Below are 162,177 nucleotides of genomic sequence, written 5' to 3'. Positions count from 1 at the left end.
ATTATAAACAGGAGCAGATAAAAAAATAGCTATTGGAGGAATTTATTATGTCATTGATCAATAAACAAGTTGAAGATTTTAAAGTACAAGCTTACCATGCAGGAGAATTCAAAGAAGTTACCCTTGAAGATGTTAAAGGAAAATGGGCAGTATTCTTTTTCTACCCAGCTGACTTCTCTTTCGTATGTCCAACTGAATTAGCTGATCTTCAAGATAACTATGAAACATTCAAGGAAATTGGTTGTGAAGTTTACTCAGTTTCAACAGATACTCATTTCAGCCACAAAGGATGGGCAGATGCTACTGATACAATCGGTAAAATCCAATATCCAATGTTAGCTGACCCAGCAAACGTTTTATCCCGTCAATTCGGTGTATTGATTGAAGAAGATGGATTGGCTCTACGTGGAACTTTCATCGTGAATCCAGAAGGACAAATTAAAGCATACGAAATTAATGACCTAGGAATTGGCCGTAATGCTGAAGAACTTGTAAGAAAAGTTCAAGCTGCGCAATTCGTAGCGGAACATGGAGATAAAGTTTGCCCTGCAAAATGGACTCCAGGTGAAGCCACTCTTGAACCAAGCCTAGACCTTGTAGGTAAACTTTAATTTATAACGGCTCGTCCATTTCTACAGATAATGGACATACCCAGCATTGATGTACGATTACAGGGACAACTCGTCCAGCAAGATCTTATGACAAAAGGCACTTACCTAAAATAAGTGCCTTTTGTTTTTCAAAATAATCAGTTTAGCACGTATTATCACTCAGCAAGGAGCACAAAAGATGAAAAAAATCTATGATTTATTAATTATTGGCGGCGGACCTGCAGGCCTCTCAGCCGGCGTCTATGCAGGAAGAGCTAAGTTAAAAACAATAATTCTTGAAAAAGGAACTGGCGGCGGACAAGCTGCAACTACATCGGAAATAGCCAATTATCCTGGTATCCGTCATATATCGGGCCCTAGGTTAGTTGAAGAAATGAAGCTTCAAAACGAGGATTTTGGCGTTGAATTCGCTAAAGCTGATGTAACGGGCGTGGATTTCTCCGGTGAGGTGAAAGTCGTTAAAACGCTTGGCGGGGACTACCATGCCCGCGCCGTCATCATTGCAACGGGTGCTTCTCCAAGAACACTAGGATTTCCAGGTGAAGAGGAATTTACTGGCCGCGGTGTAGCATATTGTTCAACATGTGATGGTGAATTCTTTGAAGGGTTGGAAGTCTTCGTTATCGGGGCAGGATATGCAGCCGCCGAAGAAGCTATATTCCTGACCCGCTTTGCTACAAAAGTTACAATCATCGCCCGGGAATCAAGCTTCTCGTGTGCCCCGTCCATTGTGGATAAAGTAATGGCAAATGATAAGATTGAAGTGAAATTCAATACGGAGATTCTTGGGGTATATGGAGACGGGATGATTCAAAGTGCCCGTTTCATCAATAATGAGACTAAAGAAGAATTTGAATATAAGGCGAAGGAAGAAGACAGCACGTTTGGAGTTTTCGTTTTCATAGGGTATGAGCCGAAAACAGAGATATTCAAGGGCCACATCGAAATGGATCATGCCGGTTACATTTTAACCGATGATGATATGAAGACTAATGTGAAAGGTGTCTATGCAGCGGGCGACCTAAGGCCAAAATCCTTGCGCCAGATTATTACAGCTGTATCTGATGGAGCGATTGCAGCAACGGATGCCGGTAAATATATTGAAGAAGAAAAAGATCGCCTAGGAATCAAAGATGAACCTGAAGTTGAAAAACCGGCGAAAAAAGAACAGGCTGCTGTCCCGGCAGGTAAGAGCGCTTTATTAAGTGATGCGTTACGGGGCCAATTAAAGGGAATCTTCGGCAAAATGGAGAGCGAAGTAACATTGGTGTCCATCGTCGATGAAAGCTTGCCAAAATCGGTCGAATTGCGAGACTTCTTGTTGGATGTTGCGGAATTGGGAGACAAGCTGCATCTTGAGTTATACAACAAGGGGGAAAGTCCGGAAATTGAAGGAAAAATCAATGCAGATAAGTTCCCTGTCGTTTCCCTCTTAAATTCGAATGGTGAATACAGTGGCGTCAAATACCACGGTGTACCAGGCGGCCATGAGTTGAATTCCTTCATTTTGGCTATCTATAACTTGGCCGGTCCTGGTCAAGCATTGGATTCGGTCGTATTGAATTCAATTAAGGGAATCAGTAAAAAAGCGAACATTAAGGTTATGGTTTCATTGGCATGTCACTACTGTCCAGACGTTGTAGTGGGTGCACAGCGCATTGCGATTGAAAACCCTAACGTTGAAGCTGAAATGGTCGATATAAGCAATTTCCAGGATATCAAGAAGAAATATAAAGTCATGAGCGTGCCGGCCATGATCATCAATGATGAAGAAGTGGTATTCGGAGCTAAGAAAATTGATGAAATCGCTGCATTATTAGTATGATAGAACACTAAATCGATAGGGGCCCCTATCGATTTTTTTTATGTTAAAAATCAATAGATATCATGAAGGTTTACATTCTTTTATTCATAACCCTTGTCCATTTGCATAAACTTGTACAAAAACAAGTAAAGAGACGAGGGGGCACTCATGCGTTTTCCATATAAAGGGTTATCAAGTTTGTGTATCGTCATTCTCCTGTTGTCTTTTATGGCACCCGTACAAAACGCCAATGCAAATGTATCTGTAAGTGCCCATAGTGCGATTTTAATGGATGAGGATAGCGGAAGGGTCATATATGAAGTGAATGCTCATGAAAAGAACCGCATAGCAAGCATTACGAAAATAATGACGGCTATCTTGGCTATTGAATCGGGACTAATGGATGAAACAGTGAAGGTTAGCAGCAATGCCTTCGGGACGGAGGGCTCATCACTTTATTTAAAAGAAGGAGAAAAAATTAAGCTCGAAGATTTGGTTTACGGCTTGATGCTTCGTTCAGGTAATGATGCAGCAGTCGCAATCAGCGAAAAGGTTGGGGGAAGCCTGGATGGATTCGTGTGGATGATGAATCAAAAGGCGGAAGAAATCGGGATGAAAAATACCCATTTTTCAAATCCACATGGTTTGGACAATACGAAAAACCATTATTCAACCGCATATGATATGGCGATACTCACTCGTTATGCCATGCAAAATGAAACGTATGCAAAGATTGCCGGCACAAAGGAACACAGGGCACCTAATTCCACAGAACAATGGGATTATGTATGGAAGAACAAAAACCGCCTACTTACACAATTGTATGAGTATTGCACAGGGGGGAAAACAGGGTATACCAAACTAGCAAAACGTACCTTGGTCACAACCGCAACAAAAGACGGGCATGACCTGATTGCTGTGACATTGAATGGTCCGGATGATTGGAATGATCATATTCAAATGTACGAATCCGCATTTAAGGATTATAAGCCAACAGAAATTTTACCTGAAGGCATGGTAAAGAATATGGAAAATAAAATATATAAAGGGCATGTCTACATTAAAAAAGATTTTTCGTACCCACTGACAAAAGAAGAGAGAAAGTTGGTCAATGTGAAAATGAAATTGTTGAAGCCACAGAGGGCTTGGAAGGATAAAAGGAAAATCCCTGCAGTGGTCGGCAGAGCATCCATCTATCTTGATGGAAAGAAAATAGGTAGTCGTTCGATTTTTTATGGGGAATCAAAAGAAAGCTTCAAGCAACAATCATTCCAATCTTCATGGGCTGAGGTATTTGAAGCAGTATTGGGAATCGGACGCAATGGTTAATTACATTTGGTTCGGGATGTTTGTGATCGGTATTGTCTTTGGCATGATCAATGGGACGATGGATCAGGTGAATGAAGCTCTATTTGTCAGCGCAAAGGAAGCGGTCACCCTTTGCCTGGGACTGATGAGCATACTTGTCTTTTGGCTGGGTTTGATGAAAATAGCGGAGGAATCGGGGCTGTTAGATAAACTATCCAATTTGTTCAAGCCGTTCATGAGATGGCTATTCCCTGAAGTGCCTCCCAATCATCCCGCTATGGGGTATATACTTTCCAATATGATGGCAAACACATTTGGATTGGGGAATGCAGCTACGCCTCTTGGTATAAAAGCCATGGAACAGCTAAAGAAACTAAATGGGGGAAAAACAACGGTCAGCCGCTCGATGGTCACTTTTTTAGCCATCAATACTTCAAGCGTAACGTTGATTCCGACTACAGTCATTGCTATCCGCATGAATTACGATGCCCACTCCCCGACGGACATCGTTTTTCCGACCATAATAGCAACGGCCATTTCTGCAGTTGGAGGAATTGCGATAGATCGATATTTTTATTACAAGAGAAAGAGGAGCGGGAGGGAATAGGATGTTGCACTGGATGACCACCATTTCAATTTGGATGATACCGATTTTGATCCTCTGTATATTACTGTACGGTACATTGAAAAGAGTCCCCACCTATGAGACCTTCGTTGAGGGGGGGAAAGAAGGAATCAGCATGTCTTTTTCCCTCATCCCTTTTCTGGTAGGGATGCTAGTGGCGATTTCAGTATTTAGGGCATCGGGGGCATTGGACTTCATTGTACAATCACTGCACCCCTTGCTTTCCCTTCTTCATTTTCCGTCTGAGGTTTTACCCCTTGCGATCATTAGACCAATATCCGGAACAGCCGCTTTAGGAATGACCAGCGACCTGATATCTGTTTATGGACCGGATTCCTTTATTGGGCGCTTGGCTGCCACGATTCAGGGAAGTACAGATACCACCTTCTATGTATTGACCGTTTATTTTGGAGCTGTCGGGATCAAAAAAATGGGTGATGCCCTAAAGGTCGGTCTTTTGGCAGACTTGATCGGTATCATAGCTGCCGTTATCGTCGTTACATTGGTTTTCGGTATGAATTAAAGGCTAGGGAAATGGGCGATTCCATTTCTTTTTTTTTGTCTTTTTTCTTAAACAATCGGCTATGTCAAGCTCTCCATTCTTAAACGGAAACGAACTTTCATCCAAAAGAAACATTTTTTTGTATGGAAAAATAAGCTATGTTACACTCATTATGGAAACCAACCCATTTAACCGTCCCATTATTGGTGTAATAATAAAAGAAAAGCTCTTATTCGCGAAAAACCTTTTGTTTTTGCCTCTCAATATGTAATAATTGTATGATTGTGTATGTATAGACAATAACAAACGAATGATTATACTATGGGGTGAAGATAGATGGAACGATTACAAAAGGTGATAGCACATGCTGGACTGGCTTCCCGCCGTAAAGCAGAAGAGTTGATTTTAGAAGGTAAGGTAAAGGTGAACGGCAAAGTAGTGAAGGAATTAGGTGTGAAAGTTGGACCTAATGATAAAGTTGAGGTTAATGAGGTCCCGCTAGAAAAAGAAGCACCGGTTTATTTCCTATTCTATAAACCGCGCGGCGTCATTTCGGCAGTTTCTGATGATAAGAATAGAAAAGTCGTAACTGACTTTTTCCCTTACATCAATGAACGGATTTATCCAGTTGGCCGCTTGGATTACGATACTTCGGGCTTATTGATTTTAACCAATGACGGGGAATTTGCAAACACGTTAATGCATCCTAAGCATGAAGTGGATAAAGTGTATGTGGCAAAAGTGAAAGGGATGCCTTTGCGTGAAAGCTTGAAAAAGTTGGATAAAGGTATCAAGTTGGAGGATGGCAAGACTGCACCAGCCAAGACAAGGGTATTGTCTACCGACAAGAAAAAGGAAACGGCGATAGTTGAAATCACAATACATGAAGGCAGGAACAGGCAAGTCCGCCGGATGTTCGAAGCAATTGGCCATCCCGTCATTAAATTGAAGAGGGAACAATATGGTTTCTTGACCTTGGACGGTTTAACAGCAGGAGATTCCCGGGAGCTGACTCCGCATGAAGTTAAATTAATGCGGACTTTAGCAACGACCGAACCTAAACAGCGGAGAATGTAAGAAAGGTTTTTCCCCTGTATTAATAGGTTGACCACTACCCCATTCTTCACCTGGAAGAATGGGTGGTGGAAAACAACCTGTAAATACCTTTTCCTTCATGAATCAGGAAAGAATGTCACAAAACCTTCAGAAATGTAAATAAAAAGGACATGGCGTTAAATGGTATAATGGTATGGTTAAATTTAGTGTGGCCTTAGGAGGATCTCTATGGATAAAAAGAAGCGACGCCTGATTAGCAGAACCATCATTCTCCTGCTTTTAGGTGCAGCTTTAGTGTTTGCCCTTTATACGAACTTCACTAAAGATAAGAATGAAAGTCTGAGAAAAGGATCCGATGCACCGAATTTCGTCTTGACTGATATGGAAGGCAAAGAGCATAAACTTTCCGATTACAAGGGAAAAGGCGTCTTCCTGAACTTTTGGGGTACATATTGCAAGCCGTGTGAATACGAAATGCCTTATATGGACAATCAATACAAAAACTTTAAAGAACAGGGCGTTGAAATATTGGCGGTAAATGTCGGGGAATCTGACTATGCTGTCAATAATTTCATTACAAAGCATGATCTGACCTTTCCTGTCATGATCGATAAAGGTAGGGAAGTGGAAAATGCTTATCGCGTGGATGTATTGCCTGTCACCTTTTTGGTCGATAAAGAGGGGAAAGTGATAGATATCATCACCGGAGCTTTGACAGAAGAGAGCATCCAAAAACATATGGAGAGAATTAAACCATAATATTGGGGAGTTTTTGACATGAAAGAAGTAAAATGCGATTGTGGTCATATAAATCCGTTTGGCACAAAGATTTGTGGGAAATGCGGAATGGTGCTTGGTAACGAAAGAGACAACAAGCTTATTGATATGAGATATGAAGGAAGTGCCAGGCGTTCACAAACATATAAAAAAACGATCATCGATAAAATATGGAACTTCTTTTCTTCCGTTAAGGTAGGGGTGACGCTTATTGTCATTGCCTTGATCGCTTCAGCCATCGGGACGATTTTACCTCAGGAAATGTACATCCCTTCAACAGCTACGCCTGCAGAGCATTATGAACTGGAATACGGCTGGTTCGGAAGAGTGTATTATGAACTCGGGTTTCATAACTTGTATAGTTCATGGTGGTATCTGATTATCATAGGCATGCTGGGCATATCACTATTGATTGCCAGTATCGATCGGTTCTTTCCATTATATCGATCGTTAAAAAAACAAGGGGTTACACGTCATGACGGTTTCATGAAACGTCAGCGGATTTATGGGGTGACAAAGCTTGAAGACCAAGATATAAACCTTGAAGAAGTAAAGGATAGACTAAAAAGGCAGCGTTATCATATACGTGAGGAGAACGGTCATATACTTGCCGAAAAGGGTCGTTTTTCACGTTGGGGACCATATGTTAATCATATTGGACTTATCATTTTCTTAATTGGAGCATTATTGCGTTCTGTCCCTGGGATGTATATCGACAAAGTACTTTGGCTGCGTGAAGGCGAAAGAAAAGAAATCCCGGGTACAAATGGTGAGTATTACCTCCAGAATAATGAATTTACCTTAGAGGTATATGACAAAGAGAATGATGAAGATGAGCAGTACAGTGCTGCAATTGATAAAACCGGTACGATCGCAAAAACCTATCAATCCGATGTTACGTTGTATGAGCGCAACGGAGAGACCTTACCAGGGGAAAAAGTGGACCTTGTTAAACTTAAAGATTATAAAATCAAAGTCAATGAACCTCTGAAACATGATCATTATGCCCTCTACCAAGTAGACTATAAACTGGATGAGCTCAGTACGATGTCTTTTAATTTGATAAATAAAAAAACCGAAGAGAAATATGGAAGCTTAAAGGTTGATTTGAACAATCCACAAAAGAAATACGAGTTGAAAGAAGGATATTCCGTTGACTTGATCAGTTACTTCCCCGATTTCGAGTTCGATGAAAAAGGTGAGCCAAGAACGATATCGAAGATTCCGAATAATCCAGCATTTATCTTTAAAATGCATACCCCGGATAAGCCAGAGGGTGAGGTCAGTTTCGTGGCGATTAAGGAGACTGTGGAGCCTTTAGGGGAAAACACTTATAAAATGGCTTTTAATGGTGTGGAAACCCAAGATGTCACGGCTTTGACTGTCAGGAAGGATTTAACGCTTTGGATATTATTCACGGGTGGAATCATTTTCATGATCGGAGTTGTCCAAGGGTCTTATTGGAATCACCGGCGTATATGGATTAAGAGGAAAGATGATGAGATATTAATGGCCGGCCATACAAACAAAAACTGGCACGGTATTAAAAGAGATATAAAACAAGCGATAGAATCGACATCACTTTCCGAACCAATGGATCAACTTGAAGATGAGAAATCTTCTAGTAAGGGGGAAGTTTTAAATGGCTGAATTGAGCAGTAACTTTTTATATGCAGCTTTCTTATTATATCTTGTCGCTACCTTTTTCTTTGGCGGATCAATCAAGGATAAACGCGGAGCGGAGGAAAAGAAACAAAACAAATGGGCTAAACTGGGCATTTTCATCACCATTTTCGGTTTCGCGGCTCAAATTGGGTATTTCATCACTAGATGGATTGCTGCCGGCCATGCCCCGGTAAGTAACCTGTTTGAATTTACAACCTTTTTCGGAATGATGCTGGTCGGTGCTTTCATATTAATTTATTTTCTTTATAAAACACCTGCCCTTGGGCTATTCGCTTTACCGATTGCGTTATTGATAATCGCATATGCAAGTATGTTCCCTACAGAGATTTCGCCACTCATTCCTGCATTGCAGAGCGATTGGCTTCATATTCATGTAACGACTGCAGCGGCAGGACAGTCGATCCTTGCCATTAGTTTCGTTACTGCCATCATTTATTTAATCAAATTCGTCGATCAGACACAATCAAGCAAAAGAACGTTCTGGCTTGAAGGTATCATGTTCACATTAGTCTGCACCATCGGATTCGTCATCATCACTTCTTCTTTTGCTGCGATGGATTATAAGGCTAATTTTGATTGGGTCGATAAACACGGAGCCGAGGTCAAACAGGAATTCAACCTACCGGCATTGGTTGGTCCCAATGAAGGGAAACTTATCGAGACTGATCGATTTGAACCACTGGTGGACATGCCTGCACTGATCAATGCCAAGAAGCTGAACACTGTACTTTGGTCATTCGGTATTGGGCTCATCTTGTATGGTTTAATAAGGTTGATTGCTCGCAAAAGAGTGGCAGCATTGATTAAACCGATCGTTAAAAATGTGAATTTGAATTTATTGGACGAGATTAGCTATCGTTCGGTCCTTATCGGTTTTCCGATTTTCACTCTCGGGGCCCTCATTTTTGCAATGATCTGGGCTCAAGTGGCCTGGACACGATTCTGGGGCTGGGATCCGAAAGAGGTCTGGGCACTGGTTACGTGGTTGTTTTATGCAGCTTTCTTGCATCTGCGCATGTCAAAGGGATGGCAAGGGGAAAAATCAGCTTGGCTTGCCGTCATCGGTTTTGCCATCATTATGTTTAACTTGATATTCGTCAATCTTGTTATTGCTGGTTTGCATTCATATGCTTGATTCTGTATTGTAATATTTAAATGAAGGGGGTCTTTTGATAGAAACGTCGAGGAGTTGGCTTATCGATTTTTCTAGAGAATGATCCCTTTTTCAGTCAATGCCATTAATAAGGATATTTCGGTGAAATGGCATTTATGAACTTTTAGTGAGCGCTCGAAGCCTTTTTTTGTGACAAAATGGTGAAAGGTTCATGGAAGCCATGCAAAAAATGGCTCTTTATCGTACTTTATAAGGAAAAAGTATTAGTCATGGAAGTTTTCATTTTGTAGAATATAGGATAGGAGGCTGATTACATAATGTATAATGCTATAAAAATTCTCGTGGTGGATGATGAGGAAAGAATCCGCCGGCTGCTAAAGATGTATTTGGAAAGAGAAGAATACATAATCGATGAAGCTGAAAATGGAGATATGGCTTTAACAAAAGCCCTTGAAAATGAGTATGATTTAATTTTATTGGATATTATGATGCCTGGTAAAGATGGAATCGAAGTTTGCCGTGAATTAAGGGAAAAGAAAACGACACCGATTATCATGCTGACTGCTAAAGGGGAAGAAGTGAACCGCGTTCAAGGATTCGAAGTGGGGACCGATGATTATATCGTAAAGCCGTTCAGTCCCCGTGAAGTCGTATTAAGGGTTAAAGCTTTATTACGTCGCTCTTCAAGCACTAGTTACATGCAGACGGAAACGACGGCAAAAGATGTGATCGTCTTCTCGCATCTAACCATTGATAATGATGCTCACCGTGTTCTTGCCGATAACAAAGAGGTCTCATTAACACCCAAAGAATATGAATTATTATATTTCTTGGCGAAATCTCCAGATAAGGTTTTCGACCGGGAGCAATTGTTAAAAGAAGTTTGGCACTATGAATTCTTTGGGGATCTTCGAACTGTTGACACGCATGTTAAACGCTTACGTGAAAAATTAAACCGCATATCCGAAAACGCAGCCAAGATGATTGTCACTGTTTGGGGTGTAGGTTACAAGTTCGAAGTCATTAATGACTGATGCTATGGGGCAGTGTTGTAGGGAAGCTATGGGCAACGATCCTATTGCTCGTGTCATTTGTACTAATTGTTTTAACCGTTCTGCTGGTCGAATTCTTTGAGAATTTCCAGATTGAAAATATTGAAAATGATTTAACCAAAACCGCTGAACAAATCATTAAGGTAACGAATGAACATCAGGGGTCCAGCAATGAGGTTTTACAAATAGCTTCGGAATTAATAGGCAATGAAACGAAAATGATCATTCTTAATGATGACAAAATGGTATTCTCATCAATTGGAGGAGATAATGAGTTCGAAATCACGCCGGAACTCATTAAAAATGATTCCGAATTGATCAAGGTTTTTACGGAAAGAAAGACTGTAAAAAAGGAAATGGCGCTATCCGATGATGCAGACGATAAGGAATTGTCCGCAATCGTAGTAGGCATTCCACTTGAATTGAATGGGGAACAGGATGAAGTTTTCCTATTTCAATCGTTGGAGTCCATGGAAGAAACCACAAAATCGACTACACAGTTCATATTATTGGCAGCAGGCATCGCCATTATTTTGACAACGATTTTTGCTTTCTTTTTATCTACAAGAATCAATGCACCATTGGTGAAGATGAGGGAAGCCGCGCTAGCGATTGCCCGGGGGAAATTTGATACAAAGGTTCCCATCTTGACTCAAGATGAAATCGGTGAACTTGCCATAGCGTTTAACCAGATGAGAAAACAGCTGAAATTCAATATGAATGCACTTAGTCAGGAAAAGGAACATCTCTCCAGCATTCTTAGCAGTATGGCAGATGGGGTCATTACCTTCAATAAAGATGGCACAATTCTTGAAACGAATCCGCCAGCAGAAAGGTTTCTGCAATCCTGGTACTTTGAAAAGGGCTATAACCGGGAAGATAATGTCAATGTCCCATTGGTTTTGATGAATCTTTTTGATGAATCAGAGTCCTTCGATAAGGAGCAAGTCGGTGAAATTACTTTGCAGGGCCGCGATTGGGGATTCATTGTCAGTCCTCTATATACAAATGCCGACAATATTAGGGGAGCGGTGGCCATCATACGGGATATGAGCGATGAAAGACGTATGGACAAACTTAGGACTGATTTCATAGCGAATGTCTCACATGAGTTAAGAACGCCGATTTCAATGTTGCAAGGATATAGTGAAGCGATCGTAGATGACATTGCGAGCAGTGAAGAGGAAAAGGTGGAAATGGCCCGCATCATCTATGATGAGTCTTTGAGAATGGGCCGTTTAGTCAACGACCTCCTCGATCTAGCTAAATTGGAATCGGGTAAAATGAACCTTAGCTATGAATGCGTACCTATTTCTCCTTATTTAAAGAGGATCACAAGTAAGTTTTCCGGGCTGGCTAAAGAAAAGGGGATCACCATATCAGCCAGCATGCAAGACGATCAAATTCAATGGCACTTCGATCCGGACCGCATTGAACAGGTTTTGACCAATTTAATTGATAATGCGATTCGTCATACTCCTCCGGGCGGTAACATTGATGTCATTCAGAGGACAAGTGATCGAAGGGGACTGATCATTGATGTCAGGGACTCTGGATCTGGGATTCCCGAAGAAGATTTGCCTTTTGTATTCGAGAGGTTTTATAAAGCGGATAAAGCAAGGACCCGCGGCCGTTCGGGCACCGGGTTGGGTTTGGCAATCGTAAAAAATATAATCAATGCCCATGATGGCTTCATTTCGGTAAACAGTTTACCTAATAAAGGGACGACGTTCAGTTTTATCCTGCCTCGAATTATGGAAAATGCTGAATGACGGGTGGCTTGCCAAAAAATCTTGTTTCATAAGGAATTGAGAAAAACAAAGGCAATTGGATTTCTTTCCAACTTGTCTTTGTTTTTTTTAGGAAACAAAATAAGAAGTCCCTGATATGTGGAAATTAACGGAACTTTATAATAAGATTAAAGCCGAAGTATGTAACTTTTGTTTTGGATTGACGACTATATTTATGAACGGATGTGGGGAAATGATGGATTCCGTTTTCCACGATCTTTATGAAAAATATCATCAGGAAATATATCAATTCATTTTTTATATGACTAAAAATCGAGAAACATCGGAGGACCTTGTTCAGGAAGTATATATACGGGTGATGAAGGCTTATGAACGCTTCGAAGGAAAAAGCAGTGAAAAAACGTGGATGTACTCGATTGCAAGAAATGTGACGATTGATTACTTTCGGAAACAAAAAGGGTGGAAAGATAAAATCTTTCCTAACTTTGATTGGGATAGGCAATTGATAAAAGATAAAGAGCCCATTCCGGAAGAAGTGGCTATCATGAACGGTGAAATCCAAGATATTTATCATTGCTTAAACCGGTGTACCACGAATCAAAGATCCGTCATCATATTACGATATATTCAGGGACTGTCCATTACGGAAACTGCTGAAGTATTGAATTGGAGTGAAAGTAAGGTAAAAACGACCCAGCACCGTGCTTTGAAGGCTATTAAAAAGTTGATGGAAGATTTATCTGGAAAGGAGGGCCACCGCATTGAGAAGATCCCGTTGGAAAGAAAGCGAAATTGAAGACATGCTGCGCGAGCTTCCGAAATTAAAAGATGACCGAACCAAGGCAGAGGTGTTTGCGAGAATATATGATAAGAAGAAAAAGAAACACTGGATACCTCTATTTGCGGGTGTTGCCTCCTTATTCTTAATGGTTGTTTTGGCATCATCTTTAATTATTGAAAAAAAAGGAACGACAAGTCAAGAGGACAGCGGCAGTAGTGGGAAATTATCTCTATCTGAAAATAAGGGAATGGCAGATCTTGAACGCCAGGATGCGAGTAACAAAGAAAATCATTCAGCGGATAGGCAGGATAATCAAAAGTTTTCGAGTAAGCAAGCGGAAATAGAATCTAAAGAAAAGGTTTCAGAAATGGAACCCCGACAATGGAAAAAGGAAAAAACAATTGCACAAGCGATCTATCAAGATGACCTTAAAAATGCATCAATCATTACGATGGGTGTCCCAGATGATCAAATGAATTTCATTGTTCCCATTTCGATTAAACTCAAACATTATGACGAAAGTGATAAACTGAATCAGTTAGTTAATCAAATGTCCGATGTGGATGAAGAGCAATATGGGCTATCTGACTATTTTCCACTTGATATAAAGATCAGCCAAGGAAACGATATGACCACTGCTCATATTGATTTTCAAGAAAAAAGCCGACTATTGGATGAAGATACACTTTTTCTCCATTCGATGGAGGAAACGCTTTCCTATAACAAAATAGAGAAAATGACATTTTCTACAGATGGTAAGCAAGGTGCCATGTTTGCGCACGCAGGTTATTTAAAAGAAATGGATATACCTCATCAAAAAAATCGCACATACTTTCTTTACCAAAAGGATGAGTCCTCCCCGAGGTTCCTTGTTCCAAGCAATATGGGTTATCAGGACTTTGAGGAGGCGCTGCAAGCTGGAAAAGGGGAGGCGGACATCGAAGGAATTTCACCTGCAATCCCGCATGACCTGAAATGGGAAAGGATAAGCTCTAATGGAAATCTTGTGATCATTCAATTATCAGATCAAGTTGCCATTGAAAATAGTAAGGAATCCCTTCAAGCTTTAGAAGCCATACTCTTCATTGCCAAGGATTTTGGTTTTGAAAAAGTGAAGTTTGAAAATGCTCCCATTGAAGAGGTAGGCCAGCTGAATTTAACTGAAGACATATTGGTGCCCAAAGCACCGAACCAAGTGAATTGAGGTGTGATAAAACACCCGGTCTATGGTTGGCAAAAGCCCCTTGCATTCACAGAAAAAGTGCCCGTGCTGGACGGGCACTTTTTTCTACTTATAATGAAATACGGGCCATGAATGTAATTTCTTCTGTTTCCATTAAAAATTGTTTCATGTTGTCTTCTAATGGTAAATCAAAGCTCAAAACCATGATGGCTTCCCCGCCAGCTTCTTTTCGGCCAACCTGCATGGTTGCGATATTCACATCGTGATCACCTAGGACCTTACCTACGTTACCGATTACACCAGGTTTATCGGTATGCTGGATATAAAGTAAATTCGATTCTGGTTGAAAGTCGATTTTGAAACCATTCAAACTTACAATTCGAGAACCGTAATTTTCGATATAGGTTCCACTGATTGTTAATTCACGGTTGTCACCTTTTACTTTAAGGCTGATCAAATTCGAGTAACCTAAAGAGTCCGTAGAGATTTTTTCACCAACGGTTATGCCACGCTCTTTTGCGATCAACAAGGCATTCACTTCATTGACTGATGCATCGACTCTTGATCTGAAAAAGCCAGAGATTAGACTTTTTGTAAGAATCGCTGTATCGAAATCCAATGATTCTCCTGCATACGTAACGGAGATTTCCTGAATTCCTTCATTCATGCACTGAGAAGCAATGGATCCCATTTGCTGAACAAGTTGATAGAATGGCTGTACCTTTTCAAACACTTCTTTAGATATGGCTGGAAGGTTGATTGAACTTGAGACTGGGTTTCCTTCAAAATAGGTCAATACTTCCTGGGCAACTTGTACCGCAACATTTAATTGGGCTTCTTTCGTGGAAGCACCAAGATGCGGTGTAGCAATGACGCTATCCAGTTCAAGCAGTTTATGGCCAAGTGGAGGTTCTTCGACGAAAACGTCCAGTGCCGCCCCTGCAACACGTCCTTCGATTAACATTTCATATAAATCATCTTCGTCCAGAATTCCACCACGGGCGCAGTTTAGTACATAAACCCCCTTTTTACAGGTAAGCAGTTTTTCTTTATTGATTAATCCTCTAGTATCATTCGTTAATGGTGTATGAACTGTAATGATGTCTGCTTTAGGAAGCAATTCATCTAACGGCAGGGCCGTTACGGACATTTTCTTTGCACGATCGACAGTCAGGTACGGATCATAGACAATGACATCCATGCCAAACACTTTAGCACGTTTTGCAATTTCCCCTCCGATACGTCCAAAGCCAACTATACCTAATGTTTTACCTCGAAGTTCAGTTCCTGTATAAGAAGAACGTTTCCACTCCCCATTCTTCAGTGAAGCATAAGCTTGCGGAATGTGGCGCATTAATGAAGCCATCATCGCAAATGTATGTTCAGCTGTTGAAATGGTATTGCCGTCAGGTGCATTAACCACGACAATCCCGCGTTTTGTTGCTGCCGGGATGTCTATGTTATCAACACCGACACCAGCGCGTGCTATAATCTTTAATTGCGGCATACGGTTCATTAACTCTTCCGAAACCTTCGTTGCACTTCTCACAAGAATTGCATCGATCCGATCAAGTTCGTTTGCAGCTTCCTCTACGGTTTTCTGAATGAGATGAATATTGGATGCCTCTGATAGCGGTTCGAGTCCTTCTGGTTTAATGGCGTCTGCTACTAAAATCCGATACACGTCTAAACACCTTCCTAGGGAAAAGAATTATCTTAAATTTCAGTTAATTTTACAATTGAAATGCTTATTATGTCAATTTGGCTTATTTAGATGTAAGCGCTTAATAACAGTATTTTTTATCTGATCTTTTGATTAATATCGTGATATAAATGGCTTCGTCTTCGTTTGCATAATATAAAAAAATTTTCGCTATTTGTTTTAAACCATTCACTGCGACGATCGATATTCATCCTAAATGCATTAATCGAGAGAAAATGCTATCAAAAAAAAGGAATTTCAGATATAATGGGAAGTATAAAAATTTTATAGGTCTATCTTCGGGGCGGGGCGCAATTCCCCACCGGCGGTGATGAAGGAATTTCTTCTTCTAAGCCCGCGAGCCTTACAAGGCAGGATTTGGTGTGATTCCAAAGCCGACAGTATAGTCTGGATGGGAGAAGATGGAGGTTCCTGAGTGCGTTTCAACAGTTATTTGCTGAACGTTTGTTTGATGTAGCCTTTAATTTATCCCTTTAATTCTATTGGAATTAAAGGTTTTTTATTGAGCATCAGCATATTTTGGAACCCCAACCTCTTTTTCAGGTAGATCGGAAAAGAAGGAGAGAGAACTATGAATAAGAACAAAGTGAAAAAAACGGTCACACTTGCGATGATGGGAAGCATTTCTTATTTATTGATGCTTTTAAATTTCCCGTTTCCAGGATTCCCGCCTTTTCTCAATGTCGATTTTAGCGACATACCAGCACTGATGGCGGCATTGATTTTCGGTCCGATGGCTGGAATTCTAGTCGAGTTCATTAAAAACCTTTTGGATTTAGTCATGACTGGGACCATGACTGCTGTACCTGTGGGGCATATCGCTAACTTCATAGCCGGAATACTGTTTGTCTTGCCAACTTATTATGTATTTAAGAAAATCAATTCAAAAAAAGGGATGACGTTCGCTTTACTTGCGGGGACAGTTTCCATGGCGGTATTCATGAGTGTTTTAAACTATTTTGTCTTTTTACCGGCATATACCTTCTTTATGGGATGGGATGCAATGTCGGCGCCAGAGTCAAGAAAGTTCGTTACGACGGCAATCTTGCCTTTCAACGTGATTAAAGGCGTGCTCATCACATCTGTATTCATGTTGCTGTTCATTAAATTACAGACATGGATCAATAAACAAACATTATATAAAAATGCTTAACGGCATTGACGATAGAAATGAAAAAACAACCGGATATCCATATTCGGTTGTTTTTTTATGTTTGTTTTTTTGGTATGAGACAAAAGAAAAAGCCATTCTCGATCGAAAATGGCTTGTATCGTTATTCGAATTTTAGTGCGTCTCCGTCAAATGCTTCGTCAGCAACTTTAATGGAATCCGTTGGGCATCCTTCAAATGCATCCATCATGTCGTCTATAAGTACATCTGGAATTTCAACGATTCCCTCGTTATCGTCAAGGGTAACAAATGCAATCCCTTCGTCATCATAATCATATATATCTGGTGCGGCTGCTCCGCAAGCTCCACAAGCTATGCATGTTTCTTTATCCACAATAGTAAATTTAGCCATGAATATAACCCCTCCTAAGTTGTTTAACAACTGATAATCTTTTTATTTCAGATTATTATCTCTTTCTTATTGTAAGACCGAATGCCAAACTTTTCAATAGAAATTGTATTGATAATAACTATCATATAGCTGAATGTCAACGAAAAACATCGAAATAATTAATTTGGTTCTTTCCGTGGTTCGTCATTTAGTCACATATTTTTCCTTGTATTCATCATTAATAACGGCGATTTTTGCAGTTTTTTGTTACAATGGGGTTATTGGTTAAATGAAACAAGGATGTGAGTCCCATGAATAATTATCTACAGGCCATCATTCTATATGCGATAAAAAAATTTCAAGGCGAACGTTCCATTTATGCTATATACCATATGCTGCAGGGTAAGAAATCGTCACAAACAATCCAGGATGCCCATTTATTCGGCTTAACGGATATTTTTGGGACAATACCTCGATTTACCCGTCAGCAATTAAATCAAAACATTGATCATTTACTTAAGCATGAGATGATTAATTTAACGGATAGATTAGATGCGTATGAAATTAGTATGCAAGGTGAGGGAATGTTAGGCGATTACTTTAAAAAATATCCTTTTCCGGCGTATATAAATGGTTGGAAGTATAACAATATAACCCCGGTTTTCTGGGGAAGGTTAAACTTACTCATTCAAACCATATCCCATATTGTCCACAATGAAAGACGTTTTTATCCGATTCAACGAAATCCCAAAATCCAATTCTTCGTAAAGGAATTTTTACATGTCAATCGTCAGGATCGAACGGTGATTGCCCAACATCTATATGATGAACTGGTATTCCTTTTAGAAAGTCAAAGTGATGTGAAACGAGACATTTTCATATTGAGGTTAACCGGAATAAACAGGATTGGACTTACGTTTGAACAGATTGCAAAAAGGAAAGAGGTAGAAGAAGAGTATGTTCGCTTTACATTTCTTGACACATTGCATCAAATGCTTGCGGAAATGGAATCGGGAAAGGATTACCCACTCTTGTCATCATTAACCAATGATTGGAAAAGCAGTGGGAATCCTCAATTGACACAATCTACCAATACAACTTTACGATACATCCAGGAAGGGAAAAATCTGGATGAAATAGCGGGAATCCGCAGATTGAAGGTCAACACCATCGAAGATCACCTCGTAGAAATTGTCTTATCGGAAAAGGATTTTCCGATTTCCGATTATGTATCTATCGAGGATGAGAGGGACATTGCTGAAGCTATTAAGGAACTTGGTACGAAAAAGCTTAAAGCAATCAAGCAGATGGTCGATAATAAACAAATAAGCTTTTTCCAAATAAGACTTGTACTTGCGAAAATAGGTGAGTGATGATGAACATAGAACGGGTCCTCAAAGAAAAATTCGGATTTAATGAATTCCGTCCTGGACAAAAGGAAGTGGTTGAATCATTGATGTCCGGTCGTCATACCTTAGCGATGCTCCCAACCGGATCAGGTAAATCATTATGTTACCAGCTGCCTGCTTATCTCTTAAATAAGACTGTCCTAATTGTCTCCCCGTTATTATCTTTAATGCAGGATCAAGCAGATCAGTTGAAGATGAGGGGCGAAAAAAGTGTATTGACCCTCAACTCTTTTTTGACGCTAAATCAAAAAAGGAAAGCTTTTGACCGGTTACATAGTTATCGTTTTATCTTTTTATCCCCTGAAATGCTAAGCCTGGACGGTGTGATAAAATCCTTGAAGTCCATAGACATAGGTTTATTCGTCATAGATGAAGCACATTGCATCTCACAATGGGGGTATGATTTCCGTCCGGATTATTTGAATTTAGGAGAAGTGAGGCGTGAATTGAACAATCCGTTGACTCTTGCCCTGACGGCAACTGCAACCGATGAGGTCCGGCGGGACATCGTTGGTAAACTCAACATTGGGCAGGTTAAGGAAATGGTCTCATCTGTTGATCGGGAAAATATTGCAATTATTGTCGAGCGGATGTTCAGCTACGATGAGAAGCTAGCCCGTGTGCTGGAACTTGTCAGGAAATTTACCGGAAGCGGAATTATTTATTTTTCCTCTAAAAAAGTGGCGGAATCAGTCACTGGGTTTTTACAGGATAACGGGATCGATAGTGTCAATTATTATCACGGTGGAATGGAACAGGAGCAAAGGATGCTCATTCAGCAGCAATTCATTTCCGGCCAGTTGAAAATTATATGTGCAACAAGTGCTTTTGGAATGGGTGTGAATAAATCGGATGTCAGATATGTTGTCCATTTTCATATCCCGTCCACGATGGAAGCGTATCTTCAGGAGATAGGCAGGGCGGGACGAGATCGGAAACAAAGTGTGGCTGTCTTATTATATAGCGAAGGGGATGAAGGGCTTCCCCTGCATTTGATGGAGCAACAGTTGCCTACGGATTCGCAAATCGATGGTGTATGTTCTTTCCTTAATGCATCACACAAAAATATGGCAAATTTGACCGTCGCTGAAAAAGATCAGCTGTCCCAATCCTTTTCGTTGAACGAAATCCAGCTCCGGTTTTTTACGCAGCTTATCATGGGCAATAACCTAAATCAAATGGAAGAGATGAAAGAGTATTGTCAAAAGAGAAAATCAAGGAATCAGGAAAAGCTGCATAAATTCCTTCACTGGATACGTGCCCAGGAATGTCGCCGTTTAGGGATACTGGACTACTTTGGAGAAATGCAACGGGAAGTGAATCCCATCTGCTGTGATATTTGTGGGTTGGATGTCGAAAAAATGGCTGATGTATGGCCGGAAGTGAAGATGGATCCGGTGAATTCCTTTTCCACTTGGAAAAAGGAATTGGCTTATATCTTATTAAAGAAGGAAAATGGCAATGAAAAATAAGCAAGCTGAAATAATTAAACAACTTACAGATAAACAGTTGCTATATAATTTGTTTCTTACGCAAATTATTCTCTTAACGTTAGCCATCTTTTTAGGTATTATTTTATTTAAAGACCGTTCAGCTTTTTTCGACATATTTATCTTTGATGACCTGAACATTTTGCTAATTGGAATTCCCGCTGGAGTCATTGTCGTGTTATTGGACATATTGTTTATGAAAGTGACACCATCTTCCTATCAGGATGATGGAGGTATTAACGAACGCATTTTCAGTAATTTGTCATACCCGATGATTTTTGCCGTAACTTTAGTGGTTGCGATAAGTGAAGAAGTATTATTCCGCGGAGTGCTGCAAACACATTTTGGTTTGCTTCTTACGAGCCTAATTTTTGCAGCCGTTCATTATCGTTACCTATTTAATTGGTTTTTATTTTTAAATGTTTTGGTTTTGAGCTTCTTTATCGGTTTTCTATTTGAAATGACCAATAATCTCATCGTGACGATAACCGCTCACTTTTTAATTGACTTTATCCTTGGTATTTTAATCAGGAACAAAAAGCGAAGAGGGTTTAGCAAGAAAGGGGGTGACTTGAATGAGCCGAGTGCAAAAGAATGAAAATGAAAACGATCAGGCTGGTGAACTCCGTTCGCGAATTGAACGTCAGAAGGCCAAGTCCTCATTGCCCAAGCGGAGCAAAGTCCACCAGAATAAAAAGAAAAAAAGTAAAGTGAAGAAGTTCCCAATGATACAATTATTAGCATTATTTTTTATTTTACTTCCAATTGGATTTTACACCCTTTATACATATATGCAGGGTAGGCCTGTACCTGATGTGAAAAGTGACCAAGTCGTCTTTAGTGAGGAATCGATTCCAACTACAGCTACTGCAGATGATTTAAAGGAAAAAGAATCGGCAAAGGCTAAAGCGGAGAAAGAAAAAGAAGAAGCTGAGGAAAAAGCCAAAGCACAGCAAATAGCTGAAGAAAAGGCCAAAGCGAAGAAAGAAGCTGAGGAAAAAGCCAAAGCACAGCAAATAGCTGAAGAAAAGGCCAAAGCACAGCGAGAAGCTGAAGAAAAGGCCAAAGCACAGCGAGAAGCTGAAGAAAAGGCCAAAGCACAGCGAGAAGCTGAAGAAAAGGCCAAAGCACAGCGAGAAGCTGAGGAAAAAGCCAAAGCACAGCAAATAGCTGACGAAAAAGCAAAGAAGGCAGAAACAGAAAAGCAAAAGGCTTCCGAAAATGTTCAAGCTGCGAATCCGGATAAAGAGGGATACAAAGTTATCTTACATACTGTTCAAGGTGAAGAAACATTATTTCGTATTTCCATGAATTATTACAAATCACAGGAAGGGATTGCTCTGATCAGGGAGTGGAATGGGCTGAATGGCAATGAAATTTCCAAAGGTCAGGTATTGAAAATTCCTATCAAGAAATAACGATGGCACTCTGTCTTTATAGGCAGGGTGTTTTTAAGATTGTATGACTTAGTTCAGTTTAAAGGTAAACGTGGCAGGTACTTTATCATTTTTTCCTCTGCTTTTTCATATCATGATTTGAAAGAGTAGAGGAGGAAATGCGATGGAATCGACAATCATTTTATTGGATGAGAAAACGGATCAAGCAACAAAGCAAATGCTGCAGAATGTCGTGGATCGAAAGAAAAAATTCGAGGCACTTAAAAAGAAGCACCTTCAAAGCTTATGGGCAACTATGATCGTTGCTGCCCTTTTTATGATTTATCTATATTTTTATATCGTTGTACCCTATTCCTATTCCTTTTTCAGTATGTTTAGTGTTTTCGTCGACCATTTTAGCCATTTTCTCTTTTTGGCGGCAGCAATTGGTTTATATGGATATATGGTATTAATTAAAAAAAAGCTGGACAAAGCTGAAAAGGAGTTTCAACTGCTGCGCTGTGAAATCATTAATAAAAGTAAGCAATTGTGGGAAAAAGAGGAAGAATGGAAAAGTCGCCATAAGGTTTTTGAAATGATGAAGAAGAATTATGATATTAACTTATATCATGAAAATAAATGATGATCGCGTTAAGTCATATTTAATTGCGGGTAATATGGTTTTATGGTTATATGAAAGTACGTTTAGGAAAAGGATGGAAAGAAGGTTTAACTTAGATGTTATGGTTATCTGGATTATTTTTAGTCATCATTATGCTGTCATTTGCCACGATCATTTACATGTGGCGTACGGCTATGCAAGATAGGGTGATTTATCAAGACTTATATTTTAAAGACTTTCCTGAAGGCTTTGGAGATGTCCGGATCTTTTTTATATCCGATCTTCATCGGAGGATCGTTGCGGATAAATTAATTGAGGCATCTCGTGACAAGGCAGATTTGGTGATAATCGGCGGTGACATTAGGGAAAGCGGGGTTCCCTTAGAACGTGTAGAAAAAAATATATTGAAATTAAAAGAACTTGGTCCCCTTTATTTTGTTTGGGGTAATAATGATTATGAGGGAGACTTCCATGAACTGGATGCGACTCTTTTGAAACATGGTGTGAAAATTCTTGATAATACAGCTGTTTCTTTTGAATCTCAAAATGGCAGCAAAATCGCTCTTCTGGGCATTGATGATATATCGGAAGAACGTGATAGGCTTGACCTTGCCCTGTCGGATTGCGAGAGTGAAGACTTCCGTATTTTGGTGAGCCATAATCCATTGGTCAAGAAACAGTTGACCCCGGAACACCATATTAGTCTTGTTCTGTCAGGTCACACCCATGGCGGACAGATTCGTATATTCGGATTCGGGCCCTATCAGATCGGCAGCATTGAAAAAGAGGGGGACTGTTTATATATGACGAGTAATGGTTATGGGACAAGCGAAGTGCCATTAAGGCTCGAGGCAAAGCCAGAAACGCACCTCTTCACCCTGAAAAGGGGGACAGACACTAAAATAGGCGAAGCTGAGGAAAAGATCTATTAGGCTCATATTAATCGAGCATATCGGAATTTTACAGACCATGAAAAATCCACTATAATTTCAACAAATGATCGTACAGTTATTGGAGGCCTTGTAAAACCATGCAAGAAGGTAAATATAATATAAAGGCAGTTTCAAAACTGCTGGACATTCAGTCGGGAACCCTTAGGGCTTGGGAAAGGCGCTATAAATTTATCGAGCCTGTCAGGAATGAATCGGGGCACCGGCTGTATACTGAAAAACATCTGCAAATCCTTAAGTGGCTCATCAATAAAACAAAGCAAGGTTTTACAATAAGCCAAGCCGTTTCACTTCTCGAAAGTACTGGCACTCTAGCTCCTGGAGTTCCTGAAACGAACCGTAAGAATGAACAAGCGATTAAGTTATCGGAAGAATTAATCGAAGCTCTATTGAATTTCAATGAAAATAAAGCTCATATGCTGATAAGTCAAGCATTCAGTATGTATACCATCGAACAAACCATAGTTGATGTACTTGGTTCCATAATGGTTCAGATTGGGGATAAGTGGGAAAGGGGAGAAATTACTTCCGCTCATGAACACTTTGCTTCGAACATCCTGAAATCCAGGATCAGTTCAGTTATGCATACCATTCCGACTAATGGTTTTCTGCCGAAAGCCCTTACTGTTTGTGCTCCCGGTGAAAAACATGAATTTGGACTGTTGGTCTTTACCGTTTTTTTGAAGAGGAAAGGGTATGAAACCATTTATTTAGGTGAATCCATTGCTGATAATGACCTTCTCACCGTTTTAAACATCATAAAACCTACTTACCTATTCATGTCATGTTCACTGAAAGAGAATCTTGATGGAACATTTAGGCTGGTTGAAACATTAATAAAGGATTTCCCGGATTTGAAGGTGGGTCTTGGCGGTGCGGCGCTAAGCTTCATTTCCGAGGAAAACCGTACGGCCTTCAGCGGAGTTTTAATGGGGGACACGCAGTCGAAATGGGAGGAATGGCTGAAAGGTTAGCGACGGCCTGCTTAAGAGAAATAATGGATATGCACCCTGCGACCAAGGCTTCATATGATGTATGAAGATGGTAACCAGGGGGCATTTTTTTATGAAGCTGGAGCGATTAACTAATAATAAAATCAAGATTTTTTTGACCCTTGATGATTTAATTGATAGAGGCATAACAAAAGAAGATATTTTAGGGAATTCCTTAAAGGTCCACAAGCTATTTCAGGATATGGTCGAGGAAGCGTGCGAAGAACTCAGCTTTAAAATGAGTGGTTCCATTGCAATTGAAATTTTCTCTTTGCCTGCACAAGGGTTGATAATCATTGTGACAAAGGATGAAGAGGAATTATTGACCGACGAAGAGGAATTCTTGGATTTACAAGTGAAAATAGATGACTTCCCCCATATCCTGTATGTTTTCAATGACTTTGAAGATATCGTCCAATTATGTCGTAGATTATCTTTTCAAGGATTGCTTAATAGTACTCTTTATCATTTTGAGGGAAGATATTATTTGCTTATCGAAAATGTTAAAGACACGACCTATGACACAGTCATATCTTTAGCGGCTGAGTATGGCCATGCATCTACATTGACACTAAGCCGCATCAATGAATATGGAACATGTATAATCGAAAGTGAAGCGATACATGTTTTGCTCACACATTTTAGCTGATGACAAGGCAGCCACATTATGGTAAAAACAATGTGGTTTGCCTTTTATGTCTCAACTTTCCGCCGAAGAATATATACGCTAAAAGAGTAAGAAAACAGTTGATATGATAACGTTTTCATTTTTAGAATATTTCCAACTTTTAAATTCCCATTTTTACTCTTGCATTAATGTAACGAAGGTGTATACTAGCACATGAAGAGGACTATTTGAACATTATAATTTTATATATGGAGATTTTCTAGGAGGTACTTTCAATGGAATCGGCAAAAGGCAATAGCCATGTAAATGAAGAAGAAAAACACGACGTATTGAGGTCTACCCAAACTGTAATACATAAAGCTTTGGATAAGCTGGGTTACCCGGAAGAAGTTTTTGAGCTGTTGAAGGAACCATTGCGTTTATTAACGGTGAAGATACCGGTCCGCATGGATGATGGCTCGGTTAAAATTTTCACGGGTTACCGTGCACAGCATAACGATGCTGTTGGGCCTACAAAAGGTGGTATCCGTTTTCACCCGAATGTAACGGAACGTGAAGTGAAGGCATTATCCATTTGGATGAGCTTGAAATGCGGTATCGTTGATTTGCCATACGGCGGCGGTAAAGGCGGTATCGTTTGTGATCCTCGTAATATGTCATTCCGTGAACTTGAAAGGCTGAGCCGGGGCTATGTTCGCGCAATTAGCCAAATCGTGGGGCCGACTAAAGATATCCCGGCACCTGATGTATTTACGAATTCCCAAATCATGGCTTGGATGATGGATGAATACAGCCGTATGGATGAATTCAACTCGCCAGGATTCATTACGGGTAAACCGCTAGTGCTTGGTGGTTCTCATGGCCGTGAATCAGCCACTGCCAAGGGTGTGACAATTTGTATCAATGAAGCTGCCAAGAAACGCGGCATCGATATTAAAGGTGCACGGGTAGTCATTCAAGGTTTTGGTAACGCAGGTAGTTTCTTAGCTAAATTCATGCATGATGCAGGTGCTAAAGTTATTGGGATTTCTGATGCATATGGTGCTCTTCATGATCCTGAAGGATTGGATATCGATTATCTTCTCGATCGGAGAGATAGTTTCGGAACTGTAACGAAATTGTTTAAAACCACAATTTCAAATAAAGAACTGCTTGAATTGGAATGTGATATTTTAGTTCCAGCTGCAATTGAAAACCAAATCACTGAAGAAAATGCTGCTGATATCAAAGCATCGATCGTTGTCGAGGCAGCTAACGGACCTACAACGATTGAAGCGACACAAATCCTGACGGATCGCGGAATCCTACTTGTTCCTGATGTCCTTGCTTCTGCTGGCGGTGTAACGGTTTCTTACTTCGAATGGGTACAAAATAATCAAGGGTATTACTGGTCTGAAGAGGAAGTTGACGAAAAGCTGGAAAAAATCCTTGTAAAATCTTTTAATAACATTTATGAACTTGCACAATCAAGACGTGTTGATATGCGTCTAGCAGCTTATATGATTGGCGTAAGAAAAATGGCTGAAGCTTCTCGCTTCCGTGGTTGGATCTAAAAGATTCAAATCAAGTATTTATTTATAGTTAAATCATGTTCATTGCATTATCATTGAAATGATTTGTAAAAACTCCTATCATGTATTGATAGGAGTTTTTATTTTTTAGACGAACGAATTACATAGTGCATGGAAAGGCAGTGGAATAAAGATGAATGTTGAAGAAGTCATTATCATAGGTGGGGGCCCTTGCGGATTGGCTGCTGCGATCGCTCTTAAAGAAGTGGGAATACAGTCCTTGGTCATTGAAAAAGGCAATGTGGTTGATTCCATTTACCGTTATCCGACACATCAAACATTTTTCAGCTCGAGTGAAAAACTTGAGATTGGTGATATTGCTTTTATAATCGAAAACCGTAAGCCGGTCCGCAATCAGGCGCTAGCCTATTATAGGGAGGTAGTCAGAAGGAAGGAATTGCGGGTCAATAAATTCGAAAAAGTGGAAAAGGTGGAGAAACGTGAAGATGGGAAGTTTTTAGTCAAAACATCCAAAGGGGAGTATACAGCTTTGCATGTGATCATATCGACCGGTTACTATGATCATCCTAATTATATGTGCATACCGGGTGAACAGCTCCCTAAAGTGTTTCATTACTTCAAGGAGGGCCATCCCTACTTCAATTGTGATGTTGCAGTCATCGGGGGCAAAAACTCAAGTGTGGATGCAGCTCTGGAATTGGTCAAATCAGGTGCAAGGGTTTCAGTCCTTTATAGAGGATCGGAGTACTCTCCAAGTATCAAACCTTGGATTCTTCCTGAATTTGAATCATTAGTCCGCAATGGAACCATCAAGATGGAATTTAATGCAAATGTTGACAGGATAACGGAAGACAGCGTCATCTATCATGTGGGGGATGAGGAAAAAGTCATTAAAAATGATTTTGTATTTGCAATGACTGGTTACCATCCTGACCATTCCTTTTTAGCTTCAATGGGCATTACTATTGATAAGGAGACTGGAAGGCCCGCATATAACGAGGAAACGATGGAGACGAACGTTAAAGGTCTTTATATTGCAGGGGTTCTGGCAGCCGGAAATAATGCGAACGAAATCTTCATCGAGAACGGCAGGTTTCATGGTGGATTGATTGCCTATCATTTGGCTGTTAAAGAAAAGTGAATTATTTAAATGAGGAGCAGTGACCGTATGGAAAAAATATCATTAATAACCACTGGTGGGACTATTGCCAGTAAAGAAACTGTGAATGGTATGTTGGCCTCTGGTGCATTGACTGGCCATGAGTTGGCAGCACTTTGCGAATTGCCCAAAGATATCGAGGTTAAAGTGGTTGATCTTTTCCAGATTTCAAGCATGTCCATGTCCTTTGAAAAAATGCTACAGCTTAAATCAGCCATTCAAAAGGAATTGGACGATCCAGATGTTACGGGAATCGTCGTGACCCACGGTACGGATACACTTGAGGAGACGGCTTATTTCCTTGATGTCACGAGTAAGGATCAACGACCTATCGTATTAACCGGCTCCCAGCGTTCTCCTCATGAGGTGGGCACCGATGTATATTCCAATCTAAGGAATTCGATTTTATGCGCTGCGAGTGATCTTATTAGGGATGTTGGTGTAGTGGTTGTTTTTAATGAGCGGATCTATTCTGCAAAGTACGTCAAAAAAGTTCATGCTTCCAATTTGCAGGGGTTCGAATCTTTTGGTTATGGATATTTGGGGATAATTGACAATGATGTCGTTAGCATCTATCAAAAACCTTTACATAGGGAGTGTTATGAAATTCAGAATCTTATCCCAAGGGTGGATATCATCAAGTGCCATACAGGCTCTGATGGCCTCTTTATTGATGCTGCGGTTGCAAACGGTGCGAAAGGCATTGTGCTCGAAGGTGTAGGAAGGGGACAAGTTACCCCTGTAATGGTAACTTCCATACAAGCTGCAATCGATGAAGGAATTACGATCATCATGACCACAAGTGCAGAAGAAGGAAAAGTTTACCCCGCATATGATTATGAAGGCAGCGCATTTGATTTAAAACAACGCGGTGTGATATTAGGTGCTGATTATGACAGCAAGAAGGCTCGAATCAAGTTAGCTGTCATGCTGGCAAGCGAAAACCTTATAGATGAGACCTTCTTTAAGAACTGAAGGATAAAATAAAATTTGGAAGACTTGATTCTTGGATTCAGTTTTTCTTCATTCCATGGTACGATTAAGGAAATGAAGATGAAAAGAGGGTCAGCTAATGCTGGTCATGTTGTCAGCGGCTATTGCGCCAGGATTGGCGCTACTGAGCTATTTCTATTTGAAAGATCAATATGAAACCGAACCGATATCGGTTGTGGTCAAAACTTTTTTATTCGGTGTATTTCTTGTATTGCCGATTATGTTCATACAGTATGTGCTCGAAACCGAACATATCCTGGATACTGATTTAGCAAATGCTTTTTTATGGGCTGCACTGCTTGAGGAATTCTTCAAGTGGTTCATACTCATTTATGTTATTTATCAGCATGTGGCATTCGATGAGCCATATGATGGGATTGTTTACGGAGCCGCAGTTTCCCTTGGTTTCGCCACAATGGAGAATATTTTGTACCTGTTGGCCAACGGGGTGGAACACGCTTTTCTTAGGGCGGTACTACCTGTATCCAGTCATGCTTTGTTCGGTGTGATCATGGGATATTATTTGGGCAAGGCGAAATTTTCGGCTTCGAATAATAGAGTCTATTTATTATTGGCATTGATCATACCGATTTCGTTACATGGGGTTTACGATTATATTTTAGTTTCCCAAAAATTTTGGGTGTACTTTATTATGCCATTCATGATTTATCTATGGTGGTTAGGCATGAAAAAAGTAAAGAAAGCACGTTTGTTGTCTGACTTTCACGCAAAAAAACTTTCACAAAATCATTACCTTAGCAAATGACGAATACTATCAAAACGGAGTGCTGGCATATTTTGCCCGCTCCGTTTTTTTTATGTTGGGAATAAAAAAACCCGTAAAGAAGAAAATAGAATTACATTAATTCAAGAAAAAGAGGAGTGTTTTTGATGAAAGGAATTTCGTCAAAATGGAAATGGCTTTTGCTGTTTTCGTGTATAACTATTTGTTTCGTAATTTACCCGGAAACAAGATCAAATGCCTTTTCGGGCCAAGTCATTCAAAAAGGTGCGGTTGGAGATGATGTAATTGAACTGCAGGCACGCCTGCAAAACATCGGTTACTATAATGGAAAGATTGATGGAGCCTATGGATGGGGCACTTATTGGGCACTTCGAAACTTTCAACAAGATTTCGGGCTTCCAATCGATGGTTTGGCGGGTACAACAACAAAACAGAAGTTGACGAATGCGTCTAATTTCAATAAACAATTTGTTCACGAACAGATCAATAAAGGGAACGAGTTCACCTATTATGGGGGAGTCCCCATTGAAAAACAGGTAAAAGCGAAAGGAAATAAATCTACTTCCGGAGGGGCCGCTACCGGTAAGGCCCCTTCCAAAACTACGACATCAGCCAATCTTCCAGGAGGGTATTCTCAAAACGATATTCAGCTGATGGCCAATGCCGTTTATGGAGAGGCGCGAGGGGAGCCATATACTGGTCAGGTTGCTGTTGCAGCAGTAATTCTGAATAGAGTGGAAAGTGCTGCCTTTCCTAATACCATTTCGGGAGTGATTTTTGAACCTGGGGCCTTTACGGCTGTTGCGGATGGGCAGATTTGGCTGACACCGAACGAAAGGGCGAAAGAAGCCGTGGTGGACGCCATCAACGGGTGGGATCCAAGCGGTAATGCAGAATATTACTTTAATCCCGATACAGCAACAAGCAAATGGATCTGGTCAAGGGAACAAATTAAAAGAATCGGAAAACATATTTTTTGTAAGTAAAGAGGTGAAGGGAAATGATCAGGAATATAGTGATTGCCCTGCTGGTTGTAGTTGTTGCGGGAACTGCATTCTGGGGCTATCAAGAACATAAGGAAAAAAATGCAGTATTAATCAACGCGGAAAATACGTATCAGCGAGCCTTTCATGATTTAAGCTATCAAGTGGATATATTGCATGATAAGGTAGGCAGTACTTTGGCTATGAATTCACGTTATTCATTAAGTCCGGCTTTAACAGATGTTTGGCGTATCACTTCCGAAGCCCAAAGTGATGTCGGGCAGTTGCCACTGACCTTGCTTCCTTTTAATAAGACGGAGGAATTTTTATCCAAAATTGCGGACTTCAGTTATAAAACAGCGGTACGTGACCTTGAAAAAGAACCATTGAATGATAAGGAATATGCGACTCTCCAATCCTTATACACACAGGCCGGGGACATCCAGGACGAGTTAAGAAAAGTGCAGTATCTAGTCCTTAAAAACAATTTAAGATGGATGGATGTCGAAATGGCTCTTGCATCAGGGAAAGAAAATTCTGATAACACGATCATCGACGGATTAAAGACTGTGGAGAAAAAAGTATCTGGGTACGGGGAAACGAATGAGATGAATCCGACCTTTACTTCTGCACAACAGAGGGATGAAAATTTCAAAAATTTGCAAGGTAAAATCATTACAAAAGAAGAAGCAATTGCCACGGCAAAAAACTATGCACACTCAAAAAGCAAGAATTTGAAGGTGAATGTGGAAGAGAACGGAAAAGGTTCCGATTTTGGATTTTATAGTGTGAGCATCCTCGATAAAGATTCCGATACCGAATTGAATATGGATTTGACAAAAAAAGGCGGCTATCCCATTTGGTATATCAATAATAGGGACGTGAACAAAACAAATATTGATTTGAATCAAGCCTATACAAAAGCCGAAGAATTTTTAAAGGAACATGATTTCAGTTCACTTGATTTATTTGAAAGTGCTCAATACGATAATATCGCATTATTGAATTTTGTAACATCAGAAAATGGCGTCAAGATTTATCCAGATTCAGTAAAGGTCAAAATTGCATTGGATGATGGATCCGTTATAGGGTTTTCAGCCGACGAGTATTTAAAATCACATAAAACCAGGGAAATAGGGAATCCGAATATATCCGAGAAAGAAGCTAAAGACAAAATCAACAATAATGTTAAAATAATGGAAGAAGGAAAGGCGTTAATCATCAATGATATCGGTGAAGAAGTTCTTTGTTATGAATTTCTCGGTACGATTAAAGATGATACCTACCGTATTTTCATTAATGCAGATACCGGTCAAGAAGAAAAGGTGGAAAAATTAAAGAATTCCGAACCGGTATACGAGAATATAATTTAATTTAAACTATGATCGTGAATCATTAGTTGTAGGGGAATGTGCTTAGTCACTTTCCCTTTTTCTTATTTCATGACATAATAAATTAAATGATTATTGGATTATTTGGGAAAATCATAGGTAATATTATGCAGTTCCCTTCCGGTCAAAAAGGACGTGGACGATGATGGTCAAAATTGGGGATATATTAATGCTTGAACCGAAATACTCACAACAGAAAGAAAAGTTCAATTGTATGGTTGTCGAAATGGGACCAGGTTATGTCTATACCGACTTTCCCATTAATGTAGGGACTGGAAAGATTGCATTTCTCATGGATGGGACACAGTTCAACGTCACATTTTCCAATGAAGAGCAGGCAGTTTATGTATTCGATTCAGAATTGCTTGGAAAAGTGAAAGGTAGAATACCCATGATGCAGTTATTGCTGCCCGAAGCAGAAACGTTTGTGAAAATCCAACGGAGGCAATACGTGCGCCTGGATGTAACCTTGGATACAGCCATTCATCCAGAACATTCCGAGTTTACCCCTTTTCGCGCATTAACGGAGGATATCAGTGCAGGCGGAGCTTCGATAAGACTTTTAAAAGGCACTGATATTCAATCGGTTTCGCAATTATACCTATGGGTGGCGCTTACGTTAAAATCAGGTGGGATTCATTATTTAAGGCTGAAAAGCAAAGTCATTCGCGTAACGGAGAAAAAGCATGGAAATATGCTGCTGCACGTCCAATTTCTTGAACCTGCAAAAAATGATGTACAGACATTAATGAGATTTATATTTGAAAAGCAGGTGGATTTAAAGAAAAAAGGCTTGTATGTTTAACATGATTGAATGAAAAACAGCGATTCCATCCATACTGCTAATATAAACGGATGGAGGGTGCGGCTTATGAAAACATTTGAAAGACTATTAATTAAAGTGATCATCATCCAATTGGCCTGCTTATTTGTTTTCCAGTTCCTTTTGAGCAGGGAGGATCAAATCTTTGATTTGACCAAGCTCTCAAGGTATGAAGGTGTCACCAGCAATAATTATACGAAAATCATTGAAACATTCAATGGGACCCAAAAGTAAAAGCGGTGATCCGCTTTTTTTGTATGAAGATTTACAGGTAAAGGATAACGTTGATGGCTGTAGCGATCAAAAAAAGAACAAAGTTTATTTTGAAAGTGCACATCCCTTTTATTAATGATTTTCCCGTTAGTTGTGATAAAATGAAAGGGTACTAAATAATCAGCATGATTGTAGGATTCTTGGGAGGATTTATGGAAAAAAAATTATCAGTCGCAATCGATGGACCAGCTGCTGCTGGAAAAAGCACGGTTGCTAAAATTGTCGCAGAAAAGTTCAATTACATATATGTGGATACAGGAGCAATGTACAGGGCCCTTACCTATAAGGCCCTTAATCAAAAGATTCTTCTTGATGATGAACAAGCATTATCAAAAGTTCTCATCAATACTGAAATCGAATTAAGACCTAGTGAAAACGGACAGTTGGTGTTCTTGGATAATGAGGACGTGACAGCCCAAATCAGGAACAATGAAGTGACCGGTTCCGTTTCGGAAGTGGCAAAGCACCGGAGCATCCGGGAAGAATTGGTTCGCAGGCAGCAAACCTTTGGTGAAAATGGCGGTGTCGTCATGGATGGCAGGGACATCGGTACGCATGTTTTGCCGAACGCCGAAGTAAAGGTATTTCTAATCGCTTCTGTGGATGAAAGGGCACAGCGGAGGCATCAGGAAAATATATCGAAAGGTTTTCCATCAGATATCGAAAAATTAAGGGAAGAAATCGCAACAAGGGACAAACTGGACTCCGAACGCGAGGTATCGCCACTGAAAAAGGCGGCGGATGCTATCGAAATCGATACGACTTCATTATCGATTCAGGAAGTTGCAGAAAGAATCATGTCTTTAATAGAAGAGAGGAAAAGATGACATTGGATTTTTACACATTTGCCAAGAACGTAGTAAAAGGCATTTTAATGCCTTCGTTTAGGGTTAAAGCGCTCGGAAAGGAACATTTCCCTAAAGAGGGCGGAGTATTGATCTGTGCCAATCACATTGATAATCTGGATCCGCCCATAGTTGGTATGACATCTCCAAGGGATATCCATTTCATGGCGAAAGAAGAGTTGTTTCAAGCACCTATTTTAAAGGGTATATTACCAAGAGTGAATGCATTTCCCGTGAAGCGGGGCAATAGCGATCGGGAATCCCTTAGAAAAGGTTTGAAGCTTTTGAAGGAAGGCAAGGCGATTGGCCTGTTTCCAGAGGGAACCAGAAGCAAAACTGGTGAATTGGGAGAAGGCTTGGCGGGGGCTGGATTTTTCGCGTTGCGTTCTGATGCCGTTATCATACCGTGTGCAATCATCGGCCCGTATAAATTTTTGCGTCCGTTGAAAGTCGTTTACGGTCCTCCAATAAATTTTACCGAATATCGCGAACAGAAAATATCAGCCGATGATGCTACAAAAATCATCATGGACCATATTCGGAAATTGATTTCCGAGCATAAATAGTCCTTCATACTTGACAATTTTCTGATTTTGTTAGAATTTATAAAATAAGGGTATTGTTCCTTATTGCAGATGAAAAGGAATATAACTTTATTACTCTAAAAAAACTGTTTTTATCTTTATTAGGAAAGTGTTTTTATTGAACCACTTTAAATAAAATATGTGGCCGATGAAGAGGAAATTTGCTGATCAGTCATGGGTTAAGGAGGAGTTAGTAATGACAGAAGATATGAACCAGGTAGAAGTGAACGATTACAAAGTTGGGGATCAAGTTAGGGCAACCGTTTCAAAGGTAGAAGAAAAACAGGTCATGGTCGATGTGGAAAACAGCAAGACGGATGGAATCATACCCATCAGTGAGCTTTCAAGCCTGCATGTCGAAAAGGCGTCAGATGCCGTTTCGGAAGGTGATGCATTGGAGTTGGAAGTCATTAAAGTCGAAGAAGAAGCTCTCATTCTATCAAAACGTAAAATTGATGCTCTTAAAGCATGGGATGACCTGGAATTGAAATTTGAAAATGGAGACGTATTTGAGGCAGAAGTTAAAGATGTCGTCAAAGGCGGGCTTGTTGTAGATCTAGGCGTACGTGGTTTTGTTCCAGCTTCTCTAGTAGAAGACTATTTCGTTGAAGACTTTTCTGATTACAAAAACAAAACTTTAACATTCAAGATCGTTGAGCTTGAGAAAGACAAGAATCGCTTAATCCTCTCACATCGGGCAGTGGTCCAAGACCAAAAGGAAAAGCAAAAAGCAAACGTTTTGGATAAGATTGAAAGCGGGCAAGTGCTTGAAGGCTTGGTCCAAAGGATTACCGATTTTGGTGCATTCGTGGATATTGGGGGCGTAGACGGCCTTGTCCACATTTCCCAGCTTTCCCATCAGCATGTCGACAAGGCATCCGATGTCGTTTCAGAAGGGGATAAGGTACAGGTGAAAGTGCTATCCATCGATCGTGATAATGAAAGGATTTCACTTTCCATTAAGGATACCCTTCCGGGACCTTGGGCAGGAATTGCAGAAAAAGCGGCCAAAGGCTCTACACTGGAAGGTACCGTGAAACGCCTTGTTTCTTTCGGTGCATTCGTGGAGATTTTTCCAGGGGTAGAAGGACTTGTCCATATTTCACAGATTTCGCACAAGCATATTGCCACCCCTCAAGAAGTACTTAAAGAAGGCCAGTCTGTCAAAGTGAAAGTGCTGGAAGTCAATGAAACGGATCAACGTCTATCATTGAGCATTAAGGAACTTGAAGAACCTCAGTCCAATTACAACACATCAGATTATGAGCTCCCAGAGGAATCGAAGGGCTTTCAGCTAGGTGAAATGATCGGCGATCAATTGAAAAAACTCAAATAAAATAATAATGGTGATGGCCTTGGAGAGAAAACAACGAAAATTAGATCATATAGAATTTGCGCTAAAGACAGGACAGCAAAATAAAACCGGGCTAGAAGATATTTCGTTTATTCACCAAAGCTTACCAGGTATTTCCTTGAATAATGTGAACCTCACAGCAGAAGTTGGCGAACTTGAATTAAGTTCGCCAATTTTTATAAATGCCATGACCGGAGGCGGAGGCCCTGAAACCGAAAAATTGAATGGTGACCTAGCCATTGCAGCACGGGAAACAGGAATCGCCATGGCGGTAGGATCGCAAATGGCAGCCATCAAGGATTCTGGCCAGCAAGCTTCTTTTAAAGTTGTAAGGAAGGAAAATCCTGATGGCGTGTTGATTGGTAATCTCGGTGGAGAAGCAACAGTCGAACAGGCTAAGCGAGCAAGCGAAATGATCGGGGCCAATGCCCTTCAGATTCATATTAACGTCATCCAGGAATTGACGATGCCTGAAGGGGATAGGGATTTTGCGGGTACCCTTTCGAGAATAGAAAAAATCAACAGTACGATCGGAATTCCTGTCATCGTAAAAGAGGTTGGATTTGGGATGAGTATGGAAACGGTGCGGCAATTACATTCCGTGGGTGTTTCGATCATTGATGTAGGCGGGTTTGGCGGAACGAATTTTGCTAAAATCGAGAATGAAAGACGTGCAAAAATACTCGGATATTTTAATGAATGGGGCATACCGACAGCTGCTTCGATTGTCGAAGCTGTTAAGGTTTCACCACAGCTTTCAGTCATTGGGTCTGGTGGCATTCAAAGCCCTTTGGAAATTACAAAAAGCCTGGCATTAGGAGCCAAAGGAGTCGGGTTGGCCGGACATTTCCTCAAGATTTATAAAGAGTTGGGCTTGGAACAATTGATTAAAGAAATACATTACATACATGAAGATTTGAAGGTCATCATGACTGCACTCGGGTGCGGTAATATCCCAGAACTAAGGAAATCAAAATTAGTCATCAAAGGAAATACCTATCATTGGTTATCTCAAAGAGGCATTGATTGTTCGGCGTATGCTAAATGAATGACCACAAAAGGAAGCATCTCAATTGAAACAAATTGAGATGCTTCTTTTTGTTCAAGGAAGACTTAACTATTCCTTTTTCGTGCCTCTTCAGGGCCTTCCATACTTGTTGCCCCTTTATGACCAAGTGATTGGTCCCTGTCAGACTCCACGCGTTTACTTTCTTTTAATTTCTTCTCTTGCCGATCTTTTCCCATGTTCACACCTCCTTTTAATTGATAGGGGGAAGGTTTTCCTCATTAAATGCCGTGCTTTATGTTTATACTTTGAATAAACAAGCCATAATGTTCCTAAAAGGGGGACGCTGCATGGATGGAATTATATTTTATTGGATTTCATGGATAGTTTGGGTCATTGTCATGTTTTTTATTCCGAAAACGGTTCCCTTTCGTTTTGATTTTCTTTTTCATCTATTAGCCATTATGGTATTAGCGGGCTACAAACTGGAGGCTCCATTAATTTCCGTTCATTTGAGCGGTCCGTACCTTTTCTTTATAATGTGTGTATATATTAGGAAGAAATCAATCATCAAGATGATGGAACTGATCAGCGGAAGTCTTATTATCACTCTTGCTTATGCCAGCTTTCAACTTTTTTCTTTGCTTGATCCGATATGGCTCATCATGAAGCCCTCTTATCTTTTGTGTATTTTCCTGAATTATCTTATCCTATTACTTTTTAAAAATTGGAAACACCGATTGTTCGTCCTATTAATTGGGATGATCATGGGAGATATCATATATTCTGGATTACTTGCTTACCACTCTTTACCTTATGTGGGCCTTGCTTATGCATGGCATGATAATGCAGTTCTGGTTCTGGGCGCAAACATACTGTGGAGAATGTTGGAAATGGTTGGCCAATACATTTATTTAATATCCCAATCGAGATTTTTATCGAAACAAGGAAAAGAGAATTTTAATCAATGAAGGGTATAGGGAAAAATGGTAGGAAGTATTAGCCGCTTTATCAAAAGGCAGATGTATAGATGGAATCAAATGGAATTGGAAGGCTTTTATTCATACAATCATTGTTGATTGGCGAGAAATTTGTTACTATAGGATAGTTAGAGGTCTGTAGATAAATCGTAAAATGCTCTAAACAATTAAAAAGGAAGCCGTATGTCGAAGCTTTCTTCATTTTTTTGGGCTGTTTATAATCAAGTTTGAGCATGCAGGAGGGTTGGCTTCGCGTCACTTTTGGAACCGGGGCGTCAAGTGGACAAACTGCCCGTGAATACTTGATGAGTTTAACTGAACATCAGTTAGGATTTTCTTACTGATGAAAGATTCCTTTAAATGATGATAGATACAGCCTTTTCCTTTAAAAGGAAATGATGAAAATCAATAATGCAAAGCAACCGTAATATATGCATTCATGAATTTCGTGACTTTGACAGAGATATAGTAGCAGAAAGGGTGAATAGCAATGCCAAAACCGGTAATTGCGATAGTCGGTCGTCCGAACGTGGGAAAATCGACAATCTTTAATAGAATAGTTGGAGAACGGGTTTCGATTGTCGAAGACGTTCCTGGAGTAACCCGGGACAGGATTTATAGTTCTGGTGAATGGTTGACACATGATTTTAACATTATTGATACAGGTGGGATTGATATTGGTGACGAGCCGTTCCTGGAACAAATCCGCCAGCAGGCTGAAATTGCCATCGACGAAGCTGATGTGATAATTTTTATGACGAATGGTCGTGAAGGTGTAACGGCTGCAGATGAAGAAGTAGCTAAGATACTCTATAAATCAAGAAAGCCAGTTGTCCTTGCAGTAAATAAAGTCGATAACCCAGAAATGAAAGATCAAATTTATGATTTCTATGCATTAGGTTTTGGGGATCCATTCCCGATCTCCGGGTCTCATGGACTTGGTCTTGGTGACCTTCTGGATGAAGCGGCCAAACATTTCCCTAATTTCAGCGGCCAGGATTATGCTGATGATGTCATTAAATTCAGTTTGATTGGAAGACCGAACGTAGGAAAATCATCTTTGGTCAATGCATTGTTAGGTGAAGAACGTGTCATTGTAAGTGATATAGAAGGTACGACACGCGACGCGATTGACTCTCCTTATAAATATAATGGCAAAGAATATGTCATTATTGATACAGCAGGGATGCGGAAAAAAGGTAAAGTGTATGAAAGTACGGAAAAATATAGCGTACTTCGTGCATTAAGGGCAATTGAGCGTTCAGACGTTGTTCTTGTGGTCCTGAACGCAGAAGAAGGTATTCGTGAGCAGGATAAAAAAATTGCCGGATATGCCCATGAAGCGGGTAGGGCTGTCATCATCGTTGTCAATAAGTGGGATGCCATCGAGAAAGATGAAAAAACGATGAAGGATTTTGAAGAAAAGATCCGTGCCCATTTCCTATTCTTGGATTATGCGCCAATCATTTATCTTTCTGCCTTAACGAAAAAACGGACACATACCTTAATACCGGTCATTGATCAGGCTAGTGAGAATCATGCTATCCGGGTTCAGACAAATGTCTTGAATGAAGTGGTCATGGATGCGGTAGCGATGAATCCGACACCGACTCATAATGGCAACCGTTTGAAAATTTATTATACGACTCAGGTAGCGATCAAGCCGCCAACTTTCGTTGTATTCGTTAACGATCCTGAGTTATTGCATTTCTCATATGAGAGATTTTTAGAAAATCGAATTAGGGATGCCTTTGGTTTTGAAGGAACACCAATACGAATTTTTGGACGCCAGAGAAAATAGTAAAGGTGGTTATATCATGGTGAAAGATAAAGAAAGTATCGCAGTGATTGGAGCTGGGAGCTGGGGAACTGCTTTAGCGCTCGTAATCGCCGATAACCAGCATGAAGTGAGATTGTGGGGACATAATCAGAAACAAATCAATGAAATAAATCAAAATCATACGAATGAAAAATATTTGCCTGGGATTGAATTGCCTATGGGGATTAAAGGTTATTCTTCCCTTAAGGAAGCGCTGGCCGGGATTGAAATAATTATTTTGGCAGTTCCTACCAAAGCCTACAGGGAAGTGCTTGGTCAGATTGAAGAGGTTCATGATAAACCATTGACAATCGTTCATGTGAGTAAGGGAATTGAACCTGATTCATTGCTTCGTATATCGGAAATGATTGAAGAAGTCTCTTCGTCTGAATGGCTTAAGGATATAGTGGTTCTTTCAGGACCGAGCCATGCTGAAGAAGTAAGTCTCCGTCACCCGACAACAGTTGCCGTTTCTTCAAAGAATATGAAGGCTGCCGAAAGGGTTCAGGACATCTTTATCAATAATAATTTCCGTGTATATACAAATCCGGACATGGTTGGTGTTGAAATCGGAGGGGCATTGAAGAACATCATTGCTTTGGCTGCCGGCATTACGGATGGTTTAGGCTATGGGGATAATGCCAAGGCGGCATTAATGACACGGGGATTGGCTGAAATATCCCGTTTAGGGGTGGCCATGGGGGCTAACCCACTAACGTTTTCAGGTTTAGCTGGGATTGGCGACTTGATCGTCACTTGTACAAGCGTTCATTCCCGTAATTGGAGAGCTGGGAATATGCTTGGTAAAGGGCAAAAGCTTGAAGAAGTTTTGGAAAACATGGGTATGGTCGTTGAAGGTGTCAGAACCACTAAAGCTGCCTATCAACTAGCCCAGAAGTACGAAGTGAACATGCCGATCACAGAAGCCTTGTACGATGTTTTATTCAATGGGGAAAAAGTGAAAAAGGCTGTTGACCTTTTGATGAATCGTTCAAAAACGAATGAGATGGAAGAACTTTATAACATATTGGATAGCAGGCAGCAGGATTAACCTCCAATTTGTTGATTTTCATAAAAGAATTTCATTAAATTAGGCATTTGATGATGCGCCTTGCCGTGTATCAGCATACAATGCAACGAAAGTAAACTAGTAATTTGACCTCGGCACGGGGGATTTAGTCAAATGAGCAGAAGATATCCAGATATCTTCTGCTTTTTTTTATGCAAAAAATCATCGGATTTCATTTAATTTATGAGTATTTGAATAGATTATTCATTATTGCATAAATCATTCTACATATTTCCTTGTTTTTGGTTAAAAATCGACTATTTTTTTTGGTATGAAAATTGCGAAGTGTAATATGACCAAAAATTATTAGGGAGGGGAGGAAAGTTGGTTTACTTTTCTCGCTAAAAAAGGAAGGGGAATGATACATGCAAACAGGTAAACTGAAAAGGTCTTTAAATTTATGGCATATCGTATTGCTTGGTGTTGGATATATGACGCCGATGGTTGTTTTTGATACATTCGGCATAGTTTCCGAAAAAACGGGGGGGCATGTGCCAACCGCATATGTCATTGCTCTTTCAGCGATGTTGTTTACTGCAGCAAGTTATGGAAAAATGGTGAAAATCTATCCACAGGCAGGTTCATCCTATACTTACACACAAAAAACGATTAATCCACATTTAGGCTTCCTTGTCGGGTGGTCTTCTTTACTAGATTATTTATTTTTACCGATGGTGAACGGCATTTTAACAAAAATATACTTAACTGCTCTATTTCCGGAAGTATATCCATGGATATGGGTGGTGGCATTTGTCCTTTTAATGACATTCATTAACTTATTCAATGTTAATCTTGCAGCCAACTTTAATAGCTTCCTTGTTTTTTTTCAAATGTTGGTCATCGTTATTTTTGTGGCACTTGTGGTTAAAGGGGTCATGGGTGGAGAAGGCACTGGAGAGGTCTTGTCGATTCAGCCATTCATCGGGCCACATTTGGAAATGTCGACGCTCATATCTGGTGCTACAATCCTTTGTTTTTCATTCTTGGGGTTTGACGCAGTCACTACTTTATCGGAAGAAACATCGAATCCATCCAAAACGGTACCACGGGCCATCTTTTTGACTGCCCTTATCGGAGGGGGATTATTTGTGACGGCATCATTCTTTACACAGTTATTTTTCCCGGATATTTCCCGTTTTAGCGATCCTGAAGCAGCTTCTCCGGAAATTGCCCTTTTCGTTGGCGGGAAGTTATTTCAGGCTTTCTTTCTAGCAGGAACCTTATGCGGTACCCTTGCCTCCGGTCTTGCATCTCATGCTAGTGTTTCTAGGTTGCTATATGTCATGGGGCGTGACCAAATGATCCCGAAAAAACTATTTGGGTTTATCCACCCCAAATATAACACGCCATTTTTTAATGTCATATTTGTCGGGTCCATATCATTGGTTGCCTTATTCCTTGATTTGGTTACGGCCACTTCCCTCATAAACTTTGGGGCTTTAATCGCTTTTACCTTCGTGAATATTTGCGTAATCGTCCACGCAATAAGAAACAAAAGCTTCAGAACGATTAAAGGATTTCTTTCAACTATTCTTTCCCCGGTTTTAGGCGCGGCTTCGGTCTTCATCCTTTGGCTTAATCTCGAGATGAGTTCCTTGATTTTAGGGATTGTCTGGGCGGTAATTGGGATTGGCTATCTTCTGTATCGGACAAAATGGTTTACGGAATCCCCTCCGCTATTCCGTTTTGAAAAAGCACAGTGAATCTATTGTATTCATGAAACAAGGGTGGTTGTTATATGGCTGATGGGAAAATGAAGAGAGCGTTGCCTGTTGTTCTATTTTCGTTCATGGCGTCAGCGACTTGTGTTAGTGCTTATGAGCAAGAATATGTCACTTGGTAGGGTTCCGGGAGCCTGCTGGCTTGCTTTTATGGTGATGTTTTTCACAGCGTGCAGTTATGGAAAGATCCTTCCTTCGGCAGGTTTGGTATATGGGTATACGAAAAAAGTCTATTAATCCATATTCCGGTTATTTACTTGCAGGTAAGTCGATACAGATGAATTTAATCATTCGTTTGAATGGGTCGATTAATTGTTGTTCCGTATTTTCTTTACAGCATTACTTCTGTACCCGATTATGCACCGGCGCTGAGTTTACTGATTATTTCGACGTCTTGTCATGGACATATTCATCGTTTCACCCATCTGTGATATTTCATACGGGGCAAGGAGAAGTGACGGTATGGTGGAAGCCTCCCTATCTTTATAAAAAGCGCCCAGGGCGAGGACGGCCATCCTCTAATCATAACCAGCAGGGGTATGCTAAAGGCTAAGAAAAAGTGAGTGGTCCTTTATAAAATAAATGGTGCATTCCATATTTTTAGGTCAAAAGGGTCCGTTAAAGGACCCTTTTGTTGTGGAACGAATAAAAGTAAATGATCGAAATTGGGTATGGTGCATGTTATTTTTTATCTTGCAATTCAGAATTGTGATAAAATATAGGTTAGGTTACAAAAGGAGAGTGAAAATGTGTTATCTATTCCGGATGATAAAATAAGACCATTCATAACTATAACAATTGATCAGCCTACATTTTCAGACCAAAAAATTCATGAGATACAGGAACCTTTCTTCTTTCTTATGAAAGAGAATCAAGTGTTTGCGTATATCCGAATGGATGACCTCCCGTTAAATGAAAAAATAACGACAGTCGATCAGCTTTTACAGTATGCTTTTTCGATTGATAATGTCTGTAAATTGCACCCTAACATTTCCTTGCCGCATCTGTTTCAAATTATCGGTGAACCTATCGTACTGATAAAAACGGATGATGGCCTGCTAACCGGTTATGTAAAAAGGGAAGATGTATTAGCTGAATTATTCAAGCAGGACAGCAAACAAAATTTAGACCTGCTAAATGTGATTTTAACCTCCATTCCTATGGGGATTTTTGTGGCTGATAAAGAAAAAAATATCGTGAACTTTAATGAATCAGGCTTGAAGATGATAAAAAAGCCTTCTGATCAAGTCATTAATGAACCTGCTGCGAACATCTTCAATAAGCAGCATATACATAGCGTGTTTACCAGCAGGAGCAGTATTCTGAATCAGTTGGAGATTACTGATGTCATGAGTGTGCTTGTCGACTATAGCCCGATTCTGAACCATGAAAAAGAAGTCGAAGGCCTGATCATCATCGTTCAGGACTTACCGATGGTTGAAGAAATGGCCATGGAAATAGAATTGATAAAAAGCTCGAATAAAGACTTGAATGCCATTTTGGCGAATATCTATGATGAAATACTTGTAGTGAATCAAAAAGGAGAGCTGCTGCGCTATAGTAACAGCATCATCTCAGGATTCTGGGGGAAGGACTTAAAAGATTATATAGGGAAGAATCTCTTGCAATTAGAAGATGAAGGGATTTTTAATCCTTCGGTCACCCGGTTAGTCCTTGACCAAAAAAAGAAAGTATCGGTTGTCCAGGATACGAAAATGAATAAGAAAGTCCTATCCGTGGGCACCCCTGTGTTTAATGAAAAAGGCGATATAGATCGAATAGTCATTGCATCAAGGGATATAACGGAAACGACTCAATTGAAATCGGAATTAAATGAAATGAGGAAAGAACTGGACTCTTTCAAAAAACAAGATCAATTTTATAAAGAGTTGGTTTTTGCAAGTCCTAAAATGGAGCAGATAATCAGCCAAGTCAAGAAAATCGCTCATTTTTCATCTACTGTATTAATCAACGGGGAGTCGGGAGTAGGTAAAGAAGTGATAGCCGAGGCCATTCATAAAATGGGCAGGCGATCTAAACGGCCTTTCCTGAAGATAAATTGCGGGGCGATTCCGGAAAACCTCCTCGAAAGTGAATTGTTTGGCTATACGAAGGGTTCCTTTACAGGAGCAGATAAAAATGGGAAGGTAGGATACTTTCAACAGGCCGATAAAGGTGTTTTATTCCTTGATGAAGTGGGTGACATGCCCATACATCTGCAAGTCAAGCTGCTGCGGGTCCTCCAGGAACAGGAAGTGATTCCGATTGGCAGCACCACGCCCATTTCCATTGATGTTCAAATTGTTGCAGCCACGAATAAGAGTCTGGAAAAAATGGTCGAGATGGGCACGTTCAGAGAAGATTTATTCTATCGATTGAACGTCATCCCCATACATGTGCCCCCTTTAAGGGAGAGGCCGGAGGATATACCGCCGCTAGCCTTTCATTTCCTGCAAAAACTGAATGAAAGGTATCAGCGGAATTACCACTTTTCCCCCGATGCATTAAATATACTGGAAGTCTATACCTGGCCGGGGAACATTCGTGAGTTGCAGAACATGATTGAAAGATTGGTTGTTTCTGCAGATGAAGAGACGATCGATGCTGACTTCATTCAAAGGTTCATACCTGTGGGCAGTGACTTTAAACAATCGAAACCCATCATTACGAGAATTCTTCCACTGCAGGAAGCACAGGATCATGTCGAAGAACAATTGATCATGCTTGCCATGAAACAGTATAAAACCACGACCAAAGCGGCTAAAGCGCTCGGGATAAGTCAATCGTCAGTGAGCAGGAAGTATCAAAAAGTGTTAGCTGAACAGAATAAGAAAATCGAAAACAATGCATTTTGAATAAAGGCCGTTGCAAGTGATGCAAATCACTTGTCAACGGCTTTTATTTTTATTGACGGCATTAGGGGAGCTATTGATGACTTTCAAGATGATTATGCAAAGTGAAATAACGCTATGCACATTTGCATAGAATCGGAGTGATTTATCAAAAAGAAATGCGAATTTATTGGTTAATTAACTTGGCATGGTTCTTGCTTGATTAATAAGTATAAGAAAAAAGGGAGGTAAGCATCAAAGTTTCATAAAGAAGCAATCTTAATTAACCATCCACTAAAGTTATAAAAAAAAAGGAGATTAAAAAATGTCAATTAACGTAGAAAGTAAAAACACTCAAACTAACCAATCAGCAACCCAAGATTATATTAAAAAAGTGCTTCAATTAATCGAACAAAAAGAAATTTCAAAAGAAGATGCACAGTGGGTAACAAAAGAAACGGTCGAGAATTTCCGTGACCATGTAAACCCAGGGTTTTTGGAATACCGCAAGACGGTCACTAAAGACACACAATTCGCTTCGGTTGAGTGGTCTGATCAAGATTCCTGTTTTACGGATGTAAATGGAAAAAAATATATTGATTGTTTAGGTGGATTTGGTATTTATAATGTAGGCCACCGTAACCCTAAAGTTGTAAAGGCTGTAACCGATCAATTACAAAGACAAGCCCTTCATAGCCAGGACTTACTTGATCCATTACGTGCAATGCTCGCCAAGATCCTTGCCGAAATCACGCCGGGAGATCTAAAATACTCGTTCTTTACGAATAGCGGTACCGAGAGCGTGGAGGCTGCACTTAAGCTGGCCAAAATGTACAGTGACCGACACACGATCATTTCCACGACAAAATCATTTCATGGAAAAAGCCTTGGTTCACTATCGGCAACGGCAAAAGGCATGTTCAGAAAACCGTTCATTCCATTGATCCCAGGTGTGCGTCATGTACCTTTTGGTGATGTGGATATGATGAGAAAAACGTTTGAAAGTTGTGCGTTGGTCGGTGAAGATGTTGCTGCTGTACTATTGGAGCCAATCCAAGGTGAAGGTGGGGTAATCCTTCCTCCGCAAGGTTATTTAAAGCAAGTTCGGGCATTATGTGACGAATATGATGCGTTATTAATATTGGATGAAGTGCAAACTGGAATGGGCCGTACTGGTAAAATGTTCGCTTCCGAGCTATATGATGTTGTTCCGGACATTATTTGTTTAGCAAAAGCATTTGGCGGCGGGGTAATGCCTGCAGGGGCTGTTGTAGCTAATGAGAAAGTGTTTAAAAGCTGGTTCGACAATCCATTCATGCACACTACGACATTTGGCGGAAATCCACTAGCTTGTGCTGCGGCCATTGCGACGATCGACGTACTTTTGGAAGAAAACTTACCGCAGCGTGCTGCAGAAGTTGGTGAATACTTCTTAAATGGGTTAAGGGAAGTGGCTGATGAGCACAAAGATAAGGTTTTGGAGATCCGCGGCCAAGGTTTGATGATCGGTATTGAGTTCCATAAAGATGAAGTGGGCTATGAATTCTCAAAAGCCCTCTTTGATAAAGGCATCTTGGTAGCAGGTACGCTCATAAATTCCAAAACAATAAGGATTGAGCCGTCATTGACTATTAAGTTGGATGAAGTCGATACAGTCATTAAAGCGTTTAAAGAAGTCTTGCCGACGCTGCAATCTTAATTTATGTAAGCAGAAAAACAGCCTTAGGGCTGTTTTTTTTGAATTGGAGGGAGAGGGTATGGGGATTACTTACATATTTTTGTTTTATAACTGCTCCTCAGAAATTTTTTTCAAGAAAAATGAGTCATGAAAACGGGAATTACACAGATTAGACAAGGATTTAATTCCTTTAACGTAATTTGGTATGTTATAATAATTTCTGGAAAAAGGAGTGATGAAGATATGACACCTGCTCTGCAAAAAATGTGGATATCCTTTATAGCTATGGGCTTTATGGTTATCTCTATATTTCTAATCTACTTAAGCCGCTATAAATTAAAAGGTTTTTGGAGAGTCTTGACAGCAATTATCGCATACATACTTATGATTCTGGCCGGCTTGATCATCCTTATCGTTGTTCTTAGCGGGCCAACCACTTGATAGGTGAGGAGAAATGATGAGAAATTTTTTCAAAATATTATGTTTATTATGCATCTCTGTATCATTATCTGGCTGCTTATATCCGGAAAAGCAAAAAATGCAAAACCAACTGCCTTATAAAGAGCAAATACAATCAGTCCAAAGTGCAGTGGACCAATTTCAGAAAGATGAAGGCGGCATACTGCCCATCGTTACAAAAGATGCTGAAACACCGATTTATCAAAAATATGTCATAAAATTTTCTAAGATTTCACCGAGGTATATGGCTGAACCGCCAGACAATGCCTTTGAATCGGGAGGCGTCTTTCAATACATCCTCGTAAATGTTGAAAAGGATCCGACTGTAAAGCTGTTGGATGTCAGGATGGCGCAGAAGATTCAGGATGTTTCCTTGAGATTGACTGCTTATCAGCAAAGCAACGGATATCCGCCATTTAAGGAAAGGTTATCCGATAATGTCTTCACTCTTGATTATGAGAAAATGGGCCTGAAGGAAGCTCCGACGGTCACGAGCCCATTTTCACAAAAAGACTTATATCTTGTAGTCGATGGTCAAGGCAGTATTTTTGTTGATTATACCCCGGATTTACTTGAGGCATTGAAGAAGCATGAGGGGGAAATTAAGCCAGGTGAAGATATCCGAAAACTGCTGGTTCAGAGTTCGGAGTTCGTACCTGCCTATTCATTGCCATATACAATTGATGGAAAAACAAATAATCCAATATTTCTTACAAAATAGGCATAACCCTTCTTCTGCAAAATATATTGTAGGGGAAGGGTTATTTCATTTATCTTTATTTCATCTTACTTTTAAAATAACAACCCTTATATAAAATTTCTGGTGGAGGAAGGGATTGAACCAGGGAAATAATTGGAATAAATTTTTAGGACAACATCATAGATATATAATGTCCTAAATAAATGCAAATGGATAAACGAAATCCCAAAACTCTAATTCGGGAGGGGATACCTTGGAAAAGGTAGATATTTTTAAAGATATAGCTGAACGGACCGGTGGCGATATATACTTGGGGGTGGTCGGTGCCGTCAGGACTGGGAAATCCACATTTATTAAAAAATTCATGGAGCTAGTCGTCATTCCGAATATACCGTCAGAAGCGGACCGTGCCAGGGCACAGGATGAATTGCCTCAAAGTGCTGCCGGAAAGACGATCATGACGACGGAACCAAAATTCGTACCGAATCAGGCAGCATCGATTCAAGTAGCTGAAGGCCTCGACGTGAACATCCGTTTAGTCGATTGTGTCGGTTATACAATACCAGGGGCTAAAGGGTATGAAGATGAAAATGGTCCCCGCATGATTCACACACCTTGGTATGAAGAACCGATTCCGTTCAATGAAGCGGCTGAGATCGGTACTCGTAAAGTAATTCAGGATCATTCCACATTAGGTGTAGTCGTTACGACGGATGGATCGATAGGAGAAATTCCGCGAAGTGATTATTTAGAGGCCGAGGAAAGGGTTGTCGAAGAATTGAAGGAGGTTGGCAAACCATTTATCATGATTGTCAATTCCGTTCAGCCCCACCACCCGAATACGGTAGCACTGAAGGAATCCCTGCAGGAAAAGTATGATATCCCTGTATTGGCCATGAGTGTCGAAGGAATGCGGGAATCGGATGTTTATAGCGTACTGCGCGAGGCCCTGTACGAGTTTCCTGTCCTTGAGGTCAATGTTAATCTCCCGAGCTGGGTAATGGTTCTGCGCGAGGATCATTGGTTGAGGGAAAGTTACCAGGTCGCGGTTAAAGAGACCGTCAAGGACATTAAACGCCTGAGAGATGTGGATCGTGTAGTCGGTCATTTCAATGAATTCGAGTTCATTGACCGTGCCGCGCTTGCAGGCATTGAGATGGGTCAGGGTGTTGCAGAAATAGACCTATACGCCCCAGATGAACTCTATGATGAAATCTTGAAGGAAATTGTCGGTGTAGAGATCCGGGGCAAGGATCATCTGTTATCATTGATGCAGGACTTTGCATATGCTAAAGCAGAATATGATCAGGTGGCTGATGCATTAAGAATGGTCAAACAAACTGGATATGGTGTTGCAGCCCCATCCCTTAACGATATGAGTCTTGATGAACCGGAAATCATCCGTCAGGGAGCCCGGTTCGGTGTCAGGCTAAAAGCCGTAGCTCCTTCCATCCATATGATCAAGGTCGATGTCGAATCCGAGTTCTCGCCAATCATCGGTACGGAAAAGCAAAGTGAGGAATTAGTCCGGTATCTGATGCAGGATTTCGAAGACAATCCACTTTCCATTTGGAACTCCGATATTTTTGGCAGAAGCCTAAGTTCTTATGTAAGGGAAGGCATACAAGTGAAATTAGCGATGATGCCAGACAATGCGCGCTATAAATTGAAAGAAACACTGGAGAGGATCATTAATGAGGGCAGTGGGGGATTGATAGCCATCATCTTATAGAAAACGTTTAAAAGCTGGACCAACTCCATTTATGGATTGGTCTTTTTGCATGGGATGAACGGCAGGATCGCAGAAAAAATACCATTTATGAATGCTAATATTTGAAATGATCTGCGGTTATTTAGTATAATCTTAAAAAAACCCTGTGGTTAAGCGATTTTCAGCAATATAATAAGTTTAATTTCTATAAAAAAGGGAAATGATGAATAGCGAAAGACAAAATTTATAATATATACAATTATTAATGAAAAGATTCCCATTATTTTTTGAATTCCCTTGCTAAGCGAATAGGATTTGTGATAATCTACATACAGAAAACGCGTTATAACAGCGATTTCAACCTATTTATAGGTTTCCGGATGAATTATTTGGAAATTATTCGGGCTTGGTAATCCATGATTGCCAGGGAATGAAAATTTTTTGACCGAAACTAATATCAAATCACTATTATAGTGTTGTAATAATGATTTTTTATAAAGATCCCTTTTGGGAGGAGGTGAATGGCATGAACAAAACAGAATTAATTAATGAAGTTGTTACAGCAACTGAAATTTCTAAGAAAGACGCTACAAAAGCTGTTGATGCTGTTTTTGATACAATCTTAGAAGCTCTAAAAAACGGTGATAAAGTCCAATTGATTGGTTTTGGTAACTTTGAAGTTCGTGAACGTGCGGCTCGTAAAGGCCGTAACCCACAAACTGGTGACGAAATCGAAATTGCAGCTAGCAAAGTGCCAGCTTTCAAACCCGGTAAAGCGCTGAAAGATGCAGTGAAGTAATTCTACCATTACATACGGGTGCTTAACCGAAAAGGGCCGCGTGAAAACGCGGTCCTTTTTTTGCTTCTTAATTTCCATCTGTGATAATATAAAAGACAGTGAATATTTTTGAAACGCTAACAGATGGTAAATCCGCCACAAGGAAATGACCATCCGAATACCGCTTCCGACGAAACTGCCTTAAAGGCCGTCAATGTATGGGGGAATGGGTCGCTTTAATAATCTTAATTATGGATATCCGGGTGCAACGCCTTGGATTTTTTATCTGAATACATAATATTATTGATTTTTTAGGAGGTACAAAAAATGGCTAATGTTGATCATGCCAAATTAGAAGAAGCGGTTAAAATGCTTCTTGAGGCTGTAGGGGAAGACCCAACGAGGGAAGGACTGCTGGATACTCCTAGCCGTGTTGCCAGAATGTATGAAGAAATTTTTTCTGGACTTAATCAGGATCCAAAGGAATATTTCGATACTGTTTTTGGGGAGGACCATGAAGAACTCGTACTTGTAAAAGATATTCCGTTTTACTCAGTATGTGAACATCATTTAGTCCCTTTTTACGGGAAAGCCCATGTAGCATATATTCCGAAAAACGGAAAAGTGACTGGCCTAAGTAAATTGGCACGGGCGGTTGAGGCTGTATCGAAGCGTCCGCAACTTCAAGAGCGCATCACTTCTACAGTTGCTGACTCGATAATGGAAAAGCTCGAGCCACATGGTGTAATGGTTGTAGTAGAGGCTGAACATATGTGCATGACCATGCGCGGTGTAAAAAAACCCGGATCTAAAACAGTGACTTCAGCTGTAAGGGGAACGTTTGCGAAGGATCACCGTACTAGAGCTGAAGTGCTGGCATTCATTAAAGACTAAGGACATGGGGGCAGGAAAAAATGAATGAAAAAAAGATTCTGAATGATTTTGTCGTAATCAAAGCCATTGAGGATAGCGTGAATGTCATCGGGTTGACAAGGGGAACGGACACCAAGTTTCATCACTCCGAAAAGCTTGACTCAGGAGAGGTGATGATCGCCCAATTCACCGAGCATACCTCGGCAATTAAAATCAGGGGCCATGCAAAGGTCTATACTCCATTCGGAGAGATAGAAAGTGATTCCAAAAAGAATTCTCCTGACAAATGATAGCGTCTCAATGCCTGGTTAATTAGTAAATCAATCATCTGATATGGGTTTAACAAGCTGTAAATTTCCCGCATCCATTTTTTTGAAGAGCAAAAGACAATGGTTTCCTTATTTTTGGAAGTTTCATTTTATAAACGTTGACCATTTCATCTGATTGTTTTTATGGTATAATAATGTGTATTTGACACAGACAGAAACCAATATGTATGAAAAAAATTATCTTTCGGGGATGCAAGGGTGATCTCAATTGTTAAACATAACGGACGACATAAAGCAATTAAAACGATTAATAGAAACGAAAGCTCAACATCCATATTTATTGAAGTATATACAAAAGCCAAGCTTGGACGAAGATAAACTGATATTGCTTTGGGGATTGTTTAACGATTTGGACGTTACAAGCGAAAAACGGAATCAATATATCATTTCAACCATGTTAGTGCAAATAGCTCTGGATACCCATGAGATCGTCTCGAATTCGGGTGAAGGAATCGAGTCGCCAGAAGTATTGAAAAATCGTCAATTGCAAGTGCTTGCCGGAGATTACTATAGCGGCTTATATTATCAAGGGCTTGCCAGTGTAGGTAATGTTGACATGATCCGTATACTTTCAAGCGCGATAAAAAAAATAAATGATAATAAAATCATCCTTTACCAACAAGGTTCCATTAATGATGTACCAACGCTTTTAATGACGATAAAAGCGATCGAGGCTTCGCTGATTCATAAGCTGGGGGAGTACTATAGTGAGCCTGCCTGGATGGAACTATCGGAAGATCTGTTGCTTTTAAAACGGTTGCATGTTGAGAAGAGCAGTTATATGAAGTCGGGTCAATCGATAGTTTTTGATGTCCTAAGGGAAATGCCTTTTGATGACTCGATTGGTGGGGAAGTACCCATTTCGGAAAAAGAAGAACAGGTACGCAGCCAATTCGACAAGTGCCTGTGGGATGCCAGGCAATCCGTAGAGCGCTCGATGCGGAAACTTGCAAAGTTGGATGATGAGCTACTGGAAAGAGTGAAGGCCATCTTGGAACAAACAGAGAGTATAGCAAATTCATATGTGAAAGAAGGGTGAAACATGGAGCAGTCTAAAGAGCAAAAAGTTCATCATGTCTTTGAAAAGATCTACGGAAATTATGACAAGATGAATTCCCTCATCAGCTTTAAACAGCATCTTAAATGGCGTAAGGCTACAATGGCCATCATGAATGTCCCAAAAGGCGCCCATGCACTGGATGTATGCTGTGGAACAGCGGACTGGACCATTGCCCTTGCTAATGAAGTAGGACCAGAAGGAAAGGTTGTTGGTCTGGATTTTAGTAAGAACATGCTGAAAATCGGCGAACAAAAGGTGAATGAACTCAATCTAGATCAAGTCTCCCTAATGCATGGGAATGCAATGGAGCTTCCTTTTGAGGATAATAGCTTTGACTATGTCACGATCGGTTTCGGGCTGCGGAATGTCCCTGATTACATGAAAGTGCTTAAAGAGTTAAACCGTGTAGCCAAGCCGGGTGGAATGGTCGTTTGCCTGGATACATCACAGCCAACGATGCTAGGCTTTAAACAGGGCTATTATTTTTATTTCCGTTTCATTATGCCCATGTTCGGCAAATTATTCGCAAAAAGCTATAGTGAATACTCATGGCTGCAGGAATCAGCCCGGGATTTCCCAGGCATGAAAAAGCTTGAAAACATGTTTAAGCAGGCAGGAATGGAAAATGTCAGTTATAAGGCCCATTTCGGTGGGGTAGCAGCAACACATTTCGGGTACAAGCCTTCAAAATAAACAGAATAGCAATGGACAAAGCTGGGTGGAATGTATGAAATTTAAAATGATGTATTCATTTTTGAATGCAGATTTGCAATTAATAGAAAAAGAGCTGGAAGCCGCAATTGAAGCGGATTCCACGGTTTTAAGGGAAGCTTCCCTGCATTTACTGCAATCCGGTGGAAAACGGATCCGTCCGGTATTCGTCCTATTGGGTGCGAAGTTTGGCAACTATGATATTCATGTCGTAAAACATGTCGCAGCGACTTTGGAACTCATCCATACGGCCTCCCTTGTACATGACGATGTTGTGGATGATGCGGATTTACGCAGGGGATCGGCTACCATTAAGTCAAAGTGGGATAATCGTGTCGCCATGTACACAGGCGACTTCATTTTTGCTCGTGCACTGGAAATGATGGCGGTTATCGATTCTCCGCTTGCGCATCAAATTCTCGCTGATACTATGGTTGAACTATGTCTAGGGGAAATTGAACAAATAAAAGATAAGTACAATTTCGAACAGAATTGGCGGATATACTTTAGAAGGATCAAACGGAAAACGGCATTGCTCATAGCATCCAGCTGCCAGTTGGGAGCCATTTCAGCAGGTGTTGAAGAAAGGGTTCATCAAAAGTTATTTAAATTCGGATATTATGTCGGTATGTCCTATCAAATCACCGATGATATATTGGATTTTACGGCTTCGGAAGAAGAGCTTGGGAAACCAGCCGGCAGTGATTTGATTCAAGGTAATATCACTTTGCCCGTTTTGATTGCTATGGAAGATCCAAAGTTAAAAAAGCTTATCGAAACAGTTCGGGAAGATACGTCAAAAGACGAAATGTCCCATATTATCAATGCGATAAAAACTTCCGGTGCCATTGAACAGGCTGCGAGGATCAGTGATATGTATTTAGAAAAGGCTTTTACTGAATTGAAAGGCCTTCCTGCCATTAAAGCTAGAAAAACGTTATCGGACATCGCGAAAAATATCGGAAAAAGAAAGTTTTGATAATGGGAGTTGCGAAACTCATCAAACAATGGTAATATTCTAAAAGTATTGCCTTATATAGGCAAATAACAATGATACATATTAGGAGTGACATTCATGGAAAGAACATTTTTAATGGTTAAGCCTGACGGCGTTCAACGCAATCTAATCGGTGAAATCGTTTCCCGTTTTGAAAAGAAAGGCTTCCTTCTTGCAGGAGCGAAATTAATGGTGATTTCTCAAGAATTGGCCGAGCAACATTATGGCGAGCACAAAGAGCGTCCTTTCTTTGGCGAATTAGTGGACTTCATTACTTCAGGTCCTGTCTTCGCAATGGTTTGGGAAGGTGAAAACGTAATCGCTACTGCACGTCAAATGATGGGTGCGACTAATCCTAAAGATGCAGCAGCAGCAACGATTCGTGGCGACTTTGCCGTAACTGTCGGCAAAAACATCATTCACGGATCTGATTCAGCTGAAAGCGCTGTACGTGAAATCGGTTTATTCTTCAAAGAAGAAGAAATTGTTGAGTATTCTAAACTTGTAAGCGAGTGGGTTTATTAATTAATACGATCACTCTATAAAAAGCGGGTTCCATCGTCATTATGCGATGGAACCCGCTTTTTTTGTATGGCTTTTTTAGTTTCCCGGCAAGGTGAGGAATTATTTTAGTTTAAAGAAAATATGGCACTCTCCGATATATAAAGGGAAGGACCACTTAAAATAATTATGTGCAGGGGAGTCGTAGGAATGCCTCAAGAATATGAAGAGTTTATTCGTAATATCAAAATGTTGACAGGCATTGATTTGGCATTATATAAGGAAGGGCAAATGAAAAGGCGGCTAACAACTCTATATGAAAAAAGAGGATATCATTCATTTCGTGAATACTATAAAGACATTCAAACCAATTCCGGAGTTTTAAATGAGTTTTTGGATAGAATGACAATCAATGTTTCCGAATTTTATAGAAATGCGAAAAGATGGGAAGTGTTGGAGCGTAAAATCCTTCCTGGATTATTAGCAAGCAAAAAAAAGTTGAAAATTTGGAGTGCAGCCTGTTCAACTGGCGAGGAACCATATACGATTGCAATGATATTATCCAATCTGGTTCCGCTTAGCCAAATAGAGATATTGGCGACGGATCTGGATGAAAATGTATTGGCGCGAGCGAAATTGGGGTTGTATCCTGAACGTTCCTTAAATGAAGTACCTGAAGAAATCAAAAGGAAATACTTTGAGAAAAGGGATGAGTTTTATCGTGTCGATGATGAAATCAAGAGAAGGGTGACATTTAAAAAGCAAAACCTTCTCGCTGATCGGTTCGAACAGGAGTTCGATTTAATCGTTTGCCGCAATGTTTTAATTTATTTCACTGAAGAAGCCAAAAATTTATTATATGAAAAATTCAGTGCATCACTAAAAAGTGGCGGGGTCTTTTTTGTAGGAAGTACAGAGCAAATATTCACCCCAGGAAAGTATCAATTTGAAACGGTCGACACATTTTTTTATAAGAAAAAGTAAATACTTTGGATAAAAAGGGACTGATTCTGTACATAAACATTCAGTCCCTTTTCGTTTGTCGTGAAAAGGCAAATCCAGTAGAACTCAAATTTGAAAGATTAAACTATATCGAAAATGTTTAAGTACTTGTAAAATAGAGAGAAAAGTGATTAAATTCAAACAATATGGTTTTTACGTTTTACATATACCCATATTTCATAAAATTGTGGTATATTGATACATATACACTTTAAAGTGCTAAAAGGGGGCTGGAAGATGAGATATTTAACAGCGGGAGAATCACATGGTCCGCAACTGACTACTATCATTGAAGGGTTACCGGCAGGAATGCCGATATCGAATGAGGATATTAATCAAGAGTTAGGGCGCCGGCAAAAAGGGCATGGACGTGGAAGAAGGATGCAGATCGAGAAAGATCAGGCATTCATTTCTTCGGGAATCAGACATGGCTACACACTCGGTTCACCGGTTGCTTTAGTGGTTGAGAACGATGACTGGAAGCATTGGACAAAGATTATGGGAAGTGAAGGGCTTTCAGAAGAGGAAGCTGAAGAAATTAAACGTAAAATCACCCGGCCTCGTCCTGGTCATGCCGACTTGAACGGCGGGATTAAATATGGGCACCGCGATTTGAGAAATGTTCTGGAACGCTCTTCAGCCCGTGAAACGACAGTAAGGGTGGCTGCAGGTGCTGTCGCTAAAAAGCTATTGTCTTTATTGGAGATAGAAGTGGCATCGCATGTTTTGGAAATTGGCGGAGTGAAGGCAGAACCGCCAAAATACGAAACGATTCAGCAATTGCAACAAGTAACGGAAGAATCTTCTGTTAGATGTTTTGACAAAAACGTAGAGCAACAGATGAAGGATGCAATTGATGAAGCGAAACAAAAAGGAGATTCCATCGGCGGAATCGTTGAAGTCATTGTAGAAGGAATGCCTGTAGGTGTGGGAAGTTATGTGCATTATGACCGTAAGCTTGATGCAAAACTAGCCGCAGCGATAATGAGCATCAATGCTTTTAAAGGTGTGGAAATAGGTCTTGGATTTGAAGCGGCCCATCTATTCGGCAGTGAGGTCCATGATGAAATCGCATGGGACGAAGATCAGGGTTATTACCGGAAAACCAATCGCCTTGGCGGTTTTGAAGGCGGTATGACAACTGGAATGCCGATAGTTGTACGCGGTGTGATGAAGCCGATCCCGACTTTATATAAACCTTTGAAAAGTGTTGATATCGATACGAAGGAAGTGTTTGAAGCAAGTGTCGAACGTTCCGATAGTTGTGCGGTTCCTGCTGCAGCGGTAGTTGCTGAAGCGGTAGTTGCATGGGAGCTGGCGGCTGCCATCATTGATCAATTCCCTTCAGATCGGTATGAGCAATTAGCGGAATACATGAAATCATATCGGGAAGAAGTAAAGGGGTTTTAAATCATGGAATCCATCCAAATAAAAACGGCTTCCAAGCAATATCCGGTTTTAATTGGCAAGAGGGCAATAAATGAATTGCCAGAATTAATAACACACGAATTAAATCATCTAAACAAGATTCTGATCATAACTGATGAGAAAGTGGCGGCACTTCATTTGGAAACTGTGAAAAACGCTCTGATCAAGACAGGAAAACCGGTCCTTCATCATGTAGTGCCAGAAGGGGAGCATGCTAAAACTTTCGATGTGTTTTATGAATGCCAAAGCTTCTGCTTATCCCATCAGATTAATCGCAAGTCATTGATTATCGCCCTTGGCGGTGGTGCAGTCGGTGACTTGGCTGGATTCGTTGCGGCCACTTTTATGAGAGGGATTCCATTTATACAGGTTCCGACGACTTTGCTCGCCCATGATAGTGCAGTGGGCGGCAAGGTTGCCATCAATCACCCGCTGGGGAAAAATATGATTGGGGCCTTTCATCAGCCTGAAGCGGTCATTTATGATCTTGAGTTTCTTAAAACTTTGCCTCTTAAAGAATTAAGGTCAGGTTTTGCGGAAGTCATTAAACATTCCTTGATAGCAGATAATGAGTTTTATCTATGGTTAAAGTCGAATATTGTTGATTTGAATGATCTAACGGATGAACAGTTCCTGACAATGATTACAAAAGGAATTGGCATTAAAGCTAAAATTGTCGAAGAGGATGAGAGGGAAAACGGCATTCGTGCCTTTTTGAATTTTGGTCATACGCTTGGGCATGCTGTGGAAAGTTCAATGGGATACGGAAACTTTACGCATGGTGAATCAATTTTAATCGGGATGGTATATGCTCTTAGATTAAGCAGAAAAAAAGTGGATCTCGATTTTAAACTAGATGAGTTTATTGGCTGGGTTTCTTCTTTAGGTTATCAAATAATCATTCCAACCCGACTTGAACATGCAATGCTACTTGATTTAATGAAAACAGACAAAAAATCGGTCAATGATTCAGCTACCTTTGTTCTGCTAAACGAAGTGGGGTCACCGCTATTAATGGATATAGCCGACTCTGAGCTGATAGAGGAAATGGCGGATATGATATAGAGTTCTAAAGAAGGGGGGACTATGTGTGATAAGAGGAATAAGAGGTGCCACTACAGTAGAGAGAGACACAGAGATGGAAGTGATTTCAGCTGTCGAAAAGTTGATGGCGGAGATCATTCGGGTCAACGAGATTGATCCCGATATGGTAGCTTCTGTATTTTTTTCTGCGACGGAAGAGATTCGTTCTGTCTTCCCCGCCAAAGCCTTGAGGAAATTCGAAGGCTGGACTTATGTACCGGTTACATGCATGAAAGAAATACCGGTGAGCAACTCCCTGCCATTTTGCATCCGGGTCATGATCCACGTAAATACGACGAAATCTCAAAAAGAAATACATCATGTATACCAGGCAGGGGCTACGGTATTACGGCCAGATTTGACAAAGCAGATATAAGATGATTTTAAATCTATGAATATGATATACTACTTTCGCACTTTGTTACTTTAAAGTGATAAAAAATATATAGAGGTGATTGACATGAAATGGAATGAAGCGGTCCTTTCCTTGAAGTCTTATCAACCGGGAAAATCCACTGATGAAGTGAAAAAATTATACGGGTTGGAAAAAATCACGAAATTAGCTTCAAATGAAAATCCTTTTGGCTGTTCGGAAAAGGTCAAGGAATCCGTTAGGAATTCAACCCATTCGTTTGCCATCTATCCGGATGGATATGCCACGATGCTTAGGGAAGCTGTTGCAAAACATACAGGTGTGAAAGAAACTCAGCTTATTTTTGGAAATGGATCTGATGAGAACATTCAAATCATCTCCAGGAGTCTATTGGGATCAGGTAAGAATACGGTCATGGCAACAGGCACTTTTTCGCAGTATCGCCATAATGCCACGTTAGAAGGTGCGGAAATCAGGGAAGTTCCCCATATTGATGGTGCTCATGATCTAGAAGGAATGCTTAAAGTAATAGATGAAAAAACAGCGGTTGTCTGGCTTTGTACACCAAATAATCCAACTGGTAAATACATTTCGGAACAGGACTTAGTATCGTTCATCGAAAAAGTGCCGGAAGATGTTCTTATCGTTTTGGATGAAGCTTATTGTGAATATGCAACGGCTGAGGATTACCCAAGAACGAATCAATGGATTAATAAATATAAAAATTTGATCATACTCCGGACATTCTCAAAAATTTATGGACTTGCCAGCTTTAGGGTAGGGTATGGTTTGGCGGATGAAGATATTATTCAGAAACTAGATCCATCCCGGGAACCATTCAATGTGAACACATTTGCACAGAATATTGCTATCGTCGCTTTGGAAGATCAAGCCTTCATTGAAAAATGCAAGGAAGAAAATCAAAAAGGGCTCAAGCGGTACTATGAATTTTGCAATAAGGAAAATTTAGCTTATTACCCGTCACAAGGTAATTTCATCTTTATCCATTTTAAACAGGATGCCGACGTGGTGTTTCAATATTTGCTTGAACGCGGGTACATCGCAAGGTCGGGGAAATCTTTCGGTTTTCCTAACAGCCTGAGGGTAACGATTGGTTCCACTGAAGAAAATGAAGGAATGATTAATGCTATTAAAACTTTTTTGAATGAAGCTGAGGCACCTTCTGATTCGCTGCTTTAACGTTTCATCAAACCTAGAGGAGCATAAAAGATGCGGGGGAGAGAAGAGTGAAGGGTAAGGTTTTTGTAATAGGTTTAGGTCTAATTGGCGGATCACTGGCCATGGCTGTACGCCATGCACATCCTGAAGCCGTGATTGTTGGTGCGGACCTAAGTGAAAAGAATGTTCAACTATCGACGCTATTGGGGATCATTGATGAGTCTGTATCATCTTTGGAAGCGGGAGCACGTGAAGCTGATTTGATTCTACTTGCTGTGCCTGTCAATGAAACCGTGAAGATTTTAGCTCAATTGGCTGATATGGATTTAAAAAATGATGTCCTCATATCGGATGCAGGAAGTACGAAGGATACAGTCGTAAAGGCAGCAAAACCATTGATAGATAAAGGGGTGGCCTTCATCGGGGGGCACCCTATGGCTGGTTCCCATAAAAGCGGTGCTGCGGCAGCCAAATTGCATTTATTCGAACACGCATTTTATTTGCTTACTCCCGGCGATTCCATTGAAGAAGAAAAAGTTGAGCAGCTTAAACGGTGGCTGCAAGGGACAAGAGCTAACTTTCTGGTTGTGAGTCCTGCCACGCATGATAAGCTGACTGGGGTCATTAGTCATTTTCCGCATATTGTCGCATCGGGGCTCGTTAAGCAGGCAGAACATTACAGTAAGGAAAACAAGTTGATTTCAAGGCTTGCAGCAGGCGGATTCCGAGATATTACAAGAATTGCTTCAAGCAGTCCGGAAATGTGGCGTGACATTTTGTTACATAACCGGGATGTGCTACTTGAATTAATGAATGATTGGCTGAATGAAATGGAGCATATAAAAGGTCTGGTTGCTAGTGAAGATAGTGAAGAAATCCTTCGATTCTTTACCGATGCCAAGATTTTCAGGGATGATTTGCCTACACATGCAAAAGGCGCCATACCAGCGTTTTATGATTTATATATCGATATACCGGATTATGCCGGAATAATTTCTGAGATTACCGGATACTTGGCTCAAGAAGGTATCAGCATTACAAACATAAGGATCATTGAAACCAGGGAAGAGATATACGGTGTGCTGGTCATCAGCTTCCAAACGGATGTTGATCGAATTAAAGCTGCGGAGTGTATTTCTAGACATACAGATTATGAAACGATCCTGGCATAATATTGATAGGAAAGGATGGTTTTATGAATTCAAAAAAATTACAAACAAACATCCGAACTTTACGTGGTTCGATTGCCATACCTGGAGATAAGTCGATCTCCCATCGTTCAATAATGTTCGGAGCGCTTGCCGAAGGGGAAACGACAGTCACTAATTTTCTTCCAGGAGCCGACTGTTTAAGTACGATTTCCTGTTTTAAGCAGCTTGGAGTCCATATTGAGCAAGATGGCCAGAACGTCAAAATTGAAGGCAAAGGTTTTAATGGATTAAAGGAACCTGAATCTGTACTGGATGTCGGAAATTCTGGTACGACGATCAGGTTAATGATGGGCATTTTGGCAGGACAGCCATTTTCGGCCGTTTTGGCAGGTGATGAATCGATAGCCAAACGTCCAATGACCAGGGTAGTCAACCCACTTCGTCAGATGGGAGCAGTCATTGATGGCAGAAAAGGAGCGGAATACACCCCGCTCTGTATAAGAGGTGGCAAATTAAAAGGGCTTCGCTATGAATTGCCTGTAGCAAGTGCGCAGGTAAAATCAGCGATAATCTTGGCTGGTTTACAGGCGGAAGGCGAAACGGTCATTATCGAACCGGAAGAGACCCGTGATCATACAGAACGAATGATCCAAGAGTTTGGCGGGAAAATCGAAAAGGACGGTCACACGATTAAAGTAAGCGGAAACCAAGTCTTCAAAGGGACTTCCATCCATGTGCCGGGTGATATTTCTTCGGCTGCTTTCTTCATGGTGGCTGCAGCGATTACGGAAAATAGTGAAGTGGTGTTAAAGAATGTGGGCCTTAATCCGACAAGGACAGGAATCATCGAAGTCATGAAATCGATGGGGGCGGATATTACGATAGAGAAGAAGACGAGCGAGGGTGAACCAGCAGGAGACATCACTGTCAGAAGTTCCCGACTAAAAGGGACGACCATCAGCGGTGATTTAATTCCCCGACTTATCGATGAAATACCGGTAATTGCACTTCTGGCAACACAGGCTGAAGGGATAACGACAATCAAGGATGCAGCAGAACTTAAAGTGAAAGAGACGAATCGAATTGATACTGTTGCGAATGAGCTCTCCATCCTTGGGGCAGATATAACCCCGACAGCAGATGGATTGATCATCCAAGGACGTAAAGCCCTTAATGGAGGTAAGGTTACAAGCCATGGAGATCATCGTATCGGGATGATGCTTGCTGTAGCGGCTATGATAACGGATGGGGAAGTGGAACTTGCTGACCCTGATGCCATAGATGTATCATATCCACAATTTTTTGGGCATTTGAGTCAATTGATAAAGTAAATATAAAAAAAGTTTACATACCTTATTTGGTCTGTAAACTTTTTTTAAATGCTCAAAAGTGTTGAAAGCGCTAACATTCGGGCTTTTTTTACCTGTATGGTCATGAAAATAATGAAAAAGGGGTTCATGATCAAAAAGGAGATTCACCATAGCGTGGAGAATTAACTAGTAACCTTTTTTTAATGAGAATGGGAGGGGACTTCATCGATGGAATACAGGGCTACAGTGTGGTAAACTAATGAATACTGTTTACTATGCATCTCGCGTATACAAGGTATTTTGTTCTTGATGGAAGAATATGTTACATTATGGCGTGAGTGTGTGTATGACTAGGGACCAAGTCTATCTTGCAAAAGGAAGGATTCAACAATGAACACAGTGGAACAAGTTATACAGCATTTAAAAAAAGGGGAATTAACAGAAGCTCTTAAACATATAAATCGAATTAAAACATCAGAGTCAGCAGAGGACATATTGTTGCTGGCCGAAGAAATGCTCCAGCTTGGTTTTGCGGAGGAGGCAAAGGATCTTTTTGAACATCTGCTGCAGCTCTATCCCAATGAAGGAGAATTGATTGTTTCGTTGGCGGAAATCCTTATTGACATGGACCAGGAAGATGAAGCGATGCTGTTGCTTGAAAAAGTAAGTGCAGATGATGAAGTATATCCAAGTGCTTTGCTTTTGGAAGCGGACCTTTATCAATTACAGGGGATGGATGAGGTCAGCGAACGGAAATTACAGCAAGCCAAGGAAATGCTTCCAGATGAGATCATCATTGATTTTGCACTAGCTGAACTGTTCTTTCATCAAGGAAGGGATCAGGAAGCCATTGCAAATTACATAAAAGTTTTGAAACAGGAACAAGAAATCGCTGGTGTTAATGTCAATCAGAGGCTTGCTGAAGCATTAAGCAGTTCAGGAAAGTTCGAGGAGGCCCTTCCCCACTTTGAAAAGGCCTTACAGGATGGACTTGAAATCAATACCCTATTTGAATATGCATTTACAGCTTTTCAGGCAGGTCTTTATGAGACAGCCGTACGAAAGTTTATTGAACTGAAAGAATTAGACCATGAATACCATTCTCTATATTTGTACCTGGCAAAGAGTTATGAACATCTTGAAGATCTGGAAAATGCCTTGAAAACGGTCAAAGAAGGAATCAAGGCTGATGAATTCAATAAGGAACTTTACTTCTTCGGAGGAAAAATAGCTTTGAAAAGCGGGCTTGATGAAGAGGCGGAAAATCTATTTAAAGAAGCACTTGCCATTGATCCGGGATACCTGGAAGCTGCACTCACCCTATTGAAATTGTATACGCACCACGAAAGGTATGAAGATGTATTGGAGTGTATTGGTGAAGTAAGGCGATATGGAGAGGATGATCCGCAGTTTGAATGGATAGCTGCTGTATCTTATCAGCAAACCGAACAATTTAAAGAGTCATTAACCAGCTATCATAAAGCATATAATTCATTCAAGAACAATCAAGATTTCCTTGAAGATTATGGTTTCTTTTTAATTGAAGAAGGAGACAGAGCGACATCTAGAGAAGTATTTAATAAGCTGCTTGAGATGAACCCGGCGAATGATGAGTATGCAATGATTTTGGAGCGGCTAGGTGAAAGCACGGATGAATTGTAGATAAGTGAAACAACACTAAATCAAGACAGAGGAGGGAATTCATGGTGGCTGCCCCTGTTTCTGTGAATGAGAAGAAGGATTTTATTCGGTGGTTTTTAAATCATTATCAACTGAAACGAAGAGAATGCGTATGGATATTGAATTACTTAATGAGTCATGATCAACTAATGAAAAAGGTTCATTTTGTAGAAAATGCACAATATTGCCCACGTGGACTGATCATGTCGACACATTGTGTGGATGAAGTCCCTTTCAGGTTCTATAAGTCCAATATCATGACGACCGATGCAGAGAAATCTTTTCATGATATCCGTTTAAATCGGGATGAAGACATTTATATTCAGCTCAATTTTAAATCGTCTTACTCTTCCTATCAATATGCAGCGGTTCTCGAGCACAATCCCTTCATGCCGAAATCAACTGCATCGAATGAAAAAGATCAGCTGCTGGCTGAACAATTTTTAGAAAGAAGCATGTTGTATTTCCAAAGGGACCGTTTGCTTAAGGAAATCGATGAAGCACTTGATAAGCATGATGAACAAGCATTTAAGAACTTAACAGAACAATTGAATCAATTAAAAGTACTTGGATAAAATAAATTGACCTTTCCGTAATCAGGAAAGGTTTTTATTTTTTATAAAATATTGATAAAATCCACATTTTTGTAAAGACTATGGGTATATGGTAAAGATGTTATAAAAAAATGGTAAAATGAAAGGGAGTTGATTCAAAAAATCGGGAGTGAAGAAAAACATGAAGTGGACAGCAAAAGATCTTGACATGTATATGCAGTCAAAAGAGTACGTGGATACCGTTTTGATTCCTTTGGTTCCCCTATCTTTTAAAGGACAAATGAAGCAATCGGGCTCAATGAATGAATTTCTTACCATTTTAAGCTTGGAAATTGAAAAGCAGATGAAAGGAAGAATTCTTTTATTGCCAACATTTCATTATATAAGTGATGAAATGGATAAGGTTGAGCGGTTAAAGCGTTGGGCCAATGAAGTGAAAGAAAATGATTTCGAGCATGTTTTTTTTCTTACATCGGATTTTGAATGGAAAAAGGAAGAGCGGGAATTAGACAATAATTTAGTATGGATTCCTGCCATCCCCCTCGATGGGCTTGAAATTGAACAAGCAAGGGAAATGATTAACCAGCAAGTTCTCCAAATCCTTGATATTTTCTCTTATAATTGGAAAAATGAAAAAAAGTAGGATTTTTCGCATAATTTGACACATAGTTGCCACCTTTTGGGTTTTACAAATATTGACCTTGGTAAATTATTGAGATATCATGGAAATGTCCTAGTTTTATAGTGTCGCTATTTATTGGTCCTTTGGGCTCTCAGTATAGTAATAGAGGGGGGGAAAACGCATGAGCAAGCGTAATGTTTCACGACGTCAATTCCTTAATTACACACTTACTGGCGTTGGTGGATTTATGGCGGCCGGTATGTTGATGCCTATGGTTAGGTTTGCAATTGATCCTGTATTATCAGCTGATAAAGGCGGGGATTACGTTGCAACTAAACAGAAGGTAAGTGAACTGACTACCGAACCAACCCGTGTCGACTTTAGTTTTAAACAGGTCGATGGGTGGTATGAGTCTGAAGAAACAAATACAGCATGGGTTTACAAAACGGATGATGGTAAGATCGTTGCCTTATCTCCAATCTGTAAACATTTAGGCTGTACGGTAGGTTGGAATACGGATAAGACTAATCCGAATCAATTTTTCTGTCCTTGCCATTATGGCAGGTATACGAAAGATGGGATGAATGTGAAGGGGACACCGCCGGTTTCACCATTGGATGTCTTTGACACGAAAGAAAAAGATGGAATACTTTATTTGGGTCAACTAAAACCGCATGGGGAGGCGTAAACATTGCTAACAAAGTTATATGACTGGGTGGACGAGCGTTTAGATATTACGCCATTATGGCGGGATATTGCTGACCATGAGGTTCCAGAACATGTTAACCCCGCACATCATTTTTCTGCATTCGTATATTGTTTTGGTGGGTTAACTTTCTTTATTACGGTCATCCAAATCTTGTCAGGCATGTTCTTGACGATGTATTATGTCCCGGACATTAAAAACGCTTGGGAATCTGTTTATTATTTGCAAAATGAAGTTGCCTTCGGTCAAATTGTCCGTGGTATGCATCACTGGGGAGCAAGTCTAGTTATCGTTATGATGTTTTTACATACTCTTCGTGTCTTCTTCCAGGGAGCTTACAAAAAACCGCGTGAATTGAACTGGATGGTCGGCGTGTTGATTTTCTTCATCATGCTGGCATTAGGCTTGACTGGTTATTTATTGCCTTGGGATATGAAAGCGCTATTCGCAACGAAAGTTACTTTGACAATTGTCGAATCGGTACCATTGATGGGGCCGGCACTCAAGACGTTGATAGCAGGAGATCCAACCATCGTTGGAGCACAGACATTGACGCGATTCTTTGCAATCCATGTATTCTTCCTGCCAGCAGCATTATTTGCTTTACTAGCGGCTCATTTCCTGATGATCCGAAAACAAGGTATTTCAGGCCCGCTATAAAAGAATGGTGAACCAAAAACCAAATAAACCTTTTCATAAAGGAGGGGAATTGTTCAATGCATCGTGGGAAAGGTATGAAATTCGTAGGTGACTCGCGTATCTCCGCGGACCGTAAACCGAATATTCCGAAAGATTATTCAGAATATCCTGGGAAAACTGAAGCATTTTGGCCTAATTTCCTTTTAAAAGAATGGATGGTAGGAGCTGTATTTCTTGTAGGTTATCTTTGCCTGACAATCGCGCATCCGTCACCATTGGAAAGGATAGCAGATCCTACAGATACAGGGTATATTCCGCTGCCGGACTGGTATTTCCTATTCCTTTACCAATTACTTAAGTATACCTATGCTTCAGGTCCTTATAATGCAATCGGGTCCATGGTAATACCTGGTTTGGCTTTCGGGGCATTGCTCTTGGCACCTTTTCTGGATCGCGGTACAGAGCGGAGCCCGGCGAAACGTCCTTTTGCTGTAGGCTTCATGTTATTGGCAATGGCCGGCGTTTTCTATTTAACATGGGAATCCGCAGCCCATCACGATTGGGAAGCTTCCAAGAAGCAAGGAGCGATCGTGGAAGGTGCAGACATTGATAAAGAGAGCGATGGGTATAAATTGATGGATTCTAATGGGTGTATCAGCTGTCATGGAGCAGAATTAACTGGTGGAGCAGGAGCGCCAAGCTTAATTGACACTGGTTTAAAGCCAGAGGAAATCTCTAAGATCGCAGTCAAAGGCCAGGGCGCCATGCCAGCTGGCATGTTCAAAGGTACAGATGAAGAATTGAAAACATTAGCTGAGTTTGTTTCAGGTTTATCGACAAAATAATATTGCCATCAACAGATTTTCTTTCATATGCTGCAAAAGAAGCTGACGACCACGGTTGTCGGCTTTTTTATTGGTAAATTGAAGCGTTAATGAGAAGAAATTGAAAGGAATACTTGGTTTTCTGGTTGATGGCCTGTAAAATGAGTATACATGAGAATGTAAGTGAGGGTAAAAGAATGAATGTTATCTACAGTTGGCTTGCAAATCGGCAAATGCTCGTTTTGTTATTATTAATAAATATATTCGGAACAGCCTTTGGATATTATTGGTACGGTAGTCAATTGGAAAACACTCCGGCGATTTTTTTGGCATTTGTACCGGATAGCCCGACTGCCAGCCTGTTTTTTGTATTTGTTTTAACGGGTTTCCTATTAAGAAGGAATTTCGGACTTATGGAAGCCTTGGCGATAATGACACTATTCAAATATGGCATATGGGCAGTTGTCATGAATTTGATGACCTACGTGACAACAGGTTCATTGCCATGGGAAGGTTATATGTTAATGGCTTCTCATTTGGGGATGGCGATTCAAGGTATATTATATGCACCATTTTATCGAATAAAACCTTGGCATATGATAGTGGCAGGGATTTGGACCATACATAATGACATAATCGATTATGTTTTTGAAATGATGCCAATATATCGTGATTTATTGGTATATATGAATTCGATAGGTTATTTCACTTTTTGGCTCAGCATACTTTCCATTTTTGTCGGCTGGTACTTTGGATATAGAAATAAGCGAATCACCCTAACCTTCCCTTAAAAAAGTTTACTTTAAATACTGCTTTGTAAAAGCAGGGTTAACTTTTTTATGTTGAACGAGGTCTACTCATGTTTTTTCTTTCATATCGTTTTAGTAGAGATATGAGGAGGGACGAGTAGCATGTTGAAAAAATTCATATTAACCATTGCTGTTTTATTTGTCGTCTTACATTTCCCTGTCTATGCAGAATCCTCTTCAAGTTTGGAGCAATTAGATGACATTTCCGATAGAGCCTTGGAAATGACCAAGTTGAAGCGATATGGAGATTCGGAAAAGATGCTGACGTTTTTTTCTGACCGGTTTTTAAAAGAGACAGCAAAAGAGCAGATCCTTGACATGGACGAACTTCGAATTATCACTGTAGCTCATAATGAGGCCTTGATGACAATAAAGGATATGAACAAGGGAGATTCCGAAAAGGTTAATTCTGTTACAAAGTTCCGGCTTGTTGTTGATGCGGTCAAGTCTACCCATCAGCCCCTTTGGACAGAGATGGAAGATCAAATGATGAATTCTTTCCAGCAAACAAAGAACGCCGCGATCAATCAAGACACAATTACATTCAATAGCCAATTGAACTTATTCCTATCACAATATGAAATGATATATCCAAGCTTGAAAGTCGACCTTTCTAAAGAAACGATGCAGCAACTGGACACGAGGATCCAATACATCAACCAATACCGTCCGGAGGTAATCAGTGATGGAGAAAATCAAAAGGAACTGGATGCGCTGCAAAACGAATTGAGCACCATTTTTGATGAAATGGGGGAAGATGACACAGATCCTTCCCTTTGGTGGGTCATCATATCGACAGGCTCAATCATTATCATGACGCTTTCTTATGTAGGCTGGAGAAAATATAAAGGTGATAGGGAAAAACCAAGGAAAGAACATAATGATTAAAAAGACACGGGAAGAGAACACTATATTTGACACGGTTGCCTTCATTCCATAGAATTAAGAGTAATAATAGTTATAGGAGGATACCATGTATTTCATTTATTTGGCGATTATCATTTTAATCCCGATTTATGCACAAATGAAAGTGAAAAGCACGTATAAAAAATATTCAAAGGTATCGGCCTCTTCTGGCATGAATGGTGCTGAGACGGCACGGGCCATCTTGGACCAAAATGGACTGTTCAATGTCAGGGTCGAAGAGACACCTGGAATGCTTTCGGACCATTATGACCCAAGGGATAAAACGGTGCGTTTATCATCTGATAACTATCACGGCCATTCAGTTGCCGGTGTAGCGGTTGCAGCCCATGAAGTTGGACATGCGATTCAAGACAAAGAAGCATATGCATTCTTGCGTTTTCGCCATGCATTAGTACCGGTAGCTAATTTTGGCTCTAACATATCATGGATTTTGATTTTAATCGGGGTGTTAGCCAGAATTCCAGGCTTATTAATAGCAGGTATCGTATTTATGGCTGCCGCTGTATTGTTCCAAGTGATAACCCTGCCTGTTGAATTCAATGCTTCTTCTCGGGCAATGGATCAACTCGTTTCCGTTGGGGTCATCCGGAATGATGAAGAACGGGAAACGAGAAAAGTATTAAGTGCCGCTGCGATGACTTATGTTGCTGCCGCTCTTGTAGCCGTACTGGAATTAGTTCGTCTTCTGCTTATGTATACAGGAATGAGGGAAGAGGATTAATTTGAAAAAGGACACCATCTTGGGATGGGGTCCTTTTTTATTTTTAAAAGTATTGCTGCACATGGCTAATAAAATTCAGTTAATAGGGCAACATTCATAAGGATTGCATTCTATCGGCATGCCACAAATAAAAGGATTACCTTTCAATGGGATTTTTGTTTTCATCAAGGGTAAAGCCCTCACCCAATACATCATGCACTTCACTTACAGATACAAATGCATGAGGATCCACCGATGTTATGGCAGTCTTTAAGCGGACTAGTTCATTTTTACCAACAACACAGTAGAGTACTTCCCGGTCATTGCGGGTAAAGGACCCATATCCCCTTAATACGGTTACGCCCCGCTCCATATCATTCATGATTTTTTCAGCAATTTGCTTGTTTTTATCACTAATGATCATTGCACCCCTAGCAGCATAGGCTCCTTCTTGCATAAAGTCGATCACTCTGGCACCTATAAATACGGCAACAAGGGTATACATCGCTTGCCGGTAATCAAGGTAGGTTAGGATGGACAGGCCAATGACGACGGCATCAAAGATGAACATGGTCCGTCCCATTCCCATCCCCAAGTAACGATGGGCAAAACGGGCGATGATATCCACTCCGCCTGTTGTCCCACCGTAACGAAAGATGATGCCCAGCCCGACACCAACAAAAACCCCGGCAAACAATGCCACAAGCATCAAGTCGTTTCCGAGATCGATTTCGATTTGGTATCTTTCGAAAACCCATAGCCAAACGGAGAGGCCGACCGTTCCGATAATCGTATAAAAGAAAGAAGTGCGTCCCAAATATTTCCACCCTATTAAAAATAAAGGAATATTCAAAATCAAATTAGAATAAGAAGGATTTATTCCGATAAGTTGATATATAATCAAGGTGAGACCGGTGAATCCACCTTCGGCCAAGTTGTTCTGCATGTTAAAATGCACGAGGCCAAAAGCGAATATTCCAGCCCCAAAAAGGATGAATATAATATTTTTCAATTTTAAGCCCAAAAGCATGTCCCATACCTCCAAAGGTTTGCCTATCATTAATTTACTTATTATAACTAATTAACCAACTATGGGCAATTTTGATTCACGAACGTATCTGTTGTCTTCTGTTTCACTTTTAGCTAACATGGAGAAGGTATGATGTTTGAAAACGAAAATCAAGAATGGGTGACGATATGGAAAAGCATAAGACGATCCAACAGATGCAAGCGGAAGTCGACCAATACATAGGACAATTTAAAGAAGGATATTTCAGCCCTCTGGCCATGCTCGCCCGCATGTCTGAAGAACTTGGGGAATTGGCTAGGGAAGTCAATCATTACCATGGTGAAAAACCAAAGAAGGCAACAGAGGAAGAGAATACGATTGAAGCGGAATTAGGGGATATGCTTTTTGTTTTGATTTGTTTTGCCAATTCTTTAGGGATTGACCTTCAAAACTCGCATGATTTGGTCATGGAAAAGTTTACAACCCGTGATAAAGATAGATGGACAAGAAAAGAAGAGAAAATGGAGGAGGAAGGTAAAGATGAGTAAAGTGAAAGTGATTGTAGCTGGTCCACGTGGCAGAATGGGAAATGAAGCGGTGAAGCTTGTACATAGGACAGAAGGGTTTGAATTGGCAGCTGTCATAGATCGCAAGCATAACGGGGAAAGCATCTCCGCGATAGAAGGTTTTCACGGTATTGAAGCACCGGTTTTCTCGGATATAAATGAATGCTTTTCTTCTATAAAGGCGGACGTATTGATAGATTTGACCACACCTGAAGTGGGGATGTTCCATACTGAAACGGCACTTAATCATGGAATCCGTCCTGTAGTGGGAACGACAGGTTTTACTAAGGAAGATTTAGCGAAGCTGGATTCATTAACAAAAGAAAAGGGCATTGGTTGCATCATCGCGCCAAACTTTGCAATTGGAGCCATTTTGATGATGAAGTTTTCCCAAATGGCTGCAAAGTATTTCCCTGATGTAGAGATCATAGAAATGCACCATGATCAAAAACTGGATGCACCTTCTGGCACTGCTTCCAAAACGGCAGACATGATTGCAGCGGTACGTGAAACAAAACAACAGGGGCACCCTAATGAAAAAGAAACCATCCAGGGGGCAAGAGGTGCAAATGTAGATGGCATGCATATCCACAGTGTTCGGCTACCGGGGCTGGTTGCCCATCAACAGGTGCTTTTCGGAAGTGATGGAGAGCTATTGACGGTTCGGCATGACTCCTTTAATCGAGCGTCTTTCATGTCAGGAGTCAAACTTGCCGTCGATACCGTCATGAAATTGGATGTTCTTGTATACGGCCTTGAAAATATTATCGAATAGGGATCAGGAGGGTTTACGATGAAAATTGCCTTAATTGCCCATGATAAGAAAAAAGAAGATATCATTCGATTTGTAACAGCCTATAAAGCTGTATTTGAGCAGCATGAATTATTTGCAACAGGTACGACCGGGAAACGAATCATGCAAGAAGTATCACTGCCCGTCCATCGTTTTCATTCAGGACCTCTTGGCGGGGATCAGGAAATAGGTGCAATGATTGCACGCGGAGAAATGGACATGGTCCTATTTTTCCGCGATCCTTTGACATCACAGCCACATGAACCTGATGTATCGGCGCTTATACGACTATCAGATGTATATGAAATTCCCTTGGCGACTAATATGGGCACGGCAGAAGTGCTGATACAAGGATTGAAACATGGGTATATGGACTGGCTAAAACTACGGCAAAAACAAGGTGAGATAAATGAAAAACAAAAGTAACATAGATATCCTGGCTTTTGGCGCACATGCGGATGATGTTGAAATCGGTATGGGCGGCACAATCGCTAAATATGTGCAACAAGGCAGGAAAATTGTCATTTGTGACTTGACAAAGGCTGAAATGTCATCCAATGGTACCGTTCCATTGCGGCAAGAGGAAGCGCAGAAAGCTGCTGAAATCCTTGGGGTGAAGAGGATTTCCCTTGATCTACCTGATCGGGGACTATACATGAAAGCGGAATACATAAATCAAATCATTACGGTCATTCGCCAATATAAACCTGCCCTTGTATTTGCACCGTTTTTGGAAGATCGCCATCCCGATCATGGGAATTGTGCAAAATTAGTCGAGGAAGCAGTTTTTTCGGCAGGAGTAAGAAAGTATATGGAAGAAGAAGGCCTGGATTCTCATCGTGTCCAAAATATGTACTATTATATGATCAATGGGTTTCACAAACCGGACTTCGTCGTGGACATCACTTCTACAATATCGAAAAAGCTGGATAGCCTTAGGGCATATGGCAGCCAATTCGATAAAAGTCAAATATCTGTAGAAACACCGCTAGTTAATGGCTATATCGAGACTGTAGAGGCACGGGAGCGGATGTTCGGTAAAGAAGTGGGTGTCGCCTATGCGGAGGGATTCATGACAAAAAAACCATTTCTGATCGATGCCGACTTGTTAGGAGAAAAATAAGCTTATGAAATTAAAAATTGGAATTACCTGTTATCCTACAGTTGGGGGTTCGGGTGTCGTAGCAACTGAATTAGGTAAGATGCTTGCAGAAAAAGGACATGAAATACATTTCATTTCTTCAAGCCTCCCTTTTCGCTTGAATAAGATGTACTGTAATATTTTTTATCACCAGGTTGAAGTGAACTCGTATTCAGTCTTTCAATATCCACCATATGACCTGGCTCTTGCCAGCAAGATAGCAGATGTCGTAAAACGGGAGAAGTTAGATATCCTTCACGTTCATTATGCAATTCCACATGCTGTTTGTGCGATCCTTGCAAAGCAGATGTCAGGTAATGAAGTTAAGATCGTAACCACACTGCATGGTACGGACATAACCGTATTAGGCCATGATCCCTCATTGACCAATTTGATAAAATTCGGGATAGAGCAATCAGATGTCGTTACTGGAGTATCTAATTCCCTTGTTCAGCAAACGCACGAATTAATCGCGCCGGATAAGGAAATCAAAACCGTCTATAATTTTATTGATGAAAGAGATTACCATAAATCCAATTCAGATTACCTTAAGGATGAATACGGAATCAGTGAAGATGAAAAAGTGATCATTCATGTTTCGAATTTCCGTTCGGTCAAGCGAGTGAAAGACGTCATCCAGGCGTTTTATTTAACTCAAAAGAAAATGCCCGCAAAGCTTTTACTTGTAGGAGACGGGCCGGAAGTGACAACAGTATTGAAATTGGCTAAAGATCTTGGAATCGATGATTCGGTCTTGTTTCTTGGTAAGCAGGATAACCTTGCCGAATTATATTCAATCAGTGATTTGATATTCCTGTTATCGGAAAAAGAGAGTTTTGGACTTGTGCTGCTCGAGGCGATGGCATGTGGAGTTCCTTGTATCGGGACGAATATCGGGGGAATTCCTGAAGTCATCGTTGATGGGGAGACTGGTTATATTTGTGAATTGGGAGATGTCGATATGGTTGCTGAAAAAGCGGTGGGACTATTAAGTGACCCGATTTTACATAAACGCTTTTCTGAAGCTGCGCTGGAAAGGGCCAATACTGATTTCCACTCCGATACGATCATGTCAGAGTATGAAGCCATCTATATTCAAGCACTTGAAGGTAAATCCATGGAATAGGGAGGGGATGCTGATGGATCGATTATTCTTAAAATCAGTACCCATTTTGGAAGCGATAGAAGAAGCAGGATACGAGGCTTATTTCGTTGGCGGCTCTGTAAGGGATTATATCCTTGGCAGGCCCATAAACGATGTGGACATCGCCACTTCCGCAACACCCCAGGAAATCAAAAGGATTTTTCCTAATACGGCTGACATCGGAATCGACCACGGAACAGTGCTTGTCATTACGGATACCGGTACATACGAAATTACGACGTTTAGAACGGAAAGCGGGTATTCGGACTTTCGCAGACCCGATTCTGTACAATTTGTCCGTTCTTTGACAGAGGATTTGCAAAGAAGAGATTTTACGATGAATGCAATGGCAATGGATAAGACCGGAAAAATCATAGATCCATTTAATGGTAAGCGTGATTTGGCAGAAAAAAGGATTATCACGGTTGGCAACCCGCATGAAAGGTTTCATGAGGATGCATTGAGAATGATGCGTGCATTAAGGTTCGTAAGTCAGCTTGATTTTGATCTGGATCAAGAAACCTTTCATTCCCTTAAAGAGAATGCTCAGATCATCAGTGAAATCGCTGTCGAAAGAATCCTGGTTGAATTTGAGAAGCTAGTGGCCGGCTCCAATAGGATAAGGGCTTTCTCACTCTTGCTGGAAAGCGGATTATATCAATATCTGCCTCTATTCTCCAGTAAAAAAGATCATTTGACGGACTTACTGGACCTGCCGCTTCATCAGCTAAAAGCGGCAGAAATATGGTCTATAATCATGGTTCACACAAAGGATCAGGAACTCGAAAAGTCTTTGCGGGCATGGAAGCTGCCATTGAAAACGATAAGAAACATTCAACGTACGATACAGCTAGTGAAGAAAGAACCATCAGCCATCGATGTATTTCAGGCAGGTCATGGCGTAACAGTGCAAGCTGCTAAAGTCAAGGCGGCACTGACTGGCGGTAATGTATCGGATGCGGAGGAGAATGCACATCAGCGTTACAATGGACTTATTATAAAACAAATGTCGGATCTTGCCGTTACAGGAACGGATTTATTGAATTGGCATCAAGAAAAGCCAGGTCCATGGGTCAAAGAATACTTGGAAAAAATAGTGAAGGCTGTCTTGAATGAAGAATTAAGAAATGATAAAGAAGAAATAAAGAGGTGGCTGGCGAAATGCAATCTGAGTTAAGAACAAAGCTGATGGAAGCCCTATCAAAAGCGGATGGTGCGTTCATATCCGGTCAGGAAATTGCTGAATACATTGGCTGTTCGCGCACAGCTGTCTGGAAGCATATAGAAGACCTGCGCAGTGAAGGATATAACGTGGAAGCCGTTAGGAAAAAAGGCTACCGTATCATATCAGCTCCGGAAAAAGTGTCAGAGAGCGAAATACAACTTGGCTTGGAAACAAAAACGATCGGCAAGATGATCCACTATCAGGAGACTGTAGAATCCACTCAAAAAATAGCGCATCAACTAGCAAATGAAGGCGTTCAGGAGGGAACCCTCGTCGTTGCCGAGGAGCAGTTATCCGGAAAAGGAAGGCTAATGAGATCTTGGCATTCCCCGAAATTCAGCGGCATATGGATGAGTCTGATCCTAAGACCGAAAATCCCGATTCATGAGGCTCCGCAACTTACATTATTGGCCGCAGTCGCTGTGGCTCAGGCTATGGAGGATACCACTGATTTAAAGCCACAAATAAAGTGGCCGAATGATATTTTGGTGAATCGCAAGAAAGTGGTGGGCATCCTGACGGAGATGCAGGCGGAGTCAGATAGAATCCATTCCGTCATTGTCGGTTTTGGGATGAATATCAATCAGCAATTGGAGGATTTTCCTGAAGAACTGCAGGAAAAGGCTTCTTCCCTTTTCATAGAAAGTGGAGAGATAGTTTCAAGGTCCAAGGTCATTCAACGAGTATTGTTCCGTCTCGAAAATTTGTACGAACTCTATTTAGATCAAGGCTTCATGCCAATAAAGGATTTATGGGAGAGTTATGCGATCAGTCTTGGCCAGGTTATCAAAGCCAGTACGGTTAATGACACGATTGTCGGAAAAGCATTGGGCATAACGGATTCAGGCGTTTTACTTCTTGAAGACGGAAAGGGAACCGTACACTCGATATATTCTGCAGATATTGAAATTCAGTAGATTTTGTCAAATTCGTGAAAATTAAATAGAAATTTTTAATTTGGCTTGATATAATGCAAGTGGGCAGTATCTAATGTGAACTGCACCCCCATAAATACCAAATTATTTGAAAATCTGCCTTGATCCAGAGAACTGGACGGGGACGGAGGGATGAAACTTCTGATGAAACAAAGATTGACTAAAAGATAAGTCTGTGTCGATATTTGGCTTTTTAAGCCATTTTTCGTAGCAAAACAGATACTTTTTTAGTCAGTCTTTTTTTTGCGCATGAATGTATAGACACCAGTTTTCGCTGATGTTTTCATCTCCTCCATCAAAAGGAGGAAACGTAATGAAATTGTCCGGAGATTTTTTGAAAATGAAACAAAATCAAGAGAAAATTGTCATGCTGACGGCTTATGATTACCCGTCAGCAAAGTTAGCCGAACAATCAGGTGTAGACATGATTTTAGTCGGCGATTCTTTAGGAATGGTCGTATTGGGATATGAATCAACGATTCCAGTTACGGTGAATGACATGATCCATCATACAAAGGCAGTAAAACGCGGTGCACCAGATACATTTGTCGTGACGGACATGCCCTTTATGAGCTATCACCTATCTATGGATGAAACACTCAAGAATGCAGCCCGAATCATGCAGGAAGGTCATGCCGATGCCGTGAAGCTCGAGGGCGCGGATGATGTTGTTGAAAAAATATCAGCATTGACCAAGGCTGGCATCCCGGTTGTAGCCCATCTTGGCTTGACTCCTCAATCAGTCGGCGTTCTGGGCGGCTATAAAGTGCAAGGTAAAGATGCTGAAAGTGCAGCACAGCTCTTGGAAGATGCGAGAAAGTGTGAAGCGGCGGGAGCGATGGCAATTGTATTTGAATGTGTTCCATATCAAGTGGGGGAACTCGTTACACAGAACCTGGAAATTCCTACCATCGGGATTGGGGCAGGCGCAGAAACGGATGGTCAAGTCCTCGTTTACCATGATGTCATCAAGTATGGGGTAGACCGGCTAGCGAAATTCGTAAAAGTTTATGGAGATGCAAATGAACTGATTGGTCAATCGATTACAAGCTTTGTGAATGAAGTGAAATCTAAAGATTTTCCGTCGAAAGAACATACTTTTACAATGAAAGAAGAGCAGCTTTCTGAACTTTATGGAGGGAAAAGATGAAAACTTTTACATCAGCTGCTGATTTGCAACTGGCACTCAAAGAGGAAAAAAACAATCACAAAAGCATAGGCTATGTAGCGACGATGGGGTTTTTACATGAGGGGCATGCAACCCTTTTGGAAAAGGCTCGCAACGAAAATGATATTGTGGTATTGAGTATTTTTGTGAATCCGATGCAATTTGGACCTAATGAGGATTTTGAAACATATCCGCGGGATTTGGCACGGGATGAAAATGTCGCAGCAAATGGCGGAGTGGATTATCTCTTCTATCCGACAGTCCACGAAATGTACGGTGAAGAACCATCTGTGAAGGTTGTTGTCCAAAGCAGGACGGATGTTTTATGCGGTAGACAAAGGCCTGGACACTTTGATGGTGTAGCGACGGTCTTAACGAAATTCTTCAATATCATCCTTCCTGATAGAGCTTACTTTGGTAAGAAGGATGCCCAGCAAGTCGCCGTGATAGATGGACTGATCAAAGACTTTCATTTCCCTATCCAGCTAGTTGCTGTAGATACCGTTCGCGAAGAAGATGGGTTAGCGAAGAGCTCGCGAAATGTTAACCTATCAGATCAAGAACGCATGGAGGCTAAAGAACTGTACCAAAGTTTATTAAAGGCCAAAGAGGCGGTTGAATCAGGTGAAAGAAATGCAGCAACCGTCACGGCCTTAGTAAATGAACATATTGCTGTCCACACAAGTGGAGTGATCGACTATATTGAAATCTATCAATATCCGGAACTTAAACCACTTGAATCGCTGGCAGGAAACGTTATCATTGCAATGGCTGTAAAGTTCAAGCATGCAAGACTAATTGATAATATCATCTTATATGTGGAATGATTCATGAAAAATTAGGGGGAATTGAGATGTTTCGAACGATGATGAATGGGAAAATTCACCGTGCACGAGTAACTGAAGCTAATTTGAATTATGTAGGCAGCATTACGATTGATGAAGACATAATTGATGCGGTGGGTATTCTGCCTAACGAAAAAGTCGCCATCGTGAATAATAATAATGGTGCACGACTTGAAACGTATGTGATTGCGGGTGAACGGGGGAGCGGTGTAGTGTGTTTGAATGGAGCGGCAGCCAGACTGGTGCAGCCGGATGATATCGTGATAATCATTTCTTATATAATGGTTTCAGAGGATAAACTGGGGGAACACAAACCAAAAGTTGCGATCATGGATGAAAACAACAAAATCATTGATTTGATTTCAAACGAACCTGCAGCTACCATCATGTAAGCGAGGGCCGGCACATATGCATGAATCATGCATACAGGTGCCGGCCCTTTTAGTCTTTTGATGAACGGCTTGTTTCCTTTATTACGATTATTATGGTATAAAAAAGATAAGAGAATTCCATCAGGAAGTGGAGAAAGCGAAGTTTGAGGTGTACAATTCATGATGCAACGATATGTAGTGGTTGATTTGGAAACGACAGGGAATTCTCCAAAAAAAGGAGATAGGATAATACAATTTGCTGGCGTGGTCATCGAAAATGACCAAATTGTGGATGAATACTCGACATTCATCCACCCTGGACAGGAAATTTCCTTGTTTATTGAAGAATTGACCGGAATAAGCAACGAGACGGTAAAAAATGCACCTGACTTTGAAGATGTTGCAGAAAATATTGCCCGGCTTATAGAAGGGGCTTGTTTTGTTGCCCATAATGTTTTATTTGATTTATCTTTTTTACAGGAAGAACTAGTACGATGCGGGTTTGAGCCGTTTTATGGTTCCACCCTTGATACAGTGGAGTTAGCGAAAATATTAAAACCAACATCCGATGGATATAAGCTGCACCAGCTGGCTAAAGAAGAAAACCTGGATCATTCCAGGCCCCATCAAGCGGATAGTGATGCATATGCCACAGCTTTATTATTGTTGGAGTTGAAAAAAAAGCTGATGAACCTTCCAGTCATGACACTTAAACAGTTATATCGATTATCTTTTTCCTTACAAAGTGAGGTTTCCGAATTAATAGATGCTTGCATTGCAAGCAAACTTGCTAAAGCAGAAGTCCATTCACCTAATCTTATTACGTATAGGGGCCTTGCATTTAAAAAGGCCGAAAACGAAGGTGATCATAAAGACACGGAGTCGAAATTCCCGCTCGACGATGAGGAAAAAATAGCCATGCTTCAAAGTGCATTTCCTGCCTTTGAAGCAAGAAGCGGACAACTTGATATGATGAACATGATTCACCATTCCTTCGAATCCAGCCAGGATGCAATCATTGAAGCTGGGACAGGTATTGGAAAATCCATAGGCTATCTGCTTCCGGCTGTTTATTTTGCAAAAAAACATCATAAGCCTGTCGTCGTTTCGACGTATACGCTTCAGCTACAGGATCAACTTCTACAAAACGAGGTTCCTAAGCTTAAGAAAATTCTTCCCTTTACATTTCAAGCTGTTTTACTAAAGGGGAGAAGTAATTATTTGAGCTTGGCAAAGTTCGAAAGGGCATTGCGTGAAAAGGAAGATAATTATGAAACGGCATTAACGAAAATGCAGATATTGGTTTGGCTTACTGAAACCGTAACAGGCGATAAAGATGAATTGAATCTCACGAGCGGGGGTCAGCTATTTTGGAATAGGCTTCAAAGTGATGGTCTTACATACGCCGGTTTAAAACAGCCCTGGATTGAATTGGATTTTTTTGAACGGGCAAAAAGAACAGCTGCCAAAGCGGATATCATCATTACTAACCATTCGTTTTTAATGACGGATCTGCTTACAGAAGACGCCTTGATTCCAAAAAAAGGGTATTTGGTTCTCGATGAAGCACACCATTTGGAGCAAGCTGCATCTAAACAGCTTGGGAGCAGGCTTAATTACATTTCGGTGAAGACGGTTTTGAACAGACTGGGGACATCAGATCAAAAGCAATTATTATATAAATTGGACAGGATGCTCTTAAATAATGGATTGACGGATGGGAAGTCCATGCATGAATTAGATCAAAGGCTTAGTGATTTTTCGTATGAATTCGAACAGCTTTTTTATTATATTTCCAATCAGGCGGAAAAACTTTCACGTTCCATGAGTCCGAAACGGCTTTCATTCAAAATCGATGATGGAAGATGGGGTAAAGCGATTCTGGTCGCTGAGCGATTGGTCGATTTATTAGGATACATCATCACGGAGATAGAGAAAAGATTGGCTCTTTTATTGAATAATGAGTCCCCCTTAGGAAAAAATTCATTATTTCACTTGAATGATATTGAGGTGCTGCTTGGACATTTACAGGACACCAGGGACTCCTTGCATGAATTTTTCATCAAGCCGCATGAAGAAAATATTTATTGGCTGGATTATACGAATGCAGCACCCCAGCATGGGGTGACTTTGACGGTTCAGCCGATTGCAGGAAGTAAACGGCTTTGGGATTCCTATTTCGGGCGTCAAAAGAGTGTGGTCATGACATCGGCAACCCTCGTGGTGAAGAATTCTTTTAAGTATTTTAAAGAACAACTCGGTTTAGAGAACGAGCCAATGCAGACGGCAAGTTTACCTTCACCCTTTCCTTATAAGGAACTCGTAAAGGTACTGGTGCCAAATGATCTACCAGATATCAATTGCTTATCGGTGGAGGAGTTCTCCGAAACAGCGGCAAATCATATTATTGCTGCCGCTCAGGCAGCGAAAGGGAGAATGATGGTATTATTCACCTCGCATGAAATGCTGCGGGCCACCTATCATTCCATCAAAGACAGTGGCGTACTGGATGAGTTCACGCTGTTTGCCCAAGGGATTTCTGGCGGAAGCCGGATGAGGCTGCTCAGGAATTTCCAAAACTTCGAGAAAGCCGTCCTATTTGGGACAACCAGCCTATGGGAAGGCGTCGATATCCCCGGTGAGGATCTATCTTGTTTAATCATTGTCAGGCTGCCATTTTCGCCACCGGATGAACCAGTGACAGCTGCAAAATGCCAACTTCTCGAAAAACAAGGGCGCAATCCTTTCTCTGCGTATTCATTACCTGAAGCCCTATTAAGGTTCCGGCAAGGTTTCGGCAGGCTTATACGAACTCCAGAGGATAAAGGGATTTTGGTAATTCTTGACCGCCGCATCATCACTGCCAAATATGGACCTGAATTTCAAAAAGCCATTCCGGCTGTGGACTGGCACCAAGCCTCAATAACAGAAATGGCTGAAATGATAGAAGAGTGGATTTAAAGAATCTTTAAATCCTTCTTAATCTAAAATGAATTTTTAATAATTTATAAAGAAAAATTACTTTTGAGCTGGTATAATGTGATAGGTGGTAAAGCCTTCAAATCCTATTCATACCAGTGGTTGTTGACAAATTATTAAAATGGAGGGGCGTTTTCATGGAAAGTAAAATCGAAGTAATTTCAACAGTCAGGTTGCAACATTCTCCTGATCTGTATAAAATTGTGGATTCTTTGAACCGAACATTGAAAAAAGATGACTTAATGTTCGGTCTGGCACTGGATTCCCAAGATCAAGAAAAAGCGATATTTACAATTTATCGTACATAGAAAGAAGGAAAAGCAGCTTTGAAAAAATGGTTGATTATTGCTTCTATCCTGGTCCTTTGTTTTATCGGATTTGTCAGCGGGGCATATATTAAAGCGTTGCAGCCTAAAAAAGAGGCTGGTAATGAGGCTTTCCAAAAGGCAAAGGAAGAGGGCGGCCTTGTGACCATGGAAGAATTTTACGCTTATAATGGGCAGGATTCATACTCCGTAATCATTGGTAAGGGGGAAAAAGGGACTAAAAAAATAGTCTGGCTTCCTGAGGATAAGAAGAAAGAAATGGTAGTGGAAAACTATAAAGATGGTAAATCAAAAAAAGAGATCTTAAACATTGTCAAAGAACAGCTTAATCCCCAAAAAATCATTTCTGTTAAGCTAGGCATGGAAAAGAACGTTCCGCTTTGGGAAGTAACGTATCTTGATGAATCCAAGCGTTTTAACTATGACTATTATGATTTTAAAACTGGGGAATGGCTGAAGTATTATCGAAGCATTTAGAATGGAGGATTAATTTAAAATGAAATTAGCGAAGCGCGTTCAGTCATTAACGCCATCAACAACATTGGCCATCACGGCAAAAGCAAAGGAACTTAAGGCCCAAGGTCTAGATATAATTGGTTTGGGGGCTGGTGAACCAGACTATAATACGCCAAAACATATCATAGATGCAGCCCTTCTTTCCATGAATGAAGGTCAAACTAAATACACGCCATCCGCTGGTCTGCCGAAGCTAAAAGAAGCAATTGCGGCTAAATTGAAGCGTGATCAAGGCCTGGAATACAAACCGTCTGAAATTGTAGTTGGCTCAGGTGCAAAGCACGCGCTTTACACATTGTTTCAAGCTATCCTGGATGAAGAAGATGAAGTCATTGTTCCGATACCATATTGGGTGAGCTATCCTGAGCAAATCAAGCTTGCTGACGGTAAGCCTGTTTATGTAGTAGGTACGGAAGAAAATCAATATAAAATCACTAAAGAACAATTAGAACAAGCAATTACCGAAAAAACGAAAGCGGTTATCATCAACTCTCCAAGCAATCCAACGGGCATGCTTTATTCCAGGGAAGAATTGGCAGCTATCGGGGAAGTTTGCCTGGCTCATGATATCTTGATCGTTTCCGACGAAATTTACGAAAAATTGGTTTATGGAAATGCTAAACATACATCCATTGCAGAGATTTCACCAGAATTGAAAAAGCAAACGATCATCATCAACGGTGTTTCTAAGTCGCATTCGATGACGGGCTGGAGAATTGGTTATGCAGTCGGTGATGAGTCCATCATTAAAGCAATGACGAACCTTGCAAGCCATAGCACATCCAATCCTACCACAACTGCTCAATATGGTGCGATTGCCGCTTATGAAGGTACACAGGAGCCTGTTGAAGAAATGCGTCAGTCATTTGAAGGCCGTTTGAATACGATATATGATAAATTGGTTGAAATTCCAGGAATCAGCTGCATTAAACCGCAAGGGGCATTTTATTTATTCCCGAACGTTAAACGTGCAGTTGAATTAACAGGGTACAGCAATGTCGAGGAATTTACGACTGCGTTGCTGGAAGAGGCGCAAGTGGCTGTTATTCCAGGTTCAGGTTTTGGTGCACCTGATAACATCAGGCTCTCTTATGCAACTTCATTAGAGTTGCTGGAAGCAGCAGTTGAAAGAATACATTCATTCGTTAATTCAAAAATGGCATAATTTTTCAAAAACCTGCAGACTACCTGGCTACATCAGGGTCTGCAGGTTTTTTTCGATTATATTTCGATATGGTACTTTCGGGAAGAAGACATAATAAGCGTTTTGCAAAACAAACTTGTAAAGAAGAGTGCAAATCATATATGATTTTTAATGAAAATCGATTGCAATCATATATGATTTCATATATGATGAAAATATGGAAGAGAAAAACAAAAACCCCAGCAAAAAGCAAATAGCATATGAGCACCTTCGTAAATTAATTTTGGATGGAACATATGGTTCTGGACAGCGGATCATTATCGATCAAACGGCAAAAGAACTAAGTTTAAGTCCGATTCCTGTCAGGGAAGCGATCAGGCAACTGGAATCTGAAGGTCTTATTCAATATAAGCCTTATAGCGGAGCAGTGGTTACAAGCATTAATGAGAGCGAATACATTGAAACTCTTTCTGTTTTATCTTTGCTTGAAGGATATGCAGCTGCCCTCAGTTCTTTAACGATGAATGATCATGATTTTGAAAATCTAATTAATTTAAACAAAGAAATGGAAAAAGCCCTCCATAACTTTGAATTAGAGCTGTTTGGTAAGTTAAACGAATGTTTCCATGCGGAAATTTATGAAAAGTGCGGAAATTCCTTTTTAAAGGAGGAAATTAAACAGGCGCAACAAAGAATGAATAGAGTCAGAAAATCCATGTTCACCATGGTTCCGCAGCGCGCAGTCCAATCGATTCGCGAACATGAAAGCATCATAAAGCTTCTAAAGGAAAAAGCATCTTTTGAAGAAATTGAATCATTGGTGAGAAAGCATAAACTGAATGCCATCAGCACATTCAAGCAGAGGGCGGAAACTAATCACGATCAGGCACTTTGATGACCTTGGCTTTGTTTTATAATAGTCGATCGATTATTCATAAAATCAAAGCCATTTTTTTCACTTGTATTATTCCGAATATTCAAATAATGAAAGGGTGGTAGAAAAAATGTACGAGGAAATCAAAAGTCGATTAAGAGGATCCATCGCTCCCGTTATCACTCCGTTTGATGACAAGATGGAAGTGGATGTAAAGGCAATTGAAAATCTGGTAAACTGGCATATTGAAAGCGGTTCACATGGAATCTCGGTATGCGGTACTACCGGAGAGCCGAGTTCATTAACAATTAAGGAACGGGAATTAGTGATGGAAACGGCTATTAAGGCAGCAAAAGCCCGTGTTCCAGTTGCACCAGGTACTGGATCTGCCAATCAGAAAGAAACGTTGCATTTGACAAAAATGGCACAGGAAATGGGTGCGGATGCTGCTTTAGTTATCGTTCCTTATTACAATAAACCGAATCAACAGGCACTTTACAATCATTTTAAAACGGTAGCCGATTCTGTTGATATCCCGATTATCGTTTATAACATTCCTGGAAGAACGGCGACGAATTTAGAAGTGAAGACATTGGCACGTCTTGCTGAAGATTGTGAAAATATTATTGGTGTAAAGGAATCTAATAAAGATTTCGAACATGTGAACCGTGTCTTATTGAATTGCGGAAGGGATTTTCTCTTATATTCGGGCATCGAATTACTATGCTATCCAATGTTGGCTATTGGAGGGGCAGGACATATAAGTGCAACTGCAAATATCACTCCTAAAGAAGTTGCGGAAATTTATAACCTTTGGGTGGAGGGGGATGTGGATAAGGCACTTGATCTCCATTACAAATTAATGCCATTGAATGATGTTTTGTTTAAAGAAACCAATCCAGGACCATTAAAAGCTGCGATGGGGATGATGGGGAAAATCAATCCTGCATTAAGGCCGCCAATGGGTCCGCCTTCGGAACCATTGGAAAAAGAACTGCGTGAAACCCTTCAATCATACGGGTTGATTGACCCAATAATCCAGTCATAATTGCTAGATTGGGAAGATTGCACGAATCTAATAGATTATTGTCATCTTCCCGAATTAATTTCTAAAGGAGGATTTATCATGCAAACTTTTCCCGTGCAAGATGTCAAGCATTACATCAATGGTCAATTTGTCGATGGAATCTCAGGGAGAACATTTGGAAATTTAAGCCCTTTTAATAATCAGGCAATAAATAATGTGGCAGAAGGGTTTAAAGAGGACATCGATCAAGCGGTAGCCGCTGCAAGAGATGCATTCGATAATGGTCCATGGAGAACGATGAAAGTGGAAGAAAGATTGAAGTACATTAATAGGATTGCTGATTTAATTGAAGAAAATGCAGAAGAAATTTCCTTTTTGGAATCCCTTGATACAGGGTTGCCGATTAGCCAGACAAAAAAACAGGCGGCAAGGGGAGCGGAGAATTTCCGGTTTTATTCTGAGATGGTGAAAAGCAGGCTAATAGGAGAGTCGTATCAAGTGGATGACACATTCATCAATTATACGATTCATAAACCGATAGGAGTGGCAGGATTAATCACTCCTTGGAATGCGCCATTCATGTTAGAAACCTGGAAGATCGCCCCGGCCCTGGCTACAGGTAATACATGTGTCCTTAAACCGGCGGAGTGGTCCCCATTGACTGCCAATAAATTGGCACAAATCATTGACCAATCCGGTCTGCCGAAAGGCGTATTCAATATCGTTCACGGTTTTGGGGAAACAGCAGGGGCGTCCTTGGTTGCCCATCCTGAAGTCCAATTGATATCCTTTACCGGAGAAACGACGACTGGCGCTGAAATCGTTAAAAATGGTGCAGATACAATGAAACGTTTTTCCATGGAACTTGGAGGTAAATCGCCAGCGGTCATTTTTGAAGATGCCGATCTAGAAAAAGCCCTGGATTCTGTGGTTTGGGGAATTTATTCATTCAATGGGGAGCGCTGCACAGCCAATTCCAGATTATTTGTCCATGAATCGATAATAGACCAGTTCGTTGCAGAATTGAAGGAACGTGTTCATAATATCAAAATTGGAAACCCAATGGACCCAGAAACGGAAATCGGACCGCTGATCCATCGTAACCATTTTAACAATGTCTCCCGTTATCTGGATATAGCAAAAGATGAAGGGGCGGAAATTGTAAGCGGTGCCATACCGAGTGCGTTCAAGGAAGGGAATTATATTGCCCCGACGCTTCTCTTGAACTGTACAAATGAGATGACGGTGGCGCAGGAAGAGATTTTTGGACCAGTCATGGCAGTCATTCCTTTCAAGACTGAAGAGGAAGTACTGAGAATGGCTAACGATGTAAAGTATGGGCTCGCTGCTTATGTATGGACCAATGATATGAAACGTGGACATAGGTTTGCACAGGCTGTCGATAGCGGGATGGTCTGGGTGAATTCCCAAAACGTAAGGGATTTGCGGATACCGTTTGGAGGATCGAAATATAGTGGGGTAGGACGTGAAGGCGGCCATTATAGCTTTGAATTCTATACGGAAACACAAGTTATCCACGTGGCAATTGGTGAACATCACATTCCGAAATTTGGAGACGTAAAACAAAATGCTGTTTCTTCTGCTGAAAAATAATCCGTGTTTCATTAAAGAAGGGGAGAATACTATGAACTTTTCTATTATTCGTGTTGCAAGAACGATACTTAATGTAACAGATCTGGATAAATCAAGAGCCTTTTATGTGGATGCTTTAGGTTTCATTGAAACGGAAAGAACGAATGATCACATATATTTACGTGGTTTAGAGGAAGCGCATCATCACTCGCTTATTTTGCAAAAGGCAGAAAATCCAAGCGTTGAAGCAATAGGATACAAGGTTGAAAAAGAGGAAGACCTTGAAGAATTGGAATCTTTTTTCCTATCCAAGGGAATGAAAGTGAAGTGGATGCAGGAAGGAACACAGCATGCACTAGGCAAGTCGCTACGAGTTCAGGATATTTCAGGATTGCCAGTGGAGTTTTTTAGCAAAATGGATAAAGCCGAGAGATTGCTTCAACGATTCGATATACATAGGGGTTCAAGGGTCCAAAGAATCGATCATGTGAATTGCTGTGTACCAAATGTGCAAAAAGCCTATGATTTTTACGTGAAAGAATTAGGTTTTGCGTGCTCGGAAGACACAGTGGATGAATCGGGCAAATTATGGGCGACGTGGCTTCATAGAAAGCAAACGGTCCATGACCAGGCATTCATGAACGGAATCGGTCCAAGACTTCATCATGTAGGCTTCTTTCTGCCTGACCCCCTTGCACTTATCCATGCCTGTGATGTACTGGCTTCACTGGGATATGCCCAGTCCATCGAACGCGGACCAGGAAGGCACGGTCTATCCAATGCATTCTTCTTATATTTAAGAGATCCGGACGGTCACAGGATCGAATTATACAATGGGGATTACTTAACGGCTGACCCTGATACCGAACCGATTCATTGGGATTTGAATGATCCAAGACGCCAGACATTCTGGGGAGCCAAAGCTCCGGATTCATGGTTTGATGAGGCATCTGCTGTACTTGATATAATATCAGGTGAAGAAGTTCCTCTTAAAGAACCGATTCTGGCAAAAAGCAAGCCTGAATTCATCATCTAAAGAGAAACGGATTTAGGATGAATGATCGAACGTTCGGCAAGACATACCATTGACTCCCACGGTCAATTGGATAGGGCACTAGTGCGTATAAGCCTGTTCAAAGACCAATTTTCACCATTTAAGGGAGCAGAACTGGTGAATGGTTGATGGAAACTGCTGGATTATCGAAGGTCCGTTTACTGAGTTTATAATGTAACCTTTCAAGAATCAAAGGAAGGAAGATGGATTTGGATATCATTCATGTTCAGCACCCAATTTCCAGTATATATACGGCAGTAGCAGAACCGTGTGTGCTGGCTCTTGGATTTTTCGACGGAGTTCATCTTGGCCATCAAGAATTGATACATCTAGCTAAAAGGATTGCCATACAGCAAGATTTGAAATTGGCAGTCATGACATTTTTTCCGCATCCAAAGCAAATCTTAGGAAACGCTCAACCCCAAACATATATGACTCCTTTAGAGCAAAAAGCAAAAATTATGCAAGGTTTAGGTGTAGAAACCTTGATAGTCGTGAACTTCGATTCCGCATTTGCCCATCTTTCACCTACTGGCTTTATCGAGGATTATCTATGTGGATTTAAATGCAAGCATGCCGTGGCTGGATTCGATTTCCGCTATGGACATAAAGGGGAAGGGAATATGGAAACGCTGAAAATCGAAGGTAAGCGATTTTTTGAAGTGACGGAAATGAAGAAGTTTGAAATCGATCATGAAAAAGTAAGTTCCACTAAGCTTAGAAACTTGATTGCAGAAGGTCGGTTCGCAGATATCCCGCCATTCCTTGGCGCATACTTTGAAAGCCAAGGGACAATCAATTCCAAGGAAAATCAACACGTCATCGTTACATTATCGGAAGCATTCCTGACACCCCCGACAGGCGCTTATTTAATCGAAATCCAGAACGAAGGAAATGTTTATGAGGGAATTGCCTATCAAACAACGGATGGATCCTTTCATGGGAGTTGGCACTTACTTTTCAATGATGATCTTCCCTTGGAGGGAAAGAAGATTCATATCAAATGGAAAAGTGAAAGTATAATGAAGCCGGAACAGATGATTGATATGCGAGCCAAGTCTATTACGAAAGTGCAAGCCTTCTAAAAAGATATGGTCCGGGACAGGGCAGCAGTGGGTACCTACTGCTGCCCTACCTGTAAGCGTCACGGTTAGACAATGGGAGTACGGAAAGCTTAGGGAATGAGCTTAGACCCTCTCTGTGCAGATGAGTTTGTTTGGATTTTGGGATGGAAGGAAGAAAGAGGCTGATATTGGAGAGGCTCAATACTACTAGTGCCGCCCTTGAAAAATAAATATCAGAAGAGGTGTATAGAGATGGTTCGGTTGGAAAAAAACCTTGATGAATCGGAACAAACTAATCTAGTGGATTATGAAAAGATTGTTGCCTCCAAAGAGTTTCAGAATATGCTTTCCGATAAAAAGAAATTCGTCATCCCTTTTACGATTTTCTTTATGGGATATTCCCTGCTTTTGCCCTTCTTAGTTTTTTACACAGATATCCTGGATCACTCTTTCATTGGAGACATAACCTGGGCATGGGTGTACGGTGTCTCCATTACGGTAATGTCTGTTTGGGTTTGCAGCATATATGTAAGGAAATCAGAAAGAATCGATGAACAAATAAAAGAAATCATCGAGAAAGAAGGGCTTTGAATCATGAATTGGACAGTTATTATTCTCTTTGCGCTAATGTCGATAGGAACCCTTTTCATCACATATTTCGCTTCAAAAAAAACTAAAACGGCAGGCTCTTTTTATACGGCTGGGGGAGGGTTGACCGCTAGGCAAAATGGACTTGCATTGGCCGGGGATTTTATGTCGGCTTCCACGTTTTTAGGGTTGATTGGGGCATTTTCCTTAACGGGGTATGATGGATTTTTCCTGATGTATGGAGCACTTGTTTCATTTCTTGTCGTGTTATTCCTAGTGGCTGAACCTTTAAGGAACTTGGGGAAATACACATTGGCTGATATGGTGACTACAAGGTTTAAATATAAACAGGTCAGGGGAGTGACCGCCTTTAATACCCTGGTGATATCAGTCATGTACATGCTGGGGCAACTTGTTGCGGCAGGTGCTTTATTTAAATTGCTTTTAGACATCCCGTATAATATTTCTGTCATCATCGTAGGTATTGTCATGTTGGTATTTGTTCTATTTGGGGGGATGACGGCGACGAGCTGGGTGCAGATCATTAAAGCCATCCTGTTGATAGGAGGAGTGTTTATATTATTCATGATCGTCATGTGGAAATTGAATTTTAGTTTCATCGGAATTTTCACTGATATGAAAACCGCAACACCCATGGGTGCAGATTACCTGAAAGCAGGTATTAAATATGCCAGTGGGTGGGATGCAGCTTCCTTATCGCTGGGCCTAATTCTGGGAACGGCAGGTCTGCCTCACATTTTAATACGTTTTTTGACTGTCCCGAATGCACGAGTGGCAAGAAAGTCGGTTGTTTGGGTGATGTGGATTATGGGTGCCTTTCATATCATGGTCATTTTTCTGGGATTCGGTGCTGCGAAGTTGGTTGGAATATCGAATATCATGGCCGCTAATCCAGCGGGTAATATGGCTGCGCCTTTATTGGCCCAACTTGTGGGCGGGGACATCTTATTCGCATTTATTGCGGCCGTTTCCTTTGCAACGATACTCGCAGTTGTTGCGGGAATCGTTTTAACAGGAGCCACCGCCTTTTCACATGATTTTTATAATGAAATATTAAAAGATGGAAAGGCGACGGAAAAACAGCAAATGACGATGGCTAGATGGGCTTCCGTTGGTGTGACTGCACTTGCAATCGTTTTATCATTAGGTCTGCAGGAATTCAATGTAGCGTTTCTGGCATCGATTGCCTTTACACTGGCGGCTAGTTCGAATTTGCCGGTAATCCTTCTTACGATCTATTGGAAAAAATTCAATAAAACCGGAGCGATAGTCGGTATGATGACAGGTCTTATTGGTACGCTTTTGCTCGTGGCTCTAAGTCCAAATGTCTGGAACCCGGTCCCCGTAGCCACCATAATGACAGGTGACCCGATTTTCCCTTTGAATTCACCAGGAATCGTTTCCATTCCGCTTGGGTTCCTAGCATGCTATTTAGGTGCCCTGTTCGGTAACCGCAGGACGGGATTGAAAACGGTTACAAAAGACAATTATAATGAAATCCTCGTTAAGTCCAACACCGGTCATGATGTTAAGGGTGTTTTGCGACATTGAATGATGTAAAAGCATGCCTATAAATAAAACACAGGTCATCGCACTTATGAATGGATCTGAAAAAGCAGCCATCTAATGATAGGTTGCTTTTTTCTTTTCATTGGATAATGAAATTCAAACAAACACGAAAGATTATTAGAAAGAGGTACAGATGCACTAATACTCAAGGATAACTGTCCATTCATTCAGAAAATGTTTCTAGAAATTTGACGGCACCTTTGGAAAGATAGCGTTCTTCGAGCCAAATAAGGGCGGCTTCCGATTGTACTTCACAATCTATCACTTCGATTATTTTAATACCCTGGGTTGAAAACGATTTGGATGTGGTTCGTGGCATGATGGTAGCGCCTATTCCTTCCTTCACCAAAGATAAAATCATGGCAGCATCAGGACATTCACATACAATCTTAGGTTCAAACCCATGTCTGAAGCACTCATCCACTATAAGTTCATAAGTTCCCTGTCCGCTTACCCTATGCAGCAATAGGAGGGGATAATCCTTAATTTGTTTAAATTCGATGGAGTCTGGGATGTCCCATTCTTTTGGGGTGACAAGCACAAAATCTTCCGGAGGAAGGTTAATCGATGAGAATCGCTTACCGTTAATGGGAAGCCGTACAATGGCCAACTCGATTTCCCTGTTTATTAAGCCTTCTGTCAAACGGAATGTATCACCTTCCATTAACTTGAAGCGTATGTCAGGGTATTTTACTCTAAAGGCCCTCATCCTTTGCGGAATGTAAGAAAAGCAAGTTTTTACTGATCCTATGGAAAGAGTGCCCTGTATTCCTTTACTGACTTCCTTCACTTCCAGTAACGATTCTTCAAACTGGTTTAATAGAGCTTCGGCTTTTTTATATAGGACCTTGCCAGTTTCAGTGAGTTCAAGTTTCTTTCCATTCCGGTCGAAGAGTTTTTCACCGATTTCCATTTCCATTAATTTAAGTTGCTGGCTAAGGGGGGGTTGAGCCATATGTAATTTTTTTGCTGCTTTGGTTACTTGTTCTTCCTGAACGATCGTCACAAAATACTTTAATTGCCGGATGTCCATTATATACACCTCATACATATGATTTACATATACATATTGAATTTTTTAAGTATTATATATATATCTTAACACATGGTATATTTTGTTATAGGAATTAATTCAATTTTTGGAATTTATTTAATTGTAAGCGCTTCATTTATATTGATGCTAAAGGGGGATGTAAGAATGCCAGCTAAAACAGGTAAAGAGTATATCGATAGGGTGGATAAAGCAAAGGCGAATGTATGGATCAATGGAGAGCAAGTAAAAGATAAGATCAGTCAACACCCAGCTTTTAAAGGGGTCATGAAATCACAGGCAGAATTATATGATTTGCAGCATGATTCCGCGAAAACTGACATCATGACTTATATTTCACCAACCTCAAACGAAAGAGTAGGGACCTCATTCATGCAGCCGCGGACAAAGGGAGACCTTGAAAAAAGGAGGAAAATGATTCAAGAATGGGCAAGGCATAATAATGGAATGATGGGACGTTCCCCTGACTATATCAACAGCGGGATGATGGCGTACGGCACTGCAGCTGATATGTTCGGCACTCAGGATTCGGCATTTGCTAAAAATATGAAAGATTATTATGAACTCTGCAGGGAAAAGGATTTGTCGTTGACACATACCCTGATTCAACCCCAGGTTAATAGGGGAGTTAGTGCCGCAAAGCTTCCGGACCCTTACATCGCTGCAAGGATTGCTGGCAAGAATTCAGAAGGGCTTATTATAAAGGGAGCCAGGTTATTAGCTACACAAGGAGGAATAACGGATGAAATCATGGTTTTCCCTTCAACATTGCTTAAACAATCGGAAGAGGAAAACCCTTATGCATTCGCATTCTCCATTCCAAATAATACACCAGGGTTGAAATTCATCTGTCGTGAATCATTCGACTATGGCAAATCACATTTTGACCATCCTCTTGGTTCAAGATTTGAGGAAATGGATACGATTATCGTTTTTGATGATGTAGTCGTTCCTTGGAATCGTGTATTTGCATATGGGGATGTCGGCATTTGCAACAAGGCTTATAATGAAAGTAATGCAGTTGTTCATATGACCCATCAGGTGGTAGCGAAAAATATCGCCAAAACCGAGTTCATTCTGGGGATTTTGCAACTAATGGCGGAAACCATCAATATCGGTCAATACCAGCATGTTCAGGAAAAAATTTCGGAAGTCATCATAGCGCTTGAAACGGTAAAGGCTTTCATTACAGCTTCGGAGGCAAACGCGAAAGTGGATAAGTGGGGAATGATGACACCCGATTTTACACCGTTAAATATAGCCCGTAATTATTACCCGAAGATTTACCCTAGATTCAGTGAAATCATGCAGCTTCTTGGAGCTAGCGGCTTAATGGCGATACCAAATGAAGCTGATTTCAATTCGGAGCTTCGACCGGATTTGGATAAATATCTTCAAGCCGCGAATGGTGGAGCCTATGACAGGGTGAAATTGTATCGTCTCGCATGGGATGTATGCATGAGTTCATTTGGATCCAGGCAAACGCTATACGAAAGATTCTTTTTTGGGGATCCGGTCCGTATGGCGAGCGCTTTATATAACGGCTATGATAAACAGGAATATGTGGACCGTGTCAAGGAGTTCTTGAACCGTACTGAAAACCTTGCAGAGATCAACTGAGCCCGGTAGCATTGGCAAAACATTTTAATTGAAAGGCCTTCCCGATGATGAGGAAGGCCTTTCAATATGAAATATAGTTCATTTATTATATCGGTCATGGATATTATTCTTCTTATATGTTCCAAAATCACTGAATTCCGTGAGTTCCATGGAGAGGGCAAGATATCTTTTTGAAAAGAGGGAAGCCAAATGGGTTTCCATCGTTTCGAAAAGTTGGTCACATACTTCGGTTTTATCACTGTCTTTGCGTCCAGCGCCAATTTTTAGAATGGCATGAACAAAGGCGTCATCCTCTGTACCATCGGCAACACGATAATGCTTCAATTCAATGGCCCTGGATCGAATGCCGCCAATTGGAAAGATGGAGGGATAGGATATCAGTACATCATTCACCTTCCTTAATAAGCAGTCAATCTGGATTTCATCTTTGATATTATCTGTATATTCAATAATGATATGAGGCATGTTATCAGTCCCTTCCGTTAATTATGGATTTTTAGATGCGGCCGATCCCCGCCTTCAGTAAATATATCGTCACCGACTATTGTGTTAACAAGTTTCCCGATCCCTTCAATTTCAGTGATGATTTCATCGCCTACAGCAGTATCCGCCAATCCTTCAGGTGTACCTGTCAATATGATATCCCCTGGGCTCAATGTCATGAAGCTGCTAAAATATTCAATTAACTCAGCAATGCCGAAAATCATGTCTTTCGTGTTGCCTTGCTGAGTCAATTTTCCGTTGACGTAAGTTTTGATGGCAAGATTCGAAGGATCTGGGATATCTTCGGCATCGACAAGCCAGGGCCCAATGGGGGTGCATGTATCGCGATTTTTGACCTTTAGGTTAGGTCGGTAGTAATTCTCCAGATAATCCCGTATTGCATAATCATTTGCAATCGTATATCCACTTACATACTTAAAGGCTTCTTCCTTTTTTATGTTCTTCGCCTTTTTACCTATGACGACTGCAAGTTCACATTCATAATGCATATAAGCTGCATCAGCAGGCCGTCTTGTCTGTCCCCGGTGGCCGATAAAGGTATTGGGACCTTTTAAGAACGCAAGGGGTTCTTCCGGTGCTTTAAAAGCAAGCTCCTTCGCATGGTCTGCATAATTCAAGCCAAGCGCGAAGACAGTTCGTGGTTCCACCGGGGGAAGCCAGACAACATCCTGCTCATTGACAATCCTGCCATCCGCCAATTGGACCTGGCCATAATATTCAATTGCTGGATGTACGGCACCTGCATAGGCTACACGTGCTCTCTTCATAAAATCCCCTCCAGTGATAGTTTTCCCTCGGAAATGATAGTATTTTCCAAATATCCGATTTCGTCTATTTCTATTCTGACATGATCATTGGCTTTTGCCAGCGGTGCGTTCTCTGGAACACCTACTAGAAGGACGTCACCCGTACTCAAAGTCATGAAGTCAGTTACATCCTCAATAAGGCGGGATATGGAGCGAATTAAATTTGCAGTTGAATTTTCCTGTCTTAACTCTCCATTTATATATACACGAATTCCTAAAGAATCGGGGTTGGAGATGAATTCCTTGGTTACGACCCATGGACCGATCGGGCAAAATCCATCACGGGCTTTATGGCGGATAGCAGGACGGAAAACGCTCTCATGCGGAATGCTAATATCATTGGCGATCGTAAAACCTTCTATATAATCCAATGCATGTTCTTTCTTGACTCTTGTGGCCGTTTTACTGATTACTATTCCAAGTGCGGCCCCGATTTCCAATTCAGGTATGCCGCTTGGAAGGGGAACTGGATTTGAAAAAGAAGAAAACGTGTTTCTAGGTTTAATATAAAGGATCGGTCCTTTAGGAGGTTCATTATAAGGAGGATGGTCGACCTTTTCCTTCAATGCTGCCAATGACCCTTTATAGTTTAATAATGTTCCATATACCGTTCCTGAAATAGGGTTATCCAAGTTAATTTGTGATACCTCCAACTTATCACCGTTCATCAAAATATAGCGGCTCGACTGTATCTCTATTTCTTCTGAATAATCTGACTTTTGGAATTTCACTCTTGCTTTTGCCATGGACACTCACCCCTTGTTTTATTATCAATCATATATGATATCGTATATGATTTTTTGTATAAGTTCAACATATTTAGATTATTCAGTATAAACAGACAAAAAATGTTAGAAAAAGTATGGGTTTCAACAGATAAATGCCTTGAACATTTAGTTAGTATGAAGCTAGGAATTCAAATTGAAAGATTGTGAATGGGGGATGTTCCGATGATGAATGGTAAAGAGTATTTAGAAAGTTTACGAGATGGAAGAACGGTATTCTTGAACGGAGATAAGGTAGATGATGTGACGACGCACCCAGCATATCGCAATTCTGCCAGATCGATTGCCCAACTATATGATGCTCTCCATGATCCGGTCACTGCACGGATTTTAACGGCTAAGACAGATGAAGGTCATACTACCCATAAGTTCTTAAAGCCTCGAAGAACGCAACAGAGCTGCTTGAAGCAAGGGATGCGATAGCACAATGGTCAAAATTGAGCTATGGTTTCATGGGGCGTACCCCTGATTACAAAGCTGCTTTTACAGGATCATTGGGACCGTATAGCGATTTTTATAAGGGATTTGAAGATAATGCGAAAAGATGGTATGAAAAAACCACAAGGGACGTTCCCTTCTGTAACCATACAATTATAAACCCGGCAATGGACAGGAATAAACCGCTACATGAAAATAAAGAGGTATTTGTACGTACGGTGGAAGAGCGGGATGATGGGATAATCGTAAGCGGAGCCAAAATGGTTGGAACTTCTGCAGCACTTACGAATTATAATTTTGTCGCGAATTATTCTCCTGTCGATCTTGGGGAAGGAGATAGAAGCCATGCGTTGATTTTCTTTGTACCGATGAATGCATCGGGATTAAAAATGATCAGCAGACAGTCTTTTGAAGAAACGGCTGCCAAGTCAGGCACTCCTTTCGATTACCCGCTTTCCAGCCGGTTCGACGAAAATGACGCAGTCATCGTCCTTGATCATGTATTCGTCCCATGGGAGAATGTATTCGCCTATAATAATGTGGAAATCGCAAATGGGTTTAGATCCAAGACTGGGTGGATGAATCGATATACATTTCATGGCTGCACACGCTATGCGGTGAAATTGGACTTTATGGCTGGTCTTCTGATGAAAGCTACAGAAATGGCAGGAACGAATCAATTTAGAGGAGTTCAAGCCAATATAGGGGAAGTGCTTGCTTTCAGGAATATGTTTTGGGCCATCTCGACAGCGATGGCTACAGATCCGATGGAAGGGCCGAATGGCACTGTTCTGCCCAATAGCACATATGCAACTGCATATAGGGTGTTCGCACCAATGGTTTGGCCAAAGGTGAAACAGATATTTGAACAGGTTGTAGCTGGTAATCTCATTCAACTCCCATCAAGCTCCAAGGATTTTTTAAACCCTGAGGTCCGTCCGTATCTCGATAAATATTATAAGGGTTCAGGTGGGGTTTCGGCAGTGGAAAGGGTAAAACTGATGAAACTCATATGGGATTCCATCGGAACGGAATTTGGTGGCAGGAATGAATTATATGAAATCAATTATGCGGGTAACCATGAAAATATTAGGCTTGAAACCATGAAAATGGCAGATTTAAATGGACAATCGGATAAATTCAAAGCTTTTGTGGACTTGGCGATGGACGATTATGACCTCCATGGCTGGACAAATGATAAGTGGATAAATGCATATGAAGGCATTAATGTTGAAGTTTGATCCAGCTCCGAATGAATTAATCTGATTAAGAAAACGTGAAAAAGAATGGTTTGTATCGGACTCCCGCCGGTTTTTCAACCAATGCATAATATGAATGCGTTTACATTTATCTTGATAGGTAAGGTGTGGAAAAAGTATAATATTATGTAAAAAGAAAGCCGAGGGGAATAATGACGAATCTTTTGAATCTTAAGAATGATGATGGTGAAATTCATTTAAATGATGAGAGGATGATCCTGACTTCCTCTTCAATTTTCGGTACCTTAAGAAAGGACTTGATCGAGAATATTGGATTTGAAAGAATGAAGTCTTTTTTAATACGTTATGGCTGGAATATCGGAGTCAATGATGCTAAAAAGGCACTAAAAGGGAATATATCAACGGTTAAGGAAATACTGAGGCAAGGCCCCATTTTACATATGCTGCAAGGTTATACAAAAGTTAATACTATGAATCTGGAATTATCGATGGATAATCAAGCGGAAGTGCACTCTGTAAAAGTGGAAGGGTTTTGGGTGAATTCCTATGAAGCAGAGGAACACATCACCCAGACAGGCATCGCGGAAAAGCCAGTCTGTTATACATTGACGGGTTATGCAAGTGGATTTTATTCAACGGTCTGCGGTCATGAAGTGATTTTCAAGGAAAGTGCCTGTAAGGGAGAAGGGCAATCAGAGTGTAGATACGAAGGTAAATCGATACATTTATGGGGCATGGAGATTCAGGATGAGTTGAAATATTATAAAACCGAACCGATTGTTCAAGAGCTTGCCGTAACATATGAAAAACTGCTGGAGGAACGTAATAGTTTGTCAAAAGTGATGGATATTCATAATTTGCTGACAGAAGAGTTAATAAACGGAAGAAGCCTTCAATCCATAGTGAGGATGGTTTATCAGAAAACAAAAATACCTTTGTTGATGGAGAATTTCAATGGCAATCAGGTTTATCATGCTGGCTTTCACAAAGGGAAGGTGAGGGAAGTCAGGAATCAGCTAAAATTAATGAGGGAAAATGGTCCCGTCACTTTGGAAACCGGAAGAATCGTAAAAGATGGGATGGAGCTGCTTTATACTCCCATAACGTTACAAAATAAAACTTATGGCTATTGTGCCTTTGTGCAATCTGATCAAGTCGAAGGAAAAACGAACCTGGAAATCAATCGAATGATTCTTGAGAGGGTGTCCATGACCGGTTCCTTATTCCTCTTAAATGAGAAAAGCAGTTTTGAAGCCCTTGAAAGGGTAAAAGGGTTATTTCTTGAACAAATATTAAATGGAGAGATTGCTTCTAGAGAAGAAATAATCAAAAAAAGCATGTATGTAGACGCTTCATTGGATCATCCTTTCACCATTGCGGTGCTGGGCTATCGCTTTTCCTCCGATCGGGGGACAGAGAATGACTATTTCATTCAGCAGAAAATCATCGAAGAGATATATAGTTTCTTTAAGAAGCGGAATCAAGTCGTCTTAACAGCATTAAGGGATGGTAATATCGTATTGCTTATACCACTGAGACCCGGAAATGAATTTCAATTCCTAACCAAGGAATGCATCAATTACTTAAATACTGTTTTCAGCGGATACAATTTTAAAATGGGGCTTAGCACAATAAGTGACGAATTGGAACGGGCTCACGATGTTTTTCAAGAAGCTTTAACCGCCTTGAATATGAATGAAGGAGCTCGGGATATTAACAAATTTGAAGAAGTCGATCTGCTATCCATTTTAATGCATACTGGGAGTACTCCAGCGGTCCTGCAAAAAGCTGAGAAAATGCTGGGACCTTTATTGATGAAAGAAGATCCAAAAATGAATGAATTATTGAAAACGCTTTATGTATTTCTACAATGCGGTGGAAATCTTGAATCCAGCATGAAGGAATTGAGCATTTCAATGAGTGGTTTACGCTATCGGATCAAAAAACTTGAAGAGCTGCTTTCCTGCCAAATAAGAAACCCTAAAAGTGCTTTTCAATTATATGCATCATTTGAAACCTTGTTAAAGGCGAAAATGATTACCATTGGTTGATTGGATCAATCCTTTGTTTAAAAATAGAAATGTCGATCGATTCATATACCGAGATGATTTTACTGTAATTAGAGCATGGGCATTAATGAAGTAATCTACCATGCAATCTGGCGAATACGCCGCAAAAACATAATGAGAGTGATATAAAGGGCTGGAACTTCCGCTCCAATTGATTTATTTGCTTGTAAGCAGGGCTATGGGTATAATAAGTAGAGTAAATTCATTAGTAAGTTAAGCTATTTTTGGAGGTAAATTCCGTGAAAATTACAATAAAAGATGCTAGCAAATTCGTCGATCAAGAAGTTACCATTGGAGGCTGGCTTGCCAGCAAACGTTCCAGTGGGAAAATTGCTTTCCTTCAAATCCGTGATGGCTCTGGTTTCATTCAAGGTGTGGTCGTGAAGGCTGAAGTGGGTGAAGAAATTTTCGCTCGTGCGAAATCGATTTCGCAAGAGTCATCCTTGTATGTAACAGGTGTCATTCAAAAGGATGAACGATCGCCGTTCGGTTTTGAGTTACAGGTGAAAGATATTGAAATCATTCATGAATCAGTGGATTATCCCATTACACCTAAAGCACATGGTCCCGAATTCTTAATGGATAACCGCCATTTGTGGCTGCGTTCAAAACGGCAGCATGCAGTCATGAAAATCCGGAATGAAATAATCCGTGCTACATATGAATTCTTTAATGAAGAAGGTTTCGTTAAAGTGGATCCCCCGATTTTAACGGGAAGCGCACCAGAAGGAACGAGTGAGTTGTTCGCGACTAAATACTTTGATGAGGATGCATACCTTTCACAGAGTGGTCAGCTCTATATGGAAGCGGCTGCCATGGCACTTGGGAAGGTATTTTCCTTTGGTCCCACCTTCAGGGCAGAAAAATCCAAAACAAGACGACATTTAATCGAGTTCTGGATGATTGAACCGGAAATGGCTTTTATCGAATTTAAAGAAAATCTGGAGGTCCAGGAGCAATTCGTTTCTTCGATCATCCAATCCGTATTGAAAAACTGTCAGCTGGAGTTAAATACACTTGGCCGTGATACATCGAAGCTTGAACAAATTCAAGCTCCTTTCCCGCGAATTACATATGATGAAGCCATTAAGTTCCTTCATGAACAAGGATTTGATGATATTCAATGGGGTGATGATTTTGGGGCTCCGCATGAAACTGCGATAGCGGAAAGTTATGATAAGCCTGTTTTCATTACTCATTACCCAACCAAAATCAAGCCTTTTTATATGCAGCCAGATCCTGACAGGGAAGAAGTGGTTCTTTGTGCCGATTTGATCGCTCCGGAAGGTTATGGAGAAATAATTGGCGGTTCAGAGCGGATTCATGATCAGGAATTGCTTGAACAGAGAATCAATGAGCATGGCTTGAGCGAAGATGCTTACAAATGGTATATGGAATTAAGAAAATACGGCTCTGTACCGCATTCAGGCTTCGGTTTGGGATTAGAACGCACCGTTGCATGGATCAGTGGAGTCGAGCATGTCCGTGAAACCATCCCATTCCCACGTCTATTAAATCGATTATATCCTTGATTCCATGATGAAACGGTTATCCTGCCATATTTGGCAGATAACCGTTTTTTGTTAAAATTATAAACTTATTCGGAGAGCCTTATTCATGTTATACTTAATCAGAGGTGTCCAAAAACATGAATAAAGAACATTTATATGCGTGGTTTAAGGAAGGAACGATAACGATTCCATCCTTTTTGTTGACTAACTATCGTACAATGGGACTGAATGAACAAGAAATGGTCCTATTATTACAATTGCAAAGCTTCATCGATAAAGGTAACCATTTCCCTGCACCATCCCAACTTTCTGACCGAATGACATTGCAGGAAACGGAATGTCTATTCTTGATCCAGCGTTTAGTCCAAAGGGGATTTGTTGAAATGGTGGTTGAGGAGAGCCAAGAAATCGGACAGGAAAAATATTCGTTGTCCCCACTTTATGAAAAAATGATGGACTGTTTCTTGAAAACTTTGAAACAGTCAGAGTCTGCTGAAATCCAAAAAGCGGGGGAGAGCCTTTATACGATATTTGAACAGGAATTCGGCCGCCCTTTATCTCCATTTGAATGTGAGACATTGGCAATGTGGATGGAAGACGACCATCAACCTGAGATCATAAAGTCAGCTCTGAGGGAATCTGTCATTTCTGGAAAATTGAATTTCCGATACATTGATCGAATTTTATTCGAGTGGAAAAAGAATGGAATTAAAACCTTGGAACAAGCAAGGGAGCAAGGACAAAAATTCAGAGCTCACCAAAAGAGGGACCGAAAGACGGAGACTGCACAACCGTTGAAGGATGTGCCTTTCTATAACTGGCTCGAGCAGTAATGTAAATTGAAGGAGAACCAATATGTTGAATAAAGCTCAAATTCGATATTGTCTGGATACGATGGGTGAAATGTTTCCGGATGCCCATTGTGAGCTGAATCACTCCAATCCATTTGAATTGGTGGTTGCTGTTGCCCTGTCAGCTCAGTGTACGGATGTATTAGTCAATAAAGTCACGAAGGATTTATTTCAGAAATATAAAACGCCTGAGGATTACATAAGCGTTCCGATAGAAGAGTTGGAAAATGACATTCGCTCAATCGGGTTGTTTCGTAACAAGGCGAAGAACATACAAAAGCTGTCGCACATGCTGATCGAAGAATACGGTAAGGAAGTTCCCAGAGATCGTGATGAGCTAGTTAAATTGCCTGGCGTTGGCAGAAAGACGGCGAATGTAGTCGTTTCCGTTGCTTTTGATGTGCCAGCGATTGCTGTGGATACCCATGTAGAGCGTGTTTCCAAGCGTTTGGGATTATGTCGTTGGAAGGATAGTGTCCTCGATGTTGAGAAAACGTTGATGGCTAAGATACCGAAGGATGAATGGTCCGTTACGCATCACCGCCTGATATTCTTTGGACGCTATCATTGCAAGGCCCAGTCACCAAGATGTGAAACCTGTCCGCTTCTCGAATTATGCCGTGAAGGAAAAAAAAGAATGAAAAGGAAAGAAGTCAATTGACGCAGTCCATATCATTAAAAGTTCCTAAAGAATTGGACCATTCTTTGTTTTTTCCTGAAAAGGAATCGATCTTGGAAAAAGAGAGGTATGCAGGTTGGAGTGAAACGATCCCATTCGAAGCTTTCCCTTATGAGTTACTTTATTATAATAATGTAGAGGCGTATGCTCCTTGGACTAATGGGGCAATCCATGTAAAGGAACTTCTGGAAATATGGAAGGGAATTGATTCAGAATGCAGTTTGCTATTTTCCGAGCGAAAAGTGGGTCAGACTTTGGGACTCATGAAGAAGGGGATCGGTTTATTTTTAACCGCAGTCTACTGGATGCATGGGAAGCCAGTGGTATTGAATGATCTCCGGGTCCAAATAGAATCCTTTAACGATATTCCGGTGAATATGGATGAAAGGCTTTCATTCATCATTGCTAGACCGGCTTTTTTTCATTCTTATAGACAGCTTAGTGAGTTGTTCCGAGAATTTGAAAAACGATATGTGAAGTTCATGATCAAAAATAAGAACAGCCAAAAAAACGTCTAAGCTAAAAGCTTAGACGTTTTTTGTCAATCCTTATAATATTTATTCCGTATCTTTATTTGGATCTGGGTCCGGGTTAGGGTCAGGATCAGGGGTTTCGACTGGTTTTTCCTCTTCTACCGTTCCTGGGTCAGTGACATCATCCCCGCCTTCGACGTCCTCATCCCCCTTATTGCCATTTCCGTCATCAGTGTTGTTGCCATTATTATCATTGTTGCCATTATTATCATTGTTGCCATTATTATCATTGTTGCCGTTTTCGCCATTGTTATTTTTGTCTTTATCTTTGTCTTTATCTTCGCTTTGTTTATCCTCTTCGCCTTCAGTAGGAGTTTCTAGTTCCGGATTTTCACCTTCGGCCGGGTCTTCAATCTTCTCGTCCTCGGTACCTTCAGGGTCTTCCGCTTCAGCAGGTATTGTGACAGATGTACTCGCAGGATCACTTTGTTGGTTATCAACTAGAGCTACCACTGAGAAAGTATATTTACTTCCAGGGGTTGGATTAGGGATCGTTAAACTAGTATCCTTCGATTTTTTTAATACGCTCTGTGCTCCGCCGTCCACGGACATCTTAACCTCAAATTGGGTATTCCCATTACCTTTAGGATATGACCATGATAGATTGATTTCATTGCTTTCCTGGTTGTAAGAAGCGTTAATGCCAGGAGAGTCGATTTTTTCATATTCTGTCGTCACTTGTGTTGGCTCGTGACCTTTAACATAATATTCATAAGTGATTTTACTGCTTGGTGTATATTCATTGGCTTTAACTGCTGGATTCGAACCTTTGATGACTCCAACCTTCACAACACTGTCAGGTTGATCAAAGTCTTTCGTTTCTTTTGATTGAGCCATATGTTCCATTAAATTCTTAAAGATGAATTTAGGGATCCTTTGAGATGATTCGCCCAGATATTCCATTTGCTCACCAGATGCATTATCATAACCAGCCCAAACCGCAACTGTATAATTGGTTGTATAACCCGCCATCCAGCTATCTTTTACACCGGAAGATGGGATGTTGTTCTTTGCACGTTGTTCAGGCGTGAAATTGGTTGAACCTGTTTTACCGGCTACAGGGAGACTAGGTATATTGGCTAACCTTCCTGTTCCATAAGGTTCTTTCATGACGCTTTTCAACATGTCCGTCACGATGAAAGCTGTGGAATCTTTCATGACCGGCTTGGATTCCGTCTTGTTTTTGATGGTTGTTTTATCACGTAAAACGATCTTTTTCACACTATGCGGTTCATTATAGATACCGTTGTTTCCGAATGAACTGTATGCACCGGCAAGTTCAAGTGTAGAAACATCCTTACCGCCACCCAATGCTGCCGATTCGGTAATTTCCTTGTCGAATGGAATGCCAAGATCAGTGGCAAAGTCACGTGCCCGGTCCAATCCTACTGCTTGAAGCGTTTTTAAAGCAGGAATATTTAATGACCGTGCCAGTGCCTCACGAGTGGTTACAGTACCATAATGTCGTCCGGAAGCATTTTTAAGCGGTGTTCCATTACTGTACGTATATTCCTCATCCTTGATTTGATGGTAGGTGGACCAATTTAAATATTCTACGGCTGGACCATAATCCAGAATTGGCTTAATGGTCGAACCTGGTGAACGCTTGGCATCCGTTGCATAATTCCAGCCGCGTTTAACCGTCGTGTTCCTGCCGCCGCCCACTGCTTTAATTTCACCAGTTTCAGTATCTAGTAATGTGACTCCAGCTTGGAGATCTTTACTTGGATAATTGATGATTTCATCACTGTTCAACATTTTATAGACATATTCTTGGGCATCTTTATCAATGGTCGTTTGGATTTCCAACCCATCGGTAAAGACGTTATAGTCACCCATATCCCCGACTTCCTCAATGACCAAATCGATGAATGCATCATAAGCAGTCGTATCTTTTTGGCTTTTATCGATTTCTTGAAGTCCTTCTGTTATATCGATGCTTTGTGCATCTTTCATTTCCTTTTCAGTGATATATCCATGTTTATTCATTAAGTGAAGGACAATATCACGGCGTTCTTTCGCGCGTTCAGGGTGTTTATAAGGGTCATAACGGCTTGGGCTTTGCGGTAAACCTACAAGCATGGCCGCTTCGTTCAATTTCAATTCGCTTAGATCTTTTCCATAATAAGTTTGGGAAGCAGTTAAGATCCCATTGGCACGGTTTGCAAAGAAAATTTTATTCACATACATTTCGAAAATTTCTTGTTTTGTATATTTTCTTTCAAGCTGTATGGATAGCCACATTTCCTGGACTTTCCTCTTAATGGTCTTATCAGGTGTTAAATAAGAACGCTTGATAACCTGCTGGGTCAATGTACTTGCACCCTCTGAGCCGAATCCGTGTTTGACGTTGGCGATGACGGCACTGCCCAGACGTAAGAAATCCACCCCATGGTGTTCATAAAAGCGGGAATCTTCCGTAGCCAGGAAAGCATTTTCGACTAGATCGGGAATGTCTTCATAATTTACATAATCCCGGTTTTCTGTTCCGACTTCAGCTAGCAATTTACCATTTTCATCGAGAATTTTGGATGTGACCGGATCTTTCAAAAGCTTTTCATCAAGTTTTGGAGCATCGCTTATAAAGTAAGCCATTGCAGCTCCTCCGGTAACCAAGCCTATAATTCCGATTGTAACAAGTATAAGGAAAATGCGCTTAAGCATATTGGTTGGCTTCTTAGGACCTTTGTTCTGTCCCTTTTTCTGAGTTTGCCCCTGCTTTCGGCGTTCTTCTCTAGTATTATATTTTTCAGCCATTACAGCTAACCTGCCTTTCTAAAAAACTAAAAATTTTCTGCGATGAGCAAATCTACTACTTTAATATAGTCAATTCTCGGTTGAAAGCCAAGAGTAATCTTTCGTGAACTGCTTTCAACCTCTTGAAGAGTGATGGATTTGCGTCCGCCTTCTTTCATTCTCTTCCAATAAAAACTCAGTTGTTCAGAACTCATTAGATATATATCTTCCATTGCGGAAAACCGGATGATGACAAACGCAATTCCGTCATGCTGAACGATATGTTTCATATGTTCAATTTGATGGTCATGAAAATTCTTTAAAGGGAACGAACTGCTGTTTTTCGTTTCCTTTGCCTCAAAATCAATGTACTTTCCTTTATAAACACCATTGTAATCGGTGGTCGATGCTTGTTTGAAGTAAGCCTCTTTAATGACTGCAGCACTTCTTTTCGGATAGTGGACATCGACAATTTGAATGGGTGTCGGTTTTTTATGGATGACGGCAATGCCGTGTGCTAAATAATACTGATTGGTTTCGTTCAAATCGTCTTCCAATGTTTTTCCCCGGTTGCTGTAACTGATTTTTTTTAGTGGGCTTTTCTTTTCTTCCATAGCCTGCGGTACAAACTTTCGTCCGTTGGGATAATGAAATGCCACTTTTACCCCTCCTTTTTTTTCACTTTTCTATATTAGCAAAAAAAGAATCCAAAATGTGAATAAAAAGAATTGTTTCTTAGAACGATAGGATTTATGTACAACTATATGTCACAATTCATCGCTATGGAAAGGCTGGACTCATAGATGCGAATGTTCAAGACGGAAAAGCAATTGCTCCAATCCATAAAAGCCCAAACCGCAAAAGGGAATAGGGATAATATATCAAGAACACAAGCATATGAACAATTTTTTAGAATGCATCCAGAAATACAATGGTCTTTTTTAGCTGGGATGGTTTCTAGGAATGCAGGCTGGAATATGTGTGATCTTGAAGGAATTTGGTTTTCCCATTTGCTTGGCCATAAATATAGGCATCACTTATTCCTAACGTATGAAGAAGCCAACTGGAGAATATTCCAAGATGCGTATCCCCAATTACTTCTCTATCATTATTCTACGAAGTATGGACGCCCTTTGTTTCACTTATGTCATTATTTTTTTATTACCAATTTCATGAAGAACGAATGGTATTCCTTTTGGAAACATGGAAATCGTGAAAAATTAGTCACTGCGCTTATCATAAATGAACAAAACATCATTGAAGAACCGGTTATTAAAAAGCAATCTTTCGTTTTTCATTCTCTATTATTTTTCCTGCAGGACTGGATGCATTTCAGCACTGTTTTATTTCCTACTTGCAATGGAGAACTGTATGGCTCGTCGGTTTCGCATTTTAGAAATTTAGATAAAAGGATTGAATTGGGGAAAAGGTTGGCTGGCCTTTTATTTTCTGAAGATTTGTTTCCGCGCTTTTTTGAATTTTCCTGCAGGACTGAACCAACGGGTGCCAGATATGATTATGAACAATATCGAAAAAAGCCTAGGTACCATGAAACCCCGATGCTGAGGGGAGTATATCCAGTGATTCATCATCAGGCAGGGGAAACAGAGCAATGGGATATGAAAAAAAGGATTAAAAAAAAATGGCTCATTGAAGCCAAATGGGAAGAAGACCCGCATTTGACCGATTGGTATGACGATAAACAAAAGCAGCTGCACATGGCTGCAATAATCAAAAATTTGATTTTATAATTGGAAACAGGGAAGGCGTAGATTAAGCCTTCCCTGTTTATCGTTCAGTATTTATGTCTTACGTAGAGGGGCGGTTTTCTCCACTAAGTTTCGGGTTTCCCGTTCCTGCCTTTTTAGTGGGCGGCTTTTGTCGTTTTTCGTTTTTTTGCTGTCTGCTTTCATTCGACTGCATAAAATCACCTCCTGTCTGTATTCTTGTTTAAAACTGCATTCTTCATTCTGCCATTGTTGTCGAAGGGCATAATAAATTAAGTGAATTGCACTTTCTTTGCCGATTCCCTTCTAGTTTTGTCAGTCATGAAGGGCTTTCAGATAAAAAAAAGAATAGTACAGGTAAAGAATGGGAGGGATCAGCATGGTCAATAAAAGTGTCGCAACAGAAGAGATATTAAGGATGATAGCTGAGATCAGTACCAGCCTGGATCGTTTGGAAATTTCATATGGGGAAACTGTAAATACAGTGCGGTGCAAACTATGGGCGGAGCAATATACATTAGTTAATGAAGCCCAGGAAGCCATTGAGAAAGCCGAGGATTATTGGGTAAATGCTGAAGGTCCAAACCACTCCTTTTCCATTGTCCCGGAAAAAAGAATGATAAAGCACAAGGTTTTCAAGGAATTGCCCGTATAAGCCGGAGGAATATCATTTTATAAAAAACTGGATTATACTAAGGGAAACAATTGTACGGAGGAATTTAATGTGCAAAAAGAAAAAATGCAGCTATTAACAGAACAATTAATACAATATACAGACAAAGCTGATGAGATTTATGAGGGTGTACGTAAGGAAGGGAAGGAAAAGGATTTCTTTTCGGAGGTCAAGCCGTTTGCTGACCTGGTCAGGACCGCATGTATCGAATGGGAAACCGGAATGAAGGAGTGGATGAAAGAAACCGATTTCAGGCATCTTTTCCCCGAGCAAATCGAACAAACCGCCCATAACCTTTCTGATGTGGCCGTTCAGGCATTTTTTCCTAAAACAAGTTATAAGCGATTTAAAAGCCACGTCCAATCGGTCGAATTCATCCTTAATAATGTAAAAACGGAAATCGATCGGATTTTATCATAAAAACACCTACACTTTATTCCCTCTTTTTTCATATATTATCAGAACCATGTAATGAAAAAAGAGGAGGGCTCATTGACATGATGAGATCCGGTTTTAACCAAATCTCCCCAAATCAAGGACAGTTTCCTCAACCAATGCCGGAATATTGGGGAGGGTACCAACAGCCAATGCCGTATCCTCCGCCAAATAATCATAATCATGAACAATCATTTATGTATCCATATCATCAACAGGATACAGGGGGCTATATGACACCATATCATGATCCTTATCAACAGGCGGCCTATCATCCATTTCAACAAGTCCAGCAGCAGGCGATGCCTGTGGGTGCTTATCCGGGCAACAGTGTAATGCAGCCGCTGGCACAAATGTACCCGACCCAATCCAATCAGCAGCCGCAAGCTTTTAGTCCGTTCGCCAATCCGTTACAGCCAGCTAAAAGACCTCCGCAAAGTCAGCAGCAGGCCCATAATCCATATCCTAAGCAGCAGTTCATGCAAAAACCCCAGCCATCGGGTTTCAAATCGGTCATGAATCAATTCAAAACACAAGATGGCTCCATGGATATAACGAAGATGATGAACACAGCCGGACAAATGATGAATACTGTTTCTCAAGTATCTTCTATGGTCAAAGGAGTAGGGGGCTTCTTCAAAGCGTAAATAGTGAATAAAGGAAAAGCAGACTTATAAGTGACCAGCCACTTTTTTAAGTCTGCTTTTATTCATGCCTAATGAATTTCAATCCGATTTCCCCTGACCTTGGGTAGGTTAAGCGTGAGGATGCCATCGCGATGTCGCGCGGTCACTTTGGCTTCATCAATCGGCTTTGGAAAGGAAATGGTTCTTGATAATGTACCGGTTGTAACTTCCTTTTGGAACATTCCTTGATTTTTATGCTTTCTACCTACATGCTTTGCAGATATGGTTACGGCATGGGACAGTACATCAATTGATATTTGGCTGCGTCCAATTCCGGGCAAGGTGGCAGTAACGGTATATTCTGAATGCGTTTCGTGAACATCAACCGGAAAGCTGCGTTCTTTCGCCGAACCGAAGAAATCGTCAAGAGATTGCAGCATGCCTTTAGGGGGCCTCTCGGAAAACAACCGATCCATTTTGTTAATGAAATGGGAAAAGGGTTCTATTCGATTCCGATTGTTATTTTTTTCAGAAGAGGTCATCACGGTGCTCCTTTCTAAAAAATTCCTTTGCCTATAGGCTATGTGAGGAATGAAGAAATGTGAATGCACTGTTGGGTTTCAGATACAGGTCTATAGGGAATAACGTTACTGAATGATTAGTAAAGGAAATGAGGGATTATTATGACAGATAGCAAGCTTTCCTACATAGATACCGGGAAAGGTGAAGAAACTTTGTTGTTTATCCATGGATTTTGCGGAAGCCATGAATATTGGAGTGACATCATTGCTGAATTAAAGGGTGAATACAGGATTATTGCCGTTGATTTACGGGGGCATGGTGCAAGTGAGGAAATAGGGGGATCTTTCTCGATTGAAGATATGGCTGCTGATATTGCTTCATTTTTGGAAGAACTGGAAATCGGGCAGGTCTATATGTTTGGTCATTCGCTTGGGGGATATGTCACCTTGGCATTCGCAGAAAGGTTTCCTGGGAAATTGTCTGGTTTTTCATTGGTACATTCCACCGCTTTCCCGGACGATGAGACAGGAAAGGCGGGGCGCTTAAAATCTGTCGAGAAAATCGAAAGTGAAGGAATCCCCGCTTTCATTGACGGACTTATACCAAAGCTATTCGCTAATTCCGATGATCCCAATATTGCCCATATAAAGGAAATCGGATATAAAACAAGTGAAATTGGTGCGATAGGGTCTTTACATGCCATGAGGAACAGAATAGACAGAAATCATGTTCTCAAAAATACGAAGTTGCCTGTCCTATTGGTTGCAGGTGAACAGGATAAGGTGATTCCCGCTGATAAAACCTTTTCTGTGAAAGGGAGCCATATCAATGAAGTTATACTTAAGGGCAGCGGCCATATGGGAATGTTGGAAGCTCCAAGCAGACTAATTGAAGAAATCATTCGCTTTGTTGAGAAGGATTAAATGAAAAAAGGCCGAGCTGGAAACGAGATAGTGACGTTTCCAGCTTTTTTTTTTGAAAAGGAAATAGTTTCCCTTTTGCATAGAACGTTCATTCGGTAGAATAGACGTATGAGGTGGTTATATGAAACTGCGAAAAAATTTACAAGAAGTCATCAATGATTTAAAAATAAATGAAGACTTTAAAGATAATATAGTGCATTGGCAAGTAATTGAAGCAAAAGAGGCAAAACATGTACCTTTTCCCGATGCAATGAATGATAAAATCAAACATGCTCTTGAATTACGGGGGATAAATGGATTGTATAGCCATCAGGCAACAGCATTTGATACTGCTGTCAGTGGCAATAGCCTTGTAGCGGTCACACCTACAGCTTCTGGAAAAACATTATGCTATAACTTGCCGGTCCTTCAAAAAATACTGGAAGATGAAAAAACAAGGGCGCTTTATATTTTTCCGACAAAAGCGCTGAGTTATGACCAAAAAAGCGAATTGAATGAAATGATTCATGAAATGGATGCTGAAATAAATAGTTATACATATGATGGGGACACACCTTCAAATATCAGGCAAAAAATCCGCCAGGCAGGGCATATCGTGATCACCAATCCTGATATGCTCCATTCCGGAATCCTGCCTCATCATACGAAATGGGTCTCTTTGTTTGAAAACTTGAAGTATGTGGTAATAGATGAACTTCATATCTACCGCGGCGTTTTCGGTAGTCATACAGCCAACGTCATAAGAAGGTTAAAAAGGATTTGCAAGTTTTATGGAAGCGACCCTGTATTCATTTGTACTTCCGCTACGATCAATAATCCAAAAGAATTGGCAGAAGAGCTCACGGAAAAACAAATGGTCCTTATCGATAATAACGGAGCCCCAAGTGGGAAAAAGCATTTTGTGTTTTACAATCCCCCAATAGTAAATAAACCGCTGAACATACGAAGGAGCGCGGTTTTGGAAGTCAGGAAACTGGCAAATGAATTTTTGAAAAATAAAATTCAAACGATTGTTTTTGCGCGAAGCAGGGTTCGTGTGGAAATTCTATTGACATATTTACAGGAACTTGTGTCAAAGCAATTGGGGCCAAAATCGATCAGGGGCTATCGCGGTGGATATCTGCCAACACAGCGCAGAGAAATTGAACAAGGTCTCAGGGATGGTTCCATTTATGGAGTGGTTTCCACAAATGCACTTGAGCTGGGCGTCGATATCGGCCAGCTTCAGGTTTGCATAATGACTGGTTATCCTGGATCCATATCGAGTGCATGGCAGCAGGCGGGACGAGCAGGAAGAAGGCATGGTGAAGCATTGATCATCATGGTCGGCAGTTCCAGTGCCCTTGATCAATATATCGTACAGCATCCCGAATATTTCTTTACCAGAAATCCAGAAACTGCAAGAATCAATCCAGATAATCTTTTGATTTTGGTTGATCATGTAAAATGTGCAGCATATGAGCTTCCATTTAAAAAAGGCGATACCTTTGGGGAAACAGAGATTGTGGACGTTCTTGAATTCCTTACGGAAGAAAGGGTCTTACACTTAAATGGGGACAAATGGCATTGGATGAATGATGCTTTTCCAGCAAGCAATATCAGCCTGCGTTCAGCGGCACAGGAAAATGTCGTGATCATCGATCAAACGAATGCACCGGTTAATCGGGTCATAGGGGAAATGGATACGTTCAGTGCAATGACACTCCTCCACGATGAAGCCATTTATTTGCACCAGGGAATTCAATTTCAGGTGGAAGAACTTGATTGGGATGAAAAGAAAGCTTATGTACGTGAAGTCAATGTGGACTATTATACGGATGCTAACCTTGCCGTTCAGTTGTCTGTATTGGAAGTCGATAAACAGCGAACTTTCGCTTCCACGGCAGCTGCTTTTGGTGATGTTGCAATCCGGGCGATGCCTACGATCTTCAAAAAAATCAAATTCGAAACCCATGAGAATATTGGTTCAGGACCAATCAGTCTCCCGGAGATGGAACTGCACACGAGTTCAGCCATGCTTTCCATGGATCCCGATATATTTAAGTGGGACGAAAATCGGATAGAACAAGGAATGATAGGTGCCTCCCATGCTCTTAATTACATGATTCCACTACATGTTATGTGCGATCCGCATGATATTCATGTTTATCCGCAGGTTAAGGCAGCACATAATGAAAAACCGACCATTTTTATCTATGATAGTTATCCGGGAGGTATAGGGTTAAGTGATAAAGTATATGAAAATTCTGAAGTCATTCTGCTTGAAACAATATCAATGATTGAAAATTGCGCTTGTGAAAGCGGCTGTCCTTCCTGTATCGGGACGGAATCCGCAACGAAAACAGCCAAGAGTGATGCCAAACAATTATTGGGTCAATTTTGTAAGCAAAAACATTAATAAATCGCAGAGATAAGTGAAAAGAGGTGTAATTTCATGTCATTAAAAAATAAATTGAACCGTATGAAAACGCATATGAACCTAGGGAAACATCCTTCTCCCGTTGAAGAAGATGACCGGACAGTGAATGAAGAAATTCCTTACTATGAAAAGTGGCTGGAGAACGATACCGTTTCCTTTCACTTCGATGGTGACTATTGTTTCATTAGGGAAGTCCGCTACCCTATAAATCACAAACACGGGTTATATGCATTTTCCGAGCTGAAAAAGGTTGTAAAAGAGTGGAATCAAACTTCATTGGAGCATCCACTATCCGCTAGGGGCGTTAAAAGTGAAGATCTGTTTTTCTTCGATACGGAAACAACAGGGCTTGGAGGGGGAACCGGCAATACCATTTTTTTACTTGGCTATGCTTATTTAGAAGGTGAAGAAGTAGTCGTGAAGCAACATATCCTTCCGCAGCCTGGAAGTGAAATCCCGCTTTATCAAAGCTTTCTGGAAAACATCAATTACGAAACGCTTGTCACATATAATGGTAAATCTTTTGATTGGCCCCAGTTAAAAACCAGACATACCTTGATAAAAGAGCATGTACCGAAACTACCGGAATTCGGACATTTCGATTTATATCATGCTTCAAGACGCCTTTGGAAAAACAAATTGGAACGAGTGAAATTATCAGCGGTCGAAACAGATATTCTAGGTGTTTATAGGGAGGATGATATTCCTGGATATTTGGCGCCGATGATTTATTTTGATTTTGTTGAGCGGAAGAATCCGGAAATTCTGTTTGGAATCATGAAGCATAATGAATTGGATATCTTATCATTGATCACATTGTATATTCATTTGTCCCGAAAAATCCTCCAAATCGATGGATATACGGAAGAGTCCATGGAAATTGCACGATGGCTCGCTTATTTGGGAAAAAAGGAGGAGTCAGTTGAGACATATCAAAAAATATTGGAAGCAGGAAATGAGGAAGATCGGATAATCGCTGGCCATGCCTTAGCCTTCCAGAAAAAGAAGCAAAAACTATTCAATGAAGCTTTGGAAATTTGGAAGGAAGCCGCCTTAAAAGGAAATGTGCAAATAAGGATACAGGCACAGATTGAATGTGCAAAATTATACGAACATCAATTTAAGGACGTCGGACTTGCTCTTAAATGTTCAATAATCGCACTTCAAGAGATGGTAAGCGAAGGGACCCTATCAAGGAAAAAACAGTTGGAATTGGAAAAGAGGATTCATCGGCTCGAAAAGAAAGAGCAATCTAAGGCTATTTCTATATAATATATGGGAAATTAATGGCTCTGTTAGTGCAAAAGGCTGAAAATAAAAAATATGTATACAATTATTGTAGCCTTCAACTATTATGTGTAAAATGGAAAGAGTTGAGGGTGAAATTCTGAAGCGTTCATTTCATTCCTTTACATCATAAATTCAAGGTGAAAGCGGAGCGAAGAAATGTATAAAACGACTTTATTTCTATTTTTTGTTGTCCTTTGTTTAACGATTGTATTATTTACTTCTTTAAAAGACAGTCTCTATTCCTTTTTATAGAAAATTACCCAGTACATTTGAAGGGATAGCATAAATATAATAGTGTACTTTATCGACAGCCATACATCGTTTTATACTTATTCTGTATAATTAGGTCATTTCATCAGTACACGTATCCCCTTTTTTTCATATTCTGTAATGGTAAGACTAAACTTATCATGAAAGGGGACGTATTATAAATGTATTTTCGTAATAGTGGAGGAAATAAACCCAATGTAATGGGAGCATACGGGAACGCACCTGGAGTAATGGGCACATCAACCGGTAAACACCCCCATAACGTAATGGGCGCAGCAACCGGCAAACACCCCCATAACGTAATGGGAGCGTCAACCGGTAAAAAGTCCAACGTAATGGGAGCCTATAGTCCATCGGCTGTGTCTCCAGCGCAATATGGTCCATCTGCTGTGTCTCCAGCGCAATATGGTCCAACACAAACATTTCCATCTCAAGTTGCCCCAGCGCAAGTCTCTCCGACACAGCAATTTGTCAATACGAATGTATCGAACACAGTGATTCCTGTCGTTCATCCATCACATACTACAAATGTCAATAAACATGTGAACACGTTTAAACATTATTTCCCGCATACTCAATCCGTGGTGAACGAGTGCTATAATCAACACTTGATTTGTGGAAGGCCGCCGCAAAACCCATGCTGTCCGCCTGGACATTTCGGATATTAAAAAAATAAGGGGCTTATTAAGCCCTTATTTTCTTACATAATCATGATAAAGGAGACTAGTCAAGCTATGAAGGTTTTGTATATGACGGGCTATAAGGCTTTTGAATTCGGGATATTCAAAAATGACCATGAAGCCGTAAAATATATAAAGAAAGCGATGAAGCAGCGTCTCCTTCCACTGGCGGAAGATGGGCTGGAATGGGTGATCATCTCAGGTCAATTGGGTACGGAGCTATGGGGGGCAGAAGTGGTGTTCGAATTACAGGAGGAATATCCTCAGCTTAAATTAGGAGTCCTTACCCCTTTCCTGAAACAGGAAGAGTCATGGAACGAGACGAATCAAGACTATTACCGATCCATATTGGCCCGTGCCGATTTTGTTGAGTCCATATTCAATAAACCATATGAAGGGCCACAACAACTGAAAATCAAAAACAAGTATATGGTCCATAAAAGCGATGCCATGCTCATCATTTTCGAGGCTGAAAAAGAAGGATCATCCCGATATCCTTATTTCGAGGCGATGAAAAAAGCCGAAACACAGCCATACCCCATCTTTCAGATAAACTTTGATGACCTACAAATGGCTGCGGAAGAAGCGAGCTGGTCCGAAGAATGATGGAGTGAAAATAATTATGGATTAAAAGTTGTTTCTAAAGCATAATCATATTATTATGAAATTTAGATACAGATTTAATGGGAATACATAACGTTCACTAAACAGTATGCATACAAAAAAGGTGTTTCGTTGACAAACCCAAGCAGATTTGAAAAAATAATAAAAAGTCCATTGTATTGGCGAAAGTATTGAGGTGAAGTCTTATGCTATCCGATAAGATAAAATTAACGGCTAAAGATATTCTTGAAAAAGATTTTAAAACAGCCATGCGCGGTTATAAACCTGAAGATGTGGATCAATTCCTTGATTTGATCATTAAAGATTATGAAGTGTTCCATCAGGAAATCGAAGATCTTAAACAAGAAAATCTTAAATTGAAAAAACAAGCCGAAGAGAGTACAAAACGTCCAAATCAACCTGCTGCTCCTAGTGCCACTCCGGGAACCACTAACTTTGACATCCTTAAACGGTTATCAAACTTGGAAAAGCATGTTTTTGGTAACAAGCTTTTTGACTAAGATTACATTGTAAAAGTTAAAAATTATTTTGGTATTGTTTTTTCATGAGTAATGGAGTATAATCAATTATGTTATGTTAACGTTTGGGTAATTGCTGCTGCATTTATGCAGTAGAGGAAAGTCCATGCTCGCACGGACTGCGATGTCCGTAGTGTTCGTGCCTGGCGAAAAAATAAGCTTGGGCAGCAATCTTGGATTGTTGACGGCTGGGAAAATGCCTAAGTCCTTTTGGATATGGCATGAATACCTATAAAAGTGCCACAGTGACGTAGCCTTTACAGAAATGTAAAGGGTGGAACGAGGTAAACCCCACGAGCGAGAAACCCAAATTAATGGTAGGGGCGCTTTCTTCCTTGGAATTGAACGAGGAGAAGGACAGAGGCATATGCTTCTGTAGATAGATGATTACCGCCGAAGTACGAGACGCGAGTCGCTTGCAGTACTGAGGAACAAAACATGGCTTACAGAACGTTATCATATTACACCAAAAGCACAACTCTCCTTTTAAAAGGGGAGTTTTTGTTTATGGAGATTGCCTGATTATAAAAAAAGATTGGGCATTTCCATTTATTTTTCGTTTTCTGAAACACCGCTGTGTTAAACTAAGAACTTGGCAAGTTTTTCATTCCATTTCGAAAAGTGTCAGTCGGAAAGAAAATGGGTTCGAATGAAGTCATTCGGTAACACTTTTAAAAAATAGTGTCGGAATGTAAAGCATTCCTTGATTCTGGGCATCCTATTTTTAAAAGGTTCCTTAACACTTCTGTTAGCTTTAAAATGAAGGTATCAATATGGAAAACTTCAAATATTAGGATAATGATGGGAAGCATACATAATCGGTTTCGATGATTTCAATCGTATGATTGCAGCGTGTATCTTAAGGTATATGGATAATTGAGTAGTGCTTTATTTCATGTCCTTGCTACATGATCATAAAATAAGCTAAGCAAACAATGAAGAATTCTAACTGAAATATAAAAAAGCGGTGGACCTTTTAAAAAAGGTTTATATGTAAAAAATCAATGCCTGATTCTTAAATACATAAATGAAGAAATTCGGGAAAAGGTGCCATTGATTTGGATTAATGGAAAGAAGGTGCAAGATTAATGAAACAATTCGATATTATCGCAACATCAGCAATGGGATTGGAATCAATTGTTGCCAAGGAGGTTAGGGACCTTGGTTACGATTGTCAAGTCGAAAATGGTAAAATCACATATAAAGGCGACCAATCCGCCATTGCCCGCTCTAATTTATGGCTGCGCAGTGCCGATAGGGTGAAAATTAAAGTTGCGGAATTTAAAGCATATTCATTTGATGAGTTGTTTGAAAAAACAAAGGCATTGAATTGGGAAGATTACTTATCAGCTGATGTAGAGTTCCCTGTTAGTGGAAAATCCGTTAAGTCAAAGCTCTACAGTGTCCCTGATTGTCAGGCTATTGTCAAAAAGGCGATTGTTGATAGATTGAAAAGTAAATATAAGCAAGTGTCTTGGTTTGCAGAGACTGGTCCTTTGTTTAAAATTGAAGTATCTATTTTAAAAGATGTAGTGACACTTACCATAGATACTTCAGGTGCAGGTTTGCATAAACGGGGGTATCGGACAGGGCAGGGGGAGGCACCCCTTAAAGAAACATTGGCGGCTGCCTTAATCATGCTGACCAATTGGAAACCGGATAAACCTTTCATAGATCCATTTTGTGGGTCTGGAACGATTCCCATCGAGGCAGCCTTAATTGGGCAGAACATAGCACCTGGGTTTAACCGGGAATTCGTATCTGAAAATTGGGCATGGATGGATAGAAAGGTTTGGGATGAAGCACGGATTGAAGCTGAAGATTTAGCCGATTATGATCAGTATTTGGACATAACCGGTTGCGATATTGACCATCGAATGGTCGATATAGCTAAAGCGAATAGTTTTGAAGCAGGTCTTGGTGATCTGGTTGAATTTAAACAAATGCAGGTGAGGGATATCTCGACAAGGAAAGAGTATGGTGTCATTGTCGGGAACCCGCCTTATGGAGAACGGCTTGGTGAGAAAAAAGCAGTTGAGCAGATGTATAGAGAAATGGGCCAAGCTTTCAAGAAGCTTGATACATGGTCAGTATACATGATTACCTCCAATCCTGACTTCGAACAGCATTACGGTAAGCCTGCAACGAAAAAAAGGAAATTGTTCAACGGTTTCATCCGTGCTGACCTTTATCAATATTGGGGGAAAAGGCCGCCAAGACAGCCTCAAGGAGAATAAGTAGGTAGAATATAACGGAGGAATTTGATACTCAGGACGATTTATTCATAATAGGTTCCAGTCTTGCTTATCATTTCCTTTTCTGTTATTCTAATAATGAATTATTTTTGTTCAAATTTAAGGAATACCTTAATATTTTTTGAGCAAGGATAGTAATATAATGTGTGGAGAACACACTAGGAGGCAACAAAAATGGAACAAGGTAAAGTAAAATGGTTTAACGCAGAAAAAGGTTTTGGATTCATCGAACGTGAAGGTGGAGACGATGTATTCGTACATTTCTCAGCTATCCAAGGCGAAGGTTTCAAAACACTTGAAGAAGGCCAAGACGTTACATTTGATGTAGAACAAGGTCAACGTGGACCACAAGCATCAAACGTAAACAAAGCTTAATTCAACCCTATATTATTTACAGACAGGCTCTCTTTTGGAGCCTGTCTTTTATTTTACGAATCGGGCAACCAGGCAGCATACATAGAAAAACATACAAAATACGCTTCATTTCTGATGGTTGGTAAATATCTTGACTATTAATGTGAAATAAAGGATAATATACTTTTGCCTAAGATTGTAATGATTCGGATACTATATACTGATGATAGATAAAAGGGGAGACCATGATGCTTAAAACACTGCCTTTTTCGGTAACAAAGGAAGATTCTTTTTACGATAAGCTTTCAGAATGGATCGGTGATGTTTTTTACGATATTCTTCCCGAAAAAGGATTTGAGCTGCGCGACGAACAAATCTTCATGGCTTTTCAGTTAGAAAAAGCCTTTAAAGAAAAGAATGTAAGTTTTGCTGAAGCAGGGGTAGGGACCGGTAAGACTTTGGTCTATTTACTATATGCGATTTGTTATGCGAGATATACGAATAAACCTGCAATTATTTCGTGTGCGGATGAAACGTTGATTGAACAGCTTGTCAAAGAGGAAGGCGACATCCAAAAAATCAAGAATGCTTTAGGTATTGAAGTGGATGTTCGGCTTGCCAAGTATCACGATCAATATGTATGTCTTAAGAAATTGGATTACGCAGTGAATCACGAAGATTCCGAGGGAATAGATCAGCTATATGATGAACTTCCCAAGTTTGTCCATGATAACTCATCCATGAACGCCTATACAGCATATGGGGACCGTAAACAGTATCCATATTTAAATGATGAAGACTGGTCTAAAGTTGGCTGGGATCAGCTCCAAAACTGTTTTACTTGTGATAAACGCCATCGTTGTGGGCAAACCCTATCACGGGACCACTACCGAAAATCAAGTGATTTGATCATTTGTTCACATGACTTCTTCATGGAGCATGTATGGACTAAGGAAAAGCGTAAGCGTGAAGGTCAGTTACCATTGCTGCCTGATCATAGCTGCGTTGTCTTTGATGAAGGTCACCTATTGGAATTTGCAGCTCAAAAGGCGTTAACGTATAAAGTTGGGGAACAGACCCTTGCTTCGGTTTTAGAATTGCTTACAGCCAATCAGGTTCGTGAAGAAACTTTATACATCATTGAGGATTTAATTGATATCAATGAAGAATTTTTTGATTTGTTGGATGAAAAAGCGATTCATGTCAGCGGATCTAATCGTTATGAAATTCCGATGTCCAAAGAAATAACAAGCTTCGCCCAAAAGCTTCACAAAAAGGTTGAAGAGCTAGAGGAGAACCTTGTTTTTGAAGCGGAAATGTACACGATCAATGATTATGATTTAAAAGTGACGGAAGAGTATTTAGAGCAGCTTGGCTACTCCCTTTCTCTATTTGTGAAGGATGAACAGGCCGTTTCCTGGTTTGAAGAAAATGAAATGACCAAAACATTGGTCATCATGCCAAGGCTTGTACAGGATATTCTGTCTGAACAGGTATTCTCTAAAAAAATCCCGTACATTTTTTCATCGGCAACATTATCGGATAATAAATCCTTCCAATATATTGCAGATAGTTTAGGGATAGAAAAGTATGACAGCTTCTCCGTTGAATCACCATTTGATTACGATGAAGTCATGAAAATGAACATGCCAGTCTTTGGAAATGGAGATCAATTGGCGAAACTTAAATATACGATGAAGTCAATCGAGGAAAATGAAGGTCGAACACTAGTATTATTTCATTCAAAAGAGGAATTGCATTGGTTCAAGGAAAACTGCCCAATATCTTCTTATCCATTTTATTTTGAAGGGGAAGCGGAAATCAGCGAGCTTGTTAAGAAGTTCCAGGAAGAGGAGCAATCTGTCCTTTTCTCCTATCATTTATGGGAAGGGCTTGATGTTCCAGGTCCTTCATTACAAAATGTAGTGATACACTCCCTTCCATTCCCGCCGCGTGATCCGGTTTTCGAGGCCAAACGCAACTCGGTTACAGACGCATTCGAAGAAGTGGATCTTCCATACATGCTCCTTCGTTTGCGCCAAGGAATAGGGCGATTGATCAGGACGAGCAATGATTCGGGAACAGTCCAGATTTTGACTGAAAAGGATCTTTCGGAACAGGTGAAAGAGAAAATTGTATCGATTCTTCCTGTAACGCTTTAACTAAAGTCCAGTCATAAATAAGAGCCAAGGTGCCCCTTGGCTCTTATTTTATTTTAATTTATTAATCGAAGTGGTTCTGATATGAAAGACTTTTGTATAATATGGTAAAGTGTAGTTGGAAGGAGCAGTGAATATGAAAAAAAAGGGTATCGATCTGATAGAAAAAGAGTTTAGAGAATATGTAAAGAAAATCTCGGCCTATAATGAAGCTCTCGCGTTAATTTTTTGGGATTTACGTACAGGTGCACCGAAACAGGGAGTTGAGCAGCGTTCCGAAGTTATCGGCGTGCTTTCCTCCGAGGTGTTTAATATGAGCACAAGTAAAGAAATGGAATCCTTCATTGCCGAACTTTCGCTGGAGAAAGATACTCTTAGTGAAACGACGAATAAAATGGTACAAGAGTGTAAAAAAGAGTTTGAAAGGAATAAGAAAATTCCTGTCAACGAATATAAGGAATTCGTCATTTTACAATCGCGTTCTGAAAGTGCGTGGGAAGAGGCAAGGGAAAAAGCTGATTTTTCATTATTTCAACCTTATCTGGAGCAAATTGTAGCTTATACCCGTAGGTTCGTAGAGTACTGGGGATATGAAGGGACGAAATATAATACCCTTTTAGATATGTATGAGCCAGGAATGACCGTAGATATACTTGACAGCGTATTCAGTGAGCTTCGGGCGAGAATCGTTCCATTGGTAAAACAGATTGCCGAAAGCGAACATAGACCTGAAACAGCGTTCCTTTATAAAGAATTTCCAAAAGAAAAGCAGCATCAACTGAACTTGGAATTTTTAAAACAGCTAGGATACGATTTCAAGGCTGGCAGGCTGGATGAAACAGTTCACCCTTTTGAAATTAAAATAAACAGGGGCGATGTCCGGGTGACGACCCGATACGATGAAAATGATTTTAGAGGGGCGATTTTTGGTACCATCCATGAATGCGGACATGCCATTTATGAGCAGAATATCGCCGAAGAATTAACTGGAACACTTCTCGACGGCGGGACATCAATGGGTATCCATGAATCACAATCATTGTTTTTCGAAAACTTCATTGGACGGAACCATAGCTTCTGGAAAAATAAATTCTCCTTATTAAAAGAATATGCTCCCGAACAATTCAATGATGTGACACTGGATGAATTTTACCGGGGCATTAACGAATCAAAACCATCGTTCATCCGTATTGAAGCAGATGAACTGACGTATCCCCTACATATTATGATTCGGTATGAACTGGAAAAGGCTCTTTTTAATGGAGAACTTGAAGTGAAGGATTTGCCGGAAGTCTGGAATGAAAAATACAAGGATTATTTGGGGATTGTGCCTGAAAATGATGCCATGGGCGTGTTGCAAGATGTACACTGGGCAGATGGCAGTTTTGGTTACTTCCCTTCTTATGCATTGGGATATATGTATGCAGCCCAAATCAAGCAATCGATGCTTAAAGATTTGCCTAATTTTGATGGCTTGTTGGAAGCGGGTGATATTGCTCCAATCAGGAAATGGCTTAATGAAAAGATACATAAATACGGAAAAACAAAAAAGCCTCTTGAGATTTTGAAGGAAACGACAGGAGAGGGCCTGAATGTTCAGTATTTAATAAAGTATCTTGAAAATAAATATAAAGAAGTTTATAAAATCAAATGAATCAAAAGAAGAAGGACTTGGATTGAATGCCAAGACCTTCTTTTTTTTTTATGGGTAGTTGCAAAAGTGACGTGTAGGATACCAGTAAATGGAACATGGAGAAGGGGTGATTCTTTCTTTTGATAGGAAAACCCTGTTGGTTGTGTGATTTCGCAATTTTCTAATAATACGAATGATGATTTAATTCTTTAAATGAAAGTTCGGTTTTTATCAAAAATACCTTTTCAAATAGAGCCAGCGTTGTTATAATTCATATATTACTGAAATATAAAGTTTCACTCGTATAATAGCAGGGATATGGCCTGCAAGTTTCTACCGGATTACCGTAAATAATTCGACTATGGGTGAGTAATAGATCTTGTTGCATAATGAAGGCTTTAGCTGATTCATTTTTCATTCTTGCCCAAGAAGTATTGCTTCACTCCAAAAAAGTGCCGCAATGTTTCTTGGGCTTTTTATATGCCGGGAAATGATTGCGTGGTTTATGGGTCAATAATCATCCAAGATTGGGAGGAACCTTCATGCAACTTTTAAAGGAAAAAATCTTGTCCGAAGGTCAAGCTTTATCAGAAGATATCTTAAAAGTAGATTCATTCTTGAATCATCAAATGGATCCTATACTAATGAAAGAAATTGGTAAAGAATTCGTAAAACGTTTCGAACAAAAGGAAATAACGAAAGTACTGACGATTGAATCCTCAGGCATTGGTCCTGGTTTGATGGCTGCGTTGGAATTGGAAGTTCCGTTAATTTTTGCCCGTAAACGTAAATCACTTACTTTAACAAATGATTTAGTGACCGCGTCCGTTCATTCCTTTACAAAAAAAGAAACCAATACGATTACGGTTTCCAATAAATATATTGAAGCTGGGGATAAGGTTTTAATCATCGATGACTTCCTTGCGGTCGGACAGGCAGCCAGGGGCTTGGTGGAAATCTGTAAGCAGGTTGGTGCAGAAGTGGCCGGAATCGGCATCGTGATTGAAAAGGCATTCCAAAGTGGTGGTAAGGATCTTAGGGAACAAGGTTTTCAAGTCGAATCACTTGCGAGGATTGCTGAGTTGAAATTCGGTGAGATTACGTTCGCCGAGGAAATGGAAGGAGCAGTCCTCAATGTCTAATCAATCACCTTTAAAAGTTGCTTCTCTAGGAATACAACATGTACTTGCCATGTATGCCGGTGCAGTCGTCATTCCATTGATTGTCGGTGGGGCGCTGGGATTGACTGCAGCGCAGTTGACTTATTTAGTTTCGATAGACATTTTGATGTGCGGGATAGCAACATTATTGCAAGTGTGGAAAAATAAATTCTTTGGAATTGGGCTTCCGGTCGTCCTAGGCTGTACATTCACTGCAGTTAGCCCGATGATTGCAATTGGTACGCAATATGGAATCAACTCCATTTATGGATCCATATTGGTGTCTGGATTGATCGTCGTTATCATTAGTAAATTCTTCGGAAAACTGGCAAGGTTTTTCCCACCCATTGTCACTGGATCTGTCGTTTTGATTATTGGCATAACGCTCATTCCTGTTGCCATCAACAATCTTGGTGGAGGTCAAGGTGCTGCTGATTTCGGAGACTTGAATAATGTAGCTCTTGGTTTTGGAACTTTGTTATTCATTATATTCATGTATAAATTCTCATCGGGATTCCTACGCTCCATTTCTATTTTATTGGGGCTGATCGTCGGAACATTTGCAGCTTTCTTCCTTGGAAAAGTGGATTTTAGCTCAGTGGCCAGTGCCACTTGGCTGCATATGCCTCATTTTTTCTACTTTGGAGCTCCGACATTTAACGTCACGGCAATCATTACGATGACATTGGTGGCGATCGTCAGCTTGGTGGAATCGACTGGTGTTTATTATGCCCTTGGTGAAATCACGGATAAAGAGATATCAGAAGACGATTTGGCTCGCGGATATCGTGCTGAAGGACTGGCCATCATGATTGGCGGTTTGTTCAATTCGTTTCCGTATACGGCTTTTTCACAAAATGTCGGACTGATTCAATTGTCAGGCATTAAAACAAGGAATGTCATATACACAACAGCGGGCATTCTCATTTTCATAGGATTTGTTCCGAAAATTGGTGCATTCACGACAATTATCCCTTCATCCGTGCTTGGCGGTGCAATGGTTGCAATGTTCGGGATGGTAATTGCCGCTGGAATTAAGATGTTGAGCAAAGTGGATTTTGCTTCTCAAGAAAATTTATTGATCATCGCTTGTTCAGTAGGTATGGGACTTGGTGTGACGGTCGTTCCTGAACTATTTGTGCAAATTCCGGAAAGCTTTCAAATCTTAACGGAAAACGGTATTGTAGCCGGAAGTTTGACAGCCATTTTCTTGAATATCGTCTTTAACATCGTCCCTACAAAAGGGAAAGTGAAAGAAGCTCGTATTGAAGGGCAAAAAGTAGCCTGATTAAAAATAGATTCGGTACTTGATAGATTCAATCATTTAATGCCTAAAATCCTCAGGTGATGAGGATTTTAGGCATTTTTTCATTTATGCCGTAGCATTTCATGGATAATGAAATTGGAGTTTTGTCAGATAAAAGGAAACTCTCTTCACTTTTTGAATATATTGATAGTATATGTTCAGGAAAGTAGTGATAGGGATGGAGAAAAAATATTGTATTCATTGTCGAACCATTTTAAGCCAGGAGTATAGGTGCAGCGTTTGTGGAAAAGAGGAGTTTCAAAATATCATTATTCAAGTGCAAAATCAATCTTCTGTAAAGAAAGAAGAATGACAGCGCCCCCTTACCGATTTTAGGTAAGGGGGTTTAATATTTCATGATTACATTTCGATCATTAAGATGATAGGAAGGGTACCTACGCCCTTTAATGACCTGGGTAAATGGATTGCTTCATGAACCCATACATTTTGGTATTGCCCACAAAAACGGTGGGTGGGGTACTATCATTAAATGCATCCCCGCCCGCTAACGAAGTGGCGATATTCCCGGCAAGCATGTTGCCGAGTTCTGCTGCAAAAGATTCAAGCATCTCACCTTCTAACGGCATGCAAAACATGTTTTCACCTAATTTGCTTATTATTCTCCCACGGATACCCTGTCATGCCAATAAGGACGCTTATCGATTCCTGTTCGAAAGGCTGTTTTTTGAGGTACGGCTTTTAAATGTCCAAAAGGAAGGGAATAACGGACTTGAATTGTGATCATAGCGTTGATTTCATTTTCGTTCCTCCGCTAGTATCATCATGTTCTCTATGTTATCAATTTCTTAGTCTTTTTCATCTAGTTTTTTAAGAAAAAAGAAAAAATGTTCTGAACCCTCGATAAATATGACCGTTTATCGATATGGCATAATTGATATCTTGGTGGGTATATTAACCATATCATGAATAATAAGGGGTGCAATCATGCCGTATTTATTATCCGCATCACATATAAAGCTGCCACATTTACTTTCACAGGAGAAAATCATGGAATTTTCGAGAGAAATATTTGGGGCCTCATTTAAGAATATAGAACGGTTACTTAAAGCCTTTAAGAATGGACAAGTGGAAAATCGATATTTTTCTAATGATCTTGATTGGTTTAAAGAGGATCATTCTTTTGCCGATCGGAATGATCTATATATTCAACAGGCAGTCAATTTTGGGAAAGAAGCTATAGAAAAATGCTTAAGCAACACAGAATTTTTAAAAGAAGAACTGCAGGCAAACGAGCTAGATGCTTTCTTCTATATCTCCAGCACGGGTATTGCTACCCCGACCATTGATGCAAGGATAATGAATGAACTTCCATTTAGCCCGCATGCTAAAAGGATTCCGATTTGGGGACTTGGCTGTGCAGGGGGAGCAAGTGGCCTATCGCGTGCATTTGAATATTGCCAAGCATACCCGACGGCGAAGGTCATTGTTTTATGTGTGGAGTTATGCAGTCTGACCTTTCAAAGGAATGATATCTCCAAAAGCAATTTAATTGGAACCTCTTTATTTTCTGATGGAGTAAGCTGTGTTTTGGTTTGCGGTGATAAGGTGCCTGATGCACACTTTTCCAAAAAAGCAAGACATCTGCAATTTTTAAATTCGCAATCCACGCTAATGCCGAATTCATTGGATGTAATGGGTTGGGATGTTAAAGATCAAGGGTTATATGTGATTTTTTCAAAAGATATCCCTACAATCATCAAAGATTGGCTTAAACCGAATGTTCAAGAGTTCCTAATGGAGAATGGATTGGATCTCAGGGATATAAAAGATTTCATTGCTCATCCTGGAGGCAAAAAAGTAATTGATGCTTATCACGATGCCCTCGGGTTCGATGAAAGCATGACGGCTGAGTCAATGAGCGTATTGAGGGAATTTGGCAATATGTCCTCAGCAACTATTTTATACGTCCTGGAGAGGTTCATGCAGCGCGGCGGGAATAAAAATGAGGTGGGCTTGGCTGCTGCATTGGGGCCTGGGTTTTCATCTGAACTTGTGTTAATGAGGTGGAAGTGATGATCTTTACCATTTTCATTATCTTGATCGCTATACAGCGCATGTTTGAATTATATATCGCCAAACAAAATGAAAAACAGTTAAAGGCTGCTGGAGCAGTGGAATATGGTGAGTCCCATTACAGTTGGATGGTTCTATTGCACCTTAGTTTTTTTATTGGTCTCATTTTTGAAGTGACCGTGCTTGATAGGGATGTGGCTGGACTATGGCCAATTTGGCTGACCCTTTTTCTAATTGCACAGTCAGGCAGGATTTGGGTAATCCGTTCATTGGGAAAACATTGGAATACAAAAATCATAGTGGTTCCTGATGCCGAGGTAGTCATTAATGGCCCTTATAAATATTTCAAACATCCGAACTATATAATAGTGGCAACTGAGATAATGGTTATTTCTTTATTATTCAATGCATATTATACCGCTATCATCTTTAGTTTATTGAATGTTTGGATGATGATGGTAAGAATCCCATTGGAAGAGAAAGCATTAAAGGCACATACGGATTATTCTACGGTTTTTAAGGGAAAATAATAAAAAATTTTAATTTCTTATTGAAAACGATTATCGTTCGTGATAAGATTCTAAATGAAGATGAAAATTATTCTCATTCGGATTTCGATAATTCATTTTAATAACTAACAACTAAAAGCTAATCAATATATAAGAGGATGGTGTTGGTAATGGTTTGGGTATTCATTTTATTGACAATCGCTACATATGGTTTTGTGATGAAACATGTATTGAATAATATTCAAAAACCGGCAAAGGCAGTAAAGTCTTTTACCGAGTCACCAATGGAAAACCGAACTGCTTTTAACCCCGCCCCTACAACCAGGTAAACATCCTGGTTTTTTTTTGCATTCAAAGTCAATATGAATCAAACTGCATGAATCCACCAATCGGTGGTTTTTTTTTGAACATGGCCAGTAATGAATCATATAGTAAAAATAAAGCTGATGGTATGAATAATAAACGAAATCGTTTACAATAAGAATATCAAAATGACGATAGATTAAGGGGTATGGATTCATGATTCAAGAAACATTAAAGCAACAGTCCAAATTGGGGATTTTGACTGCCATTTATGAGAAATTTCAATCGGCAGGTGATACAGGAAATGCCGATAAACTAAAACAGTTAATCATGAAAGTGAATAACGAAGAGTTCATCATTGCTTTTTGCGGGCATTTTTCAGCGGGGAAATCCAGTATGATCAACTTTTTCCTCGGTGATCAAGTATTGCCTTCAAGCCCTATTCCAACAAGTGCAAATACAGTAAAAGTCCAAAAAGGTGAAGACTATGCCAAAGTCTTTTACCATCATCAGCCACCAGTCCTATTTCCTGCACCATATGATTTTAAAGAGGTCAAGAAATTTGCCAAGGATGGAGATTCAGTATCGGCAATAACGATAAGTTCCAATGATTTTTCACTGCCGGATTCATGCGCGATCATGGATACGCCAGGAATTGATTCGACAGACGATGCACATAGGGTTTCTACGGAATCTGCCTTGCATCTAGCTGATGTAGTCTTCTATGTCATGGACTACAATCACGTTCAATCAGAAGTGAACTTCCTATTTACGAAAGAATTGTTAGAGGCTGAAAAACCGACATACTTAATTATCAATATGATCGATAAGCATGATGAGAACGAGCTTAGCTTTCAAGACTTCAAGCTTTCCGTTTCTGAGGCATTTGCGAACTGGAATGTATACCCTGATGGTATTTTTTATACATCCGTAAGAGACTTGAACAATACCGAAAATGAAATAGAAATGGTCAAGCAATTCATATCCGACATTGCGGGCAAAGGTCTAAATGATGGGAAAGATGCCATCATGCAATCGGCTAATGCCCTGGTCGAAAGGCATCTTAATTGGCTGAAAGAGCAGTATGAAGAGGAACACGCCGATGATTTTGAAGTATTATCAGAACTTCCATATGAAGAGCGAATCCAACTGACGAATCAGGTGGACAGCCTATTGAAAGAAAAAAAATCATTAACTGGACGTATAGAGGAAATCAAGGTCCAATATGCTGATGCATTAGAAACCATTTTGAAAGGTGCATACATCATGCCCGCTGCAACACGGGACCTAGGTAAATCTTTCTTGGAATCGGCTCAGCCTGACTTTAAAGTGGGTCTATTATTTGCCAAGAAAAAAACGGATGCCGAACGTGAGGCACGTATCAATGCTTTCTTGACCGATTTACAAGAAAAGGTGAAGACCCAGCTTGAATGGCATCTTAAAGAACTAGCCGTTAAAACGCTTAATCAAGCGGAAATCCATGATTCAACACTTGAAAGTAAGGCACAGGCACTTCAAATCGAGGTATCGGAATCTTACATAAAAAACTCTTTGAAGTCTCAAGTCGATATTACTGGTGAATACGTTTTAAACTATACGAATGATTTGGCATCAGCCATCAAAAAGAAAGCACGTGATGTATCAGAAGGATTTTTGAATAATATGATTACCGTTATGGAAGGGATAGTGGAACAGCAGTCCATATCCATCGATAAGGAACTTGAAGGTTTTTCCGAATTTGCGGAAGCCCTTAAAGTTACTGCTGCGATGAATGCGGAAATCGAGTACCAAACGGAACGATTAGAGGCCATTGCTCATCAAACTGAATCATTAATCGATGAGCGTGATATCGATATGCTTTTAACCCAATGGAATGAAGAGGAAAAAAATATTACAGTCAAAATCATGAAAACCGCTAAAGAAAGTAATTCAAGGTCCGTCAACGAACAAATTGCAACGGATCATGATAAAGAAAACAAGGAAGTTGAACATTCCGTGACTGTTTCTTCATCTGTTGCTACTGATTTACGCGGAAAAGGAAAGCTGATGGAGACTGCAACGAGTTTACAACAGGCTGCCAATCTAATTCAACCTTTGAGAGGGTTTCAATCTCTTTATAAAGAATTGAAAGAGAAGGCAAATCGCTTGGAACAGCAGACATTCACTGTTGCGCTTTTCGGTGCATTCAGTGCGGGCAAATCTTCCTTTGCCAATGCGTTGATGGGGGAGAGCGTCCTTCCTGTTTCACCAAATCCAACAACTGCAGCAATCAACAAAATCATGGCTTCAGACGCTGAGCATCCACATGGAACGGCAACCGTCAAGCTAAAGACACAAGCGATGCTGTTGGAAGATGTAAGCCTGGCCTTGGCAGCTTTTGATAAATCGGCAAAAACGCTAGATGAAGCACTTCAACTGGCAGGACAAATCATTGCGAAGGCGGGGGAAGTTGATAAGGGGAAAACCCATTTATCCTTTCTAAGGGCTTTTCATCAAGGGCTGCCCGAGTACCAAAATGAATTGGGAAATGTCGTTACGGTAGATCTTGAAGGATTTAAACGTTTTGCTGCAGAAGAGTCCAAGTCATGTCTTGTAGATCTGATTGAACTGCGTTATGACTGTGAAATGACAAAACAGGGGATGGTCCTTGTTGACACACCTGGGGCCGATTCAATAAATGCACGACATACAGGAGCAGCTTTCGAATATATTAAGAATTCGGATGCCATTCTATTTGTGACCTATTATAATCACCCATTTTCACGGGCAGACAGAGAGTTCTTGATACAACTTGGCCGTGTGAAAGATTCTTTCGCTATGGATAAGATGTTTTTCATCGTCAATGCTGTCGATCTGGCACAAACCACTGACGAATTGGACGAAGTGATGGATTATGTCACAGATCAATTGAATGGATTCGGAATCCGTTTTCCAAAACTGTTTCCGCTTACGAGTAAGGGAGCGTTGATGGAAAAGCAAACGCCTGGTTCGTTTAAGCATTCGTTCCTTCCAAATAGCGGAATCTCGGAATTCCAAGGTCAATTCGATTCTTTCATAGAAAACGATTTAACGGGACTTGCAATTGAATCGGCTCAAGCGGCTGTAAAAAGAACGGAAGAGCTGCTACGAGATGTAATTACAGCTTCCAGGCAGGATGAGAAAGCGAAACGAAATGCCCTGGAAACCCTTTCTCATGAGGCACAGTCCATTTCGGAACTCCTCTCAGTCATTAAAGGGGACGCCGAAAAGCAACGTTTGAAAAAAGAGATAGACGAATTGACTTTTTATAGTAAACAACGGGTCTTCTTCCGGTTTAATGATTTCTTCAAAGAGTCGTTCAATCCGGCTGTTTTAAAAGATGATGGAGGCGATCTGAAAATTGTCCTCAAGCAATCTATGAAGAACTTATTGGATGCTTTAGGCTTTGACCTTGCCCAGGAAATGCGGGCAACGGCTTTAAGGACGGAAATGTTCGTAAATAAATTACTGAGTGAGAAACAAAGCAGTTTGCTTTTGCAAATGCAAAAAATAAGAAGAAACCTTTCATTGCAGCCATATGAACCTAATGAGAGGGAGTCCCTTGAATTTACAGGAGCTTTTGCGCAATTAGATACGGGGGAATTCAAAAAGGAATTGGCATTATTTAAAAATCCAAAATCTTTCTTTGAAAAAAATGAAAAAGCGAAAATGAGCGAAGGGCTTCAGAAGCGTTTAGATGATCCTGCCCTTGTATATGTAAAAGAGCAGGGCGGACGGATTTTCGAAATGTATAATGAAGTCCTCAATCAAGAGTTACTTGAGATTCAAAAAGAGTTTAAGACGGAAATATCGGATATATTTGCAGGTTTACGGGCAGCATTGGAGGAAACGGTCGATTTACCGTATTATGAAAATGCCGTAGCGGAATTGGCTAAAATGCATTCGAAATAGAAACGAGGTCTCGTTCATGAAAGAAAACCTTATTTCACGATTGAGATACCTGGAAAAGAAAGAAGAAATGACCATTTTGATGGCTGCTGTTACTGGCAGCCATTCTTTTGGTTTATCATCAGGCCAATCAGATTACGATGTTCGGTTTATATATGTTCATAATGATAAGCGGTCATACCTTAGCTTGAGTCAGCCAGTTGAAGTCATGCAAATGAAAGAAGACCTATTTGACATGGAAGGCTGGGATTTATTTAAATCTTCACGTCTTACCTTTAAGAGTAATCCTGCTCTATTTGAATTATTTCAGTCGCCAATCAAGTTGATTACGCATCCGGATTATTATAGGAGGATGAAGGGGTTGATTGCTGATTGCTATTCCAAAAAGGCACTGGGCCACCATTACTATCGGATGATGATCGATAATCTTCAACTATTGACAAAAACCAGGGGATCCGAAAGAAAAGAACTAAAAACATGGGTACAAATATACCGTTCGTATTTAATCCTTGAATATATAATTCAACTGGGTTCGCTGCCACCTTTATCAGTATGGGAATTACTTGATACGGTTTCAATTGATCAAGAATTGAAAACCAGGATTACACGGATATTTAAAGCAAAACAAATGGAGGAATATATAAGCAACAATGAAAGTGAAAAGAATCTTTCGATAATAGAAGGGAAATCACTTTCCTTAAAGAATGAGATAACTAGGCTAAATCAAGGAAAGAAGATGGAAACGGAGCTTAATGAATTAATTTGGACCATTTTGGAATAGGGGGTTTTTTAGATGAGTTTAATAATTGAAAAAGAAGAGCTGTTGCCGAAGTTGAATTCTCAAGAGATCAGAATTTGTGACTGCCGCTTTCAGCTAGGCTCTCCTGATGCGGGGTATAATGAATACAAAAAAGGCCATATTTCCGGCGCGGTTTATTTCGATCTTGAAAAGGACTTATCGGGGCAGGTTCAAGAACATGGCGGAAGACATCCTCTTCCTGACCTGGAAACCTTTAAAAATAAACTGGAATCAAACGGAATCACCAATGATACGGTACTTATTGCTTATGATGGCGGGGAAGGTTCTTTTGCTTCCAGGTTTGCCTGGCTGCTTAGCTACCTTGGGCATCGGAAAGTTTATGTTCTTAACGGGGGCTTTCGCGCATGGAGGGATGAGGGCTATCCAATTGACTCGAATCAAACGAAATATATGCCAACAGAATATCATATCGATTTAAATGATTCCGCTTTTGCATCTTTTCAAACAGTGAAGGATTACACTATGAATAGGCCTGACGATATCGTATTAATGGATTCAAGGGAATCTAAGCGCTACGAGGGAATCGAGGAGCCGATTGATAAAAAAGCCGGACATATACCTGGAGCAGTAAATAAGGTGTGGACGAACGTTCTGGAAAATGGCTATTTTAAAAAGAAGGAAGATCTTCAGTCAAATTTTTCAGACATCGGTAAAGATAAGGAAATCATTGTGTACTGCGGTTCAGGTGTAACGGCATCACCCAATTATATCGCCCTGAAAGAAGCGGGCTTTAAAGATGTGAAGATATATATTGGCAGTTACAGTGACTGGATCTCGTATGATGATAATCCAATTGAATAATATTTTTTCCAATTAAACGATCCTTAAAAAAGGGGACAGTTATGTTAAAATGGAAGTACATCATGATAGAGGTGATAATGTGTTAATGAAAGAAAACGAGCAGCATCCTTCCTTTATGCTTGTCGATGGGATGGCGCTTTTATTTAGAGCTTATTATGCAACGGCAGTTACTGGTCAATTCATGATTAACTCAAAAGGCATTCCGACTAATGCCGTTCAAGGTTTTTTGAAGCATATGCTGACGGCGGTGAATCACTTTTCACCTAGTCATGTCGCGGTGTGTTGGGATATGGGCAGTAAGACTTTCAGAAATGAATTATTTGATGGATACAAGGCCAATCGATCAGAAGCTCCAGTCGAAATGATCCCTCAATTCGACCTAGCGAAAAAAGCGGTTGAAGCATTTGATATCCCTAACATAGGGCTCTCTGGATATGAGGCGGATGACTGTATCGGGACAATTGCCAAGGCATCTGCCCAACATAGCCGGGTGGGTATATTGACTGGCGATCAAGATATGCTTCAGTTAATAGATGAAAACATTTCCGTGTTATTGTTAAAAAAAGGATATGGTAATTATGAAGTTCATAATCCCGATAGCTTTTTTGAATGGAAAGGGATCACACCAAGACAAATGATCGATTTAAAAGCTTTAATGGGTGATACAGCTGATAACTATCCCGGAGTTAAAGGAATAGGTGAGAAGACAGCGTTGAAATTATTGATCCAGTATCAAAGTATCGAAGGGATTCTTGAAAATGTTGCTTCATTGACGAACGGGCAACGAGCTAAAATTGAATCCGCCGTCGATATGCTTCATTTATCCAGGAAGCTAGCAGAAATAAAATGTGATGTACCAATTTCATGTTCTTTAGACGATGCGGTCTATCAGTATGATCGCGAGAAGGTCAAAAATCTGGCTAGGGATCATGAATTCAGGGCTTTACTGCGAATGATTTAATACAATAAGCGGAGCTTCCAATGGGAGCTCTTTTATTTTGTACGGTGATTTTTTTGTCGAAAAATGGATAGTCAAAATCTTTGATATACGGTAAGATGAAAATAAGGCATGAAGTATGGAGTGGATGCAGAAGTGGCGAAATCAACTGAAGAGTATGTTAGTTTTTTAGAGGGGAAAGGATTCACTTTTGGTAATGACGCTATTGGTTTTATTTATTTTGGCAAGCGGTACACGGATGCGAGTGATATTTTAGTCAATGCAGCAATAGAATTGACATTGAAGGTACAAAAGAACTTTGATGGCAGCTTTTATATCTCCTTTTTGGAAAACTTAAAACAAAACGGCATTGAAACGCGTAGTGCAGCGGTATCTTTTGCAAAAGAACAGGGGCTGCTTAAATAAATCGGACTTCGTAACTGGAAGTCCGATTTATTTTATTGGCCTTTTCAAGTAAACTCCTGTGTCACGGTTTTCTTTTTCTTAACAGGCAGTTCAGCGAAGATCATCCCCAAGAATATGAATGCGCAGCCGATGATGGAGGCGGTAGTCAATTTTTCCCCTATCAATATGTATGAGGATAACGCGGCAAAAACCGGTTCCATTGAAAAGATCAGCGCCACTCTTGTAGGTGTCGTATAGGCTTGGAAGAAGGTTTGTGCAAAAAAGGCGAACGCAGTGGCAAGGGCTGCCGTAACCAATAAAGCAGTCCATACGTCCTTTTGTAACATGACCTCCGAGCTGAAGATGACGGAATGATTCTCTTTAAAAATGAAGGCTGAAACAAATGATAATAAAGATACGGTGGAAACCTGAATCAGCGTCAATGGTAAAGCGGGTAAGGTCTTGGCATATTTAGCCGTTGTAATGATCTGCATGGCAAAACTGATTGCGCATAAAAATACCAGTAAATCACCGATATTCAAATTGGAGCGGTCAGCGAAAGTCATTAAATAAAGCCCGATGGTTGCGGCTGCGACACCTATTATTGTATTGCGGGAAAGCCTATGTTTTAAAAGCAGCAGGGAAAACACGGGTACCATGACGACACTTAAACCTGTTATAAAGCCTGTCTTCGCAGGAGTTGTATAATTCAATCCGATCGTTTGAAGCCCATACCCCAAAAAAAGCCAAACCCCAATATGAAACCCAGCTATAAAAAGACCCTTGTTCCGATTTTTCCCTTTTTTGTGTAAAGTCGATATATAAGGGATGAGCAAGAAAACGAAAGCCATGAAGAAACGGACCGCATTAAACGTGAAGGGGTCTAAAAAAGATAGGGCATTTTGAACCATGACAAAAGTGACGCCCCAAATAAATACAACGAATAGTAATGAAAAATCAGCTGTCTTGTTCATGATTTTCCTCGGAATTATTCATTCGAATGGCCCGTCTCGCCAACTCATCCGCGGACTTGTTTTCGAGATTTGGAATCCATTTCATGAAAAATAATTCAAGCTCATCTGAAAGCTTTAGCGCCCGTTCCAACAAAATGGCATACTTATTCTTTGCAAATCTTTTTTCAATGGCCCGGTTGATGGCTTGTGAGTCAGTACGAAAAGAAACGATTTGATACTTATTGGCTACACAAATTTCCAATGCTTTGATTAAAGCATGGTACTCCGCTTCATGGTTTTCCATATTTCCAAGCGGAAAGGCATGCCGCTCGACCACACCATTATTATTTATGAAAACACCTGCGCCGCTCGGCCCTGGATTGCCTGCACTGGCACCATCAATATACACTTCGATCAAGATGTGCTCCTCCTCGAGTTTAACTGTCAATATGCTATTATAAAAAAACGTTTCATATAAAATAAGATAGAAACATGAGAATTTCAGGCTGATATGGGGAACTATAATTAAAAAAGCGATACAAATGCTTACAATATATTATAAAGGGTAAGACGAAAAAAAGGTATGAAAATTGTAAGCTATTCTGCATGAATGGTGAATGGATAAGGAGCTGGAAATCTTTGAAGGTAATTATGCAATGGACATATCATGCATCAAAAAAACCATCTGCCGATTTCGTTTCGGATTGGCTTGATGCCGGGACTGCTCTGGTCATTACGGAAGATCTTGAAAAGGCAGGAAGGCTGAAAGAAGTGGAGTTCAAGGATGAATTCGATACAACTTGGACCAAGAAGGAACTAAAGAAGCTCCTGACGGAAGTGGAGGAAGAACCGCAGGATGTGACTGTTTTTTTTGATGGCGGTTTTCAAAAAGGTGAAAAGGTGGCAGGAATCGGTGTTGCCATTTATTTTCGCCAAGGTAAGAAGTTCTGGCGGTTACGCACAAACTTGAAATTGGAGCAATTTGAATCCAATAATGAAGCGGAATATGCGGCCTTTCATGAAGCGGTCAGGCAGATGGACGAACTTGGAATCCACCATCAAAGTTGTGTCTTTAAAGGTGATTCCCTAGTTGTCTTAAATCAACTTTCCGGTGAATGGCCTTGCATGGAAGAAAACTTAAATAAATGGCTTGACCGCATTGAAGCGAAACTGGATAAATTAAAGATCATTCCGGTCTGCAAGCCAATTTCTCGAAAGGAAAACCAGGAAGCCGATCGCCTGGCAACACTTGCACTGCAGGGAAAAGCCATTTTCAGCAAAATGGAAATTGCTGAGTCAAAGGAGCCATAACAACAATGAACAGGAAAAAAATATATGAAGAAGTGGAAGATGTTCTCGCTTCGTATTGTCAAGATTGTTTTTTAAGGAAGCATTTTCGAAAAGAGAAGGGGCGGACGTATGCCCATCAGTTCTGTATTTCAGAATGTACGGTTGGTGAAAAATTAAAACAGCTGGGCAATGAACTTAGTAACCGATCTTAAGTCTCCCAAAATTGCTTTCATTATGACACAAGGTCATGAAGGATATGGTATCATAGGTAAAAATAGAGAAAAGTGTGAGAGCGATGAAAAATAGAAGAGGGAAGATGAATAATAAAGCGAATACGCCTCTTACCATCCCTGAAAAAGGTGGATATTCATTAACGGAAAATCATGTACAGCCTAACGTAATGATTCATGAAAGAATCAATGAAGCTTCTCTTCAAATGAAAAACATCTTTCAAGATATACGTAAAGAAGGAAAAATACAGCTTGATAAGATTGAATTGATTAAAGCTGAAGTAGCACCTGTCATTACAGATGCTGCAAAGAATCCTGATATTTATTCCCTTTTCGATGAGATGCAAGCAAAAAACGAGTACACGTATAGTCATAATATCGGGGTCGGAATCATTGCCACATATTTGGGGATGAAGCTTGGATTATCGAAAGAAAACCTCTCAGCCCTAACATTGGCAGCCATGCTGCATGATGTGGGTAAAATAAGGATTTCGGATAGTATATTGGAAAAACCGGGTAAACTGACTGCGACAGAATATGAAGAAATGAAGCTCCATACCATTTATGGGTATGAATTACTTAAAAATATCCCTGGAATCCTTCCGTCGATTGCATTAACAGCCCTACAGCACCATGAACGGGAAGATGGGCAAGGCTATCCACTTGGACTGAAGGGGAATGATATCGATCATCATGCGAAAATCGTCGCAATAGCTGATGTTTTCCATGCGATGTCCTCAAATCGTGTATATCATCAGGCCATGCCGTTTTATAAGGTGATTGAACAAATGAACAGCGATATGTTCGGTAAATTCAATCCGGAAATCCTGCTGGAATTTGTAAATCGTTTAATGTCCACATTGATCGGAAAAGAAGTCATGCTTACTAATGAACGAATCGGGACGATCGTTATGATCAATCCATACGATCCCCTTAAAGTTTTATTGAAAACCAGTACGGGGATCATGGATTTGCGAATGGAAAAGGAATGGCAGATCGAACGAATCATCGGTTAATGAAAAAGAGCCCGATCATAAAAAATCGGGCTCTTTTTCATTCTTTTTTACCGAATCGAAATAGGTTTTGAGCATCACTTTATTTTCGCTGAAGTCTGCAATCGTATATTGATCAAGGACCTTTAGAAAAGCATCCAAGGCATTATTAAGAACAAATTTCAATGAACAAACGGGAGAAATCACACAGTTATCGTGATCTTTAAAACATTCCACCAGATAAAAATCCTCCTCGGTTCGTCGTACAAGTTCCCCTACATTTATTTCAGAGGGTGATTTTGCAAGCCGAAATCCGCCATTTCTTCCACGAATCGTCTCGATATAGCCTAATTTTCCAAGATTATGAACAATCTTCATCAAATGATTTTTAGACAGTTGATAAACTTCAGAAATCTCTTTAATATTTGATAATTTGCTTTGGTCGTGGGAAGCCAGGTAAATCAACACTCTAAGTGAGTAATCGGAATAACTCGTCAACCTCATGTTTATCGCCTCACATTCTATCCCCATTTGACTATATCATAAATGTGAACATTTTATAAACATGAAAGCTTATTTTTTGAAAAAGATGTATATAATATATTGCTTTTAATGCATTTACGTTCTATTATAAACATGTATTTAAAATACTTGTTTATGAAGAGGGGTTTACCTATGCTATCCCAAAAAACTATTGATGTTATCAAATCAACTGTACCTGTATTAGAAGTGCATGGTACAACAATCACAACTGTATTCTATAAAAATCTTTTCGAAGCACATCCTGAATTATTAAATGTTTTTAATCACGCCAATCAAAAAAAGGGACGCCAGCAAAATGCACTGGCCAACACAGTTTTAGCAGCAGCTAAATATATAGATCAACTCGAAACGATATTACCTGCCGTGAAGCAAATAGCACAAAAACACAGAAGTCTTGCCGTTAAAGCCGAACATTATCCCATTGTTGGAGAATTTCTTTTAGGTGCAATCAAGGAAGTGTTACAAGATTCAGCTACAGAAGAGATCCTCCAAGCTTGGGGAGAGGCCTATGGTGTCATTGCCGATGCTTTCATTAGCATCGAAAAGGAAATGTACGACGAAGCTTCCAATCAGGTCGGCGGATGGTCTGATTTCAAACGATTCACAGTGGCGGAAAAAGTACGGGAAAGTGACGTAATCACATCCTTTTATTTAAAACCGTCAGATGGAGAGAAGGTTCCATCATTTCTTCCTGGACAATATATTACCATTCGGATCGAGATACCGGGTGAACGCTATCTATTCAACCGTCAATATAGTTTGTCTGATGTTCCGGGAAAAGATTATTTCCGGATTTCCGTTAAAAAAGAAAAGCCGGGAACCTCTCCTGATGGAAGGGTCTCCAACTACTTGCATGAATCCATTCAGGTGGGTGACAGTATTGACGTAACGGCTCCTGCAGGTGATTTCACCATCGATTTGGAAAAACGAACACCGGCAGTATTCTTGAGCGGAGGCGTTGGCATAACACCTTTCATGAGTATGGTCCATGCGATAGCTGAACAAACACCCGAGCGTCATGTACAATTCATTCATGCTTCCGATAATGGTCGGTTACAGCCGTTCAGAATGGAACTGACAGAACTAGCCCAAAAGCTTACCAGCTATCAATTATCCTTTGTCTTTAAAAATCCGGACCAGGATGATAAGAACCTGCCGAATTTTAAAAAGGAAGGGTATATCGATAAGGAATTATTGAGCGGTTTTGTTAAACCTGAAGCTGATTATTATGTGTGTGGCCCTGTTCCTTTCATGAAGGCAATCATTACTTATCTAAAAGAGCTGGGGATAGATGCGGATAAAATCCACTATGAGTTCTTTGGTCCGGCAATCGCGTTATAAGGTTCATACATCGTAGGAATGTTATTGACATCAAGCAGATAATTTTGCATACTATATTAAAACAATGAACGTTGAGAGAAGATTAGTATGCGAGAATCACTGTGACAGAGAGCGGCGTCAATTGCTGGAAGACCCGCGACAGAAAAACGCAGAACCTGCTTCTTGAGTCCTATGCAAAACATAGGCGCAAATCCTGGCGTTATCAGGCAAAGTGGAATGCATGAACTTGCATTCAATGAAGGTGGTACCACGGAGAGCAGCCCTTTTCGTCCTTATTTCGAGGATGAAGAGGGCTTTTTTTCATGTCTTAGATATTTATTGGAGGAAGTAATCGATGGAAAAGAAACGCATCGTTGTAAAGATAGGAAGTAGTTCTTTGACCAACACAAAAGGTGAAATCGACCAAAATAAATTTTCCGATCATATCCAGGCAGTGGCAGCTTTAAGGAAAGCGGGACATGAAGTTGTCCTTGTTTCATCAGGTGCTGTAGCAACAGGTTTTCGCAAGCTCGGCTATCCTACGAGACCTGTCACTCTCAAGGGAAAACAAGCTGCTGCAGCGGTTGGGCAAAGCCTATTGATTCAATCATATATGGAACAATTAGGTCATTTTGGAATCGTTCCTGCGCAGATTTTGTTAACAAGGAAAGATTTCTCGAAAAAAGATAGATATAAAAATGCATATGCGACATTGATGGAATTGCTTGAACGCGGCATCCTTCCGATTATTAATGAAAATGATACAGTATCGGTCGAGGAGCTGACTTTTGGTGATAATGATATGCTATCCGCCTTAGTAAGCGGACTGGTCCACGCCACCAACTTGATCATATTAACGGACATTAATGGGCTCTATGATTCCAATCCACAGACAAATCCAGGGGCGAAACGATTTGATAAGCTAACCGAAGTAACAGCGGATTTATTGCAAATGGCAGAAGGTGCAGGATCCAATGTTGGAACCGGGGGGATGAAATCTAAGTTAATTGCAGCCCAAACTGCATTGTCTCTAGGGGTGAAAGTATTCATTGGTTCTGGTTATGGGAGTGATAAACTTCTAACCATCCTCGAAGGCAAAGGTGACGGCACGTATATTGGGAATGATGTCTTGACGACGGTAACGAAAAACAAACAATGGATATCCCTTCATTCACAAGTATCCGGGAAAATTTTCGTTGATGAAGGTGCCGAGAGAGCTTTAGTTTCAAATGGCAGCAGTCTGCTGCCAGCCGGAATTTACGAAATTAAAGGAATCTTCAATAAGGGGGATGTTGTCGAAGTCTATGGCGCAAATGGATTATTGGGGCGGGGGGAGGTCCTATACTCCGACGAAGAATTAAAACAGGCGATGGGAAAGAGGACATCCGAGCTTGTGATCACTTCCATAGAAGTGATTCATCGCGACAAATGGGTGAAAGCATAAAAATCAATTTTTGTGAAGGAAAAGGGGGCATTTGAAAATGAGTGAAGTGAAGGCGAAAGGAAAGGCAGCCAAAGAAGCCAGTTATCAGTTAATAGGATTGAATACGGAACAAAAGAACGAGGCACTTGGAAACATTGCTAAGCAACTTATTATCGATAAAGATTTCTTGATAAAAGAAAACCAAATGGATCTGGAAGAAGGCAGGAAAAAAGGCTTCAGTGAGTCTACATTGGATCGAATTATGTTAAATGCTAACCGTATTGATGACATGGCTGAGGCCATTATGCTTTTAATCGAATTAAATGATCCAGTTGGGGAACAATTGGAGACGATCGAAAAAGAGAATGGTTTATTGATTAAAAAGTTACGGGTGCCAATCGGTGTAATCGGGATGATTTATGAAGCCAGGCCTAACGTGACCATCGATGCAGCTACATTGTCCTTGAAAACCGGGAATGCCGTCATATTAAGAGGCAGCTCGTCAGCCAAAAACTCCAATATGGCACTAGTCTCATCCATTCATAAGGCATTGGAGAATACGGAAATTCCTGTAGAAGCTGTTCAGTTGATCGAGGATACGAGTCGAGAAACCGCTAAGGAACTTTTTCATCTTAATGAGTATTTAGATGTTTTGATTCCACGAGGCGGAAAGAATTTAATTGAAACGGTTATTAAGGAGTCCACTGTTCCGGTTCTTGAAACAGGAGCAGGCAATTGCCATATCTTCATCGATGAGACCGCAGATATCACGATTGTCGAGAAAATTGTCTTAAACGGTAAAACTCAGCGTCCATCCGTATGCAATGCTATCGAGGGGCTCCTGATTCATGAAAAATGGTTTGAAGAAAACGGAGTGCGTATTTTGGAACTCCTGGACGAAAAGGGTATTGAAATATATGGGGATGAAGTGGTTTGCAGCTCCTTTCCAAGAGCCAAAGCGGCTACGGAGGAAGATTGGTCAACGGAGTACCTGGCTTTAAAGATCAGCGTGAAAACTGTCAAAGGTGTATTCGATGCGATTGAACATATTAACCGATACGGTACCAAGCATTCTGAAGCAATCCTGACGAGGGATGAACAAAACGCTTCCGCTTTTTTGAATAAAGTAGATGCCGCAGCAGTTTATCACAATGCTTCCACCCGTTTTACCGATGGCTTTGAATTTGGTTATGGTGCAGAAATCGGCATTTCGACACAAAAGCTGCATGCACGTGGACCAATGGGTTTACCTGCCTTAACATCAAGCAAGTACTTCATTTACGGCCAGGGGCAAATCCGGGAATGAAATTCATTTCCTTCATGGAAGGTTATTAAAACTCAATTAAGGGTATTGTATAATACATTACTTTTAAAGGAGCAGATACCATGGACAAGAGGTTTATAGCAATATATGAAAATGCGAATGAAGCGATTTCAGCAGTAGAAAACTTAAAGACACAAGGATATACATCCAATCAAATATCAGTAGTGGCAAAAAACATTGATCAATTACCCAGTGAAGCCGAGGAAGTCGCCCCGGCAAAGACTGATGGATTAGTAGCTGGCGCAGCAGCCGGCGGAGCTGTCGGATTAACAGGCCTGCTTATTGGAATGAGTGCATTGGCCGTACCAGGAATTGGTCCGATATTGGCAGCAGGACCTATTTTTGCCACTTTTGGCGGAGCCGCTGCCGGGGCAGCATCGGGAGCAGGCGGATTGAGAAAGCCATTATTGGATATTGGACTGGAGGAATCCGAAGCCGATCAATATGTGGAGGATATTAAAGCCGGGAAAATCCTTGTCATCGCCGATCCTTTTTAAGTCCGTAAGTAAAACCACCTTGAATGTTATAAAGTTTGATAACTGTAAGAATGCCCGCAAAAACTCAAAATAAAAATTTATTAAAAAACCCCGTTCAGGATTTCTTGAACGGGGTTAATATGTTTGTAGACTAATTTTATTGTCTGTACCGATAAAATCAAAAGGAATTCTACATTTGTATGAAGAATAAAAGGAATATAGTCCTATTACCGAGAGAGGAAGGGGGATTATGGAAAATAAAGTAGATGATCATGCCACTTTAAGAAATTAAAAAGGACTTTTCATGATGATTTTCACCTTAAGAATCATTATACTGATGTTAATGTTAAAAAGTGTATTCTAGTGAGGAAAAGAAAGTTTTAATGTGATGACCTGAATGACCATATTAAATACCAATCGAAATCCTTATGATGAAAAAACCCACGATAACAGGGTTTTTTATTTTTCAAAGTCATTAATAAAGTGAAATATCTAATATCTAAATAAAATGCAGAATTACTATTTTGGAAGTCTCACATTGCTTTTCTTATTGTGGCTTTGAATGAAAACCTTTGCGGCATTCTTAGCTTACCAGGTTATATTCAGTCCTTGTATAACAAGGTCTGGAATAAATTACAGGTTACTTTTAGCTTTTATCCAATAAACCAAAATGATTTACGTTGGAGGTGGGTGTTTTGATAAAAATAAAACTCGTTGTTCCTCGAAAAGGGTATATTACGGATGCTTTTGAAAGGTTTGAGGAATTCAACAAGTTGGAAGAATCGGACAACAATGATAACGGTTCAGTGAAGTTTGTATTAGAGGAGGTGGTTGAGGATGCCGATAAGATTGGGAAGTTGAAGCTGGATGCTGATGTGATCATTTCAAGGGGTTTGATCACGAAACTATTAAAAGAAAGCAATGAATTCATTCCAATCGTCGATATACCTGTCCAAGGGATTGACCTCATTCGTTCCCTATATGATTGCAAGGCACGTTTTGGCAGTAAAAAAGTGGCCGTTATTGGAGCATTAAACATGATTTATGGGGTGGAAAACCTTTCGGATATTGTTGATTTGCCAATTCAGTCCTATATATTAAATGATATCGAGTCCTCAGTCAGTTTAGTGGATTTGGCAGCCAGAGAAGGTTGTGAGGTGGTGTTAAGTGGTTTAAGTACCTGTAAATATGCTGAAGAGATAGGGTTAGGAGCCATACTGGTTGACACTGGAAAGGAATCATTTCGGCAGGCGTTGATTGAGGCGAAAAGAGTAGCTCTTGTCAGCAGAAGGGAACAGGAAAAGACCAAGCGTTACCAAACGATTCTTAATTATGCCTATGAAGGGGTTATTGCTATAGATTTAAAAGGACAAATATCTGTATTTAATACGGCGGCTCAGGAGATATTATCCATTTCCAAGGGGAGCTTAATTGGAAATTCCATATACGATATAATAAAGCCCGGGAAATTTCGAAATATGCTTTTAAGTGAAGGTGAATACGAAAAAGATACCGTTGCTTACCAATCGATTCAATTATCGCTAAAAAAAGTTGCGATATTTTTAAAAGGCATAAAAGTGGGGGATATGGTCGCCTTTCAAGATGTTACCCGCATTCAAGAGATGGAAGGAAAGTTCTTCAGAAAACTTCATTCACGCGGACATGTGGCCAAGTACACATTTGATGATATATTGTATCGAAGTCCCGAAATTAAGAGGACAATTGAAACAGCTCAACGTTATAGTGAAGTAGATTCAAACATTCTTATAATTGGAGAAACTGGAACGGGCAAGGAAATATTCGCCCAAAGCATACATAATCATAGCAATCGGAAAAATAACCCGTTTGTAGCCATTAATTGCGCGGCGCTTCCCGAAAATTTATTGGAAAGTGAGCTTTTCGGATATGCAGAAGGAGCTTTCACGGGAGCCATGAAAGGCGGAAAGCAAGGATTTTTTGAACTGGCTCATAGAGGTACGATTTTTTTAGATGAAATAGGGGAAATCTCCCCAAAAATGCAAAGCCGGCTGCTACGTGTCCTCCAAGAGCGGGAAATCATGCGTATCGGTGATGATAAAGTAATTCCCGTTGATGTGAGAATTGTGTCGGCAACGAACAAAGACCTCATGCAAATGGTGAAAAGTAATGACTTTCGGGAGGATCTGTATTATCGCTTGAGTGTACTGGACCTTGTATTGCCTCCACTTCGGGAACGCAGAGAAGATATTCCATTATTGGTGAATGCTTTTATTCAGAAAGGCCATTCTGATCAAAAACAAATTAAGATTACGGATACTGCTATGAAAAAGCTGAGCGAAGAGAATTGGGAAGGGAATATCCGCCAATTGCAAAATTTTTGTGAGCGATTATGCGCTCTTTATAAAGACAAGTTAATTGATGTGTACGATATTGAAATGTATTTTCCCAATAGAAGTAAAAAGAAAATACAGCTATCGAAACAAGTCGAAGAGATGGATATGTCCTCTGGGATGCATTTATCCGAGCGTGAAAGAATTGTTCAAATGTTAATTAAGGTTAATTTTAATAAAGGAAAAGCTGCCTTTGAGTTAGGGATGAGTCGCACTACTTTATGGAGAAAGATGAAAAACTTGAATATTGAAACAGATTGAAACGTAATGAAACAAAATAATTCATTTTGAAACAATTTGTTACATTTATTTATGTCTTGCTATAAGGACTGATTGGCTTCTTTCTTGAATAAACGGATGTTTTTTATGTTGGCACAATAATTGTATATATAACCATGCAGTAGGAAAGATTTTTCCTTCAAGGTTAACATGAAAGGGTTGGTGTGAAGGTGAGCCATTTAGTGTATATTCCGCAAGATATTGAGAAAGAGGGGAAAAGTTATTTAGTAGAAAAAGGCTATAAGATTAAAGTAGGGTCTGATCTGTCCCAAGAAATTCTTATGGAAGAAATCAAGGGTTGTGATGCAGTGCTAACGAGATCAACAGCTGTAATAAATAAAGAAGTCATTCAAGCAGCTGAAAACCTCAAAGTGATTGCCAAGTATGGTGTGGGCTTGGACAATATTGATATCGAAGCTGCTACAGAGCGTGGCATTTATGTAACAAATACCCCAGAGGCAAATGCGAATTCTGTAGCTGAACATGTAATGGCATTAATTTTATCATTGTCCAAAAACTTAAGCTTGGCTGATAAAGAACTGCGCAGCGGGAATTTTGCTATTCGTAATCAACTTTTTGGCATGGACTTGGAAGGCAAGACATTGGGGATTATCGGACTGGGGAGAATCGGCAGAATACTGGCAAAAAAGGCTTACCAAGGCTTTGATATGAAAGTGATTGGCTACGACCCCTATGTTACAGCCAAAAAGAATTCAGAGTTGGAGATAGTAACAGATTTAGAATGGTTATTCATAAACTCTGATGTTATTAGCCTGCATCTGCCGTTAACGAAAACAACAAAAGGGATAATAGGTAGCCGTGAGTTTTCCTGGATGAAACCTTCTTCCTATTTTGTAAACGCTTCCAGGGGCGGTGTAGTGAAGGAAAGTGATTTAGTAAATGCTTTGCAAGCGGGCCAGATTGCCGGTGCTGGAATAGACGTATTTGAAGTTGAGCCTCCTGATAAAGGGAATCCCCTTTTTAAATTGGATAATGTGATTGTCAGTCCTCATAATGCGGCATTGACGAAGGAAGGCTCGATACGCATGGCTGTACATGCAGCAATGCAAGTGGAACAAGTTCTTACAGGCATGCAACCGAATTGGGCTGTAAATGAGCCATTAACTAAAGGGTTGTCAATGTAATAGTACAGAAAAAAATATCTGTTTTTTCAGAAAAATGAAGGATTGGATGATTCAAGTTGGGCATTTGTTGATAAGGATGGTGAACAAATGAAGAAATTGATCTATGTGATAAGTGCAATACCGGCACTTGGCTCGCTTGTGGTTATCAATCGGATTGAACCTTATGTTTTAGGGATGCCATTTGTTCTTTTTTGGGCCATTTTATGGGTTTGTCTTACATCAGTGTTTTTAATAATTGCCAATAAACTTGACCCAGCAACCGAGGAGGAAGAAGACTGATGAATGAAGCCCTGCTTGTTATCCTTTTCTTTTTGGTTCTGTGTATTTGGTTAGGGCTTCAAGCTCGAAAAGGTAAGAATATGAGTTTGGAACAATGGGCTATAGGCGGAAGGGGTTTCGGCAGCTTTTTGCTCTTCTTCTTGATAGCAGGTGAAATGTTTACGACATATACGTTTTTGGGGGCAAGCGGCGGAGCGTATAGATCTGGTATGCCTCCTGCCCTATACGCTTTCAATTGCTTCTATTTTGTAATCGCCTATTGGCTGTTGCCGCCTATTTGGAGATATGCCAAAAAAAATAATGTCATATCTCAATCTGATTTTTATGATAAAAAGTACAATAGTCCGGCTTTAGGAGTTCTTGTGGCGGTAATTAGCGTCATTTCAATTATTCCATATCTGATCATGCAGTTGAAAGGGTTAGGAATTATCGTATCGGAAGCCTCCTATGGGTCCATTTCGCCAAATGTGGCCATAGTTGTAAGTGTCATTGCGATCACAATTTATGTAACTGCTTCAGGGATGCATGGGGTAGCGTGGACCGCGGTCATTAAAGATATCATGATTCTGACTGTAGTCGTCATCATGGGGATTTATTTTCCTCTTCATTATTACGGTGGTTTACAGCCGATGTTTGAAGCAATCGATACGGCAAAACAAGGTTTGTTGATTTTCCCGGAACAAGGTTTGAGTATCTCTTGGTTTATTTCAGCTACGATCATGACAGCACTGGCATTTTATATGTTTCCTCATATGTTGGCGGGAGTATTCTCTGCAAAAAGTCCAAAATCACTTCGTTGGAATGCTGGGGTTATGCCAATTTATCAAGTAATCATCATTTTTTCGTTATTTATTGGTTTTTCTGCGATTCTCCAAGTTCCGAATCTACAGGGGGCAGAAGCAGACTTAGCTTTATTTAAAATGGCGAAAATGTCATTTGATCCCTGGTTTGTTGGGGTTATTGGAGCATCAGGGGCGATGGCCGCCCTTATACCTAGTTCACTCGTGTTGACGGCAACTGCCACGATACTTTCCAAAAATGTATATAAGGTGTGGAAGCCGAATACATCGGATGAACAGCTTCAAAGACTGAGCAGGATGTTAGTACCTGCCATTTCCATAGTGACTCTATATTTTACGTTTAATGGCGGGGAGTCGATTTTTACGTTGTATCTAATGGCATATAGCTTCATGGCACAGTTATTTCCCGCATTATTTTTTAGCTTGTGGAAAAATAATCCTGTTACCGTCCAAGGAGCTTTTGCCGGAATGATCGCTGGAATTCTAATTGTCATATACTCGACTACTTCAGGTACGACACTTGCTACTTTATTTCCATCTCTGCCGCAAGTCATACAAGATCTTGATGTAGGGTTAGCCGTATTACTCATCAACATTGCAGTAACTTTGGGAGTGAGTGCCGTTACAAGAAAAACATCAATTGGGATGGAAGAAGATAATAAACAAGCTTCAGGAATGGACAAAACTAGTTAAATGCTGGTGGGAATGAATCCAATTTTAAGATAATCATAAATTACTAGAACAAAAACACGTACTTGAAAGCGGGAGGCTTGATTATGAAAGTCAGTGGAGGAAGAGCAATCGTAGAAGTAATGGCTAAAGAAGGGGTAAAAAAAGCTTTTTGTGTACCAGGTGAAAGTTATCTTAGTGTAATGGATGCACTATATCAACATCCTGAAATAGAACTTATTTCCGCCAGGCATGAAGGGGGTGCCTCCTTTATGGCGGAAGGGTATGCCAAGGCTTCGGGAGAGGTAGGAGTTTGTATGGCGACGCGTGGAGTGGGTGCTACAAACTTAGCTATCGGCATTCATACTGCCGCCCAAGACTCAACCCCTTTGGTTGCGTTGATTGGCCAAGTCGAACGCTCTTTTAAAGAAAAGGAAGCATTCCAGGAAGTGAATTTGACGGGTTTATTCAGTCATTTATGTAAATGGACGGTAGAAATCGATCGTGTGGAAAGGATCCCGGAATTATTGCAACGGGCGTTCCATATTGCGAGATCGGGGCGTCCGGGCCCTGTATTGGTGGCTTTGCCGCATGACATGTTAGAAGATGAGGCAGAGTTGAACATAAATCCAACTTATCGCTCGCTTCCTCCTCAACCACATATGGAAGTTGTGAAGCAGGCGATGGATATGATACGAAACGCGGAGCGTCCCGTATTGATTGCTGGCGGGGGTGTGATTCATGCTAAGGCCAACAGGTTGCTTGTACAGTTTGTGGAGGCAATGAAACTTCCTGTCATTACAGCTTTCCGGCGATTTGACGCGTTTCCGAACTCACATCCTTGCTATGCAGGATGGCTTGGGTTTGGGACACCACAATATTTACTTGATGCAATCCGCGATGCAGATGTAGTTTTGGCATTAGGAACACGATTCTCTCAAGTAGGAACACAAGACTACACGTTGATTTCTGAAAATTCAAAACTTATCCATGTGGATATTTGTCCCGATATTTTTGGTAAAGTGTATCCACCTTCACTTGCCATTGAAGCAGATGCAAATAGCTTCTTGGAACAAGCACTGCAAGCGCCAGAACCAGGATCTATTATTTCAAGCGAAGACCATTTGAAAGAATTGCATGATAAATATATGGAATTTTCAGAACCGAAGGCCGATTACACAGAAGACTTCGTGGATATGGACGGATTGATGCATGATCTTGCCGTCTGTCTGCCGAAGGATACCATCATTACAAATGATGCCGGCAACTTTTTCGGGTGGCTATCCAGATATTACCGTTTCGAGCAAGAAAACACATACGTGGGGCCAACGTCGGGTGCGATGGGATATGGACTGCCTGCTGCTATTGGGGCAAAGCTGGCGCAGCCTCACAAACATGTTGTATCCATTTCAGGAGATGGAGGCTTTATGATGACTCTCCAAGAGATTGAAACCGCTGTACGGTATAAAATTCCGACTATATCAATTGTTGTCAACAACAATATTTACGGAACAATTCGAGTACATCAAGAAAGGCATTTTCCAAATCGGGTCGTTGGAACTGACTTGTCTAATCCTGATTTTGCCGAATTGGCCCGCTTATTTGGAGCGCATGGTGAAAAGGTTGAAAAAAATAGTGATTTTGCGCCAGCCTTTCAAAGGGCGATTGATTCAGGGCTGCCGGCTGTAATTGAAGTTGCAGTCAATCCCAAGATTCTATCTGTAGGCCAAGACAAGAAGGAAGTACACCAAAATCTATTGTCCAACAAATAGTTGTGGGGCATATATACTTTGACATTGTTTTTGCATTAGAAGTTAGTAGGAATAATAAAAGATTCTGGGGAGGTTTCACAGATGTTAAAACCATATTTAGTTGTGGAATGGAATGATACGGAAACAGATGCTAAAGGTTGGCTGGTCGTGCATAACTTTGTTAAAGGCTACGCAGGCGGCGGTACAAGAATGCATCCAACTGTCACAAAAGAAGAGGTCGAAAGGTTAGCTGAGGCGATGGCTTATAAGTATGTAGCCGGTGAATCTGAGACGACTGGCGCATGTAAAGCGGGTATTGCCTATGACTATAAAGCGCCAGACGCGTATGCAGTATTAAGAAGATTTCTAATTGCGATGATGCCTTATATAGACATCGGGGTATCTTTAGGCAGTGATTTAGGTACCAAATATGAAGATGTGCTCAAAATATTTAATGAATTTGGTATTGATATCCCTCTTACGAAATCAATGAAGCAGAATCCGAATGTTCTACAAGGGATAAAGGACTTTGATGCACTGTTGAAAACAAAAATTGACGGGTTGTTTTTAAACGATGTTGTAACAGGCTATGGTGTAGCATTTTCGGCAGATGAGGCTTGGAAATTTAAAAGCGGAAAGGGTGGAGCGAGAGTTGTCATTCAAGGATTCGGCTGTGTAGGGGCAAGCTGCGCATTGAAAATGTCCCAGTTAGGTTATAAAGTTGTTGGAATTTCTGATGCAACCCTTTTGGTAACGTGTGAAGAAGGATTAGATGTCCAAAAGCTTATTGATCATAAGAATATGTACGGAGAAATGGATAAAGCCTTTTTTGAACCGCATTATGATGTAAGGCCGAACACGGAATGGCTCGATATAGATTGCGACATTTTAATTCCGTGCGCACTAGAGGATGTCATCCACATATCCAATGCTCAAAGCGTAAAAGCAAGCTTAATTGTGGAAGCGGCAAACATTCCCATTTCTTTTGAGGGAGACGAAATCATAAAACAAAGAGGAATTGATGTTGTCAATGATTTCGTTGCCAACCTGGGGGCGGTAAGATTTTATGATGCGGTTATTTTCGGACTAGTTAAACCAAATCCGCAAGCTGTCGTTGATGATATCGAAAAACTATGCAGGAAAAATACGTTTCAGTTGTTTACAGAAGCAAAAAACCAAAATAAATATCAAAGAGAAGTAGCTTATGAAATATTTAAACCGACAATCAGTGACTTGCTAGAGTATGCTGAACCTTCCGAAGCGTTATCTGCACAATAATAATGCGGTTTAACTTCAGAATAATGGGAACTCTCGTTATCTTGTGTTAATCATAAAAATTTATAGAGCAGTTTATCGATTAGAAACGGGGGGGAATTCATGCAAACAGTACATGAAAATCAGCCAAAAGAATTACAGCGTTCGATGAAGAGCAGACATTTATTCATGCTCTCCTTAGGTGGGGTTATTGGAACAGGTCTTTTCCTGGGATCAGGTTATGCGATCGGTGAAGCCGGACCCGCAGGAGCGATTATTGCCTATTTGTTCGGTGGTTTATTAATGTACTTGGCGATGATTTGTCTCGGTGAATTATCGGTAGTGATGCCGGTGTCCGGTTCCTTTCAGGTCCATGCAACGAAATTTATTGGACCCGCCACTGGATTTGTCATTGGCTGGATTTACTGGCTGAGTTGGGCTCTATACGTAGGCTTAGAATTTGTAGCGGCTGGTTTACTCATGGCTAGATGGTTTCCTGATATACCAGTATGGGTATGGTGTATGATATTTACCGTACTTTTGTTCACTATAAATGCCTTAACAACGAGAAGTTTCGCTGAGACTGAGTACTGGTTCTCAGGGATTAAAGTACTTGCTGTTATTCTATTCATCATTATCGGTGCGGCAGCGATGTTTGGATTGATTCATATGGATGCACAACCTGCTCCGTTTTTATCTAATTTTATGGGTGATGGACTATTTCCTACAGGATTCACGGGTGTGTTTATATCGATGATGACGGTCGTATACGCATTCCAGGGATCAGAAATCATGGGGGTTGCAGCAGGCGAGACGGAAAACCCGCAAAAAAGTATTCCAAGAGCGATTCGAAACATTGTAATACGTGTGCTGCTTTTCTATGTTCTAGCAATCTTTGTTCTATCGGCAATCGTTCCGTGGCAAGAAGCTGGGGTGCTGGAAAGCCCATTTGTTACCGTGTTTGAAATGGTAGGCATTCCTTATGCGGCTGACATTATGAATTTCGTAATTTTGACGGCGGTCCTCTCTGTAGGGAACACGGGTCTGTTTGCTTGTACCAGGATCCTTTTCTCCCTTTCTCAAAACGGAATGGCGCATCCCTTATTTGGAAAGTTAAATCGACGCGGTGTACCATTTAATGCCTTACTCGTCACCTTGGTCTTTGCCTTACTGTCTTTACTTACAAGTGTAGTAGCAGAAGAAACGCTATTTGTTGTGCTACTTTCTATAAGCGGGGTTGGAGGGGTACTTACCTGGATGGCGATTGCGTTCGCACAGTACAGATTCCGTAAGCAATATATCAGAGAAGGAGGAAAGGTTGAAAATCTTAAGTTTAGAGTACCTTTCTTCCCGTTTGCCCCGATTCTCTGCATCCTTATGTGTCTAGGAATTTTCATATTCACCGCTTATGATTCGACACAGCGTAATTCGTTGTATTGGGGGGGAGGTTTCGTCGTTGCTTGTTATATATTTTACTATTTTAGATATGCGAGAAGAAAAGTAAAAGTGGGGGTGCCAGCCTTAACAAATGATCAGCCCAATGATTTTGTTCAATAGAGGTTCCCGAATGCAGGAATCGTTGAAGGATCCATTTAGAAGATCCCGGTTATAAGCAAAAATGTAAATTAGAAGTAGAAAAATAGAATACGGAGGAAATATTATGCGTTACTTAAATTATATTAACGGAAAATGGCAAGAACCAACTACAGGGGAGTATAAGGAAAACCTTAGTCCCCATAATGGAGAAAATTTAGGGGAATTCCCATCCAGTGCGGCCGCAGATTTGCATGATGCAGTGGCTGCCGCAAAAAATTCATTTCCTGCCTGGAAAAAACTATCGTTTCAGCAAAGGGCTTCATATTTACAGAAAGCAGCAGATATTTTGAAAAAGAATATGCAGGAAGTGGGGCGGGATTTGATAAAGGAAGAAGGAAAAACATTTCTGGAAGGGATGGGGGAAGCCAATCGAGCTGCCAGCATTCTTGAATATTATGCTGCTGAAGCCCGGCAGCCACTTGGAGAAGTGATTCCTTCAGCGAATGCCAATACATTTTTGTACACAACCCGTACTCCGCTCGGTCCGGTGGGGTTGATTACACCATGGAACTTTCCAATAGCCATCCCTGTGTGGAAATTGGCGCCTGCCCTGATTTACGGGAATACAGTCGTGATTAAACCGGCCGATTTAACACCTAAGTCGGTCTATCATGTGCTAAAAGCATTTGATGAGGCTGGTCTTCCGGCTGGAGTCATTAATTGTGTATTCGGAAGGGGTTCCGTAATTGGTGCTGCATTAGTGGAACATCCTGATGTGAAGGCTATATCTTTTACCGGTTCGAATCAAGTAGGTCAGCAAATTCAAAAACAGGCGATTGAACATGGGAAGAAAGTGCAAACGGAAATGGGAGGGAAAAACCCGCTCGTCGTACTAGCCGATGCTGATCTAGAAAAAGCAGTGGAAATTGCTGTAGGCGGAGCCTTTAAGTCCACAGGGCAAAAATGCACAGCCACTAGCAGGGTGATTGTCGAAGAAGGAATATATGAAGCATTCCGTGACCGTCTTGTCGCCCGGACGAAAGAATTAAAAGTGGGCGACCCGCTCAACGAAGAAACATATATTGGTCCCGCTGTATCTAAATCACAACGCGATGGCGTGCTTGAGATGATTGATGCTGGGAAATCAGAAGCAACGCTATTGTGTGGAGGAGAGATTCCGACTGAAGAGGAATTGACGAACGGATATTATGTCCGACCAGCTATCTTTGAAAATGTTGCTCAGTATGCCCGCATTGCACGTGAAGAAATCTTTGGACCAGTGATCGCCCTGTTTAAGGCAGGAAATTATGAGGAAGCAGTCAAGATGGCGAATGATACAGAGTATGGATTGAGCGCAGCGATTTGCACGAATAATTTAACGGCGGCTCAAAGGTTTATTGAAGATGTCGAAGTGGGTCTTGTCCATGTCAATTCGGAAACAGCAGGAACTGAACCGCAAATGCCATTTGGCGGATGTAAAAATTCAAGTGCAGGCAGCCGTGAACAAGGGAAGAGTGCCGTTGAATTTTATACAGAAGTTAAGACAGTCTATATGGATCGGATATAACAACATTTTGTACCAGGTGTTTTTTAAACTTTTAAATTAGAACATAATTCAGGAGGGATTTTCAATATGTCCACTAAAGAAAATGTACAGTTCAGCCCTACACTCCCTTATTCGCGGTATGTCGATCCAGAAGTATTCAATGAAGAAAGGAAAAAAATTTTTAGAAAGAGCTGGATATTAGCAGGACATGCAAGCCAAGTTGAAAAAGTGGGCGATTTCATGACATTGGATATTGCCGGAGAGCCTATTATCGTTTCTCACGGTACCGATGGGGAACTGCGTGCTTTCTATAATATTTGCCCTCATCGTGGAATGAAAGTAGAAAACTCCGATAAAGGAAATAAAAAAATTTTACAATGCGGATATCATGGATGGACGTTCAAATTAGATGGAAGTGTAAATAGAGCTCCTAATTTTAAAACGAATGAATTGGGCATACACAGCTGTATGAAATCCATACGTTTAGAAGTCCAGAATGCTATGATTTTTGTCAATCTAGACAAAAATGCACCTTCCATGGCAGAAGCATATCAGGAATTTTTAGAGGAAATGAAAGAGTATCCCTTCTTTGATTCACTGAAACTAGTTAGGGAAACCCGCCGTGAAGTTAAAGCTAATTGGAAAGCTGTTGTTGACAATTACCTTGAATGTGATCATTGTTCCATCGCTCATCCTGGTTTTGCGAAATCTTTTGATTTATCAAACTTTTGCACAACGACACACGACAAATTCACCTATCAATATATGACGGTAAGCAAGAATGGTGAGGGTGACCAAGCACGTTTTTATTGGGTTTGGCCAAATATGATGATTAACGTTTATCCAGGAGATGGGAATGTGAATACCATTCAAGTAATTCCTGTTGATGCTGAGACGTCGTTAGGTATTTATCGTGATTACTCCCTCGATGAAAAAACAACCATAGAAAAAGAAGAATACTTTAAATTTGTCGATCAAGTACGGCAGGAAGATTATGAACTGGTGGAAAAATTGCAAAAAGGATTAAGTTCCGAGGCATTTACAAATGGTATTTTTTCTCCAACTGAACATGCTGCAGTTTATTTCCATGAACTTATTAATAAGAACCTCCAGAACTAACTACTGAGCTGGCAATTGAAATCCGCTTAAAGAAGAATCGTTCATAGTGAATTTGTTAATGTATTAGCCCTTAAATAACCAACCAGTATACCGGAGTATACTGGTTGGTTGTTTTATTTGTGATGACTTTTTTGGACGACCGATAAAGTTATGAAATTTGCGAACTGCCTTTTATTCATTCCGGGTGTGAGGATTGGTTCTTCCATTGTTGTTCTTCAGCAAGAAACTCAAAAAAAACATTCATGGCAGTAAGCGGATGCTCATTTATTCTCTTAAAGTAGTTACTTTTTCTGGCATCTGTTAAATAGCCGCTTTTTTTGATTCTTTCCAACATATATTTTTGACTCATTTTCACTATTTCTCTTTGGTTGTGTTTGTTTTCTTTTAATAAGGCAAATCCTACAGCTCCCACCAATGCATAGATTCCAAGTGCGATTTTCGAGATGGGTAAAGATTCGTTCTTAAATAAAAGAAAAAAAAGATTAATGATGGAAAAGCCTATCATCACCGTCGAAAAAAAACCGTATTTCATATTTTTCTTCAACAAGGGGGACAATGTTGATTGAAGTTGTTCGAGTTCGGCTTGCATGAAGCCAGGTATATTATTTATTTTGATATTCATTGTTTCCTCCTTATTATCTTGGATGAACCCAATAAGTATATGGCACTAAAAAAAATGTACCTATTTAATGAAACAGGAAAAGGAACCTGATAATATATATCTTATCGTTTGGAAACGTGTTTGTCATTTAATATACCCCATGAACTTTTTTGGGGAAAGTAACGAAATTGATGTATGTGGGTGATGAATGAAATGCCTAATTATATGTGTTGAACTAACTCAGATAGACAGCGTTCTTGCAGTATGAGGATGCCAAATAAAGATCATTTGCCTTAATATTTTAGTAATGGTATAAATGATGAATGGATTATGGTAAAATGGTCCTTAAATGGAAGTCATTCTTTTCGTTTTTTCATCATTAATCGTTATGGATGGCCACTCTGCGCCTTTTTTTGTCATAAATACGTGACTATTGTGGTATTTTGTTCTTTTAAATCGAGTTTTGGAACGAATCAATATATAATTAGAAAGCGAGATATTAGATTCAAAGATTAAGGAGGGACATAGAATGATGGAATGGGCTCTGATCATTTTGTTTGCTGCAGCAGTATTACTGTTCATTTTATCGTTTATTAAAAAGGATTCTGTAAAAGTGGACAGTCAATTGGAACAGGTTGCTATCACTTTTGGAGATGAAATGAATGTATTACAGGAAAAAATCAGGAACATCGAGATAGATGCTGAAATTACGGTGCAAGAGGCAGGCGTTCTAGCAATGTCTTCCGAAACGCGAATCTTGTTGCGTGAAGTGCTCGACCTACATAAGCGAGGCTATTCATTTGAAAGCATCGCACTGAAGACAAAACAGCCGGAAGATGAAATAGAACGCATGCTTACTCCTTACATAAAAACGAAAAATGAAAGGAGAACTGTGGCCAATGACATCTAAATCAATGCGCAGCTTTGCCGGAGGCATTGTTGTTGCGGCAGGATTGTGCGGTGCAGTGTACTTCTTTGGTCCAAGTGAAGCGACCGGCACATCGGAGAAACTATCAGAAGATGAGATGAAAGAAACTCTGGTTTCTGAAGGGTATGTCATACACTCAGAAAAAGAATGGGAAGATCAGATTGCTGAAGCAAAGTCAATTAAAGATAAAGCGGAAGCTGAAAAAGAAAATGTAAAAGAACCAACAGAGAAAGTCATATACCGTACAGTTCTGAGAGTGTCTAAAGGCTCGACAAGCATCGATGTTGGTAAGACCCTTCAAAAAGCAAAAGTCATTAAGAATGCCAATGATTTTTCTAACGCGGTTGAAAAGAAAGGCAAGGCCAACGGATTACGACCTGGAACGTATGTGGTAGATAGTGCGATGACGACGGAAAAAATAATTTCCATCATATTTAAATGAAAATAAAAACGACCATCGATAAGATGGTCGTTTTTGTTTGTCAAAAGGGTGTCAGGAATGGTTGCATCCCGAACCCTTTTCGTTTTATATGGAATGAAATCTCATTAGATTGAAGAAATTTGCGGCACTCCTGCCGAATAACTGGCTAGCCGTGACCCCGCTAGATGTTTACGGCGAGTTGTCTTGGCAGGCAGTGGGCGGTAAGGGAGCGGATTTCTGAACTCAACTGGAACGTTTTTTCATGTTTTCTTTAACTTATTCTTTGTCCGCACTCCGGCCCACACTGCAATGATAAGTCCTCCAATAGTATCCGCGATTAAATCTATCATTGTATCTTTATTCCCTCCGCCTTGTAGTGTCATTCCGAATAATTGATCAGAACTGAATTCGTAGATCTCCCATATGACACCCCCAAGTGCTGAGAAAGAGAGGGTAAACAAAAAGACAAACCAAGGGGATATCTCTTTGCCTGCATTTCTGTATACCAGTCGTTCATATAAAGCAATACCCGTAAAAGCTAGAAGGGAACCGCTTAGTAAATGTAATAATGTGTCCCACCACCCCAGTCCATACCAACCTAAAATAGAACCTAAAAATTGTGAACCGAATAAGAAGATTAAATAGGAAATGATAATGGGCAGGTTGAATTGAAGCTTGGTAAATAGGGCCAGTAAAAGGGGAATTGCCCCGCATACCACACCGCCTATCGAAACCAGTGATTTGAAAGTTTCATCGGCTGAATAGAAAAAAATAGATAAAGCAGCCATGAAAAGGACATACACTAAACTTAATGAAATAACTAGCTTACGATTCATATGATTACCTCAACAAATTATCAAAATTTTATTTTTTGTACACTAGAATAAATGGAAATAAGAAGACCACCAGTAAGACCGAAAATCAGATCGTACATGGTATCTTTATTCCCTCCTCGCTGCATAGTTTGAGTAAAAGTCTGGTCTCCTGCGAACTCATAGATTTCCCAAAGAACAGAGGCAGTGACTGAAAGCGAGAGAACAAATAGAAAGATGACCCACCTTGAAACATCTTTTCTCGCCGATTGAGGGATGAAAAATTTATAGAGAGCAATTCCAACAAAACCTATAAAAATGCCCTTGTAGAAATGAAGGGTAGAGTCCCACCACTTAAAATCCACATAAAAATTTGCGATTGACCCTAAAAATGTCGTACAGAAAACAAAAACATAATAACCAATAATGATCGGAATGTTAAAGGGATTACGTTTAACAAATAATAATGAAATAGGCAAGGCACTTACCAATATTCCCCCAAGAGCTACCATCCATCGGGAAGAATCATCTTTAATGAGGTAAAAGATGAGTAAAACAGTCATAAATACTACAAAGACTAAACTAAGAATAATGATTATTTTATGTTTCAACATACCACCCCATTCATAACATTCATTGGATCATATCCTATTGTATTCAACCCAAATTCAACCGTGAATATGGATTTTATATCGAAGTTCTAGCATATTTTTACGATGATCTTTATATGCCGCCAACTCGCATTATTTAATCATTTTGGCTACCTAAGCGTTTATGGGCTTAATAGTGGCCCAAAAACCAAGATATCCAGAATTAAAATGATTCCTCTGATCAATGTCCAGTATAAAAAGCTATTTCTCCTTCTATTCTTTTAGTGAACTTTAAGGGGGAAATCATTAAAAAATTTAATGATTTTGGTAAAACGCTCCAATGTTAGCTAGGTGTTTTGTATATTACTTGATTAATGAAAGAATTTTTTAATTTAGTAAGTAATATTAAAAGGGATATGAAGAAAATTTCCAACGTTCGTGTAACAGTTTCAATACCAAAGCGAACGTTCAAGACAACACTACAGCTAACAAAATCAGCTAAAGGAGAAGGGGAATGTAAAATAACCGTTCCAACTAAATACAAATGATTAACAGTTGAAGCGTTCAGGTATTCACCTTTTTGCTTTCTTAATACTTCTTATTTTTGGCCATTCATGTTCAAGTTATTCATATAGATAAATTAATTTGAATGGTCACTGTCATCATTGGTGCTAAATTACCCATTATCAACGGTTTAAAGTTCCCCAAAAATAACAGATAATCATCTCTTCACTTAATAGAGTTGGAGCGTTTGAGACGATGCTGAAGACTGGGGAATTTTTTATGATTAGAGAATTACATCAAAAAGGATGAACAAAAACAGCTATTGCCGAGGAAACGGGGTTTGATCACAAAACAGTCAGTAAATACATAAAGGAAAATCAAGTACTTCAATCAACTATGTGAAAGGGTAGGGAGAGTAAATTCGGAACATTTAAGAGCCTTATGCTCTGCAAAGAATTCAAGAAGGAACGACAAATAGTATGGTTCTTTTTGAAGAAATTCAGACTTTGGGTTATGGGGGGAAAACAACGATTCTTCGAGAGTTTGTTAAACCCCTATCGGGCTCAGCCGAAAAAACAAGTCCACCGGGAAAGCAAGCTCAGATGGATTGGGCGGAAGTAGGAATATATGAGGTGAATGGTAAACTCCAAAAATTGCATTCATCATGATTTTAAGTTATTCCAAATGAAATAGGTGGAGTTTCCAACGGATATGAAATGCCATATGAATGCCTTTCCCTACTTTAAATGGGCTGCCGGAACAAGATCTCCTACGACAAGATGAAAACAGCCGTATCGTCCTCTAATAAATCATTTATTGAATGGGGAAAAGTAAGCCGGTATTGACAAAGCACACTAGTGAATGAGTAAAAGCTCTTGTCAAAATCAATTCTATGACTACTTTTAATATTTAACTTTTGTCTTTTTAAATAATATGCCTGCGTTACAAATAGGTTTCATTTCTATTAATATGCTTTCTATTCTATTGCCCTCTTGGATTGTTAAATTTCCCTTCATGTTTTGATGACTTCTCCTTCTTTGAAAAATAGCTATCTTCACGATGCAGCCCAGCGACTTCTCGTTTTTTTATCAAATATGCGTTCCCTATATTAATAACTAGAGGGT

General features: G+C 40.4%; 155 protein-coding genes, 1 other RNA gene, 1 pseudogene, 2 riboswitches and 1 other annotated feature. Of the genes and pseudogenes, 139 read left to right on the top strand and 18 right to left on the bottom strand.

What is annotated here, in order from left to right; genetic code table 11:
* The first annotated feature begins 47 nt into the window (after positions 1 to 47).
* The 13 genes from ahpC to N0M92_RS12700 all read left to right on the top strand — a co-directional run bounded on the left by ahpC (position 48) and on the right by N0M92_RS12700 (position 14,271).
* On the top strand, positions 48 to 611 hold the full coding sequence (gene ahpC / locus N0M92_RS12760; RefSeq protein WP_063233159.1) for an alkyl hydroperoxide reductase subunit C: 564 nt from the start codon (positions 48 to 50) through the stop codon (positions 609 to 611).
* Positions 612 to 789: 178 nt separating this feature from the next.
* Positions 790 to 2,436 (top strand): FAD-dependent oxidoreductase, encoded by a 1,647-nt coding sequence (locus tag N0M92_RS12755; protein WP_260286086.1) that lies wholly within the window; start codon positions 790 to 792, stop codon positions 2,434 to 2,436.
* Between the two features lie 147 nt (positions 2,437 to 2,583).
* Positions 2,584 to 3,744 carry a D-alanyl-D-alanine carboxypeptidase family protein gene (locus N0M92_RS12750; RefSeq protein ID WP_260286080.1) on the top strand — a complete coding sequence of 387 codons (1,161 nt, stop codon included), beginning with the start codon at positions 2,584 to 2,586 and terminating at the stop codon, positions 3,742 to 3,744.
* Entirely contained in the window at positions 3,737 to 4,330 is a 594-nt protein-coding gene (locus N0M92_RS12745; protein ID WP_260286078.1) for a nucleoside recognition domain-containing protein, read from the top strand. The genes N0M92_RS12750 and N0M92_RS12745 overlap by 8 nt, the downstream gene beginning before the upstream one ends.
* 13 nt (positions 4,331 to 4,343) lie before the next feature.
* On the top strand, positions 4,344 to 4,871 hold the full coding sequence (locus N0M92_RS12740; RefSeq protein ID WP_370662592.1) for a spore maturation protein: 528 nt from the start codon (positions 4,344 to 4,346) through the stop codon (positions 4,869 to 4,871).
* A 315-nt stretch (positions 4,872 to 5,186) separates the two neighbouring features.
* The gene (rluB, locus tag N0M92_RS12735) at positions 5,187 to 5,927 is read left to right on the top strand and encodes a 23S rRNA pseudouridine(2605) synthase RluB (protein ID WP_034308106.1); all 741 of its coding nucleotides are present in this window, start codon (positions 5,187 to 5,189) and stop codon (positions 5,925 to 5,927) included.
* Between the two features lie 207 nt (positions 5,928 to 6,134).
* On the top strand, positions 6,135 to 6,665 hold the full coding sequence (resA, locus tag N0M92_RS12730; protein ID WP_260286076.1) for a thiol-disulfide oxidoreductase ResA: 531 nt from the start codon (positions 6,135 to 6,137) through the stop codon (positions 6,663 to 6,665).
* Between the two features lie 18 nt (positions 6,666 to 6,683).
* A complete protein-coding gene (gene resB, locus N0M92_RS12725) occupies positions 6,684 to 8,333 on the top strand; it encodes a cytochrome c biogenesis protein ResB (protein WP_260286072.1) in 1,650 nt (549 codons plus the stop codon).
* Positions 8,326 to 9,504: a c-type cytochrome biogenesis protein CcsB gene (ccsB, locus tag N0M92_RS12720; RefSeq protein WP_260286071.1), complete on the top strand. Its 1,179-nt coding sequence runs from the start codon at positions 8,326 to 8,328 to the stop codon at positions 9,502 to 9,504. Before resB ends, ccsB begins: the two co-directional genes overlap by 8 nt.
* Before the next feature lie 296 nt (positions 9,505 to 9,800).
* Entirely contained in the window at positions 9,801 to 10,517 is a 717-nt protein-coding gene (locus N0M92_RS12715; protein ID WP_192205381.1) for a response regulator, read from the top strand.
* Positions 10,514 to 12,307 carry an ATP-binding protein gene (locus N0M92_RS12710; RefSeq protein WP_260286094.1) on the top strand — a complete coding sequence of 598 codons (1,794 nt, stop codon included), beginning with the start codon at positions 10,514 to 10,516 and terminating at the stop codon, positions 12,305 to 12,307. Before N0M92_RS12715 ends, N0M92_RS12710 begins: the two co-directional genes overlap by 4 nt.
* Positions 12,308 to 12,521: 214 nt before the next feature.
* On the top strand, positions 12,522 to 13,082 hold the full coding sequence (sigX, locus tag N0M92_RS12705; RefSeq protein WP_260286093.1) for an RNA polymerase sigma factor SigX: 561 nt from the start codon (positions 12,522 to 12,524) through the stop codon (positions 13,080 to 13,082).
* Positions 13,048 to 14,271 (top strand): hypothetical protein, encoded by a 1,224-nt coding sequence (locus N0M92_RS12700; protein ID WP_260286068.1) that lies wholly within the window; start codon positions 13,048 to 13,050, stop codon positions 14,269 to 14,271. The genes sigX and N0M92_RS12700 overlap by 35 nt, the downstream gene beginning before the upstream one ends.
* A gap of 88 nt (positions 14,272 to 14,359) precedes the next feature.
* Here the strand turns inward: N0M92_RS12700 and serA are convergent, their stop codons facing one another.
* Positions 14,360 to 15,934, bottom strand: a complete 1,575-nt coding sequence (gene serA / locus N0M92_RS12695) for a phosphoglycerate dehydrogenase (RefSeq protein ID WP_260286067.1) — start codon at positions 15,932 to 15,934, stop codon at positions 14,360 to 14,362.
* 309 nt (positions 15,935 to 16,243) lie between these two features.
* Positions 16,244 to 16,380: riboswitch (FMN riboswitch) on the top strand.
* Positions 16,381 to 16,544: 164 nt separating this feature from the next.
* On the opposite strand from serA, the gene N0M92_RS12690 reads away from it, so the two are divergent.
* Positions 16,545 to 17,126 (top strand): ECF transporter S component, encoded by a 582-nt coding sequence (locus tag N0M92_RS12690; protein WP_192205378.1) that lies wholly within the window; start codon positions 16,545 to 16,547, stop codon positions 17,124 to 17,126.
* A 121-nt stretch (positions 17,127 to 17,247) separates the two neighbouring features.
* On the opposite strand, the gene N0M92_RS12685 is transcribed toward N0M92_RS12690, so the two are convergent.
* Positions 17,248 to 17,496 carry a ferredoxin gene (locus tag N0M92_RS12685; protein ID WP_034308087.1) on the bottom strand — a complete coding sequence of 83 codons (249 nt, stop codon included), beginning with the start codon at positions 17,494 to 17,496 and terminating at the stop codon, positions 17,248 to 17,250.
* A gap of 290 nt (positions 17,497 to 17,786) precedes the next feature.
* Between N0M92_RS12685 and N0M92_RS12680 the strand changes: the two genes are divergently transcribed.
* The 20 genes from N0M92_RS12680 (at position 17,787) to fni (ending at position 36,672) form a co-directional block, all read left to right on the top strand.
* Positions 17,787 to 18,848 carry a helix-turn-helix domain-containing protein gene (locus tag N0M92_RS12680; RefSeq protein WP_260286066.1) on the top strand — a complete coding sequence of 354 codons (1,062 nt, stop codon included), beginning with the start codon at positions 17,787 to 17,789 and terminating at the stop codon, positions 18,846 to 18,848.
* A gap of 2 nt (positions 18,849 to 18,850) precedes the next feature.
* Positions 18,851 to 20,356, top strand: a complete 1,506-nt coding sequence (locus tag N0M92_RS12675) for a RecQ family ATP-dependent DNA helicase (protein ID WP_260286065.1) — start codon at positions 18,851 to 18,853, stop codon at positions 20,354 to 20,356.
* Positions 20,346 to 20,972: a CPBP family intramembrane glutamic endopeptidase gene (locus N0M92_RS12670; RefSeq protein WP_260286064.1), complete on the top strand. Its 627-nt coding sequence runs from the start codon at positions 20,346 to 20,348 to the stop codon at positions 20,970 to 20,972. The genes N0M92_RS12675 and N0M92_RS12670 overlap by 11 nt, the downstream gene beginning before the upstream one ends.
* On the top strand, positions 20,950 to 21,792 hold the full coding sequence (locus tag N0M92_RS12665; RefSeq protein ID WP_260286063.1) for a LysM peptidoglycan-binding domain-containing protein: 843 nt from the start codon (positions 20,950 to 20,952) through the stop codon (positions 21,790 to 21,792). Before N0M92_RS12670 ends, N0M92_RS12665 begins: the two co-directional genes overlap by 23 nt.
* 142 nt (positions 21,793 to 21,934) lie before the next feature.
* The gene (locus tag N0M92_RS12660) at positions 21,935 to 22,393 is read left to right on the top strand and encodes a YpbF family protein (RefSeq protein ID WP_063233188.1); all 459 of its coding nucleotides are present in this window, start codon (positions 21,935 to 21,937) and stop codon (positions 22,391 to 22,393) included.
* Between the two features lie 95 nt (positions 22,394 to 22,488).
* A complete protein-coding gene (locus N0M92_RS12655; protein WP_260286060.1) occupies positions 22,489 to 23,304 on the top strand; it encodes a metallophosphoesterase in 816 nt (271 codons plus the stop codon).
* A gap of 98 nt (positions 23,305 to 23,402) precedes the next feature.
* Positions 23,403 to 24,296 (top strand): MerR family transcriptional regulator, encoded by an 894-nt coding sequence (locus N0M92_RS12650; protein WP_260286058.1) that lies wholly within the window; start codon positions 23,403 to 23,405, stop codon positions 24,294 to 24,296.
* Between the two features lie 91 nt (positions 24,297 to 24,387).
* On the top strand, positions 24,388 to 24,963 hold the full coding sequence (locus N0M92_RS12645) for a genetic competence negative regulator (RefSeq protein WP_260286056.1): 576 nt from the start codon (positions 24,388 to 24,390) through the stop codon (positions 24,961 to 24,963).
* 254 nt (positions 24,964 to 25,217) lie between these two features.
* Entirely contained in the window at positions 25,218 to 26,495 is a 1,278-nt protein-coding gene (locus N0M92_RS12640; RefSeq protein ID WP_192205370.1) for a Glu/Leu/Phe/Val family dehydrogenase, read from the top strand.
* A gap of 151 nt (positions 26,496 to 26,646) precedes the next feature.
* A complete protein-coding gene (locus tag N0M92_RS12635; protein ID WP_260286055.1) occupies positions 26,647 to 27,615 on the top strand; it encodes a YpdA family putative bacillithiol disulfide reductase in 969 nt (322 codons plus the stop codon).
* 27 nt (positions 27,616 to 27,642) lie between these two features.
* Entirely contained in the window at positions 27,643 to 28,608 is a 966-nt protein-coding gene (locus tag N0M92_RS12630; protein WP_260286054.1) for an asparaginase, read from the top strand.
* Positions 28,609 to 28,705: 97 nt separating this feature from the next.
* Positions 28,706 to 29,392, top strand: a complete 687-nt coding sequence (gene prsW / locus N0M92_RS12625) for a glutamic-type intramembrane protease PrsW (RefSeq protein WP_192205367.1) — start codon at positions 28,706 to 28,708, stop codon at positions 29,390 to 29,392.
* 134 nt (positions 29,393 to 29,526) lie between these two features.
* Positions 29,527 to 30,357 (top strand): spore cortex-lytic enzyme, encoded by an 831-nt coding sequence (sleB, locus tag N0M92_RS12620; RefSeq protein WP_397443846.1) that lies wholly within the window; start codon positions 29,527 to 29,529, stop codon positions 30,355 to 30,357.
* Between the two features lie 14 nt (positions 30,358 to 30,371).
* Complete coding sequence (gene ypeB / locus N0M92_RS12615; RefSeq protein ID WP_260286052.1) at positions 30,372 to 31,727, top strand: germination protein YpeB; 1,356 nt, start codon at positions 30,372 to 30,374, stop codon at positions 31,725 to 31,727.
* A gap of 160 nt (positions 31,728 to 31,887) precedes the next feature.
* Complete coding sequence (locus N0M92_RS12610) at positions 31,888 to 32,550, top strand: flagellar brake protein (RefSeq protein WP_260286051.1); 663 nt, start codon at positions 31,888 to 31,890, stop codon at positions 32,548 to 32,550.
* Positions 32,551 to 32,616: 66 nt separating this feature from the next.
* Positions 32,617 to 32,802 (top strand): YpfB family protein, encoded by a 186-nt coding sequence (locus tag N0M92_RS12605; RefSeq protein ID WP_192205363.1) that lies wholly within the window; start codon positions 32,617 to 32,619, stop codon positions 32,800 to 32,802.
* A 191-nt stretch (positions 32,803 to 32,993) separates the two neighbouring features.
* Positions 32,994 to 33,668, top strand: coding sequence for a (d)CMP kinase (cmk, locus tag N0M92_RS12600; RefSeq protein ID WP_192205362.1), 675 nt, complete (start codon positions 32,994 to 32,996; stop codon positions 33,666 to 33,668).
* A 2-nt stretch (positions 33,669 to 33,670) separates the two neighbouring features.
* Entirely contained in the window at positions 33,671 to 34,252 is a 582-nt protein-coding gene (locus N0M92_RS12595) for a lysophospholipid acyltransferase family protein (protein ID WP_260286092.1), read from the top strand.
* A gap of 214 nt (positions 34,253 to 34,466) precedes the next feature.
* Positions 34,467 to 35,606 (top strand): 30S ribosomal protein S1, encoded by a 1,140-nt coding sequence (gene rpsA / locus N0M92_RS12590; RefSeq protein WP_260286050.1) that lies wholly within the window; start codon positions 34,467 to 34,469, stop codon positions 35,604 to 35,606.
* Between the two features lie 19 nt (positions 35,607 to 35,625).
* Positions 35,626 to 36,672, top strand: a complete 1,047-nt coding sequence (gene fni / locus N0M92_RS12585; RefSeq protein ID WP_260286049.1) for a type 2 isopentenyl-diphosphate Delta-isomerase — start codon at positions 35,626 to 35,628, stop codon at positions 36,670 to 36,672.
* Positions 36,673 to 36,737: 65 nt separating this feature from the next.
* On the opposite strand, the gene N0M92_RS12580 is transcribed toward fni, so the two are convergent.
* Positions 36,738 to 36,869, bottom strand: a complete 132-nt coding sequence (locus N0M92_RS12580) for a YpzI family protein (protein WP_260286047.1) — start codon at positions 36,867 to 36,869, stop codon at positions 36,738 to 36,740.
* A 111-nt stretch (positions 36,870 to 36,980) separates the two neighbouring features.
* Here N0M92_RS12580 and N0M92_RS12575 point away from each other — a divergent pair, with 111 nt between their 5' ends.
* The 33 genes from N0M92_RS12575 (at position 36,981) to N0M92_RS12415 (ending at position 69,855) form a co-directional block, all read left to right on the top strand.
* Positions 36,981 to 37,601, top strand: coding sequence for a YphA family membrane protein (locus N0M92_RS12575; protein WP_260286046.1), 621 nt, complete (start codon positions 36,981 to 36,983; stop codon positions 37,599 to 37,601).
* 499 nt (positions 37,602 to 38,100) lie between these two features.
* Positions 38,101 to 39,411, top strand: coding sequence for a ribosome biogenesis GTPase Der (der, locus tag N0M92_RS12570; protein WP_192205357.1), 1,311 nt, complete (start codon positions 38,101 to 38,103; stop codon positions 39,409 to 39,411).
* A gap of 16 nt (positions 39,412 to 39,427) precedes the next feature.
* Positions 39,428 to 40,480 carry an NAD(P)H-dependent glycerol-3-phosphate dehydrogenase gene (locus N0M92_RS12565; protein WP_260286044.1) on the top strand — a complete coding sequence of 351 codons (1,053 nt, stop codon included), beginning with the start codon at positions 39,428 to 39,430 and terminating at the stop codon, positions 40,478 to 40,480.
* A gap of 383 nt (positions 40,481 to 40,863) precedes the next feature.
* The gene (locus N0M92_RS12560) at positions 40,864 to 42,201 is read left to right on the top strand and encodes an APC family permease (RefSeq protein ID WP_260286043.1); all 1,338 of its coding nucleotides are present in this window, start codon (positions 40,864 to 40,866) and stop codon (positions 42,199 to 42,201) included.
* Positions 42,202 to 42,430: 229 nt separating this feature from the next.
* Entirely contained in the window at positions 42,431 to 42,772 is a 342-nt protein-coding gene (locus N0M92_RS12555; RefSeq protein ID WP_260286042.1) for a hypothetical protein, read from the top strand.
* Between the two features lie 196 nt (positions 42,773 to 42,968).
* Positions 42,969 to 45,074, top strand: a complete 2,106-nt coding sequence (locus tag N0M92_RS12550) for a sigma 54-interacting transcriptional regulator (RefSeq protein WP_260286041.1) — start codon at positions 42,969 to 42,971, stop codon at positions 45,072 to 45,074.
* A gap of 301 nt (positions 45,075 to 45,375) precedes the next feature.
* The gene (locus N0M92_RS12545) at positions 45,376 to 46,749 is read left to right on the top strand and encodes a putrescine aminotransferase (protein WP_260286040.1); all 1,374 of its coding nucleotides are present in this window, start codon (positions 45,376 to 45,378) and stop codon (positions 46,747 to 46,749) included.
* A 222-nt stretch (positions 46,750 to 46,971) separates the two neighbouring features.
* Positions 46,972 to 47,169, top strand: a complete 198-nt coding sequence (locus tag N0M92_RS12540) for a DUF2768 domain-containing protein (RefSeq protein ID WP_048681698.1) — start codon at positions 46,972 to 46,974, stop codon at positions 47,167 to 47,169.
* Between the two features lie 13 nt (positions 47,170 to 47,182).
* On the top strand, positions 47,183 to 47,908 hold the full coding sequence (locus tag N0M92_RS12535) for a hypothetical protein (RefSeq protein ID WP_397443843.1): 726 nt from the start codon (positions 47,183 to 47,185) through the stop codon (positions 47,906 to 47,908).
* Between the two features lie 232 nt (positions 47,909 to 48,140).
* Positions 48,141 to 49,619: a stage IV sporulation protein A gene (gene spoIVA, locus N0M92_RS12530; RefSeq protein WP_260286038.1), complete on the top strand. Its 1,479-nt coding sequence runs from the start codon at positions 48,141 to 48,143 to the stop codon at positions 49,617 to 49,619.
* A 505-nt stretch (positions 49,620 to 50,124) separates the two neighbouring features.
* Positions 50,125 to 50,397 (top strand): HU family DNA-binding protein, encoded by a 273-nt coding sequence (locus N0M92_RS12525; RefSeq protein WP_034308023.1) that lies wholly within the window; start codon positions 50,125 to 50,127, stop codon positions 50,395 to 50,397.
* Between the two features lie 306 nt (positions 50,398 to 50,703).
* Positions 50,704 to 51,270 carry a GTP cyclohydrolase I FolE gene (gene folE, locus N0M92_RS12520; protein WP_076365641.1) on the top strand — a complete coding sequence of 189 codons (567 nt, stop codon included), beginning with the start codon at positions 50,704 to 50,706 and terminating at the stop codon, positions 51,268 to 51,270.
* 20 nt (positions 51,271 to 51,290) lie between these two features.
* Positions 51,291 to 51,539 carry a trp RNA-binding attenuation protein MtrB gene (gene mtrB / locus N0M92_RS12515; protein WP_076365643.1) on the top strand — a complete coding sequence of 83 codons (249 nt, stop codon included), beginning with the start codon at positions 51,291 to 51,293 and terminating at the stop codon, positions 51,537 to 51,539.
* Positions 51,540 to 51,786: 247 nt separating this feature from the next.
* Entirely contained in the window at positions 51,787 to 52,617 is an 831-nt protein-coding gene (locus N0M92_RS12510; protein ID WP_260286034.1) for a heptaprenyl diphosphate synthase component 1, read from the top strand.
* A 3-nt stretch (positions 52,618 to 52,620) separates the two neighbouring features.
* Complete coding sequence (locus tag N0M92_RS12505; protein ID WP_098370781.1) at positions 52,621 to 53,331, top strand: demethylmenaquinone methyltransferase; 711 nt, start codon at positions 52,621 to 52,623, stop codon at positions 53,329 to 53,331.
* Positions 53,332 to 53,365: 34 nt separating this feature from the next.
* Positions 53,366 to 54,328: a heptaprenyl diphosphate synthase component II gene (hepT, locus tag N0M92_RS12500; RefSeq protein ID WP_260286033.1), complete on the top strand. Its 963-nt coding sequence runs from the start codon at positions 53,366 to 53,368 to the stop codon at positions 54,326 to 54,328.
* A gap of 96 nt (positions 54,329 to 54,424) precedes the next feature.
* Positions 54,425 to 54,871 (top strand): nucleoside-diphosphate kinase, encoded by a 447-nt coding sequence (ndk, locus tag N0M92_RS12495; RefSeq protein ID WP_076365651.1) that lies wholly within the window; start codon positions 54,425 to 54,427, stop codon positions 54,869 to 54,871.
* 186 nt (positions 54,872 to 55,057) lie between these two features.
* Positions 55,058 to 55,831 (top strand): CheR family methyltransferase, encoded by a 774-nt coding sequence (locus tag N0M92_RS12490; RefSeq protein ID WP_260286028.1) that lies wholly within the window; start codon positions 55,058 to 55,060, stop codon positions 55,829 to 55,831.
* Between the two features lie 255 nt (positions 55,832 to 56,086).
* Positions 56,087 to 57,259, top strand: a complete 1,173-nt coding sequence (aroC, locus tag N0M92_RS12485; RefSeq protein WP_260286027.1) for a chorismate synthase — start codon at positions 56,087 to 56,089, stop codon at positions 57,257 to 57,259.
* A gap of 3 nt (positions 57,260 to 57,262) precedes the next feature.
* Positions 57,263 to 58,342 (top strand): 3-dehydroquinate synthase, encoded by a 1,080-nt coding sequence (gene aroB / locus N0M92_RS12480; RefSeq protein ID WP_260286025.1) that lies wholly within the window; start codon positions 57,263 to 57,265, stop codon positions 58,340 to 58,342.
* A 25-nt stretch (positions 58,343 to 58,367) separates the two neighbouring features.
* Positions 58,368 to 58,736 carry a chorismate mutase gene (aroH, locus tag N0M92_RS12475; RefSeq protein WP_192205345.1) on the top strand — a complete coding sequence of 123 codons (369 nt, stop codon included), beginning with the start codon at positions 58,368 to 58,370 and terminating at the stop codon, positions 58,734 to 58,736.
* An 84-nt stretch (positions 58,737 to 58,820) separates the two neighbouring features.
* Positions 58,821 to 59,933 carry a histidinol-phosphate transaminase gene (hisC, locus tag N0M92_RS12470; RefSeq protein WP_260286024.1) on the top strand — a complete coding sequence of 371 codons (1,113 nt, stop codon included), beginning with the start codon at positions 58,821 to 58,823 and terminating at the stop codon, positions 59,931 to 59,933.
* Positions 59,934 to 59,980: 47 nt separating this feature from the next.
* Positions 59,981 to 61,084 carry a prephenate dehydrogenase gene (locus N0M92_RS12465; RefSeq protein ID WP_260286023.1) on the top strand — a complete coding sequence of 368 codons (1,104 nt, stop codon included), beginning with the start codon at positions 59,981 to 59,983 and terminating at the stop codon, positions 61,082 to 61,084.
* A gap of 23 nt (positions 61,085 to 61,107) precedes the next feature.
* On the top strand, positions 61,108 to 62,394 hold the full coding sequence (gene aroA / locus N0M92_RS12460; protein ID WP_260286022.1) for a 3-phosphoshikimate 1-carboxyvinyltransferase: 1,287 nt from the start codon (positions 61,108 to 61,110) through the stop codon (positions 62,392 to 62,394).
* Between the two features lie 369 nt (positions 62,395 to 62,763).
* A complete protein-coding gene (locus tag N0M92_RS12455; RefSeq protein ID WP_260286021.1) occupies positions 62,764 to 64,035 on the top strand; it encodes a tetratricopeptide repeat protein in 1,272 nt (423 codons plus the stop codon).
* 41 nt (positions 64,036 to 64,076) lie between these two features.
* The gene (locus N0M92_RS12450; protein ID WP_063233222.1) at positions 64,077 to 64,628 is read left to right on the top strand and encodes a ReoY family proteolytic degradation factor; all 552 of its coding nucleotides are present in this window, start codon (positions 64,077 to 64,079) and stop codon (positions 64,626 to 64,628) included.
* Between the two features lie 160 nt (positions 64,629 to 64,788).
* Positions 64,789 to 65,250: a YpiF family protein gene (locus tag N0M92_RS12445; RefSeq protein ID WP_260286017.1), complete on the top strand. Its 462-nt coding sequence runs from the start codon at positions 64,789 to 64,791 to the stop codon at positions 65,248 to 65,250.
* A gap of 160 nt (positions 65,251 to 65,410) precedes the next feature.
* Positions 65,411 to 65,917: a QcrA and Rieske domain-containing protein gene (locus tag N0M92_RS12440; RefSeq protein WP_260286015.1), complete on the top strand. Its 507-nt coding sequence runs from the start codon at positions 65,411 to 65,413 to the stop codon at positions 65,915 to 65,917.
* A 3-nt stretch (positions 65,918 to 65,920) separates the two neighbouring features.
* Positions 65,921 to 66,595, top strand: a complete 675-nt coding sequence (qcrB, locus tag N0M92_RS12435; protein WP_034307974.1) for a menaquinol-cytochrome c reductase cytochrome b subunit — start codon at positions 65,921 to 65,923, stop codon at positions 66,593 to 66,595.
* Between the two features lie 56 nt (positions 66,596 to 66,651).
* Complete coding sequence (locus tag N0M92_RS12430) at positions 66,652 to 67,419, top strand: menaquinol-cytochrome c reductase cytochrome b/c subunit (RefSeq protein WP_192205337.1); 768 nt, start codon at positions 66,652 to 66,654, stop codon at positions 67,417 to 67,419.
* Between the two features lie 176 nt (positions 67,420 to 67,595).
* Entirely contained in the window at positions 67,596 to 68,189 is a 594-nt protein-coding gene (locus N0M92_RS12425) for a DUF1405 domain-containing protein (protein WP_260286014.1), read from the top strand.
* 120 nt (positions 68,190 to 68,309) lie between these two features.
* Entirely contained in the window at positions 68,310 to 69,095 is a 786-nt protein-coding gene (ypjB, locus tag N0M92_RS12420) for a sporulation protein YpjB (protein ID WP_260286013.1), read from the top strand.
* Between the two features lie 85 nt (positions 69,096 to 69,180).
* Positions 69,181 to 69,855 (top strand): zinc metallopeptidase, encoded by a 675-nt coding sequence (locus N0M92_RS12415; RefSeq protein WP_192205334.1) that lies wholly within the window; start codon positions 69,181 to 69,183, stop codon positions 69,853 to 69,855.
* Between the two features lie 136 nt (positions 69,856 to 69,991).
* Here N0M92_RS12415 and N0M92_RS12410 read toward each other — a convergent pair whose 3' ends face one another.
* The gene (locus tag N0M92_RS12410; protein ID WP_260286012.1) at positions 69,992 to 70,864 is read right to left on the bottom strand and encodes a YitT family protein; all 873 of its coding nucleotides are present in this window, start codon (positions 70,862 to 70,864) and stop codon (positions 69,992 to 69,994) included.
* Positions 70,865 to 71,031: 167 nt separating this feature from the next.
* Between N0M92_RS12410 and N0M92_RS12405 the strand changes: the two genes are divergently transcribed.
* The 21 genes from N0M92_RS12405 (at position 71,032) to N0M92_RS12305 (ending at position 91,768) form a co-directional block, all read left to right on the top strand.
* Positions 71,032 to 71,391, top strand: coding sequence for a nucleotide pyrophosphohydrolase (locus N0M92_RS12405; protein WP_076366321.1), 360 nt, complete (start codon positions 71,032 to 71,034; stop codon positions 71,389 to 71,391).
* On the top strand, positions 71,384 to 72,184 hold the full coding sequence (gene dapB, locus N0M92_RS12400) for a 4-hydroxy-tetrahydrodipicolinate reductase (RefSeq protein WP_098370765.1): 801 nt from the start codon (positions 71,384 to 71,386) through the stop codon (positions 72,182 to 72,184). Before N0M92_RS12405 ends, dapB begins: the two co-directional genes overlap by 8 nt.
* Before the next feature lie 18 nt (positions 72,185 to 72,202).
* On the top strand, positions 72,203 to 72,628 hold the full coding sequence (locus N0M92_RS12395; RefSeq protein WP_192205332.1) for a methylglyoxal synthase: 426 nt from the start codon (positions 72,203 to 72,205) through the stop codon (positions 72,626 to 72,628).
* Positions 72,612 to 73,325, top strand: a complete 714-nt coding sequence (bshB1, locus tag N0M92_RS12390; protein WP_260286011.1) for a bacillithiol biosynthesis deacetylase BshB1 — start codon at positions 72,612 to 72,614, stop codon at positions 73,323 to 73,325. Before N0M92_RS12395 ends, bshB1 begins: the two co-directional genes overlap by 17 nt.
* Before the next feature lie 4 nt (positions 73,326 to 73,329).
* Positions 73,330 to 74,469, top strand: coding sequence for an N-acetyl-alpha-D-glucosaminyl L-malate synthase BshA (gene bshA, locus N0M92_RS12385; protein ID WP_260286009.1), 1,140 nt, complete (start codon positions 73,330 to 73,332; stop codon positions 74,467 to 74,469).
* 13 nt (positions 74,470 to 74,482) lie between these two features.
* Entirely contained in the window at positions 74,483 to 75,664 is a 1,182-nt protein-coding gene (locus N0M92_RS12380; protein WP_260286008.1) for a CCA tRNA nucleotidyltransferase, read from the top strand.
* Positions 75,649 to 76,629, top strand: coding sequence for a biotin--[acetyl-CoA-carboxylase] ligase (locus N0M92_RS12375; RefSeq protein ID WP_260286007.1), 981 nt, complete (start codon positions 75,649 to 75,651; stop codon positions 76,627 to 76,629). Before N0M92_RS12380 ends, N0M92_RS12375 begins: the two co-directional genes overlap by 16 nt.
* A gap of 331 nt (positions 76,630 to 76,960) precedes the next feature.
* On the top strand, positions 76,961 to 77,797 hold the full coding sequence (gene panB, locus N0M92_RS12370) for a 3-methyl-2-oxobutanoate hydroxymethyltransferase (protein WP_260286006.1): 837 nt from the start codon (positions 76,961 to 76,963) through the stop codon (positions 77,795 to 77,797).
* Entirely contained in the window at positions 77,794 to 78,642 is an 849-nt protein-coding gene (gene panC / locus N0M92_RS12365; RefSeq protein ID WP_260286005.1) for a pantoate--beta-alanine ligase, read from the top strand. The genes panB and panC overlap by 4 nt, the downstream gene beginning before the upstream one ends.
* Before the next feature lie 26 nt (positions 78,643 to 78,668).
* Positions 78,669 to 79,052, top strand: a complete 384-nt coding sequence (gene panD / locus N0M92_RS12360) for an aspartate 1-decarboxylase (RefSeq protein ID WP_260286003.1) — start codon at positions 78,669 to 78,671, stop codon at positions 79,050 to 79,052.
* Between the two features lie 159 nt (positions 79,053 to 79,211).
* Positions 79,212 to 81,992, top strand: a complete 2,781-nt coding sequence (gene dinG / locus N0M92_RS12355) for an ATP-dependent DNA helicase DinG (RefSeq protein ID WP_260286002.1) — start codon at positions 79,212 to 79,214, stop codon at positions 81,990 to 81,992.
* A 155-nt stretch (positions 81,993 to 82,147) separates the two neighbouring features.
* Positions 82,148 to 82,318 (top strand): YpmA family protein, encoded by a 171-nt coding sequence (locus N0M92_RS12350; protein ID WP_065310840.1) that lies wholly within the window; start codon positions 82,148 to 82,150, stop codon positions 82,316 to 82,318.
* Between the two features lie 18 nt (positions 82,319 to 82,336).
* A complete protein-coding gene (locus N0M92_RS12345; protein WP_260286001.1) occupies positions 82,337 to 82,813 on the top strand; it encodes a cell wall elongation regulator TseB-like domain-containing protein in 477 nt (158 codons plus the stop codon).
* A gap of 19 nt (positions 82,814 to 82,832) precedes the next feature.
* Complete coding sequence (locus tag N0M92_RS12340) at positions 82,833 to 84,017, top strand: pyridoxal phosphate-dependent aminotransferase (RefSeq protein ID WP_260286000.1); 1,185 nt, start codon at positions 82,833 to 82,835, stop codon at positions 84,015 to 84,017.
* 196 nt (positions 84,018 to 84,213) lie between these two features.
* A complete protein-coding gene (locus N0M92_RS12335) occupies positions 84,214 to 84,891 on the top strand; it encodes a GntR family transcriptional regulator (protein ID WP_260285999.1) in 678 nt (225 codons plus the stop codon).
* 109 nt (positions 84,892 to 85,000) lie between these two features.
* Positions 85,001 to 85,918: a 2,4-dihydroxyhept-2-ene-1,7-dioic acid aldolase gene (hpaI, locus tag N0M92_RS12330; RefSeq protein ID WP_260285998.1), complete on the top strand. Its 918-nt coding sequence runs from the start codon at positions 85,001 to 85,003 to the stop codon at positions 85,916 to 85,918.
* A gap of 78 nt (positions 85,919 to 85,996) precedes the next feature.
* A complete protein-coding gene (gene hpaE, locus N0M92_RS12325) occupies positions 85,997 to 87,511 on the top strand; it encodes a 5-carboxymethyl-2-hydroxymuconate semialdehyde dehydrogenase (RefSeq protein ID WP_260285997.1) in 1,515 nt (504 codons plus the stop codon).
* 31 nt (positions 87,512 to 87,542) lie between these two features.
* On the top strand, positions 87,543 to 88,526 hold the full coding sequence (gene hpaD, locus N0M92_RS12320) for a 3,4-dihydroxyphenylacetate 2,3-dioxygenase (protein WP_260285996.1): 984 nt from the start codon (positions 87,543 to 87,545) through the stop codon (positions 88,524 to 88,526).
* 227 nt (positions 88,527 to 88,753) lie between these two features.
* Entirely contained in the window at positions 88,754 to 89,629 is an 876-nt protein-coding gene (locus N0M92_RS12315; protein WP_260285995.1) for an FAD synthetase family protein, read from the top strand.
* Between the two features lie 231 nt (positions 89,630 to 89,860).
* Positions 89,861 to 90,199, top strand: coding sequence for a DUF485 domain-containing protein (locus N0M92_RS12310; protein WP_260285994.1), 339 nt, complete (start codon positions 89,861 to 89,863; stop codon positions 90,197 to 90,199).
* Positions 90,200 to 90,202: 3 nt separating this feature from the next.
* Positions 90,203 to 91,768 (top strand): solute symporter family protein, encoded by a 1,566-nt coding sequence (locus N0M92_RS12305; RefSeq protein ID WP_260285993.1) that lies wholly within the window; start codon positions 90,203 to 90,205, stop codon positions 91,766 to 91,768.
* Positions 91,769 to 91,949: 181 nt separating this feature from the next.
* On the opposite strand, the gene N0M92_RS12300 is transcribed toward N0M92_RS12305, so the two are convergent.
* Positions 91,950 to 92,819: a LysR family transcriptional regulator gene (locus N0M92_RS12300; RefSeq protein ID WP_260285992.1), complete on the bottom strand. Its 870-nt coding sequence runs from the start codon at positions 92,817 to 92,819 to the stop codon at positions 91,950 to 91,952.
* A 165-nt stretch (positions 92,820 to 92,984) separates the two neighbouring features.
* On the opposite strand from N0M92_RS12300, the gene hpaB reads away from it, so the two are divergent.
* Entirely contained in the window at positions 92,985 to 94,457 is a 1,473-nt protein-coding gene (hpaB, locus tag N0M92_RS12295; RefSeq protein ID WP_260285991.1) for a 4-hydroxyphenylacetate 3-monooxygenase, oxygenase component, read from the top strand.
* A gap of 78 nt (positions 94,458 to 94,535) precedes the next feature.
* On the opposite strand, the gene N0M92_RS12290 is transcribed toward hpaB, so the two are convergent.
* Genes N0M92_RS12290 through N0M92_RS12280 form a run of 3 tightly spaced genes read right to left on the bottom strand, consistent with a single transcriptional unit; the run spans position 94,536 to position 96,513 of the window.
* Positions 94,536 to 94,922 (bottom strand): 5-carboxymethyl-2-hydroxymuconate Delta-isomerase, encoded by a 387-nt coding sequence (locus tag N0M92_RS12290; RefSeq protein WP_260285989.1) that lies wholly within the window; start codon positions 94,920 to 94,922, stop codon positions 94,536 to 94,538.
* A gap of 17 nt (positions 94,923 to 94,939) precedes the next feature.
* A complete protein-coding gene (locus tag N0M92_RS12285) occupies positions 94,940 to 95,728 on the bottom strand; it encodes a fumarylacetoacetate hydrolase family protein (protein WP_260285987.1) in 789 nt (262 codons plus the stop codon).
* On the bottom strand, positions 95,725 to 96,513 hold the full coding sequence (locus tag N0M92_RS12280; RefSeq protein WP_260285982.1) for a fumarylacetoacetate hydrolase family protein: 789 nt from the start codon (positions 96,511 to 96,513) through the stop codon (positions 95,725 to 95,727). The genes N0M92_RS12285 and N0M92_RS12280 overlap by 4 nt, the downstream gene beginning before the upstream one ends.
* Positions 96,514 to 96,702: 189 nt before the next feature.
* On the opposite strand from N0M92_RS12280, the pseudogene N0M92_RS29450 reads away from it, so the two are divergent.
* The 7 genes and pseudogenes from N0M92_RS29450 to N0M92_RS12250 all read left to right on the top strand — a co-directional run.
* Positions 96,703 to 97,457, top strand: a pseudogene (locus tag N0M92_RS29450) (4-hydroxyphenylacetate 3-hydroxylase N-terminal domain-containing protein); the annotation flags it as partial.
* A 111-nt stretch (positions 97,458 to 97,568) separates the two neighbouring features.
* Positions 97,569 to 98,231, top strand: coding sequence for a 4-hydroxyphenylacetate 3-hydroxylase C-terminal domain-containing protein (locus N0M92_RS29445; RefSeq protein ID WP_397443845.1), 663 nt, complete (start codon positions 97,569 to 97,571; stop codon positions 98,229 to 98,231).
* Between the two features lie 170 nt (positions 98,232 to 98,401).
* Positions 98,402 to 100,261, top strand: a complete 1,860-nt coding sequence (locus N0M92_RS12270; RefSeq protein WP_260285980.1) for a XylR N-terminal domain-containing protein — start codon at positions 98,402 to 98,404, stop codon at positions 100,259 to 100,261.
* Positions 100,262 to 100,518: 257 nt separating this feature from the next.
* Positions 100,519 to 101,811 carry an asparagine--tRNA ligase gene (gene asnS, locus N0M92_RS12265; RefSeq protein WP_260285978.1) on the top strand — a complete coding sequence of 431 codons (1,293 nt, stop codon included), beginning with the start codon at positions 100,519 to 100,521 and terminating at the stop codon, positions 101,809 to 101,811.
* A gap of 116 nt (positions 101,812 to 101,927) precedes the next feature.
* Positions 101,928 to 102,623, top strand: coding sequence for a DnaD domain-containing protein (locus tag N0M92_RS12260; RefSeq protein ID WP_192205307.1), 696 nt, complete (start codon positions 101,928 to 101,930; stop codon positions 102,621 to 102,623).
* Positions 102,624 to 102,645: 22 nt separating this feature from the next.
* The gene (gene nth, locus N0M92_RS12255; protein ID WP_260285977.1) at positions 102,646 to 103,302 is read left to right on the top strand and encodes an endonuclease III; all 657 of its coding nucleotides are present in this window, start codon (positions 102,646 to 102,648) and stop codon (positions 103,300 to 103,302) included.
* Complete coding sequence (locus N0M92_RS12250; RefSeq protein ID WP_260285976.1) at positions 103,299 to 103,838, top strand: YpoC family protein; 540 nt, start codon at positions 103,299 to 103,301, stop codon at positions 103,836 to 103,838. Before nth ends, N0M92_RS12250 begins: the two co-directional genes overlap by 4 nt.
* A 39-nt stretch (positions 103,839 to 103,877) precedes the next feature.
* Here N0M92_RS12250 and N0M92_RS12245 read toward each other — a convergent pair whose 3' ends face one another.
* Both N0M92_RS12245 and recU read right to left on the bottom strand, forming a co-directional pair.
* Positions 103,878 to 106,610 (bottom strand): PBP1A family penicillin-binding protein, encoded by a 2,733-nt coding sequence (locus tag N0M92_RS12245; RefSeq protein ID WP_260285971.1) that lies wholly within the window; start codon positions 106,608 to 106,610, stop codon positions 103,878 to 103,880.
* Between the two features lie 26 nt (positions 106,611 to 106,636).
* Positions 106,637 to 107,248, bottom strand: a complete 612-nt coding sequence (gene recU / locus N0M92_RS12240; protein ID WP_260285970.1) for a Holliday junction resolvase RecU — start codon at positions 107,246 to 107,248, stop codon at positions 106,637 to 106,639.
* Positions 107,249 to 107,392: 144 nt separating this feature from the next.
* Between recU and N0M92_RS12235 the strand changes: the two genes are divergently transcribed.
* The 4 genes from N0M92_RS12235 (at position 107,393) to N0M92_RS12220 (ending at position 110,071) form a co-directional block, all read left to right on the top strand.
* Positions 107,393 to 108,340 carry a DUF2515 domain-containing protein gene (locus tag N0M92_RS12235; protein ID WP_260285969.1) on the top strand — a complete coding sequence of 316 codons (948 nt, stop codon included), beginning with the start codon at positions 107,393 to 107,395 and terminating at the stop codon, positions 108,338 to 108,340.
* Between the two features lie 355 nt (positions 108,341 to 108,695).
* On the top strand, positions 108,696 to 108,971 hold the full coding sequence (locus N0M92_RS12230) for a hypothetical protein (RefSeq protein WP_260285968.1): 276 nt from the start codon (positions 108,696 to 108,698) through the stop codon (positions 108,969 to 108,971).
* A 69-nt stretch (positions 108,972 to 109,040) separates the two neighbouring features.
* Positions 109,041 to 109,409, top strand: a complete 369-nt coding sequence (locus N0M92_RS12225) for a YppE family protein (RefSeq protein ID WP_192205301.1) — start codon at positions 109,041 to 109,043, stop codon at positions 109,407 to 109,409.
* A 77-nt stretch (positions 109,410 to 109,486) separates the two neighbouring features.
* Entirely contained in the window at positions 109,487 to 110,071 is a 585-nt protein-coding gene (locus tag N0M92_RS12220) for a YppG family protein (RefSeq protein ID WP_260285964.1), read from the top strand.
* A 68-nt stretch (positions 110,072 to 110,139) separates the two neighbouring features.
* Here N0M92_RS12220 and N0M92_RS12215 read toward each other — a convergent pair whose 3' ends face one another.
* Complete coding sequence (locus tag N0M92_RS12215) at positions 110,140 to 110,592, bottom strand: Hsp20/alpha crystallin family protein (protein ID WP_260285963.1); 453 nt, start codon at positions 110,590 to 110,592, stop codon at positions 110,140 to 110,142.
* Positions 110,593 to 110,733: 141 nt separating this feature from the next.
* On the opposite strand from N0M92_RS12215, the gene N0M92_RS12210 reads away from it, so the two are divergent.
* The 13 genes from N0M92_RS12210 to N0M92_RS12150 all read left to right on the top strand — a co-directional run bounded on the left by N0M92_RS12210 (position 110,734) and on the right by N0M92_RS12150 (position 126,145).
* Positions 110,734 to 111,495 (top strand): alpha/beta fold hydrolase, encoded by a 762-nt coding sequence (locus N0M92_RS12210; RefSeq protein WP_260285962.1) that lies wholly within the window; start codon positions 110,734 to 110,736, stop codon positions 111,493 to 111,495.
* A 121-nt stretch (positions 111,496 to 111,616) separates the two neighbouring features.
* Positions 111,617 to 113,893, top strand: a complete 2,277-nt coding sequence (locus N0M92_RS12205; RefSeq protein ID WP_260285961.1) for a DEAD/DEAH box helicase — start codon at positions 111,617 to 111,619, stop codon at positions 113,891 to 113,893.
* A gap of 36 nt (positions 113,894 to 113,929) precedes the next feature.
* Positions 113,930 to 115,186: a ribonuclease H-like domain-containing protein gene (locus tag N0M92_RS12200; protein WP_260285959.1), complete on the top strand. Its 1,257-nt coding sequence runs from the start codon at positions 113,930 to 113,932 to the stop codon at positions 115,184 to 115,186.
* A 449-nt stretch (positions 115,187 to 115,635) separates the two neighbouring features.
* The gene (locus N0M92_RS12195; protein ID WP_260285958.1) at positions 115,636 to 116,142 is read left to right on the top strand and encodes a CotD family spore coat protein; all 507 of its coding nucleotides are present in this window, start codon (positions 115,636 to 115,638) and stop codon (positions 116,140 to 116,142) included.
* A gap of 66 nt (positions 116,143 to 116,208) precedes the next feature.
* Positions 116,209 to 116,760: a DUF1273 domain-containing protein gene (locus N0M92_RS12190; protein ID WP_260285957.1), complete on the top strand. Its 552-nt coding sequence runs from the start codon at positions 116,209 to 116,211 to the stop codon at positions 116,758 to 116,760.
* Between the two features lie 203 nt (positions 116,761 to 116,963).
* Complete coding sequence (gpsB, locus tag N0M92_RS12185; protein WP_192205295.1) at positions 116,964 to 117,278, top strand: cell division regulator GpsB; 315 nt, start codon at positions 116,964 to 116,966, stop codon at positions 117,276 to 117,278.
* A gap of 79 nt (positions 117,279 to 117,357) precedes the next feature.
* An RNA gene (gene rnpB, locus N0M92_RS12180) (RNase P RNA component class B) lies at positions 117,358 to 117,747 on the top strand.
* Between the two features lie 637 nt (positions 117,748 to 118,384).
* Positions 118,385 to 119,533, top strand: coding sequence for a THUMP domain-containing class I SAM-dependent RNA methyltransferase (locus tag N0M92_RS12175; RefSeq protein ID WP_260285955.1), 1,149 nt, complete (start codon positions 118,385 to 118,387; stop codon positions 119,531 to 119,533).
* 192 nt (positions 119,534 to 119,725) lie between these two features.
* Positions 119,726 to 119,926 (top strand): cold-shock protein, encoded by a 201-nt coding sequence (locus tag N0M92_RS12170; RefSeq protein ID WP_034307871.1) that lies wholly within the window; start codon positions 119,726 to 119,728, stop codon positions 119,924 to 119,926.
* Positions 119,927 to 120,150: 224 nt separating this feature from the next.
* Positions 120,151 to 122,067: an ATP-dependent DNA helicase gene (locus N0M92_RS12165; RefSeq protein WP_397443842.1), complete on the top strand. Its 1,917-nt coding sequence runs from the start codon at positions 120,151 to 120,153 to the stop codon at positions 122,065 to 122,067.
* A gap of 133 nt (positions 122,068 to 122,200) precedes the next feature.
* A complete protein-coding gene (locus N0M92_RS12160; protein ID WP_260285953.1) occupies positions 122,201 to 123,718 on the top strand; it encodes a carboxypeptidase M32 in 1,518 nt (505 codons plus the stop codon).
* Between the two features lie 259 nt (positions 123,719 to 123,977).
* Positions 123,978 to 124,079: riboswitch (purine riboswitch) on the top strand.
* A gap of 160 nt (positions 124,080 to 124,239) precedes the next feature.
* Positions 124,240 to 124,839, top strand: coding sequence for a xanthine phosphoribosyltransferase (locus tag N0M92_RS12155; protein ID WP_260285950.1), 600 nt, complete (start codon positions 124,240 to 124,242; stop codon positions 124,837 to 124,839).
* Positions 124,832 to 126,145, top strand: a complete 1,314-nt coding sequence (locus N0M92_RS12150) for a nucleobase:cation symporter-2 family protein (RefSeq protein ID WP_260285949.1) — start codon at positions 124,832 to 124,834, stop codon at positions 126,143 to 126,145. The genes N0M92_RS12155 and N0M92_RS12150 overlap by 8 nt, the downstream gene beginning before the upstream one ends.
* A gap of 422 nt (positions 126,146 to 126,567) precedes the next feature.
* Here the strand turns inward: N0M92_RS12150 and N0M92_RS12145 are convergent, their stop codons facing one another.
* Positions 126,568 to 126,750 (bottom strand): hypothetical protein, encoded by a 183-nt coding sequence (locus N0M92_RS12145; protein WP_260285947.1) that lies wholly within the window; start codon positions 126,748 to 126,750, stop codon positions 126,568 to 126,570.
* A gap of 358 nt (positions 126,751 to 127,108) precedes the next feature.
* Here N0M92_RS12145 and N0M92_RS12140 point away from each other — a divergent pair, with 358 nt between their 5' ends.
* The 8 genes from N0M92_RS12140 (at position 127,109) to N0M92_RS12105 (ending at position 135,920) form a co-directional block, all read left to right on the top strand.
* The gene (locus N0M92_RS12140) at positions 127,109 to 128,197 is read left to right on the top strand and encodes a type III polyketide synthase (RefSeq protein ID WP_260285946.1); all 1,089 of its coding nucleotides are present in this window, start codon (positions 127,109 to 127,111) and stop codon (positions 128,195 to 128,197) included.
* Entirely contained in the window at positions 128,197 to 128,727 is a 531-nt protein-coding gene (locus tag N0M92_RS12135; protein WP_260285945.1) for an isoprenylcysteine carboxyl methyltransferase family protein, read from the top strand. Before N0M92_RS12140 ends, N0M92_RS12135 begins: the two co-directional genes overlap by 1 nt.
* 149 nt (positions 128,728 to 128,876) lie before the next feature.
* A complete protein-coding gene (locus tag N0M92_RS12130; RefSeq protein ID WP_260285944.1) occupies positions 128,877 to 129,035 on the top strand; it encodes a hypothetical protein in 159 nt (52 codons plus the stop codon).
* 190 nt (positions 129,036 to 129,225) lie between these two features.
* Entirely contained in the window at positions 129,226 to 132,939 is a 3,714-nt protein-coding gene (locus N0M92_RS12125; protein ID WP_260285943.1) for a dynamin family protein, read from the top strand.
* Between the two features lie 16 nt (positions 132,940 to 132,955).
* On the top strand, positions 132,956 to 133,717 hold the full coding sequence (locus N0M92_RS12120; protein WP_260285942.1) for a nucleotidyltransferase domain-containing protein: 762 nt from the start codon (positions 132,956 to 132,958) through the stop codon (positions 133,715 to 133,717).
* Positions 133,718 to 133,729: 12 nt separating this feature from the next.
* Complete coding sequence (locus N0M92_RS12115) at positions 133,730 to 134,557, top strand: sulfurtransferase (protein ID WP_260285941.1); 828 nt, start codon at positions 133,730 to 133,732, stop codon at positions 134,555 to 134,557.
* Positions 134,558 to 134,642: 85 nt separating this feature from the next.
* Positions 134,643 to 135,518: a 5'-3' exonuclease gene (locus tag N0M92_RS12110; RefSeq protein WP_260286090.1), complete on the top strand. Its 876-nt coding sequence runs from the start codon at positions 134,643 to 134,645 to the stop codon at positions 135,516 to 135,518.
* Between the two features lie 120 nt (positions 135,519 to 135,638).
* Positions 135,639 to 135,920 (top strand): DUF6123 family protein, encoded by a 282-nt coding sequence (locus N0M92_RS12105; protein ID WP_228467451.1) that lies wholly within the window; start codon positions 135,639 to 135,641, stop codon positions 135,918 to 135,920.
* A 44-nt stretch (positions 135,921 to 135,964) separates the two neighbouring features.
* Here N0M92_RS12105 and N0M92_RS12100 read toward each other — a convergent pair whose 3' ends face one another.
* The gene (locus N0M92_RS12100; RefSeq protein ID WP_260285940.1) at positions 135,965 to 136,873 is read right to left on the bottom strand and encodes a DMT family transporter; all 909 of its coding nucleotides are present in this window, start codon (positions 136,871 to 136,873) and stop codon (positions 135,965 to 135,967) included.
* Positions 136,857 to 137,270 (bottom strand): reverse transcriptase-like protein, encoded by a 414-nt coding sequence (locus N0M92_RS12095; protein WP_260285938.1) that lies wholly within the window; start codon positions 137,268 to 137,270, stop codon positions 136,857 to 136,859. The genes N0M92_RS12100 and N0M92_RS12095 overlap by 17 nt, the downstream gene beginning before the upstream one ends.
* Before the next feature lie 221 nt (positions 137,271 to 137,491).
* Between N0M92_RS12095 and N0M92_RS12090 the strand changes: the two genes are divergently transcribed.
* The 3 genes from N0M92_RS12090 to N0M92_RS12080 all read left to right on the top strand — a co-directional run bounded on the left by N0M92_RS12090 (position 137,492) and on the right by N0M92_RS12080 (position 139,388).
* Positions 137,492 to 138,163 carry a reverse transcriptase-like protein gene (locus N0M92_RS12090; RefSeq protein ID WP_260285937.1) on the top strand — a complete coding sequence of 224 codons (672 nt, stop codon included), beginning with the start codon at positions 137,492 to 137,494 and terminating at the stop codon, positions 138,161 to 138,163.
* Positions 138,164 to 138,168: 5 nt separating this feature from the next.
* The gene (locus N0M92_RS12085) at positions 138,169 to 138,354 is read left to right on the top strand and encodes a zinc-finger domain-containing protein (RefSeq protein WP_260285936.1); all 186 of its coding nucleotides are present in this window, start codon (positions 138,169 to 138,171) and stop codon (positions 138,352 to 138,354) included.
* Positions 138,355 to 138,437: 83 nt separating this feature from the next.
* Positions 138,438 to 139,388 (top strand): HD-GYP domain-containing protein, encoded by a 951-nt coding sequence (locus N0M92_RS12080; protein ID WP_260285935.1) that lies wholly within the window; start codon positions 138,438 to 138,440, stop codon positions 139,386 to 139,388.
* A 15-nt stretch (positions 139,389 to 139,403) separates the two neighbouring features.
* Here N0M92_RS12080 and N0M92_RS12075 read toward each other — a convergent pair whose 3' ends face one another.
* Positions 139,404 to 139,868: an RrF2 family transcriptional regulator gene (locus N0M92_RS12075; RefSeq protein ID WP_260285934.1), complete on the bottom strand. Its 465-nt coding sequence runs from the start codon at positions 139,866 to 139,868 to the stop codon at positions 139,404 to 139,406.
* Positions 139,869 to 140,039: 171 nt separating this feature from the next.
* On the opposite strand from N0M92_RS12075, the gene hmpA reads away from it, so the two are divergent.
* From hmpA to N0M92_RS12010, 13 genes are all read left to right on the top strand, one after another.
* Complete coding sequence (gene hmpA, locus N0M92_RS12070; protein WP_260285933.1) at positions 140,040 to 141,248, top strand: NO-inducible flavohemoprotein; 1,209 nt, start codon at positions 140,040 to 140,042, stop codon at positions 141,246 to 141,248.
* A gap of 62 nt (positions 141,249 to 141,310) precedes the next feature.
* Positions 141,311 to 141,525, top strand: a binding site (T-box leader).
* A gap of 57 nt (positions 141,526 to 141,582) precedes the next feature.
* Entirely contained in the window at positions 141,583 to 142,671 is a 1,089-nt protein-coding gene (gene proB, locus N0M92_RS12065; RefSeq protein WP_260285929.1) for a glutamate 5-kinase, read from the top strand.
* Positions 142,672 to 142,708: 37 nt separating this feature from the next.
* A complete protein-coding gene (locus N0M92_RS12060; protein WP_260285924.1) occupies positions 142,709 to 143,956 on the top strand; it encodes a glutamate-5-semialdehyde dehydrogenase in 1,248 nt (415 codons plus the stop codon).
* An 80-nt stretch (positions 143,957 to 144,036) separates the two neighbouring features.
* Complete coding sequence (locus tag N0M92_RS12055) at positions 144,037 to 144,471, top strand: general stress protein (RefSeq protein WP_260285923.1); 435 nt, start codon at positions 144,037 to 144,039, stop codon at positions 144,469 to 144,471.
* A gap of 674 nt (positions 144,472 to 145,145) precedes the next feature.
* The gene (locus N0M92_RS12050; protein ID WP_260285922.1) at positions 145,146 to 147,080 is read left to right on the top strand and encodes a sigma 54-interacting transcriptional regulator; all 1,935 of its coding nucleotides are present in this window, start codon (positions 145,146 to 145,148) and stop codon (positions 147,078 to 147,080) included.
* A gap of 200 nt (positions 147,081 to 147,280) precedes the next feature.
* Entirely contained in the window at positions 147,281 to 148,243 is a 963-nt protein-coding gene (locus N0M92_RS12045) for a hydroxyacid dehydrogenase (protein ID WP_260285919.1), read from the top strand.
* An 87-nt stretch (positions 148,244 to 148,330) separates the two neighbouring features.
* On the top strand, positions 148,331 to 148,522 hold the full coding sequence (locus N0M92_RS12040; RefSeq protein WP_260285918.1) for a DUF3311 domain-containing protein: 192 nt from the start codon (positions 148,331 to 148,333) through the stop codon (positions 148,520 to 148,522).
* On the top strand, positions 148,522 to 150,015 hold the full coding sequence (locus tag N0M92_RS12035) for a sodium:solute symporter family protein (RefSeq protein ID WP_260285917.1): 1,494 nt from the start codon (positions 148,522 to 148,524) through the stop codon (positions 150,013 to 150,015). The genes N0M92_RS12040 and N0M92_RS12035 overlap by 1 nt, the downstream gene beginning before the upstream one ends.
* A gap of 83 nt (positions 150,016 to 150,098) precedes the next feature.
* Positions 150,099 to 151,763, top strand: a complete 1,665-nt coding sequence (locus N0M92_RS12030) for a thiamine pyrophosphate-dependent enzyme (protein WP_260285915.1) — start codon at positions 150,099 to 150,101, stop codon at positions 151,761 to 151,763.
* Between the two features lie 81 nt (positions 151,764 to 151,844).
* Positions 151,845 to 153,020, top strand: a complete 1,176-nt coding sequence (locus N0M92_RS12025; protein ID WP_260285914.1) for a Glu/Leu/Phe/Val family dehydrogenase — start codon at positions 151,845 to 151,847, stop codon at positions 153,018 to 153,020.
* Between the two features lie 99 nt (positions 153,021 to 153,119).
* Positions 153,120 to 154,553, top strand: coding sequence for an amino acid permease (locus N0M92_RS12020; RefSeq protein ID WP_260285913.1), 1,434 nt, complete (start codon positions 153,120 to 153,122; stop codon positions 154,551 to 154,553).
* Positions 154,554 to 154,656: 103 nt separating this feature from the next.
* Positions 154,657 to 156,099: an aldehyde dehydrogenase family protein gene (locus N0M92_RS12015; RefSeq protein ID WP_260285912.1), complete on the top strand. Its 1,443-nt coding sequence runs from the start codon at positions 154,657 to 154,659 to the stop codon at positions 156,097 to 156,099.
* A 66-nt stretch (positions 156,100 to 156,165) separates the two neighbouring features.
* A complete protein-coding gene (locus N0M92_RS12010; RefSeq protein ID WP_260285909.1) occupies positions 156,166 to 157,197 on the top strand; it encodes an aromatic ring-hydroxylating oxygenase subunit alpha in 1,032 nt (343 codons plus the stop codon).
* Between the two features lie 175 nt (positions 157,198 to 157,372).
* Here N0M92_RS12010 and N0M92_RS12005 read toward each other — a convergent pair whose 3' ends face one another.
* Complete coding sequence (locus tag N0M92_RS12005; protein WP_260285907.1) at positions 157,373 to 157,819, bottom strand: YwnF family protein; 447 nt, start codon at positions 157,817 to 157,819, stop codon at positions 157,373 to 157,375.
* Positions 157,820 to 158,327: 508 nt separating this feature from the next.
* Here N0M92_RS12005 and N0M92_RS12000 point away from each other — a divergent pair.
* Both N0M92_RS12000 and N0M92_RS11995 read left to right on the top strand, forming a co-directional pair.
* Positions 158,328 to 158,708 carry a hypothetical protein gene (locus N0M92_RS12000; RefSeq protein ID WP_228467446.1) on the top strand — a complete coding sequence of 127 codons (381 nt, stop codon included), beginning with the start codon at positions 158,328 to 158,330 and terminating at the stop codon, positions 158,706 to 158,708.
* A complete protein-coding gene (locus N0M92_RS11995) occupies positions 158,698 to 159,168 on the top strand; it encodes an endolytic transglycosylase MltG (RefSeq protein WP_260285905.1) in 471 nt (156 codons plus the stop codon). Before N0M92_RS12000 ends, N0M92_RS11995 begins: the two co-directional genes overlap by 11 nt.
* Before the next feature lie 239 nt (positions 159,169 to 159,407).
* On the opposite strand, the gene N0M92_RS11990 is transcribed toward N0M92_RS11995, so the two are convergent.
* A complete protein-coding gene (locus N0M92_RS11990; RefSeq protein ID WP_260285904.1) occupies positions 159,408 to 159,983 on the bottom strand; it encodes a hypothetical protein in 576 nt (191 codons plus the stop codon).
* Between the two features lie 20 nt (positions 159,984 to 160,003).
* Complete coding sequence (locus N0M92_RS11985; RefSeq protein WP_311202547.1) at positions 160,004 to 160,573, bottom strand: membrane-spanning protein; 570 nt, start codon at positions 160,571 to 160,573, stop codon at positions 160,004 to 160,006.
* Between the last annotated feature and the right edge of the window lie 1,604 nt (positions 160,574 to 162,177).

Source organism: Peribacillus aracenensis (genome assembly GCF_025175645.1).
Taxonomy (GTDB): domain Bacteria; phylum Bacillota; class Bacilli; order Bacillales; family DSM-1321; genus Peribacillus; species Peribacillus aracenensis.
Note: the sequence above shows the minus strand (reverse complement) of the source record. Positions and strands in the feature narration are given on the sequence as shown.

Excerpts from the sequence above, each read along its gene's own strand:
- ahpC (WP_063233159.1), top strand. The coding sequence starts at position 48 with ATGTCATTGATCAATAAACAAGTTGAAGATTTTAAAGTACAAGCTTAC.
- N0M92_RS12755 (WP_260286086.1), top strand. The coding sequence starts at position 790 with ATGAAAAAAATCTATGATTTATTAATTATTGGCGGCGGACCTGCAGGC.
- N0M92_RS12750 (WP_260286080.1), top strand. The coding sequence starts at position 2,584 with ATGCGTTTTCCATATAAAGGGTTATCAAGTTTGTGTATCGTCATTCTC.
- N0M92_RS12745 (WP_260286078.1), top strand. The coding sequence starts at position 3,737 with ATGGTTAATTACATTTGGTTCGGGATGTTTGTGATCGGTATTGTCTTT.
- N0M92_RS12740 (WP_370662592.1), top strand. The coding sequence starts at position 4,344 with ATGACCACCATTTCAATTTGGATGATACCGATTTTGATCCTCTGTATA.
- rluB (WP_034308106.1), top strand. The coding sequence starts at position 5,187 with ATGGAACGATTACAAAAGGTGATAGCACATGCTGGACTGGCTTCCCGC.
- resA (WP_260286076.1), top strand. The coding sequence starts at position 6,135 with ATGGATAAAAAGAAGCGACGCCTGATTAGCAGAACCATCATTCTCCTG.
- resB (WP_260286072.1), top strand. The coding sequence starts at position 6,684 with ATGAAAGAAGTAAAATGCGATTGTGGTCATATAAATCCGTTTGGCACA.
- ccsB (WP_260286071.1), top strand. The coding sequence starts at position 8,326 with ATGGCTGAATTGAGCAGTAACTTTTTATATGCAGCTTTCTTATTATAT.
- N0M92_RS12715 (WP_192205381.1), top strand. The coding sequence starts at position 9,801 with ATGTATAATGCTATAAAAATTCTCGTGGTGGATGATGAGGAAAGAATC.
- sigX (WP_260286093.1), top strand. The coding sequence starts at position 12,522 with ATGGATTCCGTTTTCCACGATCTTTATGAAAAATATCATCAGGAAATA.
- N0M92_RS12690 (WP_192205378.1), top strand. The coding sequence starts at position 16,545 with ATGAATAAGAACAAAGTGAAAAAAACGGTCACACTTGCGATGATGGGA.
- N0M92_RS12685 (WP_034308087.1), bottom strand. The coding sequence starts at position 17,496 with ATGGCTAAATTTACTATTGTGGATAAAGAAACATGCATAGCTTGTGGA.
- N0M92_RS12680 (WP_260286066.1), top strand. The coding sequence starts at position 17,787 with ATGAATAATTATCTACAGGCCATCATTCTATATGCGATAAAAAAATTT.
- N0M92_RS12675 (WP_260286065.1), top strand. The coding sequence starts at position 18,851 with ATGAACATAGAACGGGTCCTCAAAGAAAAATTCGGATTTAATGAATTC.
- N0M92_RS12670 (WP_260286064.1), top strand. The coding sequence starts at position 20,346 with ATGAAAAATAAGCAAGCTGAAATAATTAAACAACTTACAGATAAACAG.
- N0M92_RS12665 (WP_260286063.1), top strand. The coding sequence starts at position 20,950 with ATGAGCCGAGTGCAAAAGAATGAAAATGAAAACGATCAGGCTGGTGAA.
- N0M92_RS12660 (WP_063233188.1), top strand. The coding sequence starts at position 21,935 with ATGGAATCGACAATCATTTTATTGGATGAGAAAACGGATCAAGCAACA.
- N0M92_RS12655 (WP_260286060.1), top strand. The coding sequence starts at position 22,489 with ATGTTATGGTTATCTGGATTATTTTTAGTCATCATTATGCTGTCATTT.
- N0M92_RS12650 (WP_260286058.1), top strand. The coding sequence starts at position 23,403 with ATGCAAGAAGGTAAATATAATATAAAGGCAGTTTCAAAACTGCTGGAC.
- N0M92_RS12645 (WP_260286056.1), top strand. The coding sequence starts at position 24,388 with ATGAAGCTGGAGCGATTAACTAATAATAAAATCAAGATTTTTTTGACC.
- N0M92_RS12640 (WP_192205370.1), top strand. The coding sequence starts at position 25,218 with ATGGAATCGGCAAAAGGCAATAGCCATGTAAATGAAGAAGAAAAACAC.
- N0M92_RS12635 (WP_260286055.1), top strand. The coding sequence starts at position 26,647 with ATGAATGTTGAAGAAGTCATTATCATAGGTGGGGGCCCTTGCGGATTG.
- N0M92_RS12630 (WP_260286054.1), top strand. The coding sequence starts at position 27,643 with ATGGAAAAAATATCATTAATAACCACTGGTGGGACTATTGCCAGTAAA.
- prsW (WP_192205367.1), top strand. The coding sequence starts at position 28,706 with ATGCTGGTCATGTTGTCAGCGGCTATTGCGCCAGGATTGGCGCTACTG.
- ypeB (WP_260286052.1), top strand. The coding sequence starts at position 30,372 with ATGATCAGGAATATAGTGATTGCCCTGCTGGTTGTAGTTGTTGCGGGA.
- N0M92_RS12610 (WP_260286051.1), top strand. The coding sequence starts at position 31,888 with ATGATGGTCAAAATTGGGGATATATTAATGCTTGAACCGAAATACTCA.
- N0M92_RS12605 (WP_192205363.1), top strand. The coding sequence starts at position 32,617 with ATGAAAACATTTGAAAGACTATTAATTAAAGTGATCATCATCCAATTG.
- cmk (WP_192205362.1), top strand. The coding sequence starts at position 32,994 with ATGGAAAAAAAATTATCAGTCGCAATCGATGGACCAGCTGCTGCTGGA.
- rpsA (WP_260286050.1), top strand. The coding sequence starts at position 34,467 with ATGACAGAAGATATGAACCAGGTAGAAGTGAACGATTACAAAGTTGGG.
- N0M92_RS12580 (WP_260286047.1), bottom strand. The coding sequence starts at position 36,869 with ATGGGAAAAGATCGGCAAGAGAAGAAATTAAAAGAAAGTAAACGCGTG.
- N0M92_RS12575 (WP_260286046.1), top strand. The coding sequence starts at position 36,981 with ATGGATGGAATTATATTTTATTGGATTTCATGGATAGTTTGGGTCATT.
- der (WP_192205357.1), top strand. The coding sequence starts at position 38,101 with ATGCCAAAACCGGTAATTGCGATAGTCGGTCGTCCGAACGTGGGAAAA.
- N0M92_RS12565 (WP_260286044.1), top strand. The coding sequence starts at position 39,428 with ATGGTGAAAGATAAAGAAAGTATCGCAGTGATTGGAGCTGGGAGCTGG.
- N0M92_RS12560 (WP_260286043.1), top strand. The coding sequence starts at position 40,864 with ATGCAAACAGGTAAACTGAAAAGGTCTTTAAATTTATGGCATATCGTA.
- N0M92_RS12555 (WP_260286042.1), top strand. The coding sequence starts at position 42,431 with ATGGGTATACGAAAAAAGTCTATTAATCCATATTCCGGTTATTTACTT.
- N0M92_RS12545 (WP_260286040.1), top strand. The coding sequence starts at position 45,376 with ATGTCAATTAACGTAGAAAGTAAAAACACTCAAACTAACCAATCAGCA.
- N0M92_RS12540 (WP_048681698.1), top strand. The coding sequence starts at position 46,972 with ATGACACCTGCTCTGCAAAAAATGTGGATATCCTTTATAGCTATGGGC.
- N0M92_RS12535 (WP_397443843.1), top strand. The coding sequence starts at position 47,183 with ATGATGAGAAATTTTTTCAAAATATTATGTTTATTATGCATCTCTGTA.
- N0M92_RS12525 (WP_034308023.1), top strand. The coding sequence starts at position 50,125 with ATGAACAAAACAGAATTAATTAATGAAGTTGTTACAGCAACTGAAATT.
- folE (WP_076365641.1), top strand. The coding sequence starts at position 50,704 with ATGGCTAATGTTGATCATGCCAAATTAGAAGAAGCGGTTAAAATGCTT.
- mtrB (WP_076365643.1), top strand. The coding sequence starts at position 51,291 with ATGAATGAAAAAAAGATTCTGAATGATTTTGTCGTAATCAAAGCCATT.
- N0M92_RS12505 (WP_098370781.1), top strand. The coding sequence starts at position 52,621 with ATGGAGCAGTCTAAAGAGCAAAAAGTTCATCATGTCTTTGAAAAGATC.
- hepT (WP_260286033.1), top strand. The coding sequence starts at position 53,366 with ATGAAATTTAAAATGATGTATTCATTTTTGAATGCAGATTTGCAATTA.
- ndk (WP_076365651.1), top strand. The coding sequence starts at position 54,425 with ATGGAAAGAACATTTTTAATGGTTAAGCCTGACGGCGTTCAACGCAAT.
- N0M92_RS12490 (WP_260286028.1), top strand. The coding sequence starts at position 55,058 with ATGCCTCAAGAATATGAAGAGTTTATTCGTAATATCAAAATGTTGACA.
- aroC (WP_260286027.1), top strand. The coding sequence starts at position 56,087 with ATGAGATATTTAACAGCGGGAGAATCACATGGTCCGCAACTGACTACT.
- aroB (WP_260286025.1), top strand. The coding sequence starts at position 57,263 with ATGGAATCCATCCAAATAAAAACGGCTTCCAAGCAATATCCGGTTTTA.
- hisC (WP_260286024.1), top strand. The coding sequence starts at position 58,821 with ATGAAATGGAATGAAGCGGTCCTTTCCTTGAAGTCTTATCAACCGGGA.
- aroA (WP_260286022.1), top strand. The coding sequence starts at position 61,108 with ATGAATTCAAAAAAATTACAAACAAACATCCGAACTTTACGTGGTTCG.
- N0M92_RS12455 (WP_260286021.1), top strand. The coding sequence starts at position 62,764 with ATGAACACAGTGGAACAAGTTATACAGCATTTAAAAAAAGGGGAATTA.
- N0M92_RS12450 (WP_063233222.1), top strand. The coding sequence starts at position 64,077 with ATGGTGGCTGCCCCTGTTTCTGTGAATGAGAAGAAGGATTTTATTCGG.
- N0M92_RS12445 (WP_260286017.1), top strand. The coding sequence starts at position 64,789 with ATGAAGTGGACAGCAAAAGATCTTGACATGTATATGCAGTCAAAAGAG.
- N0M92_RS12440 (WP_260286015.1), top strand. The coding sequence starts at position 65,411 with ATGAGCAAGCGTAATGTTTCACGACGTCAATTCCTTAATTACACACTT.
- N0M92_RS12430 (WP_192205337.1), top strand. The coding sequence starts at position 66,652 with ATGCATCGTGGGAAAGGTATGAAATTCGTAGGTGACTCGCGTATCTCC.
- N0M92_RS12425 (WP_260286014.1), top strand. The coding sequence starts at position 67,596 with ATGAATGTTATCTACAGTTGGCTTGCAAATCGGCAAATGCTCGTTTTG.
- ypjB (WP_260286013.1), top strand. The coding sequence starts at position 68,310 with ATGTTGAAAAAATTCATATTAACCATTGCTGTTTTATTTGTCGTCTTA.
- N0M92_RS12415 (WP_192205334.1), top strand. The coding sequence starts at position 69,181 with ATGTATTTCATTTATTTGGCGATTATCATTTTAATCCCGATTTATGCA.
- N0M92_RS12410 (WP_260286012.1), bottom strand. The coding sequence starts at position 70,864 with ATGCTTTTGGGCTTAAAATTGAAAAATATTATATTCATCCTTTTTGGG.
- N0M92_RS12405 (WP_076366321.1), top strand. The coding sequence starts at position 71,032 with ATGGAAAAGCATAAGACGATCCAACAGATGCAAGCGGAAGTCGACCAA.
- dapB (WP_098370765.1), top strand. The coding sequence starts at position 71,384 with ATGAGTAAAGTGAAAGTGATTGTAGCTGGTCCACGTGGCAGAATGGGA.
- N0M92_RS12395 (WP_192205332.1), top strand. The coding sequence starts at position 72,203 with ATGAAAATTGCCTTAATTGCCCATGATAAGAAAAAAGAAGATATCATT.
- bshB1 (WP_260286011.1), top strand. The coding sequence starts at position 72,612 with ATGAAAAACAAAAGTAACATAGATATCCTGGCTTTTGGCGCACATGCG.
- bshA (WP_260286009.1), top strand. The coding sequence starts at position 73,330 with ATGAAATTAAAAATTGGAATTACCTGTTATCCTACAGTTGGGGGTTCG.
- N0M92_RS12380 (WP_260286008.1), top strand. The coding sequence starts at position 74,483 with ATGGATCGATTATTCTTAAAATCAGTACCCATTTTGGAAGCGATAGAA.
- N0M92_RS12375 (WP_260286007.1), top strand. The coding sequence starts at position 75,649 with ATGCAATCTGAGTTAAGAACAAAGCTGATGGAAGCCCTATCAAAAGCG.
- panB (WP_260286006.1), top strand. The coding sequence starts at position 76,961 with ATGAAATTGTCCGGAGATTTTTTGAAAATGAAACAAAATCAAGAGAAA.
- panC (WP_260286005.1), top strand. The coding sequence starts at position 77,794 with ATGAAAACTTTTACATCAGCTGCTGATTTGCAACTGGCACTCAAAGAG.
- panD (WP_260286003.1), top strand. The coding sequence starts at position 78,669 with ATGTTTCGAACGATGATGAATGGGAAAATTCACCGTGCACGAGTAACT.
- dinG (WP_260286002.1), top strand. The coding sequence starts at position 79,212 with ATGATGCAACGATATGTAGTGGTTGATTTGGAAACGACAGGGAATTCT.
- N0M92_RS12350 (WP_065310840.1), top strand. The coding sequence starts at position 82,148 with ATGGAAAGTAAAATCGAAGTAATTTCAACAGTCAGGTTGCAACATTCT.
- N0M92_RS12340 (WP_260286000.1), top strand. The coding sequence starts at position 82,833 with ATGAAATTAGCGAAGCGCGTTCAGTCATTAACGCCATCAACAACATTG.
- N0M92_RS12335 (WP_260285999.1), top strand. The coding sequence starts at position 84,214 with ATGGAAGAGAAAAACAAAAACCCCAGCAAAAAGCAAATAGCATATGAG.
- hpaI (WP_260285998.1), top strand. The coding sequence starts at position 85,001 with ATGTACGAGGAAATCAAAAGTCGATTAAGAGGATCCATCGCTCCCGTT.
- hpaE (WP_260285997.1), top strand. The coding sequence starts at position 85,997 with ATGCAAACTTTTCCCGTGCAAGATGTCAAGCATTACATCAATGGTCAA.
- hpaD (WP_260285996.1), top strand. The coding sequence starts at position 87,543 with ATGAACTTTTCTATTATTCGTGTTGCAAGAACGATACTTAATGTAACA.
- N0M92_RS12310 (WP_260285994.1), top strand. The coding sequence starts at position 89,861 with ATGGTTCGGTTGGAAAAAAACCTTGATGAATCGGAACAAACTAATCTA.
- N0M92_RS12305 (WP_260285993.1), top strand. The coding sequence starts at position 90,203 with ATGAATTGGACAGTTATTATTCTCTTTGCGCTAATGTCGATAGGAACC.
- N0M92_RS12300 (WP_260285992.1), bottom strand. The coding sequence starts at position 92,819 with ATGGACATCCGGCAATTAAAGTATTTTGTGACGATCGTTCAGGAAGAA.
- hpaB (WP_260285991.1), top strand. The coding sequence starts at position 92,985 with ATGCCAGCTAAAACAGGTAAAGAGTATATCGATAGGGTGGATAAAGCA.
- N0M92_RS12290 (WP_260285989.1), bottom strand. The coding sequence starts at position 94,922 with ATGCCTCATATCATTATTGAATATACAGATAATATCAAAGATGAAATC.
- N0M92_RS12285 (WP_260285987.1), bottom strand. The coding sequence starts at position 95,728 with ATGAAGAGAGCACGTGTAGCCTATGCAGGTGCCGTACATCCAGCAATT.
- N0M92_RS12280 (WP_260285982.1), bottom strand. The coding sequence starts at position 96,513 with ATGGCAAAAGCAAGAGTGAAATTCCAAAAGTCAGATTATTCAGAAGAA.
- N0M92_RS29445 (WP_397443845.1), top strand. The coding sequence starts at position 97,569 with ATGAATCGATATACATTTCATGGCTGCACACGCTATGCGGTGAAATTG.
- N0M92_RS12270 (WP_260285980.1), top strand. The coding sequence starts at position 98,402 with ATGACGAATCTTTTGAATCTTAAGAATGATGATGGTGAAATTCATTTA.
- N0M92_RS12260 (WP_192205307.1), top strand. The coding sequence starts at position 101,928 with ATGAATAAAGAACATTTATATGCGTGGTTTAAGGAAGGAACGATAACG.
- nth (WP_260285977.1), top strand. The coding sequence starts at position 102,646 with ATGTTGAATAAAGCTCAAATTCGATATTGTCTGGATACGATGGGTGAA.
- N0M92_RS12245 (WP_260285971.1), bottom strand. The coding sequence starts at position 106,610 with ATGGCTGAAAAATATAATACTAGAGAAGAACGCCGAAAGCAGGGGCAA.
- N0M92_RS12235 (WP_260285969.1), top strand. The coding sequence starts at position 107,393 with ATGCGAATGTTCAAGACGGAAAAGCAATTGCTCCAATCCATAAAAGCC.
- N0M92_RS12230 (WP_260285968.1), top strand. The coding sequence starts at position 108,696 with ATGGTCAATAAAAGTGTCGCAACAGAAGAGATATTAAGGATGATAGCT.
- N0M92_RS12220 (WP_260285964.1), top strand. The coding sequence starts at position 109,487 with ATGATGAGATCCGGTTTTAACCAAATCTCCCCAAATCAAGGACAGTTT.
- N0M92_RS12215 (WP_260285963.1), bottom strand. The coding sequence starts at position 110,592 with ATGACCTCTTCTGAAAAAAATAACAATCGGAATCGAATAGAACCCTTT.
- N0M92_RS12210 (WP_260285962.1), top strand. The coding sequence starts at position 110,734 with ATGACAGATAGCAAGCTTTCCTACATAGATACCGGGAAAGGTGAAGAA.
- N0M92_RS12205 (WP_260285961.1), top strand. The coding sequence starts at position 111,617 with ATGAAACTGCGAAAAAATTTACAAGAAGTCATCAATGATTTAAAAATA.
- N0M92_RS12200 (WP_260285959.1), top strand. The coding sequence starts at position 113,930 with ATGTCATTAAAAAATAAATTGAACCGTATGAAAACGCATATGAACCTA.
- N0M92_RS12195 (WP_260285958.1), top strand. The coding sequence starts at position 115,636 with ATGTATTTTCGTAATAGTGGAGGAAATAAACCCAATGTAATGGGAGCA.
- N0M92_RS12190 (WP_260285957.1), top strand. The coding sequence starts at position 116,209 with ATGAAGGTTTTGTATATGACGGGCTATAAGGCTTTTGAATTCGGGATA.
- gpsB (WP_192205295.1), top strand. The coding sequence starts at position 116,964 with ATGCTATCCGATAAGATAAAATTAACGGCTAAAGATATTCTTGAAAAA.
- N0M92_RS12175 (WP_260285955.1), top strand. The coding sequence starts at position 118,385 with ATGAAACAATTCGATATTATCGCAACATCAGCAATGGGATTGGAATCA.
- N0M92_RS12170 (WP_034307871.1), top strand. The coding sequence starts at position 119,726 with ATGGAACAAGGTAAAGTAAAATGGTTTAACGCAGAAAAAGGTTTTGGA.
- N0M92_RS12165 (WP_397443842.1), top strand. The coding sequence starts at position 120,151 with ATGATGCTTAAAACACTGCCTTTTTCGGTAACAAAGGAAGATTCTTTT.
- N0M92_RS12160 (WP_260285953.1), top strand. The coding sequence starts at position 122,201 with ATGAAAAAAAAGGGTATCGATCTGATAGAAAAAGAGTTTAGAGAATAT.
- N0M92_RS12155 (WP_260285950.1), top strand. The coding sequence starts at position 124,240 with ATGCAACTTTTAAAGGAAAAAATCTTGTCCGAAGGTCAAGCTTTATCA.
- N0M92_RS12150 (WP_260285949.1), top strand. The coding sequence starts at position 124,832 with ATGTCTAATCAATCACCTTTAAAAGTTGCTTCTCTAGGAATACAACAT.
- N0M92_RS12145 (WP_260285947.1), bottom strand. The coding sequence starts at position 126,750 with ATGCCGTTAGAAGGTGAGATGCTTGAATCTTTTGCAGCAGAACTCGGC.
- N0M92_RS12140 (WP_260285946.1), top strand. The coding sequence starts at position 127,109 with ATGCCGTATTTATTATCCGCATCACATATAAAGCTGCCACATTTACTT.
- N0M92_RS12135 (WP_260285945.1), top strand. The coding sequence starts at position 128,197 with ATGATCTTTACCATTTTCATTATCTTGATCGCTATACAGCGCATGTTT.
- N0M92_RS12130 (WP_260285944.1), top strand. The coding sequence starts at position 128,877 with ATGGTTTGGGTATTCATTTTATTGACAATCGCTACATATGGTTTTGTG.
- N0M92_RS12125 (WP_260285943.1), top strand. The coding sequence starts at position 129,226 with ATGATTCAAGAAACATTAAAGCAACAGTCCAAATTGGGGATTTTGACT.
- N0M92_RS12120 (WP_260285942.1), top strand. The coding sequence starts at position 132,956 with ATGAAAGAAAACCTTATTTCACGATTGAGATACCTGGAAAAGAAAGAA.
- N0M92_RS12115 (WP_260285941.1), top strand. The coding sequence starts at position 133,730 with ATGAGTTTAATAATTGAAAAAGAAGAGCTGTTGCCGAAGTTGAATTCT.
- N0M92_RS12110 (WP_260286090.1), top strand. The coding sequence starts at position 134,643 with ATGAAAGAAAACGAGCAGCATCCTTCCTTTATGCTTGTCGATGGGATG.
- N0M92_RS12100 (WP_260285940.1), bottom strand. The coding sequence starts at position 136,873 with ATGAACAAGACAGCTGATTTTTCATTACTATTCGTTGTATTTATTTGG.
- N0M92_RS12085 (WP_260285936.1), top strand. The coding sequence starts at position 138,169 with ATGAACAGGAAAAAAATATATGAAGAAGTGGAAGATGTTCTCGCTTCG.
- N0M92_RS12080 (WP_260285935.1), top strand. The coding sequence starts at position 138,438 with ATGAAAAATAGAAGAGGGAAGATGAATAATAAAGCGAATACGCCTCTT.
- N0M92_RS12075 (WP_260285934.1), bottom strand. The coding sequence starts at position 139,868 with ATGAGGTTGACGAGTTATTCCGATTACTCACTTAGAGTGTTGATTTAC.
- hmpA (WP_260285933.1), top strand. The coding sequence starts at position 140,040 with ATGCTATCCCAAAAAACTATTGATGTTATCAAATCAACTGTACCTGTA.
- proB (WP_260285929.1), top strand. The coding sequence starts at position 141,583 with ATGGAAAAGAAACGCATCGTTGTAAAGATAGGAAGTAGTTCTTTGACC.
- N0M92_RS12060 (WP_260285924.1), top strand. The coding sequence starts at position 142,709 with ATGAGTGAAGTGAAGGCGAAAGGAAAGGCAGCCAAAGAAGCCAGTTAT.
- N0M92_RS12055 (WP_260285923.1), top strand. The coding sequence starts at position 144,037 with ATGGACAAGAGGTTTATAGCAATATATGAAAATGCGAATGAAGCGATT.
- N0M92_RS12040 (WP_260285918.1), top strand. The coding sequence starts at position 148,331 with ATGAAGAAATTGATCTATGTGATAAGTGCAATACCGGCACTTGGCTCG.
- N0M92_RS12035 (WP_260285917.1), top strand. The coding sequence starts at position 148,522 with ATGAATGAAGCCCTGCTTGTTATCCTTTTCTTTTTGGTTCTGTGTATT.
- N0M92_RS12030 (WP_260285915.1), top strand. The coding sequence starts at position 150,099 with ATGAAAGTCAGTGGAGGAAGAGCAATCGTAGAAGTAATGGCTAAAGAA.
- N0M92_RS12025 (WP_260285914.1), top strand. The coding sequence starts at position 151,845 with ATGTTAAAACCATATTTAGTTGTGGAATGGAATGATACGGAAACAGAT.
- N0M92_RS12020 (WP_260285913.1), top strand. The coding sequence starts at position 153,120 with ATGCAAACAGTACATGAAAATCAGCCAAAAGAATTACAGCGTTCGATG.
- N0M92_RS12015 (WP_260285912.1), top strand. The coding sequence starts at position 154,657 with ATGCGTTACTTAAATTATATTAACGGAAAATGGCAAGAACCAACTACA.
- N0M92_RS12010 (WP_260285909.1), top strand. The coding sequence starts at position 156,166 with ATGTCCACTAAAGAAAATGTACAGTTCAGCCCTACACTCCCTTATTCG.
- N0M92_RS12005 (WP_260285907.1), bottom strand. The coding sequence starts at position 157,819 with ATGAATATCAAAATAAATAATATACCTGGCTTCATGCAAGCCGAACTC.
- N0M92_RS12000 (WP_228467446.1), top strand. The coding sequence starts at position 158,328 with ATGATGGAATGGGCTCTGATCATTTTGTTTGCTGCAGCAGTATTACTG.
- N0M92_RS11995 (WP_260285905.1), top strand. The coding sequence starts at position 158,698 with ATGACATCTAAATCAATGCGCAGCTTTGCCGGAGGCATTGTTGTTGCG.
- N0M92_RS11990 (WP_260285904.1), bottom strand. The coding sequence starts at position 159,983 with ATGAATCGTAAGCTAGTTATTTCATTAAGTTTAGTGTATGTCCTTTTC.
- N0M92_RS11985 (WP_311202547.1), bottom strand. The coding sequence starts at position 160,573 with ATGTTGAAACATAAAATAATCATTATTCTTAGTTTAGTCTTTGTAGTA.